This is a genomic window from Streptomyces sp. NPDC001700 (genome assembly GCF_053596435.1).
This window is the reverse complement of sequence record NZ_JBSFGE010000005.1, coordinates 281,368-504,958: the sequence shown is the minus strand read 5'-3', so window position 1 is coordinate 504,958 and position 223,591 is coordinate 281,368. Positions and strand designations below refer to the sequence as shown.

The following is a 223,591-nucleotide window of genomic DNA, read 5'->3' as shown; positions in this document are numbered from 1 at the left end:
CGCCGCCGACCCCCGCACCGACTGCCGCGCCAGCTCGGCCAGTTCCTCGTCGCCGAACCCGTGGTGCTCGCGCGCCAGCTGGTACTGGGCCGCCAGCCGCGACCCGAACAGCAGCGGGTCGTCGGCGCCCAGCGCCATCGGCACCCCGGCCTCGAACAGGGTGCGCAGCGGTACGTCCTCGGGCTTCTCGTAGACCCCGAGCGCGACGTTGGAGGACGGGCACACCTCGCAGGTCACCCCTCGGTCGGCCAGCCGGGCGAGCAGCCGCGGGTCCTCGGCCGCGCGCACGCCGTGGCCCACCCGGGCCGCGACGAGGTCGTCCAGGCAGTCGCGGACGCTGCCGGGCCCCGACAGCTCCCCGCCGTGCGGGGCGGCGAGCAGCCCGCCCTCCCGGGCGATGGCGAAGGCGCGGTCGAAGTCGCGGGCGAAACCGCGCCGCTCGTCGTTGGAGAGCCCGAAGCCGACCACCCCGCGGTCCGCGAAGCGCACCGCGAGCCGGGCCAGCGTGCGGGCCTCCAGGGGGTGCTTCATGCGGTTCGCGGCGACCAGGACCCGCATCCCGAGCCCGGTGTCCCGGGAGGCGCTGTCGACCGCGTCCAGGATGATCTCCAGGGCCGGGATCAGCCCGCCCAGGCGCGGGGCGTACGAGGTGGGGTCGACCTGGATCTCCAGCCAGCCGGAGCCGTCCGCGACGTCCTCCTCGGCGGCCTCGCGCACCAGCCGCCGGATGTCGTCGGGCTCCCGCAGACACGACCGCGCGATGTCGTACAGCCGCTGGAAGCGGAACCAGCCGCGCTCATCGGTCGCCCGCAGTCTCGGCGGCTCGCCGCCGCTCAGCGCCTCGGGCAGGTGGACGCCGTACTTGTCGGCGAGTTCGAGGAGCGTGCCGGGGCGCATGGAGCCGGTGAAGTGCAGATGCAGATGCGCCTTGGGGAGCAGATGTACATCACGTGCCATCTGCAGATTTTGCCGCACGTCCGGACCCGCCGGTACCGCTTTCGCCGAACGTGGGCTTGCCCGTACATGAATCCGGGGCAGGGCGGGGCGCGTACGAGAGCGGGCGCCCAGCCGTGGCCGGGCGCCCGCTCTCGTTGAAACAGTCGGGAAGCGCTGCTCAGGCGCGCGCCTCCGCCAGCAGCTTCTGGACCCGCGAGATGCCCTCGACGAGGTCCTCGTCGCCCAGCGCGTACGACAGCCGCAGGTAGCCCGGTGTGCCGAACGCCTCACCCGGCACCACGGCGACCTCGGCCTCTTCCAGGATCAGCGCGGCCAGCTCGACGGTGGTCTGCGGCCGCTTGCCGCGGATCTCCTTGCCGAGCAGCCCCTTGGCCGACGGGTAGGCGTAGAACGCGCCCTCCGGCTCCGGGCACTCGATGCCGTCGATCTCGTTGAGCATGCGCACGATGGTGCGGCGACGGCGGTCGAACGCCTCGCGCATCGTGGCGACGGCGTCGAGGTCACCGGAGACGGCGGCCAGGGCGGCGGCCTGGGCGACGTTGCTCACGTTGGACGTGGCGTGCGACTGCAGGTTGGTCGCGGCCTTCACCACGTCCTTCGGGCCGATGATCCAGCCGACCCGCCAGCCGGTCATCGCGTACGTCTTCGCGACACCGTTGACCACGACGCACTTGTCGCGCAGCTCGGGCACCACCACGGGCAGCGAGTGGAACGTCGCGTCGCCGTAGACCAGGTGCTCGTAGATCTCGTCGGTGAGCACCCACAGCCCGTGCTCGGCGGCCCAGCGGCCGATCTCCTCGATCTGCTCGCGGCTGTAGACCGCGCCGGTCGGGTTGGACGGCGAGACGAAGACCAGCACCTTGGTGTGCTCGGTGCGGGCGGCCTCCAGCTGCTCGACGGAGACGCGGTAGCCGGTCGTCTCGTCCGCGACGACGTCCACCGGGACACCGCCGGCCAGCCGGATCGACTCCGGGTAGGTGGTCCAGTACGGCGCGGGGACGATGACCTCGTCGCCCGGGTCGAGGATCGCGGCGAACGCCTCGTAGATCGCCTGCTTGCCCCCGTTGGTCACCAGGATCTGGGACGCCTCGACCTCGTAGCCGCTGTCGCGCAGCGTCTTCGCGGCGATGGCGGCCTTCAGCTCGGGAAGCCCGCCGGCCGGGGTGTACCGGTGGAACTTGGGGTCACGGCAAGCCGCCACCGCCGCCTCGACGACATAGTCGGGCGTCGGGAAGTCCGGCTCGCCCGCGCCGAAGCCGATCACCGGGCGCCCGGCGGCCTTGAGGGCCTTGGCCTTGGCGTCGACGGCGAGGGTGGCGGACTCGGAGATGGAACCGATCCGGGCCGACACCCGTCGGTCGGTCGGGGACTGTACGGGGGGAGTAGCAGCGGTCATGGAAGCATCGTCGCAGACGGGCGAAAAGGGCGGTACACGGGTTTAACGAGACTCACACAAGTCTCCTGTCGGAACCCGATCGGAACCCGAGCGGAAACCTGTCCGAAGGGCGTGGGCGCTTCTCGTTCGACGCCTGGCCGTCAAGCACGTACACTCAACCGTCGTTGGCCGCTCAACTGACGTATCCGACCCGCACACTCCGTGCAGCGGGATGGATGCGGTAGGTTGGGGGTTGCCGCAAAGGGTCGTAGCTCAATTGGTAGAGCACTGGTCTCCAAAACCAGCGGTTGGGGGTTCAAGTCCCTCCGGCCCTGCTACACGCACTTGATCGTCAGGGTGCGTGCATGCGTACGCAAGGACAAGCACCGCTGTGCGGCCGGGCCGGACGCGGCACGGCCACGACCCGGATTCAGGTGAGGACGAGTGACGGAAGCCCTTGGCTCCACCGCGACGCCTGAGAGCGGTCGTCCCGACGAGGACGAGGTGGCGACCAAGAAGGGCCGCCGTGGTGGCAAGCGCGCGAAGAAGGGGCCGTTCGGCCGCCTCGCGCTGTTCTACCGCCAGATCATCGCCGAGCTGCGCAAGGTCGTCTGGCCCACCCGCAGCCAGCTGTCGACGTACACCAGCGTGGTGATCGTCTTCGTGCTGATCATGATTGGCATCGTGACCGTGATTGACTATGGGTTCAACAACGCCATCAAGTACGTCTTTGGCTGAGATCCCGCGAAGGGCGGCCGTGTCCCGGCAGCGCCCTTTCGCACGTTCCACCCCTTGAAGCCAGGAAGAAGCAGCCACCGTGTCTGACCCGAACCTGAACGACGCCGCCGAGCCCGTCGAGTCCCGTGAGGACGAGCTCGACATCGTCGAGGCGGCGGACTCCGACCAGGCTGAGGCCGCTGACGCCGCGGCGGGCGAGCCCGCCGAGGAGGCCGCGCTGCACGTCGAGGACGAGGCCGAGGCCGTCGCAGAGGTCGCCGAGGACGAGGAGGCCGAAGAGGCCGCCGTCGAGGTCGACCCGGTCGAGGCGCTCCGCGAGGAGCTGCGCGGGCTGCCCGGCGAGTGGTACGTGATCCACACCTACGCGGGCTACGAGAAGCGCGTGAAGGCGAACCTGGAGCAGCGTGCCGTCTCGCTGAACGTCGAGGACTTCATCTACCAGGCCGAGGTCCCCGAAGAAGAGATCGTCCAGATCAAGAACGGCGAGCGCAAGAACGTCCGCCAGAACAAGCTCCCGGGCTATGTGCTGGTGCGCATGGACCTGACGAACGAGTCCTGGGGCGTCGTGCGGAACACCCCCGGTGTCACCGGCTTCGTGGGCAACGCCTACGACCCGTACCCGCTGACCCTGGACGAGATCGTCAAGATGCTCGCCCCGGAGGCCGAGGAGAAGGCCGCCAAGGCCACCGCCGAAGAGGGCGGTGCCCCGGCGCCCAGCCGCAAGGTCGAGGTCCAGGTGCTGGACTTCGAGGTCGGCGACTCCGTCACGGTCACCGACGGCCCGTTCGCCACGCTGCAGGCCACGATCAACGAGATCAACGCCGACTCGAAGAAGGTCAAGGGCCTGGTCGAGATCTTCGGCCGGGAGACCCCGGTCGAGCTGAGCTTCGACCAGATCCAGAAGAACTGACGCTTCTTCCCCCACCCTTCCGACAGGTCAGGCGGGCCCTTCCGGGGCCCGTCTGACCTGCTCGGTTTTAAGCCGCGCATCCATACCCGTTATCGTTGTGCGGTATGCCTCCATCCGGATGACCGGATCAGGAGGCGGACCACCTCTCACTAGGACCCGGAGAGAGCATGCCTCCCAAGAAGAAGAAGGTCACGGGGCTGATCAAGCTCCAGATCCAGGCCGGCGCCGCGAACCCGGCCCCGCCGGTCGGCCCCGCGCTGGGTCAGCACGGCGTCAACATCATGGAGTTCTGCAAGGCCTACAACGCCGCGACCGAGTCGCAGCGTGGCATGGTCATCCCGGTGGAGATCACGGTCTACGAAGACCGTTCCTTCACCTTCATCACCAAGACTCCGCCGGCCGCGAAGCTGATCCTCAAGGCCGCGGGCGTGGAGAAGGGCTCCGGCGAGCCGCACAAGACCAAGGTCGCCAAGATCACCCGCGACCAGGTCCGCGACATCGCCACCACCAAGATGCCCGACCTGAACGCCAACGACCTGGACGCCGCCGAGAAGATCATCGCCGGCACCGCCCGTTCCATGGGCATCACGGTCGAGGGCTGACAGCCACCCCGTAGCACCACCGTGGCAGGACCAATGCGCGGTCCGGACCACGACTCCGAACTCAATCTTCAGGAGCAGAGTTGAGCAAGCGCAGCAAGTCCCTCCGCGCTGCGGACGCCAAGATCGACCGGGAGCGCGCGTACGCCCCGCTCGAGGCCGTCCGTCTCGCCAAGGACACCTCCCCGAGCAAGTTCGACGCGACCGTCGAGGTCGCCATGCGCCTGGGCGTCGACCCGCGCAAGGCCGACCAGATGGTCCGCGGCACCGTGAACCTGCCGCACGGCACCGGTAAGACCGCCCGGGTCCTGGTCTTCGCGACCGGTGACCGTGCTGCGGCCGCGGAAGCCGCTGGCGCCGACATCGTCGGCTCCGACGAGCTGATCGACGAGGTGTCCAAGGGCCGCCTGGACTTCGACGCCGTCGTCGCCACCCCGGACCTCATGGGCAAGGTCGGCCGCCTCGGCCGGGTGCTCGGTCCGCGTGGTCTGATGCCGAACCCGAAGACCGGCACCGTCACCCCGGACGTGGCCAAGGCCGTCACGGACATCAAGGGCGGCAAGATCGAGTTCCGCGTCGACAAGCACTCCAACCTGCACTTCATCATCGGCAAGGTGTCGTTCGACGAGGCGCAGCTGGTGGAGAACTACGCCGCGGCGCTCGAGGAGATCAACCGTCTCAAGCCGTCCGCCGCGAAGGGCCGCTACATCAAGAAGGCGAGCCTGAGCACGACGATGGGCCCCGGCATCCCGCTGGACGCCAACCGCACTCGCAACCTGCTGGTCGAGGAAGAGGCCGTCTGAGCCTCTTCCTGACCGGAACCGCCGGGCCCCCGCACCTCGTGAAAGGTGCGGGGGCCCGGCGCGTTGGTGTCGTTGTCCCTCGGTAGGGTCATGAACCGACAGTCGTAAAAGGCAAATAAGGGGGAACCGTGCGCGGTACTCATGTGGGCGTGCGATGCGTGATCGCGGCCTGTGGCGTTGTTCTGATGGCCGGGCTCACCGCGTGCGGGAGCGACGGCAAGTCCAGCGACGACAAGGCGGGCGACAAGGGCGGCAACGGCGGCCAGTCGGTGGGCAGTCCGCTGGCCGCGCTGAAGCTCGCCTCGCAGCGTACGGACCAGCAGCACTCGGCCAAGGTCGAGGGCAGCACTCAGAACGGTCCCATGAACATGGACATGACCGGCTCGATGGACTGGTCCGACGGCATGCGCGCCGACATGGTCCTCACGCAGAAGGGCGGCGCCAGCTCCTCCACGCCCGGCGGCGGCGCGCCCATGAAGGCCCGCTACACGCCGGACGCGATGTTCGTGAACCTGGGCCAGAGCGTCCCGTCGCAGGCCACCGGCGGCAAGAGCTGGATCAAGTACGACTACGACGCCTTCGCCAAGCAGACTGGCGCCTCCGGGGCCTTCCTCAAGGACCAGATGCAGAACAACAACCCGTCGCGCTCGGTGCAGCTGCTGATGGCCTCGGGCAAGGTGAAGAAGGTCGGCTCGGAGAGAGTCAAGGGCGCCGAGGCCACCCACTACACCGGCACGGTCGAGGTCTCCGAGCTGGCCAAGATGCAGTCCAAGGACCTGAGCAAGTCGGACCTGGACGCCCTGCAGCAGCAGATGGAGCAGTCCGGCATGAAGACCGAGACCATCGATCTGTGGATCGACAGCAAGAACCTGCTGGTCAAGAAGCGTGAGCAGGCCAAGAGCAAGAGCGGCGTCTACGACTCGACGGTCTTCTACTCGGACTACGGCACCAAGGTCACGGTCGAGGAGCCGGCGGCCACGGAGACCGTGGACTTCCAGGAGCTGCAGGGTTCGCAGCAGTAGCTGATTTGCCCGGCCGAGGCCCGTTCGCGTAATCTGCTGCAGAAGCCCAAGACCGCTGGTTGTCGCTGTGTCTCCGCAAGGGGAGACGGCGGCTGAAGGATCCGCTAGCTGCGGACGACCCGCGCAGGTGAATGTGGTGAGAACTCCCGAACGGGCCCTTGGTCCGTGTGGTCGAGTCACGCCCCGTGCGCCTGCGCCGGGGCGTTTTCGTGTTGTTCAGCCTCCTTCCTTCAGGCCGTAGCGGTCCTCATCACCTGGAAGGAGGCCGAGGCTCATGGCGAGTCCCGACAAGGTCGACGCCGTCGACGAGATGCGGGAGAAGTTCCGCACCTCGAACGGCGCCGTTGTGACCGCGTACACCGGTCTCACCGTCGCACAGCTCCAGGAGCTGCGCCGTTCGCTCGGTGAGAACGCCCAGTACCGTGTGGTGAAGAACACGCTGACCAAGATCGCGGCCAACGAGGCCGGGATCAACCAGCTCGACGACCTGTTCACGGGTTCGTCGGCCGTCGCCTTTGTGACCGGGGACCCGGTCGTGGCGGCGAAGGGTCTGCGTGACTTCGCCAAGGACAATCCCGCCCTTGAGATCAAGGGTGGCGTGCTCGACGGCAAGGCGCTGTCTGCCGACGAGATCAAGAAGCTCGCGGACCTCGAGTCCCGTGAGGTGCTGCTCTCCAAGCTGGCGGGCGCCATGAAGGCCAAGCAGTCCCAGGCTGCCGCGCTCTTCCAGGCCCCGCTCTCGAAGTTCGTCCGCACCGCGGAGGCGCTTCGGGCCAAGGCTGCCGAGCAGGGCGGTGCCGGCGAGCCGGCTCCCGCCGAGGCCGAGGCCGCCGAGTAATTCGGCCCCGGTCGCAGCGGGCCCGGAAGAAGCCCGCCACCATTTTCATCCGGCACCTGCCGAACTAGTGGAAGGACCGCCACCATGGCGAAGCTCACCCAGGAAGAGCTGCTCGAGCAGTTCGAGACCCTGACCCTCATCGAGCTCTCCGAGTTCGTGAAGGCGTTCGAGGAGAAGTTCGACGTCACCGCTGCCGCTCCGGCCGCCGTCGTCGCCGCCGCCCCGGGTGCCCCGGCCGCCGAGGCCGAGGAGGAGCAGGACGAGTTCGACGTCGTGCTCACCGGCGCCGGCGACAAGAAGATCCAGGTCATTAAGGTCGTGCGTGAGCTGACCTCGCTGGGCCTGAAGGAGGCCAAGGACCTCGTCGACGGCACCCCGAAGCCCGTCCTCGAGAAGGTCTCCAAGGAGGCCGCGGAGAAGGCCGCCGAGTCCCTCAAGGGCGCCGGCGCCTCAGTCGAGGTCAAGTGATCTCACGGGTCGGATGACCCGCTGTGCCGTGAGGGCGATCACCCGTTGGGGTGGTCGCCCTTCGGTGTTCTTGTGACGGCTACGCTGACTTTCCGGTTCCGGCAGGTATGGTGATCTTCGTTGCCCGTCGCCACGCCCTGTGACGATCTCGCCGGAGTGGGGGGCCTTGACGAACGGCACGCAGCGCGCAATTCTCGGGACGCGACGTCACACCGATCCGTAAGTCCGAGGCATGGATCGTCGGCGAAGCGGGCAGTATCGATATGCGCTGGCGAAGCGCGGGACTGCCGATCAGGCGGGTGAAGGACAACGAGGGGCGAGGCCTCTCACCGGAGGGAGAGATTGGCGCTGCCGGTCTCAGAAACTCGGCGCTGGACATCAGTGTGCCAAGTGGCTACACTGACCCTTTGCGCTGCCTGTTAGCTGCTCCCTGCCCGTCACCAGGGGCATACCCACCTTTGAGCACTGCCGATGAAACCGCCCCGACCGGGGATTTCATCCATGGGTTCGCGGTGGGACCGGTACGCGCGTAGTGAGTCCGAGCCCTCGGAAGGACCCCCTCTTGGCCGCCTCGCGCAACGCCTCGACTGCCAATACGAACAATGGCGCCAGCACCGCCCCGCTGCGCATCTCCTTTGCGAAGATCAAGGAGCCTCTCGAGGTTCCGAACCTCCTTGCACTGCAGACCGAGAGCTTCGATTGGCTGCTCGGCAATGCCGCCTGGAAGGCTCGTGTCGAGGCTGCGCTGGACAGTGGTCAGGACGTCCCCACCAAGTCCGGTCTGGAGGAGATCTTCGAGGAGATCTCCCCGATCGAGGACTTCTCCGGGTCGATGTCCCTGACCTTCCGCGATCACCGCTTCGAGCCGCCGAAGAACTCGATCGACGAGTGCAAGGAGCGCGACTTCACGTACGCCGCTCCGCTCTTCGTCACCGCCGAGTTCACCAACAACGAGACCGGCGAGATCAAGTCCCAGACGGTCTTCATGGGCGACTTCCCGCTCATGACCAACAAGGGCACCTTCTGCATCAACGGCACCGAGCGTGTCGTCGTCTCGCAGCTGGTCCGCTCGCCGGGTGTGTACTTCGACTCCTCCATCGACAAGACGTCCGACAAGGACATCTTCTCGGCCAAGATCATCCCGTCCCGGGGTGCCTGGCTGGAGATGGAGATCGACAAGCGCGACATGGTCGGTGTCCGCATCGACCGCAAGCGCAAGCAGTCCGTCACCGTCCTGCTCAAGGCGCTCGGCTGGACCACCGAGCAGATCCTCGAGGAGTTCGGCGAGTACGAGTCCATGCGCGCCACCCTGGAGAAGGACCACACCCAGGGCCAGGACGACGCGCTGCTCGACATCTACCGCAAGCTGCGCCCGGGCGAGCCGCCGACGCGTGAGGCCGCGCAGACGCTGCTGGAGAACCTGTACTTCAACCCGAAGCGCTACGACCTCGCCAAGGTCGGCCGGTACAAGGTCAACAAGAAGCTCGGCGCGGACGCCCCCCTCGACGCCGGCGTGCTGACCACCGACGATGTCATCGCGACCATCAAGTACCTGGTCAAGCTGCACGCGGGCGAGACCGAGACGGTCGGCGAGGCCGGCGACATGATCGTCGTCGAGACCGACGACATCGACCACTTCGGCAACCGCCGCCTGCGGAACGTCGGCGAGCTGATCCAGAACCAGGTCCGCACCGGTCTGGCCCGTATGGAGCGCGTCGTCCGCGAGCGGATGACCACCCAGGACGTCGAGGCGATCACGCCGCAGACCCTGATCAACATCCGGCCGGTCGTCGCCTCCATCAAGGAGTTCTTCGGCACCAGCCAGCTGTCGCAGTTCATGGACCAGACCAACCCGCTGTCGGGTCTGACCCACAAGCGCCGTCTGTCGGCGCTGGGCCCGGGTGGTCTGAGCCGTGAGCGGGCCGGGTTCGAGGTCCGCGACGTGCACCCCTCGCACTATGGCCGTATGTGCCCGATTGAGACGCCGGAAGGACCGAACATTGGTCTGATCGGCTCGCTCGCCTCCTACGGCCGGGTCAACGCCTTCGGCTTCGTCGAGACCCCGTACCGCAAGGTCCACGAGGGTGTCGTCACCGACAAGGTGGACTTCCTCACCGCCGATGAGGAAGACCGCTTCGTCATCGCCCAGGCGAACGCGCCGCTGGCCGAGGACAACACGTACGCGGAGAACCGCGTCCTGGTCCGCCGCCGTGGCGGCGAGGTCGACTACGTGCCCGGCTCCGAGGTCGACTACATGGACGTCTCGCCGCGCCAGATGGTGTCGGTCGCGACCGCCATGATCCCCTTCCTCGAGCACGACGACGCCAACCGCGCGCTCATGGGCTCGAACATGATGCGTCAGGCCGTGCCGCTGATCAAGGCGGAGTCCCCGCTGGTCGGCACCGGCATGGAGTACCGCTGCGCGGTCGACGCCGGCGACGTCATCAAGGCCGAGAAGGACGGTGTCGTCCAGGAGGTCTCCGCCGACTACGTGACGGTGGCCAACGACGACGGCACCTACACCACGTACCGGATCGCCAAGTTCTCCCGCTCCAACCAGGGCACCTCCTTCAACCAGAAGGTCGTCGTGGACGAGGGCGCCCGCGTCATCACCGGCCAGGTCCTGGCCGACGGTCCGTCCACCGAGGACGGCGAGATGGCGCTCGGCAAGAACCTCCTCGTCGCGTTCATGCCGTGGGAGGGCCACAACTACGAAGACGCGATCATCCTCAGCCAGCGGCTGGTGCAGGACGACGTCCTCTCCTCGATCCACATCGAGGAGCACGAGGTCGACGCCCGGGACACCAAGCTCGGCCCCGAGGAGATCACCCGGGACATCCCGAACGTCTCCGAGGAGGTCCTGGCCGACCTGGACGAGCGCGGCATCATCCGCATCGGCGCCGAGGTCGTGGCCGGGGACATCCTGGTCGGCAAGGTCACCCCGAAGGGTGAGACCGAGCTGACCCCGGAGGAGCGCCTGCTGCGCGCGATCTTCGGTGAGAAGGCCCGTGAGGTCCGCGACACCTCGCTGAAGGTGCCGCACGGCGAGATCGGCAAGGTCATCGGCGTCCGCGTCTTCGACCGCGAAGAGGGCGACGAGCTGCCCCCCGGCGTGAACCAGCTGGTCCGCGTCTACGTGGCGCAGAAGCGCAAGATCACCGACGGTGACAAGCTCGCCGGCCGCCACGGCAACAAGGGCGTCATCTCGAAGATCCTGCCGGTCGAGGACATGCCGTTCCTGGAGGACGGCACCCCGGTCGACATCATCCTCAACCCGCTGGGTGTCCCGTCCCGAATGAACCCGGGACAGGTCCTGGAGATCCACCTCGGCTGGCTGGCCTCCCGGGGCTGGAAGGTCGAGGGCTCCGAGGAGTGGATGCAGCGGCTGCAGGCGATCGGCGCCGACGAGGTCCAGCCCGGCACCAACGTCGCGACCCCGGTCTTCGACGGTGCCCGTGAGGACGAGATCGCCGGTCTCTTCAACTCGACGATCCCGAACCGCGACGGGGACCGCCTGGTCCAGCCGTCCGGCAAGGCCCGGCTCTTCGACGGCCGCTCCGGCGAGCCGTTCCCGGACCCGATCTCGGTCGGCTTCATGTACATCCTCAAGCTGCACCACCTGGTGGACGACAAGCTGCACGCCCGGTCCACCGGTCCGTACTCGATGATCACCCAGCAGCCGCTGGGCGGTAAGGCTCAGTTCGGTGGCCAGCGCTTCGGAGAGATGGAGGTGTGGGCGCTGGAGGCTTATGGCGCCGCGTACGCCCTCCAGGAGCTGCTGACCATCAAGTCCGACGACGTCACCGGCCGCGTGAAGGTCTACGAGGCCATCGTCAAGGGCGAGAACATCCCCGAGCCCGGCATCCCCGAGTCCTTCAAGGTGCTCATCAAGGAGATGCAGTCCCTGTGCCTCAACGTGGAGGTGCTGTCCAGCGACGGCATGTCCATCGAGATGCGCGACACCGACGAGGACGTCTTCCGCGCTGCGGAGGAGCTCGGCATCGACCTGTCGCGGCGCGAGCCGAGCAGCGTCGAAGAGGTCTGACGGGTCTGGCCGGGGCGGCACGTACGACCCGCCCCGGCCTCTCCCCGGACCCCCAGTCAGACCCGAAGACACGACCCTGAAAGAGGGATTGACGACAAGTGCTCGACGTCAACTTCTTCGACGAGCTGCGGATCGGCCTCGCCACTGCTGACGACATCCGTCAGTGGTCCCACGGTGAGGTCAAGAAGCCGGAGACCATCAACTACCGCACCCTGAAGCCCGAAAAGGACGGACTCTTCTGCGAGAAGATCTTCGGTCCGACCCGGGACTGGGAGTGCTACTGCGGCAAGTACAAGCGCGTCCGCTTCAAGGGCATCATCTGTGAGCGCTGTGGCGTCGAGGTCACCCGCGCCAAGGTGCGCCGTGAGCGGATGGGCCACATCGAGCTGGCCGCTCCCGTTACCCACATCTGGTACTTCAAGGGCGTCCCGAGCCGTCTGGGTTATCTGCTCGACCTCGCCCCGAAGGACCTCGAAAAGGTCATCTACTTCGCCGCCTACATGATCACGTGGGTCGACGAGGAGCGCCGTACGCGCGACCTGCCCTCGCTGGAGGCCCACGTCTCCGTCGAGCGCCAGCAGGTCGAGCAGCGTCGCGACGCCGACCTGGAGGCCCGCGCCAAGAAGCTCGAGGCGGACCTCGCCGACCTGGAGGCCGAGGGCGCCAAGGCCGATGTGCGCCGCAAGGTGCGCGAGGGCGCCGAGCGCGAGATGAAGCAGCTGCGCGACCGCGCCCAGCGCGAGATCGACCGTCTCGACGAGGTGTGGAACCGCTTCAAGAGCCTCAAGGTCCAGGACCTGGAGGGCGACGAGCTGCTCTACCGCGAGCTGCGCGACCGCTTCGGCACGTACTTCATGGGCGGCATGGGCGCCGCTGCCCTGCAGAAGCGCCTGGAGTCCTTCGACCTCGATGAAGAGGCCGAGAAGCTCCGCGAGATCATCCGGACCGGCAAGGGCCAGAAGAAGACCCGTGCGCTCAAGCGCCTCAAGGTCGTCTCCGCCTTCCTGCAGACCCGCAACAGCCCCAACGGCATGGTGCTGGACTGCATCCCGGTGATCCCGCCGGACCTGCGTCCGATGGTGCAGCTGGACGGTGGCCGCTTCGCGACCTCCGACCTGAACGACCTGTACCGCCGTGTGATCAACCGGAACAACCGCCTCAAGCGTCTCCTTGACCTCGGTGCCCCCGAGATCATCGTGAACAACGAGAAGCGGATGCTGCAGGAGGCCGTCGACGCGCTGTTCGACAACGGCCGCCGCGGCCGCCCGGTGACCGGTCCCGGTAACCGTCCGCTGAAGTCCCTCAGCGACATGCTGAAGGGTAAGCAGGGCCGGTTCCGTCAGAACCTGCTCGGTAAGCGCGTCGACTACTCGGCCCGTTCCGTCATCGTCGTCGGCCCGCAGCTCAAGCTGCACCAGTGCGGTCTGCCCAAGGCCATGGCGCTGGAGCTCTTCAAGCCGTTCGTGATGAAGCGCCTGGTGGACCTGAACCACGCGCAGAACATCAAGTCGGCCAAGCGCATGGTCGAGCGCGGCCGCACGGTCGTGTACGACGTGCTCGAAGAGGTCATCGCCGAGCACCCGGTGCTGCTGAACCGTGCGCCGACCCTGCACCGCCTCGGCATCCAGGCCTTCGAGCCGCAGCTGGTCGAGGGCAAGGCCATTCAGATTCACCCGCTCGTCTGCACCGCGTTCAACGCGGACTTCGACGGTGACCAGATGGCCGTGCACCTGCCGCTGTCCGCGGAGGCGCAGGCCGAGGCCCGCATCCTGATGCTGTCCTCGAACAACATCCTCAAGCCGGCCGACGGCCGGCCGGTGACCATGCCGACCCAGGACATGGTGCTGGGCCTGTTCTTCCTCACCACCGACGAGGAGGAGCGCAAGGTCATCGGCGAGGGCCGGTCCTTCGGCTCCAGCGCCGAGGCGATCATGGCGTTCGACGCCCGGGAGCTGTCGCTCCAGGCGAAGATCGACATCCGCTTCCCGATCGGCACCGTCCCGCCCCGCGGCTGGACCCCGCCGGCTCCGGAAGAGGGCGAGCCCGCCTGGCAGCAGGGCGACAGCTTCCGGCTGCGCACCACGCTGGGCCGCGCGCTCTTCAACGAGCTGCTGCCCGAGGACTACCCGTTCGTCGACTACTCGGTGGGCAAGAAGCAGCTCTCCGAGATCGTCAACGACCTCGCCGAGCGCTACCCCAAGGTCATCGTCGCGGCGACCCTGGACAACCTGAAGGCGGCCGGTTTCCACTGGGCCACCCGCTCCGGTGTCACCGTGGCCATCTCCGACATCGTCGTGCCCGAGGCCAAGAAGGCCATCATCACGGGCTACGAGGCGCAGGACGAGAAGGTCCAGAAGCAGTACGAGCGCGGTCTGATCACCAAGGACGAGCGCACCCAGGAACTCATCGCGATCTGGACCAAGGCGACCAACGAGGTCTCCGAGGCGATGAACGCGAACTTCCCGAAGACCAACCCGATCTTCATGATGGTCGACTCGGGCGCGCGCGGAAACATGATGCAGATGCGTCAGATCGCCGGTATGCGTGGTCTGGTGTCCAACGCGAAGAACGAGACCATCCCGCGGCCCATTAAGGCGTCGTTCCGTGAGGGTCTCTCCGTGCTGGAGTACTTCATCTCCACCCACGGTGCCCGTAAGGGTCTCGCGGACACCGCCCTGCGTACCGCCGACTCGGGTTACCTGACCCGTCGTCTGGTGGACGTCTCGCAGGACGTGATCATCCGCGAGGAGGACTGCGGCACCGAGCGCGGCCTCAAGCTGGCGATCGCGACCACGGGCGCGGACGGTGTGCTGCGCAAGACCGAGGACGTCGAGACCAGCGTGTACGCGCGCTGCCTCGCCGAGGACATCGTCGTGGACGGGAAGGTCCTGGCCCCGGCCGGCACCGACCTGGGCGACGTGCTCATCGACGAGCTGGTCCGGCACGGCGTCGGCACGGTCAAGACCCGCTCGGTGCTCACCTGTGAGTCCGCCGTCGGCACCTGCGCCATGTGCTACGGCCGCTCGCTGGCGACCGGCAAGCTGGTGGACATCGGCGAGGCCGTCGGCATTATCGCCGCCCAGTCCATCGGTGAGCCCGGCACCCAGCTGACGATGCGTACCTTCCACACCGGTGGTGTGGCCGGTGACGACATCACCCAGGGTCTGCCGCGTGTCGTCGAGCTCTTCGAGGCCCGTACGCCCAAGGGCGTCGCGCCGATCTCGGAGGCGGCCGGCCGCGTCCGGATCGAGGAGACCGAGAAGACCAAGAAGCTCGTCGTCACCCCGGACGACGGTTCCGACGAGACCGCCTACGGCGTCTCCAAGCGGGCCCGTCTGCTGGTGGGCGAGGGCGACCACGTCGAGGTCGGCCAGGCGCTGACCGTGGGTGCCACCAACCCGCACGACGTGCTGCGCATCCTCGGCCAGCGCGCCGTCCAGGTGCACCTGGTCGGCGAGGTCCAGAAGGTCTACAACTCGCAGGGTGTGTCGATCCACGACAAGCACATCGAGATCATCATCCGGCAGATGCTGCGCCGGGTCACGATCATCGAGTCCGGCGACGCGGAGCTGCTGCCGGGCGAGCTGGTGGAGCGTACGCGCTTCGAGGGTGAGAACCGTCGTGTGGTGCAGGAAGGCGGCCACCCGGCCTCCGGCCGTCCGCAGCTGATGGGTATCACCAAGGCCTCGCTGGCGACCGAGTCCTGGCTGTCGGCGGCGTCCTTCCAGGAGACGACCCGGGTGCTCACCGACGCGGCGATCAACGCCAAGTCGGACTCCCTGATCGGCCTCAAGGAGAACGTCATCATCGGTAAGCTCATCCCGGCCGGTACGGGCCTGTCCCGCTACCGCAACATCCGGGTCGAGCCGACCGAGGAGGCGAAGGCCGCGATGTACTCGGCCGTCGGCTACGACGACATCGACTACTCGCCGTTCGGCACCGGCTCCGGCCAGGCCGTCCCGCTGGAGGACTACGACTACGGTCCGTACAACCAGTAAGAGCGTCGATCTGTTCACAGGGCGGCCACCCCATGGCGGGGTGGCCGCCCTGCGGCTATGCTCCGGGTTGGTGTGTCCAGCGCGTGTGCATTTGTTTTGACCGGAGCCGATGCGGTAGGTACGCTCTGACCTTGTGCCTGGGGTGTCCCTGGGCTCCCGTATGCGCTAAGCGCTGCCGGGGGGCCGAGGTGTCGACACCAACAATTCGCACTCTCCTGACATTCGCAGGGGACTGCGGTGCGCGACACACCCGACCGCGTGGGTCGGAGAAACCCCAGGTTAGCTTTATCGAGATCGGCACACAGAAACCGGAGAAACGGTGCCTACGATCCAGCAGCTGGTCCGCAAGGGCCGCCAGGACAAGGTCGAGAAGAACAAGACTCCCGCACTGGCGGGGTCGCCGCAGCGTCGTGGCACGTGCACTCGCGTGTTCACCACGACGCCGAAGAAGCCGAACTCGGCGCTCCGTAAGGTCGCGCGTGTCCGGCTGAGCAGTGGGATCGAGGTCACCGCCTACGTCCCGGGTGAGGGGCACAACCTGCAGGAGCACTCCATCGTGCTCGTGCGCGGCGGTCGTGTGAAGGACCTGCCGGGTGTTCGTTACAAGATCATCCGCGGCTCCCTCGACACGCAGGGCGTCAAGAACCGCAAGCAGGCTCGCAGCCGCTACGGCGCCAAGAAGGAGAAGTAAACATGCCTCGTAAGGGTCCCGCCCCGAAGCGCCCGGTCATCATCGACCCGGTTTACAACTCTCCTCTGGTGACTTCGCTCATCAACAAGGTCCTGCTGAACGGCAAGCGCTCCACCGCCGAGCGCATTGTCTACGGCGCCATGGAGGGCCTGCGTGAGAAGTCCGGCAACGACCCGGTCATCACGCTCAAGCGCGCGCTGGAGAACGTGAAGCCGACCCTCGAGGTCCGCTCCCGTCGTGTCGGTGGCGCCACCTACCAGGTGCCGGTCGAGGTTCGTCCCGGCCGCTCCTCCACCCTCGCGCTGCGCTGGCTCGTGGGCTACTCCCGCGCCCGTCGCGAGAAGACCATGACCGAGCGCCTGATGAACGAGCTGCTGGACGCCAGCAACGGTCTCGGCGCCTCCGTCAAGCGTCGCGAGGACACCCACAAGATGGCCGAGTCCAACAAGGCCTTCGCGCACTACCGCTGGTAGTCGCTACCCCATCGAGACCGAGAGAAGACTGAGCCATATGGCCACCACTTCACTTGACCTGGCCAAGGTCCGCAACATCGGGATCATGGCCCACATCGACGCGGGCAAGACGACGACCACCGAGCGGATCCTGTTCTACACCGGTGTGAGCTACAAGATCGGTGAGGTCCACGACGGCGCTGCCACGATGGACTGGATGGAGCAGGAGCAGGAGCGCGGCATCACGATCACGTCCGCCGCGACGACCTGTCACTGGCCGCTCGAGAACATCGATCACACGATCAACATCATTGACACCCCGGGGCACGTCGACTTCACCGTCGAGGTGGAGCGTTCGCTGCGCGTCCTCGACGGTGCCGTGACGGTGTTCGACGGTGTGGCCGGCGTTGAGCCGCAGTCCGAGACCGTTTGGCGTCAGGCGGACCGCTACGGCGTGCCGCGTATCTGCTTCGTCAACAAGCTCGACCGCACCGGTGCGGAGTTCCACCGCTGCGTCGACATGATCACGGACCGCCTGGGCGCGGTGCCGCTGGTCATGCAGCTGCCGATCGGTACCGAGGCCGACTTCAAGGGTGTTATCGACCTCGTCACCATGAAGGCGCTGGTCTGGAACATCGAGGCCTCCAAGGGCGAGATGTACGACACCGTCGACATCCCGGACACCCACACCGAGGCCGCCGACGAGTGGCGCGGCAAGCTGCTCGAGACCGTCGCCGAGAACGACGAAGAGATGATGGAGCTGTACCTGGAGGGCGAGGAGCCCTCCGTGGAGCAGCTGTACGCGGCGATCCGCCGCATCACCATCGCCTCCGGCGTGGGCGGCGGCACGACCGTCACCCCCGTGTTCTGCGGCACCGCGTTCAAGAACAAGGGCGTGCAGCCCCTGCTCGACGCGGTCGTCCGGTACCTGCCGTCGCCGATCGACGTCGAGGCGGTCGAGGGCCACTCGGTCAAGGACCCCGAAGAGATCATCAAGCGGCGTCCGACCGAGGAAGAGCCGCTGTCGGCTCTGGCGTTCAAGATCGCGAGCGACCCGCACCTCGGCAAGCTCACCTTCATCCGGGTTTACTCGGGCCGTCTCGTGGCCGGCACTCAGGTGCTGAACTCCGTGAAGGGCAAGAAGGAGCGCATCGGCAAGATCTACCGGATGCACGCGAACAAGCGTGAGGAGATCGAGTCGGTGGGTGCCGGTGACATCGTCGCCGTCATGGGTCTGAAGCAGACCACCACCGGTGAGACCCTCTGCGACGCGTCGAGCCCGGTGATCCTCGAGTCCATGGACTTCCCGGCCCCGGTCATCGAGGTGGCCATCGAGCCGAAGTCCAAGGGCGACCAGGAGAAGCTGGCCGTCGCGATTCAGCGGCTGGCCGAGGAGGACCCGTCCTTCCGCGTCAAGACTGACGAGGAGACCGGCCAGACCATCATCGCCGGTATGGGTGAGCTTCACCTCGACGTGCTGGTCGACCGCATGAAGCGCGAGTTCAAGGTCGAGGCCAACGTCGGCAAGCCGCAGGTGGCCTACCGCGAGACCCTGAACAAGGCGGTCGAGCGGTACGACTACACGCACAAGAAGCAGACTGGTGGTTCCGGCCAGTTCGCCAAGGTGCAGATCGCGCTGGAGCCGCTCGAGGGCGATGGCTACGAGTTCGAGAACAAGGTCACCGGTGGCCGTATCCCGCGGGAGTACATCCCGTCCGTGGACGCGGGCTGCCAGGAGGCCATGGAGTTCGGTGTGCTCGCCGGATACCCGCTGACCGGCGTCAAGGTCGTGCTTCTCGACGGTGGCTACCACGAGGTCGACTCCTCCGAGATGGCCTTCAAGATCGCCGGTTCGATGGCCTTCAAGGAGGCCGCCCGCAAGGCCAGCCCGGCCCTGCTCGAGCCGATGATGAAGGTCGAGGTCACGACGCCCGAGGACTACATGGGTGACGTGATCGGCGACATCAACTCCCGCCGTGGTCAGATCCAGTCCATGGAGGACCGTAGCGGCGCCAAGCTGGTGATCGGTCTGGTCCCGCTGTCAGAGATGTTCGGCTACGTGGGCGACCTGCGCAGCAAGACCTCTGGCCGCGCCAGCTACTCCATGCAGTTCGACTCCTACGCCGAGGTTCCCAAGAACGTCGCTGAGGAGATCATCGCGAAGGCCAAGGGCGAGTAACGCGGGTTCATCCGCATTCCTCACCCTTTAGGCTGGAGCAAGAGGCATCGGGTGTTCCGTCATAGATCGTCCACCGTGGCGGTCCATGACGGGGCCCCGGCCGCCGGCCCCCATAACGAATACGGCGAAGGGCATCCCCCTCGGGGTCCTGGCCGGTTCGGTAAGACCACCTGAACCCGTCCGCAAGGCGCGGATGCGTTACAGAACCACTCCGTAGGAGGACCCCAGTGGCGAAGGCGAAGTTCGAGCGGACTAAGCCGCACGTCAACATCGGCACCATCGGTCACATCGACCACGGTAAGACCACTCTTACCGCGGCGATCACCAAGGTGCTGCACGACGCGTTCCCGGACCTGAACGAGGCCTCGGCCTTCGACATGATCGACAAGGCGCCGGAAGAGCGCCAGCGCGGTATTACGATCTCCATCGCGCACGTCGAGTACCAGACGGACTCGCGTCACTACGCGCACGTTGACTGCCCCGGTCACGCGGACTACATCAAGAACATGATCACCGGTGCCGCGCAGATGGACGGCGCCATCCTCGTGGTCGCCGCCACCGACGGCCCGATGCCGCAGACCAAGGAGCACGTGCTCCTGGCCCGCCAGGTCGGCGTTCCGTACATCGTCGTCGCCCTGAACAAGGCCGACATGGTGGACGACGAGGAGATCCTGGAGCTCGTCGAGCTCGAGGTCCGCGAGCTGCTCTCCGAGTACGAGTTCCCGGGCGACGACGTCCCGGTCGTCAAGGTCTCGGCGCTCAAGGCGCTCGAGGGCGACGCCGAGTGGGGCAAGTCCGTCCTCGACCTCATGAAGGCCGTCGACGACGCGATCCCGCAGCCGGAGCGTGACGTCGACAAGCCGTTCCTCATGCCGATCGAGGACGTCTTCACCATCACCGGTCGCGGTACGGTCGTCACCGGCCGTATCGAGCGCGGTGTGCTGAAGGTCAACGAGAACGTCGACATCATCGGCATCAAGCAGGACAAGACCTCGACCACCGTCACCGGTATCGAGATGTTCCGCAAGCTGCTCGACGAGGGCCAGGCCGGTGAGAACGTCGGTCTGCTGCTCCGCGGCATCAAGCGCGAGGACGTCGAGCGCGGCCAGGTCATCATCAAGCCGGGCTCGGTCACCCCGCACACCGAGTTCGAGGCGCAGGCGTACATCCTGTCCAAGGACGAGGGTGGCCGCCACACGCCGTTCTTCAACAACTACCGTCCGCAGTTCTACTTCCGTACCACGGACGTGACGGGCGTTGTGACCCTCCCCGAGGGCACCGAGATGGTCATGCCGGGCGACAACACCGAGATGTCCGTCTCGCTGATCCAGCCGGTCGCCATGGAGGAGGGCCTGAAGTTCGCCATCCGTGAGGGTGGCCGGACCGTCGGCGCCGGTCAGGTCACCAAGATCACCAAGTGATCTGACGCTCTTCGGAGCACGCTCCCCGGAGCACCGAGCCCCACTCGCCTTCACCGGCGGGTGGGGCTTTTCCGTATCTGGGTACCCGGCCATCCGCATCGAAGCTGAGTTCGACTTCGGGAGTACGGATGATGACCAACGGCAAGATCGCGGTCGCGATCGCGGGAGGCTACCTCCTGGGGCGCACCAAGAAGGTCAAACTCGCCATCGGCCTGGGCATGTTGCTCGCCGGGAAGAAGATCACCCTGGATCCGCAGCAGCTGGCGCGGGCGGTCGCCGACTCACCGCTGCTGAGCGGTCTGAACGCGCAGGCGCGCAAGGAGCTGAGCGGGGCCGCCAAGACGGCCGCGACCCGCGCCCTGTCCACCCGCATGAACGGCCTCGCCGACTCGCTGCAGGACCGCACGGCGGCCCTGCGGGGCGAGGAGGCGGACGAGGAGCGCGCGGCGGACGAGCACGAGCCCGCCGACGAGGAGAGCGAACGCAAACCCCCGGCGCGACGCCGCAAGGCGCCGCAGGCCAAGGCGCCGCAGGCCAAGGCGGCCAAGGCCCCTGCCGGACGGGCGCGCACGGCGGCGAAGAAGACCGCGAAGACCGCCGGGGGCCGCAATGGCTGACACGTTGGGCAAGCTGAAGGACGACATCGTGCGCAGCCCGGCCGCCGACCGCCTCAAGGACGAGCTGCAGTCCTACGTCCAGGCCCGGGCGACCCACACGCTCTCCGGGCTCGGCACCGGTCTCGCCAAGGGCACCCAGGCGCTCGCCGAGGGGAAGTCGCCGGGCCAGGCCGTGTTCAAGGCCGGAGCCTCCCAGCTGAAGGAAACGCTGAAGGACAAGATCAAGGGCGCGTTCGGCAAGGGCAAGGGCGGCAAGAGCGGCGGCGGCAAGTCCAAGAGCGTCGCGGTGGTCGAGGACATCGACGTCGGGGTGCCGGTCCGCGAGGCGTACGACCAGTGGACCCAGTTCCAGGAGTTCAGCACCTTCGCCAAGGGCGTCGTCAGCGTCGAGAAGGCCGACGACACCAGCAGCAACTGGAAGGTGAAGGTCGCCAAGTCCACGCGCAGCTGGAAGGCCAACGTCACCGAGCAGGTGCCCGACGAGCGGATCAGCTGGACGACCGAGGGCGCCAAGGGCACCGTCAAGGGCGTCGTCACCTTCCACGCGCTCGGCGACAGCCTCACCCGGGTGCTGCTGGTGCTGGAGTACTTCCCCAAGGGCCTGTTCGAGAAGACCGGCAACATCTGGCGCGCCCAGGGCCGCCGGGCGCGGCTCGATCTGAAGCTCTACCGCAAGTTCATCATGATGCGCGGCGAGGCCACGGACGGCTGGCGCGGGGAGATCCGGGACGGCGAGGTCGTGGTCGACCACGAGACGGCCGTGGCGGAGGAAGAGGAAGAGCGCGACGAAGAGGCCGAGGCCGGGGCCGGGGGAGAGGCCGATGAGCCGCGGGCCGAGCAGGACGACGAGGACGCGGCGTACGAGGACGAGCCGGAGGACGAGCCCGAGGACGAGGACGAATCCGAGGGCGAGGGCGACGAGGCGGAGTTCGCCGACGAGGACGAGGAGGCGGCGTACGAGGAGGACGCCGACGCCGAGCCCGAGGACGAGTACGAGGAGGAGCCCGCCGAGGCCGACGAGCCCGCCGAGGCCGACGAGCCCGTCGAGGACGCCGAGCCCGTCGAGGACGGCGAGGACGCCGAGGACGCCGAGCCCGAGCGTCCGCGGCGGCGGCGTAAGGCGGCGGCCGCTCGCGGCTGACGTCCCCGCCGCGCCACCGCTGGAGCGCCCCCGGCCGATACGACGGGCCGGGGGCGCCCGTTACGCCCTCGACGTGGGGCGCGGGCGCCAGATCCAGGGCGTGGCGTCCGGCGCGACGCCCACCACACACGCCCCCTGATCCGGGTCGGCCAGCAGCGCGGGGGCGCCCACCGGGGTGAGGTGGCCGGGGGAGCGCAGCGGGCGGTCGTCAGGGCCGGTGCCCCACTGGACCTGGACGTCGCCGTCGAGGCTGCGGCCGAGCAGGAGCAGGGTGGTGGCCTTGCCGTCCTCGCCGTCCCCGCCCTCCTTGCCGGGCTCCGGCACGGTGTGCGCGGCGATGGCCCCGTACCCCTCGAAGTGCCGCACCGTGCGGCCCTCCGTACTGGATTCCGTGCCGTGGAGGGCGGGCACGGTCGCCGCCGGGGTGCGGTAGACCAGCGAGAGCGAGCCGTCGGGGGCGATCGCGGCGCCGATCTGGTTGCCGCCGGGGCGGGGCAGTCCGGCGGCGGTGCGCAGAGCGACGGGGCCGCCCGGCCGCTCCTGCGACCAGTGGTGCACGGTGTCGCGGCCCGGGGCGACGACATGGGCGCGGCCCTCGCGGTCGACCAGGGCGGTCAGCCCGTCCTGGATCTCCGCGCCGCCGAGCCGCTCCCACGGGCCCCAGCGGCCCTCGGCGTCCCGTACCCGGGTGGCGAGGCCCTTCTCGGCGGTCCGTACGAAGAGGTGGACCTTGCCGTCCGGGGTGGCGACCGCCGTGGGGCAGCCGACGCGGCGGCCGTGCTCGGGGTTGGCCTCGGGGGTGCCGAGCCCGGTCCAGGCGCGGAACGGCCCGCCCGGGCGGCGCTGTTCCAGGGCCACGATCTCGCGCAGATTGGCGCCGCCCTGCCCGTCCAGCGCCGCGAACCGCAGCGCCAGCAGCACTTGGCGTCCCGCGCTGTCGGTCACGGCGCTCAAGCCGGGGGCCAGCGGCCCGCCGCCGAGCCCGAGCGGCGCCCCGAACCGCCCGCTGCCACGGGCGGTTTCGCGCCACCGGACGGCCTGGGCGCCGAGGACGCCGTACGCGACGAGACGGCCCTCGCGGTCGGTGGTGGGAGTGGGCAGGGCGCTGGGGTAGCGGTAGTGGGTGGAGCGGATCCAGCCCTTGCGGTTCTTGAGCGGCCGCATGCCGCCCTGGCTGTAGTCGCCGCAGCCCGCGCTCTCACCGCACTTCCACTCGGGTGAGCCGCCGTACGCCTTGATCACGCGGGCCTTCTGGGCCAGCACGGCGGGCGGCAGATTGTGCGGCCAGCGCTGGTTGTAGTAGCCGCGGAAGGACGTGGTGGTGAAGCGCGGCGCCCGGTGGTCCCGGCGGGTGGACTCGGCGGCCCACTGCGCGATCGCCTTCCAGGTGAACAGCGCGACGGGGGTGTGGTCCCGGTGGTCCGAGCAGCCCGGCTGGTCGTTGTCCCTGGGGCGCAGCGCGTCGTGGACCTGGAAGTCGGGGTCGGGGTCGAGGGTGTGGATCAGGGTGGGCCGGTAGCGGTCCATGATCTCGGCGAGCACGTCGACCAGCGTCTGGTGGACGTACGAGCTGGGGTGTGCCACCGGGGAGCCCTCGGCGAGCAGCGTCCGCATGACCGTGCCGGGGGTGTCCCACAGGTCGGGCATGCGCAGGTGGCCCTCGGACAGCATGGCGATGTTGAGGAAGATCAGCCGCACTCTGCGGGCGCCGTTGGCGAGCACGTTCGACTCCGCCTTGACGCCGCCGGGCAGGTTCAGCACCGACCGCTGCCACGGCGTGAACTGGTTCAGCCCCAGCATCTGCGCGTACGCCTGGCGCAGCCCCTGGTGGCGGGCGGCGGAGTACGCGGCCTTGTCCGGCGGCGGCAGCGGCCGCCCGGCCACCTTGTTGAGGCCCAGCGCCTCGCCCGCCGTGACGTACACGCTCACCACGGGGACCCCGGAGCGCAGCACGTGCTCGTTGTCGGGGTTCATGAAGTACAGGTCGTCATCGGGGTGCGCCATGACCTGGAGCAGGGTGCCCCGCTTGTCCCCGACCGCCGGGGTGAACGGCTCGGCGGCCCCCGGGCTGCTGGTCGTCCGGGCCGGGGCGGCGGGGGCGGCGGAAGCCCCGGGACGGCTGCTGCACCCGGTGGCAGCGGCGGCGGTGAGGGCCGCCACCGCGGCCAGTGCCTGCCTGCGTGTCGCGCGCGCGGGCAGAGTCCATCGACTGTTCAATTTGGTGACCCTGTCACTTGTGCAGCGCGAAATATCCGGGCTGCTTCCACGTGATAGGGGACGGCTGATGATCTTGGATGGTTGTCCGATGACCGGGAGGTGTCGGTCACACTCCGGACGCGCCCCTAGGCGACCGAGGGGCCGCCGAGGTAACGCCCGGCCTTGGTGTAGGGCCAGGCGTTGGCGACGCAGCCCTTCAGCCCGTCTATCTGCTGCATCATCGCCGGGGCGGGCTTGCCCTTGCCGGGGCAGGTCTCATGGCCGTGGCCGATGCGGTGGCCCACCTCATGGTTGATGATCAGCGCCCGGTATTCGCCGATCGGGCCGTCGAACTCGGGGGAACCGGTGTTCCAGCGCGTGAGGTTGACCATGACCTGCGTTCCGGCGGCGCAGTTGACCTTGCCCCGGGTCTTCAGCCCGGCCTGCCCGCAGATGTCGTCGACCGTGTCCGGGGTGGCGATCTTCACCTCGAAGTCGTAGGTGCCGTCGGCGACCAGCTGGAAGGAGTGCTTCTGGTCCCGGGTCCAGCCGCGCTGGTCCGCGAGGACCGCGGATATCTCGGCCGCGGCCTTCTTCGGGTCGACGCCGGTGCCCTCCTCCACCTGGACCTTGAACCGCCGTACGTCGGCGCCGTCGCCGATGACCTCGCCGGACGCCTTCGCGGTGATGAAGGTGCCGGTCCCCGCGGTGGGCGCGGCGGGGCGCGTGGGCGCGGCGTCGCGGGAGGACCGGGAGGGCGGCGCCGACGGGGCCGACGGCGTCGTGGTGGGGGACTGGCTCGCCACCGGGGAGTCGGCGGCGGAGTCCGAGGGGGTCGACCGCGCGCCGCCGCCGTCCGCCGGTAACAGGACGTACGCCGCCAGCAGGGCTCCGGCCGTCACCGCCGCGCCGGTCAGCAGCGGTACCACCGGCGACCGGCGGCGCCTCCTGCGCCGGGAGCGGCGGTGCGAGGCCCGGGCGGGCGGCGCGGCGGACTGCTCGGCGGACGGTTCGGTGACGGTCATGGGTGGGGGTGCTCCAGGGGGGGTGGGGTGGTACGGGGGGTCGGTCGCGGCTTCAGGAGAAGCGGGCGCTCAGGAGAAGCGGGCCGAGGAGAGCGCGGCCTTGACGCGCGCGACGAGGGCGGAGTCCGGGGAGGCGAGGCAGGCGTACGCGGCGACCGTGCTGTCGGGGTGCCCGGGCAGCGGCTGCCGTCTGCTGAGGAACGCCGTGCCGCCCAGCTCCCGGCAGACCGGGCTGGGGAGCGACTGCTCGACGGGCTGGTCCCGCTCGGGCCGGTCGTAGGACTCCCGGCGCCACAGCAGCAGGGCGCCGTTCTCCGGGAGCCGGGTCACCGGCAGGCACAGCTCGGGGCCGTAGCGGGCGTCCTGGAGGGGTTCGCCGCACGGGCCGTCCGTGGTGCTCGGGGGAGCGATGGACGCCGTGCTCTGCGGTGCCCTCGACGCCATGCCCGGGGTCGAGTCCGGGGTTTGGCCCGCCGCCGTGCTCGACGTCTCGTGCGCCGCCGGGCCCGCCAGGACGTACGTCTCGCTCGCGGGCGCGTCCGTGCCATCCGTGCCATCCGCGCTGTCAGCTCCGTCAGTGCCGTCAACGCGACGCGGCTCCGCCACCCGCCAGTCGTCGGGTACGGACACCCGCAGGCCCAGGTCGCCCGAGACGTCCGGCAGCTTCAGCACCTTCCGGGGCGTCGCCGTCCGGTCCGGTCCCGGCGTCGTGGCCGGGGTGGTGGAGCCGGGCTCGGCGGAGCGGCCGTCGCGCAGGCCGGTGGCCAGCGACACCGCCCCCGCGATCAGCGCGACCACCATGGGGGCGGCCACGACGGCGGTACGCCGCCTGCGGGCCCGCGCCACCCGGTGCCGTACCCGCTCCATGCGGTCCTCCGGCGCCGTCAGCGGCGGGGTACCGGCGTCCGCGAGCCGCCGCAGCCCGGCCGCGGTACGGGCCAGCTCCTCGGTGCCGTACCCGCCGGGGATGTCCTTCGTCGCCATGGTCCTCACCTCACTTCGGCGCGGCGCGGCCGCGGACCGGCTCCGGGGCGGGCACGAGACCGGGATCGAGCCCGGGTAATCGGGCGCGCAGCGTGTTCAGGGCCTTCGACGCCTGGCTCTTGACCGTGCCGGTGGAACAGCCCAGCACCGTGGCGGTCTGCTCCACGCTCAGATCCTCCAGATAGCGCAGGACGACGACCTCGCGCTGGCGCCGGGGCAGCAACCGCAGCAGCCCCATCAGCGCCCGCGCCTGGTCGACCTCGCCGATGTGGCCGTACGGACCCGCCGGGCCGCCCCGCGAGGACGGCTCGGGCAGCTCGGAGTGGGGCACCTCGCGCCGCCAGTGCCGTCGCCACCAGGACGCGTGCAGATGGACCAGGGTGCGGCGGACGTACGCCTCGGGGTTCTCCTCGGCGATGCGTCCCCACTTCGGCCAGACCCGGGCCAGGGCGCTCTGCAGCAGATCCTCGGCCAGATGCCGGTCGCCGGTCAGGAACCAGGCGGAACGCAGCAGCCGTGGCCCGCAGGCGGCGACGAACTCCTCGAACTCGGTCCAGTCGCCGCCCGCCATGCCGCCCTCGCGTGATTCGAAGCCGATCCTTCGTGTGATCCACGCTCGCCGGAACGCGTTGGGGGCGGGGGCTGGTTGCCCACTGTGCGTCACATCACAGAGGGAGAGGCGCCGAAGGGTTCGAGATCGGAGGCGTGGGGTAACCTGCAGGGCCGATTCGCGGTGGCTGGGTCCCGTATGGCAGACTGTCCGGGTTGCTCGGTTGAGTGCCAATGCTGCGCGCCTCCCGCCGGGAGGACTGGAAGCGAGTCCCGCAGTACTCGTCGCCCCTGATCAGGGGCGGAAGTACGGGAATCTTCCGGGAAGTGTCAGCGGGGCCCCAGCCAGGCGCCCGGTGGGTGACTCTCTCCCCCAGCCAACCCCCTTCACCAGGGATCTCTTCTGCGGAGATTTACGAGAAGGGGCGCGACACGCCCGACCGCGTGGGTCGGGGGTGGGGTGGGAGGGCCGCGAACGCCACCGGGTCCCAGAGCGTTACGAGAGACAGGACTACGAAGTAGCCATGGCGGGACAGAAGATCCGCATCCGGCTCAAGGCCTACGACCACGAGGTCATCGACTCCTCGGCGAAGAAGATCGTCGAGACGGTGACCCGCACTGGTGCGTCGGTCGCGGGCCCGGTGCCGCTGCCCACAGAGAAGAACGTGTACTGCGTCATCAAGTCGCCGCACAAGTACAAGGACGCGCGCGAGCACTTCGAGATGCGTACGCACAAGCGCCTCATCGACATCCTCGACCCCACGCCGAAGACCGTCGACTCGCTCATGCGTCTCGACCTGCCGGCGGGCGTCGACATCGAGATCAAGCTCTGAGGTGACGCGCGAGATGGCTAAGCAGATCAAGGGCGTCCTGGGCGAGAAGCTCGGCATGACGCAGGTGTGGGACGAGAACAACCGTGTTGTTCCGGTCACCGTCGTCAAGGCCGGGCCCTGTGTCGTTACCCAGGTCCGTACCGATGACGCGGACGGCTACGACGCCGTCCAGATCGCCTTCGGCGAGATCGACCCGCGCAAGGTGAACAAGCCCCTCAAGGGCCACTTCGCCAAGGCCGACGTCACCCCGCGCCGCCACCTGGTGGAGCTGCGTACCGCTGACGCCAGCGAGTACACGCTCGGCCAGGAGGTCACCGCCGAGGCGTTCGAGTCCGGTGTCAAGGTCGACGTGACCGGCACCAGCAAGGGCAAGGGCACCGCCGGTGTCATGAAGCGCCACGGCTTCGGTGGCCTCGGCGCCGGCCACGGCACCCAGCGCAAGCACCGCTCGCCGGGCTCGATCGGTGGCTGCGCCACCCCGGGCCGCGTGTTCAAGGGCCTGCGCATGGCCGGCCGCATGGGCAACGAGCGGGTCACCACCCAGAACCTGACCGTCCATGCCGTTGACGCGGAGAAGGGCCTGCTCCTGATCAAGGGAGCGGTTCCTGGTCCGAACGGCGGCCTCGTCCTGGTCCGTACCGCGGCCAAGGGGGCCTGAGGTAACCGATGAGCACCATTGACATCCTTTCGCCGGCAGGCGACAAGGCCGGGAACGTCGAACTCCCCACGGAGATCTTCGACGCGCAGGTCAGCATTCCGCTGATCCACCAGGTCGTCGTCGCACAGCTGGCCGCTGCCCGTCAGGGCACGCACAAGACCAAGACGCGCGGAGAGGTCCGCGGCGGTGGCAAGAAGCCGTACCGCCAGAAGGGCACCGGTCGTGCCCGGCAGGGCTCGACCCGCGCGCCGCAGTTCGCCGGCGGTGGCGTCGTGCACGGTCCCGTGCCGCGTGACTACAGCCAGCGCACCCCGAAGAAGATGAAGGCCGCCGCCCTGCGCGGTGCCCTCTCGGACCGGGCGCGCCACAACCGCGTTCACGTCGTGACCGGCGTGGTCGAGGGCGACGTCTCCACCAAGGCCGCCAAGGCCCTGCTGGGCAAGATCAGCGAGCGCAAGCACGTGCTCCTGGTCGCCGAGCGGAGCGACGAGGCCGCGTGGCTGTCCGCCCGCAACCTGCCCCAGGTGCACATCCTGGAGCCGGGCCAGCTGAACACGTACGACGTGCTCGTCTCCGATGACGTGGTCTTCACCAAGGCCGCCTTCGAGTCCTTCGTGGCTGGTCCCAAGGCCGCTGAGAAGACCGAAGGGAGCGCCGCCTGATGAGTGAGGCGACCGCTGTCACCAGCAAGACCTTCACCGACCCCCGCGACGTTCTCGTCAAGCCGGTGGTGTCGGAGAAGAGCTACGCGCTGCTGGACGAGAACAAGTACACGTTCATCGTCGACCCGCGCGCGAACAAGACCCAGATCAAGCAGGCCGTCGAGGCGGTCTTCTCGGTCAAGGTCACCGGGGTCAACACGATCAACCGGCAGGGCAAGCGCAAGCGCACCCGCACCGGTTACGGCAAGCGCAAGGACACCAAGCGCGCCATCGTGACCCTTGCCGAGGGCGACCGTATCGACATCTTCGGCGGCCCGACCTCCTGACGGAGGTCGGAATCGTCCAGAAGTCCGGAATATTCCGAGGACTGAGAAATGGGTATCCGCAAGTACAAGCCGACGACCCCGGGCCGTCGTGGCTCCAGCGTCGCCGACTTCGTCGAGATCACGCGGTCCACGCCGGAGAAGTCGCTGGTCCGCCCGCTGCACAGCAAGGGTGGTCGTAACAACGCCGGCCGCATCACGGTCCGCCACCAGGGTGGCGGTCACAAGCGTGCGTACCGCGTGATCGACTTCCGCCGTCACGACAAGGACGGCGTCCCGGCGAAGGTCGCGCACATCGAGTACGACCCCAACCGCACCGCGCGCATCGCGCTGCTGCACTACGCGGACGGCGAGAAGCGCTACATCCTCGCGCCGCGTGGCCTGAAGCAGGGCGACCGGATTGAGAACGGCCCCGGCGCCGACATCAAGCCCGGCAACAACCTGTCGCTGCGCAACATCCCGGTCGGTACCACGCTCCACGCGATCGAGCTGCGGCCCGGTGGCGGCGCGAAGTTCGCCCGCTCCGCCGGTGCCTCCGTGCAGCTGCTGGCGAAGGAGGGCTCGATGGCCCACCTTCGTATGCCGTCCGGTGAGATCCGCCTGGTCGACGTCCGCTGCCGCGCCACTGTTGGCGAGGTCGGCAACGCCGAGCAGTCGAACATCAACTGGGGCAAGGCCGGCCGCATGCGCTGGAAGGGCGTCCGCCCGACCGTTCGTGGTGTGGTCATGAACCCCGTCGACCACCCGCACGGTGGTGGTGAGGGCAAGACCTCCGGTGGTCGCCACCCGGTCTCGCCGTGGGGTCAGAAGGAGGGCCGTACACGCTCGCCGAAGAAGGCCAGCAACAAGTACATCGTCCGCCGCCGCAAGACGAACAAGAAGCGCTAGGAGCGGGTTTAGATGCCGCGTAGTCTCAAGAAGGGGCCCTTCGTCGACGGCCACCTCATCAAGAAGGTGGATGTTCAGAACGAAGTCGGCACCAAGAACGTCATCAAGACCTGGTCCCGCCGCTCGATGATCGTCCCGGCGATGCTCGGCCACACGATCGCGGTGCACGACGGCCGTAAGCACGTCCCGGTGTTCGTCTCCGAGTCGATGGTCGGCCACAAGCTCGGCGAGTTCGCGCCGACCCGCACCTTCCGCGGCCACGAGAAGGACGACCGCAAGTCGCGTCGTCGCTGATCGGCGGAAATGACTCATGACTGACACCGAAGGGACAACCATGGAAGCCAGGGCCCAGGCGCGGTACATCCGCGTCACGCCCATGAAGGCCCGCCGAGTGGTGGACCTCATTCGTGGCATGGGCGCCACGGAGGCTCAGGCGGTCCTGCGTTTCGCCCCGCAGGCCGCGAGCGTGCCCGTCGGCAAGGTGCTTGACAGCGCCATCGCCAACGCAGCGCACAACTACGACCACACCGACGCCGGCAGCCTCGTCATCTCCGAGGCCTATGTCGACGAGGGCCCGACTCTGAAGCGTTTCCGTCCGCGCGCCCAGGGTCGCGCCTACCGGATCCGCAAGCGGACCAGCCACATCACCGTGGTCGTCAGCAGCAAGGAAGGAACCCGGTAATGGGCCAGAAGGTTAACCCGCACGGGTTCCGGCTCGGCATCACCACGGACTTCAAGTCGCGGTGGTACGCCGACAAGCTGTACAAGGACTACGTCAAGGAAGACGTCGCCATCCGCCGGATGATGACGAAGGGCATGGAGCGCGCCGGTATCTCCAAGGTGGAGATCGAGCGCACCCGTGACCGCGTCCGCGTCGACATCCACACCGCCCGGCCGGGCATCGTCATCGGCCGTCGCGGCGCGGAGGCCGACCGTATCCGCGGCGAGCTGGAGAAGCTCACCGGCAAGCAGGTGCAGCTCAACATCCTCGAGGTCAAGAACCCCGAGGTGGACGCTCAGCTGGTGGCCCAGGCCGTCGCCGAGCAGCTGTCCTCCCGCGTCTCCTTCCGTCGCGCCATGCGTAAGAGCATGCAGTCGACGATGAAGGCCGGTGCCAAGGGCATCAAGATCCAGTGTGGTGGCCGTCTCGGCGGCGCCGAGATGTCCCGCTCGGAGTTCTACCGCGAGGGCCGCGTGCCCCTGCACACGCTCCGCGCGAACGTCGACTACGGCTTCTTCGAGGCCAAGACCACCTTCGGCCGCATCGGCGTCAAGGTGTGGATCTACAAGGGCGACGTCAAGAACATCGCCGAGGTCCGCGCCGAGAACGCCGCCGCCCGCGCCGGCAACCGCCCGTCGCGTGGTGGCGGTAACGACCGCCCGCAGCGCCGTGGTGGCGAGCGCGGTGGCCGTGGCCGTAAGCCGCAGCAGCAGAACGCCGCTGCCGAGGCCCCCAAGGCCGAGGCCGCTGCCGCTGCTCCGGCCGCTGAGAGCACCGGAACGGAGGCCTGACCGACATGCTGATCCCTCGCAGGGTCAAGCACCGCAAGCAGCACCACCCCAAGCGGTCCGGCATGGCCAAGGGCGGCACGGAGCTGGCGTTCGGCGAGTACGGCATTCAGGCCGTCACCCCGGCGTACGTCACGAACCGTCAGATCGAGGCCGCTCGTATCGCGATGACCCGCCACATCAAGCGTGGCGGCAAGGTCTGGATCAACATCTACCCGGACCGTCCGCTGACGAAGAAGCCCGCCGAGACCCGCATGGGTTCCGGTAAGGGTTCGCCGGAGTGGTGGGTCGCGAACGTCAAGCCCGGTCGGGTGATGTTCGAGCTGTCCTACCCGAACGAGAAGACTGCGCGTGAGGCGCTCACCCGCGCTGCTCACAAGCTCCCGATGAAGTGCCGGATCGTGCGGCGCGAGGCAGGTGAGTCGTGATGGCGGCCGGTACCAAGGCGTCCGAGCTGCGTGAGCTGAACAACGAGGACCTCGTTGGCAAGCTGCGTGAGGCCAAGGAAGAGCTGTTCAACCTCCGCTTCCAGGCGGCGACCGGACAGCTCGAGAACCACGGCCGGCTGAAGGCCGTCCGCAAGGACATCGCCCGGATCTACACCCTGATGCGCGAGCGCGAGCTCGGCATCGAGACGGTGGAGAGCGCCTGATGAGCGAGACGAATGTGACTGAGAACGCACCGCAGAGCCGTGGCTTCCGCAAGACCCGTGAGGGTCTGGTCGTCAGCGACAAGATGGACAAGACCGTCGTCGTCGCCGTTGAGGACCGCGTCAAGCACGCGCTGTACGGCAAGGTCATCCGCCGTACGAACAAGCTCAAGGCGCACGACGAGCAGAACGCCGCGGGTGTCGGCGACCGCGTTCTCCTGATGGAGACCCGGCCGCTGTCCGCGACCAAGCGCTGGCGCGTCGTCGAGATCCTCGAGAAGGCCAAGTAAATCCCTGAGGGCATTAGCTCTCAGGTCAGTTCCGCCAGGCTCGGCAGGGGCCCGATATATCGAGCCCCTGCCGGGAACCGGCAGACGATCAGGAGATAGACGTGATCCAGCAGGAGTCGCGACTGCGCGTCGCCGACAACACTGGTGCGAAGGAAATCCTTTGCATCCGTGTTCTCGGTGGCTCCGGTCGCCGCTACGCGGGCATCGGTGACGTCATCGTCGCCACCGTGAAGGACGCGATCCCCGGTGGCAACGTGAAGAAGGGTGACGTCATCAAGGCGGTCATCGTGCGCACCGTCAAGGAGCGCCGCCGCCCGGACGGTTCGTACATCCGCTTCGACGAGAACGCGGCCGTCATCCTCAAGAACGATGGCGACCCCCGCGGCACCCGTATCTTCGGCCCGGTGGGCCGTGAGCTGCGCGAGAAGAAGTTCATGAAGATCATCTCGCTCGCGCCGGAGGTGCTGTAACCGATGAAGATCAAGAAGGGCGACCTGGTCCAGGTCATCACCGGTAAGGACAGGGGCAAGCAGGGCAAGGTCATCGCGGCCTTCCCCCGTGAGGACCGCGTCCTGGTCGAGGGTGTCAACCGGGTCAAGAAGCACACCAAGGCCGGACAGACCGCTCGTGGTTCGAAGACCGGCGGCATTGTGACGACCGAGGCCCCGATCCACGTGAGCAACGTATCGCTCGTGGTGGAGAAGGACGGCAACAAGGTCGTCACCCGCGTCGGGTTCCGCTTCGACGACGACGGCAACAAGATCCGCGTTGCCAAGCGGACCGGTGAGGACATCTGATGACTGCCACCACCACTGCACCGCGTCTCAAGACGCGCTACCGGGAAGAGATCCAGGGCAAGCTGCAGGAGCAGTTCTCCATCGAGAACGTCATGCAGATCCCCGGCCTCACCAAGGTCGTGGTCAACATGGGTGTGGGCGACGCCGCCCGCGACTCCAAGCTGATCGAGGGCGCCATCCGCGACCTCACCACGATCACCGGCCAGAAGCCGGCCGTCACGAAGGCCCGTAAGTCCATCGCGCAGTTCAAGCTGCGCGAGGGCCAGCCGATCGGTGCCCACGTCACCCTCCGGGGCGACCGCATGTGGGAGTTCCTGGACCGTCTGGTGTCGCTCGCGCTCCCGCGCATCCGCGACTTCCGCGGTCTGTCGCCGAAGCAGTTCGACGGCCGTGGGAACTACACCTTCGGTCTCACGGAGCAGGTCATGTTCCACGAGATCGACCAGGACAAGATCGACCGCGTCCGGGGTATGGACATCACCGTGGTGACCACGGCGACCACCGACGAAGAGGGCCGTGCCCTGCTGCGTCACCTCGGCTTCCCGTTCAAGGAGGCGTGAGCCGTGGCGAAGAAGGCTCTCATTGCCAAGGCCGCCCGCAAGCCCAAGTTCGGCGTGCGTGGCTACACGCGCTGCCAGCGCTGCGGTCGTCCGCACTCCGTGTACCGCAAGTTCGGCCTGTGCCGCGTGTGCCTTCGTGAGATGGCTCACCGTGGCGAGCTGCCGGGCGTGACCAAGAGCTCCTGGTAACCAGCCCACTCGGACTGGTTCCGGAGGCTCTCGGTAAGCAATGGATGGCGAGGCCCGCCCGCTCACTCCCGTAGAGTGGAAGGGTTGGGCGCTCGCCGCCCAGAATTGTCTTACTACGCCGAAGGTCCCCGCGCCACACCCGTGCCCACCGAGAGTGGGTGAGAGGGATGGTGCACATAGGAAACCCCGGCGAGAGAGGCCGAAGGCCAAACATGACCATGACCGATCCGATCGCAGACATGCTGACCCGTCTGCGGAACGCGAACTCGGCTTATCACGACGACGTCGTGATGCCCCACAGCAAGATCAAGTCGCACATCGCGGAGATCCTCCAGCAGGAGGGCTACATCACCGGCTGGAAGGTCGAGGACGCCGAGGTCGGCAAGAACCTCACCCTCGAGCTGAAGTTCGGCCCGAACCGTGAGCGCTCGATCGCGGGCATCAAGCGGATCTCGAAGCCGGGCCTGCGGGTCTACGCAAAGTCCACCAACCTGCCGAAGGTGCTCGGCGGCCTGGGCGTGGCGATCATCTCCACGTCGCACGGGCTCCTCACCGACAAGCAGGCCGGCAAGAAGGGCGTGGGTGGGGAAGTCCTCGCCTACGTCTGGTAACCAGGGAACGGAGGAAGCACATGTCGCGTATTGGCAAGCTGCCCATCCAGGTTCCCGCTGGTGTGGACGTCACTATCGATGGCCGCACGGTCGCGGTGAAGGGCCCCAAGGGCTCCCTCTCGCACACCGTCGCCGCGCCCATCGAGGTCGCCAAGGGTGAGGACAACAACCTCGTTGTCACCCGCCCGAACGACGAGCGTCAGAACAAGGCCCTGCACGGCCTGTCCCGCACGCTGGTGGCGAACATGATCACCGGCGTGACCCAGGGCTACAGCAAGGCGCTCGAGATCAGCGGTGTTGGCTACCGCGTCCTGGCGAAGGGCTCCAACCTGGAGTTCTCGCTCGGCTACAGCCACCCGATCCTGGTCGAGGCCCCCGAGGGCATCACCTTCAAGGTGGAGTCCCCGACCAAGCTGAGCGTCGAGGGCATCGACAAGCAGCGGGTCGGCGAGGTCGCCGCGAACATTCGCAAGCTTCGCAAGCCCGACCCCTACAAGGCCAAGGGCGTGAAGTATGCGGGCGAGGTCATCCGCCGCAAGGTCGGAAAGGCTGGTAAGTAAGCCATGACATACGGTGTGAAGATCGCTAAGGGCAACGCCCGCAAGGCCGCTGCCATCAAGCGCCGTCACATCCGCGTCCGCAAGCGGATCTCCGGTACGCCGGAGCGTCCCCGTCTCGTGGTGACGCGGTCCAACCGCCACATGGTGGCCCAGGTCATCGACGACATCGCGGGCCACACGCTCGCTTCGGCGTCGACGCTGGACACCTCCATTCGTGGTGGCGAGAGTGACAAGAGCGACCAGGCCAAGCAGGTCGGCGCGCTGGTGGCCGAGCGGGCGAAGGCCGCGGGTGTCGAGGCCGTCGTGTTCGACCGCGGTGGCAACCAGTACGCCGGGCGCATCGCCGCTCTGGCGGACGCCGCCCGCGAAGCCGGGCTGAAGTTCTAAGCCCCGGTTCCGGAGCTAGCGGACGTAACAGAGAGAGGTAAAACCAATGGCTGGACCCCAGCGTCGCGGTGGCGGCGCCGGTGGCGGCGAGCGGCGGGACCGGAAGGACCGGCGGGACGGCGGCGCAGCTGCCGAGAAGACCGCCTATGTCGAGCGGGTTGTCGCGATCAACCGTGTCGCCAAGGTCGTGAAGGGTGGTCGTCGCTTCAGCTTCACCGCGCTGGTCGTGGTGGGCGATGGTGACGGCACCGTCGGTGTCGGTTACGGCAAGGCCAAGGAGGTGCCGGCCGCGATCGCCAAGGGCGTGGAGGAGGCCAAGAAGCACTTCTTCAAGGTCCCCCGGATCGCCGGCACCATCCCGCACCCGATCCAGGGTGAGGAGGCCGCGGGTGTCGTGCTGCTCAAGCCGGCGTCCCCCGGTACCGGTGTGATCGCCGGTGGCCCGGTGCGCGCCGTTCTGGAGTGCGCGGGCATCCACGACGTGCTGAGCAAGTCGCTCGGCTCGTCGAACCCGATCAACATCGTGCACGCCACGCGGGCCGCTCTGCAGGGCCTTCAGCGGCCCGAGGAGATCGCCGCCCGTCGTGGTCTGCCGCTCGAGGACGTCGCCCCCGCCGCTCTGCTGCGGGCACGTGCCGGGGTGGGTGTGTGAGCATGGCCCGCCTCAAGATCACGCAGACGAAGTCGTACATCGGCAGCAAGCAGAACCACCGCGACACCCTGCGTTCGCTCGGGCTGAAGAGGCTCGGCGACGTGGTTGTCAAGGAGGACCGCCCCGAGTTCCGCGGCATGGCGACCACCGTGCGGCACCTCGTGACGGTCGAGGAGGTCGACTGACATGGCGGAGAACAACCCGCTGAAGGTCCACAACCTCCGGCCCGCCCCGGGCGCCAAGACCGCCAAGACCCGTGTCGGTCGTGGTGAGGCGTCCAAGGGCAAGACCGCTGGTCGTGGTACCAAGGGCACGAAGGCCCGTTACCAGGTTCCGGAGCGCTTCGAGGGCGGGCAGATGCCCCTCCACATGCGTCTCCCGAAGCTGAAGGGCTTCAAGAACCCCTTCCGCACCGAGTACCAGGTCGTGAACCTGGACAAGCTGACCGCGCTCTACCCGCAGGGTGGCGAGGTCACGGTGGCCGATCTGGTCGCCAAGGGTGCGGTGCGCAAGAACCAGCTCGTCAAGGTGCTGGGCTCCGGCGAGATCTCCGTGGCGCTGCAGGTGACGGTCGACGCCGTCTCCGGCTCCGCCAAGGAGAAGATCACCGCCGCCGGCGGCACTGTCACCGAGCTCGTCTGAGCAACGTGCGAAACTGGCCGGGGATGCCCCAGATCTGGGGCATCCCCGGTTGGTCGTTCCTAGGGGGGCCCGGTCGCCGGTAAGGTGGCGTGCGCTGTTACCTTCCGTGCGGTACGTCTCCGTACGGGTCCTGGCTGATAAGTATTCGTCGATCCTCAAGACCGTCACCTCTCGCGCAATGAACGCGGGGGGCGCAGGAGGCACCGTGCTCACCGCGTTCGCCCGGGCGTTCAAGACGCCCGACCTGCGCAAGAAGCTGCTGTTCACGCTGGCCATCATCGTGCTCTTCCGGCTCGGGCAACATGTCCCGATCCCGGGCATCGACTATAAGAATGTCCAGACGTGCATGGACTTGGCCAAGGGTCAGCAGGGGCTGTTCGGCCTGGTCAACATGTTCAGTGGTGGCGCACTGCTCCAGATCACCATCTTCGCGCTCGGGATCATGCCGTACATCACGGCGAGCATCATCTTGCAGCTGCTGACCGTGGTGATCCCGCGTCTGGAGGCCCTCAAGAAGGAGGGCCAGACGGGGCAGGCGAAGATCACGCAGTACACCCGTTACCTGACTGTCGCGCTGGCGATCCTCCAGGGCACCGGCCTGGTCGCCACGGCGCGCAGCGGTTCTCTGTTCCAGAGCTGCCCGGTCGGCAATCAGATCGTCCGGGACGATTCGATCTTCACCACCGCCGTGATGGTCATCACGATGACCGCCGGCACCGCGCTGATCATGTGGCTCGGTGAGCTGGTGACCGACCGCGGCATCGGCAACGGCATGTCGATCCTGATGTTCGTCTCGATCGCCGCCGGTTTCCCCAGCGCCATGTGGAGCATCAAGCAGCAGGGCAAGATCATGGGCGGCTGGCTGGAGTTCGGCCTGGTGATCGTCTGTGGTCTGGCCATGGTCGGCCTGGTGGTCTTCGTCGAGCAGGCGCAGCGCCGTATCCCGGTGCAGTACGCCAAGCGGATGATCGGCCGCCGGTCGTACGGCGGCACGTCGACCTACATCCCGATGAAGGTGAACCAGGCGGGCGTGATCCCCGTGATCTTCGCCTCGTCCCTGCTCTACATTCCGGCGCTGATCGTTCAGTTCAGTCAGTCCAAGGCGGGCTGGGCGAACTGGATCTCGCAGAACCTGGTCAAGGGCGACCACCCGATCTACATCACCGCGTACTTCCTGCTGATCGTCTTCTTCGCGTTCTTCTACGTCGCCATCAGCTTCAACCCCGAAGAAGTTGCCGACAACATGAAGAAGTATGGTGGGTTCATCCCGGGTATTCGGGCTGGTCGACCCACTGCTGAGTATCTGAGCTACGTGCTGAACCGCATCACGTGGCCCGGTGCGCTCTATCTGGGTCTGATCGCCCTGGTGCCCACGGTGGCGCTGGTGACGCTCGATGCCAATCAGAACTTCCCGTTCGGCGGCACGAGCATCCTGATCATCGTGGGTGTCGGCCTGGAGACCGTGAAGCAGATCGAGAGCCAGCTTCAGCAGCGACACTACGAAGGGTTCCTCCGCTGATGCGAATCGTCCTCGTCGGGCCTCCTGGAGCCGGTAAGGGTACGCAAGCGACGTACCTCGCCGCGAACCTGTCGATCCCGCACATCTCCACGGGCGACCTCTTCCGCGCGAACATCAGCCAGGGCACACCGCTCGGCAAGCAGGCGCAGGAGTACATGAGGGCCGGGCAGCTGGTACCGGACGAGGTCACGGTCGGCATGGCCGAGGACCGGATGAGCCAGGAGGACGCCGCGGGCGGCTTCCTGCTCGACGGCTTCCCGCGAAACGTGGCCCAGGCCCAGGCGCTGGACGCCTACCTGCGGGACAACGACCTCACCCTGGACGCCGTGCTGGACCTGGAGGTCCCGGAGGACGAGGTGGTCAAGCGGATCGCCGGCCGCCGGACCTGCCGCAACGACAGCGCGCACACCTTCCACGTGGAGTACAAGAAGCCCGAGACCGAGGGCGTGTGCGACGTGTGCGGCGGCGAGCTGTACCAGCGCGAGGACGACAGCGAGGAAACCGTCCGCAAGCGCCTTGAGGTCTACCACCGCGAGACCGAGCCGATCATCGACTACTACAAGGCCAAGGGCCAGGTCGTGACGATCCCGGCGCTCGGCAAGGTATCCGAGGTCACGCAGCGCGCGATGGGCGCTCTGGCCGCCAAGGCGGCCTGACGGCCGCGAGGACCGGAATTCCGGCCGTGGTGCCCCTCCGGGGCACCACGGCCGTACTGTTGAGCAGATGCGTCACGGCAGGACGACCGCGGCACCAGAGACTGATCCCGGAAGGCACCCCATGGTGGAGATCAAGACGGCCGAGCAGATCGCGAAGATGCGTGAGGCGGGGCTGGTCGTCGCCGCCATCCACGAGGCGACGCGGGCGGCCGCCGTGCCCGGCGCCTCCACCAAGGACCTGGACGACGTCGCCCGCAAGGTGATCGCCGACCACGGCGCCAAGTCGAACTTCCTGGGCTACGGCGGCTTCCCCGCGACCATCTGCACCTCCGTGAACGACATCGTCGTCCACGGCATCCCGGACCGGGAGACCGTGCTCAAGGACGGCGACCTGCTCTCCATCGACGCGGGCGCGATCATCGACGGCTGGCACGGGGACGCGGCCCTCACCGTCTTCGTCGGCGAGGGCCACGCCCCGGAGCTGCACGAGCTGAGCCGGGTCACCGAGGAGTCGATGTGGGCCGGGATCGCCGCGGTCCGCAAGGGCAACCGGCTGATCGACATCTCCAGGGCGATCGAGGGCTACATCCGCCGCCAGCCGCGTCCGGCCTCCGGTAAGTACGGGATCGTCGAGGACTACGGCGGCCACGGCATCGGCAGCCAGATGCACATGGACCCGCATCTGCTGAACTATGTCTCCCGCAAGCGCGGCAAGGGCCCGAAGCTGGTGCCCGGCTTCTGCATCGCGATCGAGCCGATGGTGAGCCTCGGCACCGCGAAGACGCACGTCCTCGCCGACGACTGGACCGTCAAGACGGACGACGGCACCTGGTCCAGCCACTGGGAGCACTCGGTCGCGCTGACCGAGGAGGGCCCGCTGGTGCTGACCGCGGTCGACGGCGGCAAGGCGAAGCTGGCCGAGCTGGGCGTCGAGACCGCGCCCGACCCGCTGGCCTGAGCGGGACCCGACGGCCGGCCCCCTCACGTGATCTTCTTTGGCATAAAAACCACGGAATCCGGGCATGCTGACCCGGATTCGTGTTTCGGGATGCCCTGACGTAGACTGACACGTCGGCTCACGCATGCCCTCCCGCATGTCGCGAGCCGATCAAGGTAGCCGATCCCGAAAGCAGGACATGGCCAAGAAGCAAGGCGCCATCGAAATCGAGGGCACCGTGATCGAGTCTCTGCCGAACGCGATGTTCAAGGTGGAACTGCAGAACGGTCACAAGGTCCTCGCGCACATCAGCGGCAAGATGCGCATGCACTACATCCGCATCCTGCCCGATGACCGGGTGGTCGTGGAGCTGTCTCCGTACGACCTCACGCGCGGACGGATCGTCTACCGCTACAAGTAGATCTCACGACCCGGAGAACCTCACCCATGAAGGTCAAGCCGAGCGTCAAGAAGATCTGCGACAAGTGCAAGGTGATCCGCCGCCACGGGCGGGTCATGGTCATCTGCGACAACCTGCGCCACAAGCAGCGCCAGGGCTGACGCACGCGGCCGTAGACCTGCATTTCTCGCAGCAATCTTCGCGCGACGTATAGCTGTACGTACATACGCAGTCACCCGTTCCCGCGCACGCGGGGGCGACACCCCCGGTCGGAGGCCGGGGACCCGGCCCGACCGGCCGGGACAGGTGCTGTGGAAGACCTCCGACAACCAATGGAGCCAGATTCATGGCACGCCTTGCAGGCGTTGATCTGCCGCGCGAAAAGCGCGTCGAGGTCGCCCTCACCTACGTCTTCGGCATCGGTCGCACCCTTGCCCAGCAGACGCTCGCCAACACCGGTGTGAACCCGGACACCCGCGTTCGCGACCTGGCCGAAGAGGACCTGGTCAAGATCCGCGAGTACGTGGACAACAACATCAAGACCGAGGGTGACCTCCGTCGTGAGATTCAGGCCGACATCCGCCGCAAGGTGGAGATCGGCTGCTACCAGGGTCTGCGGCACCGCCGCGGCCTGCCGGTCCACGGCCAGCGCACCAGCACCAACGCCCGGACCCGCAAGGGCCCGCGTCGCGCGATCGCCGGTAAGAAGAAGCCGGGCAAGAAGTAGTCCTCACCGGACGCTGCCAAGCGGTCCGAGCTGTAGGACCGACCACCTCCACGGGAGAATTCAGGAATGCCTCCGAAGAGCAGGACGGCCGGCGCCAAGAAGGTGCGCCGCAAGGAAAAGAAGAACGTCGCCCACGGGCACGCTCACATCAAGAGCACGTTCAACAACACCATCGTTTCGATCACGGACCCGACCGGGAACGTGATTTCTTGGGCCTCGGCCGGCCACGTCGGCTTCAAGGGCTCGCGCAAGTCCACTCCGTTCGCCGCGCAGATGGCCGCCGAGTCGGCCGCCCGCCGCGCGCAGGAGCACGGCATGCGCAAGGTCGACGTGTTCGTCAAGGGTCCGGGCTCCGGCCGTGAGACCGCGATCCGCTCGCTCCAGGCCACCGGCCTGGAGGTGGGCTCGATCCAGGACGTCACTCCGACTCCGCACAACGGATGCCGCCCGCCCAAGCGCCGGCGCGTCTGACCTCGCTGCTGAAGTAGGAGACAACTAGAAAATGGCGCGTTACACCGGGGCCGACTGCAAGCGTTGCCGTCGGGAAAAGCAGAAGCTCTTCCTCAAGGGGAGCAAGTGCGAGAGCGCAAAGTGCCCGATTGAGATCCGTCCTTACCCCCCGGGTGAGCACGGTCGCGGGCGCACCAAGGACAGCGAGTACCTCCTGCAGCTCCGAGAGAAGCAGAAGGCGACCCGCATTTACGGCGTCCTTGAGAAGCAGTTCCGTGGCTACTACGCGGAAGCGAACAAGAAGACCGGCAAGACCGGTGAGAACCTTCTTCGCATCCTCGAGACGCGGCTGGACAACGTGGTCTACCGGGCGGGCTTCGCCAAGTCCCGGGACCACGCCCGCCAGCTGGTGCGTCACGGCCACTTCACCGTGAACGGCGTCAAGACCGACATCCCGTCGGCCCGCGTCGCCGTGAACGACATCATCGAGGTTCGTCAGAAGTCCCGGACCATGACCCCCTTCCAGGTGGCCGTGGCCGAGGCGGGCGAGCGCACCGTGCCGGCGTGGCTGGAGGCCATTCCGTCCAAGCTGCGCATCCTCGTGCACTCGCTGCCCGAGCGCCCGGTGATCGACACCCAGGTGCAGGAGCAGCTGATCGTCGAGCTCTACTCCAAGTAGGAGTAGCAGGGACGAGACGGGCGGTACGGCGCCGTTTGGCACGTACCGCCCGTACCATTGAAGGGTTCGGCGTCAAATAGTGGGCGCCGGAGACTGGAGGAAAACCCCATGCTGATCGCTCAGCGTCCCTCGTTGACCGAAGAGGTCGTCGACGAGTTCCGCTCCCGGTTCGTGATCGAGCCGCTGGAGCCGGGCTTCGGCTACACCCTCGGAAACTCCCTGCGGCGTACGCTCCTGTCCTCGATTCCCGGTGCGGCGGTCACGTCCATCCGGATCGACGGGGTCCTGCACGAGTTCACCACCGTGCCGGGCGTCAAGGAGGACGTCACCGACCTGATCCTCAACATCAAGCAGCTGGTCGTCTCCTCGGAGCACGACGAGCCGGTCGTGATGTACCTGCGCAAGCAGGGCCCGGGTCTGGTCACCGCCGCCGACATCGCCCCGCCGGCCGGTGTCGAGGTGCACAACCCGGACCTGGTCCTCGCCACGCTGAACGGCAAGGGCAAGCTGGAGATGGAGCTGACCGTCGAGCGCGGTCGCGGCTATGTCTCCGCCGTCCAGAACAAGCAGGTCGGCCAGGAGATCGGCCGGATTCCGGTCGACTCGATCTACTCGCCGGTCCTCAAGGTCACCTACAAGGTCGAGGCGACCCGTGTCGAGCAGCGCACCGACTTCGACAAGCTGATCGTCGACGTCGAGACCAAGCAGGCCATGCGCCCGCGCGACGCCATGGCGTCGGCCGGTAAGACCCTGGTCGAGCTGTTCGGCCTGGCCCGCGAGCTGAACGTGGACGCCGAGGGCATCGACATGGGCCCGTCCCCGACGGACGCCGCTCTGGCCGCCGATCTGGCCCTGCCGATCGAGGAGCTGGAGCTCACGGTCCGCTCGTACAACTGCCTCAAGCGCGAGGGCATCCACTCCGTGGGCGAGCTGGTCGCGCGGTCCGAGGCGGACCTGCTCGACATCCGCAACTTCGGTGCCAAGTCGATCGACGAGGTCAAGGCGAAGCTGGCCGGTATGGGCCTCGCGCTCAAGGACAGCCCGCCCGGATTCGACCCGACCGCCGCCGCCGACGCCTTCGGCGCGGACGACGACGCGGATGCCGGTTTCGTGGAGACCGAGCAGTACTAGACCTGCTGGTCCGCTGTGGTTGAGGTCTTGTCCTCAAGCGCCGGACGGGCTGGATTCTGTTCACTGACACCGGTACCTGATACGGCCGGTGCAGACATCTAGGAGAGACAACATGCCGAAGCCCGCCAAGGGCGCCCGTCTGGGCGGCAGCGCTGCGCACGAGCGGCTCCTGCTGGCGAACCTCGCCACCGCGCTGTTCGAGCACGGCCGGATCACCACCACCGAGGCGAAGGCCCGCCGCCTGCGCCCGGTCGCGGAGAAGCTGGTCACCAAGGCGAAGAAGGGTGACATTCACAACCGTCGCCTGGTGCTCCAGACCGTCCGGGACAAGAGCGTCGTGCACACTCTCTTCACCGAGATCGCGCCGCGCTACGAGAACCGGCCGGGTGGCTACACCCGCATCACCAAGATCGGCAACCGTCGTGGCGACAACGCCCCGATGGCGGTCATCGAGCTGGTCGAGGCCCTGACCGTGCAGCAGGAGGCGGTCGGCGAGGCCGAGGCCGCCACCAAGCGCACCGCGAAGGACGCCGCTGGCGACCAGGCCGTCGCGGACCTCAAGAAGGACGAGGCCCCCGAGGCCCCGGCCGAGGCCACCGAGGAGTCCAAGGACGCCTGAGGCCTTCCCCGCGTCAGCGGGGGTGAGCCTGACGCCTGAGGCGTCTGACGACTTGTCGTAACGGACGGGCCCGCTCCCAGATTCTGGGCGCGGGCCCGTTCCGCGTTGTGGAGAGGAACGGTTGCGTGAGTGACGAGGCGGCGCCCGGTTTCGTACGGATCCGGCTGGATCTGTCCTACGACGGCAAGGACTTCTCGGGCTGGGCCAAGCAGCGCGAGCGGCGCACCGTCCAGGGCGAGCTGGAGAGCGCCCTGCGCACGGTGACCCGGTCGTCGCGGACGTACGAGCTGACCGTGGCGGGCCGCACCGACGCCGGGGTGCACGCCCGTGGGCAGGTGTCCCACGTCGACCTGCCGGAGGACGTCTGGGCCGAGCACCGGGACAAGCTGCTGCGCCGCCTGGCGGGGCGGCTGCCGCACGACGTACGGGTCTGGCGGGTGGCGGAGGCGCCGCCCGGTTTCAACGCGCGCTTCTCGGCGATCTGGCGGCGGTACGCCTACCGGGTGGTGGACCATCCGGGCGGGGTCGATCCGCTGCTGCGCGGCCATGTGCTGTGGCACGACTGGCCGCTCGACGTGGACGCCATGAACGAGGCCTCGGCGCCGCTGCTCGGCGAGCACGACTTCGCCGCGTACTGCAAGCGGCGGGACGGCGCCACCACCATCCGCACCCTGCAGAAGCTGAGCTGGGAGCGCGGCGCGGATGGTGTGATCACGGCGACGGTGCGGGCCGACGCCTTCTGTCACAACATGGTCCGCTCCCTGGTCGGCGCGCTGCTGTTCACCGGCGACGGCCACCGCCCGGTGGACTGGCCCGGGAAGGTGCTGGCGGCGGGGGTGCGGGATTCGGCGGTGCACGTCGTACGCCCCCACGGCCTGACCCTCGAAGAGGTCGGCTATCCGGCCGACGAACTGCTCGCGGCCCGGAACAAGGAGGCCCGCAACAAGCGGTCGCTGCCGGCCGCGGGGTGCTGCTGACCCCAGCGGTGGGTATGTGATCGCGGACGACGGGTAGGCGATTGCACGCATCTGTGTCTGGAGCCGGAGCACAGGAGATCGATAACATTTGCCGCAGAGTCCGGGTGGCCGACCGGGAAGGGACGTAAAGCCGCGTGAGTACCAGTGAGGCCGCCGTACGTGAACGGCTGACGAGGGCTCTGCAGGAGCGTGACGAGGAGATCGCCGACCGCTGGGTCACGCTCCAGCTGGAGCAGGCACTGCTCGGCACCGACATCAGCGAGGCCGAACTCCGCGAGGAGGCCGACTCGTTGATCGACGCGCTGGTCCCGGGGCTGGAGAGCGACGCCCCGGTGGACCGGGTCGTCACCTCCCACCCGGGGCTGCACCAGGCGGTCGTCGGGCTGTCGCTGCGCCGGGCCCGGTCCGGGGCGACCCCGACCGCCACCTCGCTCGCCGTGCTGGCGCTCAAGGAGGCGCTGCTGAAGGCCGTCCAGCGCGAGACCCGGGACGCCGAGGAGCTGTTCGCCACGGCGGTCTTCATCAACCGGCTGCTCGACGTGGCCGGGGCGCTGTCCTTCGAGACGTATGTGGAGGGCCGCGAGGAGATCATCCGGCGGCAGAGCCAGCAGCTGATGGAGCTGTCCACACCGGTGGTGCGGCTGTGGAAGCAGGTGCTGGCGGTGCCGCTGATCGGCACGCTGGACACCGCGCGCACCCAGATCGTGATGGAGAACCTGCTCCAGGCGATACAGGACCATGAGGCCCTGGTCGCGATCATCGACATCACGGGTGTCTCGACGGTGGACACCGCCGTCGCCCAGCACCTGATGCAGACCGTCAACGCGGTGCGGCTGATGGGCGCGGACTGTGTGATCAGCGGCATCCGGCCGTCCATCGCGCAGACCATCGCCCAGCTCGGCATCGATCTGTCCACCATCCTCACGCGGGCGACGCTGGCCGATGCGCTGGCCGCCGCGATCAAGCTGATCGACGGCCCCGGCCCGGGGGACGCGGGGGAGAGCCGGTGACCGAACACCGCCCGATGGGCGTTCCGATTCTGCGGCTGGGCGATGTCCTGGTCACCGGACTGCTCAACGAGCTGGACGACCGCGCGGCCATCGCCTTCACCGAGGAGCTGACGGCCCGCATCTCCGCCGAGGGCGCGCGGGGCGTGCTCATCGACATCTCCCGGCTGGAGATCATCGATTCCTTCGTGGCGCGCACCCTGATGGAGCTGACCACGGTGTCCCGGCTGCTGGGGGCCCGGGTGATCGTGGCGGGGATGCGGCCGCCGGTGGCGATCACCCTGGTCGAGCTGGGGATCGAACTGGTCGGTGTGGAGACCGCGCTCAACCCGGAGCAGGGCCTGGCCGCACTGGGGTGGCGTCAGGCCCAGGATTCCCTGGGAGGGTCCCGACGTGGCGCCGCAGGGTGAGTCCACCGTCGCTTCCCGGCCGGGCCCGGCGCACCGCGCGGGCGACGGCGAGACCGGCGCGCCCGTGACCCATCAGGTCCGTACCGAGGAGGACCTGCTGGCGGTGCGGCACGCGGTGCGCGCGGCCACCGTCGAGGTCGGGTTCGGGATCGTCGACCAGACCCGGGTGGTCACGGCGGCGAGCGAGCTGGCCCGTAACGCCTATGTCCACGGCGGAGGCGGCACCCTGACGATCGAGCAGGTGCGCGGACCCGCCGGGCGGGGGCTGCGGCTGACCGTCGAGGACGACGGGCCGGGCATCGCGGACCTGGAGAGGGCGCTCACCGACGGCTTCACGACCGGCGCGGGGCTCGGCCACGGGCTGGGCGGCGCCCGCCGGCTGATGGACGAGTTCACGGTGCACACCGGCGCCGGGCAGGGCACGGTGGTGGTCGCCACCCGGTGGACGGTCCGGTGATCCGTACGACGGTGACCCCCACCGCCCAGGTACGGATCGACCATCACAGCGCGGTCCACCTGGCGGCCGAGACGGCCCGGCGTACGGCGCGGGCCTGCGGGCTGCCCGGCGCGCTGCCCGACCAGGCGGCGGTGGTCGCCTCGGAGCTGGCCACCAACCTCGACAAGCACGCCAGCGACGGCACCCTCTACATCCAGCCCGTGCCGCTCGGCGCGGGCGTGGAGATCCTGGCCGCCGACCGGGGCCCCGGCATGGTCGAACTGGAGCGCTGCCTCGCGGACGGGTACACCACCTCCGGGACCCTCGGGGTGGGGCTCGGCGCGGTGAGCCGTCTGGCCAGCCACTTCCTCATCCGCAGCGATACGCGGGCCGGGGCCGAGGTCGGGACCTGGGCCTGCGCCCGGCTCACTCCGCCCGGCGACCGGGGCGCCGGACTCCAGGGCGTGGGTTCGGTGTGCCTGGCCATCGAGGGGGAGGAGGACTGCGGCGACGCGTGCGCCGTCGCCGACACCGGCGAGACCCGTACCGCCGCCGTCCTCGACGGGCTGGGCCACGGGACGCAGGCCGCGGAGGCGGCCGGTCTCGCCCTGCGGATCTTCCACGCCGACCCCGGGCGGCCGCTGGGCGAGCTGCTGACCGGTATGCACCGCGCCCTGCGGCACACCCGGGGGGCCGCGGCCGGGCTGGTGCGGCTCCACGCGGACCACGCCGAGTACTGCGGGATCGGCAACGTCCGTGTGCTGGCCCTGACCCACCAGGGCGTGCAGTCGCGGCTGACCGGCCAGCCCGGTGTGGTCGGCTGGTCGATGCCCGTCCCGCACGTGCACCGCTTCCCGCTGCCGCCGGGCGCGACCGCAGTGCTCCACAGCGACGGCATCGACGCCGGATGGGCGCGCGATCCGTCCCCCTTTCTGCTCCGACTCCCGCCACCCCTGCTGTCCGCCGCACTCGCCCATGGCCATCGCCGCAACCGCGACGACGCCACGGTTCTCACGGCCCGGCCCCCACAGAGGCACCCATGACCACCCGGACCATCGGCTGCGACAGTGCGGACAGGCTCAGCCGGGCCGTGCGCCGCATCGCCCGCGACCACGGCCTGGAGCCCAGCGTGCGCGGACGGCTGGTGCTGTCCGTCGCGGCTGTGGCGGAACCGGCTGTGGCGGAACCGGCCGTCGCGGAACCGGCCGGGGGCGCGGCTGGGCACACCTCGCTGAGCTGGACGTTCCAGTGCGATGACGACGACAGGGCCGGGCTGCTGACGCTGGCGGTCGGTTTAGACGATTCCGCCGCCCTGCCGTCCGCCGAGGCCGCGGCCGCGCTTCCGCTGCCCGCCGACGCGGTGACCGGCCGGGAGGTGGTGTGGCGGCTTCCGGCCACCCCGGCGCCGCCGGACGCCGGGGGTGTGGAGGCGGCGGGCTCCCCGGCCGACGACGCGGCGCTGGTGGAGGAGGAGCTGCGCGCCGTGGTGGCCCGTACGGACGCGCTCACCGCCGAACACCGCCGTCTCAAGGACGAACTCGCCGAGACCAACAGCGGGGTGCTCGCCCTCTACGTCCAGCTCGACGAGCGCGACGCGCAGCTGCGCAAGGCGCACGGCCAGACCCTGCGCGAGCTGGAGGACGCGCTGCGTCCGGCCCCGCTGGAGGTGGACGGCCTCGAACTCGCCGTCCACTACGCGCCCGCGGGCACCGACGCGCCCACCGGCGGCGACTTGTACGACTGGTTCGTGCTGCCCGACGGCACCGTCCACATCACCGTCGTGGACGCGCTCGGGCACGGGGTGACCAGTACGCGCGGCGCGCTCAACGTCACCCACGCGGTGCGCACCCTGGCGCTGGAGGGCCACCACCTCCAGTCGATCGTGGCCCGCACGGACGAGATCCTGCTGCCGTTCGACCGCAGTGTGATGGCCACCGTCCTCCTCGCCCGGATCGACCCGGCCACCGGTGAGCTGAAGGTGGCCAACGGCAGCCATCCGCCCGCGCTGCTGACGCGCGGCGACGGCAGCGCGCGCTATCTGGAGGCGCGGGGGCGCGGCATCGGCTTCCCGATGCCGGGCAGCGACCGGCTGCTGACCGAGAAGATGGCGCCGGGCGATCTCCTGCTCCTCTACACCGACGGGCTCACCGAGAGCCGACGGAACCCCGTGGAGGGCGAGAAGCGGTTGATCGAGGCCGCGTACGAGCATCTGCGTGCCCCGATCGAGGAGATCCCCGGTGCCATCGCGGACGATATGCACACCGTGATCCTGCACCCGGACGACACCCTCGCGCTGGCCGTCCGGATCCGGTCCTGACAGCTCCTAGGAGGAGTGCAGGACCGCGGGCCGGTGGTGCCGCTGCCGCAGCCGCCGTCGCCGCAGCGCCCGGTCGTGCGGCTGCGCCCGGACCAGCTCCTCGAAGAGGGGGTGGGCGCCGTGCAGCGCCTCCCGCAGCCGGTCCGTGTGGACATGGCCCGCGCGGGCCCGCTCCGCCTCCGTGTGCAGCTTCCGGTAGCCGTCGACCGCCCGGGCGTGCCGGACGGACAGCGCCTCCATCAGCTGCTCCGGGGACTCGGCCGGATAGCCGCGCTCGGCCGCCAGCGCGCCGAGCAGCCGGTCGGCCTCCCGCACCGAGGGCGCGGGCGATTCGACGAACCGCTCCCGCAGGCCGGACCAGCGGGCCGCGTACCGCTCCCGGGACTCCGGCGTCAGCGCCCGTATCGACAGGTCGCCGTAGCGCCGCAGCCGCTCGCTTAGCTCCCACTGCGCCGCCTTGGCATCGCCGCCGTGCCGTACGACGGCCCGGTCGTACTCGGGGCCGAACCGGCTCAGGAGGCCGTCGCGGCTGCTCTGCCGCACGGGCCGCGCGAACACCAGCGCCACCATGGCCACCAGCGCCGCCACCAGGATGATGAGCGTGACTGACATCGGATTGCCTTCCGCAGAGAGTTTTCCTCGCTCGAGGCTTGACATCACTCAGTGTTACCGCCGTGGCCAGAGCCAAACGCGATGAATCCGCTGGCCCGCACACTCAATTTACGTGTGGTGCACAGGTAATGGCCAGGTCCCCGGACTTGCCGAGCTCCGGGCGGACACCGTGGGTGACCGGGTGGAGGTCGGTCAGATGGCGGTCGAGGATGTCCCCGATGACCCGGCCGATGCGGATGGCGGTGGTGGAGTCGGACGTTTTACGGAGGGTCAGGTCCCAGCAGACCGTGCCCTCCTGGCCGTCGCGCGCCGCGTGCACCCGCTCGTACGGGATGGTGAAGCGGAACCGGGTCGCGTCCACCGCCGTGACGCCCGTGGTGAACGGGAGGGCCGCGCCGCGCGGGGTGGCGACCGCGCTCGGGGCGGCGTCCGGGGCGAAGCGGGCGCCGTGCAGGGTGCCCTCGACGGTGAGCCCGTCGGCCTCGGCGCGGAGCACCCGGGCCTCGGCGTGGGCCGGGCGGCGCCAGGAGCGCAGCGCGAGATAGCCGTCGACGGTGGGGTACGGGATCCACCAGGAGAACGGGGAACCGGGCAGCGGCTCCAGTCCGACCAGCCCGCGCCCCTCGGCGAACCGGCTGATCACCCGGCGGCGCACCCCGTCCGAGGGGCGCACCACATGCAGGTCCCAGCGGCCCTCGGCGAGGTCGATCGCGCCGCGGTCCAGCGTCGCGGTCCAGGGCGCGCCCGGCGCGACCGGGGGCCGCAGCGGCACCCGCACCGGGGCGCCCCCGCCTCGGCGGTGGGTGAGCGTCAGCGTGAGGCTGGCGCCCTGCACGTCCGCGGGCTCGACCAGCACGGTCATGGTGCCGTCGGCGCCGACGCGGCAGGAGGCGACCGGGTGCAGCGGCTTGCGGATGAGCTGTTTGACGGTGCTCTTGAAGGCCTTGCGGTGCGCTCCCTGGACCCGGCCGGTTCCGCCGGTCCCGCCGGTCCCGTCGCTTCCGTGGGCGAGCGGGCGCGGGGTGCGCGCCGGTGCCGCGAGGGAGCGTGCGCGCAGGGAGCGGGGTACGAGCGACCGGGCCCGGCTGACCGTCGACACCGGGGGCGCCGCGGCGGCGGACCGGGTGCCGGGGGCGGCTGACTGGCCGCGCCGGGCGAGGAGTTCGGCGAACAGCTCCTCGTACGCGGTGGCCATCCGCGCCGGTGCGTACCGCTGCGCCGCGACCCGCGCCGCCCGGCCCATGGAGCGGCGCAGCGGCTCGTCCTCGATCAGGGTGAGCAGCCCCTTGGCGATGCCGTCGGCGTCGCCGAGGGGGACCAGCAGTCCGTCCCGGCCGCTGGTGATGATCTCGCCGGGCCCGTGCGGGCAGTCGGTGGCGACGACGGGCACGCCGCAGTGCATCGCCTCGACGATCGTCATGCCGAACGACTCCTCGCGGGAGGTGACGGCGGCGATCGCGCCCTTGGCCCATTCGGTCTCGATGGGGGAGTGGGCGCCCATCATCGTGATGTGTCCGGCGAGCCCGAGTTCGTCGATCTGGCGGCGGAGGGCGGGCGCCTGGGGGCCTCGGCCGTAGATCCGCAAGCGCCAGTCGGGGTGTTTGGTGGCGACCGTGGCCCAGGCGCGGACCAGCAGGTCGTAGCGCTTGACCGGGATGAGCCGGCCGGCGGCCACGACCAGCTTGGCGTCGCCGTCGGAGGGCTCGATGCCGGTGGCGGGCACGCAGTTGGGCAGCCCGGTCAGCAGGGTGGGGATGCCGGGCAGCCGGTCGCGGTGGGTCCGCGCGTCGGCCTCGGAGACGGAGGCGTTGGCGTCGAGCCGGGCGAGGGCGGCGTCGCATGCGGTGCGGATCTCGGCGCGGTGGGTCTCGTACAGCCGGTGCTCCTGGCCGATCCGCAGATAGCGGCCCTCCTGACCGAGGGCGGCCAGGCAGATGACCAGGCCGGGTCGGGTGGCGATGACGACATCGGCGTCGGTGTCGGCCAGATAGGCGGCGAGGCGCTGGTCGGTGAGCGCGTTGAAGTTGACGGTGCCTTTCGACTCCGCGTCCGGGACATGGGCGCTGACCTGCTTCAGCAGCGGGTTGCCCAGGTCGCTCGACTCGCGCGGGGCGCCCGGGCGTTGGTCGATCAGGGGTCTGATCCGGACGGCTCTGGGGAGGGGCAGGCCCGGGGTGTCGATGGTGCGTATCAGGGAGACGATCTCCACGTGGTGACGGGCGGCCAGCGCCCCGGCCAGATTGAAGGTCGACCGGATGGTGCCGCCGATCCCATAGGCGTTGTGCAGCAGAAAAGCGATCTTCATGGTGATGTACGCGCGGCGCCCTCGAACTGCCGCGACGTGCCCTCCCCTCCGGTGTGTGGTGCTGTGGTGCGCTGGTGTGATGCCGTTATGGCGTGAACTGAGGAACGATCGGTCGTTAAGACAGCCTGGAGGCGGAAAAGTTGCTTATGCATGTGGTGATATGGGATGCACCACATTCAGTGTGAGCCGCACAACCTCTCGCCGCATGGCGAGTCCGCGCCCGGCGCGGACAGAATCGTCCGAAGCCCCCCGTATCCGCGCAGTGCGCGCTTAACATTCCCCGTAAGCGGGAAAACCGGACAGGGTACGCCGAACGCCACGGAGCGAACGGCGCGGAGTCGGGGCGGGTTTCGGGGGGAGCGCGCGGAGTGGACCAACCCATCCAGGACGCAGGGCGGTCGGGATGACCGGCCTCGGGCCGTTCGGCCTCTACCGGGACCTGGCCCGGATCCTCGGGCGGTTGACGGACAGCGCCGCCTGGCGGGATCGGCTGATCCATAACATCGAGGAGCATTACGGGATCACGCTGCCCGTGGAGCGCAGCAGCGCCAAGCAGTGGGACCTCCAGGCCATCGCCGAGGCCTGCGACCGCTATCCCGACGGGCTGCGCGTCCTGCTGCGCGCGGTCGGCGAGGACTACGAGGGCACGGTGGTGCTGGCGGAGGCCTGGCAGCTGGTCGACCAGTGCTGTCCGGTGCCGCTGCTGACGGACGGGGAGCGCCGGGACCTGTGCGCCCTGCTGCTCGACGACACCGCCCTGACGGAGCTGACCACCCTCTCCCGCCACGCGTTCGAGCTGCTCGGCCGGGCCGGTGAGGGCGACGACAGCTGGAGCGGCCGGGTGGAGCGGCTGGTGCGCGACCTGGAGGACGACGTCGAGGTGGAGGGCCGGGCGCCCGCGCTGATGGCGTTCGTGGAGCGGGTGGCGGCGGGCGAGCGGCCCGCGCTGCGCAAGGGGCTCCGGCAGTGGAACAACCAGGTCGCCAAGCGGCTCGGCTGGCCGCCCGGCCTGCTCGACGCCGCCCGCGAGCGGGAGGCGGCCGCGGCGGGGCTGCCGGTCGGGGAGCGCAGCCTGGTGGTGGAGATCTCGTCACGCCGCGCGGCGGCCGCCCTGTTCAGCATCCGGGCGCGGCTCATGGACGACCGGTCGCGGGAGTCCCCGCTGCTGTGCGACGCCCGGGCCCGGGGGCGGGACGAGCTGGAGGCGCGGGTCGAGGCGGTCCACCGGGAGGCCATCGAGCGGCTGGGGCTGCTCGCCCCGGGGCTCCAGGTGGAGTTCGTCCTGCCGCTGCATCTGATCTGGCTGGATGTCGACCGGTTCGAGGTGCGCCCGATGGGGCTGCCGCCTCGGCCGATCGGTGAGGACCACACGGTGGTGGTCCGCCCGTGGGAGCGGCTGCGGCTGCCGCATGTCAACCACCATCTGCGGGGCCGTTGGCGCTGGCTGCAGAGCCACGGCCGGGAGTACCAGGAGGCGGCCGTGGAGTGGGTGGACCCGGGGGTGGTGCTGGAGCCCCGGCGGCTGCGCAGACGGCTGCGGCACGCCGAGACGCCGGTCTGTTTCGTGCTGTTCGAGCCGCCGTCGCACACCGGGGACGAGGCGACGGACTATCTCTCCGTCCTGCTGGAGGCGGGTATTCCGGCCCTGGTCGGGGTACGCAGCGGGGGCGAAACGGTCGCAGGGCGTCAAGAAATACGAAACTTCCTCAGAACGGCACTCACCGATCTCCCCGAGCGGGTAAGACTATTGAGGGGCGGACTGCGACCTGGAGGAAGCGGCGAGATGCTGTCGGCGGACCTCGACGCGAACCTCGATGGGGATCTCGATGTGGACCTCAGTCTCGTATGGGACAGCCCGGACGGCCTGGAGGAGCTGCGGTCCGTCCTGCTGCATCCGCCGATCAGGGGGGAAACATGACCGATCGGCATGACATCGACAGTGTCCGGGACCGCGGTGGCGCCCCGCCCTGGTGGGTGTTCCACGACAGCGGCCTGGAGCCGTCCGGCGAGCACGCGGCGCCGCGCATTCCCCCGCCGCCGCCCTGGCGGGTCTTCGAGGACACCGGCACCCCGCTGCCCCCGCCCGCCGCCGCCCCGGCCGGGCGGCGCCGTCTGGGCAGGCCCGGCGGCGGCACCCTGGACCGCTCCGTGGTCGAGGTGGTCAACATGGCCCTCCACGTCCGCCGCCCGCTGCTGGTCACCGGGCGCCCCGGCACCGGCAAGTCCAGCCTGGCGTACCGGATCGCCGCCGAACTCGGCCTGGGTCCGGTGCTGGCCTGGCCGGTCGTCAGCCGTACGACCCTCAAGGACGGGCTGTACGACTACGACGCGATCGGCCGCGTCCAGGACACCCCGCCGCCGGTCGGCGGCGCGGCGGAGGACCGGGTGCTGCCGGACCTCGGCCGCTATCTGACCCTGGGCCCGCTGGGCACGGCCCTGCTGCCCTGGACCCGGCCCCGGGTGCTGCTGGTCGACGAGCTGGACAAGAGCGACATCGACCTGCCCAACGATCTGCTCCATGTCTTCGAGGAAGGCGAGTTCCGCATCCGCGAACTGGAGCGCCACCGGCAGCGCTCGGTCGTGAAGGTGATGACAGCGGACCACACCGACACCGTTCCGGTCGAGAACGGTCATGTCCGCTGCCATGAATTCCCGGTGGTCGTGATCACCAGCAACGGGGAGCGCGAGTTCCCGCCCGCGTTCCGGCGCCGCTGCCTGGAGGTCCGGATGCCCGACCCCGACGAGGAGCGGCTGACCGCCATGGTCACCGCCCACTTCGGCGGCGACCGGGGCCGGGACGCCAGGGAGCTGATCCGCGAATTCCTCGACCACAGCAGGGAGCACGGGGGCCTGGCGACCGACCAGCTGCTCAACACCGTGCACATGCTCTCCAACGGGGCGGCGAAGTCCGACGAGACCTCCTGGGCGCGGCTCCGTGACGCCCTGTGGCACGCGCTGGGCACGGAAACACCGACATGACCGGGTACCGGTACGGCCACCGGTACGGCCGGGAGACCGACGGCCCCACCCCCCGGGAATGGGCAGAGGCCGTACTGCTGCAACAGCGCATCCGGCAGGCCGCCGCCACCCCCGGCCCGTCCGGCCCGTCCGCCTCATCCGCCTTGTCCGACTCATCCGCCTCATCCGACGATTCCGCCGCCGCACCGGACACCCCGACTGCCTCCGCCGCGCCGCTCGCGCCGCCCCGGGACGGGCGCGAGGACGGCCCGCGACCGCTCGAACCGCCCGGCCGGGCCGTGGAGGCCGCTTCCGAGCGGCCCCTTTCCGGCGGTTCCGCGGCCACCGCAGAGGCCCGCTGGCCCGGTTACGTCCCGGGCCGTACGACCGGTACCGGCGAGCCGGCCACCGCCGCGGTCCACGCCGCCTGGCCCTGGGGCGCCGACGGGACCGACGAAGGCCAGGTCGAGCTGAGCGACCCGCTGGGGCTCGGCCGCGCCCTGCGCCCCTTCGGGCGCCGCCGCCCCTCCGCCCGCCGCTTCACCCTGGACGAGGAGGGCACCGCCGTCCGCGCCGCCGAACAGGGCTTCTGGGAGCCGGTGTTCCACGGTGCCGGGGAGCCCTGGTTCGATGTCGTCCTGGTCGTCGAGGACAGCGTCTCCATGTCCGTCTGGGACGGCGCGGCCCGGGCGCTCACCGATGTCTTCCAGCGGCAGGGCGCGTTCAGCGACGTACGGACCTGGCGGCTGGACACCTGGCACCCCGGCGAGGTCGTCCTGCGCCCGGACGGCAGCGCCGCGGACCGCGATCCGCAGGAGCTGCTGCACCCCCAGCGCCGCCGGTTGATCCTGCTGCTCAGCGACTGTGTGGGCGAGGGGTGGTCGCGGGGCACCGTGCCCCGGCTGCTCGACCTCTGGGCGCGGCACGGACCCGTCGCCGTGCTCAACCCGCTGCCGCACCACATGTGGGACCGGTGCGACGCCATTCCGCTGGACGTATCGCTGCGCTCCGGGTCGGGCGGGCTGCCCAACGCCGAGCTGGGGCTGCGCCTCCCGGGCCCGGCCCCGGGTCCAGCCCCGGAGGACGCGGCCGCCCGGCCCGTGCCCGTCCCCGTGCTGGAGATCGAGCCCGAATGGCTCGCCACCTGGGCCCGGCTGGTGACCGGCAGCGGCTGCGGCTGGCTGCCCGCCGCCGCCCTGCTCACCGACGCCGACGGGCTCGCCGCCCGCTGCACCGCCGCCCCGCGCACCCCGGAGGACGGTGAACCGCTCGCCCCGGCCGAGCGCGTCCGTAACTTCCGCGCCGCCGCCTCCCCCGCCGCCCGGCTGCTCGCCTCCCATCTGGCGCTCGCGCCGCTGACCCTCGATGTGATGCAGCGGGTCAAGAAGGCCGTGCTGCCCCGGCTGGGCCCGCTGCCGCTGGCCGAAGTGCTGCTCAGCGGGCTGCTGGAGCGCCCCGCCCCGGCCGCGGCCGCCACCGGCTTCACCGGATTCGCCTTCCGCGACGGCGTGCGCAACCAACTCCTCGGCGGGCTCGGGCGCGGCGAGCTGTTCCGCGCCCTCCAGGGGGTGTCCGCGGTGGCGGCCAAGGTCATCGGCGCCCGCCCCGATCTGCTGCCGCGCTATCTCGCCACGCCCGACGGGCCCCTCGACGACCGGCTGACCCCCGCCGAGCGGGAGCTGGCCGCGGCCGCCCACCCCGCGCTCCTCGCGCTCGGCCGTCCGTACAGCAGGCTCGCGCAGAAGGTGCGCGTCCTGGTCGATCCGCCGCCGCCCCCGCCCGACGACCGCAGCGACCTTCCGGGCGTCCGCACCAAGGGAGAGACCATGTCAGGGAGCGCTCCGGACACGGAACGGCTCACACCGGCCACCTCGGCCGGGCCCCCGCAGGAGAACGGCGCCGCCCCGGACGGCCCGCCGGGTTCCGTCCCCGACCAGCCCTCCGCCGGTGCGCCCCCCGGCGGCACCGTGCGCGCCCCCGGCGGCGTCCCGCTGCCGAACGCCAACTTCACCGGCCGCGAGGAGCATCTGCGGATGCTGCGGTCCTACCTCACCGAGGGCCGCCGTGCCGCCGTGCTGCCCCAGGCGCTGTACGGGCTGGGCGGCGTCGGCAAGACCCAGCTGGCGATCGAGTACATCCGCCGGTACGCCGAGGAGTACGACCTCGTCTGGTGGGTGCGGGCCGAACAGCCCGCCGTCATCCGCACCTCGCTCTCCGCGCTCGGCGCCACCCTCGGTATCGAGGGCCCGGACGTGGACGGCGTGGTCGACAAGGTCATCGCCGCGCTGGCCTCCGGCACCCCGGCCAAGCGCTGGCTGCTCGTCCTGGACAACGCGCTGGGCCCCGAGGAGGTCCTGCCGTACATCCCCCACATGGTGGGGGTGCCCGGAGGCGCGGGCCACGTCATCATCACCTCGCGGGACGGCGGCTGGGCCGACCAGGTCAGCTCCCTCAAGGTGGACGTCTTCACCCGGGAGGAGAGCGTCGAGTTCCTCCGCCGCCGCGACTCCACCATCACCGACGAGGACGCCTCACGGCTGGCCGACGCCCTCGGCGACCTGCCGCTGGCGATCGAGCAGGCCGCGGCCTGGCAGGTCAACAGCGGGGTGCAGGTCGGGGAGTACCTGGGCCTGCTGGCCAGCCGCCGCTCCGAGGTGTTCGCCGAGCCCATGACCGTCGGCGGCGCGGAATCCGTGGCGGCCGTGTGGCAGGTCTCCATGGACTCGCTGCGCCAGCGCAACGCGGGAGCCCTCGAACTGCTGCGGCTGCTGGCCTTCTTCGGCCCCGAGCCGGTGCCGCTGTCCCTGCTGCACAACGCCCGGCTGCTCAGCCTGCCCGCGGCCCTGGCCCGCACCGTCAAGGAACCGCTCAACCGGGCCCGCGCCATCCGCGACATCGGCCGCTACTCGCTCCTCACCATCGACAACCGGGCCGGTACGGTGCAGCTGCACCGGCTGGTGCGCAGCGTCCTCCAGGACGGGCTGCCCGCCCAGGCTGCCGAGTCCACGGCCCATCTGGCCCATCTGCTGCTGTCCGCGCACGACCCGGGCGACCCCGAAATGCTGCGCAACTGGGAGCAGTACACCGAGATCCTGCCGCACGTCGAGACCTCCGGCATGCTGGAGTGCCAGGACCCGGACGTCTGCCACACCGTCCTCAACGTCGTCCGCTATCTGCTGGCCCGTGGCGACTTCCGCAGCGGCGTCGCGCTGGCCCGGCGCGCCCTCACGGAGTGGCGCCGCGGCCTCGGCCCCGACGATCTGCGCACCATCAGTCTGATCCGGCTGCTGGGCGCGGCCCAGCGCTCCCTGGGCCGCCTGGACGAGGCCCGCGAGCTGAACGCGGATGCGCTGCGGCGGCTGCGCGCCACCGTCGGCGAGGAGCACGAGGACACGCTCAACCTGGCGGGCGGAGTCGCCGCCGATCTGCGGGCCACCGGCCGCTTCCGGGAGGCCCTGGCGCTGGACGAGGACACGTACGCCAAGAGCGTGCGGGTCTTCGGCACCGACGACCCCAACACCCTGATGGCGGGCCACAACTACGCCGTGAGCCTGCGGCTGTCCGGTCTGTTCGCCGACGCCCGCGAGCTGGACCGGAAGGTCTGGCAGGTCAGGGCCATGGTCCTGGGCGCGACGGCCCGCTCCACCCTGTTCACCGTCAACAACCTCGCCCGCGACATGCGGGAATGCGGTGAGTACGCGGAGGCGCGCACGCTCCAGGAGCAGACCGTCGCCACCTACCGGCAGTACTACGGCGAGACCCATCCGCACACCCTGCGGGCCATCAAGAACCTGTCGGTCAGCTGCCGCAAGGCCGGGGACTACGCACGTGGCCTGGAGCTGGCCGTGCTGGTCCTCGACCACTACCGCCGCACCGTCGGCGACCGCCACCCCGACGCCCTCGCGGCCCTCACCAACCTCGGCAACGACCTGCGGGTCACCGGCGACCTCCAGGCCGCGGGCCAGCGCGGCGCCGAGGCCCACCAGGGCTACCGGGACGTGCTCGGCGAGCACCATCCGTACACCTATCTGGCCGCCCTCAACCACGCCGTGACGCTCCGGGCGCTCGGCGAGCACCCGCGCGCCCACCGGCTCGACCAGGACACCGCCACCGGTATCGCGGGCGCCCTCTGGGCGGACCACCCCTGGGTGCTGCTCTCCCGGGCCAACCTCGCCACCGACCTCGCCCGGCTGGGCAACCACGAGGAGTCCCGGGCGCTCAACACCGAGATCGCCGCCCGGCTGGAGACCCTGCTCGGCGACGGCCACCCCAGCACCCTCGCCGTGCTGCGCAACCTCGCGCTCGACCTGGCGGCCGCCGGGGAACCGGACCGGTCGCGGGAGCTGCGGGAGACCGTGCTGGGCCGCTACCGGGCGACCATCGGCGACGATCACCCCGAGGCGCGGGCCGCCGCCGACGGCGTCCGGGCCGAATGGGACATCGAACCGCCACCATCCTGATCGCCATCGCTCCCGGACTCGGCGCGCAGGGCCGCGCAGCGTTCCACCACCGGGCGCAGCCAGTCGGCCAGGCCGGGGGCCGGGGCGGGGCCCGCGGCCTCGCGTACGGCGTGCAGCAGCTCCGGCATCGCGGCGGCCGGGCCGGGCTCGGCGTCCGGCGTGAGCGCGGGCGACCGGTGCAGCAGCCGGGCCGCCTCCCGGGGGGCGGGCAGCCCCGCCCCGTACGCGGCCGCCAGCGCCTCCACCACCGCGCCGGGCGGCACGGGCGCGTGCCGCAGCCGCCACCGGATCCGGTGCGCGGCCGCCGCCGACCGGGCCTCGGCGGCGGCCGCGGGCGTGATCCGGGTCGCTGTCCAGCCGTCGAGCGTGCGCCGCATCGCGTCCAGCAGCAGACGGCCCTCGGCGGTCGGCCAGGGGGAGCGGGCCAGGGCCGCCACGGTGTCGGCGGTGGGCCGCAGCCAGCGGGCGAAGTGGGCCTGCGCGGCCTCGTCCGCTCCGGTGCGCAGCGCCTCGTCGCGCCAGAAGCCGGTGACCGCGAGGAAGGCGTACGCCCCCTGGAGCAGCCCGGCGGGCGGCCTCGGGTCGTCCCGCCAGGGGGCGTAAGCCCGTACGCCCGGCGGGGCGTCGAGCAGGTCCACCACCGTCAGCAGGGCGGACAGCTTCGCATGCTGGGCCTCGTGCACCAGCGCCGCCGCCAGCGACCGCGCGTCCGGGTGCGGGGCGAGCCCCACCGCTCCGACGGCGTCGCCGTACGACGCGCTGGTCCACGGCGAGGGGCCGGTCAGCGGCACGATCGAGGCCACGGCGCCCGTCACGTCCCGGGCCCGCGCCGGGTGACGCTCCGCCAGCAGCGCCCACGCCGCCGCGATTCCGGCCCGCCAGGCGCGCCGCTCCGCCGCGCCGAGGGGGCGCGGGGGCAGCGGGGCGCCGCCCTGCCGGAAGGGGTGCAGCGCGTCCAGCCGCACGTCCAGCGTGCGGCCCGCGGCGGTGACGCGGACCCGGGGCTCGGGGTGCCAGCCGGGCGCCCGCGCACCGGGCGCCCCCGGAATCCGTACGGTACGGCCGCCGCCGTCCAGCGCCGACGCGCCGCCCGCGCCGTGGAGTTCGGCGAGCGCGGTGCCGGGCGGCAGGACGGCGAGGCCGAGGCCGGGCAGCACCACGGCGCCGTCCCGGGCGGCGACCGTGATCCGGTACCGCAGACCGGCCCGGTGCGCGGCGGCGCCCGCGAGCGCCGCCAGGTCGGCGGCCTCCGGCGGCAGCGGCGCCCCGGGGCCCGCCGAGGTCGCGGCGCGGACGCAGTACGCGGCCCACGCGCCGGTCGCCGGGAGGTCCAGCGCCCCGGCGAAGGCCTCGGGGGAGTGGCGCTGGACGTCGGCCAGCAGCGCGAGCCCGGCCGCTGTCCCGTCGTCGTTCCCCCGATCCTTCAGCGCCCGGAGCAGCAGCAGGGTGCGGCTGCGTACGGCCTCCCGCAGCAGCTCCGGCCGGGCCGGTCCTCCGCCGTGGCCCAGGGACTCCAGATCGGCCCGGGTGGGGGAGAGGAAGCGGTTCACCGGGCCGCCCCGGCGCCCGGAAGACGGGCGAGATCGGCCCTGACGACATCCGCGACATGGCGGATGAACGCCATGAGATCGGGACAGTAGACCGACGGATTGCGGAAGCCCGCACCCGGCCGGTAGCGGTGCGGGTACAGCCCGCCGCCGCACACCGCCTCCACCGGGCAGGCCCGGCACGCCGCGGCGAGCGCGTCCCGCCCCAGCTGGCGGGCCACGATCCCGGGGTGGTCGAGCAGCGCGTCCAGATCGTGCCGGTACACATCGCACCCGGTGTCCGGCGCCCCCGCGTACGCCGTCTTGAGCAGGTCGGACTGGGTGAGGCGGCCGTCCGTCTCGACCACCACCAGCCGGGACGGGCCCCCGCCCACCGACTCGACGCGGCTGGTGCCGCCCAGCAGCAGATCGAGGACGCTCTCGAAGAACGGCAGCCGGACGGTCTGCTCGGGAGCCCCGTACCAGAGGTCGAAGACCGTGGTCAGCCAGTGTGCGTACGGGACATGGCGGGCGTCGGCCGTGCGGCCGGGCGGTGGGCTGCCCCAGTGCCCGAGCGGCAGCAGCAGGTCGATCGCCGGGGGCGTGAACGACATCAGGTGGCGGTAGGTGGCGGCGGGGTCGGCGGTCACGTCCACCGTGCACAGCACCCCCGCCCACAGCGCCCGGTGCTCGGGGCGGCCCAGCAGGGTCAGCGTGTCGGCGACGGCACGGTGGCTGCCGCCGCCGTCCGCGCGGCCCCGGCGCCGGTCGTGGACGGTCTGGTCGCCGTCCATGCTGACGCCGAGCAGCACGCCGCGGTCGTGGCACATCCGCAGCACCGCGTCGTCGACGAGGGTGCCGTTGGTCTGGGCGAGGACGTCGAGCCGGGTGGGGCGCGGCAGCAGCGCGCGCAGCGTCCGCACCAGGCGGCCGAGGAACTCCGCCCCGGCGAGCAGGGGTTCACCGCCGTGCAGCAGCACCCGTACGGACGGCAGCCGGTGCGCGGCGGCGTGTTCGGCGATGCGGCGGCAGGCGCGCTCGGCGGTCGGCCAGGCCATGGCGCGGGGCTGGTCGCGCCAGCTCTGGTCGGCGCCCCGGTACACGTAGCAGTGGTCGCAGGCGAGGTTGCACCGGCTGTGCACCTTCAGCAGGAACTCGCGGAACGGCAGCCGGGGCACTCCCGCCGCCCTCAAGCCCGGTACGTCCAGGGCCTCATCGGGCCAGAAGGCCTCGTGCGATAAGCCGGGGGTCACGGCCGGTCGGACGGTCCGGTGGGGAGGAGCTGGGCGCCCGAGTCGTAGGCGGATATCGCGGGTTCGGCCGCCGCCACCTCGTCCACGACCCGGTGCAGGGCGTTGACCAGCGCGCTGCCGGAGCCGGTGAGGATGTCGTCCAGGGGGAGGCCGGTCAGATCCGGCATCAGGGGCTCCCGCTCCCCGGAGATCCCGTGCATCGTCTCCCCCTCGAAATCAGTGCGTGAATCCGCGTCAGGAACGTGGTGCCGGTGCCAAACTGGACCGTTGAGAAGAGAACATGGCGTGTGCCGGACCGAGGGAGCTCCAGTGCCAAGCCTACGTGACGGCGGGTCCCGGTGGAAGAAATGGCTTCCGGACGACGGACCCGGTGGAGACACCCTGGCTCGGTGGGCGCTGCTCGCGACCGGTATCGGCGCGGTCGCGGGGTTAGGCGCGGCGGGCCTGTTCGGGCTGCTGAAGCTCGGCACCCACTGGGTGCTCGGCGAACTCGGCGGCTACCACCCGTACCGTACGACGGCCGAGGGCGGCTTCGCCGTCGCGTCCTCCTTCGAACGCCCCTGGGCGGTGCCGCTGGTGGTCGCCGGGGGCGCCCTCGCCGCCGCGGCCCTGGTGCGCTGGCTGGCGCCCGAGGCGGGCGGGCACGGCACCGACGCGGCCATCGCCGCCGCGCACCACGCGCCGCTGGGGATGCGCGGCCGGGTGACGGTCGTGAAGATGGTCGCCTCCGCGCTGACCATCGGCTCCGGCGGTTCGGCCGGTACGGAGGGACCGGCCGCCCAGATCTCCGCCGCCTTCGGCTCGGTCTTCGCCCGCCGCGCCCGGCTGACCCCCGCCCAGGCCCGTACCGCCGTGGTGATCGGCCTGGCGGCCGGGGTCGGGGCCGTGTTCCGGGCGCCGCTGGGCGGGGCGCTGCTCGGGGCGGAGCTGCTGTACCGCAAGGACGCCGATGTGAGCGTCGTCCCCAAGGCGCTGCTCGCCTCCGCCGCCGGGTACGCGGCGTTCGGCGCCTGCTTCGGCTTCGGCCCGGTCTTCGGGGAGCACGCGGTGAGCGGCGCGACCGGCCTGGGCGACCTGCCGCTGCTGGTGGTGATCGGACTGCTGGCCGGGGGCGCCGGGCGGCTGTACGCGGCGGCCTTCTACTGGGTCCACGACCGGGTGGAGCCGCGCTCCCGTACGACCGTCCGCAAGCTGCTGTTCCCTGTCGCCGGGGGCCTCGCGGTCGGCTGCCTCGGCCTGCTCGTACCCGGCGTCCTGGGCACGGGGTACGGGCTGATGGAGGGCCAGATGGAGCGGGACGTCCTGCTCGGTCTCTCCCTCTGGGCCGTGCTGCTGGTGCCCCTCGCGAAGATCGTCGGCACCGCGCTCACCGTGGGCTCGGGCGCCTCGGGCGGCATCTTCGGTCCCGGGCTGGTGGTCGGCGCGGGTGTCGGGGCGGCGGTCTGGCGGCTGGCCGAACCGCTCGGGCTGGCGCCGCGGAGCCCGGCGATGTTCGTGATCGTGGGCATGGCCGCCTGCCTCGGCCCGGTGGTGCGGGCCCCGGTGGCGGTGCTGGTGATGGCCGTGGAGACCGGCGGCGACTCGGGGCTGCTGGGGCCCGGCGTCATCGGGGTGCTGAGCGCGGCGCTGGTGGTGGGCGGGGTGACGATCTACCGCAGCCAGCTGGACCGCCGGGCGGAGCCGACGGCGGTGATCCCGCCGGAGGACGCGCCCCCGGGGCCCGCGCCGGAACCGGTCGCCCCGGAACCGGTCGCCCCGGAAGCGGCCGCGCCAGAACCGGTCGCCCCGGTGCCCGTCAGGCGCCTTCGTCCTCGTCCTCCGGGGCGGGCCGGGCGGGGTCGCGCTCCCAGGTCATTTTGATCTTGAGGTGACCGTCCACCCCGGTCTTGGCGATCACCGCACCGGCCTGGGCGCTCAGCTTCACGCCGAACTCCAGCTCCACCGTCGACGGCGGCTGGGGCAACGTGCTGAGCTGGGCCAGCGCCCGCGCGGCCGCCTCCCGGACCCGGACGAACCCGGCGTCGAAGGTCGCGCTCGCGTCCGGGATCCCGTTCCGGCCCCCGGCGGCCAGCCGCACCCCCGGCTCGTCGTCGTCCACCTCGACGATCACGCTCGCCGTACCGTCGCCGAGCCGGAAACCCACCAGTTCCCCCATGGCGCCGTCAGCCGCCGGAGCCCGCGGCTGCCGAGGCCTGCGCGTTGCCGCGGGCCAGGATGCGGAGGAAGGTGTAGTCGGCCATGTCACGCCCGGCCTGGAGCGCCTGGGTGTCCGCCGTCGTCACCTTCTTCCCCGAGGTGAAGCCGGAGATCGTGAAGTACGCGTACCGCCCGATCGCGTTGGCCGAGGTGCGGCACGCGGTCTGGCGGCAGAACGACGGAACCCCGCTGCCCGGCAGCGACGCCACATTCGGCTTGTACCCGTTCTTCGCCTTCTCCGCGCCGGCCCGCCCGTCGAAGACGGCGACGCCGACGGTGGTCGCCACGCCGTCCCGGGAGAAGGTGGCGCGCAGCAGCTTGCGGCACCCGTTGCCGTTGAGGACCGACCCCAGGGCGCCCTGGGTGCCCGCGGCGCAGCTCGACGTGGAGCTGGTCGCCCCCCTCGCGTACGAGCGGCCCTCCTTGGCGGCCTCCTCGTCCGGGAAGAGCGTTTTGGCGCTGAGCGGCGCCTTGTCCCGCTTGGCGTCGGAGATGATGTCCAGCGGTTTGGGCGGCGCGGGCGGCGCGACATTGGAGAACGACGGCTCGGGCGACTCCGCCTCGCGCGGCAGCGTCGGCTGCGAGGGCAGATGGTTCGCCGAGTCGTCCGAGGAGCCGCCCTTGTCGTTGCTGCTGATCACGGCGGTGGCGACCATCGCCCCGACCGCCGCCGTCGCCAGCACCGCGCCCCCGATGAAGAGCCATCGTCGGCGACGGCCGCGCGTGGCGGTGTGATCTGCCATCGCGGCCCAGTCCGGTGTCTGCGACGACTGACGCGACTGAGGCTGCTGAGATCCCCCGGGCCCGTACGGCCCCCCTTGCCCAAAGCTCATGGCGCGCATCCTAATCCCGGCAGGTGACACCGGGGACCCGCCGGGGAGAGGGTGACGGCTGAGGGAGGCGTTTTGACCCCCGTGGGTGCGGGCCGGTATTCTGCCAGTTCGTTATGCGTATTGGCTTGCTCGTTCTCACGTGAGTGGCCGTTACGCCGGTTCACCGGGCCGATGACCAGCGGCAGGCACTCGGATGCGTCACCGATGTGCGGCCAGGGCTGTCGTGATCGTCCGGGTGGCCTTGTCAGGACCACACTCACTGAAGAAGCGAAGGCTACGACCGTGCGTACGTACAGCCCCAAGCCCGGCGACGTGCAGCGTCAGTGGCACGTCATCGACGCCACCGACGTTGTCCTCGGCCGTCTGGCTACCCAGGCCGCCACCCTTCTGCGGGGGAAGCACAAGCCGGTGTACGCGCCGCATGTCGACGCGGGTGACTTCGTCATCATCATCAACGCCGACAAGGTGCACCTCTCCGGCAACAAGCGGACCCAGAAGATGGCGTACCGCCACTCGGGCTACCCGGGTGGTCTGCGCTCCGTCCGTTACGACGAGCTGCTGGCCAAGAACCCCGAGAAGGCCGTCGAGAAGGCCATCAAGGGCATGATCCCCAAGAACACCCTGGGCCGTCAGATGCTCTCCAAGCTGAAGGTGTACTCGGGCGACCAGCACCCCCACGGTGCTCAGCAGCCGGTCCCGTTCGAGATCACCCAGGTCGCGCAGTAAGTCCGGCCACCCCCTAAGACGAAGAGAAGCTGAGGAGCATCGTGGCCGAGACCACCGCCGAGACCCCCATCGAGGTCGAGGAGTACACCACCGAGAGCGTCGAGACGGTCGAGTCGGAGTACACCTCCGAGTCGCTCGCCTCCCGTTTCGGTGACCCGCAGCCGGCCGCCGGCACCGGGCGCCGCAAGAACGCGATCGCCCGCGTCCGCATCGTGCCGGGCAGCGGCCAGTGGAAGATCAACGGTCGCACCCTTGAGGGGTACTTCCCCAACAAGGTGCACCAGCAGGAAGTCAACGAGCCCTTCAAGGTGCTCGAACTGGACGACCGCTACGACGTCATCGCCCGCATCTCGGGCGGCGGCGTCTCCGGTCAGGCCGGTGCGCTGCGCCTGGGCGTCGCCCGCGCGCTGAACGAGGCGGACGTGGACAACAACCGCGCCCCGCTCAAGAAGGCCGGATTCCTGACCCGTGACGACCGCGCCACCGAGCGCAAGAAGGCCGGTCTGAAGAAGGCCCGTAAGGCGCCGCAGTACAGCAAGCGTTAATCCGCTTCACCACGCGGTTCGGCGGCTTCCGCCGCTCGTCGACACGCCCCGGCGGCACCACCCGTGCCTCCGGGGCGTTCGGCTATCGCCACCAGGGGGCGTATACCTACAGGCAAGCGTCTATCAATCTCCACGCAAGCTTCTGCCCCCTCAGCTCGTAATCTCGGAGGACACCAGTGGGACGACTCTTCGGTACGGATGGTGTGCGCGGCGTCGCGAACGCCGACCTGACGGCTGAGATGGCGCTCGGCCTGTCGGTCGCGGCGGCGCACGTGCTCGCCGAGGTGGGGACCTTCGAGGGGCATCGGCCGGTGGCGGTGGTCGGGCGGGATCCGCGCGCGTCCGGGGAGTTCCTGGAGGCCGCCGTGGTGGCGGGCCTCGCCAGCGCGGGCGTGGACGTGCTGCGGGTGGGCGTACTCCCCACCCCCGCGGTGGCCCATCTGACCGGCTCGCTGGGCGCGGACCTCGGCGTGATGCTCTCCGCCAGCCACAACCCGATGCCCGACAACGGCATCAAGTTCTTCGCCCGAGGCGGCCACAAGCTCGCCGACGAGCTGGAGGACCGTATCGAGACCACCTACCGGTCCCACACCTCCGGTGAGCCGTGGGACCGGCCCACCGGCGCCGGGGTGGGCCGGGTGCGCGACTACGCGGAGGGCTTCGACAACTACGTCGCCCACCTCGTCGGCGTCCTCCCCAACCGCCTCGAAGGCCTCAAGGTCGTCATCGACGGCGCGCACGGCGCCGCCTCCCGGGTCTCCCCGGAGGCCTTCGCCCGCGCCGGGGCCCAGGTCGTGACCATCGGCGCCGAGCCGGACGGCCTCAACATCAACGCGGGCTGCGGCTCCACCCACCTGGCGACGCTCCAGGCCGCCGTCGTCGAGCACGGCGCCGACCTCGGCATCGCCCACGACGGCGACGCCGACCGCTGCCTGGCCGTCGACTCGGTCGGCCGCGAGGTCGACGGCGACCAGATCCTCGCCGTCCTCGCCCTCGCCATGCGCGAGGCGGGCACGCTGCGCGGGAACACCGTCGTCGGCACCGTCATGTCGAACCTCGGCTTCAAGCTCGCCATGCGGCGCGAGGGCGTCGAGCTGGTCCAGACGGCGGTCGGCGACCGCTACGTCCTGGAGGAGATGAAGGAGCACGGCTACGCCCTCGGCGGCGAGCAGTCCGGCCACGTCATCGCCCTCGACCACGCCACCACCGGCGACGGCACCCTCACCGGCCTGATGCTGGCCGCCCGCGTCGCCGCCACCGGCCGCACCCTGGCCGACCTCGCCGGGGTGATGGAGCGCCTGCCGCAGGTGCTGATCAACGTCCCGGACGTCGACAAGTCCCGCGTCACCAGCAGCGCCGACCTCGCCGCGGCCGTGTCCGAGGCCGAACGCGAGCTGGGCGAGACCGGCCGCGTCCTCCTCCGCTCCTCGGGCACCGAGCCCCTGGTCCGCGTGATGGTGGAAGCCGCCGACATCGACCAGGCCCGCTCGGTGGCGGGCCGCCTGGCCGACGCCGTGAAGTCGGCCCTGGGCTAGGCCTCTTCTTCCTCAAGCGCCGGAGGGGTTGGTTTTCCAGCCCAGACCAGGCAACTCAAGCCCCTCCGGCGATTGAGGAGCGGGGGTGCGGGGGCGGAGCCCCCGAACGGATCAGGCCCGGCGGGCCCACAGCCACCGCTGCACCAGCAGCGTCAGCGTCCCTGCCAGCACGATCCCCACCAGATTCAGCAGCAGCTGCACACTCGACCCCACCATCTGGTCGACATCCCCGTACCCCAGCGCCACCGCCGCATTGGCCGCCGCGGGCACCGTCGTCACCGAGATCGCCACGCCCACCAGCGCACCCGACTTCGCCGACGTCAGCGACAGCGTCCCCGCGATGCCCGCCAGCACGGCGACCACGAACGAGAACATGTCCGGCTTCCAGATGAAGTCCGTGTTCGGGCGGTCCGCGCTCAGCAGGTCCTTCGTGAACAGCCCGAAGGCGTCCATCAGCACGCTGAAGCCCGTCGTCAGCACCATCGCCACCAGGAACCCGACGATCAGCGCGAGCGCCGAGCGGATGGCCAGTCGCGGGGCGCGCCGGACCAGGGCGGTGCACAGCCCGGCCAGCGGGCCGAACTCCGGCCCGACGGCCATCGCGCCGACGATCAGGACCGCGTTGTCCAGCACCACACCACACGCCGCGATCATCGTCGCGAGGGCGAGAAAGGCGAGGTAGGTCACCGACAGGGTGGACTCCTCGTGGGTGGCGTCGGTCAGGTGCTCCCACAGCACCGCGTCCGCGCCCTCCCCCGGAGCGTCCTTCTCGGCCCGGTCGGCCCGCGCCGACAGCGACAGACCGATGTCGTCGACGGCGATCGAACCGGCCTCGTCGAGACCGAGCGCCCGCAGCTCGCGCAGCAGCCCGTCACCCGCCTCGCGCGCCACGTCGCACAGCACCACGTCCCCGGCCGGATCGCGCGCCGCACCGGGCAGGACGATCAGGTGGGCGGTGCCCACGGTGCCCTCCAGGAGGCGTACCACCGCGTCCGTACGGTCGTCCGGGACGATCAGCCGCAGATGCAGCACGACGAAGCTCCTTACAGCTCGCTACAGCTTGCGCAGGGAGAGCCGCTGCACCTTGTGGTCCGGGCCCTTGCGGAGCACGAGTGTCGCCCGCCCCCGCGTGGGCTGCACATTCTGCTGGAGGTTCGGCTTGTTGATGGTCCGCCAGATCATCCGGCCGTAGTCCAGCGCCTCGTCCTCGGAGACCTGGGTGTACTTGCGGAAGTACGAGGACGGGTCCTGGAACGCCGTCTGGCGCAGCTTCCGGAAGCGGTCGAGGTACCAGCGCTCGATGTCCGCCGTACGGGCGTCCACGTACACGCTGAAGTCGAAGAAGTCCGCGAGCCCGACCCGGGTCAGCCCGTCCTTGCCGGGCAGCGCGGGCTGGAGCACGTTCAGCCCCTCGACGATGAGGACGTCGGGCCGGTGCACCGTGAGCCGTTCGCCCGGCACGATGTCGTAGATCAGGTGCGAGTAGACCGGAGCCGAGACCTCCGCCTTGCCCGCCTTCACATCGGCGACGAACCGGGTCAGCGCGCGGCGGTCGTACGACTCGGGGAACCCTTTACGGGACATCAGCCCGCGCCGCCGCAGCTCGGCGTTGGGGTAGAGGAAACCGTCGGTGGTGACCAGCTCCACCCGTGGATGCTCCGGCCAGCGGGCCAGCAGCGCCTGCAGCAGCCGGGCCGTGGTCGACTTGCCGACCGCGACGCTGCCCGCCACGCCGATGACGAACGGGGTGCCGGTCTGCGGGCCCTGGCCGTTCTTGGCGTCGCCGAGGAAGGTGTTCAGCGCGCCGCGCAGGCTGCCGGTGGCGGCCACGTACAGGTTGAGCAGCCGGGACAGCGGCAGATAGACGTCCCGTACCTCGTCCAGGTCGATGACGTCGCCGAGGCCGCGCAGCCGCTCGACCTCGTCGGCGCTCAGCGGCAGCGGGGTCTTGTCCCGCAGCGCGCTCCACTCGGCGCGGGACAGGTCCACATACGGGGTCGCCTCGCCGCCCCGCCGCTGCGGTGCGCGCACGGGCCCGGTGCGCGCCTCGCGCGCGGTAGACGTGATCATCCCCTCATTGTCGTGCCCCGGCCCGCCGGAGGGATGGGCCGGGGGCGTGGAGTCGGTCACCCCGGCCGTGGTGTCGATCACCCCGGACCGTGGGGTCGATCACCCCCCGCAGCGCGCCTCCGCGCGGGGTTGCGCGCCTTATGCCCGTAAAAGGGAGGGCCGACGCGCGGGCGGTGGTCCGGCCCCGCACCGGTGGGTCGTACGCTGCACTGCATGTGCGGAATCGTTGGTTACGTGGGAGGGCAGTCCGCCCTCGATGTCGTCCTCGCCGGGCTCAAGCGGCTGGAGTACCGAGGCTATGACTCGGCCGGGGTCGCCGTTCTGGCCGACGGCGGGCTCGCCGCCGCCAAGAAGGCGGGCAAGCTCGCCAACCTGGAGAAGGAGCTGTCCGACCGGCCGCTGCCCAGTGGCAGCACCGGCATCGGCCACACCCGGTGGGCCACCCACGGCGGCCCGACCGACGCCAACGCCCATCCGCACCTGGACAACGCGGGCCGGGTGTCCGTCGTCCACAACGGCATCATCGAGAACTTCGCCTCCCTCCGCGCCGAGCTGGCCGACCGGGGCCATGAGCTGGCCTCCGAGACGGACACCGAGGTCGTCGCGCACCTGCTCGCCGAGTCCTTCTCCTCCTGCGGCGACCTCGCCGAGTCCATGCGCCAGGTGTGCCGCCGCCTGGAGGGCGCCTTCACCCTCGTCGCCGTGCACGCCGACGCGCCCGACGTGGTCGTGGGCGCGCGCCGCAACTCGCCGCTGGTCGTCGGCGTCGGCGAGGACGAGTCGTTCCTCGCCTCCGACGTGGCCGCGTTCATCGCCCACACCCGCGAGGCCATCGAGCTGGGCCAGGACCAGGTCGTCGAGGCCCGCCGCGACGGCGTCGTCGTCACCGACTTCGACGGCGCGCCCGCCGAGGTCCGCCCGTACCACGTCGACTGGGACGCCTCCGCCGCCGAGAAGGGCGGCTACGACTACTTCATGCTCAAGGAGATCGCCGAGCAGCCGAAGGCGGTCGCCGACACCCTCCTCGGCCGCATCGACCTGGCCGGAAACCTCTGCCTGGACGAGGTCCGCATCCCCGCCTCCGTGCTGCGCGAGGTCAGCAAGGTGGTCATCGTGGCGTGCGGTACGGCGTACCACGCCGGGATGATCGCCAAGTACGCCATCGAGCACTGGACCCGCATCCCCTGCGAGACCGAGCTGGCCAGCGAGTTCCGCTACCGGGACCCCATCCTCGACCAGCGCACCCTCGTCATCGCCATCTCGCAGTCCGGCGAGACCATGGACACCCTGATGGCGCTGCGGCACGCCCGTGAGCAGGGCGCCAAGGTGCTCGCCATCTGCAACACCAACGGCTCCACGATCCCGCGCGAGTCCGACGCCGTCCTGTACACCCACGCCGGGCCCGAGGTCGCCGTCGCCTCCACCAAGGCGTTCCTCACCCAGCTCGTCGCCTGCTACCTGGTGGCGCTGTATCTGGGTCAGGTGCGCGGCACCAAGTGGGGCGACGAGATCCTCTCCGTGATCCGCGAGCTGTCCGAGATCGCCACCCAGGTGGACGAGGTCTTGGAGACCATGGAGCCGGTACGGGAGCTGGCCCGCAGCCTGGCCTCGAAGAACACCGTCCTCTTCCTCGGCCGCCACGTCGGCTTCCCGGTCGCCCTGGAAGGCGCGCTCAAGCTCAAGGAACTCGCGTACATGCACGCCGAGGGCTTCGCGGCGGGCGAGCTGAAGCACGGGCCGATCGCGCTGATCGAGCAGGACGTGCCGGTGGTGGTCGTCGTGCCCTCTCCTCGCGGCCGCTCCGTCCTCCACGGCAAGATCGTCTCCAACATCCAGGAGATCCGGGCCCGTGGCGCCCGCACCATCGTGATCGCCGAGCGCGGCGACGAGGCGGTCGCCCCGTACGCCGACCACCTCATCGAGATCCCCGTCACCCCGACGCTGCTCCAGCCGCTGGTGGCCACCGTGCCGCTGCAGGTCTTCGCGTGCGAGCTGGCCACGGCCCGCGGCAACGAGGTCGACCAGCCGCGCAACCTGGCCAAGTCGGTCACCGTCGAGTGATCGTCGGTGTAGGCATCGACGTGGCGGCCGTCGACCGTTTCGCGGCCGCCCTGGAGCGTACGCCCGGCATGGCGTCGCGCCTGTTCGTCCCGGCCGAGCTGCTCCTGCCGAGCGGCGAACGCCGTGGCCCGGCCTCCCTCGCGGCCCGGTTCGCCGCGAAGGAGGCCCTGGCCAAGGCCCTGGGCGCCCCGGGCGGCCTGCGCTGGACGGACGCGGAGGTCCGTACGGAGCCGGGCGGCAAACCGTCCCTCGCGGTGCGCGGCACGGTGGCGGCGCGGGCGGATGAGCTGGGCGTACGGAGCTGGCACGTATCGCTGAGCCACGACGCGGGGGTGGCGTCGGCGGTGGTGATCGCGGAGGCGTGAGCTTGGTGGTGGGTACGGGGCGGGGGGTTGCGCCCCCGCCCCCTCCTGTCTCATCGGCGGCTCCCCGCCGGTGGTCCCGGTCTCGGTTTGCCCGGGGGCGTTGGCGGTCAGCCCGTGGAATGCGCTGGGCTCTTGGCTCGCAGCTCTGCCAAGCGCCGTTGATACAGCGGTCCGGCAACGTGCGCCGCTCGTGCCGGAGACGGGGCGGCCTCCTCAATGAGGTTATGTGCAACGGCCTTGAGGTGTGCCGACCAGGCCAACACATGCTGCTGAGCACTGCGGCCGCATTCTTGCGGTTCCCCCGGAAGACAGAGCGGAAGGTCCGCACTCAGCTTGTTCGCCGCGTGCCGTACATACCGGGCAATGGTGAGCCACTGATCCTCAGAACGGTGAACACTCCCCTGACCGTCCTGAAACCACTTACCGAAGTCGTCCCCGTGGTCGTCCATTTGTGCGCTCCTGCGGATCGCTGAGGGTCAAGCGGGTGCGGCGATCGTAGCCGCTTTCGCCGATGCCACTGCCTCTTTCGGGTCGCAGTGCCCCACAGAGGGGACGCACGGGCTGCACGGCCCGCACATCGGGAGGAACTGAGGGGGCGTGCACGACCGTGCGCCCTCTCCGTGTACCGCAGAGATGTCGGTCAGGACCTTGGCCATCTTCGCTCCGCCCCAGATGTCGGCGAGCGCGGTTTCGCGCACGTTGCCGATCGTGAGGAACCGCCCGAGGACGCACGGCCAGACGTCACCGTTGGGGGTGATCGCAAGCTTTTCGTGTGCGCAGTGCCCGCAGAGGTCTGTGATGGTGGGCGCGGCTCCTGCGCTGCCTCGGCCGAAGGCCCGGGTGCGGTCCCCGCCCACCGTTCCAATACCGAGGGCGATAAGGTCCCTTGCTGCCTCCTGTACACGCTGTCCTTCCCGCACCGCGACGATTCCGCCACGCAGCGGGATGTTCAGACTCAGCGCTTTTTCCACGTTCGCGCGCGTGCGCCGGTGAGAGCCGCGGAGGTTGGTCACCGCGTCGTGATCCTCTGCGGTGTCGGAGTAGTACGACGTTGCGAGTTTGACCCCGCAGGTCGTGAAGGCATCCCACAGCTCGTCCCTGATGTGGGTCATGTTGGAGAAGACCTCGACAGCCAGCCCGGACCCGCACGCGTACCGGATCAGATCCGACAACTTTGGGTGGAGGGTGGGTTCGCCACCGATAAACTGAACATCACGTGCACCCATGTCCGCGAGCTGGTCGATGACCTGCTTCCAGTCGTCCACGGTCATGGTGCCGTGCGTTCCCTGAGGGGATGAGTCGGCATAGCAGTGATCACAGAATTCGTTGCAGAACCCAGTGATCTCTAACCAGGCGAAATGCAGTCGGTTCCGGGCAGTGCTCATCGCGAGACTCCTCACGACTGGTTGGCCAGAATGCCCTATCAGATGAGCAGTCAACGGCTGAAGGAGAGCTCCACGCCATCAACTTGCACGAAATTGCACACGAGTTTCCGCAGGCGGTCTTGACGGCGTGCCCCGAAGGGAGAAGATGGGTGTGCAAGTCGGGGCAGATCGCGCACTGACGGAGGCTGACATGGCGCTACGGTTCGTCGGGATCGACCCGGAGACCGACCTCGACCACTGCCCAACCGTGTGGGCTGATGAGCAGTCGGGAGAGCTGGTCTTGCAAGGCTGGAAGGCGGGCCCCGAACTTCGGGCAGCCTGCGAGGCCAACACACGGGCCAACGGGCCGATCCCGGACAGCGAAGAAGTCATCAGGATTCCGGCGCGAATGGTGCCGATGATCAGGGAAGCGTGCGATGCAGTCGAGCATTCCGTCGTTCAGCAAGCTGCTCGGTGACACCAGAGAATGTGCCGTTCACCTGGAAATGCGGGACGACTACGGAAGTAACCCCAGGCTGGAAGCGTGGCAACGCGGGGAGCGTGTTGACTGGGGTGAACGTGAATCGTGGTGGCATCCTTTCCATCAGACCATTTCGGATGCCGTGACCCGTGGCGTAGTCGTTCGCCGTGCGCGTGTCGTGTCGGAGCCCGTCAGCGAGTACATCCGCTGGGAGCACTATGCGACACGAGCCAACATCATCGCTGGTGAAGAGGTGCGCTGGTTGCCGCGTAGGCAGGCGACGGATTTCCTCTTGCCCGCCAACGACTTCTGGCTGTTCGATGGAGACCTGCTCCGTGTTCACCACTTCGCGGGGGACGGCAGTCATGTCACGGATGAACTCAGTACCGATGCCGAGACACTGAAGCTGTGCGCTGCGGCGTTTGAGAGTGTTTGGCGGCGTGCGATACCGCACAGCGAATACCAGATGCAGGGATAGTCGGACAGCCAACTTATGTCGTCCCCTTCATCCAGGGCTCAAGAGGTCAGAGAAACCGTAGCTGGCCGATTGCGGGAAATGAGACTTGACGCAAGAATTACGGGACGTGAGTTGGCTGTTCGATGCAGTTGGAGCGAATCCAAGTCATCTCGAATCGAGAATGCCAAGACGGCGCCCAGTGACTCTGACGTGCGGGCATGGTGCGCAGCATGCGGTGTTCCGGGTCAGGCCGATGACCTGATTGTCGCAAATCGGCAAGCGGATTCCATGTACGTCCGGTGGAGGCGGTTGCAGCGAACGGGGTTGCGGCAACTTCAGGAATCTGGCGTACCTCTCTATGAACAGTCGCGCCAGTTTCACGTGTACTGCTCCAACGTAGTACCGGGCTTCTTTCAGGTGCCCGATTATGCAACAGCTCTGCTGGCCTCAATTGCGAAGTTCCGAGGAGCACCCGACGACGTAGCGGACGCTGTTGTTGCTCGCATGAACCGATCCCATGTCATCCGCAATGGCGATCATCGGTTCGCCGTGCTGATCGAGGAATCAGTATTGCGGTATCGGATTGGCAGTGCTGAAGTGATGATCGCACAGCTTGGCTATTTGCTGTCGGTGATGGCGCTCCCATCCGTCTCACTTGGCATTATTCCCTTCACGGCGCCCCGGACATCATGGCCGTTGGAAACGTTTACCATCTTTGATGGTGGGCGCGTGCACGTCGAAACGCTGTCGGCATCCATCAAGGAATCGGAGCCAAGTGAAGTGGCGCTCTATATCAAGGCGTTCGGAAACCTTAAGGACCTGGCTCTCTACGGCGCGGATGCCCGGTCGATCATCGCCTCTGCCATTGATGGCTTGACGTAGAAAAGGAGCGGCAAAGAGCTGGGTGTGGTCAGTAGCGTTGGAGCATGACTCTCCTGGGCTTCGACCGCTACCACGCCGAAATCGTGCGGCAGACCGACCTATTGAGAGCCCATCTGGCGGGCGCCGACCCGACCACCCCGGTGCCGACCTGCCCGGCCTGGAACCTCGGCCAGCTCGTCCGACACCTCGGCGGCGCCCACGGGTGGGCCGAGACGGCCGTACGCACCCGGGCGACCGACCCCGTCCCGGACGACCCGGTCAACGACGTCCCCCTCCGCACCGACGAGGACCCCGCCGCCCTGAGCACCCAACTCGGCGAGGGCGCCGCACGCCTGGCCGACGCCCTGCGCGCCGCCGGGCCCGACACCCCGGTGTGGACGCCCGGCCCCGGCGGAACGGCGATGTTCTGGGCGCGCCGGATGACCCACGAGACGCTGATCCACCGCGCCGACGCCGCGCTGGCGGTCGGTGCGGAGTTCAGCCTGTCCGAAGACGTCGCCCTGGACGCCCTGGACGAGTGGCTGACGTACAGCACACTCCCCGAGGCCTACGAGGGCGAACCGCCGCTATTCGGCACCCTTTGCTTGCAGGGCACCGACACCGGCTCCGCGTGGCTGGTCGATCTCACCGCCAACGCCCCCGTCGTCCGCCGCACCCCCGAGAAGGCCACCGTCGAGATCCGCGCCACCCTGACGGACCTGCTCCTGCTCGTATACCGCCGCCCAGCCCCCACCGCGAAGGTCACAGGCGACACGGCACTGCTCGACCTGTGGCTGACGCGCTCGGGATTGTGGCTTCAATGACAGCGTCCAAGGCCGCGATCGGACGGGACGAGCTCCGGGTGAAGATCGCCGTGCAGCGAGTGCGGCTGGGCGGCGAGGAATTCCGGGTGATCCGCCCGGCGGCACCGCTGAACAATGGGGCGCTGTACGCAACCGGCCGTCGCTACGAGCTGTACGTCGACCGGGCCGACGGTCGGCGCATCGGCACGCTGTGGCTACTGGCGGCGCGGTCCCCACGGTCGTTGGTCTACCTGCCCCTGCGCGCCACCCCGACCGCGCCCGGAATCGGCTGGCGGGACGAGAAGCCGCTCGATCTCGTGCTGTCCCACCGGTCGTTGCAGTTCCGCCCGTCCCGCTGGAAGCGGCTGCGCGAGCGCATCACGGCGGGAAACGCTCCCCGCGAGCTTCGGACCGCGAGCATGCCGGACAGCGACCTGGAACCCTGCCAAGAGGACCGCCTACGCCAGCACGTCCACGCCGAGACGCTGTTCCTGACGGGCACGACGAGGGCATTCCGCGAATCAGCCCGGCAGATCTTCGCCGTGACGAACGATGGCCCGCCCGCCGCCGCGACCCAGCTGTACCTCCCAGGCCCGGGCTGCAACTACCACGTCTGCCGGAGCCTGTACGTCTGGCAGAGTCCGCAGGCGCACGATGGGCAGGACCTCCACGTGACGTACGCGCCCCGCTGGGTGAAATGAGCGGCAGGTTCAGGGGCCGACGTACTCGTACACCCCACCCTGGGGGTGTCGCAGTACGGCACGGTGGCCGTTGGGGGTCGGAGCGCTCGGGGCCACCACCTCGGCGCCTCCCGCCACCGCTTCCTCCACCGCAGCGTCGAGGTCCGCCACCCCCAGCGTGGCCGCCACCCCGGCGACGCGCCGCACAGCCTCATCCGGCCCGCTGAACAGCAGGAACGGGCCGACGCTGGCCAGGGTGACCCCGGCGAAGGCGAAACGGGACGCGGTGCTCCCGGTGAGCTTCTCGTAGAACGGCACGGCCGCGTCCAGATCCTCGACACGCTGCCGCACGACCACTGATTCGATGGTCAAGGCCCCATCCCTCGTCGTCCGGTTTGCCTTGGATGCTCAGGCAAGACCTATGCCATCACCTGACCGGGCGCCTCGGCCACCCCCCGATGGGCGGCCCACCCCCGCGCGGCTGCGGCCATTGCTTCGAGCCAGGCCGCCTCCGGGTAGCGGTCGGCGCGTGACCGGTTCATGCGGAGGGTGGCAGCGGCGAAGGCGTCGATCGCGGAGGGGTCCGCGTTCGCCCACGCCGCACACCCGGCCGCCCATTCCTCGGCGGCCTCGGCGGTGTGCCCGGCCGCGATGAGCTGCACGACGAGGCATGCGGGGTCGATGAACCCGGCGCCCCGGGTCGGCCAGGACCAGTCCACGATCCATCGGCCGCGCTCCCCGAGGATCACGTTGCTGGGGTTGATGTCGGTGTGGAGCAGCGCGTCACCCCGGAACAGTTCAGCTTCGGCCTTCTCGGCCGCGAACCGATCCCAACGGGTCTCCGGCCAGTCTCGGGCGACCTCGGGGAGGTCCAAGTCGCCGAGCCGGTCCACGAGATCGACCACCGCAGGCAGATCGGGCGAGGCTGGTGTGAAGTCCGACCGGCGGGCGTCTACGACGTGGAAACCCAGGGCGAGCCACTCGTCGTCTTCCGCATGCCAGAGCAGAGTGGGGGACAGCGACTGCACGGCTGGGTTGATCAGTCGTTCCCGGATGAGTGAGGCACGGCGTCCCCCGGGACGGTTACGCATGGCCTTGACGAAGCAGGGGCCCTTCTCGCACTCGATCACGGCTGTCAGATCGGAGCCGAAACCCCCTGCGGTGCGCTGCGCCTCAGCCAGGACGCCCGTGTGGGGGCGGATCAGTGCCCAGAACTCGGGCCCTGGCAGTTCACGCTTCATCGCCGTCAGTTCCTTGGTACGCATTCGCTTCTCGGGCATCCGGGAGATACGGACCTGCTCCGCTCGACCTGTGGCTGAGGCGCTGGGGATTCTGGCTGCAGTAGCGTCGGGTCAGCTCAGGTCGAGAACCATCACGTCGTGCAGGTCGGCTCCGTCCCACGGGTGCGCGTCGCCCACCTTGCGGTAGCCCCACGACCGGTAGGCCGCCTGCGCGGCCTCGACATCCGGCCGGGCGTTGAGCAGCACGCGTTCCTCGGCGCCGTCGGCAAGGACCGCCTCATGCAGCCGACGCGCCACGCCCATGCGGCGCCACGGCGCACGTACGGCCAGCTCCATCAGCCCGAACGTCCGCTGCCCGTCCTCGCGGCGCGCCTCGTCACTCACCGGCACGATGAGCCGGTCCCACCAGCCGGTCTGGGGGCTCAGCGGATAGCCATACGCGATACCGACCGGCTCACCGTCGCCCGTACGGGCGAGGGCTCCCCGAAAGGTGGCCTTGCGGACCTGCGAACGGAACCGCCGGAAGTTCGACTCGACCGAGTCTGAGGTCTTGTCGTACGGCGGCTCGGCGAACGCCTCGGTGTAGACGAGGGTGAAGGCCTCTTCGGCCCGCGCCGCCGCCGCGCCGTCCATACGCTCAACAGTGATCATCAGCGGTCCCTCTCTCGCGTCGCCTCACGAATGCGCTCGACCACGTCACGCGCGGCAGGGGCATCGACGCGTACGGCAGAACGCCCGAAGTCCCGTAGACGGCTCCGCAGCCTTGCCGAAGACACACCGCCGCAGGCATCGAGTACGCCCGTCATCTCGTGGCACGCCTCCTCGACCTCGCTGGCATGGAGCAGCGTCTGCGCGAGACGGGCACGGTACCAAGCGGTGTTACGGGTGTAACCACCGCCGAGCCCGGCGACCGCGGAGCGCAGGAAGGGCACGGCTCGCGCGGGCTGACCCTCCGTGGCGTAGTAGCCCGCCGTCGCGTAGTCCACCTCAACGGGACCGGCGAACCGTGCCCACCTCGGTACGTCCGCATCGGTGTCCGTGCGCCCCTGGTAGGACACGGCGCGGCTCAACGCGCGACGCGCTCCGGGCAGATCGCCCGCCTGCCCTGCCGCGCTGGCCTCGCGGAGCGAGATCACCAGGTGCACCGTGGGCCCCGCGCCCGCCTGATGCGCGAGACGGTAAGCGCCCTCGATGGCCGACGCCGCCTCCCACATGCGGCCCGCGTCGACGGACAGCAGGGAGAGCGTGTTGAGCGCACGCACCTGCAACAGCGGATCGTCGATGAGCTGCGCCGCCGTCATAGCTTCCATGCAGGCAGCACGGGCTTCTTCTGGCGGTCCGCCGTCGTATCCGAACCATGCCCGGTGACAGGCGATTTCGCAGACCATCGTCTGAAGGTCACGACCGACTCGGCTCGTGTAGACGCTGCCGCTCAGGGCGCGCGTAACGCGCTGTTCAAGCTGCTGGGCCCGCGCCTTCGCGGGAATTCCGCCGGAACGGTGATCGACCGCGTAGAGGTCGACCAGCCCCGCGCGGAACGCCGCCACATCACTGGCCCCGATGCGGGGGCCATGCCGGTTCGGGAGGATCGCCGCTGCGGCGATCGCCCCGGACCCGGTGACGAATGCTCGACGTCTCACCTCTTCATCGTCGCCGATCCCTCCGGCAAACGTACGCCGGTGCGAGGGAACATCGAATCCCATATCGGCGAGCGGAAGCCCGAACATCGCCTCAAGCACGGCCTGTTGACCCGGGTGCGGTAACGGCGGAGGCGACTCGCTCTCCCACCGCCGGAGCTGGCGGACGCTCACCGAGGCATCGATACACAACCGGGCGGCCTCGCGGGTGAATTCCGCGACGAACGTCACCTGGGTATATCCCGCGCCCTTGCGTAACCCCGCGAGCACGCCACCGTCCGCCATCAACGTCTCCCCACGCACATGACCGTCTACTCAGCGTAGCGAAACGTCCGCCCAAACGTCCGGTCGTCAGCGACCTTCGCCTCCCAAGGAAGCGCTGCACTGGTGGGGTACACGCGAGACCCAGCCAATGGGAGCTGACGATGACCGGCCTACGCCTGCTGCCCTGGTCCGACCCGGAGGGCAGGCCCTGTTATCTGTCGTCGGACAACGACAACAGTCCCCTCAACCGACGGGCCGACGAGATCGAGGCACTTCAACTGTCCATGGGCACGCAACTCCTCGGCCACGCCCGCTCACTACTGGACGAGCGCAAGGCGGACGCGCAAGAACTCCGCTTCCTCTCGGAGCGGCTGTGCGAGGCGCTGCGCGACGTGCTGCGGGTGGCGGAGAGCAGAGGCGAACGACTCCCCGACCCCGACGAGGACGGGGATCTCCCCTGAAGGCACACACACCGACTCCCGAAGGGACGCCTCATGACATCCGCGGCCATCGAACTCCGGCACTTCCGCGACGTGGAGCCGGTATGGGACACGCTGATCTCCGTCTACGCCGAGGTGCGGGCCGACCGGCTGCACGAAAGGTCCACCGGCTGTACGCGTCATGGGGATACGAGGACATCGGGGAGAGTCAGCCGCCGGATTCGGCGGTACTGATGGCCATGGTGCGGCCGACACGGTGACGAAAGGGGCAGGGATGTCGCGGGCCGAGGGTGCGCGGGTGTTTCGGGAGGCGTGGATCGCGGGTGTGCGGCGGCACTTTCCCGGGGAGCCCAAGGCGGGCTATGTGACGCCCTGGGAGGGCACGCCGGAGTGGGAGCGGGCGGCTGCCGGGGCGGTGTACGAGCAGGTGCGGCAGTTTCTGCAACTGAGTGAGGGGCACGCGGGGCGGCTCACGCGGGAGCAGAAGGGGCGGTTCGTCGCGACGTGCTGGACCGCGCAGATGTACCGGCACTTCGAGGATCCCAAGCCCGGCTACGTCGCCGACTGGCCCGATCTCCCCGACTGGCAGCGGGAGACGGGCGCGGACATCTTCGAGGCGATCGAGAAGGACGCCAGCTGACGCCCGTCCCCGTACGGGAGCCGTTGCCTGCCCGGTCGGGTTTCGTTGCCGGGTGCGGGCCGGTGGGTGGGCACAACCCCGGCGCCTGCCACCTGGCACTGCCCACCCTCAGCCCAGCACGTCCCGCCACGCGTCCGGGACCGCCGCTGCCACGTCGTACGCCGCGATCGGCGCGCCCGCCGGGGCCGTGGTGCGGCGGGCGGCCAGGCCGTGGAGGTAGGCGCCGACCGAGGCGGCGTCGCGGGCCGGGAGGCCGGTGGCGAGGAGGGAGCCGGTGAGGCCGGAGAGGACGTCGCCGCTGCCCGCGGTGGCGAGCCAGCCGGTGCCGGTGGGGTTGACGCGCACCGGGTGGCCGGGGGAGGTGATCAGGGTGGTGGAGCCCTTGAGCAGCACGGTGGCGCCGTACTTGTCGGCCAGGGCCCGTACGGCGGCCAGCCGCCCGGACTCGACCTCCACGCGGCTCACCCCGAGCAGCGCGGCCGCCTCGCCCGCGTGCGGGGTGAGGACGGTGGCGGCGGTGCGGCCGTGGAGGCCGCCGGAGGGGAGGAGGTGGAGGCCGTCGGCGTCGACGAGGACGGGGATGTCGGAGCCGAGGACGTCGTCCAGGGAGTGCCGGGCGGCGGCGCCGTCGCCGAGGCCGGGGCCGACGACCCAGGACTGGACGCGGCCCGCCTTGGCCGGGGGGCCGGTGTGGACGAGGGTTTCGGGGAAGCGCGCGATGACGGTGTCGGCGCCCGGGCCGACGTACCGTACGGCACCGGCGCCGCCCCGCAGGGCGCCCGCGACGGCGAGGACCGCGGCGCCCGGGTAGCGGGCGGAGCCCGCGACGACGCCGACGACGCCGCGCCGGTACTTGTCGCTCTCGGCGGTGGGGCGGGGGAGGAGGGCGGCCACGTCGTCGTGCTGGAGGGCTTCCGCGTCCGGGGCGGCCGGGAGGTACGGGGTGAGGCCGATGTCGACCAGGCGGAGGGCGCCCGCGTGCTCGTGGGCGGGGTCGATGAGCAGGCCGGGCTTGTACGTACCGAAGGTGACGGTGGCGTCGGCGCGCACCGCGGCCCCCCGCACCTCGCCCGTGTCGGCGTCGACGCCGCTGGGGAGGTCGACGGCGACGATCGGGCAGCGGACGTGCGCGAGCAGCCGCTCGGCCTCCTCCCTCAGGCCGCCCTTGCCGCCGATTCCCACGATGCCGTCGAGGACGAGATCGGCGCGCGCGAGGGCGGCCTCACCGGACGCGGCGGTCACCACGCGGCCGCCCGCCGCGCGCAGGGCGCGCAGGCCGCCGGGGTGGGCGCGGTCGGGGGCGAGCAGCACGGCGGTGACCCCGGCGCCGCGCCGGGCGAGCCGGGCACCGGCGTAGAGCGCGTCGCCGCCGTTGTCGCCGCTGCCGGTCAGCAGGGCGACGCGGGCCCCGTAGACGCGGTGCAGCAGGTCGGCGCAGGCGGCGGCGAGCCCGGCCGCGGCGCGCTGCATCAGTGTTCCTTCGGGCAGCCGCGCCATCAGGTCCTGTTCAGCGGCCCGCACGGTCTCGACGCTGTAGGCGATCCTCATGGCCATAGTCTCCCGAACGGAGGGCACTCCTGGCTTGGAAGCACACATTCCGGTCTGTGGATCGGATTGGGACACGGACCCTGAGACACTGACGGAGATGGACGAGACACCGATGCGCGCCCGCGCCGTGGTCGATCTGACCGCATTGCGGGACAACGTGAGGGCGCTGCGCGAAGCGGCGCCCACCGCCGAGCTGATGGCCGTGGTCAAGTCGGACGGCTATGGCCACGGCGCGGTCCCGTGCGCGCGCGCCGCCCGTGCGGCGGGCGCGGGCTGGCTGGGCACGGCCACGCCCGAGGAGGCCCTCGCGCTGCGCGCGGCGGGCGACCAGGGCCGCCTGATGTGCTGGCTGTGGACGCCCGGCGGGCCGTGGCGGCAGGCGATCGAGGCGGACATCGACGTGTCGGCCAGCGGGGCGTGGGCGCTGCGCGAGGCCGTCGCGGCGGCGCGCGCCTGCGGGCGCGTCGCGCGCGTCCAGCTCAAGGCCGACACCGGGCTCGGCCGCAACGGCTGCCCGCCCGCCGACTGGCCCGACCTCATCGCCGAGGCCCGGGCCGCCGAGGCGGAGGGCGCGGCGAAGGTGACCGGGCTGTGGTCGCACTTCGCGTGCGCGGACGAGCCGGGCCACCCGTCGATCGCCGCCCAGCTGACCGTCTTCCGCGAGATGCTGGACCAGGCGGAGCGGGCGGGGCTGCGCCCGGAGGTGCGCCATCTGGCGAACTCCCCGGCGACCCTGACCCTCCCCGAGTCGCATTTCGACCTGGTACGGACCGGAATCGCCCTGTACGGGATCTCGCCGAGCCCGGAGCTGGGCGTGCCCGCCGACTTCGGGCTGCGCCCGGTGATGACGCTGAAGGCTTCGCTGGCCGCGGTGAAGCGGGTGCCGGGCGGCCATGGCGTCTCGTACGGGCACCGGTACGTCACCCCGGGGGAGACCACCCTCGCGCTGGTGCCGCTCGGCTACGGTGACGGGATTCCGCGGCACGCCTCGGGCACAGGGCCGGTGCTGGTCGCGGGGAAGTGGCGGACCATCGCGGGCACCGTGGCCATGGATCAGTTCGTGGTCGACCTCGGCGGCGACAGCGCGGAGCCGGGGGACGAGGCGGTGCTGTTCGGCCCCGGCGACCGCGGGGAGCCGACCGCGGAGGACTGGGCGCGGGCCGTGGGGTCGATCGCGTATGAGATCGTCACCCGGATCAGCGCCCGGGTTCCCCGCGTTTATGTAGGTGACCTCGGGGGCACAGGGATCTGACCATGGGCGAGGACAGCACGGTGGAGACGGCGGCGAAGGTCGCGGCGGGGGCCACGGCCGTGGGCTGGCGCCGGGGCGCCGGATTCGCGGGAGCAGCGATCGGCGTGGTCGCGGCGGGCGCGGCCATGGGCGTCGCCCTGGAGCGGCTGACGGTCGGCCGCGGCGTACGGCGCAAGGCGCGCCTCGCGCTGGACGCGGAGGGCCCGTACGGCACCCTGCGCGGCACCCCCGGCCGGGCGGTCGCGGATGACGGCACGGAGCTGTACTACGAGGTCGAGGAGATACGTGAACCGGTCGCGCCGCCGCGCCGCAAGCGCCGGTTCGCGCGCCGGGCGCCCGTAGCTCCCGTGACCGTGGTCTTCAGCCACGGCTACTGCCTCGCCCAGGACTCCTGGCACTTCCAGCGGGCCGCGCTGCGCGATGTGGTCCGCACCGTCTACTGGGACCAGCGCTGCCACGGCCGCTCCCAGCGCGGCTGCGCCCAGACGAACGGCACCCAGGTCGACATCGACCAGCTCGGCCGCGATCTGAAGGCCGTGATCGACGCGGCCGCGCCCGAGGGGCCGCTGGTGCTGGTCGGCCACTCCATGGGCGGTATGACGATGATGGCGCTGGCCGCCCAGTACCCCGAGCTGATCCGGGACCGGGTGATCGGCGCGGCCTTCGTCGGCACCTCTGCCGGGCGGCTCGGCGAGGTCAGCTTCGGCCTCCCGGTGGTCGGGATGAACGCGGTGCGGCGGGTGCTGCCGGGGCTGCTCAAGGCGCTCGGCTGGCAGGTGGAGCTGGTGGAGCGGGGCCGCCGGGCGACCGCGGACCTCTTCGCGGGGCTGATCAAGCGCTATTCGTTCGGGACGAAGGACGTGGACCCGGGGGTGGCCCGGTTCGCGGAGCGGCTGATCGAGGCGACGCCGATCGATGTGGTCGCCGAGTTCTACCCGGCGTTCATCGCCCACGACAAGGCGGAGGCGCTGCCGTCCTTCGACGGGGTGCCGGTGCTGGTGCTGGCCGGGGACAAGGACCTGATCACGCCGATGGAACACAGCGAGGCCATCGCGGAGCTGCTGCCCGGCGCGGAGCTGGTCGTCGTCGAGGACGGCGGCCATCTGGTGATCCTGGAGCACCCCGAGGTGGTCAACGGTCATCTGGCCGAGCTGCTGACCCAGGTGGTGGGCGGCGCCGGGGGCGTTCCGGGGGACGGCGCGAGCCGCCGTTCGGCCAGGGGCTGAGGCGGCACGGGCCGCGTTCTCGGGGCCCGTACCATCGCCGGTATGGACGTAGGCACGCGCATGACCGTCACCTCGCCCGAGCAGATGCGGGACCTGGGCCGCCGGCTCGCCGCACTGCTGCGCCCCGGCGACCTGGTGCTCCTCACCGGGGAGCTGGGCGCGGGCAAGACCACGCTGACCCGGGGCCTGGGCGAGGGCCTGGGCGTCCGGGGCGCGGTCACCTCCCCCACCTTCGTGATCGCCCGCGTCCACCCCTCCCTGTCCGACGGCCCGCCGCTGGTCCACGTCGACGCCTACCGGCTGGGCGGCGGCCTGGATGAGATGGAGGACCTGGACCTGGACGTCTCGCTGCCGGATTCGGTGATCGCGGTGGAGTGGGGCGAGGGCAAGGTCGAGGAGCTGTCCGAGGACCGGCTGCACGTGGTCATCGAGCGGACGGTCGGGGCGGACGCCGTGGAGAGCGACGTCCGGGGTGTCGCCGTGACCGGCGTGGGGCCGCGCTGGGCGGACGAGGACCTGGCGTCCCTGGCGGGATGAGCCAGGGGCGGGCCCGGGATGACTCGTTGCGGAGATTCGGGGAACGTTTCCGACAGGCCGTCGGCATGATGTTGCGCTCTGGGCATCGGGCGTGGTCACATGGTAGTGGAAGCGCGGTTAGGCGTACCTAACCTCCTGCCCCCCAGGACCCTCAGGAGGCATCCATGTCGGCCCAAGAGCCCACAGCCCTGGACGACCCCCGGCGCGACGGCCGGACACCGTCGATGAGGGATCTGCTGGCGGCCTGTGCGGCGGCGAACGCCGTCTCCACGCCACCACCGGCCGAGGTCCCCGCCGAGACGGAGGCGCACCGGCGCGCCACCGACGAGCCGGAGCGCGACGCGGCGTAGCCCGCGCCCGTCATCAACAGGGGTTACGCGAGCACGACGACCTTCGTGCCCGGCTGCGCGAACTCCCACAGCGCGGCGCCGTCCGCCCGGGACTCCCGCACCGCACCCGTCTTCTTCTTGGCCTGCGGGTCGGGCATGCCCCCGTCCATGGCCGCACTGAAACCGAACGTCACTCCCTCGTCCTGGTGAAACACCACGACGTGCTCCACCTGGACCCCGTCCGAGCCGACACCGCTCGGGTTGCGGGAGGTGACCTGGTACGAACCCGGGGCGGGGCTCGCCGAGCTGGCGCCCACCGGATACGTGCGGGAGGCCTTGCCGTCGGCGCCGACCAGCCACACCCGGCTCTTGCCCAGGGAGTAGACGACGCGCACGCCCGTCCCCGAGCCCGTGGGCAGCGCGGTGGACTCCTTCTCGGCCTTGTCCTTCGTCTTGCCCTTGGAGTCGTTCGCGTGCGAGCTGCTGCGCTCCTGGGTGCGGTGGTCGGGGGCGGTGGCCTTGGCCTGGAAGCCGAGGAAGCCGACGACGCCCAGCGCGGCGGCGGTCAGAACGGCCACGGCGGGCCCGGTGCTGCTCCTTGGCACGGTGGCCACCCTCTCCTGCGGTCAGTACGTGCTTACCGCCCGTACGCACTTCCTCCGACGGTAGCACCGGTGGACGGCGGCAACCGGTCCACCGCGACCGCTCCGCCGTGACCGCCTCCCGGAGCGCCGTAGGCTAGTCCTCGTGCTGTTGCTCGCGCTTGATACCGCCACCCCCGCCGTCACCGTCGCTCTCCACGACGGCGCCGAAGTCCTCGCCGAGACCGCCGAGGTCGACGCCCGGCGCCACGGCGAGCTGCTGCTGCCCGCCGTCCACCGGACCCTGGAGACGGCGGGCGTGAAGCTGGCGGCCGTGACCGACATCGTCGTCGGCGTCGGCCCGGGCCCGTACACCGGGCTGCGGGTCGGGCTGGTCACGGCGGCCACCTTCGGGGCCGCGCTGGACGTGCCCGTGCACGGGCTGTGCACGCTGGACGGGATCGCGTACGCCGCCGGGGCGGCCGGGCTCACCGGCCCCTTCGTGGTGGCCACCGACGCCCGCCGCAAGGAGGTGTACTGGGCGCGGTACGACGACCCGCGCACCCGGGTCACCGAGCCCGCCGTCGACCACCCCGCCGACCTCGCCGAACGCCCCGGGCTGGCCGGGCTCCCGGCCGTCGGTGCGGGCGCGCTGCTCTACCCGGACGCCTTCGCGCACGTCCCCGACGGCATGCCCGAGCACCAGTCGGCGGGCGCGCTGGCCTCGCTCGCCGCCGAGAAGCTGGCGCGCGGCGAGGAACTGCTGCCCGACCGGCCGCTCTATCTGCGCCGCCCCGACGCCAAGGTGCCCGCCAACTACAAGGTGGTCACCCCCCAGTGACGGACACCGCTCACGAAGGCGTCGCGCTGCGCGAGATGCGCTGGTGGGACATCGACCGGGTGCTGGCGCTCGAAGAGAACCTGTTCCCCGAGGACGCCTGGTCGCAGGGGATGTTCTGGTCCGAGCTGGCGCACGCCCGCGGCGGCGCCGCCACCCGCCACTACACGGTCGCGGAGACCGATGGCCGCATAGTCGGCTACGCCGGGCTGGCCGTCTTCGACCGCACCGGCGACGTCCAGACCATCGCCACCGCCCGCGACCACTGGGGCACCGGCCTCGGCGCCCGCCTCCTCACCGATCTGCTGGGCGCCGCCACCGCCTTCGAATGCCGTGAGGTGCTCCTCGAAGTGCGGGTCGACAACGCCCGCGCCCAGCGCCTCTACGAGCGCTTCGGCTTCGAGCCCATCGGCATCCGCAAGGGCTACTACCAGCCCGGCAACGTCGACGCCCTGGTCATGCGGCTGACCGGCCCGGCGACGACCGTCGCGACCCCCTCATCCGATCCAGGAACATCCGTACAAGGAACGAAGACCCATGGCTGACGAACCGCTCGTCCTCGGCATCGAGACCTCCTGCGACGAGACCGGCGTCGGGATCGTGCGCGGCCACACCCTGCTCGCGGACGCGATCGCCTCCAGCGTCGACGAACACGCCCGCTTCGGCGGCGTCGTCCCCGAGGTCGCCAGCCGCGCCCACCTGGAGGCGATGGTCCCGACCATCCAGCGCGCCCTGAAGGACGCCGGAGTCGCCGCCTCCGACCTCGACGGCATCGCCGTTACCGCCGGTCCCGGCCTCGCGGGCGCCCTGCTCGTCGGCGTCTCGGCGGCCAAGGCGTACGCGTACGCCCTCGGCAAGCCGCTGTACGGCGTCAACCACCTCGCCTCCCACATCTGTGTCGACCAGCTCGAACACGGCGCGCTGCCCGAGCCGACCATGGCGCTGCTGGTCAGCGGCGGCCATTCGTCGCTGCTGCTCGCGCCCGACATCACCACGGACGTACGGCCGCTGGGCTCGACCATCGACGACGCGGCGGGCGAGGCGTTCGACAAGATCGCCCGGGTGCTGAACCTCGGCTTCCCCGGCGGCCCCGTCATCGACCGCATCGCCCGCGACGGCGACCCCGACGCGATCGCCTTCCCGCGCGGGCTGACCGGCCCGCGCGACGCCGCGTACGACTTCTCCTTCTCGGGCCTCAAGACGGCCGTCGCCCGCTGGATCGAGGCCAAGCGGTCGGCGGGCGAGGAGGTCCCGGTCGCCGACGTCTCGGCCTCCTTCCAGGAGGCGGTGGCCGACGTGCTGACCCGTAAGGCCGTCCGCGCCTGCAAGGACGAGGGCGTCGACCACCTGATGATCGGCGGCGGCGTCGCCGCCAACTCCCGGCTGCGGGCCATGGCCGAGCGCCGCTGCGAGGACGCGGGCATCACGCTGCGCGTGCCGCGCCCCAAGCTGTGCACGGACAACGGCGCGATGGTCGCCGCCCTCGGCGCGGAGATGGTCGCGCGCGGCCGGTCCGCCTCGGCCTGGGACCTGTCGGCCGACTCCTCCCTCCCGGTGACGGACCCCCACGTCCCGGACCCCACCGGGCATTCGCACGACCACACCCACTCCCACTCGCACTCCCACGACCACGTCCACGAGTTGAGCAGGAAGAACCTGTACGCATGACCGTCGCCCTGATGTGGGAAGCCCGCGCGGTCGAGGGCCGGGGCGAGGACCTGCTCGCCTGGACCGCCGAGCAGCCCCTCGACCCGGCACCCCTGCGCCGCGAGACCTTCCGCGCCCCCGAGGACCGGGTCCTCGTGATCACGTGGTGGGATGGCACGTACGACACCCCGGACCTCCCCGAACTCCCCGAGCCGGGCCCGGACCTGGTGCGCCGGGCCGTCCACCGGTGGCGCTTCGAGTCGGTCGGGTAGCGCGACCAGCCGGGACGGCCCGCCCCTTCCCGAGGGGTGCGAGCCGCGCTTCACCATCGCCGCCGACCCCGCCGGGGCCGCGCCGCTCGCCGTGGTCGTCCGGAACGGCGATCGTCGCCTCGCCGTGCTCACCCCCGACCATGAGCCGCTGGCCGAACTGCGCCTGCCGCCGCGCTCGACGCTCCGCTGCGGACTTCGTGGAAACGGCGGGGCGCGCGCTTCGGAAGGGCGGCCATGACCGAGTCCGCGCGGGGGCGGTTCCGGGTCCGGGGCGGCGGGGTCGACCGCCGGGTGGCGTACGCGCAGGCGGTGGCGAAGTACTGGAGGGCGTGACCCTCGGCGGGAGCGCGGTTCCTGCCAGCCAGGGAGGAATGAAGTTCACGGCTCCGCCGGAGCTGAGAGACTGCCTTCCATGACCCTGCCCGACGCGTTGCCCCCGCCCCCGCCCGCCCCGGATCTGCAGCCGTGGCCCGACCGGGCCGGGCTGCTGGCCGACCGGGCGCGGGCCATGGGGACGCTGGCGCGGTGGTACATGGCGCCGCACCGGGCGTTGCTGCTGTGGCTGCTGACGCTGGTGTTCGCGCTGGGGTGGACGCTGGCGGTGTCGGGGTTCCAGTTCCTGGTGACCGGGCAGATCGTCGAGCACATCCTCGGCGTGATCTTCCTCGGGCTGGCGCTGGGCGCCACCGTCCCGTCCAGCCTGGGGCTGGTCTCGGGGATCCGGCGGGACGTGTTCGTCGGCGCGCGGCTGCGGGACTGGGCGGAGCTGGGGCGCGATCCGCAGACGCTGCCGCACTGGCGGGTGTCGGGCAGCGCGCTGCTGTGGCTGCTGCCGTCGCTGGTGCTGTGCTGCCTCGGGCTGGTGCTGGGGGCGTCCACGGCCATGTCGGACCTCGGCGCGGAGACGTTCGGGGTGGCGATGGGGATCGCCGTCGTCTTCGCGGTGGCGGGCGGTCTGGGCCTCGTCAAGGCGATCGGCTACTACCGTCTCGTCAACCGCGAACTCAGCCCCGACGACGGTGAGGGCTGAGGGGCGCCAGGGGTCAGCCGGACGCGTCCGACGAGCGCTGCATCGACTGGAAGCGGTGCAGCAGCTCCAGATATCGCTCGCCCAGGCTCTCGCCGCGCCGCTTCGTCGCGTCCTCGACGTGCAGCAGCATCTGCCGGATCCGCACCGCGTCCCGGTAGGCGTCCCGCTGGAGCTTCTTGTGCGCGGTCGCCGCTGGGCCCTTCCAGTCGTCGCCGACCGTCTTCGCCAACCGGTCGAGGCCTTGGACCGTCTCCTCCAGGTAGCGCAGCATCTCCTCCAGATCCTGCAGGAGATCGGACATTTCTTGATCGGATACAGCCCGATCGGATACAGCCCGATCGGATACAGCCCGATCGGATACAGCCCGATCGGATACGGGCCGCTTCTCGTCACTCATGTTCCATGCCCCTGCCACCTTCCGGTCCGGACCATCAGCGGGATGATCGTGCCATGACCGGAGCCGGTCCGGAGGACTACCTCGCGAGGTGGTCGAACTCGCCCGCCTTGATGGCGTGGAGGAGGGGCCGCAGCTTCGCCGGGGTGGTGGTCATCACGATGCCGGGATCGTCGCTTTCGCGGAGGGCGATGGCGTCGGGGCCTATGGAGGCGAGCTCTATGCAGGAGTTGCCGTCCCCCTGTGTGGAGTAGGAGGACTTCTGCCAGGTGATCTGAGACATTTCCTTGCCTTCAGAGGTGTTGGGCGATGCCGTGGATCATGTCACGTGACTCCTTCTGGGGGAGGGTCACTTTCATCGTCCGGGCCAGCACCGCCCGGTAATTGGTCAGCTGGGTCTCGGCGTCCACGAACATGGGGCCGTGCGCGGCGTCGAGCTGCACCGTATCCAGCTGTGGCACCGGGCCCGAGGCGTAGGTCATCGATACCCCGGAGACCGGGAAACCGCCCGCTTCGAAGGGGATGACCCGCACGGTGACATTCTCCCGTGTTGAGGCCTCCAGCAGGCTGTCCAGTTGTCGGCGCATGAGCTGCGGCCCGCCGAACCGCAGCCGCAGACAGGCCTCGTGGATGATGAAGGTGCACGGCGGAGGATCGTCCCGGTCGAGGATGTCCCGGCGCTTCATACGGTGGGACAGCCTGCGCCTCAGCTCGGGCGGCGACCAGGCCGGAACCGCCTCGTCGAGCACGGCCCGCGCGTATTCCTCGGTCTGCAGCAGGCCCGGCAGAAACATCAGCTCGACCACGCGCAGGCTGGTCGCGTAGTACTCCAGCTCGGCGAGGTCGAGACCGCCGGTGGCGATATGGCCCCGGTACTCCTCCCACCAACCGCCCTTACGCTCGCGGGTCATGGAGACGAGCGCGTCGACGTAACCGTGGTCGGGGCAGGTGTAGATCGCGGCGAGGGTCCGCACCCGCTCCTCGCTCACGCCGAAGCGGGCCAGCTCCAGGTTGGTGATGTGGGTGCGGTTGATGCCCAGCCGGTCGGCGGCCTCCTGGATGCTGAGCCCGGCGCCCTCGCGCATCCTCCTCAGTTCAGTTCCGAGCCGGACTTGACGCGCGGTCGGGACGCTTCTGGGTGGCATGGCCCTCCGTAACCCTCAAGGAGTAATTGTCGGCGAAATTCAACGGGACCGTAGTAGTTGTTTGCACCACTGCCCTACCTTGGGTGGCGTCGCCGCTACTGCGCGTTGATCGCTGTAACGGTACGCGCGATATAGGCCCGTTCGCAGGGAGTTGACCCATGGAGTCCGACTACGAGTCCGACGACCGGCCACCACGTCGCCCGCCCGCTCCCTCCCAGGACCCGTACGTCTACACGCTCCAGAACACGCGGCACGCCACCTCCGCCAAGGTCTGCCGGGACTTCGTCGCCGTCGTGCTGGGCGCCGTGGGGCAGGAGGACCTGGTCGAGGTGGCGACGCTGTGCACCTCCGAGCTGGCCACCAACGCCTTTCTGCACGCCGAGGGCGACTCCCTGACCCTGCGTGTGGTGATCGAGCCGCCCCGCTACCGCGTCCTCGTCTACGACGCCTCCGCCCAACTCCCCACCGCCGCACGCCTCCCCGAGGGCGACCGCCTCCACGGGCGCGGGCTCGGCCTGGTCGCCGCCCTCGCCGACGCCTGGGGGACGGCGGACACGGACCCGTCGGGGGTGTACGCGAAGGGCGTCTGGTTCGAACTCCACGGGGAGGAGAAGAGCTAGGGCGCCGGGTGCCCCAGGAGCATCGTGGGGGCGCCTGCCGAGCGGGTGAGGAGGATCGTGCAGGCGTTGCCGCCCTCCAGCCGCAGCTTCTTGCGCAGCTGCTCCGGCTCGATGGCCGAGCCGCGCTTCTTGATCGTCGCGACGCCGACCCCGCGCTCCCGCAGCAGCGCCCTGAGCTTCTTCAGGTTGAACGGCAGCACATCGGTGATCTCGTACGCGGTGGCGTACGGCGTCGGGCGCAGCTCGTCCGTGGTGATGTAGGCGATCGTCGGGTCGATGAGACGGCCGCCGATCCGGGCCGCCACGTCCGCCACCAGGTGGGCGCGGATGACGGCGCCGTCCGGTTCGTACAGCCAGCGGCCGACCGGGCCCGGCTCGGGGTCCGGGAGCTGGGAGCCGAGCAGGGAGTGGCCGGAGGGCAGCAGCGTGGCGCGGCGCATGCCGGGGCGGGCGGTGCCGAACCACAGCACGGCCTCCTTCACGTTCCCCTGGTCCGAGATCCACTCGGCCTCCGCGTCCTCCGGCACCGCCTCGTGCGGCACCCCGGGCGCGATCTTGAGGGCGGCGCGCGGGGTCGTACGGGCGGCCTCGATGGCCCAGGACAGTGGCGGGGAGTACGCCTCGGGGTCGAACACCCGGCCCCGGCCGCCGCGCCGGGCGGGGTCCACGAACACCGCGTCATATGACGAGGTGTCGACCTCGGTGACATCGGCGCAGCGCACCTCGATCAGCCGCGACAGGCCCAGCGCGTCGGCGTTGGCGCGGGCGACCGCACAGGTCAGCGGATCGCGGTCGACGGCCAGCACGGCGAGCCCGGCCCGCGCCATCGCGATCGCGTCGCCGCCGATGCCGCAGCACAGATCGGCCACGTCGCGCACGCCGAATCCGGCCAGCCGGTCGGCGCGGTAGGCGGCGACGGAGGTACGGGTCGCCTGCTCGACGCCGTCGGGCGTGAAGTACATGCGGTGGGCGTCCTCGGCCCCGAACTTGGCGACCGCCCGCTGGCGCAGGTGCGCCTGGGTCAGGGCCGCCGAGACCAGGGCGGCCGGATGGTCGCGGCGCAGCCGGGTCGCGGTGGCCAGCTCCCGCGCCGGGTCGTAGTCCCGGAGCGCGGAGAGCAGCGCCTGCCCCTCGTCGCCGAGCAGTGAGTCGAAGGCGTCAACGTCCACATGGCCCATTCTCCCCGCTCCGGGGAGCGCATCCGCACGCGCGTGTCGGGCATTCGTGCACCGAAGAGATGAAGATCGCTTTTGTGATGATGATCAAGGCTGATCTTTCCAGGTGTCTGGTTCTCGCCGCCACGGCGGTTCTGCTCGTCGGCTGCGGACCCCTCGCCGCTCCCGCGCCACCGGCCGGGGCGGGTGAGGAGACGGCCGGTTCGCGGCAGCCGTCGGGCGCGGCCGCTCCGCGCTCCGTAGCGGGGTCGCCCGCCGGGTCCGCGCCCGCCGTGTCCGCGCCCCCCGGGGCCGCGCTCCAGGGCGCATCCGCGCCGGTGCGCGCGCCCTCGCACCCCGCCGCCGACGACGCGCCGCCTCCGCCGTCACCGCCGCCGCCCGGCTCGGTCCCGGCCTCGCCGCGCCCGGCGCCGGGGATCGCCCCCGGCGCGTACCACCGCTGGGGGCTCGACCGGCCGCTGGACCCGCCGCCGCGCCCGCCCGCCGTCAAACCGCCGCTGGTGCCGGACGAGGAGCAGCCGCCGGGGCTGCCGCCGGTCATCCGTCAGGTGGCGACCACCGATCGGGTGGTTTTCCTGACGATCGACGACGGACTGGAGAAGGACCCGCGCTTCATCGACCAAGTACGGGACCTGAGGGTGCCGTTCACCGAGTTCCTGACGGACGAGGCGGTCGACGGCCGCTACGACTACTTCGGCGAGCTGCACCGGCTCGGCGGCGGCGTCGGCAACCACACCCTCACCCACCCCAGCCTGGCCGGTCAGGACTACGGCACCCAGGTCGCGGAGATCTGCGGCCAGCAGGAGAAGCTCAGGCACCGGCTCGGCGTCCTGCCGCGCCTCTTCCGCCCGCCCTACGGGGAGTACGACGAGACCACCCTGCGCGCGGCGGCGGACTGCGGGCTGGGTCCCGTGGTGCTGTGGCGCGCCGAGATGGAGGCAAAGGGGCTGGTCTACCGGTCCGGCGAAGGGCTCCAGCCGGGGGACATCGTCCTCGCGCACTTCCGCGGCCCGGAGCAGCTCGGCGGGCACACCATGACCGACATGATCACCGCGCTGCTGCGGGAGATCCAGGCGCAGGGATTCACCGTGGCGCGGCTGGAGGACTACGTCTGAGAGCGGGTTCCCCGGGGGCCACCCGAGCGGTCCGCCGCCACCGCGCTTGGCACTCTGGTTGACGGAGTGCTAACCGCGTCATAATGTCAGGGCTGGCACTCGGCACCGCTGAGTGCCAAACACAGCGACGGGCAGGTCCGGCACCCGCGACGACGGATCCACCTGGTCGCCACCTCAGACAGTTAACCCCGTGAGATCTCCGAAGGGGGAGGTCGGATCGTGACGACCGCCAGCTCCAAGGTTGCCATCAAGCCGCTTGAGGACCGCATCGTGGTCCAGGCCGTCGAGGCCGAGCAGACCACGGCCTCCGGCCTGGTCATCCCGGACACCGCCAAGGAGAAGCCCCAGGAGGGCGTCGTCCTGGCCGTCGGTCCGGGCCGTTTCGAGGACGGCAAGCGGCTTCCGCTCGACGTCTCCGTCGGCGACGTCGTGCTCTACAGCAAGTACGGCGGCACCGAGGTGAAGTACAGCGGCGAGGAGTACCTCGTCCTCTCGGCTCGCGACGTCCTCGCGATCGTCGAGAAGTAATCACCGAAGTTTGCCTATGAGCCGCGCCCCGGTGCCCGTGTCACAGATACCCGGGGTCGGGGCGCGGTTCGTTTTTTTGACGCGACGGCGGCTGCCTCCGTACGGCGGCCGAGGATCGCAAGGAGAGGACATACGCAACCATGGCGAAGATCCTGAAGTTCGACGAGGACGCCCGTCGCGCCCTTGAGCGCGGCGTCAACAAGCTTGCGGACACCGTCAAGGTGACGATCGGCCCCCGCGGCCGCAACGTCGTCATCGACAAGAAGTTCGGTGCTCCGACCATCACCAACGACGGTGTCACGATCGCCCGCGAGGTCGAGGTCGAGGACCCGTACGAGAACCTTGGCGCCCAGCTCGTCAAGGAGGTGGCGACCAAGACCAACGACATCGCGGGTGACGGCACCACCACCGCCACCGTGCTGGCCCAGGCGCTGGTCCGCGAGGGCCTGCGCAATGTGGCCGCCGGTGCCTCCCCGGCCGCCCTGAAGAAGGGCATCGACGCCGCCGTCAAGGCGATCTCCGAGGACCTGCTGGCCACCGCCAGCCCGATCGACTCCAAGTCCGACATCGCCGCCGTCGCCGGTCTGTCCGCCCAGGACAAGCAGGTCGGCGAGCTGATCGCCGAGGCGATGGACAAGGTCGGCAAGGACGGTGTCATCACCGTCGAGGAGTCCAACACCTTCGGCCTGGAGCTGGACTTCACCGAGGGCATGTCCTTCGACAAGGGCTACCTCTCGCCGTACATGGTGACCGACCAGGAGCGTATGGAGGCCGTCCTCGACGACCCGTACATCCTGATCCACCAGGGCAAGATCGGCTCCATCCAGGACCTGCTGCCGCTGCTGGAGAAGGTCATCCAGGCCGGCGCCAGCAAGCCGCTGCTGATCATCGCCGAGGACGTCGAGGGCGAGGCCCTCTCCACCCTCGTCGTCAACAAGATCCGCGGCACCTTCAACGCCGTCGCCGTGAAGGCCCCCGGCTTCGGTGACCGCCGCAAGGCCATGCTCGGCGACATCGCGACCCTCACCGGCGCCACCGTCATCGCCGAGGAGGTCGGCCTCAAGCTCGACCAGGCCGGTCTGGACGTGCTGGGCACCGCCCGCCGCGTGACCGTCACCAAGGACGACACCACCATCGTCGACGGCGGCGGCAACAGCGACGACGTGGCCGGTCGCATCAACCAGATCAAGGCCGAGATCGAGTCCACGGACTCCGACTGGGACCGCGAGAAGCTCCAGGAGCGCCTCGCGAAGCTGGCCGGTGGCGTGTGCGTGATCCGCGTGGGCGCGGCCACCGAGGTCGAGCTCAAGGAGAAGAAGCACCGTCTGGAGGACGCCATCTCCGCGACCCGCGCCGCGGTCGAGGAGGGCATCGTCTCCGGTGGTGGCTCCGCTCTGGTCCACGCCGCCAAGGTGCTGGAAGGCGGCCTCGGCAAGGAGGGCGACGAGGCCACCGGTGTCGCCGTCGTCCGCCGCGCCGTCGTCGAGCCGCTGCGCTGGATCGCCGAGAACGCGGGCCTCGAGGGCTACGTCATCACCTCGAAGGTCTCCGAGCTGGAGAAGGGCCACGGCTACAACGCCGCGACCGAGGAGTACGGCGACCTGGTGAAGGCCGGCGTCATCGACCCGGTCAAGGTCACCCGCTCCGCGCTGGAGAACGCCGCCTCCATCGCCTCGCTGCTGCTCACCACCGAGACCCTGGTGGTCGAGAAGCCGGCCGAGGAAGAGGCCGACGCCGGTGGCCACGGCCACGGCCACGCGCACTGACGCGACGCGTAGCTAGCGCACAGCGCACGCGAAGGCGCGGCCACCCCAAACGGGGTGGCCGCGCCTTCGCGCGGTAGCGCGGCCTGCGGCCTTGGCGCGGTGGTGCGGACCACGGCCTGGCGCGGTGGTGCGGCTCCCAGTCTCGTGCGGTGGTGCGGCCTGCGCCTTCGCGCGGTAGCGCGCCTCGCGGTGATGCCGCCCCCGGAGGCGCGTCCCGGGGCCTCGCGCGCCCCGGCGGCGGTGCGCTCCGCCGTCTCGCGTGCTCGCGCCCGGCTGTTTCGCGGTCGGGTGCCCCGGCACTTCGCGGGGTCGCGCCCCGGACCTGCGTGCTCGCGCCTGGCGGGTTCGCGTGGTGGTGCGCTCCGCCGTCTCGCGTGCTCGTGCCCTGCGGTCCCGCCTGCTCGCGCCCTGCGGACCGTGCGGTCGGGTGCCCCGCCCTCCCGCACGCTCGCGCTCTGCGGTCTCGCGCAGCCGCGCGGGCGGTGGCGCGCCCGAGGGCCGTCATTCCCTGACCGGGATCCGTCATCCCTTGACCGGGGACCGGCCCACCTTCGAGGAGACGCCCGCCACCGCCGCCCTCGGCACCAGCTTCGCCAGCCCCGTCATCGCCTTGTACCGCGGGTCCGGAATCGACAGCGTCTTCCCTCGCGCGAAGTCCTTCAGCGCCGCCGCGACCAGCCGGTCCGCGTCCAGCCACATCCAGTCCGGCACCTTCTCCGGCTTGATCCCGGCCCGCGAGTGGAACTCCGTCCGCACCAGACCCGGGCACAGCGCCATCAGCCGCACCCCCGACCGCGCCAGGTCCTTCGCCGCGCCCTGCGTGAACTGCACGACCCACGCCTTGCTCGCCCCGTACGTCCCGCGCGGGAAGAAGGCCGCCACCGAGGCGACGTTGATCACCCCGCCGCGCCCCCGCGCCCGCATCGTCTTGGCGGCGGCGCTGGTCAGCCGCAGCACCGCCTCGCAGTGCAGCTTCAGCATCCGCAGCTCATCGGTGAGCGGCGCTTCCAGGTAGCGGCCGTTGTTGCCGAACCCGGCGTTGTTGACGAGCAGATCGACCGGATGCGTACGGTCCCCCAAGCGCTCCTCGACCGCGGCGATACCGGCGTCCTCGGACAGGTCGGCGCGCAGCACCTCCGCCTCGACCCCGTGCCGGTCGTGGAGGTCGGCGGCCTGGTCCCGCAGCCGCTTCTCGTCACGGGACACGAGCACCAGGTTGTGCCCGTCCGCCGCGAGCCGGCTCGCGAAGGCGGAGCCGATGCCCGCGGTGGTCCCGGTAATCAATGCAGTCGTCATACGCGCACGTTATCGGCCGGGAGATCACTCCGCGCCCGGGCACCGGGCCCCCGGGCGGCCCGCCCCGGCCGGTGCGCCGTCAAAGCCCTGGCGCGATATTCCGGTCCGCACCCAAGTGCCCCTTATGCTCGGGGGCATGATCGAGGCTCGTCATCTGAGGGTGCTGCGCGCGGTGGCCACCACCGGCTCCTTCTCCGCCGCCGCCCGCGAGCTGGGCTGCACCCAGCCCGCCGTCAGCCAGCAGATGAAGGCCCTGGAGCAGTCCACGGGGACGCCGCTGCTGGTCCGTACCGGGCGGGAGATGCGGCTGACCGAGGCGGGCGAGGCGCTGGTGCGGCACGCGGCGGGCATCCTGGCCGGGCTGACCGCCGCTGAGGAGGAGGTCGCGGCGCTCGCCGGGCTGCGGGCCGGGCGGGTGCGCCTGGTGTCGTTCCCCAGCGGCAGTTCGACGCTGGTGCCGACCGCGCTCGCCGGGATGCGCGCCGCCCACCCGGGGACCCGGGTCTCCCTGGTGGAGGCCGAGCCGCCGTGTTCGGTGGAGATGCTGCGCGGGGGCGACTGCGAGATCGCGCTCGCCTTCCGCTACCCACAGGCCGGTCCGGAGGCGGACCCGGCGGCGGGGTGGGACGACCTGGTGGTGCGGCCGCTGCTGCGGGACCGGCTGGTGGTCATGGTCCCGCAGGATCACCGGCTGGCCGGGGCCGGGACGGTGGGGGTCGGGGAGCTGGCCGAGGAGCCGTGGATCGCGGGCTGCCCACGGTGCCGTCGCCATCTGGTCGAGGTGTGCGAGGCCGAGGGCTTCACCCCGCGCATCGACTTCGCGACGGACGACTACCCGGCGGTGGTCGGGCTGGTGGGCGCCGGGCTCGGGGTCGCGGTGCTGCCGGAGCTGGCGCTGGAGTCCGTACGGGCCAAGGGGACGGCGACCCTGCGGATCAAGCCCGCGGTGCTGCGCGAGGTGGTGGCGCTGACGCTGCCGGATCTGGCGCGGGTACCGGCGGTGGCGGCGACCCTGGACCGGCTGGAGCTGGCGGCCCGGCGCTGACGCGCGAAAGCCCGCCGATCGTCTGGGGCACGGGCGGCGGTCGGTAGCTGTGATGACTGGTGATGCCTAGGCGGAACGTTTCTGCAATGAGGTGGGGAATCGGAAGCCCGGTCAGGACCCCGGGGCTCCCGAGGAGGCGACCGTGCGATGACGGGCCCGCCCCATCAGCTCCTCGCGCTCGTCCTCGGTCAGCCCGCCCCACACCCCGTACGGCTCCCGTACGGCCAGGGCGTGCGCCGCGCACTGCGCCCGTACCGGGCAGCGCATGCACACCTCTTTCGCCGACATCTCGCGCGCGCTGCGGGCGGCACCGCGCTCCCCTTCCGGGTGGAAGAAGAGCGAGCTGTCGACACCACGGCACGCGGCCAGGAGCTGCCAGTCCCACAGATCGGCGTTCGGACCGGGAAGACGGGAGAAATCTGCCATTGCCTTGTCTCCTCGAAGCGATCGGCTGCGGACGCTGTGTCCCGGGTCGTACACCTACTGTGTAAGTAGATGTAAATATGACTCATTGCGAATCTAGCCACACAGACCGGCAAATTGGAAGCAAGGTCGCCAAATGCCACCGAAGGGGATGACCTTTGGGGGAGGCGTGACAGGGCGCGACCTGCGCGGGGAAGCGCCTCCGTGTCCGAGGGCTCACGTAGAGTGTCGAAGGTGGCCGCCGAACCCCGTAACTCTTTCGGGTGACCGTCGTTGAGAGTGCGGAGGCGGTTGATGGGTAAAGCTCTCGGACACATATCCGGGGCTGTCAATCGCTCAGGTGACGATATGTACCAGCCTGGAGGCTCAAGGTGACGCGCATCAGCTGCGGAGGGCGGCCATGACATCCGTCCTCGTCTGCGACGACTCCCCGCTCGCCCGAGAAGCGCTGCGCCGCGCGGTGGCGACGGTGCCCGGCGTCGAGCGGGTCACGACGGCGGCCAACGGCGAGGAAGTCCTCCGCCGGTGGGGCGCCGACCGCTCGGATCTGATTCTGATGGACGTGCGCATGCCCGGCCTCGGCGGAGTCGAGACCGTGCGGCGGCTGCTCTCCGCCGACCCCGGCGCCCGGATCATCATGCTCACGGTCGCCGAGGACCTCGACGGGGTCGCGCTGGCCGTGGCCGCCGGGGCCCGCGGTTATCTGCACAAGGACGCCTCGCGCGCCGAGCTGCGCGCGACCGTGACGCAGGCCCTCGCCGACCCGACCTGGCGGCTGGCCCCGCGCCGGCTGCGCTCCGCCGAGATGGGCGCCGCGCCCACGCTCACCGCGCGCGAGATCCAGGTGCTGGAGGGCATGAGCCACGGCCGGTCCAACGCGGAGATCGGCCGTGAGCTGTTCCTCTCCGAGGACACGGTCAAGACCCACGCCCGGCGGCTGTTCAAGAAGCTCGGCGCGTCCGACCGGGCCCATGCGGTGGCCCTCGGATTCCGCTGGGGCCTGGTCCGCTAAGCGGGCCGGGTCCGTATCGGCGATCCGAACATCACATGCTGCGCAGCGGGGGCGCTACGGTCCCCGTCCGCCGGGTGGCGGACGGGGCGAAAGCGTGCGCGGCGGCGGCCGCGGCAGCGACTGTGACGGCGGCTTGTACCGGTTCCGCGCGCGATGCCGCATCCTTGAAGGTGTGGAGTTCCTCGGGGACGAGTCGGTCGGGCGTGAGGGGAGAGCGCAGGACGTGACGACTACCGGCGCACCTACTCATAACGCTTCAGCTCACAACTATGGACGCGATGCCACGGAGCCGCCGGGCCCAAGGCACCATGGACGGATGCGCGACGACGAGAGTCCAGGGCCCCCCAAGGGGGGTAGCCCAGGGGCGCCAGGGGCTATCGGCGCCCTCGTCGGGCGCGCGGTCGAGGGGGATGAGCAGGCCACTCACGACCTGCTGGCCCATGTGCATCCGCTGGCCCTGCGCTACTGCCGCACCCGGCTGTCCCGACTGCCGGGTGACGCTCGTCATTTCGTGGACGACCTGGCGCAGGAGGTCTGCCTCGCGGTGCTGTGCGCGCTGCCGCGCTACCGCGACACCGGCAAGCCCTTCGAGGCGTTCGTGGTGGCCATCGCCTCCCACAAGGTCGCCGATCTGCAGCGGGCGGCCATGCGGCACCCCGGTTCCACGGCGGTGCCCTCGGACGAGATGCCGGAGCAGCCGGACGATTCGCTGGGGCCCGAGGAGCGGGCGCTGCTGAGCAGCGACGCGGAGTGGGCCAAGAAGCTGCTCGCGAACCTTCCGGAGAATCAGCGCGAGCTGGTGCTGCTGCGGGTCGCGGTCGGGCTTACGGCGGAGGAGACCGGGCAGATGCTGGGCATGTCGCCGGGAGCGGTGCGGGTCGCCCAGCACCGGGCGCTGAGCCGGCTGCGCGCACTGGCCGAACAGTAGCGCGACCGGTCGCTCCAGGCGGCGTCACCAGCGGTATTCGTCGGTTGTCCACAGGGCGGAATGTGACACCGGGGATGGCCGTTAGCATGGGAGTCCGCGCTGGGGCAAGACCATTTGGAAGGGTGTCATGACTGACAACGTCGACGGAGTGCCTGAGAAGTTCGCGATGCTCGGGCTGACGTACGACGACGTGCTGCTGCTGCCGGGCGCCTCCGAGGTGCTGCCGAACGCGGTCGACACCTCGTCCAGGGTCTCGCGGAACGTGCGGGTGAACATCCCCCTGCTGTCGGCCGCCATGGACAAGGTGACCGAGGCCCGGATGGCCATCGCGATGGCCCGCCAGGGCGGCGCGGGCGTGCTGCACCGCAATCTGTCCATCGAGGACCAGGCGAACCAGGTCGACCTGGTGAAGCGCTCCGAGTCCGGCATGGTCACCGACCCGATCACGGTCCGGCCGGACGCCACGCTGCACGAGGCGGACGCGCTGTGCGCGAAGTTCCGCATCAGCGGCGTCCCGGTCACCGACGCCGCGGGCAAGCTGCTGGGCATCGTCACCAACCGGGACATGGCCTTCGAGGTGGACCGGGGCCGTCAGGTCCGCGAGGTCATGACCCCGATGCCGCTGGTCACCGGCAAGGTCGGGATCTCCGGTGACGACGCGATGCAGCTGCTGCGCCGCCACAAGATCGAGAAGCTGCCGCTGGTCGACGACGCGGGCGTGCTCAAGGGCCTGATCACGGTCAAGGACTTCGTGAAGGCCGAGAAGTACCCGAACGCGGCGAAGGACGGCGAGGGCCGGCTGGTCGTGGGAGCTGCCGTCGGCGTCGGCGACGAGGCGTTCGACCGGGCGCAGGCGCTGGTCGAGGCCGGGGCCGACTTCCTGGTGGTCGACAGCGCCCACGGCCACAGCCGGGGCATCCTCGACATGATCGCCAAGGTCAAGTCCAACGTCCCGGTCGACGTGGTCGGCGGCAACGTCGCGACCCGTGACGGCGCCCAGGCGCTCATCGACGCGGGGGTGGACGGGGTGAAGGTCGGTGTCGGCCCGGGCTCCATCTGCACCACCCGGGTGGTCGCGGGCATCGGCGTCCCCCAGGTGACCGCGATCTACGAGGCGGCCCGCGCCTGCCAGGCGGCCGGTGTGCCGCTGATCGGCGACGGCGGCCTGCAGTTCTCCGGTGACATCGCCAAGGCGATCGCCGCCGGTGCGGACACGGTGATGCTGGGCAGCCTGCTGGCCGGGTGCGAGGAGTCGCCGGGCGAGATGGTCTTCATCAACGGCAAGCAGTTCAAGTCCTACCGGGGCATGGGCTCGCTGGGCGCGATGCAGACCCGCGGCCAGGCCCGCTCGTTCTCCAAGGACCGCTACTTCCAGGACAACGTGCTCTCCGAGGACAAGCTCGTCCCCGAGGGCATCGAGGGCCAGGTGCCCTACCGCGGCCCGCTGGCCTCGGTCGCCCACCAGCTGGTCGGGGGCCTGCGCGCCTCCATGGGGTATGTCGGCTCGGCCTCCGTGACGGAGCTGAAGGAGAAGGGCCGCTTCGTGCGGATCACCTCCGCGGGCCTCAAGGAGAGCCACCCGCATGACGTCCAGATGGTCTCCGAGGCGCCGAACTACTCCGGCCGTTAACCCGCGCGACCCCCGCGCGACGGGCTCCGCGCGGGGGATGGCGATACTGGTACGGCAGAACAAGCCAGCGAAAGGCACCCCACGTGACTGAGATCGAGATCGGGCGCGGCAAGCGCGGCCGCAGGGCGTACGCGTTCGACGACATCGCCGTCGTGCCGAGTCGTCGTACCCGGGACCCGAAGGAGGTCTCGATCGCCTGGCAGATCGACGCCTACCGCTTCGAGCTGCCGTTCCTGGCCGCCCCGATGGACTCGGTGGTCTCCCCGCAGACCGCGATCCGCATCGGTGAGCTGGGTGGTCTCGGGGTGCTCAACCTCGAAGGCCTGTGGACCCGGTACGAGGACCCGGAGCCGCTGCTCGCCGAGATCGCCGAGCTGGACGAGCGCACCGCGACCCGTCGGCTCCAGGAGATCTACGCCGAGCCGATCAAGGAAGAGCTGATCGGGCAGCGGCTGAAGGAGGTGCGCGACGCGGGCGTGGTCACCGCCGCCGCCCTGTCGCCGCAGCGCACCGCGCAGTTCTCCAAGGCCGTCGTGGACGCCGGGGTCGACATCTTCGTCATCCGGGGCACCACCGTCTCGGCCGAGCATGTCTCGGGCGCCGCCGAGCCGCTGAACCTCAAGCAGTTCATCTACGAGCTGGACGTGCCGGTCATCGTGGGCGGCTGTGCCACGTACACCGCCGCGCTGCACCTCATGCGCACCGGCGCGGCCGGGGTGCTCGTCGGGTTCGGCGGCGGCGCCGCCCATACGACCCGCAATGTGCTGGGCATCCAGGTCCCGATGGCCACGGCGGTGGCCGATGTCGCCGCCGCCCGCCGGGACTACATGGACGAGTCCGGCGGCCGCTATGTGCACGTGATCGCGGACGGCGGGGTCGGCTGGAGCGGCGATCTGCCGAAGGCGATCGCGTGCGGCGCCGACTCGGTGATGATCGGTTCGCCGCTGGCCCGCGCCACCGACTCGCCCGGCCGTGGCCACCACTGGGGCATGGAGGCCGTGCACGACGAGGTGCCGCGCGGCAAGCGGATGAACCTGGGCGTGGTCGGCACGACCGAGGAGGTCCTGCTCGGCCCGTCGCACACCCCGGACGGTTCGATGAACTTCTTCGGAGCGCTGCGCCGGGCGATGGCGACGACCGGCTACTCGGAGCTGAAGGAGTTCCAGCGCGTCGAGGTGACGGTCGCCCCGTCGAACGACAAGCGCTGAGCGCCTGTAGCTAATAGCCAAGAGGGAAGGCCCCGACCGCGATGCGGTCGGGGCCTTCCCTATGGGCCGTGTGGGCGCTTCGGTCAGCGGTTGCTGAGCCGGAAGGCGGTGCCGGCGGCGGCCACCGGGGAGAGGATCATGAAGATCCAGGTGATCGCGTCGGCGTCTTCCTTCCAGCCGTCGAAGAGGTCGCCGAAGTGATCGAAGAAGATCTCGTTCGCGGACGGGATGCTGGCGGAGGACGCGGCGGCGCCACCGATCTTGTCCACGTAGTTGGAGGCCGCCTCGTTCATGATCATGGCGTAGCCGTACAGCTCACCGAGGAACACGGCGGCGAGTGCCAGAACCGCGCCGACGACCCACAGCGCCACGTTGCGGCCGCCGAGCTTGAAGACCACGAAGCCGACGAGCGCGCCGAGCGCGATACCGGCGTACGCGAACTTCGTGACCTCCGGCGGGTTCGAGTCGGTGTCCGCGAGCGAGCTGAGCAGGAAGGCGTACGCCAGCGCGCCGACGAGAGCGGCCACGATGGCGGCGCCGACCGCGGCGAGCGGGTTGCCCTGGCGGCCCACCTGCGGTGCGGGCGGCGGGAATCCGCCGCCGTACTGCGGCTGTGGCGCCTGCGGAGCCTGGCCCTGCGGGTAGCCGTAGCCGGGCTGTGGGGCGGCCTGCTGCTGCGGGTAACCAGGCTGCTGCTGAGGGTAACCACCCTGCTGCTGCGGCTGCTGCCAGTTCTGGCTCATTCAAATCCCCCGGGGGTGCTAGTGATTCGCGTTCAGGGACGACCACGCCGAGGTGCGGCGACGGCGGGGAACGCGAACGATTCGAGCCATAAAAGTAACAGGAGTGCATGACAACCAGACAAGTCGCGTCTGGGGTCCGTGACATGCCTGGGACCAGACGGAGACATGAGGTCCCGGTAAAGGGGGATATTGATCCGCTATTCGGTGACGCGCGGGTGACGCGCGGGCGGCAGTGCCAATCCGCACGGTGGAGCGAATCTTGGCGGCGACAGGACAGAATCCGGCATAAGCAATAATGTCAACTTATGGCGCAGAACAAGTCGTTCACTGGGCGAGACATGGGTATCGACCTCGGCACCGCGAATACGCTGGTGTACCTGCGGGGCAAGGGCATCGTGCTCAACGAACCGTCGGTCGTGGCGGTCAACACGGTCGACGGCAATGTGCTGTCGGTGGGTTCGGCAGCGAAGGAGACCATGGGGCGGACTCCGACGAACATTGTCGCCGTTCGACCGCTCCGGGATGGGGTCATCGCCGATTTTGAGGTCGCCGAGCGCATGCTGCGGTACTTCATCAAGAAGGTGATGGGCAGCCGTCGGCTGGCCCGGCCCCGCGTCGTCGTCTGTGTGCCGTCCGGCATCACCGGTGTCGAGCGGCGCGCGGTGATGGAGGCCGCGACCCAGGCCGGAGCGCGGCAGGTGCATCTGGTCGAGGAGCCGATCGCGGCGGCGATCGGCGCGGGGCTGCCGGTGAGCGAGCCGACCGGTTCGATGGTCGTCGACATCGGCGGCGGTACGACGGAAGTGGCCGTTGTCTCGTTGGGAGGAATCGTCACGGCGCGCTCGGTGCGCACGGCGGGCGACGCGATGGACGTGGCGATCAGCACGTACGTCAAGAAGCAGTACGCGCTGGCCATCGGGGAGCGCACCGCCGAGGAGATCAAGGTCTCCATCGGCTCCGCCTCACCGACCGGCTCCTGGTCGGCGCCGCGCGCCGGAGCGTCCGTGCGGATGACCGAGCGCAACGTCGAGGTGCTCGACAACGGGGACAACGAGGACACCCAGGCCCTGCTGCCGCCCGACCGCTGCACCATTCGCGGCCGGGACCAGGCCACCGGGCTGCCCAAGGTCCTCGAACTCACCGCGGACGAGGTGCGGCACGCGCTCGCCGAGCCGGTGGACAGCATCGTGGCCGCCGTCCGGTCCACGCTGGACGAGACCCCGCCGGAGCTGGCGGGCGACATCATGGACCGAGGCATCGTGCTCACCGGCGGCGGCGCGCTGCTGCGCGGTCTGGACGTACGGCTCGGCCGCGAGCTGGACATCCCGGTGCTGGTCGCCGACGACCCGCTGGACTGTGTCGCGGTGGGCACCGGGCGCTGTGTCGAGGACTTCGCGTCCCTGCGCGCCGCGATGGAAGCCAGCCCGCGCCGCTCCGACACCGTGCGGGTCTGACGTCGCCGGTCCCTCACCATCGGGCCGCCCCGGCGTGCGGCCCGGGGGCCGCCGTGGTGCGCTGGTGACCGGACCGGTGCGTCGGACCGGTGCGTCAGGCGGGAGGTACGGCGGCGAGGTGACGGCAGGAGCACGGGCGTACGGGTGGACGATCGCCGTGGCGGTCGCGCTGCTCCTGCCCGGCGGGCCCGCCACCGCCGCCCCTGTCCCCGCCCCTGTCCCCGCCCCCGTCCGGGTCGCCCTTCGGAACGCGCCCGCCCCGCGCCCGTACCCCCTCGCCGTCGAACTGCGGTCGCTGAGCCCCGCCGTGGTCCGCCACGACGGCGAGATCAGGGTCAGCGGCACCGTCACCAACACCTCCGGGCGGCGGATCACCGGCGCCCACATCGGCCTGCGTATCGGCGCGGCCGGGGCCGCCGACACCCGTGGCGCCCTCGCCGTCCACGCCGCGCGCACCGCCCTGACCCGCGCCGACGGCCCCGAACTCGCCGACCACACCGCCCGCCTCGCCCGGCTCGACGCCCACGCCGGGCGCCGCTTCGACCTCACCGTGCCCGTCTCCGGCCTGGGGCTGGAGGGCGCGGGCGCGTATCCGCTCACCGTGACCGCCGCCGGTGCGGACGGCACGGTGCTCGGCCTGACCCGCGGCCAGCTGCCCGTCTACCCCGACGGCAGCGGCCTGCGGCGGATGCGCACCACCGTCCTGTGGCCCCTCACCGACGTCCCGCACATGGAGGCGCTGACCCGGCGCACCGGCGACGACAGCGTGCTGCCGGTCTTCCGCGACGACGCGCTGACCGCCGCGTTCGGCCCCGGCGGGCGGCTGCGGCGGCTGGTCGAACTCGGCGAGGACGAGCCGGTGACCTGGGCGATCGACCCCGATCTGATCGTCCAGGCGCAGGCCATGGCGCGCGGCTACCGGGTGGCCCGTACGCCCGGCAGCAGCGATCCGCAGGAGGCCGGTCCCGGCCGGGGCGGCAAGGCGGCGGCCGGGTGGCTGGCCGCGCTGCGCAAGGCGGTGCGCGGCCGGGACGTGGTCGTCCTGCCGTACGCGGACCCCGATCTGGCCTCGCTCGCCCGCGTCGGCGACCCGGCGCTCGTCGCGCTGCTGCGCCGGGCGTCCGCCACCGGCACGGCGGTGGTGAACCGGGCGCTGGATGTCCGCGCCCGCGACGGGCTGGCCTGGCCCGCGGGCGGCGCGCTCGACACCGGGATCGCCGGGTACGCGCGGCGGCTCGGCCTGGACACGGTGCTCGCCTCCGGCCAGGGGCCCGGCCCGTACGGCGCGTCGCTCGTCGCCGGGGGCGCCACGGACGACGGGGCCGTCGCCATCGGCGGCGGGAGCACCGCGCTGACGTACGACGCGACCATCGCCTCCCTGCTGTTCGACAGCCACCCCGGCGCGGGCGCCGCCGGTGAGCCCGCCCGGCTCGCGCTGCGGCAGCGGCTGCTGGCCGAGACCCTGACGGCCGTACGGGAGCTGCCGTACGCGGCGCGCGACCTGGTCGTCGTACCGCCGCGCCGGATGCCCGCCGGGGTCGCGCGGACGCTGCTCTCGGCGCTGGCCACGGGTCAGGAGGCGGGCTGGCTGGAGCCGTCGCGGTTCGAGGTGGCGCTGCGGGAGCCGGAGCCGGGGGAGTTGCGGGACGGCGGCGGCCACCCGGCCGCGCCGCACGCCTCCGAGCTGCCGCCGGAGCGGCTGGCGGCGGTCGCCCGGAACCGGCGGGCGCTGCGCGCGCTGGCGAAGGTGCTGTCCGACGCGCGGGCCACGGTGGCGTCGGTGCGCGCGGCACTGGCCCGGTCGGTGTCCACGGGGTGGCGGGGCGACGCGGCGGGGGCGCGCGCCTACCAGGAGGGCGTGGCCCACTATCTGACCGCGTCGATCGCCTCGGTGCGGCTGGTGCCCAAGTCGCGGGTGGTGGTGACCGGGGGCTCCGCGACCATCCCGGTCACGGTCGCCAACGGGCTGCAGCAGGACCTCACCGGGGTCGAGCTGCGGGTGCTCTCCAGCCGCCCGGAGCGGGCCCGCGCGGTCGACGGCGCGGTGGCGGTACGGGCGTCGCGGGCGGTGAGCCGTACGGTACGGGTCCGGGTGAGCGCCCACGCGAACGGCCCGGTCCGGCTCACCGCCCAGCTCCACACCCGCGCCGACGGCCGCCCGTGGGGCGCGCCGATGACCTTCACCGCCGAGGTGCGCTCGGTGCCGTCGGGCGCGGTCGCGTTCGTGGCGGGCGGGGTGGCCCTGATCGCCCTGGCGGCGGCCCTGCGCCTGCGAACCACCCGACGACGGGCCAACGGGCCCCCAGGCGGCCGCGACGGGCGGTGACGCGGCGCCAAGTCGCGCGCATCGCGGTGCTCCGGCAGCGCCCATGGGCCGTGGTGTCCGGCGTCGGGCACCGGCCCGTGCGGTGTGCGTGGGCCGGGCCCGCCGGTCCGGTCGGGGTGCTCCGGGCGGGGGGGGGGCTTGGGGGCGCGGCCTGCACCGGTGACCCCTACAGCCGGTGGGCGGTGCCTGCTGGGCTGGCGCCTCGGGTGTCCAGGAGCAGCTGGGCCTTGGCCGCCAGGCCCTGGAGGTCGTACGTGCGGTGGTGCTGGAGGAGGACGGTCAGGTCGGCCTCGGCCGCCGCCTCGTACACCGCGTCCGCGCGCGGCACCGGGCGGCCGAGGACGCGCCAGCCCGGCACGTACGGGTCGTGGTAGCCCAGCTGGGCGCCCAGCTCCATCAGGCGGGCGGCGATCTCGCGGGCCGGGGAGCCCTCCTCGTCCGCCACGTCCGGCTTGTAGCTGACGCCGAGCAGCAGGACGTGGGCGCCGCGCGCGGACTTGCCGTGCTCGTTGAGGAGCGCCGTACAGCGCCGGGTGACATAGCCCGGCATCCGCCCGTTGACCTGCTGCGCCAGCTCGACCATGCGCAGCGGGAGGCCGAGGCCGCGCTGCGGGTGGGTCATCCGGTCGCATTCGATGGGCGCGCCGTGGCCGCCGACGCCGGGGCCGGGGCGGAAGGACTGGAAGCCGAACGGCTTGGTCTCGGCGCAGCGCACCACGTCCCACAGGTCGACGCCGTTGTCGTGGCAGAACGCCGCCATCTCGTTGACCAGGGCGATGTTGACGTGCCGGTAGTTGGTCTCCAGGACCTTCACGGTCTCGGCCTCGCGCGGTCCGCGCGCGCGGACGACCTTCTCGGTGAGGCGGCCGTAGAACGCGGCGGCCGCCTCGGTGCAGGCGGGGGTGAGGCCGCCGATGACCTTGGGGGTGTTGGCGTACCCGTAGACGCGGTTGCCGGGGTCGAGGCGGCCGGGGGAGTACGCGAGGTGGAAGTCGCGCCCGGCCCGCAGCCCGGACCCCTCCTCCAGCAGCGGGCGCAGGAATTCCTCGGTGGTGCCGGGGTACACGGTGGATTCCAGCAGAACAGTGGTGTGCGGGCGCAGCCGCCCCGCCAGGGTGCGCGCCGCCTCGCCGACCGCGGACAGGTCGAGCCTGCGGTCCTCGCCGAGCGGGGTGGGGGAGCAGATCACGGCGGTGCGGACCCGGCCCAGGTCGGCCGGGTCGGTGGTGGTCCGGAAGCCGCCGGAGATCATCCGGCGCAGTTCGGCGGCGGTCAGCGAACCGTCGCCCGCCCCGGTGGGCAGCCGCCCGGCCCGCAGCTCGTCGGCGGCCCGGGAGTCCGGGTCGTAGCCGACCGTACGGATACCGGCGGCGGTGGCGGCCTGGGCGAGCGGGAGGCCGAGATGGCCGAGTCCGACGACGGCGAGATCTGCGGGCATGACTTCGAGCCGTCCTTCCCGAGACGGTTCCGGAGGCGGTTCCGGATGGCGCAAAGGCAGACTAAGCGGAAATATGACTCGTATTCAGTATTGACGGAGGTTGGCGACGCGGTGTTGCGGTCACCACCGGGCGACAGCGGGCCGGGCGGCAGCGGGCCGGGCGTATGGGCCCGGTCCAGGCATGGCACGGCGAGGAGAAAGCCAGGAAAATCGGCAGGCGAGCGTCGTGACGTCGATCACTACGGGAGGCAGCGGTGAACACACCGGCACTGGGACCGGCCGAGCGCGGTCAGGCGCTGGCCCGGATGGCGGACCGTGAACTGGACGTGCTGGTCGTGGGCGGTGGCGTGGTCGGCGCGGGCACCGCGCTCGACGCCGCGACCCGCGGCCTGGAGACCGGGCTGGTCGAGTCCAGGGACTGGGCCTCCGGCACCTCCAGCCGCTCCAGCAAACTGGTCCACGGCGGCCTGCGCTACCTGGAGATGCTCGACTTCGCCCTCGTCAGAGAGGCGCTGAAGGAGCGCGGGCTGCTCCTGGAGCGGATCGCCCCGCACCTGGTCAAGCCCGTCCCGTTCCTCTATCCGCTCAAGCACCGGGGCTGGGAGCGGGCGTACGCCGGGGCGGGCGTCGCGCTCTACGACGCGATGTCGATCTCCTCAGGGCACGGCCGCGGGCTGCCCGTCCACCGCCATCTCTCGCGCACCCGCGCGCTGCGCGTCGCCCCCTGCCTGCGCAAGGACGCCCTGGTCGGCGCGCTCCAGTACTACGACGCGCAGGTGGACGACGCGCGCTTCGTCACCTCCCTGGTGCGCACCGCCGCCCGGTACGGCGCGCAGGTCGCCAACCGGGCCCGGGTGGTCGGCTTCCTGCGCGAGGGGGCGCGCGTCGTCGGGGCCCGGGTGCACGATCTGGAGCAGGGCGGCGAGTTCGAGGTCCGGGCCCGCCAGGTGGTGAACGCCAGCGGGGTGTGGACGGACGAGACCCAGGCGCTGATCGGGGAGCGGGGCCAGTTCCACGTACGCGCGTCCAAGGGCATCCACTTGGTCGTGCCCCGGGACCGCATCCACTCCACGACCGGGCTGATCCTGCGCACCGAGAAGAGCGTCCTGTTCGTGATCCCGTGGGGGCGGCACTGGATCATCGGCACCACCGACACCGGCTGGGACCTCGACAAGGCGCACCCGGCCGCGTCCAGCGCCGACATCGACTATCTGCTGGAGCACGTCAACGAGGTGCTCGCGGTGCCGCTGACCCGCGACGACGTCGAGGGCGTCTACGCCGGGCTGCGCCCGCTGCTGGCCGGGGAGTCGGACGCGACCAGCAAGCTCTCGCGCGAGCACACGGTCGCCCACCCGGCGCCGGGCCTGGTGGTGGTCGCGGGCGGCAAGTACACGACGTACCGGATCATGGCCAAGGACGCCGTGGACGAGGCGGTGCACGGCCTCGACCGGCGGGTCGGGCCGTGCGTCACCGAGGAGGTGCCGCTGGTCGGCGCCGTCGGCTACACGGCGCTGTGGAACGCGCGGGCACGCATGGCCAAGCGCACCGGGCTGCACGTCGCCCGCGTCGAACACCTGCTGAACCGGTACGGCGCGCTCGCCGAGGAGGTCCTGGAGCTGATCGCCGCCGATCCGTCGCTCGCCGAACCGCTCACCGCCGCCGACGACTATCTGCGCGCCGAGGTCGTCTACGCCGCTTCCCACGAGGGCGCCCGCCACCTGGACGACGTCCTCACCCGGCGCACCCGCATCTCCATCGAGACCTTCGACCGGGGCACCCGGGGCGCCCGCGAGGCGGCCGAGCTGATGGCGCCGGTGCTGGGCTGGGGACCGGAGCAGATCGACAAGGAGGTCGAGCACTACGAGAAGCGGGTGGAGGCGGAGCGCGAATCGCAGCGGCAGCCGGACGACCTGACGGCGGACGCGGCGCGGCTGGGCGCCCCGGACATCGTGCCGCTGTAGGGGATACCCGTGGCGGGGCTATCGGCCCGCGCAGAACTCCGCCGTGAGCAGGGCCGTCTCGGCGTCCGGGTCCGGCGGCCCGGCGCTGTTGAGGCGGTAGACGAGAGTGCGGCGGCCGTCGCGGGTGGCCACGGCCAGCGCGTACGAGCCGTTGACCTGCCCGTTGTGCCCCCAGACCGTCGTCCCGCACGACAGCCGCACCGGGAACAGGCCCATCCCGTACCGGCCGCCGGACGCCGAGGTGTCCTCCATCCGCCGCAGTTGGGCCTGCGGCACCGCGCGGCCGCGCAGCAGTGAGCCGAGCAGCCGGGACAGGTCGTCCAGCGTGGATATCATCTCGCCCGCCGCACTGGCGGACGACGGATCCAGGTCGGTGACATCCCGCCAGGCCCCGCCCCGCCGGGCGTCGTACCCGTGGCCGTGCGGGGCCGGGAGGGTGGTGCGGGTGCCGGGGAACGACGTGTCGTGCAGCGCGAGCGGGGCGAGCACCCGGCGCCGGGCCTCGGCGGCGTACGGGCGGCCCGTGACCCGCTCGACGATCATGCCCAGCAGCACGTAGTTGGTGTTGGAGTAACGCCACGTCGCCCCGGGCGCGAAGCCGGGCCGGTGGGTGAGGGCGGTCCGTACGAGGGAGGCGGGGCTGTGGGTCGTCGTGTCGTTCGGGGCGGTCAGCTGACGGGCCAGCACCGGGTCCTCTGTGTAGTCGAACAGCCCGCTGGTGTGGGTGAGGAGCTGGCGCAGGGTGATTTTTCGGCCATTGTTGCCCTGGCCGCGTATCAGCCCCGGCAGATGTTTCTCGACGGGATCGGACAGGTCGAGCCTGCCCTCGGCGGCCAGCCGCAGCGTCAGCGCCGCGACGACGGTCTTGGTGACGCTGCCCGCGCGGAAGTGATCGTCCCGCTCGATGCGCCGCCCGCTCCGGGTGTCCGCGACTCCCGTCGTGCTGAACCGGGCCGCGCCCCCGTCCCGGACCAGCGCTGCGGCGCCGGGCGCCGCGCCGTCGGTCACCAGCCGCCGCAGGGCCGCCGTGAGGGTGCGGTGCTCCGCCCGCGCGGCGGACCTCCGGCTGTCACCGCTCACGCTCGCGCGGGCGTCCGTGTTCGCCGTACAGCCCGTCAGCGCGACGCCCATGGCCGCGACCAGCGCCACGGCGGTCGGCATCCGGCCTCGCCTGTGCCATCGTATGGCGGAGATGGGCATGACACGGGCCTTTCCGTTCCCTGCGGACCCTCCGATGTTCGCAGGTGCCGGGACGGCCGCCGCACCGTGCCCGCTCCACGCCCGGACCCCGGGCTTTCCCGGGGTCGTGGATGAGAGACAATGGGGGCTCTCCCAGGGTGGGTTCAGGGTGGGTTGATTCGCAGAGGGGTCGCATGTCGGAGGCTGAGAAGACGCAGGGTTCGACTGGGCGCCTCCTCGCCGGGCGTTACCGGCTGGGGGAGATCCTCGGTCAGGGCGGCATGGGCACGGTCTGGCGCGCGAGCGACCAGACCCTCGGCCGTACGGTCGCGGTCAAGGAGCTGCGCTTCCCGTCCAGCGTCGAGGAAGACGAGAAGAGACGGCTCATCACCCGCACGCTGCGCGAGGCGAAGGCGATCGCCCGGATCCGCAGCAACGGTGCCGTCACCGTCTACGACGTGGTCGACGAGGACGACCGCCCGTGGATCGTCATGGAGCTGATCGAGGGCCGTTCGCTCGCCGATGCCGTCCGGGACGACGGGCCGCTCACCCCGCAGCGCGCCGCCGAGGTCGGGCTCGCCGTCCTCGACGTGCTGCGCGCCGCGCACCAGTCGGGCATCCTGCACCGCGACGTGAAGCCGTCCAACGTGCTGATCTCGGACGACGGCCGCGTCGTCCTCACCGACTTCGGCATCGCCCAGGTCGAGGGCGACCCGTCCGTCACCTCCACCGGCATGCTCGTCGGCGCGCCCTCCTACATCTCCCCGGAGCGGGCCCGCGGCCACAAGCCCGGCCCGCCGTCCGACCTGTGGTCCCTGGGCGGCCTGCTGTACGCGTCGGTCGAGGGCGTACCGCCGTACGACAAGAGCACGGCCATAGCGACCCTCACCGCTGTGATGACCGAGCCGGTCGAGCCGCCGAAGAACGCGGGCCCGCTGGAGGAGGTCATCTACGGCCTGCTCAACAAGGACCCCGACCAGCGGCTGGACGACGCGGGGGCGCGGGCGCTGCTGGAGCACGCGCTGAGCGCCCCGGAGGACACGGCCAAGGCGGTCCCCGCCGACGCGACCCGCACGATGACCTTGCCGCCCGCCCCCTCGGCGGAGGACGAGACGGCCGCGGGGGTCAAGTCCGCGGCGGTCGCGGAGCGCGCCCGGGGTGCGCTGAAGTCCGTACGGAACGCGAAGGCCGACCAGAAGGCGGCCCCGGCGAAGAAGGCGGAGACGGCGAAGAAGCCGGAGACGGCGAAGAAGGCCGAGTCCTCCTCGAAGTCCGCCGCGTCCACGAAGTCCTCCTCTGGGGCCGCCGGGTCCTCGACGGCCGCGAAGGACTCGGAGCCCTCAGAGCCCTCGAAGCCCTCGAAGCCTTCGCTGTCCTGGCCGACCGCTGGGTCTTCCGAGTTCTCCGGGTCCTCTGAGCCGTCTGGGTCCTCGAAGAAGCGAGCGGCCGCCGCCGGTTCGGCTGCTTCCGGTTCCGCTTCCGCCTCCTCTTCGTCCTCCGCTTCCGGTTCCGGGCAGCCCGACGGCGGGTCCAGCCCGTATCGTCCGGTGCCGCCGCGCGCCCCGATCACCGATGTGGTGTCCAAGCGGACGCTGATCATCATCGCGGTGGTCGTGGTCGTCATCGTGGGCACCGTGCTCGCCATCGCCTTCAGCGGTGGTGACGACGGCGACAAGTCCAAGGGCGCGTCCGGTGCCAAGGCATCAGCCTCTGCCGGTGCGTCGGACGACCGGCAGAGCGGCAAGGACGCCGGTGCGTCCGGCGGGACGAACAGCACGGCCCCGGACGGCAAGACGTCCGGCGGCTCGACGGAACAGACCGACGCCGAGAAGTCCAAGGGCGACGACGCGGACGACGACGGCGGCAAGGGCAAGGACGAGGGCAAGGGCGGCAGCGGGGACGACGGCGGAAGCGGCGGCAAGGAGGAGGGCAAGGGTGCCTCCGTGCCGGGCGGCTACGAGACCGTCAACAGCTCCGACTTCCCCTTCACCATGGCGATGCCCAAGGGATGGTCGGTGCACCCCGGGAGCTACAGCGGCAGCCGAAAGTACTACGGCGGCTCCAGCATCCCGCGTATCCAGATCGACTTCACCTCCTCCCCGAAGTCCGACGCGGCGGCCGAGTGGCGCAAGGGCGAGTCCGCCGCGCGGAGCAGCATGTCCGGGTACAAGGGCCTCGGCATCAAGTCGGTCCAGTGGCGGGGCTACCCGACCGTCGCGGACTGGCAGTTCGAGCGTGACCAGGACGGTAAGCACGTACGGGTGCTCAACCGCGGCTTCAAGGTGGACGACAGCCACGGCTTCTCCATCATGATCACCTGCGAGGCGAGCAAGTGGGACGAGAAGGAGTGCCGGACGCTGCGCGACACGGCGTTCAAAACCTTCGACATCACGGACTGAGCACTCCTGACGGCGAAGCGTCGCGCGGGCCCGTATCGTGAGTGCCCGTAGACCGTGCGCAGTCGCATGAACCCGCCAAAACGACCATAATTGACGGCTTGGTGCTGTGCTGATCGCATAAGGGACGTTGAACGCGCTGATCGTGCGCGAGGGGAGGCGTCGTGGACGAGTACGCGGGCCGGGTGCTGGCCGACCGGTATCGCCTGCCCGTGCCGCCCGCCGACGAGTACGAGTTCACCGAGACCCGCGCCTTCGACACCTACAGCGGACAGCCGGTCCATCTGCGGCAGATACCGCTTCCGGAGGTCGTCGACGCCGAAGTCGTCGACGACGACGGCCACCCGGGCGGGGCGCTCAACGGAGCGTCCCGTACCGCCCGGGGCGCGGGCGACCCCGCCGTACGGCGCGCCCTGGACGCGGCGACCGCCGCGGCGCAGGTCCCCGACCACCCGGCGCTCGGCCAGGTCTTCCACGTCTTCACGGAGGCCGGAAGCCTGTGGATCGTCAGCGAACTCGTCGCAGGGCGCCCGCTCGCCGCGCTGCTCGCCGAGCAGAATCTCTCCCCGCACCGCGCCGCCGAGGTCGCCAGCGACGTGCTGACGGCGCTCCGCGCGCTCCACGCCCACGGCTGGACGCACCGCAACATCACCACCCGCACGGTGCTGTTGTGCGACGACGGCCGCGCGATGCTGACGGGCCTGGCGGCGGGTGCGGCGGAGGAAGCGCTGTGCGGCTACGACCCGGTGCCGAGGCCGATGGACGGCGGCGCGACCGCTGAGGACGAGGGCTACGGCGGTGCGCCCCCCACAACCCCCACCCCGGCGCTGCCGCACGGCTACGAGAGCGCCGACCCGCACGAGCGTCCCGGCGCGCGGGGCCCGGGGTACCACGATCAGGGCCCGGTCTACCGCGACCAGGGCGCGGCGGGCGGCTTCCCCGGTCCGCGCGGCGCGGGCGACGGCGACCATGGGGCCGGGGCATACGGCTATCCGGAGTCGGCCGGGTCGGCCGGACCGCATGAACACCACGGCCGCCGCCCGGACTTCAACGGCCTGGGCACCGGTATCGACACCGGCACCGACACCGGCACCGGCTTCGGCACCGCGCCAGGCGGCTGGGACGGGCCGGAACCGGAAGCCGAATGGGCCGCCGACGGGACCGGGCACATCCCGGTGCAGGGCGCCGGGGACGACCCCAAGGGCGGCGCCACGGACGACGCGCAGGGGGCGGCCGCGCGCGCGGCGCGGGCGAAGGCCATCGCCGCGTACGCGGCGGGAGCCCGCGCGGCCGCCGCCCGGGCCAACGCCGACGCACCCCAGCACCCCGCCTCCGCCGCCCAGGAGCCTGGGCCGCTCACGGGCGGCGCGCCCTGGCCCGCCTCCGCCTCCGGTTTCGATTCCGCTTCTGGTTCCGCTTCCCATTCCGCTTCCCCCACACCGGAAGGCGCTACGGTCCCCCGGCAGCCGAACGGCGAGAGCGGCGGCGGTTCCTGGGACAGCGGCGGCACGGCGGGCGGCGCCCCGCCGCGCGGCCCCGCCACCGCGCTCGCCGCCGAACGGGCCCGGCAGGCGCGGATCGTCGTGGTCGGCGCCGTCACCGAGCGCTGGGCGCCCGAGCAGGCCGGACCCGTACACGAGAACTGGCAGCTGGCGCCGCCCGTCGGCCCGGCCGCCGACCTGTGGGCGCTCGGCGTGCTGCTCTTCCGCGCCGTCCAGGGCCACGCCCCGTACCCGGAGGAGAACGCCGCCGAGCTGGTGCAGATGGTGTGCGCCGAGGCGCCCGCGTACGCGGAGGAGTGCGGTCCGCTGCGCCCCGTCGTCGAGTCGCTGATGCGCCAGGACCCCACCGAGCGGCCCGGCTTCGAGGAGCTGCGCGGCTGGCTGCGCTCGCTGATCAGGTCGGCGCCGGAGCCGGACGTCGGCAGCAGTACGGTCACCGTTCCGTCGATCGGTCCGGGCGGGGCGTCCGATCCCAGTCGGCTGCCGATCGTGCGCCGCCGGGGCTGGCTGGTGCGCAAGGGCCGGGGCCGTCCCGAGCGGGTGCGCCCCGACCGGCGGGACCGCCCCGAGCGGACGGCGGCCGCGCATGCGCGGCACAAGCGGGCGAAGCCCGCGCGCGAACCGGGCCCGGCCCCGCGAGCGGAGCAGCCCTCGGGCCGCAAGCCGCGCAGGCTGGGGCGGATGCTGCTCCTGCTGATACTGCTGGGTCTGGCGGCGGCGGTGCTGTACGCGATGATGTTCATGCCGCGCGCCGACGACACCGGCAGTCAGGACCGTACGGGCTCGGCGGGCGCCGGGAGCCCGGCGCCCAGCGCCCCCCACGACCCGGCGTCACCGTCGTCCGGCGCGGGCGGCGAGGCCGACCAGGGCGGCGGCACGGAGGAAGCGGGCTCCGATGAGCCCCAGTCCACCGAACCGGCCGGTCTCGCCAAGGGCTTCGAGGTCCGCAAGGACCCGAAGGGCTTCACCGTCGCCGTCGACGAGGACTGGACCCGGCGCGGGGAGAACGCGCGCGGGCAGGTCCGCTACATCGGCGGCGACATCGAGCTGGTGATCGTGGCCGGGCGCGACAAGGTGTCCGACTACGGCGCCGACCCGATGGCGTACCAGCAGAACCGGGAGGCCGAACTGGCCGCCTTCCGCGACTCGGCGTGGGCGTCGTCCTCGGGGCTGAAGCGGATCGACGTCGGGCGGACGGCGATGGCCGAGGGGCAGTTCAGCTGGCGGGACAGCAGCGGCCGCGATGTGTACGCGCGCAACTCGGCGATGCTGATCGGCGGGCGCTATCACGTGGTCCTGGCGATAGGCCCGGCCGATGAGCGCCGCGCGGTGAACCAGCACTTCGAGCAGGCGACGGCCACCTACAGCACATCGGGCTGACACCAGCTAACGGACCGCGCCCCCGAACCGCTCCCGCAGCCGGTACTTCAGCACCTTCCGCAGCGTCTCGTTGCGCGGCAGCGCGTCCACCACCTCCACCCTCTCCGGCACCTTGTGCACCGACAGCCCCACGTTCCGCAGATAGGACCCGACGCCCTCCACCGTCAGCGGCGCCGCCCCCACCGGCTGCTCCACCACGGCGCACACCACCTCGCCGCGCTCCGCGTCCGGCAGGCCGATGACCGCCACATCCCCCACATCCGGATGCCGGTACAGCAGCTGCTCGATCTCCTTCGCGGAAATGTTCTCGCCCTTACGGATGATGATGTCCTTGGCGCGCCCCGTGAGCACGAGATGACCGCTTGCCGTCAGCTGGCCGAGATCGCCGGTGCGGAAGAAGCCGTCCGCGTCGAACGCCTCCCGGGTCTGCGCCTCGTCCAGATATCCGGCGCACACCGCCTCACCCCGCAGCCGCACCTCCCCGTCCACGACGCGGATCTCCATTTCCGCGGGCGGGCGGCCCTCCGTCGTCGCCAGCAGTTCGTCACCGTCGTCCGGCGACCCCATCGTGATCATGGGAACCTCGGTCATCCCGTACCCGTGGGTGAGGCGGCACCCCAGCTCCCGCACCACCTCGTAGTACAGCTCGGGCGGTTTGGGGGCGCCGCCACCGGCCAGCAGCCGCAGCGTCGGGATGAGCTTGTGCGCGGGGTCCTTGCGCTGCTCCGCCAGGAACATGGAGTAGAAGGCGGTGCTGCCGCCCGCGACCGTCACCCCGTGCCGCCGGTACGCGGAGAGGGAGTCCGGCAGCGCGAAGTGCTCCAGCAGCACGGCGGGGAAGCCGTACAGCAGCAGCATCACCGTGTAGTCGGGCCCGGCGACATGGGCGTACGGGAAGGCCATCGACCCGACGTCGTCGGGTCTGAGCCGCAGCGCGTGGGCGAGGCACGATCCGGCGGCGATGAGGCTGCGGTCGGTGTGCAGCACCCCCTTGGGGTCGGAGGTGGTGCCCGAGGTCCAGTAGATCCAGCGGACGGCGGTCCCGTCGGTGGGCGGCGGCGGCAGCTTCGCCGCCTTCGGGTCGGCGACCGGAAGCGCGTCGTACGCCTCGAAGACGTGCGGCGGCTGCGGCAGCCGGGCGCCCAGCCGGTGCGCCATCGCCGCATGGTCGAAGCCGCGCCAGACCCCGGGGACGGCGAAGTACCGCGCGCCGGACGCCCGTAGCGCGTACCCCACCTCGCGGTCGCGGTAGTACGGGATGAGCGGGGTCTGTACGGCGCCCAGCCGGGCCAGCGCCATGGTCAGCACGACCGTCTCCAGCCGGGTGGGCAGCTGCCAGGCGACCCGGCTGCCGGGGCCCACACCCATCGCGTACAGCCCGGCCGCCGTGCGCTCCGCGCGGGTGAGCAGGGCGCGGAAGGTCAGCCTCCGGTCGTGTCGGCCGCTGGCGGCGGCCTGGATCAGCGCGGTGGCGTCCGGGGTGAGCGCGGCGCGCCGCTCCAGCAGTTCCCACAGCGTCGCCGATGTGCCGAGGGCGTGTGCGGTGTCGGTCATCCCGGCCTCCCGTCTTGTCGGTCCAGGGGGTGCGGACTAGCCTTCCTCTGCCGCCTGATCTGACGCCTCGTCAGGAAGCCACATCAGAAAAGCACATCAGAAGGCCGCTTCAGAAGAGGGAGGACGGCCGCCGATGGATCTCGCCTTCACCGAGGACGAGGAGGACTTCCGGCACGGACTGCGCGCCTGGCTCGCGGACGTCCTCCCCACCCTGCCGGACCGCCCCGACCCCGCAGACTGGCCCGCCCGCCGCGCCTACGACTGCGGCTGGCAGCGCATGCTGTACGACGCCGGATACGCCGGACTCCACTGGTCTAAGGACGCCGGGGGCCGGGGCGCCACCCCCACCCAGCACTTGATCTTCCTGGAGGAGACCGAACGCGCGGGCGCGCCCTACGTCGGCGCCAACTTCGTCGGCCTGTTGCACGCGGGCCCCACCATCGCCGCCGAGGGCACACCCGCCCAGCGGGCCCGCTGGCTGCCGCCGATCCTCCGCGGCGACCAGGTCTGGTGCCAGGGCTTCTCCGAACCCGACGCCGGATCCGACCTCGCCGCCCTGCGCACCCGGGCCGTACGGGACGGCGACAGCTACATCGTCAGCGGCGGCAAGATCTGGACCTCGCACGCCGAGATCGCCGACTGGTGCGAACTATTGGTGCGCACCACGCCCGTAAACCCCGACACACCGAAACACCGGGGCATCACCTGGCTCGCGCTGCCGATGGACGCGCCCGGCGTGACCGTACGGCCGCTGCGCACCCTCGCCGGGACCGCCGAGTTCGCCGAGGTCTTCCTGGACGAGGTGCGGGTGCCCGTCGACCACCGGATCGGGGACGAGAACGACGGCTGGCGGGTGACCATGGTGACCCTCTCCTTCGAGCGCGGCACGGCCTTCGTCGGCGAGGTCGTCGCCTGCCGACGGGTCCTGGCGGCGCTGGCCCGTACCGCCAAGGCCAACGGGCGCTGGGACGACCCCGTACTGCGGCGGCGGCTGGGACGGCTCGGGGCCGACTGCGCGGCGCTGTGGCGGCTCACCCAGTGGAACGTGAGCGAGGCGCAGCGCACCGGCGGGGTGCCGGGCGTCGGCGGCTCGGTCTTCAAGCTCCGCTTCTCGGAGGTACGGCAGGAGCTGTACGAGGCGGCCGCCGAGGTGCTGGGCCCGGACGCGCTGGACGCCGGGCACGCATGGGTCGCGGACCGGCTGTCGTCCCTCTCGTACACCATCGCGGCCGGAACCTCGCAGATCCAGCGCAACATCGTCGCCGAGCGCATCCTCGGCCTGCCGAAGGGGCGATGACCGTGGACTTTCGGCTTGACGACGACCAGCGGGCGCTGCGGGACGGGACGCGCGAACTGCTGGAACGGCGCTTCCCCCGGGACCGGTTACGGGCGGTCGTGGACGGCCAGGGGGACGCCGCGGTGGTGGACCGTGCGCTGTGGCGGGAGCTGGGCACGGCCGGGTTCTTCGCGCTGCGGCTGCCCGAGGCGGCGGGCGGGGTGGGGCTCGGACTCCCGGAGGCGGTGCTGGCCATGGAGGAGGCGGGCCGGGCGCTGCTCCCGGGGCCGCTGGTCGCCACCCAGCTCGCGGCGGGCCTGGGCGCCGCCGATGCCGCCGAGGGGGCCGCCGTGGTCACCGCGCTGGACCTGGGCGCGGGGGATGGGTTGGTGGAGCATCTGGCGTCGGCGGACGCCGTGCTGGTGCTGAACGGCGAGGACGCCGGGGTGCGTCCGGCGGCCGCGCTCGCGGACGCGGCACGGCCGATACGTTCCGTGGACCCGGCCACACCGCTGCACCGGGTGGACGGGGTGGCCGCGAGCACGGGCGCCATCGCGGTCGGCGGGGTGGCCGCCCGGCTGCGCCGCGAGGCGGCCCTGCTGACCGCCGCCCAACAGCTCGGCAGCGCCTCCCGTACGGTCCGGATGGCGGTCGACCACGCCACGGCGCGCTCGCAGTTCGGCCGTCCGATCGGCGCCTTCCAGGCCGTACAGCATCTGTGCGCGCGGATGCTCGTGCGTGCCGAATCAGCCAGAAGTGTGGTGTACGCCGCCGCGGTCACAGAAGAGGCGGGTGACATCGCCGCCGCCACCGTGCTCGCCGACGAGGCGGCCGTCCGTAACGCCCGCGATTGCCTTCAGGTGCACGGTGGGATGGGTTTCACCTGGGAAGCCGATGTCCATCTGCACCTCAAACGGGCCTGGGTGCGCGCCGAACAGTGGCAGACGGCGGCCGCGGCAGAGGAGGAACTCGCCGCCGGACTCCTGTTGACCGGCGAAACAGGTTTGTAACCGGGCTCCATGGATACGCCTGAATTGTTGGGATGTCGCATTCTCTGGGGGAGATCCCCCGAGGCTTTGAGGTGACCGAGCGTTGATATCGGGTTGTTTCCTAGGCGTGACTCGTCACAGGAGGGAGTCGGGCTCCGGCTCGGGTACTCTCCGTTGGGTGCGAGCGGTTTTGGGGTACAACGAACCCGGCGTGGCCCGTGGGGCGACTCCGGGCACACCGATGTGCCCCGCTCGTACGGGGCTCGCTCCGGCGATGCCTCGCTGTTCGAGTCCTCGGGGCGTGCGTCGCACAGTATGCCCCACGCATACTCCTTGGCGCTGGAATATGACCGAAGCGCTTGTTGGGGTGACTGTACGTCAACCATGCTCTCTCGCAAGGGGGTACCTCCCGGCGGCAGCCGGGGGAGAGTCACGTTCCGTGACCTCCTGGAGGACCTCTTGGAGGTATGAGGCGATGTGTCCGCCGGTTCGGATGGTGTGAGCGGTGCAGGTGCTTCAGATGCAGATGGAGGTCCGGCCCGACCCCGCGGAGGTGAGCCGCGCCCGTCGGTGGGCGCGTTCGCGGCTCGCCGGGTCCGGTATCGGGGCCGATGAGCCGCTCGCCGAGACGTTGATCCTGCTCATCTCCGAACTCGTCACCAACGCCGTGGTGCACACCGGCTGTCCGGCCGTGCTGCGCATGCGCTTTCCCGCGCAGACCGGCACGGGTGGGGGCGGCGACGAGGGCTCCGCGGAGCCGTCAACGGACAAGGGGCCCGAGCTGGGCGCGGTGCGGATCGAGGTCGCGGACGCCAGCGCCCGCGCACCGCGTCAGCGCCGCGCCGACGAGGAGGCCACCAACGGCCGCGGGCTGGAGCTGGTCGACGGCCTCGCGGACCGCTGGGGCTGGCAGCCCGAGGGTGCGGGCAAGCGCATCTGGTGCGAAATCGACCGCGAGCGGCGGGACGAGTGCGCGGACGGCGCGGAGCGCGCGGAGCGCGACGATCACGGGGCGCGCGAGAAGCCTCTTCTGACGGGGCATGGCACCTCCCGCGCTCCCTCACCTCTGGGTCGGACCCCACAAAGTCCAGACCAGGTGTTGACGTGACGTGGCCGAGTGATCACTCTAGGATCAGCGATTCGTCGCGAGGGGACGCCGAGGGCTATGTGGCCTGTGTGAACCATGTGTTCACGCGGCCGTACCTTGGCGAGTGCGGGTCGCGGCCCGGCGCCTGATCAGGGCTCGGCGCCGGAGCCGGGTGGCGGTGCGCGATGCCGTGCTCGGGGTGTGCATGAGCGCACCGCCGCCCGATAGACCTATCCCGCCCGTCCGCCCCGCCCGTCCCCTCGCGCCCCTGATGTCAGAGGATCGCCACGGGCGCGACCGGGGCGCCGGTCCCGCCGGTGAACGGCTCGGGCGTGGCCGACAGCAGGAAGGTGTAGCGGCCCTCCTCGGCGCAGGCCGCCGACAGCTCCTCCAGGTTCCAGTTCTGGCCCTGCGGCATGCCCATCTCGACCAGGTCGAGGGCGTGGACGGGCAGCCACAGGTTCTCGATCTCCGGTGGGTAGATCTCGAAGGCGAGTGTGTCGTTGGCGACCGCGGCCACGTCACGGGCGTGGAACCACTCGGGTGTGCGGATCGACAGACCCGGCGACGGAAACGCGTACGCCTCCCGCTCGCCCGCCAGATAGCGCTGCATCTGCCCGGTCCGTACGAGCGCGATGTCGCCGGGCCGGACCGTGACCCGGGCCAGTTCCTCGGCGGCGGCGAGGTCTTCGGGGGTGACGGCGTGTCCCTCGGGCAGCCGGTCCGCTCCCCGGGCGCGCGCGACATCGAGCAGCACCCCGCGCGAGACGATGTGCCGCGCCGTGTCGATGCCGCTGAAGGCCGCGCGGCCATGGGCGGTGACGGAGGCGGCGGGGCGGCCGTTGTAGATCCGGCCGGAGTGCGAGACATGGGCGAGACCGTCCCAGTGGGTACCGGCCTGCAGCCCCATCGTCACGGCGTCGTCGCTGGTGGCGACCGTATCCGGGCCGAACATCTCGGCGTTCACGGCGACCATGGTGTGCAGCGGGTTGACCCGTCCGGGGATCAGCCCGGTCTGGATGCCGTCCTGGCGCAGCGGAACCGCGAGCGGGACGCGGCGGCCGGTGCGCACCGCCGCGGCGGCGTCCCGGACCACCGCGTCGGTGATCAGGTTGAGCGTGCCGATCTCATCGTCGGCGCCCCAGCGGCCCCAGTTGTTGACGCGCTGGGCGATGTCGTGGAACTCGGGCGGCAGCGGCATGGCGCCTCCTCGGGAGGATCCGTTCGGTCGGTTCCGTTCCAGGGCTTGTACTCGGGGCGGGTCTGCTCAAAAATCTAACGGTCCGTCAGAAACTCCGAGAGGGGACGCGACGTGGCCAACTTCTTGGACGGCAAGGTGATCGCCGTCACCGGGGCCGGGCGCGGCATCGGACGCGCCGTGGCCCTCGCCTGCGCGACCGAGGGCGCGAAGGTCGTCGTCAACGACTACGGCGTCTCGATCGAAGGCGGCGAACCCACCAGCGAGATCGCCGAAGCGGTGGTCAAGGAGATCGCGGCGGCGGGCGCGGAGGCCGTCGCGGTCGCCGACGACGTCTCCACCATGGCCGGTGGCCAGCGGATCGTGGACACCGCCGTCGACCGGTTCGGACGGCTCGACGGTGTGGTGTGCGTGGCCGGAATCCTGCGCGAGCGGATGCTCTTCAACATGACCGAGGAGGAGTGGGACCCGGTCGTCGCCACCCACCTCAAGGGCACCTTCACCGTCTTCCGCGCCGCGTCCGCGGTGATGCGGCGGCAGCGCTCCGGCACCCTGATCGGCTTCACCAGCGGCAACCACCAGGGCAGCGTCGCCCAGGCCAACTACGCCTCGGCCAAGGGCGGCATCATCTCGCTGGTCCGCAGCGCGGCCCTCGGCCTGCACAAATACGGCGTCACCGCCAACTGCGTCGCCCCGGTCGCCCGTACTCGCATGTCCGCCAACGTGCCGATGGAACTGAAGGAGATCGGCGAACCGGAGGACGTCGCCGCCCTGGTCGTCTACCTGCTGAGCGAACAGGCCCGCGCGGAGCCGATCACCGGACAGGTCTACACGATCGCGGGCCCCAAGATCGCGGTCTGGGCCCAGCCCAGGGAACTGCGCGCGGGATACACCGAGGGCGCCTGGACCCCGGAGAAGATCGCCGACTTCCTGCCCGGCACGGTCGGCACCGACCCCATGCCGCTGCTGGCCCGGCTCGACGCCATGGCCCGGGCCGCCGCGGCCGACCAGCGCCCCAACGCGTGAACGTGCGCGCCCACCGTGCGATGTGAGGAAGGGGAGAGGCCGTGGACTTCGCCTTCGGGCCCGGTGACGAACACTTCCGCGACGAGGCCCGCGCCTGGCTCGACGCCCATCTGACCGGCCGCGTCACCGAACCCGCGAACGCCGCCGCCGCAGCCGCCCCCGCTGATGTCGCCGCTGATGTCGCAGCCGCCGCCACCGCCCAGCGCGCCTGGGAACGCGAACTGGGCGACGGCGGCTGGATCGGGCTCGGCTGGGACCGCACCCACGGCACCTACGGAAACCGGGCCGCCACCCTCACCCAACAGGTCGTCTGGGCCGAGGAATACGCCCGCGCCGGAGCCCCCGCCCGACTCGGCCACATCGGCGAGAACCTCCTCGCCCCCACCCTGCTCACCCACGGCGACCCCGCCCAGCGCGCCCGCTTCCTGCCCCTCATCGCCCGCGGCGAGGAACTCTGGTGCCAGGGCTACAGCGAACCCGACGCGGGCTCCGACCTCGCCGCCCTGCGCACCCGCGCCGTCCGCGACCCGGGCGACGGAACCTACCGCGTCACCGGCCAGAAGATCTGGACCTCCCACGCCCGCGAAGCCGACTGGTGCTTCGTCCTGGCCCGCACCGAGGAGGGCTCACAACGCCACCACGGCCTGTCCTTCCTGCTGGTGCCGATGGACCAGCCAGGGCGCATCGAGGTCCGGCCGATCCGGCAGCTCACCGGCACCGCGGAGTTCAACGAGGTGTTCTTCGACGGCGCCCTCGCCCACCCCGACCACCTCGTCGGCGGCCCGGGCCGGGGCTGGAGCGTGGCCATGAGCCTGCTCGCCGTGGAACGCGGAGTCTCCACCCTGGTCCAGCAGATCGGCTTCGCCCAGGAACTCGACCGCGTCATACGGCAGGCCCTGGACAACGGCGCCGCCCGCGAACCCGTCCTGCGCGACCAGCTGATCCAGCAATGGGCCGAGCTGAAGGTCATGCGCTGGAACGCCCTGCGCACGCTGGGCGCTGCCCGGAATCCCACCCCCGGGGGCCCCACTCCCACCCCCTCCCCTCCCACCTCCTCCGCCTCCCCTCCCCACCGATCCACGCCGCACCGGCCCGCGCCGCACCGGCCCGCGCCGCATGACGCCGCGCCGCATGACGCCGGGGCGCCCAGTGTGGCCAAGCTGCTGTGGGGCGGCTGGCACCGGCGGCTCGGCGAGCTGGCCGTACGAGTGCGGGGCACCGCGGCCGCGCTCGGGCCCGTGCGCTGGACCGAGGGGCGGCCGTATGAACTCGACGCCGCGCAGCGCCTCTTCCTCTTCTCCCGCGCCGACACCATCTACGGCGGCTCGGACGAGATCCAGCGCAACATCATCGCCGAGCGCGTACTCCACCTCCCGAGGGAGCCCCGATGAAGACGTACGAGCGGAAGACGTACGGGCACTGGATCGGCGGCTCCTGGCGGGCGCCCGGCGCCGGGCACTACGCGGTCGTCAACCCGGCCACCGAGGAGACCGTCGGCCGGGCGCCCGAGGCCGACGAGGCCGACGCCGACGCCGCGGTGCGGGCCGCGCGGGCCGCGTACGACGGCTGGTCGCGCACCGCCCCCCGGGAGCGCGCCGCCATACTCGACCGCGCGGCCGACCTGCTCGCCGAGCGCGCCCCCGACCTGGTGCCCCTCGTCCAGGCGGAGACGGGCGCGACGCTGCGGGTCACCGCGGCCCTCCAAGTGCCCCCCGCGGCCGACCGCTTCCGCCGCTACGCGCGCGGCGCCATGGAACCGGACACCGTCCCGCTCGCCCCGCTGCCGGTCGCCGCCAGCCCGCTGGCGCCCGGCGGGCTGATCGGCGCGGCGGCGGTCCGCCGTCCGGTGGGTGTCGTCGCCTGTATCACCTCCTACAACTTTCCCCTCGCCAATCTCGCGGGCAAGGTCGCCCCGGCGCTCGCCATGGGCAATACGGTCGTCGCCAAACCGGCCCCGCAGGACCCGCTGGCCTGTCTCGAACTCGGCCCGCTGCTGGCCGAGGCCGGTCTCCCGGACGGTGTCTTCAATGTCGTCACCGGCTCGCGCGCGGCCGTCGGCGAGGCGCTGGTAGCGCACCCCGGTGTCGACATGGTCAGCTTCACCGGATCCACCGCCGTGGGGAAGAAGATCGCCGAATCCGCAGGCCACTCGATGAAACGCACCCTGATGGAACTGGGGGGCAAGGGTGCGGCCATCGTCCTTGGGGACGCCGACAAGCGAGTGATCGCGTCGGCGGTCGGGGCGGTCGGTTCGACCTTCTCCTTCCACAGCGGGCAGATCTGCACGGCGCCGACTCGGGTGCTCGTACATCGATCGCTGTACGAGCGGGTGGTCGCCGCACTCACAGATTACGCAAAGTCACTGACCGTGGGGGACCCTGTGGATAACTCCACGGTGGTGGGTCCGCTGATCTCCGCGGGGCAGCGCGACCGGGTCGAGGCGTACCTCGCCGGGGCCCGTGAGCAGGGCGCCCGCATCGTCACCGGCGGTGAACGCCCCGCCGTCAAGCCCGGGTTCTACGTCGCGCCGACCCTCGTCGCCGACGCCGAGCCCGGCATGGCCGTGGCCCGCGAGGAGCTGTTCGGCCCCGTCGTCGTCGCCCTGCCCTTCGACGACGAGGACGAGGCGGTGCGGATCGCCAACGGCACCTCGTACGGCCTCTACGACTACGTCTTCAGCGCCGACACGGGCCGCGCCTGGGCCCTGGCCGCCCGGCTGCGCAGCGGAAACGTCGGCATCAACACCGTTCAGCGCCACCCCGAGACCCCGTTCGGCGGCTTCAAGCACAGCGGAGTCGGCCGCGACGGCGGCTCGTTCGGGCTGCACGCGTACAGCGAACTCCAGTCGGTGGTCTGGGCCTCCTGACGAAAGAGCCGGGAGACGAGGAGGAGAGGGGGAGGGCGGCATGCGAGGTGTCGTGTTCGACGGCGTGGGGCCACAGGTGGTCGATGACCTGGAGGTACGCGACCCGGGGCCGGGCGAGGTGCTGGTGGCCGTGGCCGCCGTCGGGCTGTGCCACAGCGATCTGTCCGTCATCGACGGCACCATTCCGTTTCCCGTGCCGGTGGTGCTCGGTCACGAGGGCGCGGGCGTGGTCGAGGCGGTCGGCCCCGGCGTCGCCCATGTCGCCCCCGGCGACCACGTCGCCCTCTCCACCCTCGCCAACTGCGGTACCTGCGCCGACTGCGACCGGGGCCGCCCCACCATGTGCCGTGCCGCGATCGGCAGACCGGGCCGCCCCTTCCGCCGCGAAGGCGGCGAGCGGCTGTTCAACTTCGCCTCCAACTCGGCGTTCGCGCAGCGCACCCTGGTCACGGCCGTCCAGGCGGTGAAGATCCCGGACGAGATCCCGCTCACCTCGGCCGCCCTCATCGGCTGCGGCGTCCTCACCGGCGTCGGCGCCGTCCTCAACCGGGCCCGGGTGGACCGTGGCGAGTCGGTCGTCGTCATCGGCACCGGCGGCATCGGACTCAACGTCCTCCAGGGGGCCCGGATCGCCGGGGCGACCACCATCGTCGCCGTCGACAACAACCCGGCCAAGGAGCCGCTGGCCCGGCGCTTCGGCGCCACCCACTTCGCCGGTGACCCCGACGCCGTACGGGAGATCCTGCCCACCGGCGCCGACCACGCCTTCGAATGCGTCGGCTCTACCCGGCTCATCCGGCAGGCCGTCGACCTCCTCGACCGGCATGGCCAGGCGGTGCTGCTCGGGGTCCCGCCCGCGGACGCCGAGGCGGCCTTCCGGGTCTCCACCCTCTACCTGGACAAGTCCATCCTGGGCTGCCGCTACGGATCCTCCCGCCCACAGCGCGACATCGCCCTGTACGCGGAGCTGTACCGGCAGGGCAGGCTGCTGCTGGACGAACTCGTCACCCGCGTCTACCCGGTGGAGGACTTCCCCAGGGCCGTGGACGACGCACGCGGCGGACGGGTGGCGCGTGCCGTGCTCACGTTCTGAACGGGCCCGCCCTCCGGCTGAACGGGCCCGTCCCCCGAGCCGGAGGCGGAGGCGCAGGCCCGGAAGGTGCGCCGGTACGCGGTGGGGGAGACCCCGAGCGCGGTCTGCAGATGCTGCCGCATCGACGCGGGTGTGCCGAAGCCCGCGTCCCGCGCGACCTGGTCCACCGACAGATCCGTGTCCTCCAGCAGATGCCGGGCCCGCTCCACCCGCTGCTGCGTCAGCCACTGGCCGGGGCTGACGCCGACCTCCTCGCGGAAGCGGCGGGTGAAGGTGCGCACGCTCATCGACTCCTGTGCGGCCAGGTCGCGCAGGGTGAGGGGACGGTCGAGGCGGCCCAGTGCCCAGGCGCGGGCGGCGGTGGTGGTGGCCTGCTGGGGCGCGGGCACCGGACGCCGGATGTACTGGGCCTGGCCGCCGTCGCGGTGCGGCGGCACCAGGCTGCGCCGGGCGACCTTGTTGGCGACGGCGGTGCCGTGGTCGCGCCGTACGAGGTGCAGACACAGGTCGATGCCGGAGGCGACTCCGGCGGAGGTGAGGACGTCGCCGTCGTCCACGAACAGCACATCCGGGTCGACCGCGATGGACGGGAAGAGCCGCTGGAAGTGGTCGGAGGAGGCCCAGTGGGTGGTGGCGGGGCGGCCGTCGAGCAGTCCGGCGGCGGCTAGCACGTACGAGCCGGTGCAGATGGACACCCAGCGGACGCCGGGGCGGGCACGGGCGAGGGCGGCGGCGAGCGGTGCGGTCAGCCGTCCCTCCTGCACGACCGGCCCGAGCCTGTACGAGGCGGGCACCACGATGGTGTCCGCCTCTGCCAGGGTCTCCGGGCCCCGCTCGACCAGGATGGGGAAGTCGGCGTCGGTGGCGACCGGACCGGGCTCGGGGGTGCAGGCCACCACCTCGTACAGCGGCCGTCCGGCGGAGCGGGCCTGGCCGAAGATCCGGTAGGGGATGCCCAGCTCGAAGGGGATCACGCCGGGCAGGGCGAGCACGACGACCCGATGGGGCTTTTCGGTCGTTCCGGGCTGGGTCATGGATCCGGCCTCCCGTCGCGGCAGTGTGGCCCGATCCTAGCGAATGCTGTCCCACGGGCCACTCGTCCGCCGTGAACCGCCGCCCGATGCTGGTCAGGTGACGCAGACAACCAGACCTTCCCAGGCCTCCGGGCAGCAGGCCCTCGAACACCAGGCCCCCGGACAGGACGAGAAGCCGCGGACCCGCCGACGCCGTCCGCACCGGGCCTGGCTGGTCGCCGCCGTCACCTTCGTGACGATCGTCGCGGCGGGCGGATTCGCCTCCCTGCCCGGACTGCTGATCGACCCGCTCCATGAGGAGTTCGGCTGGTCGCGCGGCACCATCGGGTTCGCCGTCTCGGTCAACCTCGCGCTCTACGGGCTCACCGCGCCGTTCGCCGCCGCCCTGATGGACCGTTTCGGCGTCCGCAAGGTCGTCGTCGCCGCGCTGATGGTCATCGCGATCGGCGGCGGTCTCACGGTCTTCATGACCGCCCCCTGGCAGCTCATCCTGTGCTGGGGCGTGCTCGTCGGCCTCGGCAGCGGGTCCATGGCGCTCGCCTTCGCCGCGACCGTCACCAACCGGTGGTTCACCGCCCGGCGCGGCCTGGTCACCGGCATCCTCACCGCGGGCGGGGCGTCCGGGCAGCTCGTCTTCCTGCCGCTGCTCTCCTGGATCATCGAGCGGCAGCACGACTGGCGGCCCGCCGCCATGACCGTCACGCTCGCCGCGCTCGCCATCGTGCCCTGCGTATGGCTGCTCCTGCGCGACTACCCGTCCGACGTGGGGCTCGCCGCGTACGGGGCCGACGGCCCGCCCGCGCCCCGGCCCGCTCCGCACCGGGGCGCCGCCCGGCGCGCGGTGACGGCCCTCGTCTCGGCCTCCAAGACCGGTACGTTCTGGCTGCTCGCGGGGACGTTCGCGGTCTGCGGTGCCTCGACGAACGGCCTGGTCAAGACCCATTTCGTGCCCGCCGCGCACGACCACGGCATGGCGGTGACGGCGGCCGCGGGCCTGCTCGCGGTGATCGGCGTCTTCGACATCGTGGGGACGATCGCCTCCGGCTGGTTCACCGACCGCTTCGACGCGCGGCGGCTGCTCGCCCTGTACTACGCGCTGCGCGGGCTGTCCCTGATGGTCCTGCCGCTGCTGCTGGACGACGCGGTGCACCCGCCGATGATCTTCTTCATCGTCTTCTACGGCCTCGACTGGGTCGCCACGGTGCCGCCGACGATCGCGCTGTGCCGGGAGTGGTACGGCGAGGACAGCGCCATCGTGTTCGGCTGGGTCCTGGCGTCGCACCAGGTGGGCGCGGGGCTCGTGGCGTTCTTCGGGGGCCTGGCGCGGGACGCCTTCGGCTCGTACGACCTCGTCTGGATCGGGGCGGGCGGACTGTGCGCGGTCGCGGCGCTCATGTCGCTGATGATCCGGCGGGGTGCCGCTAAAGACCCGGCGCCAGCCCTGTGAACGCGCCCCGGTGGAAGAGCAGCGGACCGTCGGCCGCCGCCCGCTCGTCGGTGTCCAGGGCGCACACCCGGCCCACCACCACCAGATGGTCGCCGCCGGTGTGGACCGTGTGGATGGTGCAGTCGATCCAGGCGGGGGCGCCCGTGAGACGGGGCGAACCGGTCACCGGGCACGCGGTATAGGGGACACCGGCGAACTTGTCCGGGCGCTCGGCCGAGCTGACCGCGAAGGACCGGCACAGCCCGGCCTGCGCCGCGCCCAGGACGCTGACGCAGAAGACGCCGCTGCGGGCGATGCGCGGCCAGGTCGTGGACGTACGGGCCACCATGAAGGCGATCAGCGGCGGGTCGAGGGACAGCGAGGTGAACGACTGGCAGGCGAAGCCGGTCGGGCCCGCCTCGTCGGTGGTCGCGATCACGGTGACGCCGCTCGCGAAGTGGCCCAGCACCCGGCGGAATTCCCCCGGGGGCAGCGGCGGGCGCTCATCCTCCTGTACGGCGCGCAGGGCGCGGCGCGCGCTGGGCGGTGGCGGTGGCGGTGGCCCGGCGGTGGTGGGTGAGCCCGCCGAGCGCAGATAGCGGACGGCGGTGGCGGCCATTCCGGCGTGTCCCATCATGGTTCCGCGTCTCTCCTGTTCGTGGGGTGTGGTGTGTTCAGCGGCCCCGGTAGACCGGGGTGCGGCGTTCGACGAAGGCACGGACGCCCTCGTTCGCGTCGGCCGTGGTCATGTTGGTCTCCTGCGCGGCCGCCTCGGCGGCGAAGGCGGCCGCCCGGCCGGACTCCAGCGAGGCGTTGACCAGCGCCTTGGTGGCGGCGAGTGCGCGGGTGGGGCCCGCGGCCAGGCGTTCGGCCCAGGCGCGGGCGGTCTTCGCGAGTTCGCCGTCCGGTACGACGCGGTTGACCAGCCCCAGCCGCTCGGCGTCGGCGGCGGGCAGCGCGTCGCCGAAGAACAGCAGCTCCTTCGCGCGCTGGGGGCCGATCAGCCGGGGGAGGAGGTAGGCGCCGCCGCCGTCGGGGACGAGTCCTCGGCGTACGAAGACCTCGGTGAAGGTGGCCGATTCGGCGGCCAGGACCAGATCGCAGGCGAGCGCGAGATGGGCGCCGAGCCCGGCGGCGGTGCCGTTGACGGCGGCGATGACGGGTTTCTCGCAGTCCAGTACGGCGGTGATGAGCCGCTGCGCTCCGCCGCGGATCAGCCGCGCGACATCGCCCGCGATCCGCTCGGCGGGGGCGGCGGTGGTGCCGCGCAGGTCGGCGCCCGCGCAGAAGCCCCTGCCGGTGGCGGTGAGCACGACGGCCCGCACGGCCGGGTCGGCGGAGGCCTGATCGAGCCGGAAAATCAGGCGTTCTCGCTGGTCAGGGGTGAGGGCGTTGAGCGCGGAGGGGCGGTCGAGGGTGATCCAGGCGACCCCGTTGTCAGTGGCGTGCCGTACAACGGAATCGAGCACTTCTTCGGGGGAGGGAGACGTCATGGGAAGGCTCCTCAGGGTCCTCAGGGTCCTCGGGCTGCTCTGGCTGCTCGGGCTGGGGGCGCGGCGTCGGGGGCGCGGCGGCGGTGCGCGAGGCGTGCGCTCAGCGGCAGATCGCCAGCGCGTCCAGGGCCACGGCGCCCTGGCCACGGGGCAGCACCATCAGGGGGTTGACGTCGAGTTCGGCGAGCTGGTCGCCGAGTTCCAGAGCCATGCGCTGCACCCGCAGTACGACTTCGACCAAGGCGTCCACGTCGGACGGTGGCGCGCCGCGTACGCCGTCGAGGAGGGCGTGGCCGCGCAGTTCGCCGAGCATGGCGCGGGCCTGGTCCTCGCCGAACGGGGGGACGCGGACGGCGGTGTCGCGCAGCACCTCGACGAGCACGCCGCCGAGGCCGACGGTCACGGTGGGCCCGAAGAGGCTGTCGTGGGTGACGCCGACGACCATCTCGACGCCGCGCTCGACCATCTGGCACACCAGGACGCCGTCCAGTTCGACGCCTTCGTAGCGGGCGATGTCGGTGAGTTCGCGATAGGTGTCGCGGACCTGGCTGGCGGAGGTGAGGCCGAGGCGGACCAGGCCGAGTTCGGTCTTGTGGGCGAGCTGGGGCGCGGACGCCTTCATGACGACGGGGTAGCCGACCAGTCCGGCGGCGCGGACGGCCGCGGCGGCGCTGGTGACGAGCTGTTCGCGCGGCACCCGGATGCCGTAGGCGCGCAGCAGCTGCTTGGCGGCGTGTTCGCTGAGGCGCTGGCCGGGGCGGAGCAGTCCGCTCGCCTTGCGCATCGAGGGGGAGGGGGTGCGCGGGGCGTCGTCGAAGGGGGAGCGGTAGGAGGCGGTGAAGCGGTGGTGGCCCAGATAGGCGCGGACGGCGGTGAGGCAGTTGCCGACGGTGCGGAAGGTGGCGACGCGGGAGGAGCCGAGGAGGGTGGTGCGGTAGGCGTCCTCGGTGCCGACGGGCGAGCCCCACACCACGCAGACGAGTTTGTCGGTGCGCTCCGCCGCGTCGACCAGGTCGTGGGCGAGCTTGTCGCTCATCGGCGGGAAGGGGCCGGTGATGGGACAGATCAGGACGCCCACGGCCGGGTCGGCGAGGATCGCGTCGATGATCTTCGGGCCGCGCCAGTCGCCCACGGGGTGGCCGCCGTTGTCGACCGGGTTGGCGACGGAGAGGTCGCCGGGTATCCACTGGTGGAGTTCGGCCTGCTTCTCGTCGGAGAGGGCGGGCATCGGGAGTCCGGCCGCGGTGGCGAGGTCGGCGACGTGGGCGCCGGTGCCCCCGGAGATCGAATACACGACGACGCCCTCGGCGCGCGGGGGCCGTGCGCGGGCGAGCAGCGCGGCTGTGTCCTGGAGTTCGTCCAGGCCGTCCACCCGGATCACGCCGAACTGGCGCATGGCCGCGTCCACGACCTCGTCCGCGCCGGTCAGTTTGCCGGTGTGGGAGGCGGCGGTGCGGGCGCCGGTCTCGGTGCGGCCGACCTTGACGGCGACGACGGGCACCTTGGCGCGGGCGGCCCGGTCGGCGGCGAGGAGGAAGCCGCGGCCGTCCTTGAGGCCTTCCGCGTACAGGGCGATGGCGCCGACCTCGGGGCGGGTGGCGAAGTAGGAGAGGAAGTCGGCGCTCTCCAAGTCGGCCTCGTTGCCGGTGGGGGCCCAGTGGCTGAGCCGGATGCCCAGTTCCTGGAGGGTGTAGAGGGGGCGTCCCTGGTGGCCTGACTGGGTGATGAGGGCGATGGCGGGCCCTTCGAGGTCGTCGCGGAACTCCTCGAAGGCGTTGAGGTTGGTGTTGGGGCCGAGCAGCCGCAGCCCGGCGCGGCGGGCCGCGGCGGTCAGCCGGGCCTGGGCGGCGGCGCCCTCGTCGCCGGTCTCGGCGAAGCCGGAGGCGAAGACGACGGCGAACTTGACCTTGATCTGGGCGAGTTCCTCGATGACCGGGAGGGGGTCGCGGACGAGGAGGACGGCGAGGTCGACGGGTTCGGGCAGCTCGGCGACGGACGGGACGCAGGGGAGGCCGAACACGGCCGGACGGGAGGGGTGCACGGGGTGCAGCCGGGCGCCGACGCGCTCCGCCCAGGCGAGGAGCTGCCGGGTGATACCGGTGCCCGGGCGGCCCTCGGTGTCGGAGGCGCCGATGAGGGCCACCGCCTCGGGGCGGAAGAAGCGGTCCAGATCGGGGACGTGGGCGTGCAGCGGGCGGCCGCTGACGTCCAGGTCTTCGGCGTCGCCGAGGGCCGAGGTGCTGCTGTGGACCTGGACGGCGGGCCCGGGGGGCTGCCCGCAGGCGACGGCGCGGGCGTGACGGGAGTTGGTGGTGAGGGTGCCGTGAGTCGATCCAAGCATTGGGTATCCGCCACTCCTGCTCGTTGGCCAATAACCAGGTAACTGACGCCCAGTCACATTACTGAGTAGTCAGGCTACAGAGCTGACGGGCTGTCAGGAATGCTCGGTGCGCGGAGAACACGCAGGGTGACGGCGCGGCCGTTACCGGCGGTACGGCGCGACGGCAACAAGAGAGTGCCCGCGCGGCGGTGTGCTCACGCCGCCGCGCGGGCGGCGAAATCAAGCCGTCGTGCGGGACACCGTCGAGGCGATCTTCCTCGCGTCGAGGGCCAGCTCGCGCAGCATGCCGCTGATCGGGTTCGTATAGCCCGTGAAGTACAGGCCCGGTGCGCCGGGCAGGGTCCGCCTGCCGTGGGCGAGCGGATGCCCCCGGCCGTCCAGCACGTCCAGATGCCCGACCAGATCCTCCAGTCCGCGCCGGTAGCCGGTCGCCGCTATCACCGCCTCGGGGCCGATGCGCGAGCCGTCGGCCAGCACCACCTTGTCCCCGTCCAGCGACGCGACCGCGGCGACCACCTCCACCCGCCCCGTCCGTACCGCGTCGACCAGCCCCACGTCCTGTACGGGGATCGCGCCCTGCCGTACCCGGGTGTAGAGCCCGGCCTCCGGCCACGGCAGCCCGCGCTCGGACAGGTCCGGCATGCTCACCCGGCACATCACCCGCGCCGCCCGGTCCACCGCGCCCCGTGGCAGCCGCCGCACCAGGATGCCGGTGCGCTGGGCGGGCCAGCCCGCCGTCGAACGCCGCAGGATGTGCGGCGCCGTACGGACCGCCAGCCGTACCCGCGCCGCGCCGCCCTCGACCAGGTCGACCGCGATCTCCGCGCCCGTGTTGCCGACCCCGACCACCAGCACGTCCCGGCCCTCGTACGGCCGGGCATGGCGGTAGCGGTGGGCGTGCAGCAGCTCGCCGGTGTAGGTCTCCCGGCCCGGCCAGTCCGGCAGTCGCGGGGTGTGGTTGTAGCCGGTCGCGACGACGGCCACCGGCGAGAACAGTTCGCGTCCGCCACCCGCCCGCAGCACCCAGCCGGTGTCGTCGCCGGACCGGTCGATCCGGGTCACCTCCACGCCCGTGGCGATCTCCAGCCGGTGGTGCTCGGCGTAGCGCTCCAGGTAGCGCACCACGTCGTCCCGGGCGACCCAGCGCCCGTACGCGCGCGGGATCGGCAGCCCGGGCAGCGCGGAGAGGCGGCGGGTGGTGTGCAGGTGCAGCCGGTCGTAGTGGCCCCGCCAGGAGGCGGCGACCGTGTCGGACTTCTCCAGGACGACGGCGTGAATGCCGCGCTTGCCCAGTGCGGCGGCGGTGGCGAGCCCGCCCGGTCCGCCGCCGATCACATAGACGGGTGAAGGGGATCTCGCAGGGAGACTATCGGCCATGGTGGCGAGCGTAGTCCGCTGCTTGACGGGTTTCGGTCAAAGGAATTCCGAATCGGTTGCGGATCGGTCACGAGGGTCTCCGTACGCCCCTTGCGCGCCTCCGCCCGACCCCCGAAACTGATGTGCCGTCAGGAATGGCGGGCCGGAAGGGAGCGTTGCCCATGAGCGGCCCCGACACCTCCGGCGCCCCCGAGGCGCCCCGCTTCGACCTGCCCGAGCCCGACCCGTTCACCCGCCCCTACTGGGACGCCGCCGCCCAGGGCAGGCTGCTGATCCGCCGCTGCGGCTCCTGCGGCCGCGCCCATCACTACCCCCGCGAGTTCTGCCCGCACTGCTGGAGCGAGGACGTCGCCTGGGAGGAGGCGAGCGGTGACGCCGCCCTCTACGCCTGGTCCGAGGTGCACCGCAACGACCTCCCGCCCTTCGGCGCCCAGGTCCCGTACACCGCGGCCGTCGTGGACCTGGTCGAGGGGCCGCGCATGATGACCCGGATCGTCGACCACCCCGCGCACGGGCTGCGCGCCGGGATGCGGCTGCGTGTCGTCTTCCGCGTGCTGGGGGAGGGCGCCCCGGCCGTTCCCGTCTTCCGGTCGCTGCCCGCGTGACGCCGCCCGCATGACGGCGCCCGCATGCGCCCGCATGCGCCCGCATGACGGCGTCCGATTGATCAGGCCGAATTCGCATCCCGCCGACGAAGAAATTCGATGATCAATCTTGAACAATCACTCGGCCGGATGCCTAGACTGACCGCCTAACTTCCGCCTTTTACCGAGGACTTACTCTTCCGAGCTAGACCCAAGGGCGCCCGGCGGCTGTTGCCCGCTCGACCCCCGGCCGCGAGGAATCGATGACTCCGATACACCCCGATCAGCGTCAGCGGTCGCGCGCCCGCCGGTGGGACTCCCCCGCCAAGCGGGCCTTCCTCGGCCTCCTGGTGACCGTCCCCGTGCTCGGCATCGCCGGATGGGCGGCGGCGGCAGCCGCCCCCGGAGCGGCGAGACCCGCGGTGATCGGGTGCGCGGTCGTGGCCGGGGCGCTGGTGAGCGCCGCCGTCGCGGCCGCCGCCCACCGTGGCGCGGCCCTCGCGCGCGCCGAATCGGCCGTACGGGCCCTGGAGTTCCGGGCCGCACAGGCCGAGGCCCGGGCCGCCGAGGCCGGGTCCATCGCCGAAACGAACCGGCTGACCGCCGAGCGCGCCGAAGCCGAGGTCCGCGAGCTGAGGGACCAGGTCGCCGCCACCGAGCAGCGGGTCGCGGCCGCGGAGCGGCGGGCCGCCGCCAGCGAGCAGCGCGCCGCCGACGCGGCACGGGACCTCGACCACACCGTCGGCACCGCGTTACCCGCCCTCGTCGGGCAGCTGCGCGGCCGGGTCCCGGTCGACCAGGCCCTGGCCGGGACCGAGCGGCCCGCGACCGGCCCGCTGCGCGCCCTGCTGGAGACCGTGGGCGGTGAGCTGTCCCGGGAGCGGCAGAAACGCACCGAGATGGTGGCCGCGTTCCGCAGCATCGCCGGTCGCCTTCAGGCGCTGGTCGCGGGCAACCTCGCCCGGCTGCGGGAGATGCAGGACCGCTACGAGGCCGACGCCCTCGACGACCTCTTCCAGCTCGACAGCACCGCCTCGCAGACCGGCCGGATGGCCGACCGCGTCGCCGTCCTCACCGGCGCGCTGTCCGGTAAGCACTGGCCTCGGCCCATCGTCATCTGGCGGGTGCTGCGGGCGGCCACCTCCCGTATCGAGGGGCTGGAGCGGGTGGAGATCCGCTGCTCCAGTGAACAGGCCGTGGTCGGCGCCGCGGCCGAGAAGGTGATCACGCTCCTCGCCGAGCTGATCGACAACGCCGTGAGCTTCTCGCCGCCGTCCACCGCCGTGAACGTCTACGTCCAGGAGGTCCCGCGCGGGATCGCCGTCGAGATCGCGGACAGCGGCCTGGCCATGCAGCCCGACATGCTCGCCCGGGCGCAGCAGGCGGTCACCGACGACCCGTCGAGCATGCTGAAGCTGTCCGGCACCCGGCAGGGACTGCTGGTGGTGGGCATGATCGCCCGTAAGTTCGGGCTGCGCGTCACGTATCAGTCGTCCGCGACGGGTGGTACGGCGGTCACCGTACTGATCCCGCAGCAGCTGCTCACCGAGCCCCGGGCCGAGCAGCACACACGGGACGAACGCGCTCCGGAACACCGCGCCGCCGCGCCCGTGCTCCCCTCCCGCCGACCGCCGTCGCCAACGCCACCACTGGACGAAGAGCGGTCCGGCGACCATCCGCTCACCCCCGAGGGGCTGCCCAGGCGACGCCGTAAGCAGGTCGAGACCGGCGCCGAGCGGGGTGCCGCGCCACCGGCGCCGCCGCCTCCCGTACGGAAGAAGCCCGCGGAGGCGGGGAACCGGTTCGGCTCGTTCCACACCGCCGTCAAGCAGGACCGCACTCGCACGACACCACGCTCGGAAGGCACGACCTCATGAACCCGCATGACCTCGACTGGAAGCTCGACGCGCTGCTGGCGAAGACCCCGGGGGCGCGGCACGCGCTCGCGGTGTCCAACGACGGGCTGGTGATCACCCACTCCTCCGATCTGACCCAGTCGGAGGCGGAGACGCTGGCCGCCATCGCCTCCGGCATCCAGAGCCTGGCCAGAACGGTGTCGACGAAGTTCGGCGACGGCACCGGCAGCGTGGAGCACTCCCTGGTCGCGGTCGGCGGCGCGGTGCTGATGACCGTCGAGGCGGGCGAGGGCGCCCATCTCGCGGTGCTCGCCCGGGAGGACGCCGACCCGGGGATCGTCGGCAACAGCATGTCCGTGCTGGTCGACGGGCTTCTCTCGTACCTCACCTCGCCGCAGCGCATGCCCGGGGAGGAGGGCGGCGCGACGGCATGATGCGCTGGGACGTCCATGAAGAGCCGGACCGGCTGTTCGCCGCGACGGGAGGACGTAGCCGCGCGTATACGGAATTCGATCTGGTGTCACTGGTCGTCAGCGAGTCCGAACCGGCCGCGGGCATGGCCCCGGAGACGGTTCAGATCCTGAGGCTGTGCCGCCATCCGATGGCGCTGGTGGAGGTCTCCGCGCGGTTACGCATGCCCGTGGGCGTCGTCGCGATCCTGCTGTCCGATCTGCTCGCCGAGGGCCGGATCTCGGTCCGGCACCCCAGCAGCGGGGCGGCCCCTCGGGAGGCATCCCCTCGGGGGACGGCCCCTCGGGGAGCGGCCGCCGCCCCGGAAGTCGCCCCGGCGCGGCTGCCCGATACCGGCCTGGTCCGAGAGGTTCTCGTTGCACTCAAAAATCTCTGAGAAGGCCGAGGCCCCCTTGGCCGACGTCGAGGCGCCGTTGAGCGATACGGCCCGGGACGCGGTGAAGATCGTGATCTCCGGCGGCTTCGGCGTCGGCAAGACGACCTTCGTGCGGGCCGTCAGCGAGATCGACCCGCTGACGACCGAGGCCGTGATGACCGAGACGGGCGTGGGCGTCGACGACGTGGGCGGAGTGGAGGGCAAGTCGGCCACCACGGTCGCCTTCGACTTCGGCCGGATCAGCGTCACGGAGCGGATCGTGACGTATCTGTTCGGCGCCCCCGGGCAGAACCGCTTCCGGTTCCTGTGGGACAACCTGTTCGTCGGCGCCTGGGGCGCGGTGGTCCTGGTGGACACCCGGCGGCTGGCGGACTCGTTCCCCGTCATCGACCACCTGGAGCGCAAGGGGATGCCGTTCGTCGTCGCCCACAACCGCTTCGACGACAGTCCGGACCACAGCCTCGACGCCATACGCGGCGCGCTCGACCTCGCGGACGACATACCGCTGGTCGCCTGCGACGCCCGCTCCCACACCTCGGGCAAGGACGTCCTGGTGGCGCTGCTCGACCATCTCCACACCCTGTCCGCCGCCCAGGAGGCCGCTTCGTGACCCAGCCGACCTCACCGTCCGACGAACCCGCCGCACCAGACGGGCCGGGTTTACGCGACGAACCCGGCGCCCCCAGCGCATCACAGGCCGCTGAACCACAGGCCGCGCCCATCGAGCAGCCCGCGTCCCACCACGACGCCCCCGAGCTGTTCGGCCCGCGCTTCCAGGACACGCCCGCCGAGGTGTACCGGGAGCTGCGGAACACCTACGGCCCCGTCGCCCCCGTGCTGCTCCCCGGCGGCGTCCCCGCCTGGCTCGTCCTCGGCTACCGCGAACTGCTGCGCGTCACCGAGAACACCAAGGTGTTCGGGCGCGGTTCGGCCCGCTGGAGGCTGTGGCCGCAGATCCCGCCGGACTGGCCGCTGCGCCCCATGGTCGAGGACAACGGGTCGCTGCTCTACCGGGAGGGCGACGACCACCGCAGGCGCGCCGGAGCGGTCGGAAGCGCCCTTGAGACGGTCGACCTCAATCAGATGCAGGACGCCACCCAGTCGTTCGCGCAGAGCCTGATCGAGAAGCTGAGCGAGGGCAGCCGGGCCGACCTGATCGCCGACTACGCCCATCCACTGCCCGTGCTCGCCCTCAGCCGCGTCCTCGGCCTGTCCGACTCCGAGGGTGTCGCCCTGGTGAAGTCCATCAACGACATCGTCGACGGCGGCCCCGACGCCCTGCGCGCGCAGATCGAGGTGCGCGGCACCATGGAGCGGCTGGTGGCCCGCAAACGGAAGACCCCCGGCCCGGACGCCACCTCCCGGATGCTCGCCGACCACGCCGGTCTCACCGACCAGGAGGTGGTCGAGGACCTGATGGTCCTCACCCTCGCCGGACACCAGCCCTGCATGGACTGGATCGGCATGACCCTGTGGCTGCTGCTCACCGACCACGACTACGCCGCCGACATGGGCGGCGGCCGCCGCTCGGTCCGCCAGGCCATGCACCAGGTGCTGCGCGACCACACCCCGGTGCAGATCTTCGCGGGCAGGTTCACCACCCAGGACACCGTCCTCGGCGCGACCCGCATCCCGGCCGGGGACCTGGTGCTGCTCGGGCTCGCGGGCGCCAACACCGACCCGTACGTACGTCCCCAGGCGGCCGGGATGGCCGGGTTGGCCGGGTTGGCGGGGGCGGCCGGGCCGGAGGGCCACAACGCCTATATGTCGTACAGCCACGGCGAGCACCGGTGCCCGTACGCGGGCCAGTGGATCGCCGAGGTCGTCGCCCACACCGCCGTCGAGACGCTGCTGGAGCACCTGCCGGACGTGGAACTGGCCGTGCCCGCCGATGCGTTGCGGTGGCGCCCCTCGCCGTGGCTGCGCGGCCTGACCTCGCTGCCCGTCACCTATACGCCCGCCCACTCATACACCGGAGGCTTCGGTTGGGACTGACAGAGGGACCGACAGAGGAACTGACAGAGGAACTGGCAGGGGAACGCCCCTTCCTGCTCGACCCGACGATCCGTACGTCCGCCGAGGAGAGCGAACTCCTCTACGAAGCCGGGCCCGTGGTCCGGGTGGAGCTGCCGGGCGGGGTGCCCGCGTGGGCCGTCACCCATGACGCGCCCGCCCGCGAGGTGATGCGCGACAGCCGCTTCGTGAAGGACATCGGCCAGTGGGGCGCCTGGACGCGCGGGGAGATCCCTCCGGACTGGCCGCTGATCGGCCTGGTCGACCTGGGACCCTCCATGGTCAGCACGGACGGCCCCGAGCACCGGCGGCTGCGCCGCCCGGTCGCCCGGGAGTTCACCCCGCAGCGGGTGGAGGCGCTGCGCGGCCGGGTCGAGGAGATCACCCGCGAACTGCTCGACCGCACGGCGGAGGCCGCCTCGGCCGAGGGGGCGGGCGGGGTGGTGGACCTCAAGGACACGTTCGCGTTCCCGCTGCCCATCACCGTGGTCGGCGAGCTGTTCGGCATGCCGACCGAATGGCACCGGCCGCTGCGGAAGCTGTACGACAGCTTCTTCGACGACAAGGCCGCCCCCGAGACCGTCCTCGCCACCATCCAGGCGCTGTACGACTACATCGCGCGGCTCGTCCAGCTCAAGCGCGACGAGCCCGGCGCCGACCTCACCAGCGCGCTGCTCTCCGAACTCGGCGACGAGCCGTCACAGGAGGCCGTCGAGGAGCTGATCGCCACCATCCAGGTGATGATCACGGCCGGGCACGAGACCAGCGTCCATGTGATCGTGAACGCCGTACGGGCGCTGCTGGACGACCCCGCGCAGCTCGACCTCATCCACACCGGCCGCTACAGCTGGGACGACGTGGTCGAGGAGAGCCTGCGGCTGGACGCCCCGGCGCTGAACTTCCTGTTCCGCTTCGCCACCGAGGACATCGACGTCGCCGGAACCCTCGTGCGCGCGGGGGAGGGCGTGGTCATCTCCTACGGGGGCATGGGCCGCGACCGCGTCCAGCACGGCGCGGACGCCGACCGCTTCGACATCGCGCGCCGCCCCCGGCACTCCTCGTTCGGCCATGGCCCGCACAGCTGCCCGGGCTCCTCGCTCGCCCGCCTGGAGACCACGATCGCGCTGCGGGAACTCTTCGCCCGCTTCCCCGGTCTGCGGCTCGCCGACCCGGACGGCCCGCTGGAGCGCTCCCCGTCGGTCATCGTCAACGGCCACCGGGCGCTGCCGGTGCGGCTGAGCTGACCTCAGGCGGTACGAGGGGCCCTAGGGCCAGAGCAGTTCGCGCCGCCAGCCGCCGCGTTCCTCCGGAGCGCGGCGGTAGCGGAGCCGTACGTGCCGCCGCCGCGCCTCCTCCTGGTAGAACTCCACCTCGTCCGGCTCCAGGGCGTACAGCGTCCAGGTGGGGGCGGTGGCGTCCGGTTCGCGCGCGGCCCGCTCGTACGCGTCGGCGAAGGCCGCCTCCAGCTCCTCGGACGAACCGAGCACCGCGCTCTGCCGCCCCGACCCGGCCAGCGCCGCCGCCAGCGCGGCGGGGGAGCGGCCGCGCAGGTCCGCCGCGCTCTCCTCGGGCGGGGCCTGCGTGACGCGGCCGCTGATCCGGACCTGGCGTCCGTCGCGCATCCAGTGGAAGCCCAGCGACGCGTACGGGTGCTCGGCCAGCTCGCTCCCCTTGCGGCTGGTGCGATGGGTGCCGAAGTGCCAGCCGTGGGCGTCGGCGCCGCGCAGCATCACAGTGCGCAGGGACGGGCGGCCGTCCGCTCCGGCCGTGGCGAGCGTCATCGTGTGCGGGCCCGGTTCGCCGCCCTCGGCGGCCTCGCGCAGCCACCGCCGGAACAGCGGAAGCGGCGCGTCCGGGGCCTGGGCGGGGTCGAATACGGGCAGCTCGGCCGCGTGCGGGACGCGCAGGCCCCGCAGCAGTTCCCGGAAGGCCTCATCATCGTGTGCGTCGCTCATGGGGGCACCATCCGATCACCCGGCGCCGGGCGGGGCAAGCGGAAGCCGTATGGGGCTCAGCCCCGTCCGAGCACGACCGTGCCCGACGAGCAGAACCAGCCGCCCGTACCCGACGCCACGGCCAGTTCCGGCAGCCGTCCGCCCGCCTTGCGCACCTGGCGTTCACCCGCCTCGCCGCGCAGCTGCCGTACCGCTTCGACCAGCAGGAACAGCCCGCGCATCCCGGGGTGGCAGGCGGACAGGCCGCCGCCGTCGGTGTTGACCGGGAGCGCGCCGCCGAGCGTCAGCCGCCCGTCCGCCGCGAACGCGCCGCCCTCGCCCTTCGCGCAGAAGCCGAGGTCTTCCAGGGTCACCAGCGTCATATAGGTGAACGCGTCGTACAGCTCCGCCACATCGATCTCCGACGGCCGCACCCCCGCCCGCGCGAAGGCCGCCCGGCCGGAGGCCGCAGCGGGCGAGACGGTGAAGTCGTCCCACTCCGACATGGCGGAGTGCGAGACGGCGGTGCCCGAGCCCAGCACCCACACCGGCGGCCGGGCCGTGTCCGCCACCAGTTCCTCGGCCGCGAGCAGCACCGCGCAGCCGCCGTCCGAGCGGATGCAGCAGTGCAGTTTGGTGAACGGGTCGGCGATCATCGGCCCGCTCAGCACGTCGTCGACCGTGATCGGTTCCCGGAACATCGCGTCCGGATTGTGTGCGGCGTTGGCGCGTGCCTGAACGGCGATGTCCGCGAGCTGTTCGAGCGTGGTGCCGTACTCGTGCATATGGCGGCGCGCGGCCATCGCGTACTTGGCGACCAGGGTGTGGCCGTACGCCACCTCGAACTGGAGCGGTCCGCGCGACCCGAAGGAGAGGTTCGCGGTCCGGCGGCCCGCCCGGATGTCGGCGCGGGCGGTCGAGCCGTAGACGAGGAGGACGGCGCGGGCGTGCCCGGCGGCGATGGCGTCCACCGCGTGCGCCGCCATGACCTCCCAGGTGGCGCCGCCGACGGCCGTCGAGTCGGTCCAGCCGGGCCGCAGCCCCAGGTACTCGGCCACCTCCACGGGGGCGAGGGTGCCGAGCCCCGCCGAGGCGAAGCCGTCCACCACGGACCGGTCGAGACCGGAGTCGGCGAGCGCGCGGCGGGCGGCCTGGGCGTGCAGGGCGTAGGGGGTGGGGCCGTCGACACGCCCGCAGTCGGCGAGGGCGACGCCGACGACGGCGACCTTGCGGGGGGCGGACGTCATGAATCTGACGGTACATCAGATTCGGCGCTAGTATGACTGGTCGTCAGGAACGGGAGGTGCTTCGTCCGATGGATGCCGCGCTCAGCGAGGAGCAGGAGGAGATCCGGCGCACCCTGCGCGAGCTGCTGCGGGGGCGGTGCGGCGGCGACGACGTCAGGGCCGCCGTCCGCACCGCCGCCGGATACGACGAGGCGCTGTGGGGCGCTCTCGCCAGGCGGCTGGGCCTGCCCGGGCTCGCCCTGCCCACCGCGTACGGCGGCGTCGGCTGCGGTCCCGTCGAGCTGGCGCTCGCCTGTGAGGAGACCGGGCGCGCGCTGCTGCCCTCGCCGCTGCTGGCCACCGCCGTGCTCGCCGCGCCCCTGGTCGCCGCCCTCGGCACCGCCGCCCAGCGCGCCGAGCTGCTGCCGCGCATCGCGGGCGGCGCCCTGACGGCGGCCCTCGCGGTCCCGGGCCGGGCGCTGCCGGTGGCGCTGGGTCTGGTCCACGGGGTCGCGCCGGGTGCCGCGGGCCTGGCGGGGCCCTGCGCGGACGCCCTGGGGCAGGGGCCCGATGGCCGCGACGCGGCGGACTGGGCGGGTGGCGGGCGCGCGGGTGGCGTCCAGGCCCGGGTCCGGGACGGGGGCTGGCGGCTGTACGGGCAGGTGGAGCAGGTGCTCGACGGGCACAGCGCGCGGCTGCTGCTGGTCGCCGCCCGCACCGGTGGCTATACGCGCGGCCGCGTCCTGGTCTTCGCCGTACGGGGGGACGCGCCCGGGCTGGTCCGCACCCGGCTGACCGCGCTGGACGAGACCCGGCCGCAGGCCCGTATCGAGCTGCGGGACGTCCCGGCCGAGCTGCTGGGCGAGGACGGCGCGGATGTGGCGGGCGCGCTCGCCGCGCTGGGCGGACCGGCGGCGGCCGCCCTCGCCGCCGAGGCGGTGGGCGCGGCGGACGCGGCCCTCGCCCGTACGGTCGACCACGTGCGGACCCGGGAGCAGTTCGGCCGCCCGATCGGCTCCTTCCAGGCGGTCAAGCACCGGCTGGCCGATGTGTACGTGACGGTCCAGTCGGCCCGCTCGGCGGCGTACTACGCGGCGTGGGCGGCCGACGGGAAGGAGGGCCGGGTCGCGGGCCCGCTGGCGCTCGCGGCGGCGCTGGAGGCGCAGCGGGCGGCCGCGGGCGAGGCCGTGCAGCTGCACGGCGGCATCGGCATCACCTGGGAGCACGACGCGCAGCTGCACCTCAAGCGGGCCGCCTCCGACGAGCTGCTGTTCGGCCCCGCGCACCGGCTGCGGGCGCGGGCGGCCGACCGGGACGGGCTCTTCGCCCCGGCCGCCGCCGAGGCGGTGACGGTCTGATGCCGCCGGGGGCGCGGATGACGCGGCTCGTCCAGAAGGTGTCCTCGGGGCGTACCTTCGCGCGGCTCGCCCCGCACGTCGTCCCGGCCCTCGACCGGGCCGTCCACCGGCTGACCCGGGGCCGGGTGCTGCCGAGCGCGCGGATGCTGCCGGGGGTGATCCTCACGGCGCGCGGCGCGAAGTCCGGGCTGCCCCGCCGTACGCCGCTGGCGTGCATGCCGGAGGAGGGCGGCGGCTGGCTGCTGGTCGGCAGCAACTTCGGCCGCCCCGGCCATCCGGCCTGGACCGCCAATCTGCTGCGCAACCCGGACGCGGAGATCAGCTGGCAGGGCCGCGACATCCGGGTCCGGGCCCGGCTGCTGGAGGGCGCGGAGCGGGAGCGGGCCTGGTCGGCGGTGGTGGCCTTCTGGCCGCCGTACGAGAGCTACCAGGCGCGGGTGGACCGCCGGATCCGGCTCTTCCGGCTGGAGCCGGTGCCCGCGAAACCCAGCCCCTCCGGCGATTGAGGAGCGGGGTCCGGGGCGGAGCCCGTGTGGGGGTGTGGGGGCGGAGCCCCCGCTCAAGAAACGGCCGCGGCGGACCACTCGGGTCGAGTGGTCCGCCGTGACATGACAGGACGTGCTGGCCCGCCGACCGGGCCCGGCCGGCTTCGGCGCGCGGATGCGCGCGGGGGCGCGTACGGGCACGGGGGCGCCGTGGTGAGCGCCGAGGCGCTACTTCGGTGGCTTGCGACCGGTGATCCCCAGGTGCACCAGCAGGGCCAGGCTCGGCTTCAGGTCGGCCTGCTTGACCCCCCAGCTCTGGAACCCCTTCTGGTGGGCGGAGACCGCCGCCAGCATCGCGACGAGCGAGCCCGCCACGGCGGCCGGCTGGACGTCCTTGTCGTACCGGCCCTTGGACTGAAGCTCCTTGATCGCGTCCGTCAGGGAGTTGGTGACGGCGTTGAGGATCTTCATGCGGATCTTGTAGAACCGCTTGTCTCCCTCGGCCGCGCCGAGGTCGACCACGCGCAGGATGGCGTCGTGTTTGCGCCAGAAGGAGAGGAAGCCGTCGACCAGCTCGTCGGCGGCCGTGGCGCCGGACTTGCCCGCCCAGGAGCGCCCGGCGACCAGATCGGTCAGGCCCGCGCCCTCCTTCGCCATCTCCTCGGCGATCTCGAGGACGGCGCCCTCCACATCGGGGAAGTACTGGTAGAACGTCGCCGGTGAGGTGCCTGCCTTGCGGGCGACATCGATGACTTTGACGTCTCGGTACGGGGATGTGCTGAGCATCTCGCCGAGGCAGTCGAGCAGCTTCTGCCGCGTCGCCTGCCCGCGACGACCGGCCACCCGACCGTCGACGGTGCGTACTTGTCCTGTCATGCCGTCAGCTTACCGAGGGGTGATCGAAGCGCGATTCGACTGCGTGCAAATGGGGTTCGTGCGGGATGAGAGGGTTTGTGAGCCCTCCGTCGCAGCTCGGAATGGCTGATTCCGGCCCCATCCGAGGGCCTCTCGGAGGCCGTCAAGCCGTCAATCACCGCTCAGCCATGCGGGTGAATCGTGTTATCAACAGGCTGTGGATAAGAAGCGTGGATGACCCGCTCGGAGCCTGGCGGAAACGGCCAAGGATTGGCCAAATATTTCGACTTTCGGAGCGGGCAGACGGGGCGATCCCCCGTTAGCGTGGCAAACGCGGCAAAGGCCGCGCATACGCGGGACGCGGGAGGACTCGGGCCATGGTCGCTTGCGCGGAAGGCGTGCCCTGCTGGGCGGACGTGATGCTGCCGGACCTCGCGGCGGGCCGCCGCTTCTACGGCGAGCTGTTCGGCTGGACCTTCACCGAGGGCGCCGCGGGCTACCGCCCGTACACCTGGGCCCGGCTCGGCGGGAAGGACGTCGCGGCGCTGGTCCCCAAGTCCGACGGCCGGATGCCCACCGTCTGGAACGTCTACCTCGCGACCGGGGACGCCGCCGCGGCCACCGCCCGGATCCGGGAGGCGGGCGGCCGGGTGATCGTCGCGCCCCGGTGGATCGACGACCTGGGCGTGATGGCCACGGCCGCCGACCCGGGCGGCGCGGTCTTCGGGCTCTGGCAGACCGGCAGCCACCCCGGATTCGCCCGCCGGGACGAACCCGGCGCGTACGGCTGGACCGAGGTCCACACCCGGGAGCCGCGGGTGGTGGACGCCTTCTACCGGACGGTCTTCGCGTACGAGGCGACTCCGGTGCCCGGCGTCGGCGTGCTGTGGTCGCCGCGCGGCGAGCCCGCCGACCCCGGTCACGCCGTCGCCGCACGGGTCGTGATGGGGGAAGGGCACCCGGCCGAACTGCCCGCGCACTTCCTGACGTACTTTGTGGTGGCGGACTGCGATCATGTGTCGCGTACGGCCCAACGGCTGGGCGGACGGGTCCTCAATGGGCCCGAAGATACGCCGTACGGGCGTTTCGCGGTCCTAGCGGACAATCAGGGCGCGGTTTTCGCGGTCATCGACACCTCGTCGGCGGACTCCGGAACAACGGAGAACGGGGCGGGGCGGGGCTGAGAGCGGTCCGGCGGCCGGTCGGTCGAACCGGATGGGCTCCGGCTCCGTATCGCCCGATGACACGACGAATCGCCCCCGGGTTCGCAACCGCCGCCTTCGCCAGAGAGAATGCAGGATGCGTGCCGCCGGTTGGTTTGTCGGTGAGACGCTGCACGGGGCTGTATTTTTTGGGGCCCCCACGGGGAGGTGGCAGGCAAGTGGTGGAGCAGCTGACGCAGCACGATCCGAGGCGGATCGGTCCCTTCGAGGTGCTGGGCCGGCTTGGCGCGGGCGGCATGGGGCTCGTCTATCTGGCACGTTCGGCGTCCGGCCGACGGGTCGCGATCAAGACGGTCCGGACCGAGCTGGCCGAGGACCAGCTGTTCCGCGTCCGCTTCACCCGTGAGGTGGAGGCGGCCCGCGCGGTCAGCGGCTTCTATACGGCCGCCGTCGTGGACGCCGATCCGCGCGCCGCGGTGCCCTGGCTGGCCACGGCCTACGTCCCCGCGCCGTCCCTTGAGGAAATAGTCAATGAGTGCGGGCCGATGCCCGCCCAGGCGGTGCGCTGGCTGGCGGCCGGGGTCGCCGAGGCGCTGCAGTCCATCCATGGCGCGGGCCTGGTCCACCGGGATCTGAAGCCGTCGAACGTGCTGGTCGTCGAGGACGGCCCGCGCGTCATCGACTTCGGTATCGCCTCGGGCGTCTCCAACACCCGGCTGACGATGACCAACGTCGCCGTGGGCACGCCCGCCTATATGTCGCCCGAGCAGGCGCGCGACTCGCGCAGTGTGACGGGCGCCAGCGACATCTTCTCGCTCGGCTCGACCCTGACCTTCGCGGCCACCGGGCACGCCCCCTTCCACGGCGCGAACCCGGTCGAGACCGTGTTCATGCTGCTGCGCGAGGGTCCGGACCTGCTCGGGCTGCCGGACGAGCTGCGACCGCTCATCGAGTCGTGCATGCAGATGGAGGCCGACCGGCGGCCGTCCCCGGCGGATTTGCAGTCGCAGCTGGCCCCGCACCTCTTCGCGTCCAACGCCGACGACAGCGGTACGGCCTCGGCCTGGCTGCCGGGCGGCGCGGTCGCGCTCATCGAGCGCAAGCGCAGCGGACGCAACCAGGTGGCCCGTGGCGCGCGGCCGCCGTCCGGCTCCTCCCGCCCCGCCGGGAGCGGCGGGGCCGGAAGCCGCCCGTCCGTGCCGCTGCCGCCCGAGCGGCCGCCCACACCGCCCTCCTACGCCCCCGCCGGGGCCGACGGGCGCGGCGGCGGTCGGCACGGCGCGCCCGCCGGAGCGGGCGGCTGGGAGCCGGTGGGCGCGGGCGATCCGCGCGGCGGCCTGCGCGCGGACCAGGCGGCCGGTCCGTCGAACGCGCTGGGCGCCATCGGCCCCGGGCGGCACGCGGCGCCGCCCGCGCAGCCGTCCTCGCCCGGCCCGTCCGCACCCGTGCCCTCCGCTCCGGTGCCCTCCGCACCCGCACCCGCTCCGGCGCCCGGGCCCATGCCCACCGGGACCGACGGGCCGGTCCGGCTGCACAACTCCCAGGTGGCCATCGGTCCCGGGCTGCACGCCTCCGTCACGCGCGACCCGCAGCCGAGGCACGACACCGGCCCGGCCACGGGCTGGGTGCGGCCGCCGACCGGTCTGACGACCGGCGGGGTGAGCGGGGGCGAGGCCGTGGGCGCCGTCCCGCCGCCCTCCCACTCCCCGGCCACCGACGCGGCCGAGCAGCCGGGCGCGGCGGGCCACGGCCGCTGGCGGCCCTGGCGGTTCCGTATGTCGAACGACGTGTGGGGCACCCCGGCCGTCGCCGGGGACCTGCTCTACGTCACCTCGTTCGAGGTGCACGCGCTCGATGTGGCCACCGGTCGGCGGCAGTTCAAGACCCGCGACGTGGCGTGGGCGATGGCCGTCGAGGGCGGCCGTATCCACGCCTCCGACGGCCCCACCCTGTACGCGCTGGACGCGACGGACGGCTCCGAGCGGTGGCGGCTGTCCACGGACGGCTGGGTCTACTCGCTCAAGGTCGACCGAGGCACGGTCGTCACCGGCACGCGTGGCGGCGGCGTCCAGGCCTGGGAGGCGGCCAACGGCGAGCTGCTGTGGGAGATGCAGGGCATCCAGACCGACTTCGAGACGCCCGAGTCCGGTCCGGCCGTGCACGACGGCACGGTCTACGTGTGGTCGGACGCCCGGCTGCGCGCCCTGGAGGCGCGTACGGGCCACGAGCGCTGGTCGTACCCGGTCGGCGACACGGCGTCCTGCGGCGGCGTGCCGCTGCGGCTGCTCCCGGCGCCCGACGGGGTCGTGTACGTCTCGGCCGGTACCCGGGTGCTGGCGATCGACATCGCGCGCGGGGAGGTGCGGTGGCGTTTCGAGGCGCCCGCCGTCTTCCTGAGCCCCCCGGCGTACGCGCCGGGGCCCGCGGTGACCGGCGGCGGCATCTACGTCGCCGACTACCTGGGCACGGTCTACGCCCTCGACGCGTCGAACGGCCGCGACCGCTGGCGCATCGCCACCGAGGCGCGCGGTTCGGTCGAACCGGTCCTGGTGGCCGACGGCTCCGTCCATCTGGGCAGCGGCAGCGCCCTGTACACCCTCGACGCGGTCACGGGCACCCCCAAGTGGCGCTTCGCGGCGGGCGGCGAGGTCATCGGCTCACCGGTGGTCGCGGACGGCCGCGTCCACTTCGGCTCGGCCGACCACTGCCTGTACACGGTCGACGCGGCGGGCGGCCAGCTCCGCTGGAAGCTGGCCACGGGCGGCGAGATCACCGGCTCGCCGGTGGCGGCGGGCGGTGTGGTGTACGCGTGCAGCAAGGACCGCTGTGTGTACGCCCTGGACGCGGTCAAGGGCACCGGCCAGTCCCGCCCCTCAGCCCGCCCATAGCGGCCGTGTCCCTGACAACCCCTGCTACGGTGATCCGCGTTCACTGACACGGGGGAAGTGGTTCGTCATGCGGAGAGGTCTGCGGCTCACGGCCGCGCTCATGGTGGTGCTGGTGGCGCTCACCGGGTTCAAGGGCAAGTCGCGCGGAAGCCGGGGGAGCGGCGGGGGCGGAGGCGGCTGCTCCAGCTCCAGCTCGCACCAGTCCGGTTCCGGCTCCAACTCCGACTACGGGTCCGACTATTCGGATTCCGGTTCCGGTTCTGGTTCCGGTTCTGGTTCCGGTTCCGGCGGCACCCGCTACCGCGACACCAACCGCTACGGCTCCACCCCGTCCGCCGGTGGTACGGCGAGCGCGTCGCCCACGGAGCCGGAGACGACCGTCGTCACCTGCGCCGGGCGGGACAAGGGCGGCGAACCGGCCGCCACGGTCAAGGTGCGCAACCGCTCGGGTTCGTCCGAGCTGTACATCGTGGACATGACCTTCCTCGGCAAGAACGGCGCCGAGGTGACCCGGGGCAGCGAGAACGTACGCGTCCCCGCAGGGCGGACCGAGACCGTCCGGGTACCGCTCGACGATCCGCTGGAGGCCCGGAACGTCGTGCGGTGCGAGGTCGCGTCCGTCTACTGAGTCACGATCCGCCGAGGTGACTTTGGGGTAGGGGCACCCGTTGGCTAGGGTGGCGTGCACTTGTCAATCCATCGCGGGTTGGCTTGATTGCAGCTTTCCACGGGGGTAATTCCATGCAACGCCGTTCCTCACGCCTGCTCGCCGTCTCCCTGGTCGGGCTTCTCGCGCTCACCGGATCGCTCACCGGATGCGGAAAGAAGAAGAGCAGCGGCCTCGGCGGAGGCGACAACGGGTTCGTCTCCGGCGGTACGAGCGGCGGCAACGAGCCCGCGTCCGACCCCAGCGGCCTGTCCAGCGACATCCCCACCGATCTGCCGAGCGGGCCCTCGGACCTGCCGTCCTACGGCGCCCCGACGCCCTCGGACTCGTACACCTACTCCGCGCCGCCCACCTACAACCCGGACGCGACCAGCGAGACGAGCGGCACCAACTGCCGCTACGACCAGTCGACCAGCCAGTTCAAGTACGACATCACGGTCACCAACACCGACACCTCCCGCAGCTTCCGCTACTCGGTCAGCACCAAGTGGAACGAATACGGGAGCGACGGGCTGCTCGGCTACGACAGCCAGGACGTGACCGTGCTGCCCGGCGAGAGCGAGACGTTCACGGCCACCGCGAGCTACACCATCACCAAGCGCACTCAGTACACCTGCCAGATCAGCCTCTCCTCCAAGTACACGACCTGACTCGGCGGGCGCCGACTCACCGCGTACGGAAGCCGGGCGTGCGGGCCGCGAAGAGCGCGGCCTGCGCGTCCGGCGGCAGGTTCCCCAGGGCGATCAGCTCCGGGGCCCGGGCGAGCGCCTGGGACAGCGCCGCCTCCTTGGCCGCCCACAGCGCCCGTACGGTGCCCTGGACCGCCTCCGTGGGGTGCGCCGCGATGACCGCTGCGGCCCGTACCGCCGCGGTCACCGCCTCGCCCGGCGGCACCACCTCGCTGACCAGCCCCGTCTCATAGGCCCGCCCGGCCGAGACCCGCTCGGCTGTCCCCATCAGCGCCATCCGCGCGACCTCCCCGGCGGGCATACGCTGCGCCATGTAGACGGCCTCGTACGCGCTGACCATCCCGTAGGAGGTGTGCGGGTCGAAGAAGGTGGCGGTCTCGTCGGCGACGATGAACTCGGCCTCGCCCAGCAGATAGAACGCCCCGCCGCACGCCATTCCGCCCACCGCCGCCACGACCGGCTTCCACAGGTCGTTCGCCTTGGGCCCGATGTCCCGCAGGGGATCGTCCATCGCGTACGGGGACGGCGGCTGCGGGACGGTCACCGTGCGGTCGATCCCGGTGCAGAACGCCCGCTCGCCCGCCCCGGTGAGCACCACCGCCCGCACCGACTCGTCCCGGCGCAGCTCCCGCCATACGGAGGCCAGTTCGGCGGCGGTCGCCAGGTCGATGGCGTTGTGGCGCTCGGGCCGGTCCAGGGTGACGACCGCGACCCCGTCGTCCCGGATCTCCTTCGTGACCGTCATGGCCGCTCCAGCAGCCAGCGCACCACCGTGGGCCCGCCCGGAAGGGGGTGGAAGACGGCCCGTACGGGCGCGCCGATGCGTATGCGCGCCGGGTCGACGGAGTTCAGCGCGGCGCCGGGGGAGTCGACCAGGTTGCCCACCAGCCGGATCCGCGGGGCCTCGGCCAGTTCGACGAGGATCACGTTGTACGGGGCCTGGGCCGCGTAGGCGGGCAGCAGCGGCGGATGCGGCAGGACGTACGACCAGATCCGGCCACGCCCGCTCGTCCTTGTCCACAGGCTGTCGAAGGACTGGCAGTGCGGGCAGCAGGGCCGGGGCGGGAAGCGCGGTTCGCCGCAGCCGGTGCAGGTCTGGACACGCAGCTCCCCGCGCGCCGCGTAGTCGAAGAAGGGGGCGCCGTCCTCGTCGGGTACGGGCCGGAGCAGTTCCGGGGGTTCGGTCGGCTCGGTCAGCTCGGTCATGGGTCAACTCCTCAGCAGCAGGGCCGATGTGGGAACCCCTTCGCCCGCCGTGACCAGGCAGGTCCGGGCGTCGGGGACCTGGGCGGTGCTGGTTCCGCGCAGCTGTCTGACCCCCTCGGTGATGAGGTTGAAGCCGTGCACATACGCCTCGCTCAGCCCGCCCCCGCCCGTGTTGAGCGGCAGCCGCCCGCCGACCTCCAGCGCGCCGCCCTCCGTGAACGCGGCGCCCTCGCCGCGCCCGCAGAAGCCGTAGCCCTCCAAGGACAGCGGGATCAGCGGGGTGAACGCGTCGTAGATCTGCGCCACGTCCACGTCCTGCGGGCCGAAGTCGGCGGTTTTCCACAGGTGTCGGGCGGCGGTCCAGGCGGGCCCGGTCAGCGGGTCGTCGTTCCAGTAGTTGACCATCCCGTGGTGCTGGGCGGGCAGCCCCTGGGCGGCGGAGTGGACGTACACCGGCGGGCGGGCGCAGTCGCGCGCCCGCTCGGCGGAGACGATGACGCAGGCCAGCGCGCCGTCCGTCTCCAGGCAGTTGTCGAACAGGCACAGGGGTTCGCTGATCCAGCGGGCGGTCATGTACATCTCGCGGGTCAGCGGGCGTTCGTACATCATCGCGGCGGGGTTCTGGTTGGCGCGGTTGCGGCAGGCCAGCGCGACGTTGAAGAAGTGGTCGCGGGTGGCGCCGTACTCGTGCATATAGCGCCGCGCGAGCAGCCCGATCTCGTCGGCGGGCCGCAGCAGTCCGTAGGGCCGGGTCCACTGGGCGGGGGTGGGCAGCTGGACGCGGGTGTTGGTCCAGGGCCGGGGCCCGCTGCCGCGCTTGCGGGAGCGCCAGGCCACCCCGACGCCCGCCTGCCCGGTGGCGATCGCGGCGGCCAGATGCGCGACGGTGGCGCAGGAACCGCCGCCCCCGTAGCCGACCTTGCTGAAGAACGTGACGTCGCCCGCGCCGATCGCCTTGGCGACCTCGACCTCGTCGGTCTCCTCCATGGTGTACGAGGCGAAGGCGTCCACCTCGGAGGGGGCGATTCCGGCGTCGTCGAGGGCGGCCAGGATCGCCCGGCAGGCGAGGGCCTTCTCGGATTCGGGGAGGCGTTTGGCGAACGGGGTCTGGCCGATACCGACGATCGCCGTCGCGTCCTTCAGGCCCATGGCCACCTCCGTACGTCGCGGTCACCGGTGCTGACAGCGGGGAAGGCTACCGCTAATCTGACGGACAGTCAGCTAGTGGGATCCGGGTGCGGAGGCGTCTCATGGCTCAGTGGCAGACCATCCCGGCGCTGATACGCGACGCGGCGCGGGCTTACGGCGAGGCGACGGAGGCCGTTGTCGAGGGCCGCGCGCGGATCTCGTACGCCGAACTCGGCGCCCGTATCGAACGCGCCGCGGCCGCCTGTGTCGCCTCCGGCGTCGAACGGGGCGACCGGGTCGCGATCTGGGCGCCCAACACCACCGACTGGATCGTGGCCGCCCTCGGCGCGGTCACCGCGGGCGGCGTCCTCGTCCCGGTCAACACCCGTTTCAAGGGCGCCGAGGCGGCGTACGTCCTGCGGCGCACCCGGGCCACCCATCTGTTCATCACCGGCACCTTCCTGGGCGCCTCCTACGTGGCGTCGCTGCGGCGGGCGGCGGAGCAGGGGCCGGGTCAGGGGGTCCCGCTGCCGGGGCTGCCGTATCTGCGCGAGGTGATCGTCCTCGCCGGGGACGCACCCGACGACTTCCGCACCTGGAAGGACTTCCTGGCGGCGGGCGAGTCCGTACCGCCGGACGCCGTACGGGCCCGGGCCGACTCCGTCCGCCCGTCCGACCCCTCCGACATCACCTTCACCTCCGGCACCACGGGCGACCCCAAGGGCGTGGTCATCACGCATGGGCAGACGCTGCGGGTCTACGACACCTGGAGCGAGGTGACGGGGCTGGCGCACGGCGACCGCTATCTCATCGTCAACCCCTTCTTCCACACTTTCGGTTACAAGGCGGGCGTCCTCGCCTGTCTGACGCGCGGCGCGACGATGGTGCCGCAGCCGGTCTTCGACGCGGACACCGCGCTCGCCCGCATCGCCGCCGAGCGCGTCAGCGTGCTGCCCGGGCCGCCGACGCTGCACCAGGCGATCCTCGACCACCCGGCGCGGGACGCCCACGACCTGTCCACGCTGCGCCTGGTCGTCACCGGCGCCGCCGTCGTCCCGCTGGAGCTGGTGGAGCGGCTGCGCTCCGAACTGCGCGTCGCCACCGTGCTGACGGCGTACGGTCTGACGGAGGCGTCCGGCACCGTCACCATGTGCCGCCGGGGCGATCCGCCGGAGACCATCGCCGCCACCTCCGGCCGCGCCATCCCGGACACCGAGGTCAAGGTCGTGAGCCCACTGGGCGGCCCGCGCCCGCCGGGCACCCCCGGTGAGGTGCTGGTCCGCGGCTTCCACGTGATGCGCGGCTACTTCGAGGACCCGGTCGCCACCGCCCGCGCCATCACGCCGGACGGCTGGCTGCGGACGGGCGACATCGGCGTCCTCGACGCGGAGGGCAATCTGCGGATCACCGACCGGATCAAGGACATGTTCATCGTCGGGGGCTTCAACGCCTATCCCGCCGAGATCGAGCAACTCCTCGCCCGGCACCCGGATATCGCCGATGTCGCCGTCGTCGGCGTCCCGGACGCCCGCCTCGGCGAGGTCGCCAAGGCGTACGCGGTCCGCCGCCCGGACTCCGCCGTGACGGCCGACAGTCTGATCGCGTGGGCTCGCCGCGAGATGGCCAACTACAAGGTGCCGCGCCAGGTCGAGTTCCTGCCGGAACTGCCGCGCAACGCGAGCGGCAAGGTCCTCAAGCGCAGCCTGCGGGGGCGTGCGGGCTGACCACGACGACGTGGGGCCGAGCCGCGATGGCTGGGCCCCACGTCGTGGTCCGTCCGGAACCGGTCGTCAGCGACCGGCCTCGCTCGTCCCGAAGGCCGGAGCCAGCGGGGCGGGGCTGTCCGGGTGGTTCTCCTGGACGACCGGGTTCGCGCTGTCCGGGAAGTGGTCCTGAACGACCGTACGCGTCTTGTCCGGGTGGTTCTCGGCCATCGCCGGGGCCGCCGTGCCCGCGGCGAGGGCGGCCGTAAAGGCTATGGCGAGGACAGCCTTGGTGGAGCGAGTCATGTCAGGACCTCCGTGACGAGCAAAAGGTGGTAATCGCTGGTTCATATCCCAGCCGGTGAAAAATGGTGCAATTGTTCGACGCTCTGTCTTGAAGCGATCGAAGATTGGCGCGACCAGAGGCATTGGCAGCTCGCTGATGCCGGAGACCGGCCGGCGGTGGCTTCCCCTCCGTGCCGCCGTGGCCGGTCCCCGTTCTCCCCGTTCTCCCCGTTCTCCCCGCGTCCCCCGTGGGGTTGTGACCGGGATGTGCTACGCGGTGGTGCTGTCCGGGTGGTTGTCCATGGTGGTCACCGGAGCCGGGCTGTCCGGGTGGTTGTCCGCCGTGACGGCCTTGGCCTTCTTGGTCGTGCTGTCCGGGTGGTTGTCCATGGTGGTCAGCGGCGACGGGCTGTCCGGATGGTTGTCCATCGTGGTGAGGGTCGCGCTGTCCGGGTGGTTGTCGAGCGGCCGGAAGGCGTCAGACGTGGGCTTCTTGTCCTGGCTCAACAGGATCAACTCCATCGGGCTCGGTTCATTGGGGTGCACAACGCCCGTCCGGCGACTCCCCCGTGGGTCGCCGGACGGGCACGCAAGGCCGCTCACCCTAACGAGGCAAGAAGTGGCCTCTTCACCGACCCGTCTGCCCCCCGCGGGGACGGATCGACAGCAATAAGACTGCCGGTCCGTGATAAACGATTGATGAACGTCCTGAACCAGGACCGCTACGCCACTACGGAGGGCTTCAACAGCCCGCGCACCTCGTCCGCGTGGGTCGTGTCGCCCAGCTGTTCGTAGATGGTCAGGGCGTCCTGCCAGCAAGCCCGGGCCCGGTCCGTCTGGCCCATCAGGTCCAGGGCCTGGCCGAGGACCTTGAGCACCGTGCCGCGGCGGAACTCGCCGCCGACGAAGCGCAGCGCGAGGGCCTGTTCGGCGTGCAGGGCCGCTTCCCTCGGCCGGTGGGCGGACAGGTGGACCTCGGCGAGCCGTGCGTGGGTGGAGCCTTCCCACAGCCGCTGCCGGTTCTCGCGGAACAGTTCGAGGGCGCTGGTCAGCTGCTCCAGTGCCTCGGCGTGGCGGTCCGCGCGGTGGAGCGCGATGCCCAGGGCGAACTTGCCGTTCGCCACCCGCAGGGAGAGGCCCAGGCCGCTGTAGATCTCGATGCCCTGGGAGGCGAGGTCGATGGCGCTGTCGGTCAGATTCATCGCGGCGTGCGCCCGGGAGACGTTGCACAGCGCCCCGGCGATCCCGGGGAGGTTGTCATCGGCCTGGAAGGCCGACAGCGCCCGGCGGAAGTGGTCCTCGGCGTCCTGGTAGCGGCCCTGGTACAGCGCGATGATCCCGCGGTCGTTGGGCGCCTCACAGCCGGGGACGGGGTCGTCGTCGGCGAGGTCGATGGCCTGCCGTGCCTCCGCGTCGGCCCGGTCGAACTTGCTGGCCATCCGGTACATGTGGGTCAGCATCATGCGGGCACGGGCTTCCGCGTGGGTGTCCCGCGCGGCGACCGCGGCCTCGCACACGGTGCGGGCGGCGACTTCGTACTGGTACGAGTTGGCGCCCGACTCGCCGACATCCTTCGTGGCCAGCAAGAGATCGGCCGCGCGCCGCAGCGTGTCCCCCGCCGAAGACTGCTGGACGCAGGCCAGCAGGCAGTGCGCCTCGGTGAAGATCCAGTCGAGCGCGGCCGCCGAGTCCTGGAAGTCCAGCCCCGGGTAGCGCGTCGGCTCCAGGTGGTCGACCAGCCGGTCCCCCGGCCGGGCCAGGGCGAAGACGCGGGCCGCGGAGGCCAGGTAGAAGTCCAGCAGCCGCGACAGCGCCGCGTCGCGCTCGGCGGGCGGCATCTCGTCCCGTTCCGCGCAGGCGCGCGCGAAGAGCCGGACGAGGTCGTGGAAGCGGTAGCGGCCGGGGGAGGCGGACTCCAGGAGGCTGGTGTCGACCAGGCCCTCCAGCAGGTCCTCCGCGTCGTCGACGTCCATGTCGAGCACGGCCGCCGCCGCGGCCAGCGAGATGTCCGGGCCGTCGGCCAGGCCCAGCAGCCGGAACGCGCGGGCCTGCTGCGGCTCCAGCTGGCCGTAGCCGAGTTCGAACGTGGCCTTGACCGCGAGGTCACCCGCGCGCAATTCGTCCAGCCGCCGCCGCTCGTCGCCGAGCTTGCCCGCCAGGGCGGACACGGTCCAGGTGCGACGGGAGGCCAGCCGGGAGGCGGCGATACGGATGGCCAGCGGCAGGAAGCCGCAGGCGGCGACGACGTCCATGGCGGCGTCCCGCTCGGAGCCGACCCGCTCCTCGCCGACGATGCGGGTGAACAGGACGAGCGCCTCTTCGGGGCTCATCACATCGAGGTCGACCAGGTGGGCGCTCTCCAGGTCGACCATCCGGTGGCGGCTGGTGATCAGCGCCGCGCAGCCCGGGGTGCCGGGCAGCAGGGGGCGCACCTGGGCGGCGTCGCGGGCGTTGTCCAGCAGCGTCAGGACGCGGCGGCCGTCCAGGAGGGAGCGGAAGAGCGCGGCGCGCTCCTCGACGCCGTCCGGGATGGCGTTGTCGGCGGTGCCCAGGGCGCGCAGGAAGGAGCCCAGCACCGCGCCGGGGTCGGCGACCAGGGGGCCGGAGCCCTGCAGGTCGACGTAGAGCTGCCCGTCCGGGAACTGGTGGCGCGCGGCGTGCGCGACGTGCACGGCCAGGGTGGTCTTGCCGACGCCGCCGATGCCCGCGACCGCTGACACGGCCATGACACGCCCTTCGGCGGTGGCGAGCTGGTCGCTCAGCTCCTTGATGAAGGGGGCCCGCCCGGTGAAGTCCGAGACCGTCGCGGGCAGCTGGGCGGGGCGTACGAAGCTCGCGGCGCCGCCGTTCGGCTCGTCGGCGGCGTGCACGGCGACCGCCAGCTCCGCGTCGGCCTCCAGGATCCGCTGGTGCAGCGCGGACAGTTCGGGGCGCGGGTCCACGCCCAGCTCGTCGGCGAGCAGCCGCCGGGTGTCGGCGTAGACGGCCAGCGCCTCCGCCTGCCGCCCGCTGCGGTACAGCGCCAGCATCAGCAGCTCCCGCAGCCGCTCGCGCAGCGGGTACGAGGCGGTCAGCGCGGTCAGTTCGGAGACCGCCTCGGAGTGGTGGCCCAGCTCCAGGTCCAGGTCGAGCCGGGTCTCGATCAGGGAGCGGTGCCACTCGTCGAGGCGGGTGCGCTGGGTCTCCGCGTACGGGCCCGGCACTCCGGCCAGCGGTTCGCCGTCCCACAGGTCGAGCACCCGGTTGAACAGGTCGCGCGCCCGGGTGCGGTCCCCGGAGTGCTGCGCCTTCTCCGCCTCGGCCGTCAGCTGCTCGGCCACATCGGTGTCCAGGGCGGCCAGGCCGATCCGGATCGCGTAGCCCCCCGACTCGCTCACCAGGATCTCGGAGTCCGGCCCGAACGCCTTGCGCAGCCGCGAGGCGTACGTGCGCAGCGCGGCGATCGCGGCCTCCGGCGGCTCGGTGCCCCACAGGCCGTCGACCAGCTCGGGCGCGGTCGCGGTGCGCCCGCCGCGCAGCAGCAGCGCGGCGAGCAGGGCGCGCTGCTGCGGCGAACCGGTGCTGATCTGCTCGTCGCCCCGCCAGGCCCGGACGGGGCCCAGCACGGTGAAGTACAAGTGCTGTCCCGGCACTCGCTCCCTTTCGCCGTCCATGGTCTCCCCCTCGCCTGTCCTTCCCCGTCGCACGGGCCAGTTTGCCTTGTCAACGCCTCCCGCGTCAGTAGGGCCCCCGCGTCCTCCACAAGCCCGCCATAGTTGTCCGAAGTGCCCATGGTGTGTGGCGCGGTGTATGCGTTGCCACGGTGATAGCGGGGGCGCGGGAGAACGCGCGGCGACGATGCGGGGAAGCCGCGGCGAACCCGCTTCCGACAACAAGGCGAACCTGTCTCGCGATAACTGCCGTTCCCGATAACTGACACTCCGTCAGATCGGCGCTACCGTGAACGGCATGGAGAGCTTCCCGAAGATCATCTCGGTGGACGACCACACGGTTGAGCCCCCTCACGTCTGGCGGGACCGCCTCCCGTCGAAGTACCACGACATCGGTCCGCGCATCGTCCGGGCGCCGGTGAAGGAGATGACCTTCATCGGCGGCAAGTTCGCCCCCAAGATGGGCGCGCCCGGCGACGACGGGCCGATCGCCGACTGGTGGGTGTACGAGGATCTGCACCGCCCGCTGACCCGGCTCGACACCGCCGTCGGCTACGCCCGCGACGAGGTCCGGCTGGAGGCCATCACGTACGAGCAGATGCGGCCCGGCTCCTACGCGGTGCCCGACCGGCTGGCCGACATGGACGTCAACCACGTCCAGTCCGCGCTCTGCTTCCCGACCTTCCCCCGCTTCTGCGGGCAGACCTTCACCGAGGCGTCCGACCACGAGCTGGGGCTGCTCGGGGTGCGCGCGTACAACGACTGGATGGTGGAGGAGTGGTGCGGCCCCGAGGCGCGCGGCCGCCTCATACCGCTGCCCATCATCCCGCTGTGGGACGCTGAGCTGGCCGCCGCCGAGGTGCGGCGCAACGCCGCGCGCGGGGTGCGCGCCGTCTGCTTCTCGGAGATCCCGCCGAACCTCGGGCTCCCCTCCATCCACACCGACGCCTGGGACCCGTTCTTCGCGGCGTGCGACGAGACCGGCACGGTCATCGCCATGCACATCGGCTCGTCGTCCAAGATGCCCTCGACCTCCGCCGACGCGCCCCCGGCGGTCGGTTCCACCATCACCTTCGCCAACTGCTGCTTCTCGATGGTCGACTGGCTGATGAGCGGCACCTTCGAGCGCTTCCCCAACCTCAAGATCATGTACGCGGAGGGCCAGATCGGCTGGATCCCGTACATCCTGGAGCGCGCCGACGTGGTCTGGGAGGAGAACCGGGGCTGGGGCGGCGTCGCCGACAAGGTGCTGCGCCCGCCGTCCGAGCTGTTCGCCGAGCACGTCTACGGCTGCTTCTTCGACGACGCGTTCGGGCTGCGGAACCTCGACGCGATCGGGGTGGGCAACGTCCTGTACGAGACGGACTACCCGCACTCCGACTCGACCTGGCCGAAGTCCCGCGAGGTCGGCGAGGCGCAGATGGGGCACCTGGCGCCGGACGTGGTGGAGCGGATCGTCCGGGGCAACGCGATCGAGCTGCTGGGGCTCACCGCCGAGGGGCTCTGGCCCGGACCGGGAGCCTGAGCCCCGGGTCGCCACGGGGCGGGCGGTTCACTCAGGACCAAGGAAGAGGCCACTGTCGGTCAATGACACCCGCGCGGCGCTACGGCACGCTGGAGGCACGGCGTCCCGCTCTGTCGGGGGGAGTGCGGGCCAGCTGCTGGCCCGCGGACGCTGTCCGTGTGTGCCGGACGTCACGGGGGTGCGTCCGGTACACGGGACCTAGGGGGTGTCTTTCGGATCAGGTCGGGAGCCCGGCATGATCCGGAAGGCACCCCCTGAGCGCCAGCTGCCGGTAGTCGCTCGGCGGCATGCCGTACGCGGCGCGGAAGGCGCGGCTGAAGACGGCGGCGTGGGCGAAGCCCTGGCGGGCGGCGATCTCGTGGAGCGGGGCGGTGGCCAGCCCGGGGTCGGCGAGGTCCCGCCGGGCGCGGTCCAGACGCTGCTGCCGGATCCACCGGGAGACGGTGGTGTCCTGGGCGCGGAAGATCCGGTGCAGATAGCTGACGGAGATGTGGTGCGCGGCGGCGACGTCGGCCGGGGTCAGCTCCGGGTCGTGCAGATTCCGCTGGATGAAGTTCTGCACCCGCAGGATCAGGGTGTGCCGGTGGGTCTCGGGCGCCAGGGCGCTCTCGGCCTCGATGGCGTGGGCGAGCAGGCTGGCCGCGAGGTCGATCAGCGCGGTCCCCAGGCGCGGTCCGTCGGAGGGGCGGTACGTGCTGTTGTCCGAGGCCAGCCGGGTGAGGAAGCCGCCCAGCAGGGCGCCGATCCCCTCGTGTCCGGGGATGGGGCGGGCGAGCAGCGGGTCGATCCGGTCGCCGGGGAGGGGGATCAGCGCCTTCGGTATCTCCAGGCCCACCCCGATGGGGGCGTCGCCGTACGCCACGCATTCGTAGGGGCGTGAGGTGTCGACGACGTACAGGCCGTTCTGGCCGTACGCGGTCTCCTGGCGGGCTTGGGAGACCTGGAGGTTCCCCCGCTGGAGGAACGAGAAGTGGTACAGCTCGGGATCCGACTGCCGGATCAGCTTCGGCGTCCGCCGGAAGCGCATCGGGTGGAACTTCGTGGGCCACACATGGGCGGCGCCGAGTTCCAGGACGCGTGCCTCGCCCTGGAAGTCGCGGGTGTGGTCACTGCTCATCTCCATGGGCGCGATGAGGTTCGTCATCTGCTCGCGCCAGTAGTCGAACCGGTCCGCCTTGGGGAGGTCGTCGCACCGGAACACTGTCTCGATCATTTTTGCCCTCATGCGGGGAAGGACGCGCGCGGCCCTCGGTGGCCTTGGGGGGAGGCCTGGGGTTCGCGTCAGTCGTACGATAACACCGGCCTTGTCTGATGGACCGTCAGGTATGACGATGGCGGTCCACCGAGGTCCATACGTGGGCCGCGGTGGCCCACAGCGGTCCACCGCGGTCCACCGACAAGGAGGCCCGGCATGCGCGTCCTGCCCCGGGGCCGGTTGAGCTACGGCATGCAGCTGCCCATCCAGTCACAGAGCACCCTCTACGCCGAACCGTGGGAGGAGGCCGCCGGTCCGGCCGACCTCGTGGCCATCGCCCGCGCCGCCGACCGGTCCGGCTTCGCCTACGTCGCCGTCTGCGACCACGTCGCGATCCCCAGGCGGCTGGCCGACGCCATGGGCACCGTCTGGTACGACCCGGTCGCCACCCTCGGCTATCTGGCCGCCGCCACCGAGCGGGTGCGGCTGCTCAGCCATGTCGCCGTCGCCGCGCTCCGGCACCCCCTGCTCACCGCCAAGCAGTACGCGACGCTCGACCACCTCTCCGGCGGGCGGCTGATCCTCGGGGTCGGCGCCGGGCACGTACGCGAGGAGTTCGACGCGCTCGGCGTCGACTTCGACGCGCGCGGGCCGCTGCTCGACGAGACGGTCGACGCGTTGAAGGCGGCGCTGGGGCCGGAGGAGTACGCCGACTTCCACGGTGAGTACTTCGCGTATCGAGACCTCGGCCAGGCCCCGCGCCCCGCCCAGACACCGCGTCCCCCGCTGTGGGTGGGCGGCTCGTCGCCCGCCGCGCTGCGCCGGGCGGCGGTGCGCGGCGACGGCTGGCTGCCGCAGGGCGATCCGCGCGACCGGCTCCCCGCCCAGATCGCCCGGCTGCGCGCGCTGCGCGAGGCGGCGGGCGTCGAGGAGCCCGCCGAGATCGGCGCCATCGCCGAGCCGCTGTACGTGGGCGACCCGTCCTGGCGCGTGGGGCGGCGCACGCTCACCGGGCGGCCGGAGCGACTGGCCGAGTCGCTGCGCGCGTACGCGGCCATGGGCGTGGACCAGATCCAGGTGCGGTTCCGCAGCCGCAGCCGCGCCGAACTGACCGACCAGATGGCCGCCTTCGCGACCGGTGTCGCTCCCCATCTCAACCCTTGACCCGAACCGTTGACCCGAACCCTTGACTCCAACCCTTGAGGAGATCGCCATGGGCAAGCTGGACGGACGCGTCGTGATCGTCACGGGCGCGGCGCGCGGGCAGGGCGAGCAGGAGGCGCGGCTGTTCGCCGCCGAGGGCGCGAAGGTGGTGCTCGCGGACGTCCTCGACGACCAGGGCGCGGCCGTCGCCAAGGAGCTGGGGGAGGAGTCCGCCGCGTACGTCCATCTGGACGTGAGCCGCGAGGACGACTGGGCGGCCGCCGTGGCGTTCGCGAAAGAGACCTTCGGCACGGTGGACGGGCTGGTCAACAACGCGGGCATCCTCCGCTTCAACGAGCTGACCAGCACGCCGCTGGAGGAGTACCTGACCGTCGTCCAGGTCAACCAGGTAGGCGCGTTCCTCGGTATGCGCGCGGTCGCGCCCGAGCTGGCGGCGGCGGGCGGCGGCACGATCGTCAACACCGCCTCGTACGTCGCCCTCTCCGGTATGGCCCTGCTGACGTCGTACGCCGCCACCAAGGCGGCCATCGTCGGGATGACCCGGGTGGCCGCGATGGAGCTGGCGGGCAAGGGGATCCGGGTCAACGCGGTGTGCCCCGGCGCGGTCGACACCCCCATGAGCAACCCCGCCCGGCTCGACCCGGCGGCGGAGGCGACGGACGTCGCCGAGGCGTCGGACGCGGTGAACGGCCTCTACCGCAAGCTGATCCCGATGGGCCGCATCGGCCGCCCCGAGGAGGTCGCCCGGCTGGCGCTCTTCCTCACCTCGGACGACTCGTCGTACATCACCGGCCAGCCGATCGTCGCCGACGGCGGCTGGCTGAGCGGTGTCTCGGTCTTCTGAGCCGTCCTTCTGAAGCGTCCTTCTGAGGCGTCTGTCTGAAGCCTGGCCCTTGACGGTCCACCCTCCCGGTGCCATGGTTCGGAATCGAATCTGACGGTACGTCAGATTGTTGTGACTGGAGGCGGTGACCCCCTTGGAATTCGGACTGTTCGTACAGGGATACGTGCCGGAGCGCCGACGCCGCACCGACCCCGAGGCCGAGCACCACGCCCTCATCGAGGAGACCGAGTACGTCATCCAGGCCGACCGGTCCGGCTTCAAATACGCGTGGGCCTCCGAGCACCACTTCCTGGAGGAGTACTCCCACCTCTCCGCGAACGACGTCTTCCTCGGCTACCTCGCCCACGCCACCGAGCGCATCCACCTCGGCTCCGGCATCTTCAACCCCCTCCCGCAGGTCAACCACCCCGTCAAGGTCGCCGAGAAGGTGGCCATGCTCGACCACCTCTCCGGCGGCCGGTTCGAGTTCGGGTCGGGGCGCGGGGCGGGCAGCCACGAGATCCTGGGGTTCATCCCGGGCGTCACCGACATGAACCACACCAAGGAGATCTGGGAAGAGACCATCGGCGAGTTCGCCAAGATGTGGCTCCAGGACGAGTACCCGGGCTTCCAGGGCAAGCACTGGTCGCTCCCGCCCCGCAAGGTGCTGCCCAAGCCGTACGGCACCGGCCACCCGGCCATGTGGTACGCGGCCGGGTCCCCGTCCTCGTACGCGATGGCGGGCCGCAAGGGCCTCGGCGTCCTCGGCTTCTCCGTCCAGAAGGTCTCCGACATGGAGTGGGTCCTCGACTCCTACAAGAACGCCGTCAAGGACGCCGAACCGGTCGGTGGCTTCGTCAACGACAACGTCATGGTGACCTCGACCGCGATCTGCGCCGAGACCCACGCCAAGGCGGTCGAGATCGCGCTCGGCGGCGGCCTCAACTACCTCCAGTCGCTCCTCTTCCGCTACCACGACACGTTCCCGCGCCCGGACGGCATCCCGGAGTGGCCCGAACTCCTCCCCGACTACACCGAGGAGATCATCGAGCTGCTCATCGCCGAGGAGCTGATGATCTGCGGCGACCCGGACGAGGTCTTCCAGCAGTGCAAGCGGTGGGAACAGGCCGGGGCCGATCAGCTCTCCTTCGGACTGCCGATCGGCATCGGCTACGAGGACACCCTGAACACCATCAAGCTCATCGGCGAGCACGTCATCCCGAAGATCGACACCGATCCGGTGCACCGCACGACCCGCTTCCGCCGGACAGCGAACAGCTGACGGATGGCAGCTGACAGATCTCAGCTGACAGGTGGCAGCGATCAGGTGACGGATAGCAGCTGACAGGTGGCAGCGAACAGCTGACAGATATCAGTTGTTGTCAGACAGATAACGGCAGGCGTCAGAAGGGACCCCACCCGTGCTCGACCACCTCATCAAGGGCGCGACCGTCGTGGACGGCACGGGCGCTCCCTCGTACATCGCCGACGTCGGCCTGCGGGACGGACGGATCGCGGCCATCGCCGAGCCGGGGTCCGTCACCGAACCGGCCCGCACCAGCGAGGACGCCACCGGTCTCGTCCTGGCCCCCGGCTTCGTCGACCCGCACACCCACTACGACGCGCAGCTCTTCTGGGACCCGTACGCCACCCCCTCCATGAACCACGGCGTCACCACCATCGCGGGCGGCAACTGCGGCTTCACCCTCGCCCCGCTCAACCCCGAGCGCCCCGCCGACGCCGACTACACGCGGCGCATGATGAGCCGGGTCGAGGGCATGTCGCTCGTCGCCCTGGAGGAGGGCGCGCCCTGGAATTGGCACAGCTTCGGCGAATACCTCGACGCCCTGGAGGGGCGCATCGCCGTCAACGCGGGCTTCATGGTGGGGCACTGCGCGCTGCGCCGCCACGTCATGGGCCCCAACGCGATCGGCGGCCGCCCCACCCCCGCCCAGCTGGAGCGGATGGTGCGGCTGCTGCGCGAGGCGATGGACGCGGGGGCGTGGGGGCTGTCCACCACCCAGTCCTCCACCCACGCCGACGGGGACGGGCAGCCGGTCGCCTCCCGGCACGCGGGGCCCGACGAACTCCTCGCCCTCTGCCGGGCCGTCGGCGAGCACGAGGGCACCCAGATCGAGGCCATCGTGGCGGGCTGCCTCGACCGGTTCGCGGACGAGGAGATCGACCTGCTGGTGGAGATGAGCGCCGCCGCCGGACGCCCCCTCAACTGGAACGTCCTGACCATCGACGCCGCCGTCCCGGAGCGCGTCCCGCGTCAGCTGGAGGCCAGCGAACGAGCCCGTAAGGCGGGCGCCCGCATCGTCGCCCTCACCATGCCGATCCTCACCCCCATGAACATGTCGCTCGGCACCTTCTGCGCGCTCAACCTCATCCCCGGCTGGGGCGACATCCTGGGCCTGCCCATCCCGGAGCGCATCGCCAAGCTCCGCGACGGCGCCGTACGGTCGGAGATGCTGCGCCGCGCGACCAGCCCCGAGGCCGGGGTCTTCCGCCGCCTCGCCGACTTCGAGCGGTACGTCATCGGCGATACGTACAGCGAGGCCAACGCCGGGCTCACCGGCCGCGTCGTCCGCGACATCGCCGCCGAGCGCGGACAGGACGCCTTCCACACCCTGGTGGAGATCTGCGCGGCGGACGAGATGCGTACGGTCCTGTGGCCGATGCCGACCGACAACGACCCGGCCAGCTGGGAGCTGCGGCGGCAGACCTGGGCGCACGAGGACGTCATGCTGGGCGGCTCCGACGCGGGCGCCCATCTGGACCGCATGTGCGGCGCCCCGTACACCACGCGCTTCCTCGGCGACTGTCTGCGCGGCCGGAAGCTGCTCCCCCTGGAGCGGGCCGTCCGGATGCTCACCGATGACCCGGCCCGGCTGTTCGGGCTGCGCGACCGGGGCCGTATCACCGAGGGCTACCACGCCGACCTCGTCCTCTTCGACCCCGAACGGATCGACGCGGGTCAGGCGAAGCTCGTCCACGACCTCCCCGGCGACAGCCCCCGCCTGGACTCCCGGGCGACGGGCATGGTGAGCGTCCGGGTCGGCGGCGTCGAGACGATCCGCGACGACGAGATCACCGGCGCGATCCCGGGCCGGGTGCTGCGCTCGGGCCGCGACACCCGCAGTGTGTCGACGCGTGGCTGAACCGGTGCGGCGCGCCGCCCTGGTCACGGGCGCCTCGCGCGGCATCGGCCTGGCCGTGGCGGCGGCGCTGGCGGCGGACGGGGTGGCGGTGTGCCTGACGGCACGGGACGCGGACGGCCTCACCGAGGCCGTCCGCGCCCTGGGCCCGCACGCGATCGCCTGCCAGGGGGACGTGGCGGACGCGACGCACATCGAGGCGGCCGTGCGGCGCACGGTCGCCGCCTTCGGCCGCCTCGACATCCTCGTCAACAACGCCGCCACCAACGCCCCGCTGGGGCCGCTGATCGACGCCGACCCGCTCGCCTGGCGCCGGGCCTTCACGGTCAACGTGGAGGCCCCGCTGCGGCTGACCCAGGCCGCCTGGCGCGCCTGGATGCGTGACCACGGCGGTGCGGTGGTCAACATCTGCACCGAGGGCACCCACGGCGTGGGCCCGGGCATCGGTGCCTACGGCGCCAGCAAGACCGCCCTGCTGCGCCTCACCCGCCAGCTCGCCGCCGAACTCGCCCCGTCCGTCCGCGTCAACGCGGTCTCCCCGGGGCTGATCCGTACCGAGATGGCCCGCTTCGTCTGGGAGCCCGACGAACCGTCCATCGCCGCCACCCTCCCGCTGGCCCGCATCGGCGAACCGGAGGACGTGGCCCGCGCGGTGCGCTGGCTGGTCTCCGACGAGGCGTCCTGGATCACCGGCACGGATCTGGTGGTGGACGGCGGCCGCCGCGTCCGGGCGGCCTACCGCCCGCCCGGTGCTACCAGATGATGGCGTCCTCGAGGTTCTGCTGCCAGTAGGTGACCTTGATGGAGTCGTCGATCCAGACGCCCTTGGCGGGCAGCGCCGGGCGGGCCGCAGTGGTGTCCTCGTCGGCGGTGCGGCCCTGGAACCAGACGTTGAGGGACTTCTCGGTGTGGCCGTTCGAACCGCTGCCGTCGGCGGCCGACAGGTTCACCGAGGCGTAGCCGGACTCCTTCGGCGCGAGCGTGACGACGGCCTGCGGCTTCGACTCCTCGATGACCGGCGGCACCGACTGGGCCTCGCCGAACTGGACGGCCGGGTACTGGTACAGGTTGCAGGGGACCTTGCCGGTGTTGGTGACCGTCAGCAGCATGTGGTTGATGGGGCGGTTCAGGAGCGTCGCGACCGTCTTGGTGTTGGAGCCCTGGCAGGTGACGGTTGCCTTGGCCTTCGCCGCCCCCGCGGCCCGCGCGCCCTCGGCGTGGGCCATCGCTCCGCTGCCGAACGCGGCCAGGGAGAACGCGGCGACCGCGACGGACGCGGCGGCGGTCCGGACACGGGTGCGGGAGTTGCGGATGCTCGACATATGGGTGAGCCCTTTCGGCGGTGCGGTGCGTGTGGTGCTTGGATGACCGGAGCTTGTGGGGTGATCCGTCCCAGCCGCAACGAAATCCGGGCAGTTGGGGACAGTGGAACGCGAAAACGGGCTGTGACCAGGGGGAACGTCAGGGGCTTGGGACGCGGAAATGGGACGCGCCGGGCCGCACAGGGATGGGGAGGAACGGGTGTCAGGGGCAACAGGGGCCACCGGGGCGGACGCGGGGGCGTTCGCGGAGCTGCTGCGGGGGCTCAAGGAACGCTCGGGGCTGAGCTACGGGGCGCTCGCCAAGCGGTTACATATGAGCACGTCCACGCTGCATCGTTACTGCAACGGCAGCGCGGTGCCGCCCGATTACGCCCCGGCCGAACGGATAGCCCGGGTGTGCCGGGCGACGCCGGACGAACTGGTCGAGCTGCACCGGCGGTGGATCCTGGCGGACGAGGCACGAAGGCGTAAGACCACGCCCCCGGACACCGCTCCGGGCCCCGCCCCCGCCGGACCGGCCGGATCTGCCGGACCTGCCGGACCTGCTGGACCGGCCGTACCCGCCGAATCGGCCGGACCTGCCGGGTCTGCCGAGCCCGCCGGACTGGCCGGACCGGCTGGACTGGCCGTACCGGCCGTACCCGCCGGAACGACTGGATCTGCCGAACTGGTCGGACCTGCCCAACCGGTCGGGCCCGCCGGACTGACTGGACCTGCCGGACCTGCCGGACCTGCCGAGGCCGCCGGACTGACCGGACCGACTGGGCCTGCCGAACTAGTCGGGCCCGCCGCAGCGGCTGAGCCCGCCGTAGCGGCCGAGCCCGGCGCAGCGGCCGAGCCCGGCGCATCGGTCGGACCGGCCGTACCCGCCCAACCGGCTGCACCTGGCGCATCGGTCGGACCCGCCGCACCGGCCCAACCGGCCCAACCGGCCGTACCCGCCCAACCTGCCGGTCCGGCCGAACTCGCCGCATCGGCCGAGCCCGCTGCACCGGCCGAACCTGCCGGACCGGCTGGACCCGTCGGACCCGCCGTGCCCGCCGGACCCGCCGACCCCGCCGCGCCCGCCGGAGCTGCCGAGCCCGGCGTAGGCGGTGAACCCGTCGTCGGCGGCACCGCCTCGCCCGCTCCTGTGCGGCGCCCCGAGCCCGTACGACTCACTCGGCGCCGCACCGCGCTCATCGCCTCCGTCACGACGGCCGCCGTGCTGGGCGCCCTCGTGGTCGCCGTGAATCTGCCGTCCTCCGGGGACGACGGCGAGGACCGGAGGGCGAGCGATGTCACCGTCCCGACCACCGCACCCGAAACCACCGACCGGGCGGACGGCAAGCGCCGGTCCGCGTCGCCCTCCACCCCGTCTCCCTCCCGGAGCGCGAAGCCCGGCGAGCCCTCCGCCCCGGCGTCGAAGCCCGCCGCACGCGACGGCGGGGGTGCCCGTGGCGGTGGGGGCGGGGGCGCCGCCGAGCGCACCGGCGGCGTACCGCTCAACGTCGCCACCCGCCCGTACACCTACGAGGATCCGTGCAGCCAGACCTTCCTCGTCAACGCCGAGCCCGAACACGTCGGCCCGCCCGCCCCTGAGCAGGACGCCCCCCGCTGGGCGGCCGCCAACAACGCGGTCTCCTCGGACCAGCAGCGCGTCGCGCTCACCGTGCAGGGCACCGGTGAGGACACCGTCGTCCTGGAGGCGCTGCACATACGCGTCGTCGCGAAGGGCGCCCCGCTCGCCTGGAACGACTACTCCATGGGCGTCGGCTGCGGCGGCGGCGTCGGGACCAAGTCGTTCGACGTCGATCTCGACAACGGCAGCCCCACCGTCACCGTCAAGAACGGTCAGCGCGACTTCCCGTACAAGGTCAGCGAGTCCGACCCGGAGGTCTTCTACGTCACCGCCCGCACCAAGGCGCACGACGTCCGCTGGGACCTCGCCCTGAAATGGTCCAGCGGCGACCGCCACGGCACCGTGCACATCGACAACAACGGCACCCCCTTCCGCACCAGTGCCAACACCGGCCGCCCCGGCTACGACTACCCGCTGGGCGGCAGCGAGTGGATCGAACGCCCGGAGCAGGAGCCGGAGTAGCGCCCGGAGTAGCTGCCGGTCGCCGCCCAGCCGCTCACGTCGGGGGACGGGTCGGCCGGTGCGCCCTTGAGTTCGTGGAAACCGGGGGTGCCCGCGACCAGCACGGTGGCGTCCCAGAGCCGACCGGCGTCCTCGCCACGCGGGACCTGGGACAGCACCGGCCCGAAGAAGGCGATCCGCGCGCCGTCGTCACCGCCCGGGGCCGGGAAGGCGACGACCGGCGTGCCGACATGAGGGCCGAGGAGCGCGATGCCCTCGGCGTGCGAGGCGCGCACCGCGTCGTCGTAGCCGCCGCTGAACCGGGCGGCGTCGGCAAGCTCCGGAGGCAGCCCGACATCGGCCAGCGCCACCGAGGGATCGTTCATCCACCGCTTGGCGCCGCCACCGTCACCGTCGCCGCCGCGATCGGCCCAGAGGGCGGCGTAGAACGCGCCCAGCGCTTCCTGCCCGTACCGCCGCAGCACGGCGGCGCAGATACGTACGGGTATCCACAGGTAGCCCTCGGGGTCACCCTCAGGATCGTCATCGCGCCCCTCGTTGAGCACCGCCAAGCTCATGATCCGCCAACGCACCTCCAGGGGCCGGACCTTGGCCGCCTCCACCACCCACCGCGAGGTGAGCCAGCTGTAGGGGCAGGCTGGTGTGGAACTGCTGCCGCTTGACCGTGTGCGAGCGCGCTCTTGCGAGCGTGAGTGAGCGCTGGTACTCGGCGGCCGAGGGGTGTGGGAGCGTCGGGAACGAGGGTGCGCATATCGAATGCGTGACCTTTGCGGGTGGCGGTCGTTGGACGGGGCGAGTGGGTCTTCGATGGCGGCCGGGGGTGAGGGGTTTGGGCGGGGTGCGGGAGGTGGCGCAGCCGTTCGTGGTGCCCGGCCCAACGGGGGTGGCGGTCCGGGCCCGGTTACGCGTGTCGGAGACCGATGCGGCGGTACTGGCCGAGGTCGGCGTGTTCCTCGGCAGCTTGGCCGCTGGTGATCTCGCGGTACGTTCCCGACAGGGCCTGGAGCACGGCAGCCAGACCTGGGCGGTCCGTAAGCGGGAGCTGACCGGAGTCTCATCGGCGCGGTGGGCAGGCAGTATCACCAAGGCCACTCACGACCAGTGGGCCCTGGCCCGGCGCGGACAGACAGCCGAGATGGCGTGGCTGCGCAAGCAGATCGCCTCGGTCCAGGCGCGGCTGGCGCGTCCGCTGGGGGCGAAGGCGGGCAAGCGGGAAGGCGTGCCACGCGGCTACGGCTCGCGACCCGAGTGGCACGCCAAGTCCCGGCGCCTGCACGCGCTGCGGGCCCGGCTGGCCGGGGTGGAGGCGGACTGGGCGGCGGGCCGCGTGCGGGTGACACGCGGCGGGAAGAAGCTCGCGCGCCTGCGCCACCACCTGGACCAGGCTGGGCTGACCGAGCAGGCGTGGCAGGAGCGGTGGAAGGCGGCGCGGATGTTCCTGGCCGCCGACGGGGAGTCCGGTAAACCCCTGGGCAACGAAACCATTCGCATCACCGCCACCGGACAGCTCTCGATCAAGCTCCCCGCCGCGCTGGCTCATCTGGCCAACGCCCCGCACGGCCGGTATGTGCTGGACGCGACCGCCGCCTTCAAGCCCCGGGGCCAGGAGTGGCGGGACCGCATCACCGCGAACCGGGCGGTGGCCTACCGCATCCACCTCGACGCAGTACGCGGCCGCTGGTATGTGACCGCGTCCTGGCAACGCACCCCCGCCCCGGTCCTGCCCTTGGAGGCCGCGCTGGCCCGGGGTGTGGTCGCCGTCGACATGAACGATGATCACCTGGCCGTCTGGCGCCTGGACATCCACGGCAACCCGGCGGGCGAGCCCCGCCGCTTCTCCTATGGCCTGAGCGGTTCGGCCCAGCATCGCGACGCGCAGATCCGGCACGCGCTCACCAGGTTGCTGCACCATACCCGGGCCACCGGGGCGGGGGCGATCGCGGTCGAGGACCTGGACTTCACCGATGGCCGGTGCCGGGAGAAGTACGGCCGCAACAAACGCTTCCGCCGCCTGATCTCCCGCTTCCCCACCGCGAAGCTGAGGGCCCGGCTGGTGGCGATGGCCGCCGAGCAGAACATTGCCATCGTCGCGGTCGACCCGGCTTATACCTCCAGGTGGGGCGCCCAGCACTGGCAGCAGCCCCTCAGCACCAGCAACCGCAAGGTTTCCCGGCACGATGCGGCAAGCATCGCGATCGGGCGACGCGCCCTCGGACACCCGATCCGGCGACGGACGGCACCGCCCCCGCACGACCAGAGCGATCGTGTGGGGCCTCGGCCCGCCCAGGCCCGACCGGAGACCCGACGGCGTGAGGGACCCCGCCCCCGCCTTCCCGGACCACGGACAGGATCCGTGCCGCCCGGCAGCGGAGCGAACGTGGGCGACCAGCATGTCCAACACCGTTCGGGGCACGCGGCTGAGCATGGGTTCTGGCATCAGGACTCACACCCGCTCAGTCTTTAGGAACGGTCGAACCAGAAGTCCACGGTCACTGTCGCCGTCACGGCGTGCTCCTCACCAACCCGATCTCCAATGGAGGCCCCGTCCATTAAGGTTCACCACGGAAACGTCGTCCGTCGCATCGCCTTCCGTCGCGCCTTCCATGACCTGATTCGCACCAGCGTCATACCCGCGCCCCGGACCGCCCGACGACGTGGGTGTCGCTGAATCCTTCAGGAGGGGATTCATGAGCACGACCCACACCGACCGTACGAATGCCTGGTACGTAGACGGCCGCTGCCTGAACTGCAACCTCGCCCGGCAGTACGCCCCCGGCCTCATCGGCTACACGCCCGGCGGCAATTACGGCGGCATCTCGACCGTCCTGCGCCAGCCCGAGAACGAGGACGAGGTCCGGCAGCTTTACATGGCCGCCCACGCGTGCCCGACCCGTTCCGTGCACCCGCCCGCCGACGACTGGGCGCCGGACTCGGACCCGTACCCCATGCCCCTGGACGCGGCCGGAACCGTCCTGCTGTGCGGGCACGCCTCCCCGCGGACCTACGGCGCCGCCTCCTACCTGCTGCGCCGCCCCGACTCCACCGCGATGATGATCGACACCCCGCACTTTCGCCCCGCGCTCGCCCGCCGCTACGAGGCGCAGGCAGGGAAGATCACCGACGTGCTGCTCACCCACCTCGACCACGTGGCACACGGCCGCCAGTACGCCGACGCGTTCGGCGCCCGGCTGTGGATCCACGAGGGCGATCTCCACTCCCGCCCCGACGCCGACTCGGTCATCCGCGGCCAGGCCCCGGTGGAGATCGGCCCAGGCGTGACCGCCCACCCCTTCCCCGGCCACACGGCGGGCAGCACGGTCTTCGTCGCGGACGACACGTTCTGCTTCACCGGCGACGCCTTCTTCTGGTCGCACTCCGAACACGACCTGGAGGTGGCCGACAGCGTCGTCTACGACTCCATCAAGACCCTGGCCGCGTCCGTGGCACGCGGCGCCGAGGAGCTGACCTTCGAATGGGTCCTCCCCGGCCACGGCAGCTTCCACCGCCTCCCCGCCGAAGAGATGAGGACCCGCATGCGAGCCCTCGCCCGCCGAGCCACCACGTACCCCGAGCAGCCGATCGACTACGGCAAGGTCCGCTACTGACCCTGTCTCACGCGCGGATGGGCGGGTCAGCTGCCGAGGGCGGCGGCCATGCGGTCGAGGTCGGCGAGGAGGGCGGGCAGGCGTTGTTCGGGGATGGTGTCGATCATCTGTCGTTCGATGGCGTAGACGGCGGACCGGACCGCGTCGAGCCGGCTTCGGCCGTCGGGGGTGAGGTGGGTGGGTAGGGCGCGGCCGTGTTCGGTGGTGGCGGGCCGGGAGACCAGGCCGGCGTCTTGGAGGTTGCGCAGGACGACGTTCACGGACTGCCGGGTGACGAACGTGCTGCGGGCGAGTTCGGCGTTGGACAGGCCGGGCCGCTGGTCCAGGAGTTCGAGGCAGGCGTACTGCGGCACGGTCAGCTGGTGCTCGCGCAGCGCCGTGTCCATGGCGCCGCGCAAGGCGGCGGCGGCGCGTTTGAGGCGGTATCCCACGTGTTCCGTGACGTCGTCGGCGGGGTGGGGTGGTGGGGTGGGCTTCTGGTCTTCCATGTCAGGAGTTTGACATAGGGGTGGGGCGAGTTTACGTTTCTGGATGTCAAAGTCCTGACATTCAGAAGTCCCATGCACCGGAGGTATCCACATGAGCACCCCCACAACGACGATCTCCGTGGACTCCGACGTGATCACCATGGTGAACGTCTTCACCGTCGCCCCGGAGCGGCAGATCGAACTCGCCGACGCTCTCGACCGGGCGACCAGCGAGGTGTTCCTGACCGTCCCCGGCTTCGTCTCCGCGAACCTGCACGTCAGCCTGGACGGCAACCGCGTCGTCAACTACGCGCAGTGGGCCAGTGAGCAGCAGTACAAGGAAGCGATGCAGCGCCCCGACGTCCGCGAGCACATCGCCGAGGCGGCGGCGATCGCGGAGGCGTACGACCCGACCTTCGCGCGGGTCCGTTCGATCCACCACCCCCGCGGGCAGCGGGCATAGCCTCACGGTCACCGTCAGGTTCCTCAGTCACCGAAAAGTGCGTTCTTCCAGGTCAGCAGGGACTCTCCTACAGTTCCCGAGTAACTACAGGAGAGCACGGCAGAAGGGCGATCACCGTTGACCACCATCGATGTCTTCAACCACAACGTGCCCGCCGAAGGCGACTTCGGCTACTCGCAGGCGATCAAGTCCGGCGAGCTGATCCACGTCTCCGGACAGCTCGCGCTCGACGAGGCGGGCGAGTTCGTCCACGCGGACGACTTCGCCGCCCAGCTCAAGCAGACCTACGCCAACCTGGACAAGGTCCTGGACCACTACGGCGTCGCCCGGAGCCAGATCGTCTCGCAGACTCTGTACGTGGTGAACCTGCTGCGGAACGCCGCGGCGACGGCGGAGGGTAATCGGGCGTACTTCGGTGACCACCGCCCGGTGAGCACGGTCGTGGGCGTCACCGAACTGACCTTCCCCGGCCAGGTCATCGAGATCAGCTGCGTCGTCGACGCGGGCGGCGCCGCCTAGCTCGTACCGGCGGGTGGGTCGGCGTAGACGCCGTGCGCCATGCCGGTGGCCTGCCCGACTTCGATGAGGTAGCCGTCCGGGTCGCGCAGGTAGCACCGCACCTCGGCCTTGCGGTCGATGGGCGGCGTGAGGAATTCGGCGCCCTTCGCGCTCCACTCCCGGTGACATGCCTCGATGTCGGCGACGCGGAGGTTGAGGAAGCTGCTGACCGTGCTCGGGTCGGTGGGCGGGCGCAGGGTGATGTCCGGCTTGTCCGGGGTGGGGCCACCGCCCGGGTTCATGATGATCCACCCGTTGGCGAGCTTGACGGTGCAGGGGTTCTCCTCGAGCACCACCTCACCGCCGAGGACGTCGGTGTAGAAGGCGCGCGATCGGGCCATGTCGGCCACCGTCAGGAAGTGGGTGAGGAGGAGCCCGGAATCCGGGGCAGGAAAACCGTCATGGTGCATGCGAGACCTCCAGGCAAAACGGATGTTTCCACTCATAGTGGCGGATGGATGTCCGTCGAGGCACGAAGGAACACGGCTGGGGACGGTCTCGGTCCGAGGGGTTCCGGCCGTATCTAGACTCCGGCCATGGAGACCCCTGACACCACCGCGCTCGCCCGCGACCTCGCCCCCGCCGGAGTGCTCCGCGCCTCCGTCAACCTCGGCAACCCCGTCCTCGCCCAGGGCGCCCCGGACGCGCCCCGCGGCGTCACCGTCGATCTCGCCGGTGAGATCGCCCGACGTCTCGGCCTGCCCGTGGAGTTCCTCTGCTTCGACGCGGCCCGCAAGTCCTACGAGGCGATGACCACCGGCCGTGCCGACCTCTGCTTCCTCGCCGTCGACCCGGCCCGTGAGGCGGAGGTCGCGTTCACCGCTCCGTACGTGCACATCGAGGGCGTGTACGCCGTTCCGGCCGAGTCCACGCTGCGGACGGCCGAGGACGTGGATCGCGCGGGCGTCCGTATCGGGGTGAAGCAGGGCTCCGCCTACGACCTGTACCTGACGCGCACCCTGCGCCACGCCACCGTGGTCCGGGGGTCGGAGGGGGTGGACGTCTTCCACGCCGAGAAACTGGAGGTCGCGGCGGGAATCCGGCAGCCGCTCACCGCGCATCTCGCCGAGCATCCCGAACTGCGCCTGGTCGAGCCCGCGTTCATGACCATCCGGCAGGCCGTCGGGACGACGAAGGCGCGGCAGCCGGAGACGGTGCGGTTCCTGAGCGAGACGGTGGCTGACTTGGCGGCGTCCGGATTCGTCGCCGAGGCGCTGAGCCGGTCGGGGCAGGATCCGGCACTGGCCGCCTGCCGCTGACCTGTGCGCTCCAGCGCTCTCGTCAGCCCTCCCGCTTGCCGAGCCAGATCGGGCAGGGGGAGAGGCTGGTTGGCTCAGGGCACCTGTCGGTGACTGGCGGCGTGCGGGCGGGGGGCGTCGTGGAGGCGGTGGCGCTGGGCGTGGGCGTAGGGGACGCGCGGGTCGGTGAGGGGCTGCGCGGCCGGCTCGGCGGCGGGGAAGACGGGGCGGCGTATGCGGATGGTGTCGTCCAGGCGCTCGGCGAACCGGATGCGCATCGTGTCCTCGAAGGAGGGGAAGGCCGGGGCCGGTGCCGGGACGGGGGGTGTTGCGGTCGGCTGCTGGGCGGTGCGGCGGCGCCAGGTGAGGGAGCGCGGGGTGCGCCAACCATGGTGGAGGGCGAGGAGTCGGACCCCGATGGCGAGTACGGCCGCGCCGACGGCGCTGGGGACGGTCAGCCAATTCGCCATGTGCAGTAGGGACGTGGCGCCCGCGCCCAGAAGGGCGGGCAGGGAGTACAGGTCCTGGTCCCAGCGCAGCACCGGCGGGACCTCGCGGGCCACCAGGTGGGCCAAGATGCCGCCGCCGATCGCTGTGGCCAGACCCAGGGCGGCGGCGGGGGCCGGGTCGAAGCCGTGGACGAGGCTCTTGGTCGTCCCGGTCACGCTGAGCAGGCCCAGGGCGATCGCGTCGAAGACGTCGACCGCCTTCTCGTGCTGCTGGAGCGCGGTGCTGAAGTACACGATGACCGCCGCCACGACCGGGGTGAGGTAGTAGGCGGGGTCGGTGAAGGAGATCGGCTTGACGCCGATCACCAGGTCGCGGAACAGCCCGCCCCCCAGGGTGGCGACCTCGGCGAGGAGCACGGTCGCGATGAGGTCGAAATCCTTGCGTACGGCGAGGAACGCTCCGCAGATCGCGCACGCGAAGACGGCGAAGAGGTCCATCGGGTACTGGATGGAGCTGAGCAACTGGGGCAGCAGCATGTGCGGTTGACTCCACGAGAGCTGTGCGAGTGGGGGTGGTGCGATGTGGGGGCAGCCACACTGACTCATGGCTGGCGCCAGTAACTTGCCATACGGGCCTTGTTTGCACGTTGTCGCACCAGGCGGTGCGCGGTACGATCGATCACCCGGCGTGATCACCCGGTGGGCCGAAGATCTCGCCGCAGAACAGGGCGGCCGCAAACGCGTCGCGGGTCCGCCGTCCCGGTCGGCAGCCAACGCGGCACGTCCGAACCCGAAGAGCTTCTTTCCGTTGTTCGCCTGGCCCCGAAGGCTCGCGCGATGGTGAAGGTGGTGTACTCACGGGCGACTTCCGTAAAGGTGGAGGTACGTGACGCTCAAATGTCACTGCCTCTGCGGCTTGTCCGCCGGTTTGGTTCATCGGCCGGGATCGGCTCTTCCCCGCGGTGGACGCCGGGTCGCCGGACACGGTCGTGGTGGCGACGGGGGTCTCCTGCCGCCGGCGGATCTTCCATGGCACGCGGCGCACGGGGCCTGGCATCCGGTTCAAGCGCTGCGCGAGGTGGTCTGAGCCGGCCTCGGTCGTTGCCCGCAGGCCGCTGCGACGTCCGGCGCGCTGTCCGGTGCCGCGAGCGCGTGCTCCACCCCGGTCTGCAGCCAGTCGGCATGACTGTTGTCAGCCCTGGCAATTCACTCGTCATCGTGGCCGTGTCGGCCGAGCCAGATCGGGTTCGTCAGGGCGACCATCGGGCCCGGTATGCCCGACGCTCCGCCGTCCGCCGCCGGGCGGCGGACCTCGGCGCGGACGTAGGCCGCGTAGGAAGGGGTGGTCTTCCACTCCACGGTGGCCGAGCCGGAGACCGGCAGGGTGGCGGTGTACAGGGGGCCCTGGTCGGTGATGAAGCGGACCTGGCGGCCGGGGCCCGCGCCGGAGACCTTGAGGCGGACCGTCACCTCGGCGTCGGGGGCGGCGGGGAGGCGGTCGGCGATGCCCGCGTGGCGGCCGCGGCCGTCCACCGCCTCGAAGGTGAGGTCGACCTCGGAGGACTCGGCGATCCAGCAGCGGCCGGAGCGGATGCCGTCCTGGAGGGCGGTGCGGGACAGGTCGTCGGCGAGGACGACGGTCTGGGGGAGGCCGACGGGCTGGGGCTCGCGGTGGGAGTCACTGTTGCCGACGGCCGGGAGCCAGCGGCCGTCGCCACGGGCGGCCGCGACCAGGGTGTTGTCCCACTCCAGGACGGTCGCCTCGTCGTCCGGGCCGAAGTCGGCGTTCCACACCTCCACCGCGTCGGCCTCGTTGAAGCCGAACTTCCAGTTGCAGCCGACGCAGGTGCCGTGCGGGTGGGCCGGGATGACCAGACCGCCCGCCTGCCGGATCTTGCGGGCGAACTGGCCGAAGCGGTTGTCCCGGGCGCGGTAGCGCCAGTCGATGAAGGTGCCGGGGGCGATGCCGAGGGCGACCACATGGCCGTTCCGGGTGGTGACCTCCTCACCGGTGATGATCAGCAGGTCGTCGCCCCACAACGCCTCGAACGCGCCGTGAGCGGAGGTGGTGTTGTGCTCGGTGGTGGTGATGAAGTCGAGCCCGGCGGCGCGGGCGGCGGCTGCCAGTTCGGCCGGGGTGCGCTTGCCGTCGGAGTGCACGGTGTGCAGATGGGAGTCGCCCCGGTACCAGGCCCTGCCCCGCCCCTTGGCCCGCTGCGGCGGGTAGACGGGTCGAGGGGTGGTGCCGGGGGCGCCGAACCGCAGGGTGACGGTGACCTTGTAGTCCAGGCCCTGCGGGGCGACCGTGTAGGGGCCGAGGACGATATGCCAGGTGCCCGCCCGCACCGGGCCCGCCAGATAGCCGGGGGTCGCCTCCGCGGCGCTGATCGCGAACTCCGTACGGGCACCGCCCGACCAGCCGCGGAAGCCGCGCCCGCCCAGCTCCGTACCGCGCTCGTCGAAGATGCCGATGTCGCACGCGTTCCCCTGCGTGCCGGAGGGCACGGTCGGTTTGTCGTACGAATACGAGACGGCGATCTCGCGGACCCCGGACGGGACCTCGACCGGTACGTAGACGAAGTCCGGGGAGCCGGTGGGCAGATGGCCGGTGATCGTCCGGGACCGATCCCCATCGGAGCCCGCCTCGTCGGCCTGCGCGAAGGACACCGGGTCGAGCGTGAGCACCCCCGCCGCGCCCGCGAGCGCGGAGAGTCGGAGTACGTCCCGTCGCTGCATGCCTGCCCCCACCCAGTCGAGTCCGTGTCACCCGCGTCCCACTGTTGTACGCGTCGATGACATCCGCGGAAAGGCCTGTGGATAACTCCGTATCGGTGCGGAAACAGCGGGAAGATGGGCGAGCCACACCGGCCAACCCGGAGGAGCGGCCCCTTCATGCGCATCGCCACCACCGTGTTCCTCACCGACGAGACCGTCCGCCCCGCCTGGCTCGCGCGCGAGCTGGAGCAGCGCGGATTCGCCGGGCTGTATCTGCCCGAGCACACCCACATCCCGGTCAGCCGCGACACCCCCGCCCCCATGGGCGAGCCGCTGCCGCGCCCGTACGGCCGCACCCTCGACCCGTTCGTGGCGCTCGGCCAGGCGGCCGCCGTCACCGAGCGGCTGGCGCTGGGCACCGGCATCTGCCTGGTCGCCCAGCACGATCCGGTCGTCCTCGCGAAGAGCGTCGCCACCCTCGACTTCCTGTCCGGCGGGCGCTTCACCCTCGGCATCGGCTACGGCTGGAACGTCGAGGAGGCCGCCGACCACGGCACCGTCTGGGCGGATCGCCGCGAGCTGGTCCGCGACCGGATGGCACTGATGCGCGCGCTGTGGGCGGAGGAGCCCACGGCCCATCAGGGCCCGTTCGCGTCAGTACGGGCGAGCCTCGCGTACCCCAAACCGGTGATCCGGGAGCGCCCGCCCGGCGACCCCCTCACCGCCCCTCTCACCGGGCCGCGCACCCTGATCGGCGGGGCGGCCGGGCCACGGCTGTTCGCGCACATCGCCGCGTACGCGGACGGCTGGCTGCCGATCGGCGGCGGCGGGCTGACGGAGGCCATCCCGGAGCTGCGCCGCGTCTGGGCGGCGGCGGGGCGGGATCCGGCGGCGCTGGAGGTGGTGCCGTACGCGGTGCGCCCCTCGCCCGGCAAGCTCGCCCATTACGCCGGGCTCGGCGTCGAGGAGGTCGTCGTCCAGCTCCCCTCCGGAGACGAGACGGAGGTCCTGCACAGCCTGGACGCTTTCGCGCAGTACTTGTAGCGCGCATCCGTATTCCCGGCGTCCACGCCGAATTGTCGTGATCAGACCCACAAAACCGCAGGCCCGGCCAGTCTGGCGGTGTCGGACACCACTCGTATCCTCGGAGGATGACCACGAGCGCGCAGGGAAATGAACCGAGTGCCCCCACCGCCAACGCGATGCGCCGTGCGCTCAAGCGGGCCCGCGAGGGCGTGGCGCTGGACACCGCCGAGGCGGCGGTGCTGCTCCAGGCGCGCGGGGACGACCTGAAGGACCTGGCCGCTTCCGCCGCGCGCGTGCGGGACGCCGGGCTGGAGGCCGCGGGCCGTCCCGGGATCATCACCTACTCGCGCAGCGTCTTCATCCCGCTCACCCGGCTGTGTCGCGACCGGTGTCACTACTGCACGTTCGCGACCGTGCCGGGCAAGCTGCGCCGCGAGGGCCACGGCATGTTCATGTCGCCGGACGAGGTGCTGGACATCGCCCGCCGCGGCGCCGAGATGGGCTGCAAGGAAGCGCTGATCACGCTCGGCGACCGCCCCGAGGACCGGTGGCCCGAGGCGCGCGAGTGGCTGGAGGCCGAGGGGTACGACGACACGATCGCGTACGTACGGGCCATGGCGATCCGCATCCTTGAGGAGACGGGGCTGCTGCCGCACCTCAACCCCGGCGTCATGAGCTGGACGGACTTCCAGCGGCTCAAGCCCGTCGCGCCCTCCATGGGGATGATGCTGGAGACCACCTCCGAGCGGCTGTGGAGCGAGCCCGGCGGCCCGCACTACGGCTCGCCGGACAAGGAACCGGCCGTCCGGCTGCGCGTCCTGGAGGACGCGGGCCGCAGCTCCGTCCCGTTCACCAGCGGGCTGCTGATCGGCATCGGGGAGACGTACGAGGAGCGCGCCGATTCGCTGTTCGCGCTGCGCCGCGTGTCCCGCTCGTACCACGGTGTCCAGGAAGTCATCGTGCAGAACTTCCGCGCCAAGCCGGACACGGCGATGCGCGGGATGCCGGACGCGGAGCTGGAAGACCTGCTCGCCACCGTCGCCGTCGCCCGGCACATCCTGGGCCCGTCCGGCTGCATCCAGGCGCCGCCGAACCTGGTCGACGCGGAGTACGAGCGGCTCATCGGCGCCGGGATCGACGACTGGGGCGGCGTCTCCCCGCTCACCCCGGACCACGTCAACCCCGAGCGCCCCTGGCCCCAGGTGGACGAGCTGGCCGAGCGGTCCGCCGCCGCCGGGTTCGAGCTGCGCGAACGGCTCGCGGTCTACCCCGAGTTCATCCAGCGCGGTGAGCCGTGGCTGGACCCGCGGCTGCTGCCGCACGTGCGCGCGCTGGCCGACCCGGCGACCGGCCTCGCCCGCCCGGACGCGCTGCCCGCCGGGCTGCCCTGGCAGGAGCCGGACGAGGAGTTCACCGCCTCCGGCTCCGGCCGCACCGATCTGCACCGCACGATCGACACCGAGGGCCGCACCAGCGACCGGCGCGACGACTTCGACGAGGTGTACGGCGACTGGGAGGCGCTGCGCGAGGCCGCCGCGCCCGGCATGGTGCCGTCCCGCATCGACGCCGACGTGAAGGCCGCGCTGTCCCAGGCCGCCGACGACCCGACCCGGCTCACCGACCCCGAGGCGCTGGCACTCCTGCACGCCGACGGGCCCGCGCTGGACGCCCTGTGCGGGATCGCCGACGACCTGCGGCGCGCTGCGGTCGGCGACGACGTCACGTACATCGTCACGCGGAACATCAACTTCACCAACGTCTGCTACACCGGCTGCCGCTTCTGCGCCTTCGCGCAGCGCCGCACCGACGCCGACGCGTACACCCTCTCCATGAACCAGGTCGCCGACCGCGCCCAGCAGGCGTGGGACGTGGGCGCGGTGGAGGTGTGCATGCAGGGCGGTATCCACCCGGACCTGCCCGGTACGGCGTACTTCGACGTCGCCCGGGCGGTGAAGGAGCGCGTTCCCGGGATGCACGTCCACGCGTTCTCCCCGATGGAGGTCGTCAACGGCGCCTCCCGCACCGGTATGTCGATCCGCGAATGGCTGACGGCGGCGCGCGACGCGGGCCTCGACACCATCCCGGGAACGGCGGCCGAGATCCTGGACGACGAGGTGCGCTGGATCCTCACCAAGGGCAAGCTGCCGACCGCGACCTGGGTGGAGGTCATCAAGACCGCGCACGAGCTGGGCATCCGCTCGTCCTCGACGATGATGTACGGCCATGTCGACCAGCCGCGCCACTGGCTGGGCCATCTGCGGCTGCTGGCGGAGATCCAGCAGGAGACGGGCGGCTTCACCGAGTTCGTGACGCTCCCCTTTATTCACACCAACGCCCCCGTCTACCTCGCCGGTATCGCCCGCCCCGGCCCCACCACCCGCGACAACCGCGCGGTGACGGCCATGGCGCGCGTCCTCCTCCACCCCCACATCCCCAACATCCAGACGAGCTGGGTCAAGCTCGGCACGGAGGGCGCGGCCGAGATGCTGCGCTCCGGCGCGAACGACCTGGGCGGCACGCTCATGGAGGAGACCATCTCCCGCATGGCGGGCTCCTCGTACGGCTCCTACCGCTCCATCCAGGACCTCATCGGCATCGCCGACCTCGCGGGCCGCCCCGCCCGCGCCCGGACGACGACGTACGCGGACGTCCCGGAGGAGCGGCAGACGGCGGCCCTCGCCTCGGACGGGCACCTTCCGGAACTGCTACCGGTGCTGGGCGACTGAGCCCTTTGGGGAACCCGTCCAGGCCGACTCGCGCAGCAGCCGCAGCCCGTTGAGCCCGACCAGGACGGTGGAGCCCTCGTGCCCGGCGACGCCGAGCGGCAGCGGCAGGTGCCCGGCCAGGTCCCAGACGACCAGCGCGGTGATGCAGACACCGGCGATGACCAGGTTCTGGACGACCAGCCGCCGGGCGGTGCGGGAGAGCCGTACGACGGCGGGGAGGGCGGCCAGTTCGTCCCGTACGACGACCGCGTCGGCCGTCTCCAGCGCCAGGTCGGAGCCCGCCCGGCCCATGGCGACGCCGGTGTGGGCGGCCGCCAGGGCGGGGGCGTCGTTGACGCCGTCCCCGACGACCATCACGTGGCGCCCCGCGTCGGCCCACTCCCGTACGGCGGCCACCTTGTCCTGCGGCAGCAGCCCGGCGCGTACGTCGTGGATGCCGGTCTCGCCGGCGAGGCGGTCGGCGGCGCGCCGGTTGTCGCCGGTGAGCAGCACCGGCGCGGCGCCGGTCAGCGCCGCCAGGCCGCCGACCGCCTCCGCCGCGCCGGGACGGAGCCGGTCGGCGAGGCCGAGCACGCCGACCGGCGTGCCGTCCGCGAGGACGACGACGGCGGTACGGCCGGACGCCTCCACCTCGGCGACGACGGCCGCCACGTCGGCGACGACCGCGTGCGCCTCGGGGACCGCCGCATGCACCTCGGCGATGACCGCCTGTTCCTTGGCGACCAGCGCCTGCTCCTCGACGGCCGCAGCGGGTTCCTCGGGGCGGAGCCGGGCGGGCGCTCCCACTCGCACCTCACGCCCCTCCACCGTCGCGCGGACGCCGAGTCCGGGCGTGGAGGTGAACCCCACGGCGTCCGGCAGCGCCAGCCCGCGGGCGCGCGCGGCGTCCACGACGGCGCGCGCCAGGGGGTGTTCACTCGGGCGCTCGGCGGCCGCCGCGAGCCGTAGCAGCGCGTCCTCGTCCAGCCCCGGCCCCAGCCCCGCCCCGGACAGCGGGCGCACCTCGGTCACCCGGGGCGTGCCCTCGGTGAGGGTGCCGGTCTTGTCCAGGGCTACGGCGTCCACCTGACCCAGACGCTCCATGACGACCGCGGATTTCACCAGCACGCCATGGCGCCCGGCGTTGGCGATCGCCGACAGCAGCGGCGGCATGGTGGCCAGCACCACCGCGCACGGCGACGCGACGATCATGAAGGTCATCGCGCGCAGCAGCGTCGGCTGCAGCGCCGCGCCGAACGCGAGCGGCACCGCGAACAGGGCGAGCGTGGCGGCCACCATCACCAGCGAGTACCGCTGCTCGACCCGCTCGATGAACAGCTGCGTGGGCGCCTTGGTCTCCGACGCCTCCTCGACCATCCGCACGATCCGGGCGATCACCGAGTCCGACGGGTCGCGCTCGACCCGTACCCGCAGCGCCCCGGTGCCGTTGACGGTCCCGGCGAACACCTCGTCCCCGGGCGCCTTGGCGGCGGGCAGCGGCTCGCCCGTGATGGTGGCCTGGTCGACCTCGCTCTCCCCGTCCAGCACCCGCCCGTCGGCCCCGACCCGCTCCCCGGGCCGGACCAGCACCGTGTCCCCGACGGCCAGCGCGTCGACGGCCACCGTCTCCTCCTCACCACCGGGCAGCAGCCGGGTGGCGGTCGCGGGTGCCAGGTCCAGCAGCCCGCGCACCGAGTCGGCCGTCCGCGCGGTGGCGACCGCCTCCAGGGCGCCGGAGGTCGCGAAGATGACGATCAGCAGCGCGCCGTCCAGCACCTGCCCGATCGCCGCCGCGCCGAGCGCCGCGACCACCATCAGCAGATCCACGTCCAGCGTGCGCTCCCTGAGGGCCTTCACCCCCTCCCACCCCGGCTCCCAGCCCCCGGTGACGTACACCGCTCCGTACAGCGGCCCCCACACCCAGCCGGGCGCCCCGAGCAGCTGCCCCGCCAGCGCGGCCAGGAACAGCACCAGCGCCGCCAGCGCCCAACGGGCCTCCGGCAGGGCGAGCACCCGGGTACGGCGACGGGGTACGGCGGTGGGCCGGGCCGTAGGCGGCGCGGACCGGTCGATAAGCGTGGACGTCATGGCCGCAGACCGTACCACCAACACATGAACAAGTATTCATCCATCAACCGGTCCGTAGGATGAGCCCATGGGCCATGGAGCACAAACCCCCGCAGGCGACGCCGCCGCCCCGCGCGCCCGCCTCACCCCCGAGAACGCCCAAACGGTCGCCGCCACCCTCCAGGCCCTCGCCACCCCGTCCCGCCTGCTGATCCTGGCCCGCCTCCGCGAAGGCCCCTGCCCCGCCACCGAACTCGCCGAGGCGGTCGGCATGCAGCAGTCCGCCTGCTCCCACCAACTCCGCCTGCTCCGCAACCTGGGCCTGGTCACCGGCACCCGCCAGGGCCGCTCGGTCGTCTACACCCTCCACGACAACCACGTAGCGGAACTCCTCGACCAGGCCCTCCACCACGTAGAACACCTACGCCTGGGCGTCACCGACTGACTTGCCGACGTGCGGACGGCGCCTCGCCGACGAGCTTCTCGGGCGAGGGCAGCCGTCAGGGCGGGTGGGGGAGCAGGCTGCTGCGGCGCTCGGTATCCCCAGTGACCACGCCGACGTGCGTCTGTTCAAGCGGCTGACCGGCTGACGGGGGCCGTCAGGCGTCGTAGCCGGGCAGGTTTTCGGCGGTCTCGTTGAGGTGTCTGAGGTCTACGTCGCTGAGGAACGGGAGCACGGCGCCGCAGTCGAGGCAGGCGCGGGCGAAGTCGACGTCGAAGGTGGGGCGGAGCTTGTAGGCGCGGGGGCGGGGGAATTTGAGGCGGAGGCGGTTGGTCTGGCTCTCGAACGTCCTGAGTTGGGCGGCCGGGGTCAGTCGACCGGATCCGCATACTCCGCAGCGCAGCACCCCAGGTCTCATGGACGTGACGGTACCTCAGGTCAGCAGCAGGTCAGGAGCCGGTCAGCAGATCTTCCGGGCGCTGGGATGTGCGGTGCAGACGGCGGCCCGCGGCGGTCATCGTGTGGAGGAGGCGGTGGCCTTCCTCGGGGGTGATCAGGGCGGCGGTGGTGCAGGCGCGCATGACGTCGAAGGTCTGCCAGGTGGTGATGGATCTGCGGCGCGCGTAGGCGGCGGCGGAGCGGTCGTCGGTGATCCAGAGGGAGTTGCGGAACTCGGGGCGGCGGGTGATGAGGACGCAGCTTTCGGCCTCGCCGAGGTGGCGGGTGGGGGCCGAGACCGTGCCGCCGAAGACGGCGCGGCGGACGCGCTCGACCTCGGCCTGTTCGGCGTGGTCGGTGATTTCGATGGGGTCGCCGAGCCAGCCGCCCTCGGCGATGGTGCGCAGGGGCGGGAGGTGGCGGGCGGAGCGGTGGGCCTCGTAGGCGACGGCCTGGGTCCAGCGGCCTCGGCCGTCGAGCACCTTCTCCAGGAGGGGGAGGCGGCTGACGGCCGCGAAGTTGCATAAGACGGTGTTGTCCGGGAACCACCAGGTGCTCATGGACGGAAGACCAGGTCCCCTTCGTCGATGCCGGGGCCGGGCGCGGGGTCGAGGAGGTCGTGCAGGTGGTCCACGTCCACGTCGAGCAGGGCGGCGAGGGGGCGGAGGGTGGTCTCGCCGTCCGCGTAGGCCCTGAACAGCTCGGACGCTATGCGCGGCGGGTAGCGGTGGGCGGAGGCCCAGGACTCCTGGCGCTGGTAGGCGTCGGCCGCTCCCGCCAGTAGGTGGCAGGTCTCGGTGGTGGTGCCCCGGAGGCGGGCGTGGTCCTCCGGGCTGAGCAGGCCGAGCTGGCCCAGCCGGGCCGACAGGGCGCTGGGGGAGACCTTGAAGCGCACCACCAGGTCGCGGAACGCGTCGTCGGTGAGGTGGTCACCGGCCACGGCGTCCGTGAGGTCCTGAGCGGGCATCAGCAGATGCGCCGCGAAGACGTTCGCCCGCACCTCGGTCAGGTCCTTCTGGTGGCCGGGGGCGAGGTGCGATTCGGCGATCGGGGCGCGCGCGTCCCGGGCGAGGATGTGGCCCAGCTCGTGGGCCAGGGTGAACCGCTGGCGGGTCCACACCTTGGTGGGTTCGACGAGGACGAGCCGGAAGGCGTCGGTCTGCCAGGCGAGCCCGTCGACCGCCTCCGGGATGTCGGTGATGGCGACGTCCACCCCGCAGCACCGCTCGACGGCGGCGATCAGCTGGTCCGTGGCCAGGGCGGCCACCGAGGGGACGCCCGCGGCCCGCAGATGCTCATGGGTGTCCGCGGCCAGGGCCTCGCCCTGGTCGACGAAGCGCCGCAGGTCGTCGCGGACGTGCGGCAGCTCCGGCAGCCCGGGGGAGCGGCCCAGGAGGTCCAGCACGTCGTACGCGGTGGCGAACCGGCCCGTGACGTCCTCGACGCCCGCCCGGCCCGGAGCGGAACCGGAACCGGAGCCGGATCCGGAACCGGAGCGGGTACGGGCGGCGACCGACGGGCGCAGCGGTTCGCGGCCGCTGAGCAGCCAGTCGACGGTCGTGCACCCGGCCTCGGCGATCAGGGCGAGGTCGAGCGAGGTGAAGCGGCGCACGCCCTTGAGTGACTTGGACAGCTTGTCGGGGGTCAGTCCGACCCGTTCGGCGAACGCGGCCTGGCTCATCGAGGCAGCGTCCATGACCGTGCGGACCCGGTCGGCGACAGTCGCTTCCATGTGATTACGGTAGGGGTAGCTTGCGAAAATCGCAAGTGGGCTGGTGGGGCGCGTCCAGCGGCCCTCTGCCGGAAGTCCGCGCGGGCTGGGAGACTGGCCGTTCACCGAGGCTCCCCGGGGGCGGAGAGGCGGCGCGCCGTGATCGATCGCAGCATTCTGACCGAGAAGGAATACCGGGACGACCGCCACCTCGCCGCACGGCAGGCGCTGTACGCGTACCAGGAGCCACGGCACGACCTGCCGGGCCTCGCCGCCGCCCAACTGCGCGGCGTACGCGGCCCGGTGGCGGATGTCGGGTGCGGGAACGGGGTGTACGGGGCGCGGCTGCGGGCGGAGCGGCCGGAGCTGGCGGTGCTCTCGCTCGATCTCTCGCCCGGGATGCTGGCCCCGGCCGCCGGGCGGGCGGCGGTGGCGGACGCACAGGCGCTGCCGCTGGCGGACGGCAGCTGTGGGGCGGTGCTGGCGATGCACATGCTGTACCACGTGCCGGACATCCCGCGCGCGATCCGCGAGCTGCGGCGGGTGCTGGCACCCGGCGGCGTCGCGCTGGTGTCCACGAACGGCGTCCGGGACAAGGCCGAGATCACCGAGGTGTGGCGGCGCGCGGCGGGCGAGGAGCGGCCGACGTTCGGCGGGCGGTTCACGTTGGAGGAGGCGCCCGCCCTGCTGGGGGCGGCCTTCGCCGAGGTACGGGTCATCGAGCTGACGGGGACGATCACGGTCCGGGAGCCGGGGCCCGTCATGGCGCACATGGGGTCGTACGAGACCTGGGCGGACGGCCGGGGCGGGGACGCGGGGGAGGTGCTGCGGCGCGCGGAACGGCTGGTGCGGGACGAGATCGACGCCACGGGCGCGTTCGAGGTGACGAGCCGCTGCGGGCTCCTCGTCTGCTCGGGCTGAGGCGGCTGATACGGCCGATGCCGGCTGATACGGCCGATACGGGCTGATACGCCGGAGCCGCGATGCGCAATTGGGGTGCGGTGCGGTAAGCGCATTGCCGCACCGGGCATTCACGATCCCGAATTTATCCGCAGTCCACTGTCCGTTATCCGGTGCACCATTTCGGAGCGAGTTCGGAATGAGGTGGTCCGCCGCAGCATTCGTGACGACGCCTTCACAAGGGGCCGCGCCATGGACGGCATCCGGAAGCGATCAAAGAGTGTCCATTACAGTTCAAAGGCACTCCAGGGCCATACACGTATCGAAGAAAAGGGGAAAGGTCGTGACCGCAGCCGCCAGCGCAGCGACCGGCGTATGGGGCCGCGCCGAACAACAGGACTTCCGCAGCCGGGTACGCGGCTGTCTGCTCGGCGGAGCGATCGGGGACGCCCTGGGGGCGGCCGTGGAGTTCTCCTCGCTGGCCGACATCCGGGCGAACCACGGCCCGCAGGGCGTGACGGACTTCCTGCCCGCGTACGGGCGGCGCGGCGCGGTCACCGACGACACCCAGATGACGCTGTTCACCGTGGACGGCCTGATACGCGCCCAGGTGCGCCGTGACACCGGCGCCTGGCATCCGCCCACCGACATCCACTCCGCCCACCGCCGCTGGTACGCCACCCAGCGCGACTGGGGCCCCGACGAGCGCCGCGAGGGCGACGGCTGGCTGGCCCGCGAGGAGTGGCTGTACGCCCAGCGCGCCCCCGGCCGGGCCTGTCTCACCGGGCTCGGGGACGCGACCATGGGCACCCTGGAGGCGCCGAAGAACCCCGACTCCAAGGGCTGCGGCGCCGTCATGCGCTCCGCGCCGTTCGGGCTGCTGGTGGGCTGGGAGCCGCAGCTGGTGTTCCAGCTGGCCATCGAGTGCGCGGCCCAGACCCACGGCCACCCCACCGGCTACCTCGCGGCGGGCGCGTTTTCCCTCATCGTTCACGGGCTGGCGCGCGGCGAGGCGCTGGACGGCGCCGTCCAGCGCGCCCTGGCCCATCTCGCGGGCCGCTCCGGCCACGAGGAGACCACGGACGCGCTGCGCCGCGCGCTCGGCGCCGTACGCCAGGGGCTGCCGACGCCCGAGCGCGTCGAATCCCTCGGCGAGGGCTGGACCGGCGAGGAGGCGCTGGCCATGGGGCTGTACTGCGCCCTGGTCGCCGAGGACGTACGCCACGGCCTGCTGCTCGCCGTCAACCACGGCGGGGACAGCGACTCCACGGCGGCGGTCTGCGGCAATCTGCTGGGCGTGCTGCACGGCGAGACGGCCCTGCCGCCCGCGTGGCTCGCCGAGGTGGAAGGGCGCGGCACGATCCTGGAGCTGGCGGACGACTTCGCGATGGAGATGACCCAGGGCCCCGCCCTGCACAGCCCCGAGACCTCGGCCCCCGCCTGGCTCAGCCGCTACCCGCGCGCGTAAGCACCCGCGACTCCCGCGACGCGCCCGCCGTCGGGGCCACAGGAACCCCAGGCGCGGCGCCGTTGCCGCGCAGGGCGCGGTAGGTGACCCAGGCCGCCGTCGCCAGGAAGGCGATGCCGATGATCGGGTAGATGGCCGTCATCAGCATCTGCGGCGGCGTCTGGTGCAGTTCGACCCGCTGCTTCACGCTGTGCGGCGCGTACCAGATCATGAACGAGCAGAAGAGCAGCCCGGTCAGCGCCGTGCAGCCCGCCCAGGCGCGGGACGCCCGGCGGACCGTTTCGACGGCGAGCAGCAGCACCATCGGGACCGCCCACACCCAGTGGTGCGACCAGGAGATCGGGCTGACCATCAGGGCGGTGACGGCGCAGGTGATGGCGGCCCAGGCGCGGGCGTGGGGGAGGGCGCGGTCGTCGACGAGCTGGGCGGCGACGGCGGTGGCCAGGCCGACGCAGCCGATCAGCGCGGCGGCGGCGAGCCACCACAGGCCGGGGTCGGGGGTGTGCAGGACGCGGGCGAGGGCGCCGCGCAGGTTCTGGTTGCCCGCACCCTCGACGTCGCCGGGCCGGTCGGTGGCGAACAGCACCTGGGTCCAGAAGCGGTGCGAGTCGTACGGCAGCGCCACCACCGACAGGACGACCGTCCAGACGAAGGCGCCGGTGGCGACGAACGCCCGCCGCAGCTGGTCGCTCCGCAAGCTCCCCAAGCTCCGCAGGCCCCGCAGGCTCCCCACGCCCCGCAGACTCCGCAAACCCCGCACCCCCTGCCCGGCCCGCTGCCGCCGGATGGCGTCGATCAGTCCGGCGGCCGCGAGGAAGACCACGAAGAGCCCGGGGGTCAGCTTGATCCCGGCCGCGATTCCGGTGCCGAAACCGGCCCAGCGGTGGCCTTCCCGGCGGGTCAGGTCCCACAGCACCAGGACGGCGACAGCCAAGTTGATCTGGCCGTAGCGCAGGGTCGTCCACACCGGTTCGCACCACACCGCGACCCCGGCCAGGGCCAGCACGGCGGCGGCGCGCGGCACCCGGCGCGGGCGGCCCACGAGCCGCAGCGACAGATGGGCCACGCCGACCATCAGGGCCAGGTTGGCGGCGGTGCCGAAGGTGCGCAGGACGCCCGTGCCCATGAGGGTCAGCGGGGTGAACAGCATGGCCGCGAACGGCGGATAGGTATTGGGCAGATGGTGCGCGGTCGCCCGCATGTCGTACAGGTCCGCCGCGTTCCGTACGGTCCACCCCTCGGCCTGGTAGACCAGCAGATCGACCATGGACACCTGGGCGGCGCGCTGGGCGATCCAGAAGCCCGTGAAGGACAGCAGACAGAACACCGCCGCGCAGAGTGTGGGCCGCCGAGTGATCATCTGTGTCGCGGTCACGGGGGTCGCTCCAGAGGTGCGTGAGGCGGCGGACGGCACAGGCAGCCGACGATAGTTCATTCCGGATGATGGCCCCACCTGGGGGAATGGTTGCCTGTACGGATCACATACATGGGCCACAGCAAGGGGCCCCGGCCACCCAGGAGCGAGGGTGACCGGGGCCCGATGAAAGGGAGCGGCGGCGTCAGTCGGAGGCGCCCGCCGCCGTCTTACGACCCTTCGCGCCCTTCGCGCCCGGCGCCGGAACGGCCCGCGCGGCACCCGCCGAACCCGGCCCGTCGTCATCCGAGTTGAGCGAGTCGAGGATGGCGTCGCGCTCGGGGGTGTCCTCCGGCTTCAGGTAGCCGATGGCGATGAAGAGCACGAGCGAGACCGCGAGCGGGACGGCGACCTGGTACTCCAGGTTGACGCCGCCCTCGACCGCGTCGTTGATCGGGTAGTTGACCAGATAGAACGCGATCAGGCCCAGCGCCCAGCTGGTGAGCGCCGCCGTCGGCCCGGACTTGCGGAAGGCCCGCAGCATGCCGAGCATCAGCGGGATCGCGATCGGCCCCATCAGACCGGCGACCCATTTGATGACCACGGTGATGATGTCGCCGAAGAAGGGCGAGTTCACCTGGGTGGCGATGGCCATGGACAGGGCGAGGAAGAGCAGCGTGGTGTAGCGGGCGGCGAGCAGCCCGGTGCGGGTGCTCCACTGCCGTACGGACTTGAAGATGGCGGGCATGATGTCGCGGGTCACCACGGCGGCGATCGCGTTGGCGTCCGAGGAGCACATCGCCATGGTGTGCGAGAAGAAGCCGACGATGACCAGGCCCAGCAGACCGTGCGGCAGCAGGTGTTCGGCCATCTCGGCGTACGAGTCGGCGGGCTTGTCCGTCTTGATGATCAGCGGCGCGACCCACATCGGGAAGAACAGCACCAGCGGCCAGACGAACCACAGGACGGCCGACAGCCGGGCCGAGCGCTTGGCGGAGTGGGCGCTGTCGGTGGCCATGTAGCGCTGCGCCTGGTTCCACATGCCGCCGTTGTACTCGAACGTCTTGATGAAGAGGTAGGAGAGCAGGAAGATCAGCGTGTACGGGCCGACGGTCGGCTCGGTGTGGCTGTCGGGCAGGTCGTCCCAGACGGTCCAGAACGTGCTGAAGCCGTCGAGTTCGTTCAGCACGGCGATCAGCATCGCGATGCCCGCCACGAACTGGATGACGAACTGGCCGAGTTCGGTGAGCGCGTCGGCCCACAGCCCGCCCACGGTGCAGTAGACAGCGGTGACCGCGCCCGTGATCAGGATGCCCTGGTTGAGCGAGACTCCGGTGAAGATGGAGAGCAGGGTGGCGATGGCCGCCCATTTGGCGCCCACGTCCACGATTTTCAGCAGCACCCCGGACCAGGCCAGCGCCTGCTGAGTGGGCAGGTTGTAGCGGTTCTTGAGGTATTCGAGGGGCGAGGCGACCCGCAGTTTGCTGCGCACCCGGTTGAGGCGCGGCGCGAAGAGGTTCGCGCCGATCGCGATGCCGATGGCGATGGGGAAGGACCAGGTGACATAGGAGGTGATGCCGTATTGGTAGGCGATGGCCGCGTAACCGGTGAACATCACGGCGCTGTAGCCGGACATGTGGTGCGAGATGCCCGACAGCCACCAGGGCATTTTGCCGCCTGCGGTGAAGAAGTCGCTGACGTTGTCCACGCGTTTGTGGGACCAGACGCCGATGGCGACCATGACGCCGAAGTATGCGATGAGTACAGCCCAGTCGAGACTGTTCATGTCCCCTCCCAGGGGGTCCGCCTTGTGAACGGGAGCGCACTTCGCCGCGACGTTCTCTGGGGCGGTTCCCCCGAGCGGGAGCGGGGTACTTCCGGGATTGAACCGCTTGTTCGGGCGGCCGGTCAAGGGTTCGAGAGGTCACGAATGTGAACACAAATCAGAAAGAAGAACGATTTTACGGTTTCTTGACCTGACGGGGCGTTGTCGTGCACGCGTCCGCGAACCCACCATGAGCGGGCACTTCGTCAGACGCACGCCCACGCATCGATGGGTCGGTACGGGAGCGGGATCCCGAAAGGCCGGACAGGAGTCGCGCTACCGCATCACTTCACCGGCGTTCACCAGCAGCGACTGTCCGGTGATCGCCCGGGCCCGGTCGGAGGCCAGGAATACCGCGGCCTCCGCCACATCGCCGTCCGTCGCCAGGTCGGGCAGCGCCATCCGGCCCGCCAGCCGCTGCCCGATCTCGGCCTCGGGTACGCCCTCCGTGTGCGCGGCGAACTGAACGTACGCCTGCACCGGCGGCCCCCACATCCAGCCGGGCTGCACGGTGTTGACCCGGATCCGGTGCGGGCCCAGCTCGCGCGCGAGCGAGTACATGGCCGAGGTGAGCGCCCCCTTGGACGCCGCGTACGCCGCCTGCCGCACCTCGGAGGGGGCGGCGACCGACGACTGCGTGCCGATGAGCACCACCGCGCCGCCGTTCCGCTTGAGGGCCGGGAGGCAGGCCCGGGTCATCCGCAGCGTCCCGAACAGGTTGACGTCCACCACGCGCCCCCAGGACGCGAAGTCGGCGTCCTCCAGGCCGCCGAAGTGGCTGTCCAGCGCGGCCACATGGACGACGGCGTCGATCCGGCCGAAGCGGTCCAGGGCGAGCGCGGCCAGCGCCTCGCACTGGGCCTCGTCGGCGATGTCGGTGGCCCGGTGGGCGGTGCGCGTGCCGTCCGGGTCGAGTTCCCGCGCGGCCCGGTCCAGCCGCTCCCCGGTGCGCGCCCCGAGCACCACGCTGGCGCCCTCGCGCAGGCAGGCAGCGGCGACGCGGTGGCCGAGGCCGGGGCCGACACCGGAGACGACGACCGTTCTGCCGCTGAGCATGGGGCCTCCCCGGCCTCCTCGGTCTCCCTGGGGCTGACGCCGCGTCAGGCTAGGCGTGTGGACCGCGAAAGGCCATACCCCGGTCCTGTGCGGTGGTTGGCGAATTCTGTCGCACCACCCCTCCCCAGCTGGCGCCGCGTCAGCTACACCTGATGGGCATGACGACGAGCGACGCGAGCGAGGACCCACGCGGCGATCTCTACGGGGAGCTGGCCTCCGTCGGCCCCTACGGGGTGCGCCCGGGGCACGCCCTGATCACGATGGTCGAGCCGCATCCGGGCCAGGAGTACGCGTACAACCGCTGGTACGAGGACGACCACTTCATCGCGGGCGCCATGGCCATGCCCTGGATCTACGCGGGCCGCCGCTGGGTCGCCACCCGCGACCTCCAGCTGCTGCGCTACCCGGAGAAGTCGGCGGTCGCCCAGCCGGTCACCGAAGGCTGCTACCTCACCGTCTACTGGCTCACCGAGGACCGCTACGCGGAGCACATGCGGTGGACGGTCGGCATCAACAAGCGGCTCAACCGGGACGGCCGGGTCTTCCAGGAGCGTACGCACGTCCTGACGGCCTTCCACGACCGCGAGGCGACCGTCTACCGGGACGGGGCGGCCGGTCCGCGCGACCACCATGCCCTCGACCACCCGTACGCCGGGCTGGTCCTGGAGGTCGTCGAGAGCGAGAGCCCAGAGCGGCGCGACGAACTGCTCGACTGGCTCACGGCCCGCCAGCTGCCCCGCCGCCTGACCGGTTCGCCCGCCGCGATGGTGACCGTCTTCCGCCCGACCCCGCTGCCGTCGGACCGGATGGCGTACGTCAAGCAGGTGGAGGGCGTCGACACCAGGCTGACCCTGCTCTGGTTCCTTCAGCACGATCCACGTGAATGCTGGGAGGAATTCTTCACGGGTCTCGATACCGATGTGGAACGGTCCGGACTGGGCCGGGTGGAATTCGTCGCGCCGTTCATTCCGACGATTCCCGGTACGGACCGCTATGTCGCGGAACTCCGATGACGGCCGGTGAAAGGCGAGCGCGACCGAAATGCGACGAGCCCTCTCGGCAGGGACGGCGGCCGGTCGAGAGGGCTCGGTGGCGATGCGGCGGAACGCCGCGAAACTGCGGTTCTACGGGGCCGGACCGCGCTGCCGCGGCCGGTCGAACAGCAGGATCAGCCGAGGTCGAAGGCTCCGCCGTGGACGTCGGCGACAAAGGCCGACCAGGAGGCGGGGGCGAAGCTGAGCGTCGGTCCCTGCGGGTCCTTGGAGTCGCGCACGGCGATCTCTTCGGCGACCGGGGAGGCGACCTCTACGCAAGCGCCGTTTCCTGCGGAGTACGAGGATTTAACCCATGCACTCGTCTTTCCCTGCTGAATGGACACAATTGCTCCGATGCGGTGTGTTGAGGAGATGCACCCCCGTTTGGAGGCGATGCCGACGTTACTCGTCAACATCGTCAGGAAAGGTGGCCATTCACTCGACCGGGTGGCATATTCCACCGGCCCCTTCCACGGCAGGGGGCGGAGGTGTACTCTCCGCCCTCGCTCTCGACCGGCGTCGTCAGCCCTCCCCGTGCCGACGCGCGTGGTCCTGAGCGACCTCGGTGATGAACTGGCGGCTCTGGTCCACATTCAGCGCCTGGGCCCGCAGATGCTCGTACATCATGCTGTAGCTCTGCACATCGGTGAGCTTCTCCAGATAGAGGTCGCTCGTCACGCCCTCCAGATAGACGACGCTCGTATCCGACTCGTCCGAGAACTCCAGGATGGTGAACTGCCCGCTCATGCCCGGGTGCGAGCCCATGCCGAACGGCAGCGCCTGCACCGTCACATGCGGCTCGTGGCTCATGCGGACCAGGTACTCCAGCTGATCGCTCATGATCTTGTGGTTGCCGACCACGCGCCGCATCGCGGCCTCGTCCACCACGGCCCACAGCCGCAGCGGGGCCAGTGGATCGGTGATCCGCTCCTGCCGCCGCAGCCGCACCTGCACCCGCTGGCCGATCTGGTCCGGGGCGACCTCGGGCAGCGCCCCGCTGATGACCGCCTCGGCGTAGTCCGGGGTCTGCAACAGCCCCGGCATCACCTGGGGTTCGTAGACCCGCAGCGACGCCGCGTCCGTCTCGAAGCCGATGTAGACGCTGTAGGGGACGTCGCCGAAGGCGTTCCACCAGCCCTGCTGGCGGGACTCCTTCGCCATTTGCATCAGCGAATCGATCAGCGCTTTGTCTTCTACCTTGTAGGTCCGGCAGAGGTCGCGCACATCGCGCTGGCTGATGCTTCGACGGCCGTTCTCCAGTCTGCTGATCTTCGACTGGGAGACCATCAACTCCTCCGCCACCTCCTCCGCCGTCATGCCCTTCTCCTGGCGGAGCCTGCGCAGTTCCTGGCCCAACCGGCGTCGCCGGACAGTGGGGCCGACGTTCGATGTCACGGGACGTGCACCTCCGGCTTCGTACTGCTGATACCTGCTGTTCAGCAGCCTCCCACTACCGGACCCGGCCGCGCTGGGAAATGGCCCGACAAAGACCGTACAAAGGGCGATCGAACGCATGCGCGGGGCGGCGGGACGGCCGGTCGTCCGGAACGGCCGTCCCACCACCCCGCGCTTCAGCGGCTCCCGTACCGGGTCGGTGGGGACTGCGGTGCGGTCGGTGGTGCTGTATCGGTTCTGCGGGCTCTGGCGAGCCCGTTTGGTGCCCTGTGAATGCCCTGTGGTGCCCTGTGGTGCCCTGTGGTGCTTTTCGGTTCTGTCGGTGGCCGGGTTGGCGTCACGGTCGCTTCGCGGCCTCCTGAGGCGCCCTGGGGGCCTCCTGGTGACGGGTCAGCGCGCTCCGACGCGGGCCATGCTCCCGTGGCGGGACGGCTGCGCCGGAACCCCGGCCGCGGGCTCCGCGGCGCGTGCTCCCGGCTGTCGGCCCGGGGCCGGTGCGCGCCGTGGCTGCGCCGCGACACCGTTCTGCACGTCCATCACGGCGTGCGCCACCAGACCGCCCATCGGGTCGTGCCTGATCAGATCCCGGAGCCTGGAGCGCGACGAGCGCCCCTCGTTCCCGGGATACAAGTGCTTGCCGAGCCCGACCGCGTGGGCCAGGGCGGCGAGCGCGGCGGTCCGCGGGTCCGGCGGTACGCCGGTACGGATCGCACTGTCCAGCCGGGCCCTGATCTCCCGGCTGATCGCCGTCTCCGTCGCCTGGTAGCGAGTCGTCGGCAGTACCCCGCACATCTGGCCCGCCACGGCATGCACCATGCCGCACCGCTCCAGGTGCGTGAGATACGTCTGGCGCAGCCCCAGCCGGGGCCCGCCGATCCAGTGGACAGCCCGAACCGGACTGCCGCGACGGCGCAGCAGTTCCAGTGCGGAGTCCAGAGTTGGATCTCCTGTCGGCCGTGGCAGCACCACGGCGATACGATCCCCGTCAGGGGCTATCCGTCCGGCCAAGGCCAGCTCTACTAGCTGTGCCCCGGCAAGACCGAGGTCGAGCGACTGCGGCTGCGCCGTGGTACCCGTGGTCGGGTCCAGGGCGAGCAACAGAAGCTCCTCCGGAATTGTTCTGCGGCTCCTGCCCATCCATGCCTCCCCGCGTGGATGAATGACAGGGTGACCCCTGCCACATTGGTCTGTCGAGAGTGCCTGGGGGATTTGGGTGGGAACCGGTAGGTATGTCTTTCTCGTCTAGCGGGTGAGTGATCACCCTGAGGCGCTCTCCGGCGGTGGCGTTGCGCGTCCGCACGCCGGGCACACAGGACACTGGTTGATGGTTGGAATGCGGGACGCGGCGCCAGGAGGCGCCCGGCGTCCCGTGTGACGTATCGAGGAGGCATCGGTGGCGGGCGAGTCCCCCGGCAGGTCGGATCAGCAGAAGTCGTCGGGGGAGACGGCTAGGGGAGCGCGTGATCCGCGGCTCACGGCCTCCCGTGAGGAGGAGGCCGACGACGGTCGCTCGGCGATCGCCGTCGCCGAGGACGCGGCTTCCGGTGGGTCCGGTGTGGCGTCGACGGAACCGGAATCGGAATCGGAGCGTCCGGAGTCTGGTGTTCGCGAAAGCGAATCCGGTGAACCGGGCGGTGCGGAGACCGAGTCGGGGCTCCCGGTCCGCCCCGGGGCGTCGGCCGAGGGTGATTCGTCTTCGCCGGACGCGGCGGACGAGTCGGCGCCCAAGCCGGAGGGAAGCGATACCCGGCTGCGGGAAGCTGTCGCGGCCTGGGTGGCGTCGGACGAACCGGATGCGGAGTCGGACGCGGAGGGTGCGTCGTCGGACGCGCCGTCTGAGCGTGCCGACGCCGACGGTGACGACGACGCGTCGGGCGCCGAGGGTGACGCGGACGCGTCGAGCGGCGAGGGCTCGGGTGCTTCGCGTCCGGCGGACGTGGGCTCCGGCGCCGAAGACGACGCTGACGACGCAGCCGCCCAGGGCAGCGCGGGCGCGTCCGGCGATGAGAGCGCGGGCGCGTCTCGCCCCGCGAAGGCGGGTTCCGGCGCCGAGGGTGACGCCGACGCGTCGGGCGCCGAGGCTGACGCTGACGGCTCAGCCGCCAAGGGTGGCGCGGACGCGTCGAGCGGGTCGAGCGACGAGGGCTCGGGCGCCAAGGGACGCGCGGGCGCGTCCAGTGGTGAGGGCTCGGGGACGACTCGTTCCGCCAAGGGCGACGCCGACGATGCGGGCGACGCTGACGACCCAGCTGCCAAGGGCGGCGCGGACGCGTCGAGCGACGAGGGCTCGGGCACGTCCCGCCCCGCGAAGGCGGGTGCCGACGCCGAGGGGTCGGGCACGTCGCGTTCCGCGAAGGCGGGCGCCGATGCCAAGGGTGACGCTGACTCCGACGCCGAGGACGGCGACGGCGCCGCCTCGGAGGCGCGGGGCGACCAGAAGACCGCGGTGTTCCGTGCGCCGAAGGTGCCGTCCGGTGGCGAGGGTTCGGGGGGGTCTCGTACGGCGAAGGCCGACTCCGGCGCGGGTGCGGCGGACGACGAGGGCGAGGCTGGCTCCAAGGGTTCCGACGGCGACGACAGCGGCAAGGCCGCCGCGTCCGGCGACGGGAAGCGGCGGCCCGCTTGGGCGGGGGCCGATGACGACGGGGACGGTGATGACAAGCCGTCGCGGCCGTCCGTCGATCAGAAGACGGCCGTCTTCCGGGCGCCCAAGGTGGAGGACGCGGAGGAGAAGGACGGCAAGGGCGGCAAGCCCGTCGACCGGCCCACCTCCGCGTTCGGGGTGCTCCCGGAGAAGAAGAAGGGCGTCGACCAGCCGACCACCGCCATCAAGGCGCTCCCCAGCGACACGAAGAAGGGCGGCGCCAAGCCGTCCGAGCGCGAGAACGAGCGCACCAGCAAGTTCGTACCCCTGCGCTCCTCCGACGCCCCCGCCCCGGCGAAGGCCCCGGCGAAGGCGTCCGCGAAGGCCCCGGCGAAGCCGGACGACGTACCCGAGACCGAGCGCACCCGGCAGCAGCCGCTGCCGCCGCAGACGCCGGACGGGAAGCAGCCCGCGCCGCTCGATCTGCTGGCGGAGCTGACGAACCGGCCGCCCAAGCCCGAGACGCCGATCCGGACGGCGGTGCGGCGGGTCAAGATCTGGACGCCGCTGGCCATCCTGCTCGTGGTGCTCCTGGGGGTCGCCCAGGCGGTGCGGCCGCTGCCGGAGCCGGAGCTGAAGCTGACGGCCGACGCGTCGTACACGTTCAAGGGCGCGAAGCTGACCATGCCGTGGTCCGGTGAGGGCCAGTCCGCGGCCGAGGTCCAGGGCGTGGGCAGCCTGGGCACGTCGGGGGCGCAGAAGGCGGTGCCGATCGCGAGTGTCACCAAGGTCATGACGGCCTACGTGGTGCTCAAGGACCATCCGCTGAAGGCCGGTGCCGAGGGCCCGCGCATCAAGATCGACAAGACGGCGGCCGAGGAGTCGAGTTCCGCCGACGAGTCGCGGGCGTCGGTCAAGGAGGGGCAGAGCTTCACCCAGCACCAGCTGCTCCAGCTGCTCCTGATCAACTCCAGCAACAACATCGCCCGGCTGCTGGCCCGCTGGGACGCGGGTTCGCTGGACGCGTTCACGAAGAAGATGAACGACGCGGCCAAGAGCCTGGGCATGAAGAACACCACCTACACGGACCCCAGTGGGCTCAAGGAGTCCACCAAGTCCACCGCGGCCGACCAGCTCAAGCTGGCGGCGGCGGCGATGGAGTCCGAGGCGTTCCGGGAGGTCGTGGCGACGCCCAACACCGAGATCCCCGGGCTCGACGGCAAGATCTACAACAACAACAATCTGCTGGTGAAGCCCGGTGTGATCGGCATCAAGACCGGGTCGTCCACCCCGGCGGGCGGTGCGCTGATGTGGGGTGCCGTACGGACCATCGACGGCAAGAAGCAGCGGATCCTCGGCGTCGTGCTGGAGCAGCGCGCGCCCACCACGCTGGACGCCAGCCTCCAGCTGGCGCAGACGGAGAGCTACAAGCTGATCACCGCCGTGCAGTCCGCGCTGACCTCGGCGACCGTCATCAAGAAGGGCGATGTCGTCGGTCAGGTGGACGACGGGCTCGGCGGTACGACGCCGGTCGTCGCCACCAAGGACCTGAAGGCGGTCGGCTGGGCGGGGCTGAACGTCGACATCAAGATCGGCGACGGTGGCAAAACCATTCCGCACACCGCCAAGGCGGGCACGGTCGTCGGCGAGGTGACCGTGGGTACCGGGCCCGGTCAGGTCAAGGCGCCGGTGGCGCTGGAAAAGGACTTGTCCGAGCCGTCGTTCGGGTCGAAGCTGACCCGTATCTCCTGACGCGCCAAGGGGACGAGACGTCCCTGAGGGGCACCGGCGCGAGCCGCGCCGGTGCCCCTGTCCGTAACCGCTGACGAACCACCTCCGCGTGCTAGCGTCGCCTGAATGTCCCTTGACCTGACTCGCCGAGGTGAACCCGAGGCGAACCGTGGGGAACCGGTACAGGGTTGAGAAGATGACAGGGGCAGACCTCGGGGGAAGACGGGGAGAGCCACAGTGACCACCGTGGATCCGACACGGGCCGACAAGAACGGCAGCTCGGAGGAGAGCACCGCGGCGCGAATACGCCTGCCCGCGCAGCGCTGGCCCGCCGAACCGGACGATTCCGCAGCGCAGGCGACCCGCGGCGGTGAGGGGACCACCGCGCGGACCGGGGTGGTCCAGCGCGTCTGGGGCGTGCTGCGCCGCCCGGTGCCCGCCGCGCTGGCCGCCGCCGGGGTGCTGCACCTGCTGTGGGTGGCGCTGCTCGCGAACAGCGGCGGCGACCTGGCCGCGCAGGACGCCTGGGCGGAGTTCGCGCTGCAGCACCCGGACTCGGCGTACAACCTGGCGTGGTACGGCGGCATGCACCCGGTGTCGTACAGCGTCATCTCGCCATATCTGATGGCCATCCTCGGCGTGCGGTCGACCATGGTGATCGCCGGGACGCTGTCCGCGGGGCTGCTCGCCCTGCTGCTGGTCCGCAGCCGCTCGGTGGCGCGGCCGATGTGGCCCGCGCTGTACGGCGCGTTCGCGCTGGTCTGCAACGCGATCTCGGGCCGGGTGACCTTCGGGCTCGGCGCGATGTTCGGCCTCGCCGCGGTGGCGGTGATCTTCGCGTGGCCGGTGCGCTGGCGGTCCCGGCACTGGCATCACCGGACCGGACGGTTCCTGCTGGCCGCGCTGCTGTCCGGGGTGGCGACCATGGCCAGCCCGGTGGCGGGCCTGTTCGTGGGGATCGTGGCGGCCGCGCTGTGGCTGACCAAGCGGCGCCCGGCCGCGTATGCGCTCGGCGTCACGCCGGTGCTGGTGGTCGCGCTGTCCGCGTGGCTGTTCCCGTTCTCCGGTGAGCAGCCGATGTCCATCGGCTCGGTGATCCTGCCGCTGACCGCCGGGCTCGCGGGGTGGCTGCTGTCTCCGCACGAGTGGCGCACGGTGCGGGTCAGCGCGGCGCTGTACGCGCTCGGTGTGGTGCTCACCTGGCTGATTCCCTCGCAGATCGGCACCAACATCTCCCGGCTGGGCATGATCTTCGGCGGTGTGGTGGTGATCGCCGCGCTGACCGCCCCCGGCATCAAGCCCGCCCGCGCCGAGCTGCGCACCACGCGGGCCGGACAGCGGTGGATCGCGGTGGTGCTGTCGCTCGCGACGGTCACGGTGTGGCAGGTCGTCAAGACCGGCGACGATGTCATCCACACCACCCCCTCGGCGTCCTGGGCCCGTGAGCTGGCGCCGCTGGTCGACCAGCTGAAGCGGGTGAACACCGACCAGGGCCGGGTCGAGGTGGTGCCGGTGCGCAGCCACCGCGAGTCCTCCGCGTTCGTCCCGTACGTCAACCTGGCGCGCGGCTGGAACCGGCAGCGGGACCTGGACCGCAACCCGATCTTCTACGGCGAGAACACCCTCACCCCCGCGACCTACCACGAGTGGCTCAAGCGCTGGGCGGTGCACTACGTGGTGCTCCCCAATGACGACCCGGACAAGGGGGCCGAGAAGGAGTCCCAGCTGCTGGAGGACGCCAAGCTCCCGTATCTGCGGCAGGTGTGGTCGGACGACAACTGGAAGCTGTACGAGGTCGAGAACCCGACGCAGGTCGCCGACCCGCCCGCCACCGTGGAGCGGGCGGGCGCGGACCAGCTGGTCCTGAAGGTGCGGGAGCGCGGGCCGGTCCTGATCCGCATCCCGTACTCGCCGTGGCTGGGCCTGGTGGACGCCAAGGGGCGCAGCGTCAAGGCCCCCAAGGCCGAGGAGCACGAGGAGCTGCCGGTCAACCGCCAGGGCTGTCTGACCACGCGGACCGAGGCGGCCGTGGAGGGCCAGCCGGAGGACGAGTGGACCGTGCTGCAGGCCCCGAAGCCCGGGACCTACCGGATAGCGGGCAAGTACAAGCTGCCGCGCGGCACGCCCTGCCCGAAGGAGATGGCTCCGTAACGACTGGCCGGGCCCTGGCTGTCACCCGCACACGGTGGACAGCCAGGGCCTTCCGCGTTCCCGGTGCAGATCGGTACGGACCTTCTCGAGGCTGGTCAGCAGCGCGCCCGGGCCCTTGCCGACATCGCTGAGGTAGGCGAGGGCGGCGCGCTGGAAGGCCAGCCGCATCCGGGTCGGCATGGCGTCGGACGCGTCCAGGCACAGCGAGCGGGAGTCCTTGAGCGCTTCGGCGATCGGCCGGGCCACCTCGTCGTCGGGCTGGGCCTCCACGGGCACCTCGCCGTTGGCGAAGAAGGGGCGGGTGCGGCCGTCCGGGGTGTTCTCCGCCCAGGCGGTCTGGGCCTGTGCCGAGGCGAGATAGGCCAGCAGGCGGCGCGACTGCGGGGTCTCGTGGAACATCGCGGCGAAGTCCGCCGACACCTCCCGGGCGGTGGAGTCCGGGTCGGCCCCGGGGATCAGCCCGGTGGAGAAGGTGAACGAGGCCCGGGCGCGGGCCTTCGGCGGGTAGCCGCCGCGGATGAACGAGCCCTGGTGCTCCAGCGCGCACGTGGGCCGCGCGGCGAACAGCTTCCCGCCCGCGTCCCGGAAGTCGGTGAGCAGCGCGGTGCGTGCCGCGCCCTTCCCGAACAGGGAGCCCCAGGTCCGCCAGGCCCGCCCGATCCGGGGGTCCGTCCACTCCAGGCCGCCGGTCGCCCACGCCTCGTAGACGTCCTTGCCCTGCTGCTGGAGCAGGATGTCCTCGATCCAGTCGGTGCCCGGCCAGCCGGAGGTGGCGTCGCCGCCCATCCCGGCGCACCACTCGCCGTCCCTCGCGGCGAGGGCGGGCAGCTCCTCCTCGTCGTGGCGCCTCTCGTCGTACCAGACGATGCTCTTCAGGTCGGCCTTGACCGCGATGCCGTAGACCGCGCCGTCCCCGTGCGGTGCGGGCTTCCACAGCGGTCCGTAGGCGGCGAGGGTGCGCGCGGGCAGCACCTTCTGCAGCGGTACGAGCGGGGCGTCCGCGTAGGTGGCGAGTTCGCCGGGGCTCGGCAGGACGGCGATGTCGGGCGGGGTGCCCGCCTTCACCTCCGAGGACAGCACCTCGCGCAGCGCGGTGGTGCCCTGGTAGTCGACCCGGATGCCGGACTCGTCGGTGAACGACTTGAGCAGATCCCGGAAGGCCGCGGCCTCGTCGCCGGTCCAGGTGGCCAGCACGCTGACGCTGCCGCGTGACCGCTGTCCGCCGGTGTCGCCCGCGCCGACCGCGGTCAGCACCAGCAGCCACAGCCCGAGGACGGCCGCGGTCACGTTGAAGGAGCGGGTGCGGGCGCTCATCGCGGCTGGAACCGGTACTCGTCGATGCGCGGCTGGAGCCCGATGAGGATCAGCGCCGCGAGGACCGCGCCGCCCAGCGGGATCCAGCCGACCGCCCCGGCCCGCCAGTGGGTGCCCCGCATGGTCTCGGCCACCTTGTCGGCGGTCTCGCCGCCGCTGGAGCCGATGTTCGTGCGGTGCAGGATGGAGCCCGCCTCGCCCAGCCGCTGCTGGGTCTGCGCCGTGAAGAGGCCCAGCGGGATCACCGCGATCAGCAGCACGGTCGCCGTGGCCAGCCACGGGTTGACCAGCCTGCGGAAGCGGTGCCGCAGATAGCGCTGGGTGAGCCACAGCAGCGCCCCGAGGGTGAGGAACAGCGCGGGCACCAGCACCCACCAGGCGAACGTCAGCAGCCAGCCGAACGAGGTCTGCGCGCGCAGCACCTGCCGCTGTCCGTCCTGCACGGTGTCCAGCCGGGCCAGGATGCCGTCGTGGTCCCGGATGAGCATGGTGGTGGCGTAGCCGAGATAGGCGTCGCGCAGATCCTCGTTGCCACGGTTCACATACGCCTGCTCGATGATGTCGCTGTACGAGGAGACCAGCCCGGCGATGGTGAGCAGCGACTGCCGGGCCGCCTTGCCGCCGGTGGTGCTCTTGACGGCCTGGGCCAGGGACTGGTTGGCCGTGGACAGTTCGTTGCGGTAGTCCTCGCCGAGCCCCTCGACGTCCGTGGTGGGGCCGTCGAGGCTCAGCCTGGCCCGGGCGTCGGCGGCGTGGAGGGCGTCGATCGCGGCGGCCACCTGGAGGATCGCGGGGGTCGACCGGTCGCTGACCGCCGTGGTGTTGCGGCTGACACCGTAGTACGCGGCGAACAGCGCGGTCACCGCCGCCGCCGTGAGGACGAGCAGCGCGGTCAGCCGCCGCACCAGAAACGCGCGGGTCCCGCCCTCTCTTGCCCGCTCAGGCCCGGCGCGCTCTGACGCACGGGCTTCCCTCGTCGCTGCTCGCTCCTTCGTCGCTGCGCGGCTCCTCAGTCCAGCCCGCGCGGCGCGCCGGGCCACGCTCATACGACGCCCTCCGGGCGCAGCGGGGTGTCGCACTTCTGGCAGTACGCGGCGGTGGCGGGCGCGGTGCGGCGGCAGGACGGGCAGACCTGGTCGGGGCCGGTGGGGGCCGCGTCGGGGGCTTCGGTGAAGCGGGAGGCGATGAAGCGGACGCTCTCCTCGGTCACGATCATCGCCGAGTTGAGGTCCAGTGGCCGGATCGGCTCCCTGATCCGCACCTCGCCGGTGGCCGCGTCGGTGATGTGGACCAGCCCGCTCAGCCGCGCCAGCATCTTGGCGCTGCCCAGCCCGTGCGCGAGCCGCACGGCCTGCCCCCACTGCCGCCGGGCCTCCTCGCGGTCGCCCGCCTCGTACGCGTCGCAGCCCGCGGTGATGGCGAGGCCGAGGTCGGAGTCGGCGCCGTAGTGCGCCAGCCGGGGGTCGACGCGGGAGGAGAGCAGGAGGTCGTCGGTCCACTGGACGAGTACGGACCGGGCGGGCGGCGGCGGAAGTTCCGTATCGCCGTCCGTATCGCTGTCCAGGGTGAGGTCGACGGCGGCCAGTTCGACGTCCTCGCCCATCGGGTCGCTGCCGGGGTCGGCGAGGACGCACAGGTGGAACTCGCGGGACTCGTCGCCCCACGCGCCGGTGCGGCACTCCCAGGTGCGGTCGTCGGGGCGGGTGCCCTCGGCGGTGAGGTCGGACCGGGTGGGGTGCACCTGCTTGACGAAGGCGATCCGGCCGCCCGCCCGGGTGCGGACCCGGATCCGTACCCCGGAGAGCGCCTTGGCCATGGCGGCGCGGGTCATCGCCTCGAACTCGGCGGTCAGGGCCGCGTCGTCGAGGACCGCGTCGGCGCGGCCGTGCAGCCGCCGCGTGATCTCCTTCAGCTCGGTGGCGTCCCAGCCGTCGCCGATGCCGCGCGCGTCGCAGGTGAAGTGCGGGGCGCAGCCGTCCAGCACCTTGTCCAGATACCCGGCGGCGTCGTGCTCGTTGCGGCCGTCGGTGAGCAGCAGGGTGTGCCGGATCGCGGCGGGGCGGCTGAGGTGGAGGCGGCGGGCGAGGTCCAGCCAGGCGCCGATGGCCGTGCCGCCGATGGCGGGCAGCCGGGCCGCGACGCGGGCGGCGGCGGCCCGGGTGTCGGGGCCCGCGACGGCCATGCCGCCCGCGAACGGGTAGACGACCTGGGCCTGTTCGGTGCCCTCGATGATCGCGAAGTGGGTGCCGTCGCGCAGTATCCCGACGGCGGTCGCGGTCGCCCGGCGGGCCGCCGCGATCTTCGTCGGGGGCCAGCCCATCGAGCCGGAGCAGTCGATGACGATGACCTCGGAGGCGGCGGTACGGGCCGCCGCCGGGCCGAGCCCCCGGGTCTCGACGCTGACGACGGCGTGCATCTCGGTGGGGCCCGCGGCGGCCGGGAGGTACTTGTTCTGGTGCACGCGCAGCGTGATGGCGGGGCCGTCGCCCGCGTCGTCCCCGTACCGTTCCTGGCTCATGTGATCCCCTCGTCCCCCTGCTCTGTCAGACGCCGGTCATGGGCCGGATGGCGTTGGCGCGGTCGACCAGCACCCCCAGCGCCTCCGGGCTGTCGGCCTGCCGGGCCAGCCGCCGCAGCACCGCTTCGAGCCGGGACCGCACCGACAGCTCGTCGTCCCCCTCGCCGAACAGCAGCCCGGCGTCGGCCGCTTGCCCCGGGCGCGGCGCCCAGTCGAGCGCGGCCTCCAGCACCTCCGCGGTGAGCCGGTCCCGGGCCTGCCCGTGGGCGCGCCCGTCGTCGAGATACAGCCGTGGCAGCCGGGTCAGCACTTCCACCAGGTCCTCTGCGGTGGGCCGGTCGTGGGGCTGCTCGCCGAGCCGCCCCGCCAGCACCCGTACGGTCGCGATCCGGGCGGCGTCGTAGTGGCGCGAGACCTTCGGGACCCCGTCGAGGACGGCGGCCGCCCCGCCCCGGTCGCCCGCGGCGAGCCGCAGCCGGGCCAGGCCGAAGGCGGCGCTGCCCTGGGAGCGGTTGCGCTCCCACACCGCCTCGTAGAACCGCTTCGCCGCCTCGTGGTCGCCCAGGTGCTCGGCGCAGTAGCCCAGCGCCAGCTTGGGCGCGTACTCGCCGGGCAGCGCGCTGTACACCGCGTCGAACGCGCGCCGCGCCTCGGCCACCGCGCCGCCCGCGAGCCGCAGGAGCGCGCGGTGCCAGGCGGGGCGCCAGTCGTACGCCGCCCCGCTGCCGATGATCTCCTCGGCGGCCGTCAGCTCCGCGTCCGCGCGGCCCCGCATCCCCAGGTCGAGGTAGGCGCGGCAGCTGCGGAAGCGGATCTCCGCCGACGGGTACGGGAACGCGCCCAGCTGCTCGATCAGCCGCCGCGAGCTGCTGTCCGTCGGGGTGTTGAGCAGGGCGGCGCCCGGGTCCGCCGCGTCCGGGAACGGCACCGGCAGCCCCGGCGGCACCTGCCGCGGCGACGGCAGCCCGTGCGCGAGGGCGCGGCGCGGGTCGCCGTCCAGCCAGTGTTCGAGCCCGGGGATCCGGCCGAGCCCCGCGTCCAGCAGCGCGGCGGTGGGGGCGAACAGCGTGGACGGCGCGGGCTGTTCCTCCCGCAGCCGCAGCGCGTGGATCTCCCGCAGCACGCCCCACAGCTGCTCGGACATCTCCGCCGCCGAGCCGAACCGGCGCCGTGGATCGTGGGCGGTGGCGCGGGCCAGCACCCGCCAGTACGACTCGGCGCCCAGGCCCGGCGGGGCCTGCGCGGGCCGCCGCGCCTTGTCGGACAGCGACCGCAGCGTCGCGCCGACGCCGTACAGATCGTGGCGCTCCGTCAGCGGGCCGCCGCGCAGCGACTCGGGCGAGGCGAACCCCTCGGTGATCACCGGCGGATCGCCGCCCCGCTGCCCGAGGCGGCGGACCGCGCCCAGGTCGATCACCTTGACCCGGCTCTCGTAATGCATCACGTTGCTCGGCTTGAGGTCGCAGTACAGCAGCCGCTCGCCGTGCAGATAGCCGACCGCGCGCAGCACCAGACAGCCGTACGCCAGGATGTGCTCGTACAGCCGGGGCCCGTCGTACGGCGGCATCGCGTCCGCGATGGCGTCCCGTATCTGGGCGAGCGTCATGCCGCCGACGAACTCCATCACGATGTAGCCGGTGAGCCGGTCGCTGCCGGGCTCCTCTCGCTGCGTGACGTAGTTGATGATGCGGACGATGCCGGGGTGGTCGAGCATCGTCAGATAGCGGCGCTCCTCGACCGCCGCCCGCAGCGCCGCCTCGTCCTCGTTGTTGATCAGGCCCTTGATGGCGACGGGCTGCCGGTCCAGCTGGGTGTCCTCGGCGAGATAGACCCAGCCGAGCCCGCCGTACGCGACGCAGCCGATCACCCGGTACTGCTCGCCCAGCAGATCGCCGGGGCGCAGCCGGGGGGTGAAGTCGAACGGATGGCGGCACCGTGGACAGACCCCCGCCGCCAGCGCGGGCTCCCCGTTGTACGGCGCGCCCACGGTCTCCTCGCACCCCGGCCGCCCGCAGATCTGTCCCCGGGACGGCGGCCGGGGATCGTCGAGCACGAGGTCGGTGAGCGAGGGCAGCTCGACCCACGGCAGATCCAGCAGCCCGTCCCCGGCGGGCCCCAGCGAGAACTTCCGCGCGGCATCGCGCCGCCGCACCCGCTCAGTGGCGCTGGTCGCGCCGGAGCGGATGCCGGTCGCGCTGCCGCTGCGGTTGGCGGCGCTGGGGCCGGTTGTGGCGTAGGGGCCGCGCCCGGTGCGGGCACCTCCGCCCGCGCCCGCGCCGGTGGCGGGTCCGGTATCGGCGTCGGACGCGGCTGGGCCCGGGCCTTGGGCCGCTTCCGGGTTCCCGGCCGGGCGCGCGGCGGTTGGTAGGGGTCTGCGGCCGCACTCCGTGCAGAAGCTGCGGGTGTTGATCTGGGCGCGGCCCCCGCCGGGGCAGTCGGGGCGGCCACACACCGCGACGGCTGTCATGGCGCCTCCCTCTCCGGCGAGGAGCCCGGTGCCGCGTGCACCGCCTGGACGAAGCGGTCTACGGCTCGGCGGGCCGCCGCTACGTCGCAGGGCAGGGCGGTCAGTTCGTGGTGGGCGGCGCGTTGGAGGGGGAAGAGTTCGCGGCGTTCTGAGGCGGCCTTCGCGCCTAGCAGGGCCGCGTACGCGTTCAGCAGGCCCTTCAGCTCCTTGATCTCGTCGCGCTGGGCGTCGGCCCGGCGCAGGGCGGCCTCGGCGCGGTCCCGTACCGCCCGGACCGCGTGCTCGAACGCGGCCAGCTTGGCCACGATGTGGTGGGTGCGCAGCTCGGGGTCGCCGCGCAGCCGGGTCAGGTTGATGCGCAGGGCCGGGGCCTCCGCCGGGTCCGACGCGGCGCGGGCGCCGGATTCGGTGGCCTCCCGCTCCAGGCCGGTGGCCTCGGCGACCTCGGCGGCCAGTGCGTCGAGCCAGGCGTCGATCCGCTCCGGGTCGGGGCGGAACAGCCGCTCGGCCAGCCGCAGTCCGGGGGCGTGCGGGTCGCGGAAGACCAGCATCAGCCGGGCGCCCCGGTCGGCGAGGAGCTTCATGAAGCGGATCAGCGCTTCCGGTTCGCTCGCGTGGTCGAGCCCGACGGCCACGACGGTCAGCGGGACGGCGTTGGCCCGGACGCGGCTGAGCGGGGAGGCGTCGCCGGGGGAGCGCAGGTCCAGGCGGTCGGCGACCCGGCGGGCCACCTCGGTGTCGGTGCGGCCGGTGACGTCGAGGGCCAGGTCCACGCTGCCCAGCGGCGGCACGGTGCCGTGCGGGGCGGCGGACACCGCCTCGTCGTCGCCGCCTCCGGACAGCTCGCGGTCGGCGAGGGTCACGGCGCGGCTGAGCGCCTCGTAGCGGCCGCTGTCGTCGTGCGCGATGACGACCGTCTCCACGTCCGCGACGCCGCCCGCCCGTCCGGCCAGGGACGCGCGGCGCAGCCACAGGGCGAGCCGCTGCGCGAACGGGACGTCCAGCACACCCCGTTCGCCGGAGGTGAGCCGGGAGACGAGCCGGGCGTCGACCACCGGGGCGCCGCCCACGAAGCGGTGGACGAGCGGGAGGTGCCGGAGGATCGTCTCGATGTGGATCATGTTCGACCGCAGGCGGCGCTCGTCGGCGGGGATGCCGGGGGCGTCGTCGTAGCGGTTGACGATCATCCCGATGACATGGCCGGTCTTCACGTCCTCCACCCCGGCGCCGCTGCATCCGCGCCGCACCACGTCCCCGGGGGAGTCCGGGATCAGCTCCAGCCACTCCGCGCGCGGGCCGACGGTGCCCGCGATCTTCGCGTAGAACCAGGTGCCGTCGTCGTTGTGGAGCGGGAAGCCGAGGTTGCGGACCTGCCCCAGCGGCTCGGGCGAGAGCCGGTACAGGGGCGCGGCGTGCTCGGCGGGCTGCGGCCGGTCCAGCGTCAGCAGCGCGATGTCGCCGCATCCGTCGGAGCGCCGGGGCACCCAGCAGCCCGCCGCGACCCGCGCGGTCACGGGGGCGGCGTCGGGGACCTGGACCAGGTCGACGAGGACGGGCGTGGCGGGCACCGGGCGCCCGTCGTCCGGGATGACATGGGCGCACGTCAGCACGGTGTCGCCGCCCAGAAGGATTCCGGCGCCCAGGATCTCGCCGGTCGTGCTACGGATCCGCACCCGCCAACACCCCCCGGCGGAGCACCCATTGACGGGAATGCCCGTGTCCTCCCCCATGCGGCAAGAGGATACGCCCGCCGGGTGCGGAAGTGACCCCTTCGTCCGATGGGTCACGGGATCGGGTGAGAGGCCGCCGGAATGGGAACCACGGCCTCTCGCCGCGCGCTCCCGCGCGGCCCCCGCGAACCCGGCGCGAGGGGCCGCGACGACCCGCGGTGGCCGCGCGCCCCGCCATTCGAGTGATGCGGCGTCACACTTCTTGTGGACGGACTCATTCCGATGGATTACTGAAAACGTGCGGTATGGCCTCCGCCGGTGTCACCGGCGAACCGGCCCCCGCATCCTCGTCGGTCCCGGGCGCCAGGCGTACCGAGCGAGGGGGCCGGGCGGGCGTCCCCAACGACCCGGCCGGCGCACATCGCATTCTCCTGCGAGCGCGAGCGGGTCCGACCCGCCCGGCCCGTCCCGTCCCTCTCTCCTTCCGTTCTCTGAGCCGTATCAGGGCCTCGCGGCCCGCTCAGTCTTCAGCAGGGAGCACACGCCATGCCCATCTCTCCGAATCAGGGGTCGACCGGCGGCGGTACCACCGTCACCATCACCGGTACGAACCTCGCCAACGCCTCCGCGGTGAAGTTCGGCAGCAAGAACGCCACCATCACCGCCAACACGCCCACCTCGGTCACGGTGACCTCGCCGTCCGGCAGCGGCGCGGTCCCGGTGACCGTGACCACGCCGGGCGGCACCAGCAACCCGCTGACGTTCTTCTACGTCGGCGCGCCCTTCAAGTCCGGCCTGAGCGACAGCTCCGGCCCGCTCGCGGGCGGCAACACCGTCACCATCACCGGCACCGGGCTCTCGACGGCCACCTCCGTGGCCTTCGGCGCCAACAACGCCACCCCCACGGTCGTCTCCGACAGCGTCATCACCGTCGCAGTGCCCGCGGGCGCGGCGGCCGGGTCCGTCGGGGTCAGCGTCACCACGGCGGGCGGCAGCAACAACGGCCTGTCCTACACCTACGTGGACGTGCCCACTGTCACCGGCTTCACGCCCACCTCCGGTCCGGCCTCCGGCGGCACCGCGGTGACCATCACCGGCACCAACCTGGGCACCACGCAGTCGGTCACCTTCGGCGGCATCGCGGCGCCGTTCAGCGTCGTCAACTCCACCACCGTGTCCGCGGTCACCCCGCCCACGGCGGACGGACAGCCCGGCCCCGCCGACGTCACGGTCACGAACCCCGCGGGCAGCGCGACCGGTGCGACGCCGTTCCAGTACCTCGCCGGGCCCGGTATCTGATCACTCTCTGGGACGTTCCGCTGGAAGGAGCAGTACGTTGAGCATCCCTCACGTCGCAGGCCAGGAGAGAGTTTCCACGGCAACCGCCGCGCCCGCGGCCACGGCGGCGTCCCCTCCGGTGATCAGTTCCGTCAGTCCCGCCTCCGGATCACCCGGAGGCGGGACCGCCGTGACCATCACCGGCAGCAACTTCAACCAGGCGACGGCGGTCCGCTTCGGCACCACCCTCGCCCCCGCCTTCACCGTCGTGTCCGCCAACCAGATCACCGCCACCTCCCCGGCGGGCTCCGGCAATGTGCTGGTCACGGTGACCACCCCGGGCGGCACGAGCAACGGGGTGGCCTTCTCCTACGCGTCCACCCCCGCCCCCGTGCTGAGCGGGGCCTCCCCGAATCAGGGCCCGGCCGCCGGGGGCAACACCGTGACGCTGACCGGCAGCGGTCTCGCCGGGGTCACGGCGGTGCGCTTCGGCTCCGTCCTGGCGACGTCGTTCACCGTGATCTCGCCGTCGCAGATCACCGCCGTCGCGCCGCCCGGGAGCGCCGGTCCGGTGCAGATCACGGTGACCGGTCCGGGCGGTACGAGCAACGGCCTCACCTATACGTATGTGGCGAGTCCGGTGCTGGGCAGCGTCTCGCCGAACGGGGGCCCGGCCGCCGGCGGCAATACGGTGACGATCACCGGTAGCGGCTTCACCGGGGCCACGGCCGTCCGCTTCGGCTCGGTCAACGCGACGTCGTTCACGGTGGTGTCGAACACCCAGATCACGGCGGTCGCGCCGCCGGGCAGCGCCGGTCCGGTGCAGGTGACCGTGACCGGTCCGGGCGGTACGAGCAACGGCCTCACCTATACGTACGCGGCGAGTCCGGTGCTGGGCAGCGTCTCGCCGAACGGGGGCCCGGCCGCCGGCGGCAATACGGTGACGATCACCGGTAGCGGCTTCACCGGGGCCACGGCGGTCTCTTTCGGGGCGGTTCCGGCGACGTCGTTCACGGTGGTGTCGGATACGCAGATTTCGGCGGTCGTCCCGCCGGGCAGCGCAGGTCCCGTACAGGTGACCGTGACCGGGCCCGGTGGTACGAGCAACGGCCTCACCTATACGTACGCGGCCAGTCCGGTGCTGAGCGCGGTCTCGCCCGGCCAGGGGCCGGTCGGCGGCGGCAATACGGTGACGCTGACCGGCAGCGGCCTCACCGGCGTCACGGCGGTGCACTTCGGCTCCGTGCCCGCGGTGTCGTTCACGGTGGTGTCGGCGACGCAGATCACGGCGGTGGCCCCGCCGGGCACCGCAGGGCCGGTGCAGATCACGGTGACCGGTCCGGGCGGGGTGAGCAACGGCGTCACCTACTTCTACGTCGGCGTCCCCACCCTCAGCGACATCACCCCCGCCTCCGGCCCGGTCTCCGGCGGTACGGCCGTCACCCTGACGGGGACGAACCTGCTGGGCGCGACGGCCGTCACCTTCGGCGGCGTCCCCGCCACGTCCTTCACGGTCGTCTCCGCCATCCAGATCACCGCGGTGGCGCCGCCTGGGGCCGCCGGGGCGGTGCAGGTGACGGTGACCACGCCCGGTGGCACCAGCAACGGCGTCACCTATGTCTACGCGCCCGTCCCCGTACTCACCAGCGCGGTCCCCGGTCAGGGCCCGCTGGGCGGGGGCAACACGGTCACCCTGTTCGGCAGCGGCCTGACCACGACGAGCGCGGTCCATTTCGGCTCCACGCTCGCCGCGTTCACGGTCGTGTCGGACAGCTGGGTGACGGCGACCGCCCCGGCTGGGTCGGCCGGGGCGGTCAACGTCACCGCGACGACCGTGGGCGGCACGAGCAACGCCGTGACGTACGCCCGTGTCGCCGGGCCCGATATCTAGGGCTCCTGCAGGGCGCCGCCGGGGAGCGGCCGGTCGCCGGACGGGCGGGTCAGCCACACCCCCTCGCCCCGCGACAGCCCCGGCAGCGCGTGCTCGAACTCGTGCACCGACCGTACCGGGATCTCCCCGGTGAGCAGCCACCCCGACCCACCGCCCGCGCTCTCCGCGAGGTCCGCCCCGACCGCGGCGAGCCGGGCGGTGACGGCTGTCAGCACATCGGGCGGAATCTCCAGCTCGAAGGCGTGATACGGCTCGTACACCCGCCACCCCGCCCGCTCCAGCGCCTCCCACAGCACCCCCGGGGTGACGCCCCGGAAGTCGGCGGCGGTGCTGATCGGGGCGTCGAACCCCGAGCGGATCAGGGTGACCCGGCAGTCCGTGACCGCGCGCCCGCGCGGACCCTGCCGCAGGGTGTCGTACACGGTCTGCTCGATCGCCGTGTGGAACGCCCGTGGCAGGGCGCCCAGTTCGGTCTCGTAGCCGAACCCGGCGCCGGACCCGGTCGCGGCGGGCTCGACGCGCAGCCCGACCGTCGCCCACGGCCCCGTATGACCGCGCTTCGCCATCTCGTAGCACGCCTCGCCGACCCCCACCGGCCGCTCCACCAGGACCGGGCGGCTCGGCTCGAAGTCGGCCTCGATGCCGTAGTCCTGCGCCAGCGTCGCCGCGATGATCTGCTTCTGCACCTCCCCGTACAGCAGCACCGACGTGGCGCCGCCGGGCATCGCGCGGGCGTGGATCAGCGGGTCCTGGTCGGCGAGGGCGAGCAGCGCGGTGTGCAGCCGGACGGCCGCCGCAGGGCCGGGCTCGCGGGCGTGGACGAGGGTGTGGAGGGTGGGCGCCGCGAAGTGCCGCTGTCCGTCTCCAGCGGCGCTGTCCCCGAGCCGGTCGCCGACGCGGACCTCGGGCAGCCCCTTGATCCGCGCGATCTCCCCGGCGGTCAGCGCCCGCGCCCTGGGACGGCCCACCACCTCCAGCGCGGTGATCTGCCCGCTGTGCCCGTCGCAGTGTCGGCCGCCGGGCCGGTGCAGGGTGAGGTGCTGCCGTACGGTCAGCTCGCCCGAGAAGAGCCGCAGATAGGCGGTCTTCGTGGCGGAGCCCGCCGCCCGCTCGACGGCGAAGACCGCGCCCCGGGGCTCCGTACCGCCGCCGTCGCCGCCGCCGTCCGGGCTGGGCGGAACGTACCGTACGACGCCGTCGACCAGGGCCGCGACGCCCTCGCCGCTCAGCGCCGAACCGCAGTACACCGGGTGCGCCCGCCCCTCCGCCGTCCCCGAGGCCAGCGCCGCGCGCACCTCGGCGGGGGAGGGGAGCGGGCCGTCCACGAGCCGGGCGAGCAGCGCGTCGTCGGTCTCGGCCAGCGCCTCGGCCAGCTCGGTGCGTACGCCGACGTTGTCGAGCGAGCGCGGCCGGGCGCGCGCGGCCCGGGTGCCCAGGTCCCGTACGTCCGTCATGGGCACGATGTGCGGCGCCAGCAGCCGCCGGATGTCCGCCAGCAGCTCCGGGTGGCGGGCGCCCGCGCGGTCGATCTTGTTGACGAAGAGCAGCACCGGCAGCCGCAGCCGCCGCAGCGTCTTCATCAGCACCCGGGTCTGGGCCTGGACGCCCTCGACGGCGGACAGCACGAGCACGGCCCCGTCCAGCACGCCGAGCGCCCGCTCGACCTCGGCGATGAAGTCGGAGTGGCCGGGGGTGTCGATCAGATTGACCTGGGTGCCGCCCGCGCGAAAGGACGCCACGGCCGACCGCACGGTGATGCCGCGCTCCCGCTCGATCGCGCCCGTATCGGTCTGGGTGTCCCCGGCGTCGACGCTGCCGAGGCGGTCGATGACGCCCGCGTCGAACAGCAGCCGCTCGGTGAGGCTGGTCTTACCGGCGTCGACATGGGCGAGTACGCCGATGTTGATGGTCTGGTGCATGCGTGGTGATGTCCTCGAAGACGGTCGTCCGATGGGGGCGCTGAGTCGTTCCGAGGAATCGGCGCATCGCATGCTCCTGTCGCGTGGGCGGAATGTCGCCGACATCCTGAGCGCGGCGGGACCCTGCGGGCAACCGATTTACGCGCGGTCTGACGCGAGGGCAGAAAGCGCTGTCAGACCTCTCGACAACTCCCCCTGCGCGCCCGACGCTTCACACCACGGGGGCCCAAGCGGCAGAAGGGACACATGGTGCGCCGAAGAACGCTCCTCACCGCAGCAAGCGCTACCCTGCTCGGCACCGCACTGACCACCGGCACGGCCCACGCCGACGAAGCCGTGACCGTCGACCCGGGCACCGACTACGGCGGCTGGGAGGGCTGGGGGACCTCGCTCGCCTGGTGGGCCAACCTCTTCGGGCAGCGGGACGACTTCGCCGACGCCTTCTTCACCACCAAGAACACCCCGTACGACGGGACCACCCTCCCCGGCCTCGGCCTCACCATCGCCCGCTACAACGTCGGCGGCTGCGCCTGGACCAGCGTGGGCGGCCAGTCCATGGCCGTCTCGCCCAACATCCCGCGCTTCAAGCAGATCGAGGGCTTCTGGCACGACTGGTCCAGCGAGGACCCGGCCTCCTCCGCCTGGCGCTGGACCGCCGACGCGCCCCAGCGCGCGGCGCTCACCAAGGCCGTCCAGCGCGGCGCCGTCACCGAGCTGTTCTCCAACGCGCCCATGTGGTGGATGTGCCTCAACCACAACCCCTCCGGCGCGGCGGACGGCGGCAACAACCTCCAGTCCTGGAACTACCGGCAGTTCGCCGTCTACCTCGCCACCACCGCCCGCTACGCCCAGGACCACTGGGGCGTCCGCTTCGCCACCGTCGAGCCGTTCAACGAACCCTCCTCCACCTGGTGGAAGGCGGACGGCACGCAGGAGGGCTGCCACATGGACGCAGGCGTCCAGCGCACCGTCCTCGGCCACCTCCGCACCGAGCTGGACCGCCGGGGCCTGTCCGCCGCCCGCATCTCGGCCTCCGACGAGACCAGCTACGACCTGGCCCGCACCACCTGGGGCTCCTTCGACGCGCCCACCCGGGCCCTCGTCGACCAGGTCAACGTCCACGGCTACCAGGGCTCCGGCGGCCGCCGTGACCTGCTGTACGCGGACGTGCGCGCGGCGGGCAAGAAGCTGTGGAACTCCGAGACCGGCGACAAGGACGGCACCGGCCTCTCCCTCGCCACGAACCTCTGCCTGGACTTCCGCTGGCTGCACCCCACCGCGTGGTGCTACTGGCAGGTCATGGACCCCAGCGCGGGCTGGGCGCTCATCCACTACGACCCGAACACCGCGCAGCCCGGCGCCGTCCAGACCAAGTACTACGTGCTGGCCCAGTTCACCCGGCACATCCGCCCCGGCATGCGCGTCCTGGCCACCGGCTCGGACCACGCGGTCGCCGCGTACGACCCGGCCGCCCGCCGCCTCGTGCTCGTCGCCGTCAACCCCGGCGCCGCGCAGACCCTCACCTTCGACCTGTCGCGGTTCGGCCAGGTCAGCGGCGGTGCGGGCGGTCTCGTACCGCGCTGGTCGACGCAGACGGCGGGCGGCGGCGATCTGTACGCGGCGCGCCGGGACACCGTGCTGGACGGCAAGCGGCTGAGCGTGCCGTTCGCCGCGCAGTCGGTGCAGACATTCCAGATCGACGGCGTGACGGAGTAGCGGGTGCCGCTGCCCCATAGGGCGGCAGGTCTGCCCCCGCGCCTCTGGGAGGCGCGGGGGCAGACCTGCGAGCGTGAGGCGGGTCGACCCGCCTTTGATCGCCCGGAGGAAGACCTATGGGACTGGCCCGTGACGAGAACACCAAGAAGGGCGAAGGGCGGGCCCCTCAGCGGCCGCGAGCGACCCCCGCCTCCGCCGGAACGGCCGTACAGCGGATGCTCGCCCAGCAGGGCCGGGCCGGGAATCAGGCGGTGGTCGAGATGCTGCGGCGGGCCGGGCACCCCGGCGCGCGGGACCAGCACCAGCACGGCGCCGGATGCGGACACCAGACCCCTCCGGTGCAGCGGTCCGAAGACGAGGACGAGGCGGTACGGGACACCAGCCCGGAAGGCCAGAGCGCCCTCGTGGCCGCCGCGATGAACTCGTCCAGCGAGTCGCTGCCCTCATCGGTCGTGGCCAAGGCCGGGGCGTTCTATCAGAACGACCAGCTCTCCTCGACCCGCCTCCACCGTGACGCGGTGGCGCAGCGTGCCACGGCGGCGATGGGCGCCCAGGCCATGACCATCGGCAACCACATCTTCCTCTCCGCCGGGACCTCGGGCGACGAGAAGCTGATCGGGCACGAGCTGAGCCACGTCGACAAGAACCTCAAGGGCGTACCCGAGACGGGGCACAGCAACGGCGCCGGAGTCACCGTCACCAACCCGAGGCAGGACTCCGAGCAGGCGGCCGAGCAGGACGGCCACGCCTACGCCACGGGCCAGGCGACCGCCCCCTCCGTCACCGCCCGGCGCTGAACCTCACGTCGCCAGATGGCGGACGACCCTCCGCAGTTGCTCCGCGTAGTGCTCGCGGAACTCCGGCGACTCCGGGTCGGCGTCGAAGAGCTGGCGCACCGCGTGCGGCAGCGCGATCGGCGCCGTCACCAGGCTGACGTAGAGCAGCATCGCCATGGCGGGATCGATGTCCTCCGCGATCTCGCCCTCCGCCTGGCGGCGCCGCAGGTCGGACAGGTCTTCCGGGTCCCCCTCCGGCGCGGCGTCGTCGAGGCCGCACCAGGCGTTGAACCGGGTCGCCCGCGGGTCGGCGAACGCCTCCCTCAGATAGCGGATCACCAGCTCGTCCAGCGGGATCGCGGGGTCGTTG

Annotated in this window: 208 protein-coding genes, 1 tRNA gene and 2 pseudogenes (2 of these 211 running past the window's edge); 140 read left to right on the top strand and 71 right to left on the bottom strand. The window is 71.6% G+C overall.

Features of this window, described 5'->3' with window-relative positions; translation table 11 throughout:
• Positions 1 to 957 carry the 5' portion of an adenosine deaminase gene (locus tag ACWC5C_RS13425; RefSeq protein WP_450875536.1) on the bottom strand. It extends 66 nt beyond the left edge of the window, so the window shows 957 of its 1,023 coding nt (coding positions 1-957); its start codon is at positions 955 to 957; the stop codon falls past the left edge of the window.
• A 157-nt stretch (positions 958 to 1,114) separates the two neighbouring features.
• Positions 1,115 to 2,353 carry a pyridoxal phosphate-dependent aminotransferase gene (locus ACWC5C_RS13420; RefSeq protein ID WP_385440610.1) on the bottom strand — a complete coding sequence of 413 codons (1,239 nt, stop codon included), beginning with the start codon at positions 2,351 to 2,353 and terminating at the stop codon, positions 1,115 to 1,117.
• A 241-nt stretch (positions 2,354 to 2,594) separates the two neighbouring features.
• Here ACWC5C_RS13420 and ACWC5C_RS13415 point away from each other — a divergent pair.
• From ACWC5C_RS13415 to ACWC5C_RS13340, 16 genes are all read left to right on the top strand, one after another.
• A tRNA-Trp gene (locus ACWC5C_RS13415) sits at positions 2,595 to 2,667 on the top strand.
• A gap of 109 nt (positions 2,668 to 2,776) precedes the next feature.
• Entirely contained in the window at positions 2,777 to 3,070 is a 294-nt protein-coding gene (gene secE / locus ACWC5C_RS13410) for a preprotein translocase subunit SecE (protein WP_009715901.1), read from the top strand.
• A gap of 79 nt (positions 3,071 to 3,149) precedes the next feature.
• On the top strand, positions 3,150 to 3,980 hold the full coding sequence (nusG, locus tag ACWC5C_RS13405) for a transcription termination/antitermination protein NusG (protein ID WP_385440608.1): 831 nt from the start codon (positions 3,150 to 3,152) through the stop codon (positions 3,978 to 3,980).
• A gap of 167 nt (positions 3,981 to 4,147) precedes the next feature.
• Positions 4,148 to 4,582, top strand: a complete 435-nt coding sequence (gene rplK, locus ACWC5C_RS13400) for a 50S ribosomal protein L11 (RefSeq protein ID WP_385440605.1) — start codon at positions 4,148 to 4,150, stop codon at positions 4,580 to 4,582.
• An 80-nt stretch (positions 4,583 to 4,662) separates the two neighbouring features.
• Complete coding sequence (gene rplA, locus ACWC5C_RS13395; RefSeq protein WP_450875535.1) at positions 4,663 to 5,382, top strand: 50S ribosomal protein L1; 720 nt, start codon at positions 4,663 to 4,665, stop codon at positions 5,380 to 5,382.
• Between the two features lie 185 nt (positions 5,383 to 5,567).
• On the top strand, positions 5,568 to 6,404 hold the full coding sequence (locus ACWC5C_RS13390; protein WP_450875534.1) for a hypothetical protein: 837 nt from the start codon (positions 5,568 to 5,570) through the stop codon (positions 6,402 to 6,404).
• A 274-nt stretch (positions 6,405 to 6,678) separates the two neighbouring features.
• Positions 6,679 to 7,242: a 50S ribosomal protein L10 gene (gene rplJ, locus ACWC5C_RS13385; RefSeq protein WP_450875533.1), complete on the top strand. Its 564-nt coding sequence runs from the start codon at positions 6,679 to 6,681 to the stop codon at positions 7,240 to 7,242.
• Between the two features lie 84 nt (positions 7,243 to 7,326).
• Positions 7,327 to 7,710 (top strand): 50S ribosomal protein L7/L12, encoded by a 384-nt coding sequence (gene rplL, locus ACWC5C_RS13380; protein ID WP_450875532.1) that lies wholly within the window; start codon positions 7,327 to 7,329, stop codon positions 7,708 to 7,710.
• Between the two features lie 562 nt (positions 7,711 to 8,272).
• On the top strand, positions 8,273 to 11,755 hold the full coding sequence (gene rpoB / locus ACWC5C_RS13375) for a DNA-directed RNA polymerase subunit beta (RefSeq protein ID WP_450875531.1): 3,483 nt from the start codon (positions 8,273 to 8,275) through the stop codon (positions 11,753 to 11,755).
• Between the two features lie 98 nt (positions 11,756 to 11,853).
• A complete protein-coding gene (locus ACWC5C_RS13370; protein WP_450875530.1) occupies positions 11,854 to 15,753 on the top strand; it encodes a DNA-directed RNA polymerase subunit beta' in 3,900 nt (1,299 codons plus the stop codon).
• Positions 15,754 to 16,072: 319 nt separating this feature from the next.
• A complete protein-coding gene (gene rpsL / locus ACWC5C_RS13365) occupies positions 16,073 to 16,444 on the top strand; it encodes a 30S ribosomal protein S12 (protein WP_014054153.1) in 372 nt (123 codons plus the stop codon).
• 2 nt (positions 16,445 to 16,446) lie between these two features.
• A complete protein-coding gene (rpsG, locus tag ACWC5C_RS13360) occupies positions 16,447 to 16,917 on the top strand; it encodes a 30S ribosomal protein S7 (RefSeq protein ID WP_014178748.1) in 471 nt (156 codons plus the stop codon).
• Between the two features lie 37 nt (positions 16,918 to 16,954).
• Positions 16,955 to 19,075 (top strand): elongation factor G, encoded by a 2,121-nt coding sequence (gene fusA / locus ACWC5C_RS13355; protein ID WP_385440594.1) that lies wholly within the window; start codon positions 16,955 to 16,957, stop codon positions 19,073 to 19,075.
• A 227-nt stretch (positions 19,076 to 19,302) separates the two neighbouring features.
• Positions 19,303 to 20,496 (top strand): elongation factor Tu, encoded by a 1,194-nt coding sequence (tuf, locus tag ACWC5C_RS13350; protein ID WP_450875529.1) that lies wholly within the window; start codon positions 19,303 to 19,305, stop codon positions 20,494 to 20,496.
• 131 nt (positions 20,497 to 20,627) lie between these two features.
• Entirely contained in the window at positions 20,628 to 21,113 is a 486-nt protein-coding gene (locus ACWC5C_RS13345; protein WP_450875528.1) for a hypothetical protein, read from the top strand.
• Positions 21,106 to 22,254, top strand: a complete 1,149-nt coding sequence (locus tag ACWC5C_RS13340) for an SRPBCC family protein (protein WP_450875527.1) — start codon at positions 21,106 to 21,108, stop codon at positions 22,252 to 22,254. Before ACWC5C_RS13345 ends, ACWC5C_RS13340 begins: the two co-directional genes overlap by 8 nt.
• 60 nt (positions 22,255 to 22,314) lie before the next feature.
• On the opposite strand, the gene ACWC5C_RS13335 is transcribed toward ACWC5C_RS13340, so the two are convergent.
• The 4 genes from ACWC5C_RS13335 to ACWC5C_RS13320 all read right to left on the bottom strand — a co-directional run bounded on the left by ACWC5C_RS13335 (position 22,315) and on the right by ACWC5C_RS13320 (position 27,030).
• A complete protein-coding gene (locus ACWC5C_RS13335) occupies positions 22,315 to 24,471 on the bottom strand; it encodes a PIG-L family deacetylase (RefSeq protein WP_450875526.1) in 2,157 nt (718 codons plus the stop codon).
• A 125-nt stretch (positions 24,472 to 24,596) separates the two neighbouring features.
• Positions 24,597 to 25,475, bottom strand: a complete 879-nt coding sequence (locus ACWC5C_RS13330) for a DUF3152 domain-containing protein (RefSeq protein WP_450875525.1) — start codon at positions 25,473 to 25,475, stop codon at positions 24,597 to 24,599.
• A gap of 69 nt (positions 25,476 to 25,544) precedes the next feature.
• The gene (locus tag ACWC5C_RS13325) at positions 25,545 to 26,459 is read right to left on the bottom strand and encodes a hypothetical protein (RefSeq protein ID WP_450875524.1); all 915 of its coding nucleotides are present in this window, start codon (positions 26,457 to 26,459) and stop codon (positions 25,545 to 25,547) included.
• 10 nt (positions 26,460 to 26,469) lie between these two features.
• Complete coding sequence (locus tag ACWC5C_RS13320) at positions 26,470 to 27,030, bottom strand: SigE family RNA polymerase sigma factor (RefSeq protein WP_450875523.1); 561 nt, start codon at positions 27,028 to 27,030, stop codon at positions 26,470 to 26,472.
• A gap of 502 nt (positions 27,031 to 27,532) precedes the next feature.
• Between ACWC5C_RS13320 and rpsJ the strand changes: the two genes are divergently transcribed.
• From rpsJ to ACWC5C_RS13135, 37 genes are all read left to right on the top strand, one after another.
• Complete coding sequence (rpsJ, locus tag ACWC5C_RS13315) at positions 27,533 to 27,841, top strand: 30S ribosomal protein S10 (RefSeq protein WP_014054162.1); 309 nt, start codon at positions 27,533 to 27,535, stop codon at positions 27,839 to 27,841.
• Positions 27,842 to 27,854: 13 nt separating this feature from the next.
• Positions 27,855 to 28,499, top strand: a complete 645-nt coding sequence (gene rplC / locus ACWC5C_RS13310) for a 50S ribosomal protein L3 (protein ID WP_009715882.1) — start codon at positions 27,855 to 27,857, stop codon at positions 28,497 to 28,499.
• A gap of 8 nt (positions 28,500 to 28,507) precedes the next feature.
• A complete protein-coding gene (gene rplD / locus ACWC5C_RS13305; RefSeq protein ID WP_450875522.1) occupies positions 28,508 to 29,161 on the top strand; it encodes a 50S ribosomal protein L4 in 654 nt (217 codons plus the stop codon).
• Positions 29,161 to 29,487: a 50S ribosomal protein L23 gene (gene rplW, locus ACWC5C_RS13300; RefSeq protein WP_009715880.1), complete on the top strand. Its 327-nt coding sequence runs from the start codon at positions 29,161 to 29,163 to the stop codon at positions 29,485 to 29,487. Before rplD ends, rplW begins: the two co-directional genes overlap by 1 nt.
• A gap of 48 nt (positions 29,488 to 29,535) precedes the next feature.
• Positions 29,536 to 30,372, top strand: coding sequence for a 50S ribosomal protein L2 (gene rplB, locus ACWC5C_RS13295; protein WP_385440573.1), 837 nt, complete (start codon positions 29,536 to 29,538; stop codon positions 30,370 to 30,372).
• A gap of 12 nt (positions 30,373 to 30,384) precedes the next feature.
• Complete coding sequence (rpsS, locus tag ACWC5C_RS13290; protein WP_450875521.1) at positions 30,385 to 30,666, top strand: 30S ribosomal protein S19; 282 nt, start codon at positions 30,385 to 30,387, stop codon at positions 30,664 to 30,666.
• 40 nt (positions 30,667 to 30,706) lie between these two features.
• Complete coding sequence (gene rplV / locus ACWC5C_RS13285) at positions 30,707 to 31,054, top strand: 50S ribosomal protein L22 (protein WP_450875563.1); 348 nt, start codon at positions 30,707 to 30,709, stop codon at positions 31,052 to 31,054.
• Positions 31,054 to 31,884 carry a 30S ribosomal protein S3 gene (rpsC, locus tag ACWC5C_RS13280; protein WP_450875520.1) on the top strand — a complete coding sequence of 277 codons (831 nt, stop codon included), beginning with the start codon at positions 31,054 to 31,056 and terminating at the stop codon, positions 31,882 to 31,884. The genes rplV and rpsC overlap by 1 nt, the downstream gene beginning before the upstream one ends.
• A gap of 5 nt (positions 31,885 to 31,889) precedes the next feature.
• A complete protein-coding gene (rplP, locus tag ACWC5C_RS13275) occupies positions 31,890 to 32,309 on the top strand; it encodes a 50S ribosomal protein L16 (RefSeq protein WP_009715875.1) in 420 nt (139 codons plus the stop codon).
• Positions 32,309 to 32,533, top strand: coding sequence for a 50S ribosomal protein L29 (rpmC, locus tag ACWC5C_RS13270; RefSeq protein WP_009715874.1), 225 nt, complete (start codon positions 32,309 to 32,311; stop codon positions 32,531 to 32,533). The genes rplP and rpmC overlap by 1 nt, the downstream gene beginning before the upstream one ends.
• Positions 32,533 to 32,820, top strand: coding sequence for a 30S ribosomal protein S17 (gene rpsQ, locus ACWC5C_RS13265; RefSeq protein ID WP_009715873.1), 288 nt, complete (start codon positions 32,533 to 32,535; stop codon positions 32,818 to 32,820). Before rpmC ends, rpsQ begins: the two co-directional genes overlap by 1 nt.
• Positions 32,821 to 32,921: 101 nt before the next feature.
• Positions 32,922 to 33,290 carry a 50S ribosomal protein L14 gene (gene rplN / locus ACWC5C_RS13260; RefSeq protein WP_003992364.1) on the top strand — a complete coding sequence of 123 codons (369 nt, stop codon included), beginning with the start codon at positions 32,922 to 32,924 and terminating at the stop codon, positions 33,288 to 33,290.
• A gap of 3 nt (positions 33,291 to 33,293) precedes the next feature.
• A complete protein-coding gene (gene rplX / locus ACWC5C_RS13255; protein ID WP_450875519.1) occupies positions 33,294 to 33,617 on the top strand; it encodes a 50S ribosomal protein L24 in 324 nt (107 codons plus the stop codon).
• Positions 33,617 to 34,177 (top strand): 50S ribosomal protein L5, encoded by a 561-nt coding sequence (gene rplE / locus ACWC5C_RS13250; protein ID WP_385440563.1) that lies wholly within the window; start codon positions 33,617 to 33,619, stop codon positions 34,175 to 34,177. The genes rplX and rplE overlap by 1 nt, the downstream gene beginning before the upstream one ends.
• A gap of 3 nt (positions 34,178 to 34,180) precedes the next feature.
• Positions 34,181 to 34,366 carry a type Z 30S ribosomal protein S14 gene (locus tag ACWC5C_RS13245; protein ID WP_003948630.1) on the top strand — a complete coding sequence of 62 codons (186 nt, stop codon included), beginning with the start codon at positions 34,181 to 34,183 and terminating at the stop codon, positions 34,364 to 34,366.
• Positions 34,367 to 34,578: 212 nt separating this feature from the next.
• On the top strand, positions 34,579 to 34,977 hold the full coding sequence (gene rpsH / locus ACWC5C_RS13240; RefSeq protein ID WP_385440561.1) for a 30S ribosomal protein S8: 399 nt from the start codon (positions 34,579 to 34,581) through the stop codon (positions 34,975 to 34,977).
• Positions 34,978 to 34,997: 20 nt separating this feature from the next.
• Positions 34,998 to 35,537, top strand: coding sequence for a 50S ribosomal protein L6 (rplF, locus tag ACWC5C_RS13235; protein WP_385440558.1), 540 nt, complete (start codon positions 34,998 to 35,000; stop codon positions 35,535 to 35,537).
• A 3-nt stretch (positions 35,538 to 35,540) separates the two neighbouring features.
• A complete protein-coding gene (gene rplR / locus ACWC5C_RS13230; RefSeq protein WP_385440556.1) occupies positions 35,541 to 35,924 on the top strand; it encodes a 50S ribosomal protein L18 in 384 nt (127 codons plus the stop codon).
• Positions 35,925 to 35,970: 46 nt separating this feature from the next.
• Positions 35,971 to 36,576 (top strand): 30S ribosomal protein S5, encoded by a 606-nt coding sequence (gene rpsE / locus ACWC5C_RS13225; RefSeq protein WP_009715867.1) that lies wholly within the window; start codon positions 35,971 to 35,973, stop codon positions 36,574 to 36,576.
• 2 nt (positions 36,577 to 36,578) lie between these two features.
• Positions 36,579 to 36,761 (top strand): 50S ribosomal protein L30, encoded by a 183-nt coding sequence (rpmD, locus tag ACWC5C_RS13220; protein ID WP_450875562.1) that lies wholly within the window; start codon positions 36,579 to 36,581, stop codon positions 36,759 to 36,761.
• Between the two features lies 1 nt (position 36,762).
• Positions 36,763 to 37,218, top strand: coding sequence for a 50S ribosomal protein L15 (rplO, locus tag ACWC5C_RS13215; RefSeq protein ID WP_450875518.1), 456 nt, complete (start codon positions 36,763 to 36,765; stop codon positions 37,216 to 37,218).
• A 205-nt stretch (positions 37,219 to 37,423) separates the two neighbouring features.
• Positions 37,424 to 38,737, top strand: coding sequence for a preprotein translocase subunit SecY (secY, locus tag ACWC5C_RS13210; RefSeq protein ID WP_450875517.1), 1,314 nt, complete (start codon positions 37,424 to 37,426; stop codon positions 38,735 to 38,737).
• Positions 38,737 to 39,393, top strand: coding sequence for an adenylate kinase (locus ACWC5C_RS13205; protein ID WP_385440551.1), 657 nt, complete (start codon positions 38,737 to 38,739; stop codon positions 39,391 to 39,393). Before secY ends, ACWC5C_RS13205 begins: the two co-directional genes overlap by 1 nt.
• Positions 39,394 to 39,514: 121 nt before the next feature.
• Positions 39,515 to 40,351 carry a type I methionyl aminopeptidase gene (gene map / locus ACWC5C_RS13200; RefSeq protein ID WP_450875516.1) on the top strand — a complete coding sequence of 279 codons (837 nt, stop codon included), beginning with the start codon at positions 39,515 to 39,517 and terminating at the stop codon, positions 40,349 to 40,351.
• Positions 40,352 to 40,529: 178 nt separating this feature from the next.
• A complete protein-coding gene (infA, locus tag ACWC5C_RS13195) occupies positions 40,530 to 40,751 on the top strand; it encodes a translation initiation factor IF-1 (RefSeq protein ID WP_003956442.1) in 222 nt (73 codons plus the stop codon).
• A gap of 26 nt (positions 40,752 to 40,777) precedes the next feature.
• On the top strand, positions 40,778 to 40,891 hold the full coding sequence (gene rpmJ, locus ACWC5C_RS13190; RefSeq protein ID WP_003956441.1) for a 50S ribosomal protein L36: 114 nt from the start codon (positions 40,778 to 40,780) through the stop codon (positions 40,889 to 40,891).
• A 185-nt stretch (positions 40,892 to 41,076) separates the two neighbouring features.
• Entirely contained in the window at positions 41,077 to 41,457 is a 381-nt protein-coding gene (gene rpsM, locus ACWC5C_RS13185; RefSeq protein ID WP_009715861.1) for a 30S ribosomal protein S13, read from the top strand.
• Between the two features lie 66 nt (positions 41,458 to 41,523).
• Positions 41,524 to 41,928, top strand: coding sequence for a 30S ribosomal protein S11 (gene rpsK / locus ACWC5C_RS13180; RefSeq protein ID WP_009715860.1), 405 nt, complete (start codon positions 41,524 to 41,526; stop codon positions 41,926 to 41,928).
• A 31-nt stretch (positions 41,929 to 41,959) separates the two neighbouring features.
• Positions 41,960 to 42,586, top strand: a complete 627-nt coding sequence (rpsD, locus tag ACWC5C_RS13175; protein WP_385446563.1) for a 30S ribosomal protein S4 — start codon at positions 41,960 to 41,962, stop codon at positions 42,584 to 42,586.
• 108 nt (positions 42,587 to 42,694) lie between these two features.
• On the top strand, positions 42,695 to 43,717 hold the full coding sequence (locus ACWC5C_RS13170) for a DNA-directed RNA polymerase subunit alpha (RefSeq protein WP_009715858.1): 1,023 nt from the start codon (positions 42,695 to 42,697) through the stop codon (positions 43,715 to 43,717).
• A 112-nt stretch (positions 43,718 to 43,829) separates the two neighbouring features.
• A complete protein-coding gene (gene rplQ, locus ACWC5C_RS13165) occupies positions 43,830 to 44,336 on the top strand; it encodes a 50S ribosomal protein L17 (protein ID WP_450875515.1) in 507 nt (168 codons plus the stop codon).
• 125 nt (positions 44,337 to 44,461) lie between these two features.
• On the top strand, positions 44,462 to 45,313 hold the full coding sequence (gene truA / locus ACWC5C_RS13160) for a tRNA pseudouridine(38-40) synthase TruA (RefSeq protein WP_450875514.1): 852 nt from the start codon (positions 44,462 to 44,464) through the stop codon (positions 45,311 to 45,313).
• Positions 45,314 to 45,447: 134 nt separating this feature from the next.
• Positions 45,448 to 46,323 carry an STAS domain-containing protein gene (locus ACWC5C_RS13155; protein ID WP_385446566.1) on the top strand — a complete coding sequence of 292 codons (876 nt, stop codon included), beginning with the start codon at positions 45,448 to 45,450 and terminating at the stop codon, positions 46,321 to 46,323.
• Positions 46,324 to 46,337: 14 nt separating this feature from the next.
• Positions 46,338 to 46,730, top strand: a complete 393-nt coding sequence (locus ACWC5C_RS13150; RefSeq protein ID WP_385446613.1) for an STAS domain-containing protein — start codon at positions 46,338 to 46,340, stop codon at positions 46,728 to 46,730.
• Entirely contained in the window at positions 46,714 to 47,187 is a 474-nt protein-coding gene (locus ACWC5C_RS13145; RefSeq protein WP_450875513.1) for an ATP-binding protein, read from the top strand. Before ACWC5C_RS13150 ends, ACWC5C_RS13145 begins: the two co-directional genes overlap by 17 nt.
• A complete protein-coding gene (locus ACWC5C_RS13140; RefSeq protein ID WP_450875512.1) occupies positions 47,184 to 48,209 on the top strand; it encodes a SpoIIE family protein phosphatase in 1,026 nt (341 codons plus the stop codon). The genes ACWC5C_RS13145 and ACWC5C_RS13140 overlap by 4 nt, the downstream gene beginning before the upstream one ends.
• Positions 48,206 to 49,483: a PP2C family protein-serine/threonine phosphatase gene (locus ACWC5C_RS13135; protein WP_450875511.1), complete on the top strand. Its 1,278-nt coding sequence runs from the start codon at positions 48,206 to 48,208 to the stop codon at positions 49,481 to 49,483. The genes ACWC5C_RS13140 and ACWC5C_RS13135 overlap by 4 nt, the downstream gene beginning before the upstream one ends.
• A 6-nt stretch (positions 49,484 to 49,489) precedes the next feature.
• Here the strand turns inward: ACWC5C_RS13135 and ACWC5C_RS13130 are convergent, their stop codons facing one another.
• Together ACWC5C_RS13130 and ACWC5C_RS13125 are read right to left on the bottom strand one after the other, a co-directional pair.
• Positions 49,490 to 50,095 carry a hypothetical protein gene (locus tag ACWC5C_RS13130; protein WP_450875510.1) on the bottom strand — a complete coding sequence of 202 codons (606 nt, stop codon included), beginning with the start codon at positions 50,093 to 50,095 and terminating at the stop codon, positions 49,490 to 49,492.
• 103 nt (positions 50,096 to 50,198) lie between these two features.
• Complete coding sequence (locus tag ACWC5C_RS13125; protein ID WP_450875509.1) at positions 50,199 to 52,400, bottom strand: glycosyltransferase; 2,202 nt, start codon at positions 52,398 to 52,400, stop codon at positions 50,199 to 50,201.
• A gap of 403 nt (positions 52,401 to 52,803) precedes the next feature.
• On the opposite strand from ACWC5C_RS13125, the gene ACWC5C_RS13120 reads away from it, so the two are divergent.
• From ACWC5C_RS13120 to fxsT, 3 genes are read left to right on the top strand one after another with little or no spacing between them, the layout of a single operon-like run.
• The gene (locus ACWC5C_RS13120; RefSeq protein ID WP_450875508.1) at positions 52,804 to 54,318 is read left to right on the top strand and encodes a VMAP-C domain-containing protein; all 1,515 of its coding nucleotides are present in this window, start codon (positions 52,804 to 52,806) and stop codon (positions 54,316 to 54,318) included.
• Positions 54,315 to 55,379, top strand: coding sequence for an AAA family ATPase (locus ACWC5C_RS13115; protein WP_450875507.1), 1,065 nt, complete (start codon positions 54,315 to 54,317; stop codon positions 55,377 to 55,379). The genes ACWC5C_RS13120 and ACWC5C_RS13115 overlap by 4 nt, the downstream gene beginning before the upstream one ends.
• Positions 55,376 to 59,818, top strand: coding sequence for an FxSxx-COOH system tetratricopeptide repeat protein (gene fxsT / locus ACWC5C_RS13110; RefSeq protein WP_450875506.1), 4,443 nt, complete (start codon positions 55,376 to 55,378; stop codon positions 59,816 to 59,818). The genes ACWC5C_RS13115 and fxsT overlap by 4 nt, the downstream gene beginning before the upstream one ends.
• On the opposite strand, the gene ACWC5C_RS13105 is transcribed toward fxsT, so the two are convergent.
• From ACWC5C_RS13105 to fxsA, 3 genes are read right to left on the bottom strand one after another with little or no spacing between them, the layout of a single operon-like run.
• Positions 59,749 to 61,368 carry an aKG-HExxH-type peptide beta-hydroxylase gene (locus ACWC5C_RS13105; RefSeq protein WP_450875505.1) on the bottom strand — a complete coding sequence of 540 codons (1,620 nt, stop codon included), beginning with the start codon at positions 61,366 to 61,368 and terminating at the stop codon, positions 59,749 to 59,751. The genes fxsT and ACWC5C_RS13105 overlap by 70 nt on opposite strands.
• Positions 61,365 to 62,597 carry an FxsB family cyclophane-forming radical SAM/SPASM peptide maturase gene (locus ACWC5C_RS13100; RefSeq protein ID WP_450875504.1) on the bottom strand — a complete coding sequence of 411 codons (1,233 nt, stop codon included), beginning with the start codon at positions 62,595 to 62,597 and terminating at the stop codon, positions 61,365 to 61,367. The genes ACWC5C_RS13105 and ACWC5C_RS13100 overlap by 4 nt, the downstream gene beginning before the upstream one ends.
• Entirely contained in the window at positions 62,594 to 62,797 is a 204-nt protein-coding gene (gene fxsA / locus ACWC5C_RS13095; RefSeq protein WP_450875503.1) for an FxSxx-COOH cyclophane-containing RiPP peptide, read from the bottom strand. Before fxsA ends, ACWC5C_RS13100 begins: the two co-directional genes overlap by 4 nt.
• 109 nt (positions 62,798 to 62,906) lie before the next feature.
• Between fxsA and ACWC5C_RS13090 the strand changes: the two genes are divergently transcribed.
• A complete protein-coding gene (locus ACWC5C_RS13090; RefSeq protein ID WP_450875502.1) occupies positions 62,907 to 64,457 on the top strand; it encodes a chloride channel protein in 1,551 nt (516 codons plus the stop codon).
• Here the strand turns inward: ACWC5C_RS13090 and ACWC5C_RS13085 are convergent.
• Positions 64,393 to 64,752, bottom strand: a complete 360-nt coding sequence (locus ACWC5C_RS13085; RefSeq protein ID WP_450875501.1) for a CU044_2847 family protein — start codon at positions 64,750 to 64,752, stop codon at positions 64,393 to 64,395. The genes ACWC5C_RS13090 and ACWC5C_RS13085 overlap by 65 nt on opposite strands.
• 7 nt (positions 64,753 to 64,759) lie before the next feature.
• On the bottom strand, positions 64,760 to 65,626 hold the full coding sequence (locus ACWC5C_RS13080) for a hypothetical protein (protein WP_450875500.1): 867 nt from the start codon (positions 65,624 to 65,626) through the stop codon (positions 64,760 to 64,762).
• A 282-nt stretch (positions 65,627 to 65,908) separates the two neighbouring features.
• On the opposite strand from ACWC5C_RS13080, the gene rplM reads away from it, so the two are divergent.
• The 3 genes from rplM (at position 65,909) to glmM (ending at position 68,432) form a co-directional block, all read left to right on the top strand.
• Positions 65,909 to 66,352, top strand: coding sequence for a 50S ribosomal protein L13 (gene rplM / locus ACWC5C_RS13075; RefSeq protein ID WP_385446575.1), 444 nt, complete (start codon positions 65,909 to 65,911; stop codon positions 66,350 to 66,352).
• A 41-nt stretch (positions 66,353 to 66,393) separates the two neighbouring features.
• A complete protein-coding gene (gene rpsI, locus ACWC5C_RS13070; protein ID WP_385446576.1) occupies positions 66,394 to 66,897 on the top strand; it encodes a 30S ribosomal protein S9 in 504 nt (167 codons plus the stop codon).
• 176 nt (positions 66,898 to 67,073) lie between these two features.
• Positions 67,074 to 68,432 carry a phosphoglucosamine mutase gene (glmM, locus tag ACWC5C_RS13065; protein ID WP_450875499.1) on the top strand — a complete coding sequence of 453 codons (1,359 nt, stop codon included), beginning with the start codon at positions 67,074 to 67,076 and terminating at the stop codon, positions 68,430 to 68,432.
• Positions 68,433 to 68,543: 111 nt separating this feature from the next.
• Here the strand turns inward: glmM and ACWC5C_RS13060 are convergent, their stop codons facing one another.
• Both ACWC5C_RS13060 and coaA read right to left on the bottom strand, forming a co-directional pair.
• Entirely contained in the window at positions 68,544 to 69,464 is a 921-nt protein-coding gene (locus tag ACWC5C_RS13060; RefSeq protein WP_450875498.1) for a TIGR00341 family protein, read from the bottom strand.
• Between the two features lie 21 nt (positions 69,465 to 69,485).
• Complete coding sequence (gene coaA / locus ACWC5C_RS13055; RefSeq protein ID WP_450875497.1) at positions 69,486 to 70,502, bottom strand: type I pantothenate kinase; 1,017 nt, start codon at positions 70,500 to 70,502, stop codon at positions 69,486 to 69,488.
• Positions 70,503 to 70,715: 213 nt separating this feature from the next.
• On the opposite strand from coaA, the gene glmS reads away from it, so the two are divergent.
• Positions 70,716 to 72,563, top strand: coding sequence for a glutamine--fructose-6-phosphate transaminase (isomerizing) (glmS, locus tag ACWC5C_RS13050; RefSeq protein ID WP_450875496.1), 1,848 nt, complete (start codon positions 70,716 to 70,718; stop codon positions 72,561 to 72,563).
• Entirely contained in the window at positions 72,560 to 72,928 is a 369-nt protein-coding gene (locus tag ACWC5C_RS13045) for a holo-ACP synthase (protein WP_450875495.1), read from the top strand. Before glmS ends, ACWC5C_RS13045 begins: the two co-directional genes overlap by 4 nt.
• Positions 72,929 to 73,404: 476 nt before the next feature.
• On the opposite strand, the gene ACWC5C_RS13040 is transcribed toward ACWC5C_RS13045, so the two are convergent.
• Positions 73,405 to 74,313 carry a radical SAM protein gene (locus ACWC5C_RS13040; protein WP_450875494.1) on the bottom strand — a complete coding sequence of 303 codons (909 nt, stop codon included), beginning with the start codon at positions 74,311 to 74,313 and terminating at the stop codon, positions 73,405 to 73,407.
• 190 nt (positions 74,314 to 74,503) lie between these two features.
• Between ACWC5C_RS13040 and ACWC5C_RS13035 the strand changes: the two genes are divergently transcribed.
• From ACWC5C_RS13035 to ACWC5C_RS13010, 6 genes and pseudogenes are all read left to right on the top strand, one after another.
• Complete coding sequence (locus ACWC5C_RS13035; RefSeq protein WP_450875493.1) at positions 74,504 to 74,770, top strand: hypothetical protein; 267 nt, start codon at positions 74,504 to 74,506, stop codon at positions 74,768 to 74,770.
• On the top strand, positions 74,730 to 75,251 hold the full coding sequence (locus ACWC5C_RS13030; protein ID WP_450875492.1) for a DUF6879 family protein: 522 nt from the start codon (positions 74,730 to 74,732) through the stop codon (positions 75,249 to 75,251). The genes ACWC5C_RS13035 and ACWC5C_RS13030 overlap by 41 nt, the downstream gene beginning before the upstream one ends.
• A 15-nt stretch (positions 75,252 to 75,266) precedes the next feature.
• Positions 75,267 to 75,467 (top strand): annotated as a pseudogene (locus ACWC5C_RS13025) (helix-turn-helix domain-containing protein); the annotation flags it as partial.
• Between the two features lie 72 nt (positions 75,468 to 75,539).
• Positions 75,540 to 76,112, top strand: a complete 573-nt coding sequence (locus tag ACWC5C_RS13020; RefSeq protein WP_450875561.1) for a DUF5753 domain-containing protein — start codon at positions 75,540 to 75,542, stop codon at positions 76,110 to 76,112.
• Between the two features lie 44 nt (positions 76,113 to 76,156).
• Positions 76,157 to 76,915, top strand: a complete 759-nt coding sequence (locus ACWC5C_RS13015; protein WP_450875491.1) for a maleylpyruvate isomerase family mycothiol-dependent enzyme — start codon at positions 76,157 to 76,159, stop codon at positions 76,913 to 76,915.
• The gene (locus ACWC5C_RS13010) at positions 76,912 to 77,595 is read left to right on the top strand and encodes a hypothetical protein (protein WP_450875490.1); all 684 of its coding nucleotides are present in this window, start codon (positions 76,912 to 76,914) and stop codon (positions 77,593 to 77,595) included. The genes ACWC5C_RS13015 and ACWC5C_RS13010 overlap by 4 nt, the downstream gene beginning before the upstream one ends.
• A gap of 9 nt (positions 77,596 to 77,604) precedes the next feature.
• On the opposite strand, the gene ACWC5C_RS13005 is transcribed toward ACWC5C_RS13010, so the two are convergent.
• From ACWC5C_RS13005 to ACWC5C_RS12990, 4 genes are all read right to left on the bottom strand, one after another.
• Positions 77,605 to 77,946, bottom strand: a complete 342-nt coding sequence (locus tag ACWC5C_RS13005; protein ID WP_450875489.1) for a VOC family protein — start codon at positions 77,944 to 77,946, stop codon at positions 77,605 to 77,607.
• Between the two features lie 47 nt (positions 77,947 to 77,993).
• On the bottom strand, positions 77,994 to 78,854 hold the full coding sequence (locus ACWC5C_RS13000; RefSeq protein ID WP_450875488.1) for a phosphotransferase: 861 nt from the start codon (positions 78,852 to 78,854) through the stop codon (positions 77,994 to 77,996).
• A gap of 72 nt (positions 78,855 to 78,926) precedes the next feature.
• Entirely contained in the window at positions 78,927 to 79,466 is a 540-nt protein-coding gene (locus ACWC5C_RS12995; protein ID WP_450875487.1) for a GNAT family N-acetyltransferase, read from the bottom strand.
• Positions 79,466 to 80,737, bottom strand: coding sequence for a hypothetical protein (locus ACWC5C_RS12990; RefSeq protein ID WP_450875486.1), 1,272 nt, complete (start codon positions 80,735 to 80,737; stop codon positions 79,466 to 79,468). The genes ACWC5C_RS12995 and ACWC5C_RS12990 overlap by 1 nt, the downstream gene beginning before the upstream one ends.
• Positions 80,738 to 80,877: 140 nt before the next feature.
• On the opposite strand from ACWC5C_RS12990, the gene ACWC5C_RS12985 reads away from it, so the two are divergent.
• From ACWC5C_RS12985 to ACWC5C_RS12975, 3 genes are read left to right on the top strand one after another with little or no spacing between them, the layout of a single operon-like run.
• Entirely contained in the window at positions 80,878 to 81,177 is a 300-nt protein-coding gene (locus tag ACWC5C_RS12985) for a hypothetical protein (RefSeq protein ID WP_450875485.1), read from the top strand.
• Positions 81,178 to 81,210: 33 nt separating this feature from the next.
• The gene (locus tag ACWC5C_RS12980) at positions 81,211 to 81,390 is read left to right on the top strand and encodes a hypothetical protein (RefSeq protein WP_450875484.1); all 180 of its coding nucleotides are present in this window, start codon (positions 81,211 to 81,213) and stop codon (positions 81,388 to 81,390) included.
• 40 nt (positions 81,391 to 81,430) lie between these two features.
• Entirely contained in the window at positions 81,431 to 81,796 is a 366-nt protein-coding gene (locus ACWC5C_RS12975) for a hypothetical protein (RefSeq protein ID WP_450875483.1), read from the top strand.
• Between the two features lie 108 nt (positions 81,797 to 81,904).
• Here the strand turns inward: ACWC5C_RS12975 and ACWC5C_RS12970 are convergent, their stop codons facing one another.
• The gene (locus ACWC5C_RS12970; protein ID WP_450875482.1) at positions 81,905 to 83,344 is read right to left on the bottom strand and encodes an NAD(P)H-hydrate dehydratase; all 1,440 of its coding nucleotides are present in this window, start codon (positions 83,342 to 83,344) and stop codon (positions 81,905 to 81,907) included.
• A 97-nt stretch (positions 83,345 to 83,441) separates the two neighbouring features.
• On the opposite strand from ACWC5C_RS12970, the gene alr reads away from it, so the two are divergent.
• The 4 genes from alr to ACWC5C_RS12950 all read left to right on the top strand — a co-directional run bounded on the left by alr (position 83,442) and on the right by ACWC5C_RS12950 (position 86,709).
• Positions 83,442 to 84,596, top strand: coding sequence for an alanine racemase (alr, locus tag ACWC5C_RS12965; RefSeq protein ID WP_450875481.1), 1,155 nt, complete (start codon positions 83,442 to 83,444; stop codon positions 84,594 to 84,596).
• Between the two features lie 2 nt (positions 84,597 to 84,598).
• Positions 84,599 to 85,822: an alpha/beta fold hydrolase gene (locus ACWC5C_RS12960; protein WP_450875480.1), complete on the top strand. Its 1,224-nt coding sequence runs from the start codon at positions 84,599 to 84,601 to the stop codon at positions 85,820 to 85,822.
• A gap of 42 nt (positions 85,823 to 85,864) precedes the next feature.
• Positions 85,865 to 86,359: a tRNA (adenosine(37)-N6)-threonylcarbamoyltransferase complex ATPase subunit type 1 TsaE gene (tsaE, locus tag ACWC5C_RS12955; protein ID WP_450875479.1), complete on the top strand. Its 495-nt coding sequence runs from the start codon at positions 85,865 to 85,867 to the stop codon at positions 86,357 to 86,359.
• Positions 86,360 to 86,523: 164 nt separating this feature from the next.
• A complete protein-coding gene (locus tag ACWC5C_RS12950) occupies positions 86,524 to 86,709 on the top strand; it encodes a hypothetical protein (protein WP_385446596.1) in 186 nt (61 codons plus the stop codon).
• 23 nt (positions 86,710 to 86,732) lie between these two features.
• Here the strand turns inward: ACWC5C_RS12950 and ACWC5C_RS12945 are convergent, their stop codons facing one another.
• A complete protein-coding gene (locus ACWC5C_RS12945; RefSeq protein WP_450875478.1) occupies positions 86,733 to 87,293 on the bottom strand; it encodes a hypothetical protein in 561 nt (186 codons plus the stop codon).
• Between the two features lie 142 nt (positions 87,294 to 87,435).
• On the opposite strand from ACWC5C_RS12945, the gene tsaB reads away from it, so the two are divergent.
• The 5 genes from tsaB (at position 87,436) to ACWC5C_RS12920 (ending at position 91,056) form a co-directional block, all read left to right on the top strand.
• Complete coding sequence (gene tsaB / locus ACWC5C_RS12940; RefSeq protein ID WP_450875477.1) at positions 87,436 to 88,110, top strand: tRNA (adenosine(37)-N6)-threonylcarbamoyltransferase complex dimerization subunit type 1 TsaB; 675 nt, start codon at positions 87,436 to 87,438, stop codon at positions 88,108 to 88,110.
• A 35-nt stretch (positions 88,111 to 88,145) separates the two neighbouring features.
• The gene (rimI, locus tag ACWC5C_RS12935) at positions 88,146 to 88,652 is read left to right on the top strand and encodes a ribosomal protein S18-alanine N-acetyltransferase (protein ID WP_450875560.1); all 507 of its coding nucleotides are present in this window, start codon (positions 88,146 to 88,148) and stop codon (positions 88,650 to 88,652) included.
• Positions 88,645 to 89,775 (top strand): tRNA (adenosine(37)-N6)-threonylcarbamoyltransferase complex transferase subunit TsaD, encoded by a 1,131-nt coding sequence (gene tsaD, locus ACWC5C_RS12930; RefSeq protein ID WP_450875476.1) that lies wholly within the window; start codon positions 88,645 to 88,647, stop codon positions 89,773 to 89,775. Before rimI ends, tsaD begins: the two co-directional genes overlap by 8 nt.
• Positions 89,772 to 90,026, top strand: coding sequence for a hypothetical protein (locus tag ACWC5C_RS12925; RefSeq protein WP_450875475.1), 255 nt, complete (start codon positions 89,772 to 89,774; stop codon positions 90,024 to 90,026). The genes tsaD and ACWC5C_RS12925 overlap by 4 nt, the downstream gene beginning before the upstream one ends.
• Before the next feature lie 412 nt (positions 90,027 to 90,438).
• Entirely contained in the window at positions 90,439 to 91,056 is a 618-nt protein-coding gene (locus tag ACWC5C_RS12920; RefSeq protein ID WP_450875474.1) for a hypothetical protein, read from the top strand.
• 13 nt (positions 91,057 to 91,069) lie between these two features.
• Here ACWC5C_RS12920 and ACWC5C_RS12915 read toward each other — a convergent pair whose 3' ends face one another.
• From ACWC5C_RS12915 to ACWC5C_RS12905, 3 genes are all read right to left on the bottom strand, one after another.
• The gene (locus tag ACWC5C_RS12915; protein ID WP_450875473.1) at positions 91,070 to 91,357 is read right to left on the bottom strand and encodes a hypothetical protein; all 288 of its coding nucleotides are present in this window, start codon (positions 91,355 to 91,357) and stop codon (positions 91,070 to 91,072) included.
• Positions 91,358 to 91,529: 172 nt separating this feature from the next.
• On the bottom strand, positions 91,530 to 91,733 hold the full coding sequence (locus tag ACWC5C_RS12910) for a DUF397 domain-containing protein (protein ID WP_450875472.1): 204 nt from the start codon (positions 91,731 to 91,733) through the stop codon (positions 91,530 to 91,532).
• A 10-nt stretch (positions 91,734 to 91,743) separates the two neighbouring features.
• On the bottom strand, positions 91,744 to 92,595 hold the full coding sequence (locus tag ACWC5C_RS12905) for a Scr1 family TA system antitoxin-like transcriptional regulator (RefSeq protein ID WP_450875471.1): 852 nt from the start codon (positions 92,593 to 92,595) through the stop codon (positions 91,744 to 91,746).
• 158 nt (positions 92,596 to 92,753) lie between these two features.
• Between ACWC5C_RS12905 and ACWC5C_RS12900 the strand changes: the two genes are divergently transcribed.
• Positions 92,754 to 93,215: an ATP-binding protein gene (locus tag ACWC5C_RS12900; protein ID WP_450875470.1), complete on the top strand. Its 462-nt coding sequence runs from the start codon at positions 92,754 to 92,756 to the stop codon at positions 93,213 to 93,215.
• Here ACWC5C_RS12900 and ACWC5C_RS12895 read toward each other — a convergent pair.
• Positions 93,212 to 94,393 (bottom strand): THUMP-like domain-containing protein, encoded by a 1,182-nt coding sequence (locus ACWC5C_RS12895; protein ID WP_450875469.1) that lies wholly within the window; start codon positions 94,391 to 94,393, stop codon positions 93,212 to 93,214. The genes ACWC5C_RS12900 and ACWC5C_RS12895 overlap by 4 nt on opposite strands.
• Positions 94,394 to 94,452: 59 nt before the next feature.
• Between ACWC5C_RS12895 and ACWC5C_RS12890 the strand changes: the two genes are divergently transcribed.
• The 3 genes from ACWC5C_RS12890 (at position 94,453) to groL (ending at position 97,799) form a co-directional block, all read left to right on the top strand.
• Positions 94,453 to 95,505, top strand: a complete 1,053-nt coding sequence (locus tag ACWC5C_RS12890; protein WP_450875468.1) for a polysaccharide deacetylase family protein — start codon at positions 94,453 to 94,455, stop codon at positions 95,503 to 95,505.
• A gap of 219 nt (positions 95,506 to 95,724) precedes the next feature.
• Positions 95,725 to 96,033, top strand: a complete 309-nt coding sequence (gene groES / locus ACWC5C_RS12885; protein WP_009715799.1) for a co-chaperone GroES — start codon at positions 95,725 to 95,727, stop codon at positions 96,031 to 96,033.
• Between the two features lie 140 nt (positions 96,034 to 96,173).
• On the top strand, positions 96,174 to 97,799 hold the full coding sequence (gene groL, locus ACWC5C_RS12880; RefSeq protein ID WP_450875467.1) for a chaperonin GroEL: 1,626 nt from the start codon (positions 96,174 to 96,176) through the stop codon (positions 97,797 to 97,799).
• Between the two features lie 522 nt (positions 97,800 to 98,321).
• On the opposite strand, the gene ACWC5C_RS12875 is transcribed toward groL, so the two are convergent.
• Positions 98,322 to 99,095: an SDR family NAD(P)-dependent oxidoreductase gene (locus ACWC5C_RS12875; protein ID WP_450875466.1), complete on the bottom strand. Its 774-nt coding sequence runs from the start codon at positions 99,093 to 99,095 to the stop codon at positions 98,322 to 98,324.
• 136 nt (positions 99,096 to 99,231) lie between these two features.
• Here ACWC5C_RS12875 and ACWC5C_RS12870 point away from each other — a divergent pair, with 136 nt between their 5' ends.
• On the top strand, positions 99,232 to 100,140 hold the full coding sequence (locus ACWC5C_RS12870; RefSeq protein WP_450875465.1) for a LysR family transcriptional regulator: 909 nt from the start codon (positions 99,232 to 99,234) through the stop codon (positions 100,138 to 100,140).
• A 111-nt stretch (positions 100,141 to 100,251) separates the two neighbouring features.
• Here ACWC5C_RS12870 and ACWC5C_RS12865 read toward each other — a convergent pair whose 3' ends face one another.
• On the bottom strand, positions 100,252 to 100,566 hold the full coding sequence (locus ACWC5C_RS12865; protein ID WP_055557379.1) for a WhiB family transcriptional regulator: 315 nt from the start codon (positions 100,564 to 100,566) through the stop codon (positions 100,252 to 100,254).
• Positions 100,567 to 100,963: 397 nt separating this feature from the next.
• Between ACWC5C_RS12865 and ACWC5C_RS12860 the strand changes: the two genes are divergently transcribed.
• The 4 genes from ACWC5C_RS12860 (at position 100,964) to ACWC5C_RS12845 (ending at position 105,341) form a co-directional block, all read left to right on the top strand.
• Complete coding sequence (locus ACWC5C_RS12860; RefSeq protein ID WP_003948568.1) at positions 100,964 to 101,575, top strand: response regulator transcription factor; 612 nt, start codon at positions 100,964 to 100,966, stop codon at positions 101,573 to 101,575.
• A gap of 316 nt (positions 101,576 to 101,891) precedes the next feature.
• Complete coding sequence (locus ACWC5C_RS12855) at positions 101,892 to 102,503, top strand: sigma-70 family RNA polymerase sigma factor (RefSeq protein WP_009715794.1); 612 nt, start codon at positions 101,892 to 101,894, stop codon at positions 102,501 to 102,503.
• A 127-nt stretch (positions 102,504 to 102,630) separates the two neighbouring features.
• Positions 102,631 to 104,133 (top strand): IMP dehydrogenase, encoded by a 1,503-nt coding sequence (gene guaB / locus ACWC5C_RS12850; RefSeq protein WP_385446612.1) that lies wholly within the window; start codon positions 102,631 to 102,633, stop codon positions 104,131 to 104,133.
• Positions 104,134 to 104,216: 83 nt separating this feature from the next.
• Positions 104,217 to 105,341 carry a GuaB3 family IMP dehydrogenase-related protein gene (locus ACWC5C_RS12845; RefSeq protein ID WP_055557376.1) on the top strand — a complete coding sequence of 375 codons (1,125 nt, stop codon included), beginning with the start codon at positions 104,217 to 104,219 and terminating at the stop codon, positions 105,339 to 105,341.
• An 83-nt stretch (positions 105,342 to 105,424) separates the two neighbouring features.
• Here ACWC5C_RS12845 and ACWC5C_RS12840 read toward each other — a convergent pair whose 3' ends face one another.
• Positions 105,425 to 106,084 carry a hypothetical protein gene (locus ACWC5C_RS12840; RefSeq protein WP_450875464.1) on the bottom strand — a complete coding sequence of 220 codons (660 nt, stop codon included), beginning with the start codon at positions 106,082 to 106,084 and terminating at the stop codon, positions 105,425 to 105,427.
• Positions 106,085 to 106,389: 305 nt separating this feature from the next.
• Between ACWC5C_RS12840 and ACWC5C_RS12835 the strand changes: the two genes are divergently transcribed.
• Both ACWC5C_RS12835 and ACWC5C_RS12830 read left to right on the top strand, forming a co-directional pair.
• The gene (locus ACWC5C_RS12835) at positions 106,390 to 107,538 is read left to right on the top strand and encodes a rod shape-determining protein (protein ID WP_450875463.1); all 1,149 of its coding nucleotides are present in this window, start codon (positions 106,390 to 106,392) and stop codon (positions 107,536 to 107,538) included.
• 118 nt (positions 107,539 to 107,656) lie between these two features.
• Positions 107,657 to 109,864: a DUF6049 family protein gene (locus ACWC5C_RS12830; protein ID WP_450875462.1), complete on the top strand. Its 2,208-nt coding sequence runs from the start codon at positions 107,657 to 107,659 to the stop codon at positions 109,862 to 109,864.
• Positions 109,865 to 110,030: 166 nt separating this feature from the next.
• On the opposite strand, the gene ACWC5C_RS12825 is transcribed toward ACWC5C_RS12830, so the two are convergent.
• Positions 110,031 to 111,302, bottom strand: coding sequence for a nucleotide sugar dehydrogenase (locus ACWC5C_RS12825; protein ID WP_385443704.1), 1,272 nt, complete (start codon positions 111,300 to 111,302; stop codon positions 110,031 to 110,033).
• Between the two features lie 254 nt (positions 111,303 to 111,556).
• Here ACWC5C_RS12825 and ACWC5C_RS12820 point away from each other — a divergent pair, with 254 nt between their 5' ends.
• Positions 111,557 to 113,263 (top strand): glycerol-3-phosphate dehydrogenase/oxidase, encoded by a 1,707-nt coding sequence (locus ACWC5C_RS12820; protein ID WP_450875461.1) that lies wholly within the window; start codon positions 111,557 to 111,559, stop codon positions 113,261 to 113,263.
• Between the two features lie 18 nt (positions 113,264 to 113,281).
• Here ACWC5C_RS12820 and ACWC5C_RS12815 read toward each other — a convergent pair whose 3' ends face one another.
• Positions 113,282 to 114,424: a serine hydrolase domain-containing protein gene (locus tag ACWC5C_RS12815; protein WP_450875460.1), complete on the bottom strand. Its 1,143-nt coding sequence runs from the start codon at positions 114,422 to 114,424 to the stop codon at positions 113,282 to 113,284.
• Positions 114,425 to 114,636: 212 nt separating this feature from the next.
• On the opposite strand from ACWC5C_RS12815, the gene ACWC5C_RS12810 reads away from it, so the two are divergent.
• Together ACWC5C_RS12810 and ACWC5C_RS12805 are read left to right on the top strand one after the other, a co-directional pair.
• Positions 114,637 to 116,841 carry a serine/threonine-protein kinase gene (locus ACWC5C_RS12810; protein ID WP_450875459.1) on the top strand — a complete coding sequence of 735 codons (2,205 nt, stop codon included), beginning with the start codon at positions 114,637 to 114,639 and terminating at the stop codon, positions 116,839 to 116,841.
• 161 nt (positions 116,842 to 117,002) lie between these two features.
• Positions 117,003 to 119,720 carry a protein kinase gene (locus ACWC5C_RS12805; protein WP_450875458.1) on the top strand — a complete coding sequence of 906 codons (2,718 nt, stop codon included), beginning with the start codon at positions 117,003 to 117,005 and terminating at the stop codon, positions 119,718 to 119,720.
• Between the two features lie 6 nt (positions 119,721 to 119,726).
• On the opposite strand, the gene ACWC5C_RS12800 is transcribed toward ACWC5C_RS12805, so the two are convergent.
• Positions 119,727 to 121,274 (bottom strand): AMP-binding protein, encoded by a 1,548-nt coding sequence (locus tag ACWC5C_RS12800; RefSeq protein ID WP_450875457.1) that lies wholly within the window; start codon positions 121,272 to 121,274, stop codon positions 119,727 to 119,729.
• 133 nt (positions 121,275 to 121,407) lie between these two features.
• Here ACWC5C_RS12800 and ACWC5C_RS12795 point away from each other — a divergent pair, with 133 nt between their 5' ends.
• From ACWC5C_RS12795 to ACWC5C_RS12785, 3 genes are all read left to right on the top strand, one after another.
• On the top strand, positions 121,408 to 122,571 hold the full coding sequence (locus ACWC5C_RS12795) for an acyl-CoA dehydrogenase family protein (RefSeq protein WP_450875456.1): 1,164 nt from the start codon (positions 121,408 to 121,410) through the stop codon (positions 122,569 to 122,571).
• A 2-nt stretch (positions 122,572 to 122,573) separates the two neighbouring features.
• Positions 122,574 to 123,560, top strand: coding sequence for an acyl-CoA dehydrogenase family protein (locus tag ACWC5C_RS12790; RefSeq protein ID WP_450875455.1), 987 nt, complete (start codon positions 122,574 to 122,576; stop codon positions 123,558 to 123,560).
• A gap of 484 nt (positions 123,561 to 124,044) precedes the next feature.
• The gene (locus ACWC5C_RS12785) at positions 124,045 to 124,647 is read left to right on the top strand and encodes an ATP-binding protein (protein ID WP_450875454.1); all 603 of its coding nucleotides are present in this window, start codon (positions 124,045 to 124,047) and stop codon (positions 124,645 to 124,647) included.
• Positions 124,648 to 124,900: 253 nt separating this feature from the next.
• Here ACWC5C_RS12785 and ACWC5C_RS12780 read toward each other — a convergent pair whose 3' ends face one another.
• Complete coding sequence (locus ACWC5C_RS12780) at positions 124,901 to 125,827, bottom strand: cyclase family protein (RefSeq protein WP_450875453.1); 927 nt, start codon at positions 125,825 to 125,827, stop codon at positions 124,901 to 124,903.
• Positions 125,828 to 125,938: 111 nt separating this feature from the next.
• On the opposite strand from ACWC5C_RS12780, the gene ACWC5C_RS12775 reads away from it, so the two are divergent.
• The 4 genes from ACWC5C_RS12775 to ACWC5C_RS12760 are packed head-to-tail and all read left to right on the top strand — an operon-like array spanning position 125,939 to position 130,809.
• Positions 125,939 to 126,850 carry an SDR family oxidoreductase gene (locus ACWC5C_RS12775; protein ID WP_450875452.1) on the top strand — a complete coding sequence of 304 codons (912 nt, stop codon included), beginning with the start codon at positions 125,939 to 125,941 and terminating at the stop codon, positions 126,848 to 126,850.
• 41 nt (positions 126,851 to 126,891) lie between these two features.
• A complete protein-coding gene (locus ACWC5C_RS12770; protein WP_450875451.1) occupies positions 126,892 to 128,241 on the top strand; it encodes an acyl-CoA dehydrogenase family protein in 1,350 nt (449 codons plus the stop codon).
• Complete coding sequence (locus tag ACWC5C_RS12765) at positions 128,238 to 129,716, top strand: aldehyde dehydrogenase family protein (protein ID WP_450875450.1); 1,479 nt, start codon at positions 128,238 to 128,240, stop codon at positions 129,714 to 129,716. The genes ACWC5C_RS12770 and ACWC5C_RS12765 overlap by 4 nt, the downstream gene beginning before the upstream one ends.
• 40 nt (positions 129,717 to 129,756) lie before the next feature.
• Positions 129,757 to 130,809 carry a Zn-dependent alcohol dehydrogenase gene (locus tag ACWC5C_RS12760; protein WP_450875449.1) on the top strand — a complete coding sequence of 351 codons (1,053 nt, stop codon included), beginning with the start codon at positions 129,757 to 129,759 and terminating at the stop codon, positions 130,807 to 130,809.
• Here the strand turns inward: ACWC5C_RS12760 and ACWC5C_RS12755 are convergent.
• Positions 130,731 to 131,843, bottom strand: coding sequence for a GlxA family transcriptional regulator (locus ACWC5C_RS12755; protein ID WP_450875448.1), 1,113 nt, complete (start codon positions 131,841 to 131,843; stop codon positions 130,731 to 130,733). The genes ACWC5C_RS12760 and ACWC5C_RS12755 overlap by 79 nt on opposite strands.
• A 43-nt stretch (positions 131,844 to 131,886) precedes the next feature.
• On the opposite strand from ACWC5C_RS12755, the gene ACWC5C_RS12750 reads away from it, so the two are divergent.
• The gene (locus ACWC5C_RS12750; RefSeq protein ID WP_450875447.1) at positions 131,887 to 133,290 is read left to right on the top strand and encodes an MFS transporter; all 1,404 of its coding nucleotides are present in this window, start codon (positions 131,887 to 131,889) and stop codon (positions 133,288 to 133,290) included.
• On the opposite strand, the gene ACWC5C_RS12745 is transcribed toward ACWC5C_RS12750, so the two are convergent.
• The 4 genes from ACWC5C_RS12745 to ACWC5C_RS12730 all read right to left on the bottom strand — a co-directional run bounded on the left by ACWC5C_RS12745 (position 133,265) and on the right by ACWC5C_RS12730 (position 138,480).
• Positions 133,265 to 133,888: a flavin reductase family protein gene (locus tag ACWC5C_RS12745; protein ID WP_450875559.1), complete on the bottom strand. Its 624-nt coding sequence runs from the start codon at positions 133,886 to 133,888 to the stop codon at positions 133,265 to 133,267. The genes ACWC5C_RS12750 and ACWC5C_RS12745 overlap by 26 nt on opposite strands.
• A gap of 55 nt (positions 133,889 to 133,943) precedes the next feature.
• Complete coding sequence (locus tag ACWC5C_RS12740) at positions 133,944 to 134,762, bottom strand: enoyl-CoA hydratase/isomerase family protein (RefSeq protein ID WP_450875446.1); 819 nt, start codon at positions 134,760 to 134,762, stop codon at positions 133,944 to 133,946.
• Positions 134,763 to 134,862: 100 nt separating this feature from the next.
• A complete protein-coding gene (locus tag ACWC5C_RS12735) occupies positions 134,863 to 137,103 on the bottom strand; it encodes an acetate--CoA ligase family protein (protein ID WP_450875445.1) in 2,241 nt (746 codons plus the stop codon).
• A gap of 219 nt (positions 137,104 to 137,322) precedes the next feature.
• Positions 137,323 to 138,480, bottom strand: coding sequence for a flavin-containing monooxygenase (locus tag ACWC5C_RS12730; protein ID WP_450875444.1), 1,158 nt, complete (start codon positions 138,478 to 138,480; stop codon positions 137,323 to 137,325).
• Positions 138,481 to 138,641: 161 nt separating this feature from the next.
• Here ACWC5C_RS12730 and ACWC5C_RS12725 point away from each other — a divergent pair, with 161 nt between their 5' ends.
• The 7 genes from ACWC5C_RS12725 to ACWC5C_RS12695 all read left to right on the top strand — a co-directional run bounded on the left by ACWC5C_RS12725 (position 138,642) and on the right by ACWC5C_RS12695 (position 145,024).
• Entirely contained in the window at positions 138,642 to 139,085 is a 444-nt protein-coding gene (locus ACWC5C_RS12725) for a Zn-ribbon domain-containing OB-fold protein (RefSeq protein WP_450875443.1), read from the top strand.
• Positions 139,086 to 139,327: 242 nt separating this feature from the next.
• Positions 139,328 to 140,941: a sensor histidine kinase gene (locus ACWC5C_RS12720; RefSeq protein WP_450875442.1), complete on the top strand. Its 1,614-nt coding sequence runs from the start codon at positions 139,328 to 139,330 to the stop codon at positions 140,939 to 140,941.
• Positions 140,938 to 141,354: a roadblock/LC7 domain-containing protein gene (locus ACWC5C_RS12715; protein WP_385443668.1), complete on the top strand. Its 417-nt coding sequence runs from the start codon at positions 140,938 to 140,940 to the stop codon at positions 141,352 to 141,354. Before ACWC5C_RS12720 ends, ACWC5C_RS12715 begins: the two co-directional genes overlap by 4 nt.
• Positions 141,351 to 141,767, top strand: coding sequence for a DUF742 domain-containing protein (locus ACWC5C_RS12710; RefSeq protein WP_450875441.1), 417 nt, complete (start codon positions 141,351 to 141,353; stop codon positions 141,765 to 141,767). Before ACWC5C_RS12715 ends, ACWC5C_RS12710 begins: the two co-directional genes overlap by 4 nt.
• Positions 141,768 to 141,783: 16 nt before the next feature.
• A complete protein-coding gene (locus ACWC5C_RS12705; protein WP_450875440.1) occupies positions 141,784 to 142,377 on the top strand; it encodes a GTP-binding protein in 594 nt (197 codons plus the stop codon).
• The gene (locus ACWC5C_RS12700) at positions 142,374 to 143,762 is read left to right on the top strand and encodes a cytochrome P450 (RefSeq protein WP_450875439.1); all 1,389 of its coding nucleotides are present in this window, start codon (positions 142,374 to 142,376) and stop codon (positions 143,760 to 143,762) included. Before ACWC5C_RS12705 ends, ACWC5C_RS12700 begins: the two co-directional genes overlap by 4 nt.
• Positions 143,753 to 145,024, top strand: coding sequence for a cytochrome P450 family protein (locus tag ACWC5C_RS12695; protein WP_450875438.1), 1,272 nt, complete (start codon positions 143,753 to 143,755; stop codon positions 145,022 to 145,024). Before ACWC5C_RS12700 ends, ACWC5C_RS12695 begins: the two co-directional genes overlap by 10 nt.
• 21 nt (positions 145,025 to 145,045) lie before the next feature.
• Here ACWC5C_RS12695 and ACWC5C_RS12690 read toward each other — a convergent pair whose 3' ends face one another.
• Both ACWC5C_RS12690 and ACWC5C_RS12685 read right to left on the bottom strand, forming a co-directional pair.
• Positions 145,046 to 145,735, bottom strand: coding sequence for a pyridoxine/pyridoxamine 5'-phosphate oxidase (locus ACWC5C_RS12690; RefSeq protein WP_450875437.1), 690 nt, complete (start codon positions 145,733 to 145,735; stop codon positions 145,046 to 145,048).
• 56 nt (positions 145,736 to 145,791) lie between these two features.
• Entirely contained in the window at positions 145,792 to 146,961 is a 1,170-nt protein-coding gene (locus ACWC5C_RS12685) for a thiolase C-terminal domain-containing protein (protein ID WP_450875436.1), read from the bottom strand.
• Between the two features lie 68 nt (positions 146,962 to 147,029).
• On the opposite strand from ACWC5C_RS12685, the gene ACWC5C_RS12680 reads away from it, so the two are divergent.
• A complete protein-coding gene (locus ACWC5C_RS12680; protein WP_450875435.1) occupies positions 147,030 to 148,298 on the top strand; it encodes an acyl-CoA dehydrogenase family protein in 1,269 nt (422 codons plus the stop codon).
• Positions 148,299 to 148,315: 17 nt separating this feature from the next.
• Positions 148,316 to 148,804, top strand: coding sequence for a nitroreductase family deazaflavin-dependent oxidoreductase (locus ACWC5C_RS12675; RefSeq protein ID WP_450875434.1), 489 nt, complete (start codon positions 148,316 to 148,318; stop codon positions 148,802 to 148,804).
• A 207-nt stretch (positions 148,805 to 149,011) separates the two neighbouring features.
• On the opposite strand, the gene ACWC5C_RS12670 is transcribed toward ACWC5C_RS12675, so the two are convergent.
• Positions 149,012 to 149,659, bottom strand: a complete 648-nt coding sequence (locus tag ACWC5C_RS12670; protein WP_385443651.1) for a TetR family transcriptional regulator — start codon at positions 149,657 to 149,659, stop codon at positions 149,012 to 149,014.
• A 356-nt stretch (positions 149,660 to 150,015) separates the two neighbouring features.
• Between ACWC5C_RS12670 and ACWC5C_RS12665 the strand changes: the two genes are divergently transcribed.
• The 4 genes from ACWC5C_RS12665 (at position 150,016) to ACWC5C_RS12650 (ending at position 155,006) form a co-directional block, all read left to right on the top strand.
• A complete protein-coding gene (locus ACWC5C_RS12665) occupies positions 150,016 to 150,822 on the top strand; it encodes a VOC family protein (RefSeq protein WP_450875433.1) in 807 nt (268 codons plus the stop codon).
• 197 nt (positions 150,823 to 151,019) lie between these two features.
• A complete protein-coding gene (locus ACWC5C_RS12660) occupies positions 151,020 to 153,689 on the top strand; it encodes an outer membrane protein assembly factor BamB family protein (protein WP_450875432.1) in 2,670 nt (889 codons plus the stop codon).
• A 67-nt stretch (positions 153,690 to 153,756) separates the two neighbouring features.
• Positions 153,757 to 154,317 carry a hypothetical protein gene (locus tag ACWC5C_RS12655; RefSeq protein ID WP_450875431.1) on the top strand — a complete coding sequence of 187 codons (561 nt, stop codon included), beginning with the start codon at positions 153,757 to 153,759 and terminating at the stop codon, positions 154,315 to 154,317.
• Between the two features lie 113 nt (positions 154,318 to 154,430).
• Entirely contained in the window at positions 154,431 to 155,006 is a 576-nt protein-coding gene (locus ACWC5C_RS12650) for a hypothetical protein (RefSeq protein ID WP_450875430.1), read from the top strand.
• Between the two features lie 16 nt (positions 155,007 to 155,022).
• Here ACWC5C_RS12650 and ACWC5C_RS12645 read toward each other — a convergent pair whose 3' ends face one another.
• The 3 genes from ACWC5C_RS12645 to ACWC5C_RS12635 are packed head-to-tail and all read right to left on the bottom strand — an operon-like array spanning position 155,023 to position 157,400.
• Positions 155,023 to 155,790 (bottom strand): enoyl-CoA hydratase/isomerase family protein, encoded by a 768-nt coding sequence (locus ACWC5C_RS12645; protein ID WP_450875429.1) that lies wholly within the window; start codon positions 155,788 to 155,790, stop codon positions 155,023 to 155,025.
• Positions 155,787 to 156,251, bottom strand: coding sequence for a Zn-ribbon domain-containing OB-fold protein (locus ACWC5C_RS12640; protein WP_450875428.1), 465 nt, complete (start codon positions 156,249 to 156,251; stop codon positions 155,787 to 155,789). Before ACWC5C_RS12640 ends, ACWC5C_RS12645 begins: the two co-directional genes overlap by 4 nt.
• A 3-nt stretch (positions 156,252 to 156,254) precedes the next feature.
• A complete protein-coding gene (locus ACWC5C_RS12635; protein WP_450875427.1) occupies positions 156,255 to 157,400 on the bottom strand; it encodes a lipid-transfer protein in 1,146 nt (381 codons plus the stop codon).
• A gap of 101 nt (positions 157,401 to 157,501) precedes the next feature.
• On the opposite strand from ACWC5C_RS12635, the gene ACWC5C_RS12630 reads away from it, so the two are divergent.
• The gene (locus tag ACWC5C_RS12630) at positions 157,502 to 159,103 is read left to right on the top strand and encodes a FadD3 family acyl-CoA ligase (protein WP_450875426.1); all 1,602 of its coding nucleotides are present in this window, start codon (positions 157,502 to 157,504) and stop codon (positions 159,101 to 159,103) included.
• 66 nt (positions 159,104 to 159,169) lie between these two features.
• On the opposite strand, the gene ACWC5C_RS12625 is transcribed toward ACWC5C_RS12630, so the two are convergent.
• From ACWC5C_RS12625 to ACWC5C_RS12615, 3 genes are all read right to left on the bottom strand, one after another.
• Positions 159,170 to 159,388, bottom strand: coding sequence for a hypothetical protein (locus tag ACWC5C_RS12625; protein ID WP_450875425.1), 219 nt, complete (start codon positions 159,386 to 159,388; stop codon positions 159,170 to 159,172).
• Between the two features lie 249 nt (positions 159,389 to 159,637).
• The gene (locus tag ACWC5C_RS12620; protein ID WP_385443633.1) at positions 159,638 to 159,889 is read right to left on the bottom strand and encodes a hypothetical protein; all 252 of its coding nucleotides are present in this window, start codon (positions 159,887 to 159,889) and stop codon (positions 159,638 to 159,640) included.
• A 200-nt stretch (positions 159,890 to 160,089) separates the two neighbouring features.
• A complete protein-coding gene (locus ACWC5C_RS12615; protein ID WP_450875424.1) occupies positions 160,090 to 163,020 on the bottom strand; it encodes a BTAD domain-containing putative transcriptional regulator in 2,931 nt (976 codons plus the stop codon).
• Between the two features lie 295 nt (positions 163,021 to 163,315).
• On the opposite strand from ACWC5C_RS12615, the gene ACWC5C_RS12610 reads away from it, so the two are divergent.
• Positions 163,316 to 164,542 (top strand): amidohydrolase family protein, encoded by a 1,227-nt coding sequence (locus ACWC5C_RS12610; RefSeq protein WP_450875423.1) that lies wholly within the window; start codon positions 163,316 to 163,318, stop codon positions 164,540 to 164,542.
• Between the two features lie 217 nt (positions 164,543 to 164,759).
• Here the strand turns inward: ACWC5C_RS12610 and ACWC5C_RS12605 are convergent, their stop codons facing one another.
• Positions 164,760 to 165,755, bottom strand: a complete 996-nt coding sequence (locus ACWC5C_RS12605) for a helix-turn-helix domain-containing protein (protein WP_450875422.1) — start codon at positions 165,753 to 165,755, stop codon at positions 164,760 to 164,762.
• Between the two features lie 198 nt (positions 165,756 to 165,953).
• Between ACWC5C_RS12605 and ACWC5C_RS12600 the strand changes: the two genes are divergently transcribed.
• The 5 genes from ACWC5C_RS12600 to ACWC5C_RS12580 all read left to right on the top strand — a co-directional run bounded on the left by ACWC5C_RS12600 (position 165,954) and on the right by ACWC5C_RS12580 (position 171,648).
• On the top strand, positions 165,954 to 166,901 hold the full coding sequence (locus ACWC5C_RS12600) for an LLM class F420-dependent oxidoreductase (RefSeq protein WP_450875421.1): 948 nt from the start codon (positions 165,954 to 165,956) through the stop codon (positions 166,899 to 166,901).
• Between the two features lie 49 nt (positions 166,902 to 166,950).
• The gene (locus tag ACWC5C_RS12595) at positions 166,951 to 167,745 is read left to right on the top strand and encodes an SDR family NAD(P)-dependent oxidoreductase (protein ID WP_450875420.1); all 795 of its coding nucleotides are present in this window, start codon (positions 166,951 to 166,953) and stop codon (positions 167,743 to 167,745) included.
• A gap of 133 nt (positions 167,746 to 167,878) precedes the next feature.
• Positions 167,879 to 169,006, top strand: coding sequence for an LLM class flavin-dependent oxidoreductase (locus tag ACWC5C_RS12590; RefSeq protein WP_385443623.1), 1,128 nt, complete (start codon positions 167,879 to 167,881; stop codon positions 169,004 to 169,006).
• Positions 169,007 to 169,145: 139 nt separating this feature from the next.
• Positions 169,146 to 170,888 carry an N-acyl-D-amino-acid deacylase family protein gene (locus ACWC5C_RS12585; RefSeq protein ID WP_450875419.1) on the top strand — a complete coding sequence of 581 codons (1,743 nt, stop codon included), beginning with the start codon at positions 169,146 to 169,148 and terminating at the stop codon, positions 170,886 to 170,888.
• Complete coding sequence (locus ACWC5C_RS12580) at positions 170,881 to 171,648, top strand: SDR family oxidoreductase (RefSeq protein ID WP_450875418.1); 768 nt, start codon at positions 170,881 to 170,883, stop codon at positions 171,646 to 171,648. The genes ACWC5C_RS12585 and ACWC5C_RS12580 overlap by 8 nt, the downstream gene beginning before the upstream one ends.
• Here ACWC5C_RS12580 and ACWC5C_RS12575 read toward each other — a convergent pair.
• Complete coding sequence (locus ACWC5C_RS12575) at positions 171,638 to 172,207, bottom strand: DUF4232 domain-containing protein (protein WP_450875417.1); 570 nt, start codon at positions 172,205 to 172,207, stop codon at positions 171,638 to 171,640. The genes ACWC5C_RS12580 and ACWC5C_RS12575 overlap by 11 nt on opposite strands.
• Before the next feature lie 199 nt (positions 172,208 to 172,406).
• On the opposite strand from ACWC5C_RS12575, the gene ACWC5C_RS12570 reads away from it, so the two are divergent.
• The gene (locus ACWC5C_RS12570) at positions 172,407 to 174,290 is read left to right on the top strand and encodes a helix-turn-helix domain-containing protein (RefSeq protein WP_450875416.1); all 1,884 of its coding nucleotides are present in this window, start codon (positions 172,407 to 172,409) and stop codon (positions 174,288 to 174,290) included.
• On the opposite strand, the pseudogene ACWC5C_RS12565 reads toward ACWC5C_RS12570, so the two are convergent.
• A pseudogene (locus ACWC5C_RS12565) lies at positions 174,236 to 174,931 on the bottom strand (mycothiol-dependent nitroreductase Rv2466c family protein); the annotation flags it as partial. The gene ACWC5C_RS12570 and the pseudogene ACWC5C_RS12565 overlap by 55 nt on opposite strands.
• A 206-nt stretch (positions 174,932 to 175,137) precedes the next feature.
• Between ACWC5C_RS12565 and ACWC5C_RS12560 the strand changes: the two are divergent.
• Positions 175,138 to 176,754: an IS200/IS605 family accessory protein TnpB-related protein gene (locus ACWC5C_RS12560; RefSeq protein WP_450875415.1), complete on the top strand. Its 1,617-nt coding sequence runs from the start codon at positions 175,138 to 175,140 to the stop codon at positions 176,752 to 176,754.
• Positions 176,755 to 176,977: 223 nt separating this feature from the next.
• The gene (locus ACWC5C_RS12555) at positions 176,978 to 177,895 is read left to right on the top strand and encodes an MBL fold metallo-hydrolase (RefSeq protein WP_450875414.1); all 918 of its coding nucleotides are present in this window, start codon (positions 176,978 to 176,980) and stop codon (positions 177,893 to 177,895) included.
• 26 nt (positions 177,896 to 177,921) lie between these two features.
• On the opposite strand, the gene ACWC5C_RS12550 is transcribed toward ACWC5C_RS12555, so the two are convergent.
• Complete coding sequence (locus ACWC5C_RS12550) at positions 177,922 to 178,383, bottom strand: MarR family winged helix-turn-helix transcriptional regulator (protein WP_450875413.1); 462 nt, start codon at positions 178,381 to 178,383, stop codon at positions 177,922 to 177,924.
• 91 nt (positions 178,384 to 178,474) lie between these two features.
• Between ACWC5C_RS12550 and ACWC5C_RS12545 the strand changes: the two genes are divergently transcribed.
• Both ACWC5C_RS12545 and ACWC5C_RS12540 read left to right on the top strand, forming a co-directional pair.
• Positions 178,475 to 178,825, top strand: a complete 351-nt coding sequence (locus tag ACWC5C_RS12545) for an antibiotic biosynthesis monooxygenase family protein (protein ID WP_450875412.1) — start codon at positions 178,475 to 178,477, stop codon at positions 178,823 to 178,825.
• Positions 178,826 to 178,942: 117 nt separating this feature from the next.
• Positions 178,943 to 179,344, top strand: coding sequence for a RidA family protein (locus ACWC5C_RS12540; RefSeq protein WP_450875411.1), 402 nt, complete (start codon positions 178,943 to 178,945; stop codon positions 179,342 to 179,344).
• On the opposite strand, the gene ACWC5C_RS12535 is transcribed toward ACWC5C_RS12540, so the two are convergent.
• Positions 179,341 to 179,793 (bottom strand): VOC family protein, encoded by a 453-nt coding sequence (locus ACWC5C_RS12535; RefSeq protein ID WP_450875410.1) that lies wholly within the window; start codon positions 179,791 to 179,793, stop codon positions 179,341 to 179,343. The two genes, ACWC5C_RS12540 and ACWC5C_RS12535, sit on opposite strands and share 4 nt — an antisense overlap.
• A gap of 126 nt (positions 179,794 to 179,919) precedes the next feature.
• On the opposite strand from ACWC5C_RS12535, the gene ACWC5C_RS12530 reads away from it, so the two are divergent.
• Positions 179,920 to 180,642: a transporter substrate-binding domain-containing protein gene (locus ACWC5C_RS12530; RefSeq protein WP_450875409.1), complete on the top strand. Its 723-nt coding sequence runs from the start codon at positions 179,920 to 179,922 to the stop codon at positions 180,640 to 180,642.
• Between the two features lie 74 nt (positions 180,643 to 180,716).
• On the opposite strand, the gene ACWC5C_RS12525 is transcribed toward ACWC5C_RS12530, so the two are convergent.
• Together ACWC5C_RS12525 and ACWC5C_RS12520 are read right to left on the bottom strand one after the other, a co-directional pair.
• Positions 180,717 to 181,607: a trimeric intracellular cation channel family protein gene (locus ACWC5C_RS12525; RefSeq protein WP_450875408.1), complete on the bottom strand. Its 891-nt coding sequence runs from the start codon at positions 181,605 to 181,607 to the stop codon at positions 180,717 to 180,719.
• A gap of 669 nt (positions 181,608 to 182,276) precedes the next feature.
• Positions 182,277 to 183,806 carry a CehA/McbA family metallohydrolase gene (locus ACWC5C_RS12520; protein ID WP_450875407.1) on the bottom strand — a complete coding sequence of 510 codons (1,530 nt, stop codon included), beginning with the start codon at positions 183,804 to 183,806 and terminating at the stop codon, positions 182,277 to 182,279.
• Positions 183,807 to 183,962: 156 nt separating this feature from the next.
• Between ACWC5C_RS12520 and ACWC5C_RS12515 the strand changes: the two genes are divergently transcribed.
• Both ACWC5C_RS12515 and ACWC5C_RS12510 read left to right on the top strand, forming a co-directional pair.
• Positions 183,963 to 184,829 (top strand): TIGR03619 family F420-dependent LLM class oxidoreductase, encoded by an 867-nt coding sequence (locus ACWC5C_RS12515; RefSeq protein ID WP_450875406.1) that lies wholly within the window; start codon positions 183,963 to 183,965, stop codon positions 184,827 to 184,829.
• Positions 184,830 to 184,936: 107 nt separating this feature from the next.
• Positions 184,937 to 187,537, top strand: a complete 2,601-nt coding sequence (locus tag ACWC5C_RS12510; RefSeq protein WP_450875405.1) for a bifunctional FO biosynthesis protein CofGH — start codon at positions 184,937 to 184,939, stop codon at positions 187,535 to 187,537.
• Here ACWC5C_RS12510 and ACWC5C_RS12505 read toward each other — a convergent pair.
• A complete protein-coding gene (locus ACWC5C_RS12505) occupies positions 187,517 to 189,604 on the bottom strand; it encodes a heavy metal translocating P-type ATPase (RefSeq protein ID WP_450875404.1) in 2,088 nt (695 codons plus the stop codon). The genes ACWC5C_RS12510 and ACWC5C_RS12505 overlap by 21 nt on opposite strands.
• 67 nt (positions 189,605 to 189,671) lie before the next feature.
• Between ACWC5C_RS12505 and ACWC5C_RS12500 the strand changes: the two genes are divergently transcribed.
• Complete coding sequence (locus ACWC5C_RS12500; protein ID WP_398299421.1) at positions 189,672 to 190,028, top strand: ArsR/SmtB family transcription factor; 357 nt, start codon at positions 189,672 to 189,674, stop codon at positions 190,026 to 190,028.
• A 154-nt stretch (positions 190,029 to 190,182) separates the two neighbouring features.
• On the opposite strand, the gene ACWC5C_RS12495 is transcribed toward ACWC5C_RS12500, so the two are convergent.
• The 3 genes from ACWC5C_RS12495 to ACWC5C_RS12485 are packed head-to-tail and all read right to left on the bottom strand — an operon-like array spanning position 190,183 to position 192,195.
• Entirely contained in the window at positions 190,183 to 190,443 is a 261-nt protein-coding gene (locus ACWC5C_RS12495; RefSeq protein ID WP_450875403.1) for a hypothetical protein, read from the bottom strand.
• A 31-nt stretch (positions 190,444 to 190,474) separates the two neighbouring features.
• Positions 190,475 to 191,023 carry a hypothetical protein gene (locus ACWC5C_RS12490; RefSeq protein WP_450875402.1) on the bottom strand — a complete coding sequence of 183 codons (549 nt, stop codon included), beginning with the start codon at positions 191,021 to 191,023 and terminating at the stop codon, positions 190,475 to 190,477.
• Positions 191,020 to 192,195 (bottom strand): helix-turn-helix domain-containing protein, encoded by a 1,176-nt coding sequence (locus tag ACWC5C_RS12485; protein WP_450875401.1) that lies wholly within the window; start codon positions 192,193 to 192,195, stop codon positions 191,020 to 191,022. Before ACWC5C_RS12485 ends, ACWC5C_RS12490 begins: the two co-directional genes overlap by 4 nt.
• A gap of 138 nt (positions 192,196 to 192,333) precedes the next feature.
• Between ACWC5C_RS12485 and ACWC5C_RS12480 the strand changes: the two genes are divergently transcribed.
• Both ACWC5C_RS12480 and ACWC5C_RS12475 read left to right on the top strand, forming a co-directional pair.
• The gene (locus ACWC5C_RS12480) at positions 192,334 to 193,095 is read left to right on the top strand and encodes a class I SAM-dependent methyltransferase (RefSeq protein WP_450875400.1); all 762 of its coding nucleotides are present in this window, start codon (positions 192,334 to 192,336) and stop codon (positions 193,093 to 193,095) included.
• 322 nt (positions 193,096 to 193,417) lie between these two features.
• A complete protein-coding gene (locus tag ACWC5C_RS12475; protein WP_450875399.1) occupies positions 193,418 to 194,542 on the top strand; it encodes an ADP-ribosylglycohydrolase family protein in 1,125 nt (374 codons plus the stop codon).
• Here the strand turns inward: ACWC5C_RS12475 and ACWC5C_RS12470 are convergent.
• The 3 genes from ACWC5C_RS12470 to ACWC5C_RS12460 all read right to left on the bottom strand — a co-directional run bounded on the left by ACWC5C_RS12470 (position 194,520) and on the right by ACWC5C_RS12460 (position 198,777).
• Positions 194,520 to 195,902 (bottom strand): glycosyltransferase 87 family protein, encoded by a 1,383-nt coding sequence (locus ACWC5C_RS12470; protein WP_450875558.1) that lies wholly within the window; start codon positions 195,900 to 195,902, stop codon positions 194,520 to 194,522. The genes ACWC5C_RS12475 and ACWC5C_RS12470 overlap by 23 nt on opposite strands.
• 199 nt (positions 195,903 to 196,101) lie before the next feature.
• Entirely contained in the window at positions 196,102 to 197,682 is a 1,581-nt protein-coding gene (locus ACWC5C_RS12465) for a sodium:solute symporter family protein (protein WP_450875398.1), read from the bottom strand.
• Between the two features lie 315 nt (positions 197,683 to 197,997).
• A complete protein-coding gene (locus ACWC5C_RS12460; RefSeq protein WP_450875397.1) occupies positions 197,998 to 198,777 on the bottom strand; it encodes an SDR family oxidoreductase in 780 nt (259 codons plus the stop codon).
• 152 nt (positions 198,778 to 198,929) lie between these two features.
• Here ACWC5C_RS12460 and ACWC5C_RS12455 point away from each other — a divergent pair, with 152 nt between their 5' ends.
• Complete coding sequence (locus ACWC5C_RS12455; RefSeq protein WP_450875396.1) at positions 198,930 to 199,790, top strand: hypothetical protein; 861 nt, start codon at positions 198,930 to 198,932, stop codon at positions 199,788 to 199,790.
• Positions 199,791 to 199,945: 155 nt separating this feature from the next.
• Here ACWC5C_RS12455 and ACWC5C_RS12450 read toward each other — a convergent pair whose 3' ends face one another.
• The 3 genes from ACWC5C_RS12450 to ACWC5C_RS12440 all read right to left on the bottom strand — a co-directional run bounded on the left by ACWC5C_RS12450 (position 199,946) and on the right by ACWC5C_RS12440 (position 202,343).
• Positions 199,946 to 200,155, bottom strand: coding sequence for a DUF397 domain-containing protein (locus tag ACWC5C_RS12450; protein ID WP_450875557.1), 210 nt, complete (start codon positions 200,153 to 200,155; stop codon positions 199,946 to 199,948).
• Between the two features lie 178 nt (positions 200,156 to 200,333).
• Entirely contained in the window at positions 200,334 to 201,206 is an 873-nt protein-coding gene (locus ACWC5C_RS12445; RefSeq protein WP_450875395.1) for a helix-turn-helix domain-containing protein, read from the bottom strand.
• A gap of 390 nt (positions 201,207 to 201,596) precedes the next feature.
• Positions 201,597 to 202,343, bottom strand: coding sequence for a GOLPH3/VPS74 family protein (locus ACWC5C_RS12440; protein ID WP_385443556.1), 747 nt, complete (start codon positions 202,341 to 202,343; stop codon positions 201,597 to 201,599).
• A gap of 256 nt (positions 202,344 to 202,599) precedes the next feature.
• Between ACWC5C_RS12440 and ACWC5C_RS12435 the strand changes: the two genes are divergently transcribed.
• Positions 202,600 to 205,542 carry a D-alanyl-D-alanine carboxypeptidase gene (locus ACWC5C_RS12435; protein ID WP_450875394.1) on the top strand — a complete coding sequence of 981 codons (2,943 nt, stop codon included), beginning with the start codon at positions 202,600 to 202,602 and terminating at the stop codon, positions 205,540 to 205,542.
• Positions 205,543 to 205,758: 216 nt separating this feature from the next.
• Positions 205,759 to 207,672: an MFS transporter gene (locus ACWC5C_RS12430; protein WP_450875393.1), complete on the top strand. Its 1,914-nt coding sequence runs from the start codon at positions 205,759 to 205,761 to the stop codon at positions 207,670 to 207,672.
• A 21-nt stretch (positions 207,673 to 207,693) separates the two neighbouring features.
• Here ACWC5C_RS12430 and ACWC5C_RS12425 read toward each other — a convergent pair whose 3' ends face one another.
• The 5 genes from ACWC5C_RS12425 to ACWC5C_RS12405 all read right to left on the bottom strand — a co-directional run bounded on the left by ACWC5C_RS12425 (position 207,694) and on the right by ACWC5C_RS12405 (position 215,644).
• Entirely contained in the window at positions 207,694 to 208,986 is a 1,293-nt protein-coding gene (locus ACWC5C_RS12425; protein ID WP_450875392.1) for an ABC transporter substrate-binding protein, read from the bottom strand.
• On the bottom strand, positions 208,983 to 209,891 hold the full coding sequence (locus tag ACWC5C_RS12420) for a hypothetical protein (RefSeq protein WP_450875391.1): 909 nt from the start codon (positions 209,889 to 209,891) through the stop codon (positions 208,983 to 208,985). The genes ACWC5C_RS12425 and ACWC5C_RS12420 overlap by 4 nt, the downstream gene beginning before the upstream one ends.
• 137 nt (positions 209,892 to 210,028) lie before the next feature.
• Complete coding sequence (locus tag ACWC5C_RS12415) at positions 210,029 to 211,504, bottom strand: VWA domain-containing protein (protein WP_450875390.1); 1,476 nt, start codon at positions 211,502 to 211,504, stop codon at positions 210,029 to 210,031.
• Positions 211,505 to 211,529: 25 nt separating this feature from the next.
• Positions 211,530 to 213,971, bottom strand: coding sequence for a tetratricopeptide repeat protein (locus ACWC5C_RS12410; RefSeq protein WP_450875389.1), 2,442 nt, complete (start codon positions 213,969 to 213,971; stop codon positions 211,530 to 211,532).
• Entirely contained in the window at positions 213,968 to 215,644 is a 1,677-nt protein-coding gene (locus ACWC5C_RS12405) for a trypsin-like peptidase domain-containing protein (RefSeq protein ID WP_450875388.1), read from the bottom strand. Before ACWC5C_RS12405 ends, ACWC5C_RS12410 begins: the two co-directional genes overlap by 4 nt.
• A 543-nt stretch (positions 215,645 to 216,187) precedes the next feature.
• On the opposite strand from ACWC5C_RS12405, the gene ACWC5C_RS12400 reads away from it, so the two are divergent.
• A complete protein-coding gene (locus tag ACWC5C_RS12400) occupies positions 216,188 to 216,940 on the top strand; it encodes an IPT/TIG domain-containing protein (RefSeq protein WP_450875387.1) in 753 nt (250 codons plus the stop codon).
• Positions 216,900 to 218,810, top strand: a complete 1,911-nt coding sequence (locus tag ACWC5C_RS12395) for a beta strand repeat-containing protein (RefSeq protein WP_450875386.1) — start codon at positions 216,900 to 216,902, stop codon at positions 218,808 to 218,810. The genes ACWC5C_RS12400 and ACWC5C_RS12395 overlap by 41 nt, the downstream gene beginning before the upstream one ends.
• On the opposite strand, the gene otr(A) is transcribed toward ACWC5C_RS12395, so the two are convergent.
• On the bottom strand, positions 218,807 to 220,729 hold the full coding sequence (gene otr(A) / locus ACWC5C_RS12390) for a tetracycline resistance ribosomal protection protein Otr(A) (protein ID WP_450875385.1): 1,923 nt from the start codon (positions 220,727 to 220,729) through the stop codon (positions 218,807 to 218,809). The two genes, ACWC5C_RS12395 and otr(A), sit on opposite strands and share 4 nt — an antisense overlap.
• Positions 220,730 to 220,975: 246 nt before the next feature.
• On the opposite strand from otr(A), the gene ACWC5C_RS12385 reads away from it, so the two are divergent.
• Both ACWC5C_RS12385 and ACWC5C_RS12380 read left to right on the top strand, forming a co-directional pair.
• Complete coding sequence (locus ACWC5C_RS12385; protein ID WP_450875384.1) at positions 220,976 to 222,445, top strand: glycoside hydrolase; 1,470 nt, start codon at positions 220,976 to 220,978, stop codon at positions 222,443 to 222,445.
• 116 nt (positions 222,446 to 222,561) lie between these two features.
• Complete coding sequence (locus tag ACWC5C_RS12380) at positions 222,562 to 223,242, top strand: eCIS core domain-containing protein (RefSeq protein WP_450875383.1); 681 nt, start codon at positions 222,562 to 222,564, stop codon at positions 223,240 to 223,242.
• Between the two features lie 3 nt (positions 223,243 to 223,245).
• Here the strand turns inward: ACWC5C_RS12380 and ACWC5C_RS12375 are convergent, their stop codons facing one another.
• A protein-coding gene (locus tag ACWC5C_RS12375) for a TetR family transcriptional regulator (protein WP_450875382.1) crosses the window boundary here: on the bottom strand, positions 223,246 to 223,591 show its 3' portion. Its footprint extends 254 nt past the window's final position; the window shows 346 of its 600 coding nt (coding positions 255-600); its start codon lies beyond the right edge, outside the window; its stop codon occupies positions 223,246 to 223,248.

Bases quoted from the DNA above. Each gene is read 5' to 3' on its own strand.
- ACWC5C_RS13420 (WP_385440610.1), bottom strand. From the start codon at position 2,353: ATGACCGCTGCTACTCCCCCCGTACAGTCCCCGACCGACCGACGGGTG.
- rplK (WP_385440605.1), top strand. From the start codon at position 4,148: ATGCCTCCCAAGAAGAAGAAGGTCACGGGGCTGATCAAGCTCCAGATC.
- ACWC5C_RS13390 (WP_450875534.1), top strand. From the start codon at position 5,568: ATGGCCGGGCTCACCGCGTGCGGGAGCGACGGCAAGTCCAGCGACGAC.
- rplJ (WP_450875533.1), top strand. From the start codon at position 6,679: ATGGCGAGTCCCGACAAGGTCGACGCCGTCGACGAGATGCGGGAGAAG.
- rplL (WP_450875532.1), top strand. From the start codon at position 7,327: ATGGCGAAGCTCACCCAGGAAGAGCTGCTCGAGCAGTTCGAGACCCTG.
- rpsG (WP_014178748.1), top strand. From the start codon at position 16,447: ATGCCTCGTAAGGGTCCCGCCCCGAAGCGCCCGGTCATCATCGACCCG.
- fusA (WP_385440594.1), top strand. From the start codon at position 16,955: ATGGCCACCACTTCACTTGACCTGGCCAAGGTCCGCAACATCGGGATC.
- ACWC5C_RS13345 (WP_450875528.1), top strand. From the start codon at position 20,628: ATGACCAACGGCAAGATCGCGGTCGCGATCGCGGGAGGCTACCTCCTG.
- ACWC5C_RS13340 (WP_450875527.1), top strand. From the start codon at position 21,106: ATGGCTGACACGTTGGGCAAGCTGAAGGACGACATCGTGCGCAGCCCG.
- ACWC5C_RS13330 (WP_450875525.1), bottom strand. From the start codon at position 25,475: ATGACCGTCACCGAACCGTCCGCCGAGCAGTCCGCCGCGCCGCCCGCC.
- ACWC5C_RS13325 (WP_450875524.1), bottom strand. From the start codon at position 26,459: ATGGCGACGAAGGACATCCCCGGCGGGTACGGCACCGAGGAGCTGGCC.
- ACWC5C_RS13320 (WP_450875523.1), bottom strand. From the start codon at position 27,030: ATGGCGGGCGGCGACTGGACCGAGTTCGAGGAGTTCGTCGCCGCCTGC.
- rpsJ (WP_014054162.1), top strand. From the start codon at position 27,533: ATGGCGGGACAGAAGATCCGCATCCGGCTCAAGGCCTACGACCACGAG.
- rplC (WP_009715882.1), top strand. From the start codon at position 27,855: ATGGCTAAGCAGATCAAGGGCGTCCTGGGCGAGAAGCTCGGCATGACG.
- rplD (WP_450875522.1), top strand. From the start codon at position 28,508: ATGAGCACCATTGACATCCTTTCGCCGGCAGGCGACAAGGCCGGGAAC.
- rplW (WP_009715880.1), top strand. From the start codon at position 29,161: ATGAGTGAGGCGACCGCTGTCACCAGCAAGACCTTCACCGACCCCCGC.
- rplB (WP_385440573.1), top strand. From the start codon at position 29,536: ATGGGTATCCGCAAGTACAAGCCGACGACCCCGGGCCGTCGTGGCTCC.
- rpsS (WP_450875521.1), top strand. From the start codon at position 30,385: ATGCCGCGTAGTCTCAAGAAGGGGCCCTTCGTCGACGGCCACCTCATC.
- rplV (WP_450875563.1), top strand. From the start codon at position 30,707: ATGGAAGCCAGGGCCCAGGCGCGGTACATCCGCGTCACGCCCATGAAG.
- rpsC (WP_450875520.1), top strand. From the start codon at position 31,054: ATGGGCCAGAAGGTTAACCCGCACGGGTTCCGGCTCGGCATCACCACG.
- rplP (WP_009715875.1), top strand. From the start codon at position 31,890: ATGCTGATCCCTCGCAGGGTCAAGCACCGCAAGCAGCACCACCCCAAG.
- rpmC (WP_009715874.1), top strand. From the start codon at position 32,309: ATGGCGGCCGGTACCAAGGCGTCCGAGCTGCGTGAGCTGAACAACGAG.
- rpsQ (WP_009715873.1), top strand. From the start codon at position 32,533: ATGAGCGAGACGAATGTGACTGAGAACGCACCGCAGAGCCGTGGCTTC.
- rplX (WP_450875519.1), top strand. From the start codon at position 33,294: ATGAAGATCAAGAAGGGCGACCTGGTCCAGGTCATCACCGGTAAGGAC.
- rplE (WP_385440563.1), top strand. From the start codon at position 33,617: ATGACTGCCACCACCACTGCACCGCGTCTCAAGACGCGCTACCGGGAA.
- rpsH (WP_385440561.1), top strand. From the start codon at position 34,579: ATGACCATGACCGATCCGATCGCAGACATGCTGACCCGTCTGCGGAAC.
- rplF (WP_385440558.1), top strand. From the start codon at position 34,998: ATGTCGCGTATTGGCAAGCTGCCCATCCAGGTTCCCGCTGGTGTGGAC.
- rplR (WP_385440556.1), top strand. From the start codon at position 35,541: ATGACATACGGTGTGAAGATCGCTAAGGGCAACGCCCGCAAGGCCGCT.
- rpsE (WP_009715867.1), top strand. From the start codon at position 35,971: ATGGCTGGACCCCAGCGTCGCGGTGGCGGCGCCGGTGGCGGCGAGCGG.
- rpmD (WP_450875562.1), top strand. From the start codon at position 36,579: ATGGCCCGCCTCAAGATCACGCAGACGAAGTCGTACATCGGCAGCAAG.
- rplO (WP_450875518.1), top strand. From the start codon at position 36,763: ATGGCGGAGAACAACCCGCTGAAGGTCCACAACCTCCGGCCCGCCCCG.
- ACWC5C_RS13205 (WP_385440551.1), top strand. From the start codon at position 38,737: ATGCGAATCGTCCTCGTCGGGCCTCCTGGAGCCGGTAAGGGTACGCAA.
- map (WP_450875516.1), top strand. From the start codon at position 39,515: ATGGTGGAGATCAAGACGGCCGAGCAGATCGCGAAGATGCGTGAGGCG.
- infA (WP_003956442.1), top strand. From the start codon at position 40,530: ATGGCCAAGAAGCAAGGCGCCATCGAAATCGAGGGCACCGTGATCGAG.
- rpmJ (WP_003956441.1), top strand. From the start codon at position 40,778: ATGAAGGTCAAGCCGAGCGTCAAGAAGATCTGCGACAAGTGCAAGGTG.
- rpsM (WP_009715861.1), top strand. From the start codon at position 41,077: ATGGCACGCCTTGCAGGCGTTGATCTGCCGCGCGAAAAGCGCGTCGAG.
- rpsK (WP_009715860.1), top strand. From the start codon at position 41,524: ATGCCTCCGAAGAGCAGGACGGCCGGCGCCAAGAAGGTGCGCCGCAAG.
- rpsD (WP_385446563.1), top strand. From the start codon at position 41,960: ATGGCGCGTTACACCGGGGCCGACTGCAAGCGTTGCCGTCGGGAAAAG.
- ACWC5C_RS13170 (WP_009715858.1), top strand. From the start codon at position 42,695: ATGCTGATCGCTCAGCGTCCCTCGTTGACCGAAGAGGTCGTCGACGAG.
- rplQ (WP_450875515.1), top strand. From the start codon at position 43,830: ATGCCGAAGCCCGCCAAGGGCGCCCGTCTGGGCGGCAGCGCTGCGCAC.
- ACWC5C_RS13150 (WP_385446613.1), top strand. From the start codon at position 46,338: ATGGGCGTTCCGATTCTGCGGCTGGGCGATGTCCTGGTCACCGGACTG.
- ACWC5C_RS13135 (WP_450875511.1), top strand. From the start codon at position 48,206: ATGACCACCCGGACCATCGGCTGCGACAGTGCGGACAGGCTCAGCCGG.
- ACWC5C_RS13130 (WP_450875510.1), bottom strand. From the start codon at position 50,095: ATGTCAGTCACGCTCATCATCCTGGTGGCGGCGCTGGTGGCCATGGTG.
- ACWC5C_RS13125 (WP_450875509.1), bottom strand. From the start codon at position 52,400: ATGAAGATCGCTTTTCTGCTGCACAACGCCTATGGGATCGGCGGCACC.
- ACWC5C_RS13120 (WP_450875508.1), top strand. From the start codon at position 52,804: ATGACCGGCCTCGGGCCGTTCGGCCTCTACCGGGACCTGGCCCGGATC.
- ACWC5C_RS13115 (WP_450875507.1), top strand. From the start codon at position 54,315: ATGACCGATCGGCATGACATCGACAGTGTCCGGGACCGCGGTGGCGCC.
- fxsT (WP_450875506.1), top strand. From the start codon at position 55,376: ATGACCGGGTACCGGTACGGCCACCGGTACGGCCGGGAGACCGACGGC.
- fxsA (WP_450875503.1), bottom strand. From the start codon at position 62,797: ATGCACGGGATCTCCGGGGAGCGGGAGCCCCTGATGCCGGATCTGACC.
- ACWC5C_RS13085 (WP_450875501.1), bottom strand. From the start codon at position 64,752: ATGGGGGAACTGGTGGGTTTCCGGCTCGGCGACGGTACGGCGAGCGTG.
- ACWC5C_RS13080 (WP_450875500.1), bottom strand. From the start codon at position 65,626: ATGAGCTTTGGGCAAGGGGGGCCGTACGGGCCCGGGGGATCTCAGCAG.
- coaA (WP_450875497.1), bottom strand. From the start codon at position 70,502: ATGATCACGTCTACCGCGCGCGAGGCGCGCACCGGGCCCGTGCGCGCA.
- glmS (WP_450875496.1), top strand. From the start codon at position 70,716: ATGTGCGGAATCGTTGGTTACGTGGGAGGGCAGTCCGCCCTCGATGTC.
- ACWC5C_RS13040 (WP_450875494.1), bottom strand. From the start codon at position 74,313: ATGAGCACTGCCCGGAACCGACTGCATTTCGCCTGGTTAGAGATCACT.
- ACWC5C_RS13035 (WP_450875493.1), top strand. From the start codon at position 74,504: ATGGCGCTACGGTTCGTCGGGATCGACCCGGAGACCGACCTCGACCAC.
- ACWC5C_RS13030 (WP_450875492.1), top strand. From the start codon at position 74,730: ATGCAGTCGAGCATTCCGTCGTTCAGCAAGCTGCTCGGTGACACCAGA.
- ACWC5C_RS13015 (WP_450875491.1), top strand. From the start codon at position 76,157: ATGACTCTCCTGGGCTTCGACCGCTACCACGCCGAAATCGTGCGGCAG.
- ACWC5C_RS13010 (WP_450875490.1), top strand. From the start codon at position 76,912: ATGACAGCGTCCAAGGCCGCGATCGGACGGGACGAGCTCCGGGTGAAG.
- ACWC5C_RS13000 (WP_450875488.1), bottom strand. From the start codon at position 78,854: ATGCCCGAGAAGCGAATGCGTACCAAGGAACTGACGGCGATGAAGCGT.
- ACWC5C_RS12995 (WP_450875487.1), bottom strand. From the start codon at position 79,466: ATGATCACTGTTGAGCGTATGGACGGCGCGGCGGCGGCGCGGGCCGAA.
- ACWC5C_RS12990 (WP_450875486.1), bottom strand. From the start codon at position 80,737: ATGGCGGACGGTGGCGTGCTCGCGGGGTTACGCAAGGGCGCGGGATAT.
- ACWC5C_RS12985 (WP_450875485.1), top strand. From the start codon at position 80,878: ATGACCGGCCTACGCCTGCTGCCCTGGTCCGACCCGGAGGGCAGGCCC.
- ACWC5C_RS12980 (WP_450875484.1), top strand. From the start codon at position 81,211: ATGACATCCGCGGCCATCGAACTCCGGCACTTCCGCGACGTGGAGCCG.
- ACWC5C_RS12975 (WP_450875483.1), top strand. From the start codon at position 81,431: ATGTCGCGGGCCGAGGGTGCGCGGGTGTTTCGGGAGGCGTGGATCGCG.
- ACWC5C_RS12970 (WP_450875482.1), bottom strand. From the start codon at position 83,344: ATGAGGATCGCCTACAGCGTCGAGACCGTGCGGGCCGCTGAACAGGAC.
- alr (WP_450875481.1), top strand. From the start codon at position 83,442: ATGGACGAGACACCGATGCGCGCCCGCGCCGTGGTCGATCTGACCGCA.
- ACWC5C_RS12960 (WP_450875480.1), top strand. From the start codon at position 84,599: ATGGGCGAGGACAGCACGGTGGAGACGGCGGCGAAGGTCGCGGCGGGG.
- tsaE (WP_450875479.1), top strand. From the start codon at position 85,865: ATGGACGTAGGCACGCGCATGACCGTCACCTCGCCCGAGCAGATGCGG.
- ACWC5C_RS12950 (WP_385446596.1), top strand. From the start codon at position 86,524: ATGTCGGCCCAAGAGCCCACAGCCCTGGACGACCCCCGGCGCGACGGC.
- rimI (WP_450875560.1), top strand. From the start codon at position 88,146: ATGCGCTGGTGGGACATCGACCGGGTGCTGGCGCTCGAAGAGAACCTG.
- tsaD (WP_450875476.1), top strand. From the start codon at position 88,645: ATGGCTGACGAACCGCTCGTCCTCGGCATCGAGACCTCCTGCGACGAG.
- ACWC5C_RS12925 (WP_450875475.1), top strand. From the start codon at position 89,772: ATGACCGTCGCCCTGATGTGGGAAGCCCGCGCGGTCGAGGGCCGGGGC.
- ACWC5C_RS12920 (WP_450875474.1), top strand. From the start codon at position 90,439: ATGACCCTGCCCGACGCGTTGCCCCCGCCCCCGCCCGCCCCGGATCTG.
- ACWC5C_RS12915 (WP_450875473.1), bottom strand. From the start codon at position 91,357: ATGTCCGATCTCCTGCAGGATCTGGAGGAGATGCTGCGCTACCTGGAG.
- ACWC5C_RS12910 (WP_450875472.1), bottom strand. From the start codon at position 91,733: ATGTCTCAGATCACCTGGCAGAAGTCCTCCTACTCCACACAGGGGGAC.
- ACWC5C_RS12905 (WP_450875471.1), bottom strand. From the start codon at position 92,595: ATGCCACCCAGAAGCGTCCCGACCGCGCGTCAAGTCCGGCTCGGAACT.
- ACWC5C_RS12900 (WP_450875470.1), top strand. From the start codon at position 92,754: ATGGAGTCCGACTACGAGTCCGACGACCGGCCACCACGTCGCCCGCCC.
- ACWC5C_RS12895 (WP_450875469.1), bottom strand. From the start codon at position 94,393: ATGGGCCATGTGGACGTTGACGCCTTCGACTCACTGCTCGGCGACGAG.
- ACWC5C_RS12890 (WP_450875468.1), top strand. From the start codon at position 94,453: ATGAAGATCGCTTTTGTGATGATGATCAAGGCTGATCTTTCCAGGTGT.
- groL (WP_450875467.1), top strand. From the start codon at position 96,174: ATGGCGAAGATCCTGAAGTTCGACGAGGACGCCCGTCGCGCCCTTGAG.
- ACWC5C_RS12875 (WP_450875466.1), bottom strand. From the start codon at position 99,095: ATGACGACTGCATTGATTACCGGGACCACCGCGGGCATCGGCTCCGCC.
- ACWC5C_RS12870 (WP_450875465.1), top strand. From the start codon at position 99,232: ATGATCGAGGCTCGTCATCTGAGGGTGCTGCGCGCGGTGGCCACCACC.
- ACWC5C_RS12865 (WP_055557379.1), bottom strand. From the start codon at position 100,566: ATGGCAGATTTCTCCCGTCTTCCCGGTCCGAACGCCGATCTGTGGGAC.
- ACWC5C_RS12860 (WP_003948568.1), top strand. From the start codon at position 100,964: ATGACATCCGTCCTCGTCTGCGACGACTCCCCGCTCGCCCGAGAAGCG.
- ACWC5C_RS12855 (WP_009715794.1), top strand. From the start codon at position 101,892: ATGCGCGACGACGAGAGTCCAGGGCCCCCCAAGGGGGGTAGCCCAGGG.
- guaB (WP_385446612.1), top strand. From the start codon at position 102,631: ATGACTGACAACGTCGACGGAGTGCCTGAGAAGTTCGCGATGCTCGGG.
- ACWC5C_RS12840 (WP_450875464.1), bottom strand. From the start codon at position 106,084: ATGAGCCAGAACTGGCAGCAGCCGCAGCAGCAGGGTGGTTACCCTCAG.
- ACWC5C_RS12835 (WP_450875463.1), top strand. From the start codon at position 106,390: ATGGCGCAGAACAAGTCGTTCACTGGGCGAGACATGGGTATCGACCTC.
- ACWC5C_RS12825 (WP_385443704.1), bottom strand. From the start codon at position 111,302: ATGCCCGCAGATCTCGCCGTCGTCGGACTCGGCCATCTCGGCCTCCCG.
- ACWC5C_RS12815 (WP_450875460.1), bottom strand. From the start codon at position 114,424: ATGCCGACCGCCGTGGCGCTGGTCGCGGCCATGGGCGTCGCGCTGACG.
- ACWC5C_RS12810 (WP_450875459.1), top strand. From the start codon at position 114,637: ATGTCGGAGGCTGAGAAGACGCAGGGTTCGACTGGGCGCCTCCTCGCC.
- ACWC5C_RS12800 (WP_450875457.1), bottom strand. From the start codon at position 121,274: ATGACCGACACCGCACACGCCCTCGGCACATCGGCGACGCTGTGGGAA.
- ACWC5C_RS12795 (WP_450875456.1), top strand. From the start codon at position 121,408: ATGGATCTCGCCTTCACCGAGGACGAGGAGGACTTCCGGCACGGACTG.
- ACWC5C_RS12780 (WP_450875453.1), bottom strand. From the start codon at position 125,827: ATGCCGCTGCCGCCCGAGTTCCACGACATCGCCCAGCGCGTCAACAAC.
- ACWC5C_RS12765 (WP_450875450.1), top strand. From the start codon at position 128,238: ATGAAGACGTACGAGCGGAAGACGTACGGGCACTGGATCGGCGGCTCC.
- ACWC5C_RS12760 (WP_450875449.1), top strand. From the start codon at position 129,757: ATGCGAGGTGTCGTGTTCGACGGCGTGGGGCCACAGGTGGTCGATGAC.
- ACWC5C_RS12755 (WP_450875448.1), bottom strand. From the start codon at position 131,843: ATGACCCAGCCCGGAACGACCGAAAAGCCCCATCGGGTCGTCGTGCTC.
- ACWC5C_RS12750 (WP_450875447.1), top strand. From the start codon at position 131,887: ATGCTGTCCCACGGGCCACTCGTCCGCCGTGAACCGCCGCCCGATGCT.
- ACWC5C_RS12745 (WP_450875559.1), bottom strand. From the start codon at position 133,888: ATGGCCGCCACCGCCGTCCGCTATCTGCGCTCGGCGGGCTCACCCACC.
- ACWC5C_RS12740 (WP_450875446.1), bottom strand. From the start codon at position 134,762: ATGACGTCTCCCTCCCCCGAAGAAGTGCTCGATTCCGTTGTACGGCAC.
- ACWC5C_RS12735 (WP_450875445.1), bottom strand. From the start codon at position 137,103: ATGCTTGGATCGACTCACGGCACCCTCACCACCAACTCCCGTCACGCC.
- ACWC5C_RS12730 (WP_450875444.1), bottom strand. From the start codon at position 138,480: ATGGCCGATAGTCTCCCTGCGAGATCCCCTTCACCCGTCTATGTGATC.
- ACWC5C_RS12725 (WP_450875443.1), top strand. From the start codon at position 138,642: ATGAGCGGCCCCGACACCTCCGGCGCCCCCGAGGCGCCCCGCTTCGAC.
- ACWC5C_RS12720 (WP_450875442.1), top strand. From the start codon at position 139,328: ATGACTCCGATACACCCCGATCAGCGTCAGCGGTCGCGCGCCCGCCGG.
- ACWC5C_RS12715 (WP_385443668.1), top strand. From the start codon at position 140,938: ATGAACCCGCATGACCTCGACTGGAAGCTCGACGCGCTGCTGGCGAAG.
- ACWC5C_RS12710 (WP_450875441.1), top strand. From the start codon at position 141,351: ATGATGCGCTGGGACGTCCATGAAGAGCCGGACCGGCTGTTCGCCGCG.
- ACWC5C_RS12690 (WP_450875437.1), bottom strand. From the start codon at position 145,735: ATGAGCGACGCACACGATGATGAGGCCTTCCGGGAACTGCTGCGGGGC.
- ACWC5C_RS12685 (WP_450875436.1), bottom strand. From the start codon at position 146,961: ATGACGTCCGCCCCCCGCAAGGTCGCCGTCGTCGGCGTCGCCCTCGCC.
- ACWC5C_RS12680 (WP_450875435.1), top strand. From the start codon at position 147,030: ATGGATGCCGCGCTCAGCGAGGAGCAGGAGGAGATCCGGCGCACCCTG.
- ACWC5C_RS12675 (WP_450875434.1), top strand. From the start codon at position 148,316: ATGACGCGGCTCGTCCAGAAGGTGTCCTCGGGGCGTACCTTCGCGCGG.
- ACWC5C_RS12670 (WP_385443651.1), bottom strand. From the start codon at position 149,659: ATGACAGGACAAGTACGCACCGTCGACGGTCGGGTGGCCGGTCGTCGC.
- ACWC5C_RS12665 (WP_450875433.1), top strand. From the start codon at position 150,016: ATGGTCGCTTGCGCGGAAGGCGTGCCCTGCTGGGCGGACGTGATGCTG.
- ACWC5C_RS12655 (WP_450875431.1), top strand. From the start codon at position 153,757: ATGCGGAGAGGTCTGCGGCTCACGGCCGCGCTCATGGTGGTGCTGGTG.
- ACWC5C_RS12650 (WP_450875430.1), top strand. From the start codon at position 154,431: ATGCAACGCCGTTCCTCACGCCTGCTCGCCGTCTCCCTGGTCGGGCTT.
- ACWC5C_RS12645 (WP_450875429.1), bottom strand. From the start codon at position 155,790: ATGACGGTCACGAAGGAGATCCGGGACGACGGGGTCGCGGTCGTCACC.
- ACWC5C_RS12640 (WP_450875428.1), bottom strand. From the start codon at position 156,251: ATGACCGAGCTGACCGAGCCGACCGAACCCCCGGAACTGCTCCGGCCC.
- ACWC5C_RS12635 (WP_450875427.1), bottom strand. From the start codon at position 157,400: ATGGGCCTGAAGGACGCGACGGCGATCGTCGGTATCGGCCAGACCCCG.
- ACWC5C_RS12630 (WP_450875426.1), top strand. From the start codon at position 157,502: ATGGCTCAGTGGCAGACCATCCCGGCGCTGATACGCGACGCGGCGCGG.
- ACWC5C_RS12625 (WP_450875425.1), bottom strand. From the start codon at position 159,388: ATGACTCGCTCCACCAAGGCTGTCCTCGCCATAGCCTTTACGGCCGCC.
- ACWC5C_RS12620 (WP_385443633.1), bottom strand. From the start codon at position 159,889: ATGGAGTTGATCCTGTTGAGCCAGGACAAGAAGCCCACGTCTGACGCC.
- ACWC5C_RS12615 (WP_450875424.1), bottom strand. From the start codon at position 163,020: ATGGACGGCGAAAGGGAGCGAGTGCCGGGACAGCACTTGTACTTCACC.
- ACWC5C_RS12610 (WP_450875423.1), top strand. From the start codon at position 163,316: ATGGAGAGCTTCCCGAAGATCATCTCGGTGGACGACCACACGGTTGAG.
- ACWC5C_RS12605 (WP_450875422.1), bottom strand. From the start codon at position 165,755: ATGATCGAGACAGTGTTCCGGTGCGACGACCTCCCCAAGGCGGACCGG.
- ACWC5C_RS12600 (WP_450875421.1), top strand. From the start codon at position 165,954: ATGCGCGTCCTGCCCCGGGGCCGGTTGAGCTACGGCATGCAGCTGCCC.
- ACWC5C_RS12595 (WP_450875420.1), top strand. From the start codon at position 166,951: ATGGGCAAGCTGGACGGACGCGTCGTGATCGTCACGGGCGCGGCGCGC.
- ACWC5C_RS12575 (WP_450875417.1), bottom strand. From the start codon at position 172,207: ATGTCGAGCATCCGCAACTCCCGCACCCGTGTCCGGACCGCCGCCGCG.
- ACWC5C_RS12555 (WP_450875414.1), top strand. From the start codon at position 176,978: ATGAGCACGACCCACACCGACCGTACGAATGCCTGGTACGTAGACGGC.
- ACWC5C_RS12550 (WP_450875413.1), bottom strand. From the start codon at position 178,383: ATGGAAGACCAGAAGCCCACCCCACCACCCCACCCCGCCGACGACGTC.
- ACWC5C_RS12545 (WP_450875412.1), top strand. From the start codon at position 178,475: ATGAGCACCCCCACAACGACGATCTCCGTGGACTCCGACGTGATCACC.
- ACWC5C_RS12535 (WP_450875410.1), bottom strand. From the start codon at position 179,793: ATGCACCATGACGGTTTTCCTGCCCCGGATTCCGGGCTCCTCCTCACC.
- ACWC5C_RS12530 (WP_450875409.1), top strand. From the start codon at position 179,920: ATGGAGACCCCTGACACCACCGCGCTCGCCCGCGACCTCGCCCCCGCC.
- ACWC5C_RS12525 (WP_450875408.1), bottom strand. From the start codon at position 181,607: ATGCTGCTGCCCCAGTTGCTCAGCTCCATCCAGTACCCGATGGACCTC.
- ACWC5C_RS12520 (WP_450875407.1), bottom strand. From the start codon at position 183,806: ATGCAGCGACGGGACGTACTCCGACTCTCCGCGCTCGCGGGCGCGGCG.
- ACWC5C_RS12515 (WP_450875406.1), top strand. From the start codon at position 183,963: ATGCGCATCGCCACCACCGTGTTCCTCACCGACGAGACCGTCCGCCCC.
- ACWC5C_RS12510 (WP_450875405.1), top strand. From the start codon at position 184,937: ATGACCACGAGCGCGCAGGGAAATGAACCGAGTGCCCCCACCGCCAAC.
- ACWC5C_RS12505 (WP_450875404.1), bottom strand. From the start codon at position 189,604: ATGACGTCCACGCTTATCGACCGGTCCGCGCCGCCTACGGCCCGGCCC.
- ACWC5C_RS12500 (WP_398299421.1), top strand. From the start codon at position 189,672: ATGGGCCATGGAGCACAAACCCCCGCAGGCGACGCCGCCGCCCCGCGC.
- ACWC5C_RS12495 (WP_450875403.1), bottom strand. From the start codon at position 190,443: ATGAGACCTGGGGTGCTGCGCTGCGGAGTATGCGGATCCGGTCGACTG.
- ACWC5C_RS12490 (WP_450875402.1), bottom strand. From the start codon at position 191,023: ATGAGCACCTGGTGGTTCCCGGACAACACCGTCTTATGCAACTTCGCG.
- ACWC5C_RS12485 (WP_450875401.1), bottom strand. From the start codon at position 192,195: ATGGAAGCGACTGTCGCCGACCGGGTCCGCACGGTCATGGACGCTGCC.
- ACWC5C_RS12470 (WP_450875558.1), bottom strand. From the start codon at position 195,902: ATGATCACTCGGCGGCCCACACTCTGCGCGGCGGTGTTCTGTCTGCTG.
- ACWC5C_RS12465 (WP_450875398.1), bottom strand. From the start codon at position 197,682: ATGAACAGTCTCGACTGGGCTGTACTCATCGCATACTTCGGCGTCATG.
- ACWC5C_RS12460 (WP_450875397.1), bottom strand. From the start codon at position 198,777: ATGCTCAGCGGCAGAACGGTCGTCGTCTCCGGTGTCGGCCCCGGCCTC.
- ACWC5C_RS12455 (WP_450875396.1), top strand. From the start codon at position 198,930: ATGGGCATGACGACGAGCGACGCGAGCGAGGACCCACGCGGCGATCTC.
- ACWC5C_RS12440 (WP_385443556.1), bottom strand. From the start codon at position 202,343: ATGGGCAGGAGCCGCAGAACAATTCCGGAGGAGCTTCTGTTGCTCGCC.
- ACWC5C_RS12425 (WP_450875392.1), bottom strand. From the start codon at position 208,986: ATGAGCGCCCGCACCCGCTCCTTCAACGTGACCGCGGCCGTCCTCGGG.
- ACWC5C_RS12415 (WP_450875390.1), bottom strand. From the start codon at position 211,504: ATGAGCCAGGAACGGTACGGGGACGACGCGGGCGACGGCCCCGCCATC.
- ACWC5C_RS12410 (WP_450875389.1), bottom strand. From the start codon at position 213,971: ATGACAGCCGTCGCGGTGTGTGGCCGCCCCGACTGCCCCGGCGGGGGC.
- ACWC5C_RS12400 (WP_450875387.1), top strand. From the start codon at position 216,188: ATGCCCATCTCTCCGAATCAGGGGTCGACCGGCGGCGGTACCACCGTC.
- ACWC5C_RS12385 (WP_450875384.1), top strand. From the start codon at position 220,976: ATGGTGCGCCGAAGAACGCTCCTCACCGCAGCAAGCGCTACCCTGCTC.
- ACWC5C_RS12380 (WP_450875383.1), top strand. From the start codon at position 222,562: ATGGGACTGGCCCGTGACGAGAACACCAAGAAGGGCGAAGGGCGGGCC.